Annotated in this window: 188 protein-coding genes, 1 pseudogene and 1 riboswitch; of the genes and pseudogenes, 83 read left to right on the plus strand and 106 right to left on the minus strand. The window is 71.2% G+C overall.

What is annotated here, in order from left to right; translation table 11 throughout:
• Positions 1-106: 106 nt before the first annotated feature.
• Complete coding sequence (locus ACFFQA_RS07655; RefSeq protein WP_377850967.1) at positions 107-520, minus strand: Imm1 family immunity protein; 414 nt, start codon at positions 518-520, stop codon at positions 107-109.
• A 144-nt stretch (positions 521-664) separates the two neighbouring features.
• The gene (locus ACFFQA_RS07660; RefSeq protein WP_377850968.1) at positions 665-1,606 is read right to left on the minus strand and encodes a heme o synthase; all 942 of its coding nucleotides are present in this window, start codon (positions 1,604-1,606) and stop codon (positions 665-667) included.
• 355 nt (positions 1,607-1,961) lie between these two features.
• Between ACFFQA_RS07660 and tkt the strand changes: the two genes are divergently transcribed.
• The 8 genes from tkt to ACFFQA_RS07700 all read left to right on the plus strand — a co-directional run bounded on the left by tkt (position 1,962) and on the right by ACFFQA_RS07700 (position 12,469).
• Positions 1,962-4,058, plus strand: a complete 2,097-nt coding sequence (gene tkt, locus ACFFQA_RS07665; protein WP_377850969.1) for a transketolase — start codon at positions 1,962-1,964, stop codon at positions 4,056-4,058.
• Positions 4,055-5,167, plus strand: coding sequence for a transaldolase (gene tal, locus ACFFQA_RS07670; protein ID WP_377850970.1), 1,113 nt, complete (start codon positions 4,055-4,057; stop codon positions 5,165-5,167). Before tkt ends, tal begins: the two co-directional genes overlap by 4 nt.
• A gap of 1 nt (position 5,168) precedes the next feature.
• The gene (locus tag ACFFQA_RS07675) at positions 5,169-6,812 is read left to right on the plus strand and encodes a phosphoglucose isomerase-related protein (protein WP_377850971.1); all 1,644 of its coding nucleotides are present in this window, start codon (positions 5,169-5,171) and stop codon (positions 6,810-6,812) included.
• A complete protein-coding gene (gene zwf / locus ACFFQA_RS07680; protein WP_377850972.1) occupies positions 6,809-8,341 on the plus strand; it encodes a glucose-6-phosphate dehydrogenase in 1,533 nt (510 codons plus the stop codon). The genes ACFFQA_RS07675 and zwf overlap by 4 nt, the downstream gene beginning before the upstream one ends.
• Entirely contained in the window at positions 8,338-9,423 is a 1,086-nt protein-coding gene (gene opcA / locus ACFFQA_RS07685) for a glucose-6-phosphate dehydrogenase assembly protein OpcA (RefSeq protein ID WP_377850973.1), read from the plus strand. The genes zwf and opcA overlap by 4 nt, the downstream gene beginning before the upstream one ends.
• A gap of 658 nt (positions 9,424-10,081) precedes the next feature.
• Entirely contained in the window at positions 10,082-10,369 is a 288-nt protein-coding gene (locus ACFFQA_RS07690; RefSeq protein ID WP_377850974.1) for a hypothetical protein, read from the plus strand.
• A 334-nt stretch (positions 10,370-10,703) separates the two neighbouring features.
• Positions 10,704-11,837, plus strand: a complete 1,134-nt coding sequence (locus tag ACFFQA_RS07695; protein WP_377850975.1) for a sensor histidine kinase — start codon at positions 10,704-10,706, stop codon at positions 11,835-11,837.
• Positions 11,825-12,469 carry a response regulator transcription factor gene (locus tag ACFFQA_RS07700; protein WP_377850976.1) on the plus strand — a complete coding sequence of 215 codons (645 nt, stop codon included), beginning with the start codon at positions 11,825-11,827 and terminating at the stop codon, positions 12,467-12,469. The genes ACFFQA_RS07695 and ACFFQA_RS07700 overlap by 13 nt, the downstream gene beginning before the upstream one ends.
• Here the strand turns inward: ACFFQA_RS07700 and ACFFQA_RS07705 are convergent.
• From ACFFQA_RS07705 to ACFFQA_RS07715, 3 genes are all read right to left on the minus strand, one after another.
• Positions 12,454-14,946 carry an FtsX-like permease family protein gene (locus ACFFQA_RS07705; RefSeq protein WP_377850977.1) on the minus strand — a complete coding sequence of 831 codons (2,493 nt, stop codon included), beginning with the start codon at positions 14,944-14,946 and terminating at the stop codon, positions 12,454-12,456. The two genes, ACFFQA_RS07700 and ACFFQA_RS07705, sit on opposite strands and share 16 nt — an antisense overlap.
• Entirely contained in the window at positions 14,943-15,665 is a 723-nt protein-coding gene (locus ACFFQA_RS07710) for an ABC transporter ATP-binding protein (RefSeq protein ID WP_377850978.1), read from the minus strand. The genes ACFFQA_RS07705 and ACFFQA_RS07710 overlap by 4 nt, the downstream gene beginning before the upstream one ends.
• Positions 15,666-15,742: 77 nt before the next feature.
• On the minus strand, positions 15,743-16,459 hold the full coding sequence (locus ACFFQA_RS07715; protein WP_377850979.1) for an SDR family NAD(P)-dependent oxidoreductase: 717 nt from the start codon (positions 16,457-16,459) through the stop codon (positions 15,743-15,745).
• Between the two features lie 99 nt (positions 16,460-16,558).
• Between ACFFQA_RS07715 and ACFFQA_RS07720 the strand changes: the two genes are divergently transcribed.
• The 8 genes from ACFFQA_RS07720 (at position 16,559) to ACFFQA_RS07755 (ending at position 20,743) form a co-directional block, all read left to right on the plus strand.
• On the plus strand, positions 16,559-17,191 hold the full coding sequence (locus tag ACFFQA_RS07720; protein WP_377850980.1) for a TetR/AcrR family transcriptional regulator: 633 nt from the start codon (positions 16,559-16,561) through the stop codon (positions 17,189-17,191).
• A 51-nt stretch (positions 17,192-17,242) separates the two neighbouring features.
• Entirely contained in the window at positions 17,243-18,022 is a 780-nt protein-coding gene (gene pgl / locus ACFFQA_RS07725) for a 6-phosphogluconolactonase (RefSeq protein WP_377850981.1), read from the plus strand.
• 183 nt (positions 18,023-18,205) lie between these two features.
• Complete coding sequence (locus ACFFQA_RS07730; RefSeq protein WP_377850982.1) at positions 18,206-18,589, plus strand: hypothetical protein; 384 nt, start codon at positions 18,206-18,208, stop codon at positions 18,587-18,589.
• Positions 18,590-18,774: 185 nt separating this feature from the next.
• Positions 18,775-18,981: a hypothetical protein gene (locus tag ACFFQA_RS07735; RefSeq protein WP_377850983.1), complete on the plus strand. Its 207-nt coding sequence runs from the start codon at positions 18,775-18,777 to the stop codon at positions 18,979-18,981.
• Between the two features lie 166 nt (positions 18,982-19,147).
• Positions 19,148-19,396, plus strand: coding sequence for a hypothetical protein (locus ACFFQA_RS07740; protein ID WP_377850984.1), 249 nt, complete (start codon positions 19,148-19,150; stop codon positions 19,394-19,396).
• Positions 19,393-19,539, plus strand: a complete 147-nt coding sequence (locus ACFFQA_RS07745) for a hypothetical protein (RefSeq protein ID WP_377850985.1) — start codon at positions 19,393-19,395, stop codon at positions 19,537-19,539. The genes ACFFQA_RS07740 and ACFFQA_RS07745 overlap by 4 nt, the downstream gene beginning before the upstream one ends.
• A gap of 119 nt (positions 19,540-19,658) precedes the next feature.
• Positions 19,659-19,865, plus strand: a complete 207-nt coding sequence (locus ACFFQA_RS07750) for a hypothetical protein (RefSeq protein WP_377850986.1) — start codon at positions 19,659-19,661, stop codon at positions 19,863-19,865.
• Between the two features lie 59 nt (positions 19,866-19,924).
• Positions 19,925-20,743: a glycerophosphodiester phosphodiesterase gene (locus ACFFQA_RS07755; RefSeq protein WP_377850987.1), complete on the plus strand. Its 819-nt coding sequence runs from the start codon at positions 19,925-19,927 to the stop codon at positions 20,741-20,743.
• A 3-nt stretch (positions 20,744-20,746) separates the two neighbouring features.
• On the opposite strand, the gene ACFFQA_RS07760 is transcribed toward ACFFQA_RS07755, so the two are convergent.
• The 4 genes from ACFFQA_RS07760 to ACFFQA_RS07775 form a co-directional block, all read right to left on the minus strand.
• Positions 20,747-21,949: a cytochrome P450 gene (locus ACFFQA_RS07760; protein ID WP_377850988.1), complete on the minus strand. Its 1,203-nt coding sequence runs from the start codon at positions 21,947-21,949 to the stop codon at positions 20,747-20,749.
• A gap of 16 nt (positions 21,950-21,965) precedes the next feature.
• Positions 21,966-22,871 carry a thiopeptide-type bacteriocin biosynthesis protein gene (locus tag ACFFQA_RS07765; protein ID WP_377850989.1) on the minus strand — a complete coding sequence of 302 codons (906 nt, stop codon included), beginning with the start codon at positions 22,869-22,871 and terminating at the stop codon, positions 21,966-21,968.
• 13 nt (positions 22,872-22,884) lie between these two features.
• Positions 22,885-25,527, minus strand: a complete 2,643-nt coding sequence (locus ACFFQA_RS07770) for a lantibiotic dehydratase (protein ID WP_377850990.1) — start codon at positions 25,525-25,527, stop codon at positions 22,885-22,887.
• Positions 25,528-25,671: 144 nt separating this feature from the next.
• On the minus strand, positions 25,672-25,818 hold the full coding sequence (locus tag ACFFQA_RS07775) for a thiocillin/thiostrepton family thiazolyl peptide (RefSeq protein WP_377850991.1): 147 nt from the start codon (positions 25,816-25,818) through the stop codon (positions 25,672-25,674).
• Between the two features lie 212 nt (positions 25,819-26,030).
• Here ACFFQA_RS07775 and ACFFQA_RS07780 point away from each other — a divergent pair, with 212 nt between their 5' ends.
• Genes ACFFQA_RS07780 through ACFFQA_RS07805 form a run of 6 tightly spaced genes read left to right on the plus strand, consistent with a single transcriptional unit; the run spans position 26,031 to position 31,757 of the window.
• Positions 26,031-27,104, plus strand: a complete 1,074-nt coding sequence (locus tag ACFFQA_RS07780) for a hypothetical protein (protein ID WP_377850992.1) — start codon at positions 26,031-26,033, stop codon at positions 27,102-27,104.
• A gap of 9 nt (positions 27,105-27,113) precedes the next feature.
• The gene (locus ACFFQA_RS07785; RefSeq protein WP_377850993.1) at positions 27,114-28,460 is read left to right on the plus strand and encodes a YcaO-like family protein; all 1,347 of its coding nucleotides are present in this window, start codon (positions 27,114-27,116) and stop codon (positions 28,458-28,460) included.
• A 24-nt stretch (positions 28,461-28,484) separates the two neighbouring features.
• Positions 28,485-29,093: a hypothetical protein gene (locus ACFFQA_RS07790; protein ID WP_377850994.1), complete on the plus strand. Its 609-nt coding sequence runs from the start codon at positions 28,485-28,487 to the stop codon at positions 29,091-29,093.
• Positions 29,094-29,107: 14 nt separating this feature from the next.
• Complete coding sequence (locus tag ACFFQA_RS07795; RefSeq protein ID WP_377850995.1) at positions 29,108-30,712, plus strand: nitroreductase family protein; 1,605 nt, start codon at positions 29,108-29,110, stop codon at positions 30,710-30,712.
• On the plus strand, positions 30,709-31,404 hold the full coding sequence (locus ACFFQA_RS07800) for a nitroreductase family protein (RefSeq protein WP_377850996.1): 696 nt from the start codon (positions 30,709-30,711) through the stop codon (positions 31,402-31,404). The genes ACFFQA_RS07795 and ACFFQA_RS07800 overlap by 4 nt, the downstream gene beginning before the upstream one ends.
• A 17-nt stretch (positions 31,405-31,421) precedes the next feature.
• Positions 31,422-31,757, plus strand: coding sequence for a hypothetical protein (locus ACFFQA_RS07805; protein ID WP_377850997.1), 336 nt, complete (start codon positions 31,422-31,424; stop codon positions 31,755-31,757).
• A gap of 81 nt (positions 31,758-31,838) precedes the next feature.
• Here the strand turns inward: ACFFQA_RS07805 and ACFFQA_RS07810 are convergent, their stop codons facing one another.
• The 10 genes from ACFFQA_RS07810 to ACFFQA_RS07855 all read right to left on the minus strand — a co-directional run bounded on the left by ACFFQA_RS07810 (position 31,839) and on the right by ACFFQA_RS07855 (position 41,090).
• Positions 31,839-32,180, minus strand: coding sequence for an RNA polymerase-binding protein RbpA (locus ACFFQA_RS07810; protein WP_377850998.1), 342 nt, complete (start codon positions 32,178-32,180; stop codon positions 31,839-31,841).
• Positions 32,181-32,236: 56 nt separating this feature from the next.
• Entirely contained in the window at positions 32,237-32,473 is a 237-nt protein-coding gene (gene secG, locus ACFFQA_RS07815) for a preprotein translocase subunit SecG (RefSeq protein ID WP_377850999.1), read from the minus strand.
• Between the two features lie 98 nt (positions 32,474-32,571).
• Positions 32,572-33,357: a triose-phosphate isomerase gene (gene tpiA / locus ACFFQA_RS07820; protein ID WP_377851000.1), complete on the minus strand. Its 786-nt coding sequence runs from the start codon at positions 33,355-33,357 to the stop codon at positions 32,572-32,574.
• Positions 33,358-34,563 carry a phosphoglycerate kinase gene (locus ACFFQA_RS07825; protein WP_377851001.1) on the minus strand — a complete coding sequence of 402 codons (1,206 nt, stop codon included), beginning with the start codon at positions 34,561-34,563 and terminating at the stop codon, positions 33,358-33,360.
• Between the two features lie 10 nt (positions 34,564-34,573).
• On the minus strand, positions 34,574-35,578 hold the full coding sequence (gap, locus tag ACFFQA_RS07830; RefSeq protein ID WP_377851002.1) for a type I glyceraldehyde-3-phosphate dehydrogenase: 1,005 nt from the start codon (positions 35,576-35,578) through the stop codon (positions 34,574-34,576).
• A 188-nt stretch (positions 35,579-35,766) separates the two neighbouring features.
• Positions 35,767-36,747, minus strand: a complete 981-nt coding sequence (whiA, locus tag ACFFQA_RS07835; protein WP_030431246.1) for a DNA-binding protein WhiA — start codon at positions 36,745-36,747, stop codon at positions 35,767-35,769.
• The gene (locus tag ACFFQA_RS07840; protein WP_377851003.1) at positions 36,738-37,826 is read right to left on the minus strand and encodes a gluconeogenesis factor YvcK family protein; all 1,089 of its coding nucleotides are present in this window, start codon (positions 37,824-37,826) and stop codon (positions 36,738-36,740) included. Before ACFFQA_RS07840 ends, whiA begins: the two co-directional genes overlap by 10 nt.
• Positions 37,823-38,701, minus strand: a complete 879-nt coding sequence (gene rapZ, locus ACFFQA_RS07845; RefSeq protein WP_377851004.1) for an RNase adapter RapZ — start codon at positions 38,699-38,701, stop codon at positions 37,823-37,825. Before rapZ ends, ACFFQA_RS07840 begins: the two co-directional genes overlap by 4 nt.
• Entirely contained in the window at positions 38,698-40,641 is a 1,944-nt protein-coding gene (gene uvrC / locus ACFFQA_RS07850) for an excinuclease ABC subunit UvrC (RefSeq protein ID WP_377851005.1), read from the minus strand. Before uvrC ends, rapZ begins: the two co-directional genes overlap by 4 nt.
• Positions 40,642-40,691: 50 nt before the next feature.
• Positions 40,692-41,090: a Rieske (2Fe-2S) protein gene (locus tag ACFFQA_RS07855; RefSeq protein WP_377851006.1), complete on the minus strand. Its 399-nt coding sequence runs from the start codon at positions 41,088-41,090 to the stop codon at positions 40,692-40,694.
• A 208-nt stretch (positions 41,091-41,298) separates the two neighbouring features.
• Here ACFFQA_RS07855 and ACFFQA_RS07860 point away from each other — a divergent pair, with 208 nt between their 5' ends.
• Positions 41,299-42,336, plus strand: a complete 1,038-nt coding sequence (locus tag ACFFQA_RS07860; protein WP_377851007.1) for a hypothetical protein — start codon at positions 41,299-41,301, stop codon at positions 42,334-42,336.
• A 290-nt stretch (positions 42,337-42,626) separates the two neighbouring features.
• On the opposite strand, the gene ACFFQA_RS07865 is transcribed toward ACFFQA_RS07860, so the two are convergent.
• The 5 genes from ACFFQA_RS07865 to ACFFQA_RS07885 form a co-directional block, all read right to left on the minus strand.
• Positions 42,627-43,856, minus strand: a complete 1,230-nt coding sequence (locus ACFFQA_RS07865) for a hypothetical protein (protein WP_377851008.1) — start codon at positions 43,854-43,856, stop codon at positions 42,627-42,629.
• 153 nt (positions 43,857-44,009) lie between these two features.
• On the minus strand, positions 44,010-44,993 hold the full coding sequence (locus ACFFQA_RS07870; RefSeq protein WP_377851009.1) for a M28 family metallopeptidase: 984 nt from the start codon (positions 44,991-44,993) through the stop codon (positions 44,010-44,012).
• Between the two features lie 299 nt (positions 44,994-45,292).
• Positions 45,293-46,507 carry an SPFH domain-containing protein gene (locus ACFFQA_RS07875; RefSeq protein WP_377851010.1) on the minus strand — a complete coding sequence of 405 codons (1,215 nt, stop codon included), beginning with the start codon at positions 46,505-46,507 and terminating at the stop codon, positions 45,293-45,295.
• Positions 46,508-46,936, minus strand: coding sequence for an NfeD family protein (locus ACFFQA_RS07880; RefSeq protein ID WP_377851011.1), 429 nt, complete (start codon positions 46,934-46,936; stop codon positions 46,508-46,510).
• A 90-nt stretch (positions 46,937-47,026) separates the two neighbouring features.
• Positions 47,027-47,830 (minus strand): DUF3097 domain-containing protein, encoded by an 804-nt coding sequence (locus tag ACFFQA_RS07885; protein ID WP_377851012.1) that lies wholly within the window; start codon positions 47,828-47,830, stop codon positions 47,027-47,029.
• 30 nt (positions 47,831-47,860) lie between these two features.
• On the opposite strand from ACFFQA_RS07885, the gene ACFFQA_RS07890 reads away from it, so the two are divergent.
• The 14 genes from ACFFQA_RS07890 (at position 47,861) to ACFFQA_RS07955 (ending at position 64,163) form a co-directional block, all read left to right on the plus strand.
• Positions 47,861-48,661 carry an Rv1486c family protein gene (locus tag ACFFQA_RS07890; protein WP_377851013.1) on the plus strand — a complete coding sequence of 267 codons (801 nt, stop codon included), beginning with the start codon at positions 47,861-47,863 and terminating at the stop codon, positions 48,659-48,661.
• A gap of 108 nt (positions 48,662-48,769) precedes the next feature.
• Positions 48,770-49,027: a response regulator transcription factor gene (locus tag ACFFQA_RS07895; RefSeq protein WP_377851014.1), complete on the plus strand. Its 258-nt coding sequence runs from the start codon at positions 48,770-48,772 to the stop codon at positions 49,025-49,027.
• Positions 49,028-49,036: 9 nt separating this feature from the next.
• Positions 49,037-49,966, plus strand: a complete 930-nt coding sequence (locus ACFFQA_RS07900) for an LLM class flavin-dependent oxidoreductase (RefSeq protein WP_377851015.1) — start codon at positions 49,037-49,039, stop codon at positions 49,964-49,966.
• 152 nt (positions 49,967-50,118) lie between these two features.
• The gene (locus tag ACFFQA_RS07905) at positions 50,119-50,295 is read left to right on the plus strand and encodes an FDLD family class I lanthipeptide (protein ID WP_377851016.1); all 177 of its coding nucleotides are present in this window, start codon (positions 50,119-50,121) and stop codon (positions 50,293-50,295) included.
• An 81-nt stretch (positions 50,296-50,376) separates the two neighbouring features.
• Entirely contained in the window at positions 50,377-51,687 is a 1,311-nt protein-coding gene (locus ACFFQA_RS07910) for a lanthionine synthetase C family protein (RefSeq protein ID WP_377851017.1), read from the plus strand.
• A 20-nt stretch (positions 51,688-51,707) separates the two neighbouring features.
• Entirely contained in the window at positions 51,708-54,761 is a 3,054-nt protein-coding gene (locus ACFFQA_RS07915) for a lantibiotic dehydratase (RefSeq protein ID WP_377851018.1), read from the plus strand.
• A gap of 17 nt (positions 54,762-54,778) precedes the next feature.
• Positions 54,779-56,548 carry an ABC transporter ATP-binding protein gene (locus ACFFQA_RS07920; RefSeq protein ID WP_377851019.1) on the plus strand — a complete coding sequence of 590 codons (1,770 nt, stop codon included), beginning with the start codon at positions 54,779-54,781 and terminating at the stop codon, positions 56,546-56,548.
• A 243-nt stretch (positions 56,549-56,791) separates the two neighbouring features.
• Entirely contained in the window at positions 56,792-56,956 is a 165-nt protein-coding gene (locus ACFFQA_RS07925; RefSeq protein ID WP_377851020.1) for an FDLD family class I lanthipeptide, read from the plus strand.
• 134 nt (positions 56,957-57,090) lie between these two features.
• Positions 57,091-57,387 (plus strand): FDLD family class I lanthipeptide, encoded by a 297-nt coding sequence (locus ACFFQA_RS07930; protein WP_377851021.1) that lies wholly within the window; start codon positions 57,091-57,093, stop codon positions 57,385-57,387.
• A gap of 170 nt (positions 57,388-57,557) precedes the next feature.
• On the plus strand, positions 57,558-57,695 hold the full coding sequence (locus ACFFQA_RS07935) for an FDLD family class I lanthipeptide (RefSeq protein ID WP_377851023.1): 138 nt from the start codon (positions 57,558-57,560) through the stop codon (positions 57,693-57,695).
• A 63-nt stretch (positions 57,696-57,758) separates the two neighbouring features.
• Positions 57,759-57,878, plus strand: coding sequence for an FDLD family class I lanthipeptide (locus ACFFQA_RS07940; protein ID WP_377851024.1), 120 nt, complete (start codon positions 57,759-57,761; stop codon positions 57,876-57,878).
• 65 nt (positions 57,879-57,943) lie between these two features.
• The gene (locus ACFFQA_RS07945; RefSeq protein ID WP_377851025.1) at positions 57,944-59,230 is read left to right on the plus strand and encodes a lanthionine synthetase C family protein; all 1,287 of its coding nucleotides are present in this window, start codon (positions 57,944-57,946) and stop codon (positions 59,228-59,230) included.
• A 5-nt stretch (positions 59,231-59,235) separates the two neighbouring features.
• The gene (locus tag ACFFQA_RS07950) at positions 59,236-62,367 is read left to right on the plus strand and encodes a lantibiotic dehydratase (RefSeq protein WP_377851026.1); all 3,132 of its coding nucleotides are present in this window, start codon (positions 59,236-59,238) and stop codon (positions 62,365-62,367) included.
• On the plus strand, positions 62,364-64,163 hold the full coding sequence (locus tag ACFFQA_RS07955; RefSeq protein WP_377851028.1) for an ABC transporter ATP-binding protein: 1,800 nt from the start codon (positions 62,364-62,366) through the stop codon (positions 64,161-64,163). The genes ACFFQA_RS07950 and ACFFQA_RS07955 overlap by 4 nt, the downstream gene beginning before the upstream one ends.
• Here the strand turns inward: ACFFQA_RS07955 and ACFFQA_RS07960 are convergent.
• From ACFFQA_RS07960 to ACFFQA_RS07980, 5 genes are all read right to left on the minus strand, one after another.
• Positions 64,153-65,211 carry a ferrochelatase gene (locus tag ACFFQA_RS07960; RefSeq protein WP_377851029.1) on the minus strand — a complete coding sequence of 353 codons (1,059 nt, stop codon included), beginning with the start codon at positions 65,209-65,211 and terminating at the stop codon, positions 64,153-64,155. The genes ACFFQA_RS07955 and ACFFQA_RS07960 overlap by 11 nt on opposite strands.
• Positions 65,212-65,257: 46 nt before the next feature.
• Entirely contained in the window at positions 65,258-66,061 is an 804-nt protein-coding gene (gene fabI, locus ACFFQA_RS07965) for an enoyl-ACP reductase FabI (protein ID WP_377851030.1), read from the minus strand.
• 42 nt (positions 66,062-66,103) lie between these two features.
• The gene (gene fabG / locus ACFFQA_RS07970) at positions 66,104-66,805 is read right to left on the minus strand and encodes a 3-oxoacyl-ACP reductase FabG (protein WP_377851031.1); all 702 of its coding nucleotides are present in this window, start codon (positions 66,803-66,805) and stop codon (positions 66,104-66,106) included.
• A gap of 155 nt (positions 66,806-66,960) precedes the next feature.
• Positions 66,961-67,359 (minus strand): hypothetical protein, encoded by a 399-nt coding sequence (locus ACFFQA_RS07975; protein WP_377851032.1) that lies wholly within the window; start codon positions 67,357-67,359, stop codon positions 66,961-66,963.
• 380 nt (positions 67,360-67,739) lie between these two features.
• Positions 67,740-68,234, minus strand: a complete 495-nt coding sequence (locus ACFFQA_RS07980) for a hypothetical protein (RefSeq protein ID WP_377851033.1) — start codon at positions 68,232-68,234, stop codon at positions 67,740-67,742.
• A 107-nt stretch (positions 68,235-68,341) separates the two neighbouring features.
• Here ACFFQA_RS07980 and ACFFQA_RS07985 point away from each other — a divergent pair, with 107 nt between their 5' ends.
• From ACFFQA_RS07985 to ACFFQA_RS07995, 3 genes are all read left to right on the plus strand, one after another.
• Positions 68,342-68,974 carry a hypothetical protein gene (locus tag ACFFQA_RS07985; RefSeq protein ID WP_377851034.1) on the plus strand — a complete coding sequence of 211 codons (633 nt, stop codon included), beginning with the start codon at positions 68,342-68,344 and terminating at the stop codon, positions 68,972-68,974.
• Between the two features lie 196 nt (positions 68,975-69,170).
• On the plus strand, positions 69,171-69,449 hold the full coding sequence (locus tag ACFFQA_RS07990) for a hypothetical protein (protein WP_377851035.1): 279 nt from the start codon (positions 69,171-69,173) through the stop codon (positions 69,447-69,449).
• Between the two features lie 172 nt (positions 69,450-69,621).
• Positions 69,622-69,822, plus strand: a complete 201-nt coding sequence (locus ACFFQA_RS07995) for a DUF6191 domain-containing protein (RefSeq protein ID WP_377851036.1) — start codon at positions 69,622-69,624, stop codon at positions 69,820-69,822.
• 2 nt (positions 69,823-69,824) lie between these two features.
• On the opposite strand, the gene ACFFQA_RS08000 is transcribed toward ACFFQA_RS07995, so the two are convergent.
• The 4 genes from ACFFQA_RS08000 to ACFFQA_RS08015 all read right to left on the minus strand — a co-directional run bounded on the left by ACFFQA_RS08000 (position 69,825) and on the right by ACFFQA_RS08015 (position 74,700).
• Complete coding sequence (locus ACFFQA_RS08000; protein ID WP_377851037.1) at positions 69,825-70,481, minus strand: hypothetical protein; 657 nt, start codon at positions 70,479-70,481, stop codon at positions 69,825-69,827.
• Between the two features lie 366 nt (positions 70,482-70,847).
• Complete coding sequence (locus tag ACFFQA_RS08005; protein WP_377851038.1) at positions 70,848-71,354, minus strand: hypothetical protein; 507 nt, start codon at positions 71,352-71,354, stop codon at positions 70,848-70,850.
• Positions 71,338-73,665 carry an ATP-binding protein gene (locus ACFFQA_RS08010; RefSeq protein ID WP_377851039.1) on the minus strand — a complete coding sequence of 776 codons (2,328 nt, stop codon included), beginning with the start codon at positions 73,663-73,665 and terminating at the stop codon, positions 71,338-71,340. Before ACFFQA_RS08010 ends, ACFFQA_RS08005 begins: the two co-directional genes overlap by 17 nt.
• Positions 73,666-73,776: 111 nt before the next feature.
• Entirely contained in the window at positions 73,777-74,700 is a 924-nt protein-coding gene (locus ACFFQA_RS08015) for a HEAT repeat domain-containing protein (protein ID WP_377851040.1), read from the minus strand.
• Between the two features lie 215 nt (positions 74,701-74,915).
• Between ACFFQA_RS08015 and ACFFQA_RS08020 the strand changes: the two genes are divergently transcribed.
• From ACFFQA_RS08020 to ACFFQA_RS08050, 7 genes are all read left to right on the plus strand, one after another.
• The gene (locus ACFFQA_RS08020; protein WP_377851041.1) at positions 74,916-76,241 is read left to right on the plus strand and encodes an MFS transporter; all 1,326 of its coding nucleotides are present in this window, start codon (positions 74,916-74,918) and stop codon (positions 76,239-76,241) included.
• Positions 76,242-76,469: 228 nt separating this feature from the next.
• Positions 76,470-77,504: a trypsin-like serine peptidase gene (locus ACFFQA_RS08025; RefSeq protein WP_377851042.1), complete on the plus strand. Its 1,035-nt coding sequence runs from the start codon at positions 76,470-76,472 to the stop codon at positions 77,502-77,504.
• Positions 77,505-77,509: 5 nt separating this feature from the next.
• Positions 77,510-78,415, plus strand: a complete 906-nt coding sequence (locus tag ACFFQA_RS08030; protein WP_377851043.1) for a hypothetical protein — start codon at positions 77,510-77,512, stop codon at positions 78,413-78,415.
• Between the two features lie 58 nt (positions 78,416-78,473).
• The gene (locus ACFFQA_RS08035; RefSeq protein ID WP_377851044.1) at positions 78,474-79,025 is read left to right on the plus strand and encodes a DUF4333 domain-containing protein; all 552 of its coding nucleotides are present in this window, start codon (positions 78,474-78,476) and stop codon (positions 79,023-79,025) included.
• Between the two features lie 24 nt (positions 79,026-79,049).
• Positions 79,050-79,721: a response regulator transcription factor gene (locus ACFFQA_RS08040; protein WP_377851045.1), complete on the plus strand. Its 672-nt coding sequence runs from the start codon at positions 79,050-79,052 to the stop codon at positions 79,719-79,721.
• A 3-nt stretch (positions 79,722-79,724) separates the two neighbouring features.
• On the plus strand, positions 79,725-81,125 hold the full coding sequence (locus ACFFQA_RS08045) for a sensor histidine kinase (RefSeq protein ID WP_377851046.1): 1,401 nt from the start codon (positions 79,725-79,727) through the stop codon (positions 81,123-81,125).
• A complete protein-coding gene (locus ACFFQA_RS08050; protein ID WP_377851047.1) occupies positions 81,122-82,084 on the plus strand; it encodes a TAXI family TRAP transporter solute-binding subunit in 963 nt (320 codons plus the stop codon). The genes ACFFQA_RS08045 and ACFFQA_RS08050 overlap by 4 nt, the downstream gene beginning before the upstream one ends.
• Before the next feature lie 122 nt (positions 82,085-82,206).
• Here the strand turns inward: ACFFQA_RS08050 and ACFFQA_RS08055 are convergent, their stop codons facing one another.
• The 4 genes from ACFFQA_RS08055 to ACFFQA_RS08070 all read right to left on the minus strand — a co-directional run bounded on the left by ACFFQA_RS08055 (position 82,207) and on the right by ACFFQA_RS08070 (position 86,780).
• A complete protein-coding gene (locus tag ACFFQA_RS08055) occupies positions 82,207-83,577 on the minus strand; it encodes a M28 family peptidase (protein ID WP_377851048.1) in 1,371 nt (456 codons plus the stop codon).
• 106 nt (positions 83,578-83,683) lie between these two features.
• Positions 83,684-84,664: a VWA domain-containing protein gene (locus ACFFQA_RS08060; RefSeq protein ID WP_377851154.1), complete on the minus strand. Its 981-nt coding sequence runs from the start codon at positions 84,662-84,664 to the stop codon at positions 83,684-83,686.
• Between the two features lie 8 nt (positions 84,665-84,672).
• The gene (locus tag ACFFQA_RS08065) at positions 84,673-85,554 is read right to left on the minus strand and encodes a DUF58 domain-containing protein (protein WP_377851049.1); all 882 of its coding nucleotides are present in this window, start codon (positions 85,552-85,554) and stop codon (positions 84,673-84,675) included.
• Between the two features lie 71 nt (positions 85,555-85,625).
• Positions 85,626-86,780 (minus strand): AAA family ATPase, encoded by a 1,155-nt coding sequence (locus ACFFQA_RS08070; RefSeq protein WP_377851051.1) that lies wholly within the window; start codon positions 86,778-86,780, stop codon positions 85,626-85,628.
• A 119-nt stretch (positions 86,781-86,899) separates the two neighbouring features.
• On the opposite strand from ACFFQA_RS08070, the gene ACFFQA_RS08075 reads away from it, so the two are divergent.
• A complete protein-coding gene (locus ACFFQA_RS08075; RefSeq protein WP_377851053.1) occupies positions 86,900-89,818 on the plus strand; it encodes an AfsR/SARP family transcriptional regulator in 2,919 nt (972 codons plus the stop codon).
• Position 89,819: 1 nt separating this feature from the next.
• On the opposite strand, the gene ACFFQA_RS08080 is transcribed toward ACFFQA_RS08075, so the two are convergent.
• The gene (locus ACFFQA_RS08080; RefSeq protein ID WP_377851054.1) at positions 89,820-92,813 is read right to left on the minus strand and encodes a type 2 lanthipeptide synthetase LanM family protein; all 2,994 of its coding nucleotides are present in this window, start codon (positions 92,811-92,813) and stop codon (positions 89,820-89,822) included.
• Between the two features lie 428 nt (positions 92,814-93,241).
• On the opposite strand from ACFFQA_RS08080, the pseudogene ACFFQA_RS08085 reads away from it, so the two are divergent.
• A pseudogene (locus ACFFQA_RS08085) lies at positions 93,242-93,361 on the plus strand (helix-turn-helix domain-containing protein); the annotation flags it as partial.
• Positions 93,362-93,439: 78 nt separating this feature from the next.
• Here ACFFQA_RS08085 and ACFFQA_RS08090 read toward each other — a convergent pair.
• The 6 genes from ACFFQA_RS08090 to ACFFQA_RS08115 form a co-directional block, all read right to left on the minus strand.
• Positions 93,440-95,170 (minus strand): ABC transporter ATP-binding protein, encoded by a 1,731-nt coding sequence (locus ACFFQA_RS08090; protein WP_377851055.1) that lies wholly within the window; start codon positions 95,168-95,170, stop codon positions 93,440-93,442.
• On the minus strand, positions 95,170-96,144 hold the full coding sequence (locus ACFFQA_RS08095) for a dimethylarginine dimethylaminohydrolase family protein (protein WP_377851056.1): 975 nt from the start codon (positions 96,142-96,144) through the stop codon (positions 95,170-95,172). The genes ACFFQA_RS08090 and ACFFQA_RS08095 overlap by 1 nt, the downstream gene beginning before the upstream one ends.
• Positions 96,145-96,181: 37 nt before the next feature.
• The gene (locus ACFFQA_RS08100; RefSeq protein WP_377851057.1) at positions 96,182-96,904 is read right to left on the minus strand and encodes a phosphatidylserine decarboxylase; all 723 of its coding nucleotides are present in this window, start codon (positions 96,902-96,904) and stop codon (positions 96,182-96,184) included.
• A 241-nt stretch (positions 96,905-97,145) separates the two neighbouring features.
• Positions 97,146-98,030, minus strand: coding sequence for a formylglycine-generating enzyme family protein (locus ACFFQA_RS08105; RefSeq protein ID WP_377851058.1), 885 nt, complete (start codon positions 98,028-98,030; stop codon positions 97,146-97,148).
• Between the two features lie 2 nt (positions 98,031-98,032).
• The gene (locus tag ACFFQA_RS08110) at positions 98,033-98,479 is read right to left on the minus strand and encodes a DUF7144 family membrane protein (protein ID WP_377851059.1); all 447 of its coding nucleotides are present in this window, start codon (positions 98,477-98,479) and stop codon (positions 98,033-98,035) included.
• Positions 98,480-98,542: 63 nt separating this feature from the next.
• A complete protein-coding gene (locus tag ACFFQA_RS08115) occupies positions 98,543-99,373 on the minus strand; it encodes a hypothetical protein (RefSeq protein ID WP_377851060.1) in 831 nt (276 codons plus the stop codon).
• A 436-nt stretch (positions 99,374-99,809) separates the two neighbouring features.
• Here ACFFQA_RS08115 and ACFFQA_RS08120 point away from each other — a divergent pair, with 436 nt between their 5' ends.
• Positions 99,810-100,052, plus strand: a complete 243-nt coding sequence (locus ACFFQA_RS08120) for a hypothetical protein (RefSeq protein WP_377851061.1) — start codon at positions 99,810-99,812, stop codon at positions 100,050-100,052.
• Between the two features lie 106 nt (positions 100,053-100,158).
• Positions 100,159-102,858, plus strand: coding sequence for a winged helix-turn-helix domain-containing protein (locus ACFFQA_RS08125; RefSeq protein ID WP_377851062.1), 2,700 nt, complete (start codon positions 100,159-100,161; stop codon positions 102,856-102,858).
• Here ACFFQA_RS08125 and ACFFQA_RS08130 read toward each other — a convergent pair.
• Positions 102,827-103,948 carry an AI-2E family transporter gene (locus tag ACFFQA_RS08130; RefSeq protein WP_377851063.1) on the minus strand — a complete coding sequence of 374 codons (1,122 nt, stop codon included), beginning with the start codon at positions 103,946-103,948 and terminating at the stop codon, positions 102,827-102,829. The genes ACFFQA_RS08125 and ACFFQA_RS08130 overlap by 32 nt on opposite strands.
• A gap of 186 nt (positions 103,949-104,134) precedes the next feature.
• On the opposite strand from ACFFQA_RS08130, the gene ACFFQA_RS08135 reads away from it, so the two are divergent.
• On the plus strand, positions 104,135-106,492 hold the full coding sequence (locus ACFFQA_RS08135) for an arylsulfatase (protein WP_377851064.1): 2,358 nt from the start codon (positions 104,135-104,137) through the stop codon (positions 106,490-106,492).
• Positions 106,493-106,606: 114 nt separating this feature from the next.
• On the opposite strand, the gene mobA is transcribed toward ACFFQA_RS08135, so the two are convergent.
• From mobA to ACFFQA_RS08150, 3 genes are all read right to left on the minus strand, one after another.
• Entirely contained in the window at positions 106,607-107,164 is a 558-nt protein-coding gene (gene mobA / locus ACFFQA_RS08140) for a molybdenum cofactor guanylyltransferase (RefSeq protein WP_377851065.1), read from the minus strand.
• 71 nt (positions 107,165-107,235) lie between these two features.
• Positions 107,236-108,597: an NlpC/P60 family protein gene (locus tag ACFFQA_RS08145; RefSeq protein WP_377851066.1), complete on the minus strand. Its 1,362-nt coding sequence runs from the start codon at positions 108,595-108,597 to the stop codon at positions 107,236-107,238.
• A gap of 508 nt (positions 108,598-109,105) precedes the next feature.
• Complete coding sequence (locus ACFFQA_RS08150) at positions 109,106-110,644, minus strand: AMP-binding protein (RefSeq protein ID WP_377851067.1); 1,539 nt, start codon at positions 110,642-110,644, stop codon at positions 109,106-109,108.
• A gap of 189 nt (positions 110,645-110,833) precedes the next feature.
• Here ACFFQA_RS08150 and ACFFQA_RS08155 point away from each other — a divergent pair, with 189 nt between their 5' ends.
• The 3 genes from ACFFQA_RS08155 (at position 110,834) to ACFFQA_RS08165 (ending at position 114,279) form a co-directional block, all read left to right on the plus strand.
• Entirely contained in the window at positions 110,834-111,319 is a 486-nt protein-coding gene (locus ACFFQA_RS08155) for a hypothetical protein (RefSeq protein ID WP_377851068.1), read from the plus strand.
• Positions 111,288-112,568, plus strand: a complete 1,281-nt coding sequence (locus ACFFQA_RS08160) for a flagellar basal body protein FliL (RefSeq protein WP_377851069.1) — start codon at positions 111,288-111,290, stop codon at positions 112,566-112,568. Before ACFFQA_RS08155 ends, ACFFQA_RS08160 begins: the two co-directional genes overlap by 32 nt.
• A gap of 166 nt (positions 112,569-112,734) precedes the next feature.
• Positions 112,735-114,279 (plus strand): flagellar basal body protein FliL, encoded by a 1,545-nt coding sequence (locus ACFFQA_RS08165; protein ID WP_377851070.1) that lies wholly within the window; start codon positions 112,735-112,737, stop codon positions 114,277-114,279.
• Between the two features lie 45 nt (positions 114,280-114,324).
• On the opposite strand, the gene ACFFQA_RS08170 is transcribed toward ACFFQA_RS08165, so the two are convergent.
• The 9 genes from ACFFQA_RS08170 to sigC all read right to left on the minus strand — a co-directional run bounded on the left by ACFFQA_RS08170 (position 114,325) and on the right by sigC (position 127,021).
• Entirely contained in the window at positions 114,325-116,583 is a 2,259-nt protein-coding gene (locus tag ACFFQA_RS08170) for a heavy metal translocating P-type ATPase (protein ID WP_377851071.1), read from the minus strand.
• Between the two features lie 87 nt (positions 116,584-116,670).
• Positions 116,671-117,447 (minus strand): ABC transporter ATP-binding protein, encoded by a 777-nt coding sequence (locus tag ACFFQA_RS08175; RefSeq protein ID WP_377851072.1) that lies wholly within the window; start codon positions 117,445-117,447, stop codon positions 116,671-116,673.
• Positions 117,444-118,454 carry a FecCD family ABC transporter permease gene (locus ACFFQA_RS08180; protein WP_377851073.1) on the minus strand — a complete coding sequence of 337 codons (1,011 nt, stop codon included), beginning with the start codon at positions 118,452-118,454 and terminating at the stop codon, positions 117,444-117,446. Before ACFFQA_RS08180 ends, ACFFQA_RS08175 begins: the two co-directional genes overlap by 4 nt.
• Positions 118,451-119,464 (minus strand): ABC transporter substrate-binding protein, encoded by a 1,014-nt coding sequence (locus tag ACFFQA_RS08185; RefSeq protein WP_377851074.1) that lies wholly within the window; start codon positions 119,462-119,464, stop codon positions 118,451-118,453. Before ACFFQA_RS08185 ends, ACFFQA_RS08180 begins: the two co-directional genes overlap by 4 nt.
• A gap of 39 nt (positions 119,465-119,503) precedes the next feature.
• A complete protein-coding gene (locus tag ACFFQA_RS08190) occupies positions 119,504-123,478 on the minus strand; it encodes an AMP-binding protein (protein WP_377851075.1) in 3,975 nt (1,324 codons plus the stop codon).
• A 1-nt stretch (position 123,479) separates the two neighbouring features.
• Positions 123,480-124,979: a long-chain-fatty-acid--CoA ligase gene (locus tag ACFFQA_RS08195; RefSeq protein ID WP_377851076.1), complete on the minus strand. Its 1,500-nt coding sequence runs from the start codon at positions 124,977-124,979 to the stop codon at positions 123,480-123,482.
• Positions 124,969-125,457, minus strand: a complete 489-nt coding sequence (locus tag ACFFQA_RS08200) for an FcoT family thioesterase (RefSeq protein ID WP_377851077.1) — start codon at positions 125,455-125,457, stop codon at positions 124,969-124,971. The genes ACFFQA_RS08195 and ACFFQA_RS08200 overlap by 11 nt, the downstream gene beginning before the upstream one ends.
• Positions 125,457-126,341, minus strand: coding sequence for a (3R)-3-[(carboxymethyl)amino]fatty acid oxygenase/decarboxylase (gene scoE, locus ACFFQA_RS08205; protein ID WP_377851078.1), 885 nt, complete (start codon positions 126,339-126,341; stop codon positions 125,457-125,459). Before scoE ends, ACFFQA_RS08200 begins: the two co-directional genes overlap by 1 nt.
• Positions 126,342-126,445: 104 nt before the next feature.
• Positions 126,446-127,021 (minus strand): RNA polymerase sigma factor SigC, encoded by a 576-nt coding sequence (gene sigC / locus ACFFQA_RS08210; RefSeq protein ID WP_377851079.1) that lies wholly within the window; start codon positions 127,019-127,021, stop codon positions 126,446-126,448.
• Positions 127,022-127,086: 65 nt separating this feature from the next.
• Between sigC and ACFFQA_RS08215 the strand changes: the two genes are divergently transcribed.
• Positions 127,087-127,740 carry a zf-HC2 domain-containing protein gene (locus ACFFQA_RS08215; RefSeq protein ID WP_377851080.1) on the plus strand — a complete coding sequence of 218 codons (654 nt, stop codon included), beginning with the start codon at positions 127,087-127,089 and terminating at the stop codon, positions 127,738-127,740.
• A 215-nt stretch (positions 127,741-127,955) separates the two neighbouring features.
• On the opposite strand, the gene ACFFQA_RS08220 is transcribed toward ACFFQA_RS08215, so the two are convergent.
• Entirely contained in the window at positions 127,956-128,606 is a 651-nt protein-coding gene (locus ACFFQA_RS08220; protein WP_377851081.1) for a hypothetical protein, read from the minus strand.
• The gene (locus tag ACFFQA_RS08225; protein WP_377851082.1) at positions 128,603-129,415 is read right to left on the minus strand and encodes an ATP-binding cassette domain-containing protein; all 813 of its coding nucleotides are present in this window, start codon (positions 129,413-129,415) and stop codon (positions 128,603-128,605) included. The genes ACFFQA_RS08220 and ACFFQA_RS08225 overlap by 4 nt, the downstream gene beginning before the upstream one ends.
• 146 nt (positions 129,416-129,561) lie before the next feature.
• Here ACFFQA_RS08225 and acnA point away from each other — a divergent pair, with 146 nt between their 5' ends.
• Positions 129,562-132,360, plus strand: a complete 2,799-nt coding sequence (acnA, locus tag ACFFQA_RS08230; protein WP_377851083.1) for an aconitate hydratase AcnA — start codon at positions 129,562-129,564, stop codon at positions 132,358-132,360.
• Positions 132,361-132,602: 242 nt separating this feature from the next.
• Positions 132,603-132,740 carry a hypothetical protein gene (locus ACFFQA_RS08235; protein WP_377851084.1) on the plus strand — a complete coding sequence of 46 codons (138 nt, stop codon included), beginning with the start codon at positions 132,603-132,605 and terminating at the stop codon, positions 132,738-132,740.
• On the opposite strand, the gene ACFFQA_RS08240 is transcribed toward ACFFQA_RS08235, so the two are convergent.
• Positions 132,724-135,897 carry an ATP-binding protein gene (locus ACFFQA_RS08240; protein ID WP_377851085.1) on the minus strand — a complete coding sequence of 1,058 codons (3,174 nt, stop codon included), beginning with the start codon at positions 135,895-135,897 and terminating at the stop codon, positions 132,724-132,726. The genes ACFFQA_RS08235 and ACFFQA_RS08240 overlap by 17 nt on opposite strands.
• Before the next feature lie 211 nt (positions 135,898-136,108).
• On the opposite strand from ACFFQA_RS08240, the gene ACFFQA_RS08245 reads away from it, so the two are divergent.
• Positions 136,109-136,822 (plus strand): sulfite exporter TauE/SafE family protein, encoded by a 714-nt coding sequence (locus tag ACFFQA_RS08245; protein ID WP_377851086.1) that lies wholly within the window; start codon positions 136,109-136,111, stop codon positions 136,820-136,822.
• A gap of 150 nt (positions 136,823-136,972) precedes the next feature.
• Here the strand turns inward: ACFFQA_RS08245 and ACFFQA_RS08250 are convergent, their stop codons facing one another.
• The 6 genes from ACFFQA_RS08250 to ACFFQA_RS08275 all read right to left on the minus strand — a co-directional run bounded on the left by ACFFQA_RS08250 (position 136,973) and on the right by ACFFQA_RS08275 (position 144,525).
• Positions 136,973-137,446, minus strand: coding sequence for a nitroreductase family deazaflavin-dependent oxidoreductase (locus tag ACFFQA_RS08250; RefSeq protein ID WP_377851087.1), 474 nt, complete (start codon positions 137,444-137,446; stop codon positions 136,973-136,975).
• A gap of 10 nt (positions 137,447-137,456) precedes the next feature.
• Positions 137,457-138,443, minus strand: a complete 987-nt coding sequence (gene egtD / locus ACFFQA_RS08255; RefSeq protein ID WP_377851088.1) for an L-histidine N(alpha)-methyltransferase — start codon at positions 138,441-138,443, stop codon at positions 137,457-137,459.
• An 18-nt stretch (positions 138,444-138,461) separates the two neighbouring features.
• Positions 138,462-139,202 (minus strand): ergothioneine biosynthesis protein EgtC, encoded by a 741-nt coding sequence (gene egtC / locus ACFFQA_RS08260; RefSeq protein ID WP_377851155.1) that lies wholly within the window; start codon positions 139,200-139,202, stop codon positions 138,462-138,464.
• Positions 139,203-139,206: 4 nt separating this feature from the next.
• On the minus strand, positions 139,207-140,538 hold the full coding sequence (egtB, locus tag ACFFQA_RS08265; protein WP_377851089.1) for an ergothioneine biosynthesis protein EgtB: 1,332 nt from the start codon (positions 140,536-140,538) through the stop codon (positions 139,207-139,209).
• On the minus strand, positions 140,535-141,767 hold the full coding sequence (egtA, locus tag ACFFQA_RS08270) for an ergothioneine biosynthesis glutamate--cysteine ligase EgtA (protein WP_377851090.1): 1,233 nt from the start codon (positions 141,765-141,767) through the stop codon (positions 140,535-140,537). The genes egtB and egtA overlap by 4 nt, the downstream gene beginning before the upstream one ends.
• Positions 141,768-142,020: 253 nt before the next feature.
• Positions 142,021-144,525, minus strand: a complete 2,505-nt coding sequence (locus ACFFQA_RS08275; RefSeq protein ID WP_377851091.1) for a PQQ-dependent sugar dehydrogenase — start codon at positions 144,523-144,525, stop codon at positions 142,021-142,023.
• Between the two features lie 304 nt (positions 144,526-144,829).
• On the opposite strand from ACFFQA_RS08275, the gene ACFFQA_RS08280 reads away from it, so the two are divergent.
• Positions 144,830-145,429: a TetR/AcrR family transcriptional regulator gene (locus tag ACFFQA_RS08280; RefSeq protein ID WP_377851092.1), complete on the plus strand. Its 600-nt coding sequence runs from the start codon at positions 144,830-144,832 to the stop codon at positions 145,427-145,429.
• A gap of 7 nt (positions 145,430-145,436) precedes the next feature.
• Here the strand turns inward: ACFFQA_RS08280 and ACFFQA_RS08285 are convergent, their stop codons facing one another.
• Positions 145,437-145,967, minus strand: coding sequence for a DUF1707 SHOCT-like domain-containing protein (locus ACFFQA_RS08285; protein WP_377851093.1), 531 nt, complete (start codon positions 145,965-145,967; stop codon positions 145,437-145,439).
• Between the two features lie 294 nt (positions 145,968-146,261).
• On the opposite strand from ACFFQA_RS08285, the gene ACFFQA_RS08290 reads away from it, so the two are divergent.
• Entirely contained in the window at positions 146,262-147,464 is a 1,203-nt protein-coding gene (locus tag ACFFQA_RS08290; RefSeq protein ID WP_377851094.1) for a cytochrome P450, read from the plus strand.
• A gap of 236 nt (positions 147,465-147,700) precedes the next feature.
• On the opposite strand, the gene ACFFQA_RS08295 is transcribed toward ACFFQA_RS08290, so the two are convergent.
• On the minus strand, positions 147,701-149,182 hold the full coding sequence (locus ACFFQA_RS08295) for a peptide MFS transporter (protein ID WP_377851095.1): 1,482 nt from the start codon (positions 149,180-149,182) through the stop codon (positions 147,701-147,703).
• A 271-nt stretch (positions 149,183-149,453) separates the two neighbouring features.
• On the opposite strand from ACFFQA_RS08295, the gene ACFFQA_RS08300 reads away from it, so the two are divergent.
• The 3 genes from ACFFQA_RS08300 to ACFFQA_RS08310 all read left to right on the plus strand — a co-directional run bounded on the left by ACFFQA_RS08300 (position 149,454) and on the right by ACFFQA_RS08310 (position 153,064).
• Positions 149,454-150,482 (plus strand): LacI family DNA-binding transcriptional regulator, encoded by a 1,029-nt coding sequence (locus ACFFQA_RS08300; RefSeq protein ID WP_377851096.1) that lies wholly within the window; start codon positions 149,454-149,456, stop codon positions 150,480-150,482.
• Between the two features lie 189 nt (positions 150,483-150,671).
• The gene (locus ACFFQA_RS08305; RefSeq protein WP_377851097.1) at positions 150,672-152,027 is read left to right on the plus strand and encodes a hemolysin family protein; all 1,356 of its coding nucleotides are present in this window, start codon (positions 150,672-150,674) and stop codon (positions 152,025-152,027) included.
• On the plus strand, positions 152,024-153,064 hold the full coding sequence (locus ACFFQA_RS08310) for a hemolysin family protein (protein WP_377851098.1): 1,041 nt from the start codon (positions 152,024-152,026) through the stop codon (positions 153,062-153,064). The genes ACFFQA_RS08305 and ACFFQA_RS08310 overlap by 4 nt, the downstream gene beginning before the upstream one ends.
• A gap of 435 nt (positions 153,065-153,499) precedes the next feature.
• On the opposite strand, the gene ACFFQA_RS08315 is transcribed toward ACFFQA_RS08310, so the two are convergent.
• The 3 genes from ACFFQA_RS08315 to ACFFQA_RS08325 all read right to left on the minus strand — a co-directional run bounded on the left by ACFFQA_RS08315 (position 153,500) and on the right by ACFFQA_RS08325 (position 156,924).
• Positions 153,500-154,768 carry an HNH endonuclease signature motif containing protein gene (locus ACFFQA_RS08315; RefSeq protein ID WP_377851099.1) on the minus strand — a complete coding sequence of 423 codons (1,269 nt, stop codon included), beginning with the start codon at positions 154,766-154,768 and terminating at the stop codon, positions 153,500-153,502.
• Positions 154,769-155,076: 308 nt separating this feature from the next.
• Positions 155,077-155,367 carry an HC3 family zinc finger protein gene (locus ACFFQA_RS08320; protein ID WP_377851100.1) on the minus strand — a complete coding sequence of 97 codons (291 nt, stop codon included), beginning with the start codon at positions 155,365-155,367 and terminating at the stop codon, positions 155,077-155,079.
• 6 nt (positions 155,368-155,373) lie between these two features.
• On the minus strand, positions 155,374-156,924 hold the full coding sequence (locus tag ACFFQA_RS08325) for an amidase (protein WP_377851101.1): 1,551 nt from the start codon (positions 156,922-156,924) through the stop codon (positions 155,374-155,376).
• Between the two features lie 256 nt (positions 156,925-157,180).
• Here ACFFQA_RS08325 and ACFFQA_RS08330 point away from each other — a divergent pair, with 256 nt between their 5' ends.
• The 8 genes from ACFFQA_RS08330 (at position 157,181) to ACFFQA_RS08365 (ending at position 165,342) form a co-directional block, all read left to right on the plus strand.
• Positions 157,181-157,534: an ArsR/SmtB family transcription factor gene (locus ACFFQA_RS08330; protein WP_377851102.1), complete on the plus strand. Its 354-nt coding sequence runs from the start codon at positions 157,181-157,183 to the stop codon at positions 157,532-157,534.
• Positions 157,516-158,958: a substrate-binding protein gene (locus tag ACFFQA_RS08335; RefSeq protein ID WP_377851103.1), complete on the plus strand. Its 1,443-nt coding sequence runs from the start codon at positions 157,516-157,518 to the stop codon at positions 158,956-158,958. The genes ACFFQA_RS08330 and ACFFQA_RS08335 overlap by 19 nt, the downstream gene beginning before the upstream one ends.
• A 60-nt stretch (positions 158,959-159,018) precedes the next feature.
• Entirely contained in the window at positions 159,019-159,942 is a 924-nt protein-coding gene (locus tag ACFFQA_RS08340) for a 3-methyladenine DNA glycosylase (RefSeq protein ID WP_377851104.1), read from the plus strand.
• A gap of 134 nt (positions 159,943-160,076) precedes the next feature.
• Positions 160,077-161,867 carry a VWA domain-containing protein gene (locus tag ACFFQA_RS08345; RefSeq protein WP_377851105.1) on the plus strand — a complete coding sequence of 597 codons (1,791 nt, stop codon included), beginning with the start codon at positions 160,077-160,079 and terminating at the stop codon, positions 161,865-161,867.
• Positions 161,868-161,890: 23 nt separating this feature from the next.
• Entirely contained in the window at positions 161,891-162,952 is a 1,062-nt protein-coding gene (locus ACFFQA_RS08350; protein WP_377851106.1) for a hypothetical protein, read from the plus strand.
• A 149-nt stretch (positions 162,953-163,101) separates the two neighbouring features.
• Positions 163,102-164,025, plus strand: a complete 924-nt coding sequence (locus tag ACFFQA_RS08355; RefSeq protein ID WP_377851107.1) for a hypothetical protein — start codon at positions 163,102-163,104, stop codon at positions 164,023-164,025.
• Between the two features lie 138 nt (positions 164,026-164,163).
• Entirely contained in the window at positions 164,164-164,568 is a 405-nt protein-coding gene (locus tag ACFFQA_RS08360; RefSeq protein WP_377851108.1) for a DnaJ family domain-containing protein, read from the plus strand.
• Between the two features lie 306 nt (positions 164,569-164,874).
• Complete coding sequence (locus tag ACFFQA_RS08365) at positions 164,875-165,342, plus strand: hypothetical protein (protein ID WP_377851109.1); 468 nt, start codon at positions 164,875-164,877, stop codon at positions 165,340-165,342.
• 58 nt (positions 165,343-165,400) lie between these two features.
• On the opposite strand, the gene tuf is transcribed toward ACFFQA_RS08365, so the two are convergent.
• The 4 genes from tuf to ACFFQA_RS08385 all read right to left on the minus strand — a co-directional run bounded on the left by tuf (position 165,401) and on the right by ACFFQA_RS08385 (position 168,321).
• Complete coding sequence (tuf, locus tag ACFFQA_RS08370; protein ID WP_377851110.1) at positions 165,401-166,585, minus strand: elongation factor Tu; 1,185 nt, start codon at positions 166,583-166,585, stop codon at positions 165,401-165,403.
• 321 nt (positions 166,586-166,906) lie between these two features.
• The gene (locus ACFFQA_RS08375; protein WP_377851111.1) at positions 166,907-167,290 is read right to left on the minus strand and encodes an effector-associated constant component EACC1; all 384 of its coding nucleotides are present in this window, start codon (positions 167,288-167,290) and stop codon (positions 166,907-166,909) included.
• Between the two features lie 34 nt (positions 167,291-167,324).
• On the minus strand, positions 167,325-167,729 hold the full coding sequence (locus tag ACFFQA_RS08380) for an NUDIX domain-containing protein (protein WP_377851112.1): 405 nt from the start codon (positions 167,727-167,729) through the stop codon (positions 167,325-167,327).
• Positions 167,730-167,769: 40 nt separating this feature from the next.
• Positions 167,770-168,321, minus strand: a complete 552-nt coding sequence (locus ACFFQA_RS08385) for a MarR family winged helix-turn-helix transcriptional regulator (RefSeq protein WP_377851113.1) — start codon at positions 168,319-168,321, stop codon at positions 167,770-167,772.
• Positions 168,322-168,440: 119 nt separating this feature from the next.
• Here ACFFQA_RS08385 and ACFFQA_RS08390 point away from each other — a divergent pair, with 119 nt between their 5' ends.
• From ACFFQA_RS08390 to ACFFQA_RS08400, 3 genes are all read left to right on the plus strand, one after another.
• On the plus strand, positions 168,441-169,277 hold the full coding sequence (locus ACFFQA_RS08390; RefSeq protein ID WP_377851114.1) for a serine protease: 837 nt from the start codon (positions 168,441-168,443) through the stop codon (positions 169,275-169,277).
• Between the two features lie 28 nt (positions 169,278-169,305).
• Positions 169,306-170,118: an amidohydrolase family protein gene (locus tag ACFFQA_RS08395; protein WP_377851115.1), complete on the plus strand. Its 813-nt coding sequence runs from the start codon at positions 169,306-169,308 to the stop codon at positions 170,116-170,118.
• Between the two features lie 69 nt (positions 170,119-170,187).
• Positions 170,188-170,919: a nucleotidyltransferase domain-containing protein gene (locus ACFFQA_RS08400; protein WP_377851116.1), complete on the plus strand. Its 732-nt coding sequence runs from the start codon at positions 170,188-170,190 to the stop codon at positions 170,917-170,919.
• Here ACFFQA_RS08400 and ACFFQA_RS08405 read toward each other — a convergent pair.
• From ACFFQA_RS08405 to ACFFQA_RS08415, 3 genes are all read right to left on the minus strand, one after another.
• Positions 170,913-172,103, minus strand: coding sequence for an MFS transporter (locus ACFFQA_RS08405; protein ID WP_377851117.1), 1,191 nt, complete (start codon positions 172,101-172,103; stop codon positions 170,913-170,915). The genes ACFFQA_RS08400 and ACFFQA_RS08405 overlap by 7 nt on opposite strands.
• Before the next feature lie 139 nt (positions 172,104-172,242).
• Positions 172,243-175,140: an aminomethyl-transferring glycine dehydrogenase gene (gcvP, locus tag ACFFQA_RS08410; RefSeq protein WP_377851118.1), complete on the minus strand. Its 2,898-nt coding sequence runs from the start codon at positions 175,138-175,140 to the stop codon at positions 172,243-172,245.
• A gap of 183 nt (positions 175,141-175,323) precedes the next feature.
• Positions 175,324-175,436: riboswitch (glycine riboswitch) on the minus strand.
• A gap of 119 nt (positions 175,437-175,555) precedes the next feature.
• Complete coding sequence (locus ACFFQA_RS08415) at positions 175,556-176,059, minus strand: MerR family transcriptional regulator (RefSeq protein WP_377851119.1); 504 nt, start codon at positions 176,057-176,059, stop codon at positions 175,556-175,558.
• 428 nt (positions 176,060-176,487) lie between these two features.
• Between ACFFQA_RS08415 and ACFFQA_RS08420 the strand changes: the two genes are divergently transcribed.
• The gene (locus ACFFQA_RS08420) at positions 176,488-177,195 is read left to right on the plus strand and encodes an alpha/beta fold hydrolase (protein ID WP_377851120.1); all 708 of its coding nucleotides are present in this window, start codon (positions 176,488-176,490) and stop codon (positions 177,193-177,195) included.
• Between the two features lie 12 nt (positions 177,196-177,207).
• Here ACFFQA_RS08420 and ACFFQA_RS08425 read toward each other — a convergent pair whose 3' ends face one another.
• From ACFFQA_RS08425 to ACFFQA_RS08475, 11 genes are all read right to left on the minus strand, one after another.
• Complete coding sequence (locus ACFFQA_RS08425; protein WP_030429529.1) at positions 177,208-177,681, minus strand: bifunctional nuclease family protein; 474 nt, start codon at positions 177,679-177,681, stop codon at positions 177,208-177,210.
• 180 nt (positions 177,682-177,861) lie between these two features.
• Positions 177,862-178,608, minus strand: a complete 747-nt coding sequence (ftsR, locus tag ACFFQA_RS08430; RefSeq protein WP_377851121.1) for a transcriptional regulator FtsR — start codon at positions 178,606-178,608, stop codon at positions 177,862-177,864.
• A gap of 13 nt (positions 178,609-178,621) precedes the next feature.
• Positions 178,622-179,074 carry a glycogen accumulation regulator GarA gene (gene garA, locus ACFFQA_RS08435; RefSeq protein WP_377851122.1) on the minus strand — a complete coding sequence of 151 codons (453 nt, stop codon included), beginning with the start codon at positions 179,072-179,074 and terminating at the stop codon, positions 178,622-178,624.
• Between the two features lie 130 nt (positions 179,075-179,204).
• Entirely contained in the window at positions 179,205-179,588 is a 384-nt protein-coding gene (gene gcvH, locus ACFFQA_RS08440) for a glycine cleavage system protein GcvH (RefSeq protein WP_377851123.1), read from the minus strand.
• 44 nt (positions 179,589-179,632) lie between these two features.
• On the minus strand, positions 179,633-180,340 hold the full coding sequence (locus ACFFQA_RS08445) for a DUF881 domain-containing protein (protein WP_377851124.1): 708 nt from the start codon (positions 180,338-180,340) through the stop codon (positions 179,633-179,635).
• Positions 180,341-180,343: 3 nt separating this feature from the next.
• Complete coding sequence (locus ACFFQA_RS08450) at positions 180,344-180,676, minus strand: small basic family protein (protein ID WP_377851125.1); 333 nt, start codon at positions 180,674-180,676, stop codon at positions 180,344-180,346.
• Positions 180,673-181,623, minus strand: a complete 951-nt coding sequence (locus ACFFQA_RS08455; protein ID WP_377851126.1) for a DUF881 domain-containing protein — start codon at positions 181,621-181,623, stop codon at positions 180,673-180,675. The genes ACFFQA_RS08450 and ACFFQA_RS08455 overlap by 4 nt, the downstream gene beginning before the upstream one ends.
• Entirely contained in the window at positions 181,616-182,248 is a 633-nt protein-coding gene (gene clsA, locus ACFFQA_RS08460) for a cardiolipin synthase ClsA (protein ID WP_377851127.1), read from the minus strand. Before clsA ends, ACFFQA_RS08455 begins: the two co-directional genes overlap by 8 nt.
• Positions 182,249-182,421: 173 nt before the next feature.
• Positions 182,422-182,646 (minus strand): hypothetical protein, encoded by a 225-nt coding sequence (locus ACFFQA_RS08465; protein WP_377851128.1) that lies wholly within the window; start codon positions 182,644-182,646, stop codon positions 182,422-182,424.
• A gap of 322 nt (positions 182,647-182,968) precedes the next feature.
• Positions 182,969-183,646 carry a hypothetical protein gene (locus ACFFQA_RS08470; RefSeq protein WP_377851129.1) on the minus strand — a complete coding sequence of 226 codons (678 nt, stop codon included), beginning with the start codon at positions 183,644-183,646 and terminating at the stop codon, positions 182,969-182,971.
• 116 nt (positions 183,647-183,762) lie between these two features.
• On the minus strand, positions 183,763-184,506 hold the full coding sequence (locus tag ACFFQA_RS08475; RefSeq protein WP_377851130.1) for a DUF6319 family protein: 744 nt from the start codon (positions 184,504-184,506) through the stop codon (positions 183,763-183,765).
• 127 nt (positions 184,507-184,633) lie between these two features.
• Between ACFFQA_RS08475 and ACFFQA_RS08480 the strand changes: the two genes are divergently transcribed.
• Together ACFFQA_RS08480 and erm are read left to right on the plus strand one after the other, a co-directional pair.
• Positions 184,634-184,999, plus strand: a complete 366-nt coding sequence (locus ACFFQA_RS08480; protein ID WP_377851131.1) for a hypothetical protein — start codon at positions 184,634-184,636, stop codon at positions 184,997-184,999.
• Between the two features lie 21 nt (positions 185,000-185,020).
• The gene (erm, locus tag ACFFQA_RS08485) at positions 185,021-185,827 is read left to right on the plus strand and encodes a 23S ribosomal RNA methyltransferase Erm (RefSeq protein WP_377851132.1); all 807 of its coding nucleotides are present in this window, start codon (positions 185,021-185,023) and stop codon (positions 185,825-185,827) included.
• 15 nt (positions 185,828-185,842) lie between these two features.
• Here the strand turns inward: erm and ACFFQA_RS08490 are convergent, their stop codons facing one another.
• Entirely contained in the window at positions 185,843-186,661 is an 819-nt protein-coding gene (locus ACFFQA_RS08490; RefSeq protein ID WP_377851133.1) for an rRNA adenine N-6-methyltransferase family protein, read from the minus strand.
• A gap of 70 nt (positions 186,662-186,731) precedes the next feature.
• The gene (locus ACFFQA_RS08495) at positions 186,732-187,535 is read right to left on the minus strand and encodes a lysophospholipid acyltransferase family protein (protein ID WP_377851134.1); all 804 of its coding nucleotides are present in this window, start codon (positions 187,533-187,535) and stop codon (positions 186,732-186,734) included.
• Positions 187,536-187,692: 157 nt separating this feature from the next.
• Here ACFFQA_RS08495 and ACFFQA_RS08500 point away from each other — a divergent pair, with 157 nt between their 5' ends.
• Positions 187,693-190,077: a cation-translocating P-type ATPase gene (locus ACFFQA_RS08500; RefSeq protein ID WP_377851156.1), complete on the plus strand. Its 2,385-nt coding sequence runs from the start codon at positions 187,693-187,695 to the stop codon at positions 190,075-190,077.
• Positions 190,078-190,450: 373 nt separating this feature from the next.
• Positions 190,451-191,236: a glutamate ABC transporter substrate-binding protein gene (locus ACFFQA_RS08505; protein ID WP_377851157.1), complete on the plus strand. Its 786-nt coding sequence runs from the start codon at positions 190,451-190,453 to the stop codon at positions 191,234-191,236.
• 3 nt (positions 191,237-191,239) lie between these two features.
• Here the strand turns inward: ACFFQA_RS08505 and ACFFQA_RS08510 are convergent, their stop codons facing one another.
• From ACFFQA_RS08510 to ACFFQA_RS08525, 4 genes are read right to left on the minus strand one after another with little or no spacing between them, the layout of a single operon-like run.
• Positions 191,240-191,914: a metal-dependent transcriptional regulator gene (locus ACFFQA_RS08510; protein ID WP_377851135.1), complete on the minus strand. Its 675-nt coding sequence runs from the start codon at positions 191,912-191,914 to the stop codon at positions 191,240-191,242.
• Between the two features lie 4 nt (positions 191,915-191,918).
• On the minus strand, positions 191,919-192,797 hold the full coding sequence (locus ACFFQA_RS08515) for a metal ABC transporter permease (protein ID WP_377851136.1): 879 nt from the start codon (positions 192,795-192,797) through the stop codon (positions 191,919-191,921).
• Positions 192,794-193,519 carry a metal ABC transporter ATP-binding protein gene (locus ACFFQA_RS08520; RefSeq protein WP_377851137.1) on the minus strand — a complete coding sequence of 242 codons (726 nt, stop codon included), beginning with the start codon at positions 193,517-193,519 and terminating at the stop codon, positions 192,794-192,796. The genes ACFFQA_RS08515 and ACFFQA_RS08520 overlap by 4 nt, the downstream gene beginning before the upstream one ends.
• Positions 193,516-194,445, minus strand: a complete 930-nt coding sequence (locus ACFFQA_RS08525; RefSeq protein ID WP_377851138.1) for a metal ABC transporter substrate-binding protein — start codon at positions 194,443-194,445, stop codon at positions 193,516-193,518. The genes ACFFQA_RS08520 and ACFFQA_RS08525 overlap by 4 nt, the downstream gene beginning before the upstream one ends.
• A gap of 191 nt (positions 194,446-194,636) precedes the next feature.
• Between ACFFQA_RS08525 and ACFFQA_RS08530 the strand changes: the two genes are divergently transcribed.
• The gene (locus tag ACFFQA_RS08530) at positions 194,637-195,245 is read left to right on the plus strand and encodes a VOC family protein (RefSeq protein ID WP_377851139.1); all 609 of its coding nucleotides are present in this window, start codon (positions 194,637-194,639) and stop codon (positions 195,243-195,245) included.
• A 191-nt stretch (positions 195,246-195,436) separates the two neighbouring features.
• Here ACFFQA_RS08530 and ACFFQA_RS08535 read toward each other — a convergent pair whose 3' ends face one another.
• Entirely contained in the window at positions 195,437-196,228 is a 792-nt protein-coding gene (locus ACFFQA_RS08535; RefSeq protein ID WP_377851140.1) for a DinB family protein, read from the minus strand.
• A gap of 279 nt (positions 196,229-196,507) precedes the next feature.
• On the opposite strand from ACFFQA_RS08535, the gene ACFFQA_RS08540 reads away from it, so the two are divergent.
• Complete coding sequence (locus tag ACFFQA_RS08540) at positions 196,508-196,771, plus strand: hypothetical protein (protein WP_377851141.1); 264 nt, start codon at positions 196,508-196,510, stop codon at positions 196,769-196,771.
• Between the two features lie 69 nt (positions 196,772-196,840).
• Complete coding sequence (locus tag ACFFQA_RS08545) at positions 196,841-196,978, plus strand: hypothetical protein (protein WP_377851142.1); 138 nt, start codon at positions 196,841-196,843, stop codon at positions 196,976-196,978.
• A 182-nt stretch (positions 196,979-197,160) separates the two neighbouring features.
• Here ACFFQA_RS08545 and ACFFQA_RS08550 read toward each other — a convergent pair whose 3' ends face one another.
• The 10 genes from ACFFQA_RS08550 to ACFFQA_RS08595 all read right to left on the minus strand — a co-directional run.
• Positions 197,161-197,976: an HpcH/HpaI aldolase/citrate lyase family protein gene (locus tag ACFFQA_RS08550; RefSeq protein WP_377851143.1), complete on the minus strand. Its 816-nt coding sequence runs from the start codon at positions 197,974-197,976 to the stop codon at positions 197,161-197,163.
• Positions 197,973-199,160, minus strand: coding sequence for a CaiB/BaiF CoA transferase family protein (locus tag ACFFQA_RS08555; protein ID WP_377851144.1), 1,188 nt, complete (start codon positions 199,158-199,160; stop codon positions 197,973-197,975). Before ACFFQA_RS08555 ends, ACFFQA_RS08550 begins: the two co-directional genes overlap by 4 nt.
• On the minus strand, positions 199,157-200,545 hold the full coding sequence (locus ACFFQA_RS08560; protein WP_377851145.1) for a formylglycine-generating enzyme family protein: 1,389 nt from the start codon (positions 200,543-200,545) through the stop codon (positions 199,157-199,159). The genes ACFFQA_RS08555 and ACFFQA_RS08560 overlap by 4 nt, the downstream gene beginning before the upstream one ends.
• Positions 200,542-201,435, minus strand: coding sequence for a ribokinase (gene rbsK, locus ACFFQA_RS08565; protein WP_377851146.1), 894 nt, complete (start codon positions 201,433-201,435; stop codon positions 200,542-200,544). The genes ACFFQA_RS08560 and rbsK overlap by 4 nt, the downstream gene beginning before the upstream one ends.
• Positions 201,432-202,781, minus strand: coding sequence for an ADP-ribosylglycohydrolase family protein (locus ACFFQA_RS08570; RefSeq protein ID WP_377851147.1), 1,350 nt, complete (start codon positions 202,779-202,781; stop codon positions 201,432-201,434). Before ACFFQA_RS08570 ends, rbsK begins: the two co-directional genes overlap by 4 nt.
• Positions 202,781-203,926, minus strand: a complete 1,146-nt coding sequence (locus ACFFQA_RS08575) for an ADP-ribosylglycohydrolase family protein (protein ID WP_377851148.1) — start codon at positions 203,924-203,926, stop codon at positions 202,781-202,783. Before ACFFQA_RS08575 ends, ACFFQA_RS08570 begins: the two co-directional genes overlap by 1 nt.
• A 16-nt stretch (positions 203,927-203,942) precedes the next feature.
• The gene (locus ACFFQA_RS08580; protein ID WP_377851149.1) at positions 203,943-205,970 is read right to left on the minus strand and encodes an ADP-ribosylglycohydrolase family protein; all 2,028 of its coding nucleotides are present in this window, start codon (positions 205,968-205,970) and stop codon (positions 203,943-203,945) included.
• Positions 205,967-207,244, minus strand: a complete 1,278-nt coding sequence (locus tag ACFFQA_RS08585; RefSeq protein ID WP_377851150.1) for an ABC transporter substrate-binding protein — start codon at positions 207,242-207,244, stop codon at positions 205,967-205,969. Before ACFFQA_RS08585 ends, ACFFQA_RS08580 begins: the two co-directional genes overlap by 4 nt.
• Positions 207,241-208,059, minus strand: a complete 819-nt coding sequence (locus tag ACFFQA_RS08590) for a carbohydrate ABC transporter permease (protein WP_377851151.1) — start codon at positions 208,057-208,059, stop codon at positions 207,241-207,243. The genes ACFFQA_RS08585 and ACFFQA_RS08590 overlap by 4 nt, the downstream gene beginning before the upstream one ends.
• The coding region (locus tag ACFFQA_RS08595; protein ID WP_377851152.1) for a carbohydrate ABC transporter permease at positions 208,056-209,071 on the minus strand (1,016 nt) is incomplete at its 5' end. The genes ACFFQA_RS08590 and ACFFQA_RS08595, both read right to left, overlap by 4 nt.

Below are 209,071 nucleotides of genomic sequence, written 5' to 3' on the forward strand. Positions count from 1 at the left end.
GCGGTGAGGTGTCGGGGGGCGGTGAGGTGTCGGGGGGCGGTGAGGTGTCGGGGGCGGTGAGGGTGCCGGGGGGCGGTGAGGGTGTCACGGTGTGCGGGACGCCGGGTTAGAAGTCCGCTTCCTGCCAGGTGACGCAGGTGGGTCTGGCCTGCGTCTCGAAGAACTCGGCGAGCGCGTGCGCGAGTTTGATCAAGCTGATCTCGCAGTGCGCTGGGAACTCCAGGTCGGCGTAGACCAGCTCGTCGGCGGAGGCCGGGGTCGGCCCCCTGCTGTACCAGGCGCCGGTCTCGTCGGTGTAGTAGAGGGCGGCGCGGCCGTTGCGCACCCCGAAGATCACTTCACGCTCGGACGGGTCGCGGTCGTCGACCGGGCGGTGCCGGTGCCGGATGATCGCGCCGTGCCTGCCGACCTCGGGCAGCCGACCGGCGAGCATCCGGTCGAACAGCGAGCTGTTGATCCGCTCCAGGTGCTCCAGCCACTTGCCGTTGACCTGGCTGCGGTAGCAGACGTCCACCCCCATAGTGCGACGGACCTCCTGCTCACCCGGCCGAGTTGATCTTGAAGCTCGTCCGCATGATCCCGCTCGCGCGGTGTTCTGTCTCCCCTCGACCAGTCCACTTTCCCCGTGGCGGCCGCAGTGGACTGCTCAGACGCGGGAAGCGGCTCAGAAGGGCCAGCCGAGCACCGGCAGGCCGATCGCGGAGTCCACCGCCAGCGCCACGAACACCAGCATCAGGTAGGTGTTGGACATGTGGAACAGGCGCATCGGGTTGGCCTTCTCGCCGCGCCGGACCTGGCCGTGCAGCCGGTGGGTCAGCACCGCGAACCACACGCCCGCCACCAGTGCCGATGCCAGGTACAGCCAGCCAGCCGCGGGGACCAGCAGCAGGGACCAGCCGACCATGAGCCAGGTGAAGATCACGATCTGCCGGGTGACGTAGGCGGGCTCGGCGACGGCGGGCAGCATCGGCACGCCCGCGGCCTTGTAGTCGTCGCTGAACTTCATCGCCAGCGCCCAGGTGTGCGGCGGTGTCCAGAAGAAGATCACGCCGAACATCACGAACGCGGGCCACTCCACGGTGCCGGTCACCGCGGCCCAGCCGATCACCACGGGCATGCAGCCCGCCGCGCCGCCCCAGATGATGTTCTGCGCCGTCCGCCGCTTGAGGACCAAGGTGTAGACAAAGACGTAGAACAGGATCGTCGCGACCGCGAGCACCGCCGAGAGCAGGTTGGTCGTCGCGAGGAACCAGCAGAAGGACCCCGCGCCCATCAGCACGCCGAAGATCAGCGCGTTGCGCCGGGGCACCGAGTGGGTGGCCAGCGGGCGGGCCTTGGTGCGCTTCATGACCGCGTCGATGTCGGCGTCGGCGACGCAGTTGAGCGCGTTGGCGCTGCCCGCAGCCATGATCCCGCCGACCAGGGTGGTGAGCACCAGCAGCGGGGACGGCAGACCCCGTTGTGCCAGCAACATCGCGGGAATCGTGGTCACCAGCAGCAGCTCGATCACGCGCGGCTTGGTGAGGGCGACATAGGCCCGGACACTGGTCTTCCAGTCCGGCCGCGGGTGGTGGCTCCGGGCCGACGCGTCAGCGGTGATGCTCATCGCGTCCCCTCCGCAACGGTCACCGGCGGCATGGGGCTCCTCTGTCGATCGCGGTCAGTTCAGTGCCCAGCACCGTGATGACCATGGCTGGTTTCGACCCGGGGAACGTGGGTCACCCAAATGGTAGGCACGCTACAGAAGCGACGCGCGCGGGGGGTCGTGTGACGTGCCTTAAGCGACGCTCTCCCAGTGCCCCCACTAGGCTGATCGGTGGACGAGGAGAACGTGGGTCACCGCGGGCGGCAGCGCTCGGCGGAATCGGTCGAGTTCACCCGTTGGTGGCGGCTGCTGGTGATCGTCGTGCTCTCCTCGCGCGCGACCTTGAGGAACCTTGAGCGAAAGTGGGACAGCGTCCGTGTCCGTGAACTCCGACCTCACCGGTCTGACCACCCCCAACCTGCCAGAGGACTGGACCGAGCTGGACCGGCGCGCGGTCGACACCGCGCGCGTTCTCGCGGCGGACGCCGTGCAGAAGGTCGGCAACGGTCACCCAGGCACCGCGATGAGCCTCGCCCCCACCGCCTACACGCTGTTCCAGCGGGTCATGCGGCACGACCCCGCGGACGCCGACTGGCCGGGCAGGGACCGCTTCGTGCTCTCGTGCGGGCACACCAGTCTCACCCTCTACACCCAGCTCTTCCTCTCCGGCTACGGCCTGGAGCTCGACGACCTGAAGGCGCTGCGCACCTGGGGCTCGCTGACCCCCGGCCACCCGGAGCACCGGCACACCCCGGGCGTGGAGATCACCACCGGCCCGCTGGGCCAGGGCCTGGCCTCCGCGGTCGGCATGGCGATGGCCGCCCGCCGCGAGCGCGGCCTGTTCGACCCGGACGCCGCCCCCGGCGAGAGCCCCTTCGACCACCACATCTACGTCGTGGCCTCCGACGGTGACATCGAGGAGGGCGTGACCTCCGAGGCGTCCTCGATCGCCGGGCACCAGCAGCTGGGCAACCTCACCCTGATCTACGACGACAACAAGATCAGCATCGAGGACGACACCGCGATCGCGCTCAGCGAGGACGTGGCCAAGCGCTACGAGGCCTACGGCTGGCACGTCCAGCACGTCGAGGGCGGCGAGAACGTCAAGGACCTGCTCGCCGCGCTGGAGGCCGCGAAGGCCGAGACCACCCGTCCGTCGCTGATCGTGCTGCGCACGGTCATCGGCTTCCCCGCGCCGAACAAGATGAACACCGGCAAGATCCACGGCTCCGCGCTGGGCGCCGAGGAGGTCGCCGAGGTCAAGAAGGCGCTGGGCTTCGACCCGGAGCAGAGCTTCGAGGTCGCGCCCGAGGTGCTGGCGCACGCCCGCGAGGTGGTCAAGCGGGGCGAGGCGGCCCGTGGCGAGTGGCAGAAGTCCTTCGACGCGTGGGCGCAGGCCAACCCGGAGCGCAAGGCGCTCTACGACCGCCTGGTCGCCAAGAAGCTGCCCGAGGGCTGGGCCGACGAGCTGCCCGTCTGGGAGCCCGACGCGAAGGGCCTGGCCACCCGCAAGGCCTCCGGCGAGGTGCTCTCCGCCGTCGCCGACGTGCTGCCTGAGCTGTGGGGCGGCTCGGCCGACCTGGCCGAGAGCAACAACACCACGATGAAGGGCGCGGACTCCTTCGGCCCGGAGTCGATCTCCACCAGCGAGTGGACCGCGCACCCCCACGGCCGCACGCTGCACTTCGGTGTCCGCGAGCACGCGATGGGCTCGATCCTCAACGGCATCGCGCTGCACGGCCCGACCCGCCCGTACGGCGGCACCTTCCTCGTCTTCAGCGACTACATGCGCCCCGCGGTGCGCCTGGCCGCGGTGATGAAGTCGCCGGTCGTCTACGTGTGGACGCACGACTCGATCGGTCTCGGCGAGGACGGCCCGACGCACCAGCCGATCGAGCACCTCGCGGCGCTGCGCGCGATCCCCGGCCTGGCGGTCGCCCGCCCCGGTGACGCCAACGAGACCGCCGCGGTGTGGAAGAAGGTGCTGGAGACCCAGGACGGTCCGACCGGCATCGCGCTGACCCGCCAGAACGTGCCGACGCTCGAAGGCACCTCCGCCGAGGGCGTCGCCAAGGGCGGCTATGTCCTGGTGGACGCCAAGAACGACGCCGGCACCCCGGACGTGGTCCTCATCGGCACCGGCTCGGAGCTGCAGATCGCCGTCGCCGCCGGGAAGATCCTGGCGGAGCAGGGCGTTGCGGCTCGTGTGGTGTCCATGCCGTGCGTCGAGTGGTTCGAGGCGCAGGACCAGTCCTACAAGGACTCCGTGCTCCCGCCCGCCGTCAAGGCCCGTGTCGTGGTCGAGGCGGGCATCGCGCAGCCGTGGTACCGCTACGCGGGCGACGCGGGCGAGATCGTCTCGATCGAGCACTTCGGCGCGTCGGCCGACTACCAGACCCTCTTCCGCGAGTTCGGCTTCACCGACACCGCAGTCGTCGAGGCCGCCAAGCGCAGCATTGGAGCGACGAAGTGAGCAACCCCAACCTGATCGCGCTGAGCGGGGCCGGTGTCTCGGTCTGGCTGGACGACCTCTCCCGTGAGCGACTGGAGTCGGGCAACCTCGTCCAGCTGATCAACGAGCTGTCCGTGGTCGGCGTGACCACCAACCCGACGATCTTCGCGGGCGCGCTGTCCAAGGGCTCCGCCTACGACGAGCAGGTCGCCGAGCTGGCCGAGCGCGGCGCGAGCGTTGACCAGGCCGTCCGGGAGATCACCACCGCCGACGTGCGGCACGCCTGCGACGTCTTCCGCGCGACGTGGGAGGCCTCCGGCGGCGTGGACGGCCGGGTCTCCCTTGAGGTCGACCCCCGCCTGGCGCACGACACCGACGCCACGGCCGCCGAGGCGCAGGAGCTGTGGAAGGCGGTGGACCGGCCGAACCTGATGGTGAAGATCCCGGCCACCGTCGAGGGCCTGCCCGCGATCACCCGCACCCTGGCCGAGGGCATCAGCGTGAACGTGACGCTGATCTTCTCCGTCGAGCGCTACCGCGCGGTGATGGACGCCTTCCTGGAGGGCCTTGAGCTGGCCAAGGCCAACGGGCACGACCTGTCCACGATCGCCTCCGTCGCCTCGTTCTTCGTCTCCCGTGTGGACAGCGAGATCGACAAGCGGATCGGCGCGCTGGGCACCCCGGAGGCGGAGGCGCTGCGCGGCCAGGCCGCCATCGCCAACGCGCGGCTGGCCTTCGGCGCCTACGAGGACGTCTTCACCTCGCCGCGCTGGACCGCGCTGGCCGAGGCGGGCGCGCTGCCGCAGCGGCCGCTGTGGGCCTCCACCGGCGTGAAGGACCCGGCCTACTCCGACACCCGCTACGTCGACGAGCTGGTCGCGCCGGGTGTGGTCAACACGATGCCGGAGAAGACCCTGCACGCGGTCGCCGACCACGGCAAGATCACCGGCGACACCGTCACCGGCACCGCCGAGTCGGCCCAGGAGGTCTTCGACGCCCTGGCCGACGCGGGCATCGACCTCGACGACGTCTTCGCGGTCCTGGAGACCGAGGGCGTCGACAAGTTCGAGAAGTCCTGGGCCGAGCTGCTGGAGACGGTGACCGACCAACTCGGCCGAGCGAAGGGTTGAGATGACTGACATTTCGGTCACACTCGTCCACAGTGGACTGGCGGCCGAGGCCGCCCCGCTGGTGGACAGGCTGGTCGCCGACCAGTTCGCGAGCAAGCTGACCGCGCGGGACGCCACGCTGTGGGGTCCCGCCGCCGAGTCCGAGGCGTCCATCCGGCTGTCCTGGACCACGCTGCACGAGACCTCCCGCCCGCTGCTCGCGGAGATCGACGCCCTGCGCGCCGAACTGCACGCCGAGGGCGTGGACCGGGTCGTGCTCGCGGGCATGGGCGGTTCCTCGCTGGCGCCGGAGGTGATCTGCGCGACCGCGGGCGTCAACCTGGTCGTGCTGGACACCACCGACCCCGCGCAGGTCGCCGACGCGCTGGCGGGCGACCTGGAGCGCACCGTGCTCGTGGTGTCCTCGAAGTCCGGCGGCACGGTCGAGACCGACAGCCACCGCCGCGTCTTCGAGAAGGCGTTCCGGGACTCCGGCATCGACGCCGCCTCGCGCATCGTCGTGGTCACCGACCCGGGCTCGCCGCTGGCGAAGGCCTCGGCGGAGGCGGGCTACCGCAAGGTGTTCCTCGCCGACCCGCACGTGGGTGGCCGCTACTCGGCGCTGACCGCCTTCGGCCTGGTGCCGAGCGGTCTCGCCGGTGCGGACATCGCGACGCTGCTCGACGACGCGGCCGCCGCGGCCCCGGCCCTGGCCGCCGACTCCGCCGAGAACCCGGCGCTGCTGCTGGCCGCCGCCTTCTCCGCCGCGCACGCGCGGGGCGCGGAGAAGGTCGTCATCGCCGACTCCGGCTCGGGGATCAAGGGCTTCGCCGACTGGGCGGAGCAGCTGATCGCCGAGTCCACCGGCAAGGAGGGCACCGGCCTGCTGCCGGTGGCGGTCGAGGGCATCGACTCCCCCGGCTTCGCCGACGCCGGTGAGGACGCCACCCCGGTGAGCGTCGGCGGCGCGGCGGGCGCGGCCCAGATCGCGGTCGCGGGCCCGCTCGGCGGCCAGTTCCTGTTGTGGGAGTACGCGACCGCCGCGGCGGGCAGGCTGCTCGGGATCAACCCGTTCGACCAGCCCGACGTGGAGGCGGCGAAGAAGGCGGCGCGCGCGCTGCTGGACGCCCCCGCGGACGACACCACCGCGGCACCGGCCATTTCGGACGGTCCGATCGACGTCTACGCCTCCGGGCTCGCCGGTGAGGCCGCGGGCTGGGCGGACAGGCTGTTCTCCCCGGAGACCACCACGGTCGGCGAGGCGCTGAAGGCGCTCGTCGCCGCGGCCCCGGAGCACGGCTACCTCTCCATCCAGGCGTACCTCGACCGGCTCGACGACGCCTCGGCCGCGGTGCTGCGCAAGGAGTTCGCGCGGCGCACCGGGCTCCAGACCACCTTCGGCTGGGGTCCCCGGTTCCTGCACTCCACGGGCCAGTACCACAAGGGCGGTCACCAGAACGGCGTGTTCCTGCAGATCACCGGCTTCTCGCCGGAGGACCTGGAGGTGCCGGACCGCCCGTACACCCTGGACGTGCTGCAGAAGGCTCAGGCGCTGGGCGACGGGCAGGTGCTCGCCGAGCACGGGCGTCCGGTGCTGCGCCTGCACCTCACTGACCGGGCAGAGGGCCTGGTCCACCTGGTGAAGGCGGTGCAGGACTCCCTGTGAGCACGAAGAGCGTGCGCAACCCGCTGCGCGACGAGCGGGACAAGAGACTGCCCAGGATCGCCGGGCCGTGCGGCCTGGTGATCTTCGGCGTGACCGGTGACCTCAGCCGCAAGAAGCTGATGCCCGCGATCTACGACCTGGCCAACCGCGGGCTGCTGCCGCCGGGCTTCGCGCTCGTCGGCTTCGCCCGCAGGGAGTGGGCCGACCAGGACTTCGAGCAGGTGGTGTACGAGGCGGTCAAGAAGCACGCCCGCACGCCCTTCCGGCAGGAGGTCTGGGACCGGCTGGCCGAGGGCTGCCGCTTCGTGCAGGGCAGCTTCGACGACGACGTGGCCTTCGACAACCTGGTCGAGACGATCAACGACCTCGACCGGGTCCGAGGCACCGGCGGCAACCACGCGTTCTACCTGTCCATCCCGCCGGGGGCCTTCCCGGCGGTCTGCCGCCAGCTGGCCCGCTCCGGGCTCTCGGCGCAGACCCCGGACCAGTGGCGCCGCGTGGTCATCGAGAAGCCGTTCGGCCACGACCTGTCCAGCGCGCGTGAGCTGAACAAGGTCGTCAACGAGGTCTTCCCCGAGGAGTCGGTGTTCCGCATCGACCACTACCTCGGCAAGGAGACGGTGCAGAACATCCTGGCGCTGCGCTTCGCCAACCAGCTGTTCGAGCCGATCTGGAACTCCAACTACGTCGACCACGTGCAGATCACCATGGCCGAGGACATCGGCCTCGGTGGCCGGGCCGGGTACTACGACGGCATCGGCGCCGCGCGGGACGTCATCCAGAACCACCTGCTCCAGCTGCTGGCGCTGACCGCGATGGAGGAGCCGGTCTCCTTCGAGCCCGCGGCGCTGCGGGCGGAGAAGGTCAAGGTGCTCTCGGCGACGCGCCCCGCGCAGCCGCTGGACGAGACCACCGCCCGCGGGCAGTACGCCGGCGGGTGGCAGGGCGGCCAGAAGGTGCCCGGTCTTGTGGAGGAGGCGGGCTTCGCGCCGGACTCCACCACCGAGACCTTCGCCGCGGTGGAGCTGGAGGTCAACACCCGCCGCTGGGCCGGGGTGCCGTTCTACCTGCGCACCGGCAAGCGGCTGGGCCGCCGCGTCACCGAGATCGCGGTGGTGTTCAAGCGCGCCCCGCACCTGCCGTTCGACTCCACGGCGACCGAGGAGCTCGGCGAGAACGCCCTGGTGATCCGGGTCCAGCCCGACGAGGGCATCACGCTGCGGTTCGGCTCGAAGGTGCCGGGCACCGCGATGCAGATCCGCGACGTGACCATGGACTTCGGCTACGGCCACGCGTTCACCGAGTCCTCCCCGGAGGCCTACGAGCGGCTGCTGCTGGACGTGCTGCTCGGCGAGCCCTCGCTGTTCCCGATGAACGACGAGGTCGAGCTGTCCTGGAAGATCCTCGACCCGGTGCTCAAGCACTGGGCCGCCAAGGGCAGTCCGGAGGAGTACAAGTCGGGCACGTGGGGTCCGCCGTCGGCGGACGCGATGATGGCCCGCTCCGGCAGGCACTGGAGGCGCCCGTGATCATCGACCTGCCATCGACCACGACCTCCCAGGTCAACAAGAAGCTGGTCGACCTGCGCGAACAGGGCGGGGCCGTGGCGCTGGGCCGGGTGCTCACCCTGGTCATCGTCACCGACGACGGCGCCCGCACCGAGGAGGCCATCGACGCGGCCAACGACGCCAGCCGCGAGCACCCGTGCCGGGTGATCGTGCTGGCCCGCGGCGCCCGCAAGGCGGCGGCGCGGCTGGACGCCCAGGTCCGGGTCGGCGGGGACGCCGGCGCGAGCGAGGTGGTCGTGCTGCGGCTGTACGGGCCGCTGGCCGACGAGGGCGCGAGCTGTGTCATCCCGCTGCTGCTGCCGGACGCCCCGGTGGTCGCGTGGTGGCCGTTCGAGGCGCCGGAGAACCCCTCCCAGGACCCGATCGGCCAGCTCGCCCAGCGCCGGATCACCGACGCCGCGGCGGAGCGCAACCCGATCAAGGCGCTGGAGCAGCGCCGCCAGTCCTATGTGGACGGTGACACCGACCTGGCGTGGACCCGGCTCACCTCGTGGCGGGCCCTGCTGGCCGCCGCGCTGGACCTGCCGCCCTACGAGAAGGTCACCGCGGCGACCGTCTCCGGCGAGGCCGACTCACCGTCGACGGACCTGCTGGCGGCGTGGCTGTCCGCGCGGCTGCGGATCCCGGTGACCCGCAGCAAGGCCGCCTCGGGCCAGGGCATCGTCTCGGCGGTGCTGGAGCGGCGCTCCGGCACCGTGGAGCTGGTCCGGCCGGACGGCAAGGTCGGCACGCTCTACCAGCCGGGCCAGCCCGACCGCCGGGTGGCGCTGCAGCGCCGCGAGGTGCGGGACTGCCTGGCGGAGGAGCTGCGCCGCCTGGACCCGGACGAGATCTACGAGGAGACCCTCCGCGGTCTGTCCAAGGTGACCCGGGGCCGCGCGGCGCCGAAGAAGCCGGCCAGGCCCTCGGCCGCCGCCAAGCCGAAGGCGACGAAGAAGGCGGAGGCCCCGGCGGCCGCCTCGGAGCAGCCCGAGGCGGAGGCGCAGAAGCCCGCGCCGAAGCCGAAGAAGGCCAAGCCCGCCAAGGCGAAGGCGAAGAAGTAAGCGAAAGGGGGCGTCCACCGCGGTGGACGCCCCCTTTTTCTTTGCGCGGAGATTGTCCTCCTTGTGGGACAAGTTGTCGCCGTGGCGCAAACTCACACCATTCCCTCCCCTACGGATAAGCGCGTCGGCGACCTGGATGTGCGTGCGCCGGTTCATCACCTCAACTCGAACAGGTTGAGCGTGGCCGAGTCGGACTCGGTCGAACTGGGGCGCAGGCACCGCTCCTTCGCGCGGCTCCCGGGTCACCGCGCTCATCCCCATCGCGATCCTCTTCCGAGATCCCGCTCGAAGCGAGCAAGCAGCAGAGGCCCCCGGTTGCCGATCTATCGCCAGTTCATGGGACATCGTGACGGCCGCAGACCGAGCGCCGGGCGGCGCCCCTTCCGTCCACCACGACGCCAGCCACCCCGTCCGCGAGCACACCCCGCGCGGCTCATCTTTCCGGGTTGCCGCTGGTCGCGATCACGCACACCCACTCCAGATGCCGACTCGGCGACGTCGGCGTCGCACGGGGACTCCCCCGCGCTTGACGCGACCACTCCGCACACGACACGTCGTCAGGTCAGCTGGACATCCAATCCTCTCGTGCCCCTACGATCGCGCTCGCTGTTTCGCTGCCACCATTCGCGCCCACAGCACCAGAATGCGGAGGAATTTCATGAAGAAGTTCTTGGCCAGCGCCTTGGCGGGTTTCACAGTGGTCGCCGTGATGGGAGTCGCGGACACCGCCAGCGCGGCACCGTCGCCCTGCACGGTCACCCGGGCCTCGGGCCAGAAAGCCGCCTTCTCCACCTGCCAGGACGGTTATCGCCACTATGTCGTGATCGAATGCCAGAAGGGCGGACGATGGACCGGTCCGGTCGCCTACGGCCGCCAGGAGTCGTACGCGCGATGCAGTGACGCGACCGGGGACTGGCTTATCAGCGCCAACGTGTCCTACTGGTGACGATCCCGGCAAACGATCTTCGACTTCAGCTGAACAGCATTGCGGCACCGGGGTTTTCGCCAGCCTTGTAGCAGTGCGCTCGTCCAGGTTCCGAAACGCGATGGCCGGCGAGGTTGAGACTCGGACGGGACGCAGCAGCCGCTGCTGTCGCTGGTGCGGCAGTGGCACAGAATCCCCGCCGTTCTCCGAGCGAGTCGAACGGCTGGACGCTGCTGCTCCTCGACAAGGGGGACCGAACGGAGGGGTTTGCCGCCGTTCGAGGCCGTTGCGGCGGGGGTTTGGTGGTCTCGGAAACTGCCGAACGTGGGCGGGCGGAGGAGTGTTTACTGGCGGGGTGTCGTCTCCGTTCGTGATGTGGCCGTGGCGCGCGTTGTGCTACCTGTGCAGCACGTTGCCGGTCGCGGTGGTGTGGCTGCTGAGCCTGTTGCCGCTGGGCCCGTTCGCGGGGGTCCCGTTGCGCGCGGTGGAGCGCAGGAGGCTGCGCCTGTTCGACCCGACGGTGACGCCGGAGCCACGGGCCCGCCACACGCTGCGGGAGCTGGTCGCGGCGAGGTCGACCTGGGTGGCGTTGCTGTACGGGCTGGTGCTGCTGCCGTTGGGCACGATCGACCTGACGCTGGCGGTGCTGTGCGTGGCGGTGCCGCTGACGATGCTGGGCTTGCCGCTGTGGAAGCAGTTCGGCGCGGAGTTGGACGCGGTGGCGGGCATCGACACGACGACGGTCATGGGCACGCTGCTGGTGGTGCTGTTCGGAGCGCTGTCCTGCGTGGTGGGCGCGGCGCTGGTATCGGCGGCGGCCTGGGGCCGGGCGGCGTTCGCGCGGGCGGTGCTGGTGGGGCCGAGGGAACGCGAACTGGGCGAACAGCTCGTGCGGTTGCGGTCGTCGCGGCTGCGGTTGGTAGACGCCTTCGAGCTGGAGCGGCGGCGGATCGAGCGCGACCTGCACGACGGGGCGCAGCAGCGGTTGCTGTCGCTGATCATGACGCTGGGCCTGCTGCGCCTGGAGGTGCCGGAGCGCTCGCGCGGGCTCGCGGACAAGGCTCAGGACGAAGCGCGGGCGGCGCTGGAGGAGTTGCGTGAGCTGGTCAGGGGAATCCACCCGGCGGTGCTGACGGACTCGGGGCTCGTCGCGGCGCTGCACGAGCTGGGGGACCGCTGCCCGGTGCGGGTCGACGTGGTGGCCGACGCCGTCGACCGCCTGCCGGAGACGATCGAGTCCACGGCCTACTTCTGCGTGAGCGAGGCGTTGACCAACCTCGTGCGGCACAGCGGGGCGGACCGGGCGCGGGTCGAACTCCGCCAGCGCGGGAACAAGGTGCTGATCACGGTGTGGGACAACGGCAAGGGCGAGGCGAGCGAGCTGACCGCGATCGCCGACCGGTTGTCCACTGTAGACGGTGAGCTGGCGGTGCTGAGCCCGGCGGGCGGCCCGACGGAGCTGAGGATGCAGCTGCCGTGCGCGTGGTGATCGCCGAGGACTCGGTGCTGTTCCGGGAGGGCCTTGCCCACCTGCTCGGGCGGTTCGGGCACGAGGTGGTCGCGGCCGTGGGCGACGGGCCGAGCCTGGTCGACGCGGTGGACCGGCTGCGCCCGGACGTCTCGGTGGTGGACGTGCGGATGCCGCCCGGCTACGCCGAGGAGGGCCTGCGGGCCGCGCTCGACGTGCGCGAGCGGCATCCGGGCGCCGCGATGGTGGTGCTCTCGCAGTACGTCGCGCACCGCAGGGCGACGGAGCTGCTGGAGAGCGGAACGGCGGGCATCGGCTACCTGTTGAAGGACCGCGTCGGCGACGTGACCGAGTTCGTCGACTCGCTGCGCCGCGTCGCGGAGGGCGGGACCGTGATGGACCCCGAGGTCGTGAGCACCCTGTTGCGGCGGAAGCGGAACCAGCAGCCGCTGGACCGGCTCACCCCGCGCGAGCGGGAGGTGCTCGGCCAGCTCGCGCAGGGGCGGACGAACGCCGGGGCAGCGCGGGTGCTCTGCGTCAGCGACGCCGCCATCGCCAAGCACGTCAACAGCATCTTCGCCAAGCTCGGGCTCGAACAGACCCCGGACGACCACCGGCGGGTGCTCGCGGTCCTCGCCTACCTCCAGGGCTGATCGCGGACCGTCGTGCGCACCGCGATCCGCGCGGGGAGCAGGCCGCCGAGCACTCCGACCACCACCGCGGCGGCGCACACCACCAGGTACGGCCCGGGTGGGAAGGGCAGCCAGACGTCTCCGGTGAGCGCGTACCCGTAGCCGGCGAGCACCACGGCCGCGACCGCGCTCCCGGTCAGGACGCCGGTGATGACGGTGACGGCCACCTCGTAGCCGACCGCGCCGAGCACGTGCGCGGTTCTCGCCCCGGCAAGGCGAAGCAGGACGAACCCACGACGCCGGGATGCGGCGGACCCGGTCAGCACGGTGATCGCGGCAATGCCCGCGTAACCTGCGATGACCGCGACCACGGCGTAGAGAATCCAGTTGTCACCGCTGCTCTGCCGCGCCACGTCGGCGAGATGATCGCTGCGTGAAAAGACGTTCAGCCCGGTCAGCGCACCCGGCGCGTCGGTCCTGACGTAGATACCGCTGTCGAGCGGCTCCACCAGATGCGGCCGGACGACGTCGCGCGCGATCATCATCGACGCGAAGGCCACCGACCCGGACTCGTAGACCACCGCGACCCGCGCGCCGCGAGGCGTCCCGTCTGGCAGGAGGAACGAAACCCGTTGCCCCGCTTGCCATTGGTAGTCCTGGGCGATCGCCTGCGAGACCGCGATCGAGTCACCGTCGAAGTCCTTCCAGTCGCCCGAGCGCGCGGGCAGGTCGAACATCAGCGGCATGGCGGCCGGGTCGACACCGAGCGCGTCCACTACGGTGCGCGGAGCATCTCCGTCCAAGGGCAGCAGACCCGTGGAGACGGTGGCGGACGCGGCGCGCACACCGGGCGTCCTCCGGACCTGCTCCACCACGGAACCCGGTAGCCCCAGGTGTTCCACGCCGCTGACGACGAAGTCGGCGGTGAGCCGCTGGTCGTACGCGCGGGACTTCGCCTCGGAGGTCGCCGCGTCCTGGAACAGGATCAGGCACGCGAATGCCACCATGAGCGTCAACGGCGTAGCGACACCGACGGAGCGCTTGAGATCACCACGAATCTCCCGGTCACCGAAGTACGCCGAGAACACCTTTCCACGCAAGGGAGAGAGCACCACGAGGACGCCGCTGACGATCTTGTGACCGAACAGAACGGCGGCCAGCAGGAGGCTCGGGGCGGCGAGGAACATCAACACGGGAGCCGACCGAGTGGCCATGGTCCCACCCGCGTTGCCCACGACAACGCCGCTGATCAGACAGCCCGCCGCGAACACGAGGTTCACCGCGCCCCACACCAGCCGTCGTCGCGGCGGCGCCGCGGGCTGGACGTCGGCGGTGCGCATCGCCTCGCCCGGCGGGACACGAGCGGCGCGCCACGCGGGCAGCACTCCGGCAGCGACGGCCGCGACCACCGCGACCCCAGCACCGACGACGTACGGCTCAACGCCAACGACAATGCCGATGTGACCGGGCAACATCCCTTGCGCGACAAAGAATCCGAGCGCTAGGTCAGCGAGCCCGACACCCACCGCGCCGCCGACCGCGCCCGCCGCCAAGCCGAGGAACGCCGCCTCGCCGAGCACCAGGACCCGAACGCGCCCAGGGCTCGCTCCGACCGTGCGCAGCAACGCCAGCTCGCGCCTGCGCCGCATGACCGAGACGGACAGCGTGCTCGCGATGACGAAGACCGCGATCGTCAACGCCAGCAAGGAGATCGCGCCGAGGAACGTGCCCGCACCAGAGGCCAGCTCAGCCTGACCGGGATCGAGCACGAGCGCCTTGCTCTTCGCTTCCCCTTGCAGCACAACGGCTTCGGGCAGCACTTCACGGATGTGCTCGGCGGACGTGCCGGGGTCCACGCGGAGCAACGCCATGATCGGGTCGCCGCCCGTGCGCGCGGCGGCCGAGGCGGTGAAGAACAGGGCGTGCTCGTGCTCATTCCCCTGCCAGGAGCCGATTCCACTGACGCGGACCCGCTGTTCCCCCGACGCCGTCATGATCGTCACGGTGTCACCGACGCGCTTGCCGTCGATCCGGCTGAGCACGACCTCGTCGTCCGCGCGCGGCTCACGGCCCTCGGCGAGGGTGAACGGCTCGGCGAGCGCGGTGCTCCACGGGTGCCCCCAAGAGCGGTGCCGCGCGTCGCCGACGAGCTTTCCGCCCACTCCGACGACGTAGGCCGGAAACGGGATCTCGCCTGTCACAGAACGAACCCCGCGCGCTGATCGGAGCTTGTCGAGCTGCGAAGGCTTCAGCCGGGGTTGTTCCGGTAGCCGCAACGCGAGGCCGGAAGTCGTGCGCACCTCGTCGGAGAGCTTGACCACGAAGTCGGCGCCACGGAGGTTCCACGTGCTCAGCGCTCCCTCAGAGGCCACGTGCTCCACGGACTGCCCGACGATGAGCGCCGCCGCGGAAAGCGCGGAGCCCAGCAGTACCGCCACCACGGACGCGACCGCCGAGGTCCACCGCGCGCGCAGGCTCCGCCACGCCATGACGATCATCGCGACACCAGCCGGGCGAGAACTCCGTCGCTGGTCGGCGAGACCAGCTCGTCGGCGACCACCCCGTCCCGCAAGAACAACACACGGTCGGCGAACGCTGCGGCGAGCGGGTCGTGCGTCACCATGACCACGCTCTGCCCGGACTCGGAAACGGCCTGGCGGAAGAACTTCAGGACCTCGGCGCCCGTGCGGGAGTCGAGGTTGCCGGTGGGCTCGTCGGCGAAGACCAGCTCCGGCCGGTGCACCAGGGCCCGCGCCACAGCGACGCGTTGCTGCTGACCGCCGGACAGCTCGGCGGGCCGGTGGCTCATGCGGTCACGCAGCCCGAGCGCGTCGACGAGGGTGTCACGCCACTTCGGGTCCACGGCGGGACCGCCCAGTCGCGTACCGAGCACGATGTTCTCGGCCGCGGTGAGCGTCGGGATCAGGTTAAACGCCTGGAAGACGAACCCGAGGCGGTCCCGCCGCAGCTCGGTCAGCTCGCGCTCGGAGAGCCGCGTGATGTCGGTGCCCGCGATGAGCACGCGGCCCTCGTCGGGACGGTCGAGCCCGGCGAGGCACTGCACCAGGGTGGACTTGCCGGAGCCGGACGGCCCCATGATCGCGACGAACTCGCCGCGGTGGAAGGTCGCCGAGACCCCGCGCAACGCCGTGACCGCAGTCGGTCCGCCGCCGTAGGTCCTGCCGAGGCCGAGCGCTTCGGCCACTGGAACTGTCATGGCAGAAGTCCATCGCGATCACGCGCGGAACACAGTCACGCCAGCTGGAGAACCGGGGTAGTACCAGTGTTACCCCTTCACTTCCCGAAGCTGCCCACCAGCACCTCGGCGCGGTCGCGCTTGGCGTAGAGGTCCCAGAAGTGCTCGGCGAAGACCTCGGGGCTGATGACCTCGGGCTCGAAGTCCAACGGAGTCGCGGTGAGCGCGCGATGCGGGACGCTGCCCTCGATGAGCGCGCCGACGTTGACGGCGCCGACGTACACGCCTTTCTCCGCGAGCGCGCCGTTGAGGTTGTGGAAGTAGTTGCGCAGCGCCGCCTGAGCCATGCCCGCGTTGCCGAGGAACGGCGTCGGGTGGACGCCGGACTGCCCTGCGGTGAACAGGATCGCGCCGTCTCCGCGCGCTTCCATCGCGGGCAGCACCGCCCGCACGAGTGCGACGCCGGAGAGCAGGAAGCGGTCGAGGATCAGCTGGAGGTTCTCCGGCGTGACGTCGAGCGCGGGCGCGATGCCCTCGCCCATCGAGCCGCCGCCGGGGTTGAAGGCCACCGCGTCGATCTGCCCGAACCGCTCGGTGATCGCCGCGACGGCCAAGGCGATCTGCTCGCGGTCGTAGACGTCGGCGGTGAACCCGGCCGCCTCGATGCCCTCCTCGGCCAGTGAGGCGACGAGGCCGTCGAGGGTCCGCGCGGTCCTGGCGACGAGCGCGACGCGGAAGCCCTCGCGGCCGAAGCGGCGAGCCGTTGCCATGCCGAGCACAGGCCCGGCTCCAAAGATCGCGAGTGTCCTGGTCATGGGGGTCCCTCCGGTCGAAATAAGTTGAGGCAGCCCTCAACTACGACCTGACAGTACACTGAAGTTGAGGTCGTCTTCAACTTCGTTAGGATGAGCGGTGTGACCACGCCGAGACCGCTGCGCAAGGACGCCCAGCGCAACCGCGAGCAGCTCGTCCGCGCCGCTCGGGAGCTGTTCGCCCAGCACGGGATCGACGTGGCGCTGGAGGAGATCGCACGCACGGCCGGGGTGAGCATCGGGACGCTCTACAACCGCTTCCCCACCCGTCAGGACCTGGTGGACGCGGTGTTCGAGGACCGGGCGGAGACCGTCTCGCGGCTCGCGGAGCACGCGCTGTCGCTCGATGACCCGTGGGCGGGGCTCGTGCACTTCCTGGAGCGCGTGTGCGAACTCCAAGCGGCCGATCGCGGCTACAACGACCTGGTCTCCCGGCGGGTCCCGCAGGCTTCGCCCAGCGAGGGTTACCAGCGCGGGTACGAACTGATGTCGCGGATCGTCGCGCGCGCCAGGGAGAGCGGCCAGCTCAGGGCCGACTTCACCTTGGAGGACATGGCTTTCGTGACGTGGGGAACCACCAGGACGGTCGAGGCGGTCGGCACCGTGCGGCCCGAGATGTGGCGGCGGCACCTCGCCCTGCTGCTCGACGGGATGCGGGCCGACGCGGCGCACCCGCTGCCCGAGCCGCCGCTGCGCCCGGAGGAGCTGGCGCGGGCGATGGGCGAGGGCTGCTGAGCGCCGCCCCTAGGATTGGGCCGACCAGGTGACAGCACGAGAGGACCCAGAGTGACCCGACCGCAGGTAGTGGTGCACAGCTCCCCCGTACTGCTCGCGGCGGCCGCCGCGGCGCGGCTGGTGACCCGGCTCGTCGACGCGCAGACCGCGCGGGGCTCGGCCTCGGTGGTGCTGACCGGCGGCGGCACCGGGATCGCCGTGCTCGAACAGCTGCGCGAACTGCCCGCGCGGGACGCCGTGGACTGGTCGCGGGTCGACATGTACTGGGGCGACGAGCGGTTCCTGCCCGCCGGTGACCCCGAGCGCAACGAGACGCAGGCGCGCGCCGCGCTGCTCGACCACATCCCGGTGGACCCGGCGCGCGTGCACGTGATGGAGCCCAGCGACGGGCGCTTCGGCAACGACCCCGAGGCCGCTGCCGCGGACTACGCGGAGGTGCTCGCGCGCGCGGCGCGGCCGGAGGACCACGGGCCGGTGCCGACCTTCGACGTGTGCATGCTCGGCGTGGGCGGCGAAGGCCACGTGGCGTCGGTGTTCCCGTCCTCGCCCGCGGTCTACGAGACCGAGCGGACCGTAGTCGCGGTGCGCAACTGCCCCAAGCCCCCGCCCACCCGGGTTTCGCTGACGCTGCCCGCGATCCGGCACGCCACCGAGGTCTGGCTGCTCACCACGGGTGAGGCCAAGGCCGCCGCGGTGTCCATGGCGCTCGGCGAGGCCGGTGAGGTCCAGCTGCCCGCCGCCGGAGCGCGAGGCCAGCTGCGCACGCTGTGGATGCTCGACCGCTCCGCCGCCGCCAAGGTGCCCGGAGTGTTCGTGCCGCGACTGGTCTGAGGTTTCGAGGAATGAGCCCCGGTCCGCTTCCGAGCGGACCGGGGCTTTTCATGATCGCGAACACGTGAACGCAAACGTCGCCATCCTCACATTTGCGCACAGGATGAAACCCTTGGACCGAGGCGGCGAGCTTTCCTAGCTTCACGCGGAAGCCATCACCTTTTTCGATCAAGGAAGGTCGCCATGCGCAGCACGCGAGGAAAAGTCGGCACCGTAGCGCTCCTCACCCTGTCCACGATGTTCTTGAGCGCGCTTCCGGCGATGGCCAGAACCTCCGACAGCATCGAGGACGGCTGGGACACGGCGTACGCCAGCAACAGCTACTCCTGGGAGTACGGCCACGAGGCGACCGCCAAAGTGTGCGACAACGAGCCGGACGGAAATTCCGTTCGCGCTGAGGTCTACACGTACGACGGCACGCGCTACGATCTCGTCGACAATTTCGGGGGCGATTGCGCGTGGGTCTTCCCGAAGGGAACGGGCAAGCAGATTCGCAGTTTCCGCATTCGTGAGGACGGCGGCGGGTGGAGCCCGCTCGCGGTCCTCGACAGGGCGACCCTCCGCTAGCTCCAGCCCGAGCAACGAGTCCAGGCCCACCCAGAGCGGGCCTGGGCTCTTTCGCGAGCGCCAACACATGAACGACAACGTCGTCGCCCTCACATTTTGCACAGCGGATGAAACTCGTGGACCGACGGCACGACTTCCTGCCTTCACGCAGAATTCGGCAACTCTTTCATTCGAAGAAGGCAGTCATGCGCGGCTTGCGAGGAAAAGTCTGGACCGTAGGAATTCTCACCTTCTCCGCACTGCTCATGCAGACGGTCCCGACGATGGCAGGCGCCATCTCCGCGACGGCGTGGAGCGACGACAACTACGCATCGGGCTACAACCACGTCTCCTGGAGATACGGTTTCCGGTCGACCGCCGTCGTGTGCCACAAGGAGATGGACGGAAACTAGGTGCACGGACACTTCGAGACGCACGGCAGCGAGAAGCTCGTCCGCAGAAACGACTTCTTCGAATCGAATTGCACATCGAGGTCGTGTGCCAGGACAGCGTCGGGTGTCCGACGAGGTGACACTCGAACCCGCGCCCAACTGAGCGGACGCCGCCCGGCCTGAGCGGGTGAAGGTCCTGGTGCTGAACGACTACCGGCTCAGCACGCTGCCGGACCCGGAGTGGCTGGGCCCCGGCGCAGAGGTCGGGCTCGTCACCGACGCGAGCTGTCTCGACGCCGGGCTGATCGCGATGTCGGAGCTGGACCTGCTGCGAGCCGCCAGGGTGCGCGAGCGGGTCGGGGTCGCGGGGCAGGACGTGGCGGGCGCGACGGCTTTCACGGACAAGGTCGTGATGAAGCGGGCGCCGCGGGCGTGACGATCACACCGTTCGCGCCGGTGGAGCACGCGATGGACCTCGTCGGTTTCGCCCGCGATCGCGGGTTTCCGCTGGTGCTCAAGCCGAGGCGCAGCGCGGGCTCGATGGGCGTGCACGTGCTCCACGCGGAGCGCTGCACCTGAAGTTCTTCGGCACCAGGGCTCCGCGTCGCGACTACCTCCCACTCGGCTACTGGCACACGCTGCGCCACGCGCTGGCCAACGGCTTCGACCGCGTCGATTTCGGCGGCGGCGCCACGCGGGTGAAGCTGCGGCGCGGCGCCGACCTGTACTGGGACACCGGGGTGTTCTTCTTCGCCGACGACCTCGGGGACCGCGCGGTCGGCGTCGCCGAGCTGATGTCGCGCGCCAACACCGCCTTCTTCACCGATCTGTGCGTTCGGTGGCACCGGACGCACACCGCGCCCCCACCGCCACCGTTTGCCAGCGTCGCGGAAACTCCGCGCTGACGGAGGCGGTCCCAGCGGGAATCATCGCCGGGTCGTCCCTGCTACCGACTGGAGAAACCATGCTCCGCCGTACCGCCCTCGTCGCGGTGGTCGCCGCGATGCTCGGCGCGCCCTCGATCACGGTGACACCCGCCGAGGCCGCCCCGAAGGTCACCAACATCGCGCACCGGGGCGCCTCGCACGACGCGCCGGAGAACACCCTCGCCGCGATGCGCCTCGCCGTGAAGGCGCGGGCCGACCTGGTGGAGACCGACGTGCAGCGCACCAAGGACGGCCACCTGGTGCTGGTGCACGACACCACCCTGGCCCGCACCACCGACGTGGAGCAGGTCTTCCCGGACCGGGCGCCGTGGAAGATCTCCGAGTTCACCCTCGCCGAGATCAAGCGGCTGGACGCGGGCTCCTGGAAGGACCCGAAGTACCGGGGCGAACGCGTGCCCACGCTGCGGGAGCTGCTCGCGACCCTCGCCGGGACGCGGGTCGGGCTGCTGCTGGAGGCCAAGGCACCGGAGCTCTACCCCGGCATCGAACACGCGATCGCCGAGCAGCTCGGGCGGGCGTCGGCCTGGCGGGGCCGCGTGCGGGTGCAGAGCTTCAACTGGGAGTGGATCAAGACCTACCGCGGGCTGGCGCCCAAGGCGGTGCTCGGCGTGCTAGGCACCCCCGAGGTCGGTGAGCTGGCCGAGATCGCCCGCTACTCCAACCAGGTCAACCCGCCGCACGCCTCGGCGACCGCCGAGTACATCGCCGCCGTGCACAAGCACGGGATGGAGGTCAACGTGTGGACCGTGGACACCCCCGACCTCATGCGGACGCTGATCTCCCGCGAGGTCGACGGCATCATCACCAACCGGCCGGACGTCCTCCGCGCGCTCTGACCCTCACCAGGTCACCGGGAGCGCGTGCAGACCGTAGACCCCGGCGTTGTCCTTGAACGGCAGCTCCGCGACGGGGGCGGCCAGCCGCAGCCCGGGAATCCTGGCGAACAGCGCGGTGAACACGATCTCCAGCTCGATCCTGGCCAGGTTCTGCCCGATGCACTGGTGGATGCCGTAGCCGAAGGCCAGGTGCTGCCTGCCGCCCCGGCGGACGTCGAGCTCGCCGGGGTCGGCGAACACCGCCTCGTCGTGGTTGCCGGAGGCGCTGAGCCCGATGACGCCCTCGCCCGCGCGGATCAGCACCCCGCCGATCTCCATGTCGGCCAGCACGACGCGCGAGGTCACCTGGTCGCCGATGCTGAAGTAGCGCAGCAGCTCCTCGACGGCCGAGGGGACCAGGCTCGGGTCGGCCCTGAGCGCGTCCAGCTGGCCGGGGTTCTCCAGCAGCCCCAGCACGCCGAGGGAGATCATGTTCGCTGTGGTCTCGTGCCCGCCGACCAGCAGCACCGACGCCATCCGGACGAGGCCGTCGTGGTCGAGCACCCCGGCCTCGCGGTTCCGCTCCACCATCCTGCTGAGCAGGTCGTCGCCCGGCTCGGCCGCCTTGGCGGTGATCAGCTCGGTGAAGTACTGGTGCAGGCGCTGGTGCGTGCGGCCCAGCTCCTCGTAGCCGGTCGAGACCGACAGCAGCTTCGCGGTGCACTCGCCGAAGAACTCGCGGTCGGCGTAGGGCACCCCGAGCAGCTCGCAGATCACCATCGAGGGCACGGGCAGGGCGAACGCCGTCACGAGGTCCACCGGTCCCCCGCCCGCGAGCATCTCGGAGATGTGCTCGTCCACGATCTCCTGGACGCGCGGCCGCAGCTGGAGCATCCGCCGCGCGGTGAACTCGGAGATGACCAGCTTGCGCTGCGCGGTGTGCGCGGGCGGGTCCATCGCGAGCATCACCGGCCGCTGCTGCTCCATGACCTCCTGCGGCACGTCGAAGGACAGCGGGTACCCGGGGTGGGCCATGTTCGAGCTGACGTCGGGACTGGCCAGCAGCTGCCGGATGTGCTCGTGCCGGGTGAGCAGCCACGCCTGCCGCCCGGAGCCCAGCGTGACCCTGCTGATCGGCTGCTCCGCGCGCAGGGTGGCGTAGGCCTCCGGCGGGTGGAGCGGGCACGTCCTCGGGTAGGGGTAGGTGCCCAGCGGCTGGTCGGTCATCGTTGTTCCGCCTTCGCTAACCGATCGCCTCTTCGAGTCCCCTGCGCACGATGTGCGCGACGAGGCCCTCGCTGGCCGGGACCAGCCCGAGGCGGTTGTTCGTGGTGTGCACGTAGTTCGAGAGGCAGCTCAGGTACGGCGTGCCGTCGAGGCTGAGGTCCCGCACGTCGACGTCGAGCCCGACCCCGCACAGCGACCGGGCACGCGCGGCGGCTCCGGCGCTGATGTCGTGGAACACGTCCTCGGTCGCGCCCTTGTGCCACACCGCGGCGCACAACTGGGTGAGCTGCGCGGAGACGCCCTGGTACAGCTTCGGCCACGCGCGCCGCATGTCCTCGGGCGCCCACTTGCTCCAGTAGTCCTCGTACTGCTGGAGGAACCGCTTCGCGGCGTCGGGGTCGAGCCCCGCGCCGTGCAGGAACATCGCCATGATCCTGGCGGCCTCGCCGATGGGCGCCCGTCTGGTGCCGACCGGCGTGTTCTGCGCGACCAGCAGGTCCAGGACCGCGGCGGAGGACTCGCGGAACAGGACCTCCGCGCTCGCCACGCCCTCGACACCGCCGTACTTGCCGTACTCCGGTTCGTAGGGGGCCGGGTCGAGGGTGCCGACGGCCCGCGCGTCCCTGGGGTTCTCCCCTTCCAGGCGCGCGAGCTCCGCCTGATGCGTCAGGCCCAGCTCGTACTCCTCGCGCGCCTCAGGCGCGAACTCCGGCATGGCCTCGGCCAGCCCCGCGAGGACGCGCTCCACCGCGTCGGCCAGTGCGGCACCGGGGCCGGTGAGCATCCGGAGCCGGATGTGGGGACCGCCCTGCCAGTACCGGAGGAAGAAGAAGTGCTCGTACAGCCCTTCAGCGCGCAACAGCGGCGCGACCGTGGCGCGCAGGAAGTGGTCGTGCAGCGAGGGCGGGAGGTGCAGGTGCACCGGCCGCCACCGGCTACTTGTCAGTGTGTAGCTCAACGAAGAACTCCTCTGCTGCCGTCCAGCCGGTGTCGGGCCCGTAGTCCTCCACCGAGGGCAGGCACTCGCGGACCGACACGAGCACGCCTTCGCGCGACAGCGCCGACTTCGCGAAACTCCGGACCAGGTAAGGGTTGCGGAAGTCGACGTACATCGGCTTGTGCACGCTCGCGCGGCGCAGGTGCCCGAAGTCCGCCCACTTGCGCGTCACCTTCCGGCTGCGCCCGGCCATCACGTCGCGTTCCTCGGCCGTCTGGCACAGCACGAAGGCGTGCCGGGGAAGGCCCTGCGAACGGCGCCACGCGTCGAAGGCCGTCAACGCCTCGAACGAGTCGCGGCTGAGGTCCTGGAGCATGGCGATGTCGGCGGCGGCCACGGTCCAGGTCCTGCGGTCGGCCACGACGTCGCCGACGACGAGCCTCGGCGCGGTCGTGGTCGGTTCCCCCCGGTCCAGGATGTCCTCCAACGGCTTCCACAGGACGCGGTTGGACGGGGACAGCGCTTCGAGCAGGCGGTAGAGCAGCGGCACCCCGATCGGGGTCAGGAAGTTCATCGGGACCAGGTCGAGCGCCTCGCCCGCCTCCGGGTCCCACAGCCGCAGCGCGTTCGTGCCGGGCTCCACTCGGACGTCGAGGCGGTCCAGCCGGTAGCGCGTGCGGTCCTCGCCGAGCGACACCCCGCCGGGGTAGTCCACGACCCGCCTGGTCAGCGGCGGGTGCAGGTTGAAGTTGAACCCGAGCACGGCGTTGAGGTCGACCTGACCGGGGAACCTGCGGTCCAGGTGCTCCCGTTGCGCGGCGGCCAGGGACCAGGTGTCGGTGCCCCTGATGAACGAGCCGAACCGCGAGTAGTAGACGCCGTACCCGGTGAGCAGGCCGTTCACCACGAGCGTCCGGTCCTGGCCGGGGAGCGCGCCGCGGGCGAACTGGGCGCGGAAGGTCACGGACTCGGTGTCCACGAGGTCTTCCACCCCGTCGCAGGCCCGCTCGATGTCCGCGGGGTCCAGGTGCACGGTCCCGTCCCCGGGCACGAGGCGCTCGCGGATGACGCGCAGGGCCTCGGCGCGCTGGGCGCGGTACTTGTCGGCCGCGTCCAGTCCGCGCCCCATGAGCACGTCGACCTGGGCCTGGTCGCTCAGGGAGGAGAACGCGCCGAAGAACTCCAGGAACGGCATGGAACGGCGCTCCCCGAGCACCTGGGCCGCGAACGCGTGCAGGCCGAGCCGCCGCACCTGGTTGTTGTCCATCAGGGACGCCAGCCGCCACAGCCCGCTGAGCGCGGGACGGCTGCGCTCGACCGTCGCCAGGTCCCAGGTCCGCGGCGCGGAGCTGGTGGGGGTGTCCTCGAAGACCGGGGACTTGAGGACCTCCTCCGGCGGCGGCGAGCCCTTGACCAGCTCGGCGATGGCGGTGATCGACCGGTACGCGGAGTCCAGCAGCGCCTGGCGCTCGGCGGCAGGGGCCGCCGCGAAGTCCGTCTCCAGCCGCGCCAGCTCGGCGAAGTGGCCGCGCACGGCCTCGGTCTCCGCCGTGCCACCGGCGGCGAGCATCTCGGCCACCCTGCTCAGGTAGCCGGGGTCGTGGTCGTCGGCGAGCGGGCGGAAGAACAGCACACCCGCACGGGTCAGGCCGTGCACGACGTTGCGGCTCACCGACTCGTCACCGGTGACGGCGGTGAGGGCGCTGAGCACCTCGGTCGCCGGGGCCCGGCGCTCGGGCATCGCGGTGAGCACTGCGTCGAGGATCTTCTCGCGGCGCATCTTCAGCACCGCCTCGCGCGGGATGTCGCCCTCGCCCTGCGATCCCGGTGCCACGCCGACGAACTCGACCACCTCGGCGTCGTGGCGCAGCGTGGAGTTCAGCAGCAGCCAGCCGGTCTCCAACCCGCCGGGAAGGCGCGGCACCACGGCCAGCACCCAGTTGACCAGCAGGCGGTTCAGCTTCGTGACGGACTCGTCCGGCTCCTCCGCCCTCGCGGGCACCGCCGCGTCCGGGGCCTCTGGCGGGAACGCGCCGAGCTCGGTGAAGCGGCCGAACGGCGACGGCTTCATGCTCGCCCGGTAGGCGAAGTTGACCAGGGAGGACTCCAGCACCCTCGCCTTGCTCGGCTTGGGCGGCTTGCCCGAGCCGGAGACGAAGTCACGCAGCGCGCGGTGCAGCTGCTCCCCGGAGAGCTGGAGGCTCCTGCCCATCGCGTCGTGCTCGAAGAGCGCCCGGAAACCCTTGGTGGCGGCCGACTTCTCGGCCTCCAGGGCCTGTTCGGCCGCGCGCTCGCACCCCTCGGCGCGCTCGCCGAGCCCGCGCCAGCGCTCGACCTCGGCGAGCAGCTCGGCGTCCAGGTGCCCGCGAAGCGGCTCCAGCCGCGCGCTCACGCGGTCGTGCCGCAGGTTGTGCACGTCGCGGCGGAGCTTGATCAGGTCGGCCCTCGGGCCGTCGCCGACCGCGGGCACGAGCGCGCCGAGGCGGTCGGACAGGCTCGCGGCGGCCGCGCCGATCTCCTCGCGCAGCTCGTTCAGCTCATCGACGCGCGCCCAGGTGGCGGTGAACGCCATCCCGGCGAGCTCGCTCAGCGGGAGGCGGCCCCGCCGGTAGACGACGTACGGACTGACGCTCACGTTCATCGGACGTTCCCCAGCATGCTCACGCGGGCCCGGTACTCCTGGAAATAATCCAGCCCCTCGGTGTTCGATATAAGAAATGCGCACAGAAAGCCACCGCCGAGGTGCACCTCGACGGTGGCTTCAGCATGTTCCCCAGTCCTGAAATCAGGAAGAGGACGACGAAGACGTCGAAACGCTGGTGGTCGTGCAGGACGACGCCATCACCTGGGACAGCGCGTCATCGCCCTCGCTGATACCGGCCATCAGGTCGGAAATCTCGAGAACGTTGAGGTCAATCTCCTGCTTGTTCATTGTCACACCCCCTTTCGTATCGATCGCCGCTGACGCTAATCGGCAAACCGAGCACCACGCAATCAACTTCCAAGTGACGAGGATCACATGCCATAGAAAAGTTTTAGAGCCCGGCACGGCGCCGATAGCAGAGAGATAAGCTCCGGACGTACGCTGAGGTGAAACACCCGCGTGAGAAAGACTTACTCGGCCGATCTGGGGAGGGCTCAACCATGCACTTGTTCGCCGTTGTGCCATGGCAAGAGACTTCATCCCTGAATGAAACCGCAGCTCTGATCGGTGAAGTTTTCTCACCGGAACACACGAAAAACCACGGCCCTTACTACTTCGTGCGCACGCGCGACCACCGCACGGGCGCGGAGGCGCTGCAGCTGAGCATCGCCGAGGTCACCGACCAGGCAGAGACGAGAAAGGCACTGGTCAGGGCCGCCGAACGCCACGGGCGCACCGTGCGGGTCGACGAGGTGCCGCTCGACTCGATCCCCTCGCCGTTGTGGAACTCCGGCTTCGACGGCCCAGGCTTCCCGGCCTTGTCGCGGCGGCTCTATCAGCGGGCCGCGCCGATCCTGGCCACTTTTTTGAACCGCGCGGCCCAGGCGGACAATCCGCTGCAATCGGCACTCGACGCCATCCGGCTCATGGTGGCGCACACGCGGGCGACCCTGCTGAGATCCCCGCAGCGAAGCCTCGCAGGATACGAGTTCCGCGAGCTTCTGTCACTACGACTACTGAGCTACAGGTCCCATTTCGAAGCCGTATATCCGCGCACCAAGGACCCAGCATCCTTCGAAGCGGCGTGTGCGCGTTTTTATGCACAGGCCGGTCCGGAGATACACAAATTTGTCACCTCGTCCGGGGACGCTGACGCCATTTGGGCTAACGACGCGGTGATTCGACAATGGACAGAGCTCGTCATGTCCGCTTCACACCCGCTGGCCGCGGACTTCCGGGACGGAACCGTGGTCGACGCCGGGCGCACCCTGGAGGATCTCGTTCGTGAACGGGGTGCACCGGTGGAGCCCACCCGTTTCCACACGCCGCGGATACCCGAGCTGGAACGGCTGCTGCACCACGACACCGACTTCCTGTCGTTCCGTTTGCTCACCAGCCTGTTGTACAGCTGCCTCTACACGCTCGGCTTCAGCCTGCCGGAGAGGTACGTGTACTGCTACGTCGCCGCGCGCGCCAACGAAGAGGTCGCGGGCAGGTCCATGCTGGAGCTCGCGGCGGATCTCGACGACCTGGCCAGGCGCGTCGCGGCGGTCTCCGCGGCCGGTGCCGAGTAAGGAGCCACCTTGTACCTGGGCACCCATCAGGAGCACATCTCGGACGAGCTGCGCGCGCTCGAGAACCTCGTCTCCCCGTACGGGCTCATCTCGCACACCGCCTCGCTGCCGGTGCGCGAGGGCGAGCCGTCCTTCGCCGTCCACCTCTCGCACATCGGCGACCCCTCGATGGCCCTGGCGAACCTGGACGTGTGGGCGCACAGCGAGGACATGGGCAACGTCGACGGCGCCGGCACCGCGCTCACCACCGAACGCGCCCGGCTGATCTCCATCGCCGAGGGGCTGGAGCGGTACTCCACGTGCGCGTGGAGCGACGACGAGCTGGTGACCGCGGCGGAGAACGACCTCGACGAGGAGTTCGTCTCGCCCTCCCGCTGGCCCCGCTGCTCCCCCGCCGAGCTGGCGCGGGAGGACTGCAACCTGGCCGAGTACGACCCGTCCGTGCCGATCCGCTGGGTGCGCGCGTGGTCGCTCACCCGGCGCGTGCCGGTGCTCGTGCCCGCGATCTCGGTCTACCTGCACATGCCCTACCACTCGAAGTCCGAGCGCTTCCTGCGCGGGATCACCACGGGCGCGGCCGTGCACTCCGACGTGCGCGCGGCCGTGCTCAACGGGTTGCTGGAGGTCGTCGAGCGGGACGCCATCGCGCTGGTCTGGCTGCAACGGCTGCGGCTGCCCGAGCTGACCGTGGCCCCGGAGCGGCTGGACCCGTCCACCCACGAGTACTACCGGGCGGGCACCTCCACGGACCTGCGGGTACGGCTCTACGACGCGACCACGGACTTCGGCGTCCCGGTGATCTACGCGGTGCAGCTCGCCGACGCCGACCCGACGCTCGCCCAGATCGTCGCCGCCACCTGCGACATCAGCCCGGAACGGGCGCTCGGCAAGATCTACCGCGAGCTGTCCTCGCTGCGAGTGGCGCTGCGCGGCTACGTGGCCGCCTTCGACACGCGCCAGCCCGACCGCGACAAGGTCAGCGTGACCGGGGGTGCTGTCTACAACGCCGCGCCCGAACGGCGGGGCATGTTCGACTTCCTGTTGGAGGGCGAGCGCCCGACGCGCGGCCTCGACGAGCTGCCCACCGTGCCCGAGGGCGCGGACGCGCTGGACACGGTGGTCTCGCGACTGGCGGAGCGCGACGCCGAGGTGCTCGTCGTCGACATCACCACCGACGAGGCGCGCCAGGTCGGCATGCGGGCGGTGAAGGTGCTGGTGCCAGAGGCGATGCCGGTGTCCTTCGTGCACTCCGAGCGCTTCCTGGGCACTCCGCGCCTCTACGACGCTCCACGCGCGATGGGGCACCCGTGCCACGGCGAGGACGAGATCAACCCCGAGCACCAGCCGTTCGCGTGAGTGCGGGACAAGGAGCTGAGCAGCATGTCGCACGATTCGCGTCCGCGGTGCCTGTACATCGTCCGCGACGCCTTCGGCCGGAAGCTCGCGGACTACCGCGACGTTCCTCCGGCGCACCTGGTGTCCTTCGAGGACTTCCGCGACACCACGGCTTTGGTCGGGGACGTCATCGTCCCGGTGCACGCGGGCAGCGACCCGGACCTGCGCGACGAGGTCGACCGGATCTGCGCGGAGCGGGGCACGCCCTCCGTCGGGCTCCAGCTGCTGCCGACCAAGATCGTCTGCGGCCCGGTGGTCGTCCCCGGCCACACCGCGTGCCACTCGTGCTACCGCAGGCGTTCAGCGCAGCACGCGGCCAAGGCGCGCCACCTCGACGTGGACGCGAGCCTCTCCGGGCTGCCGCTGGGGTTCGGCGCGCAGCACCTGGCCGTGGCCTCCGGGCTCCTGGAGCTGGCCCTGACCGAGATCGCCGAGGGCGTCACGGGGATCGGCGGCACCGTGCGCACCTTCAACCTCGTCTCCGGCAGCGTGACCGCGGCGGTGACGGTGGCGGTCGACCGGTGCCCGAGGTGCGGCGGCCGGTTCGCGGCGGCACGCGCGACCGGCGCGTCGCCGGTACCGGAACTGCTGTGAAGGGGGACTGAGCCATGGGTGCCGAGATGAAAGCCGAGATGATCGGCCAGGCCGCGCGCACGGACATGCAGCTGGCCGTTCCGGTCCTGCCCGTCCTGCGTCGCGGGGTGCGGCTGCGGCCGGTCGGGAACGCGGTGCTGCTCGACGGAGCGGACCGGATGCAGTCGTTCTCCGGCGCGTTCGCCCGCGAAGGACTGGTGCCGCTGGCCGAGGCGTGCGACGGCACCCGCGACCACGCGACCCTGGCCCGCCACCTCGGAATCGACGAAGCAGCCGTGTACAAGTGCCTCGCGCTGCTCTGGACGGCGGGGGCCGTCGAGGAGGCCATGGCCGGGGACGAACCGCCAGTGGCACCGGAGCTGGCCTGTTTCCTGTCCCGCCTGGGCAACTCCACCGGGACGAACCCGTCCTGGGCGGACGCGGCGGCGCGGCTGGCCCGGCGCCCGGTGCGGCTCGAAGGAGATCCCGCCCTGGTCGCCGCGGCGCAGCGGGCACTGGGGGGCACGTGCACCGTGGTCACCCGAGCCACCGCCGAGGACGAGCTCACCGTGTTCTTCGAGACGGTGTCGTCGGCGGCGTCGCTCTCGAGCACTGAGGAGCGGTGCAGGCTGGACGGCCGCCCGCTGCTGCGGGTGCGCGCTGACGCGAAGACCGTCGTGATCGGCCCGTACACCGATCCCGCGATCACCCCGTGCCTGGAGTGCGGGTGCCACGGCGAAGCGGGGCTGTCCGGTGAACCGCCGCGGCACGTGCACGACCTCGTCGCCGGCCTGGCCTCGCACCACGTCACTGCCCTGGTCGCGCGTGCGACGACCACGCACCTGCCGATCGACGCGAGCGTGGTCGAGCTGGCGACGCTGGGCACGACCTACCGCCCGGCGACCACCCGCCCGGGTTGCCCCCGGTGCTCGGCTGCCCAGGGACCGGTCGCGCCGCAGGCCCCGGCCGGCGCGGTGTACGAAGCCGCCGTCGCCCTGCCGGTGCGCGAGTTCCTCAACCCGAAGGACCACCAGGCGCACTACTACACGTCGAACATCCGCTTGCAGACGCAGTTCAAGGACTGGCCGAGCCGCCCGCACACCGCGCTGCCCGTCCCCGACCTCTCACTGCTGCGGCACGAGCCGTGCCAGGACAGCACCCCGCTCACCCTGGACGGGCTCAGCCTGGTGCTGAAGATCGCCTTCGGCCTCAAGGACTCCGAGACCACGGCGGAACGCGTCAAGCGGTGGACGGCCGCGGGCGGGAACATCGGCTGCACCACGGCCCACGTGGTGCTGCGCGACGCGAGCCTGCTGCCACCGGGCGTGTACGCCTACGCGGACCAGGACCACACCCTGGTGGCCCTCTCCACCGCGGTCCCCGAGGGCGACGCGCCGTGCGAGATCGTCATCACCGGAGACCTCAAGAAGATCATGCGCAAGTACGGCACGTTCGGCTTCCGGCTGACCTTTCTGGACGCCGGTTGCGCCCTGTCCAGTGCCCGGGAGGTCGCGCGGCACCTGGGGCTGGGCTTCGCCCCGCGCTCCGACTGGGACGACGACGCGTTCGCCCGGGTGCTCAACGCGTCGCCGGCCGAGGAACCCGTCGTCGCCGTCGCGACCCTGGGAGGTACGGCATGAGAACCGACATGGCAGCCCTGACGCCCCTGCTCGAAGGGCTCACCTCGCGGACGAGCACCTCCGACGGCCGCGCCGCCGAGCGGGTGACGCTGCCGTTCCCCGGCGGCGTGCCCGTCGACCCCGCTCCGTCTGCCGAGGACCTCCTTCCCGTCCACGACCTGCACGACACGCTCCAGCGCCGGCGTTCGTCGCTGGTCTACGGGGACCAGCCGGTGCGCACCGACGTCGTCCTCGCGAAGCTGCGCGAGGTGCTGGTGCGGGACCGCGACGAGTGGGGCCTGGACGACACGGCGGGCGCCCTGGAAGCGTTCGTGTTCGCGTTCCGCAGCGAGGGCGCCGCCCCCGGCGTCCACCACGTGACCGCGGACGGCTGCTCCCACGTCGCCGGGCTCGACGAGCTGGGCCCGGTCGAGGACCTCGGCATCCAGCGCGAGTTCTCCACCGCGGCCGGGATCGCCGCCGTGTACGGCAACCTGGACCGGGCCGACAGCTGGGCCGGGGCCCACGGCTACCGCGTCTGCGCGGTGCGCGCGGCGATGGCCACCTACGACCTCAACCTCCGCTGCCAGGCGATGGGGCTCGTCGGCACGCTGTTCGGGGGCTTCATCCCCGCGTCCGTGCGCGCCCTGCTGCACAGCGACGGGGTGGTCCGCCACCCGCTGCTGGCCACCACCTACGCCCATCCCCGCTGACCCGACCGGAGAACCGTATGCACGTCTCGATCGTCATGTGGGACCTGAAGAAGTCCGAGGCAACGGTGGAAAGCCTGCGGGAGTACCTGCGCGACTACGCCGTCGACGCCTACTCCACGCTGGACGGGATGCGCCTCAAGGCGTGGTTCTCCCATTCGGAGCGCCAGGTGTGGGGCGCGGTCTACCTGTGGGACCGCGCCGACCAGATGCGGAGCCTGTTCCAGGTCAGCCGCGCGATCGAGCTCATCGGCTACCCGCCGACGTCGGTCGGCGGCTTCGAGCTGGAGGCGATCTCCGAAGGCAGGAGCGTGAACGAGACACTGGCCGGACTCGGCCTGGCGCTGCGGGACTGAACCGCTGCGGGACTGAACGACGACGGCGAACGGCCCGGGAGCGGGAGGCTCCCGGGCCGTTCGCCGTGCTGTGCCTCAGTGTTACTCGCCGCGCTGCTGGCGGAGCTTGGCGAGTGCCTCTTCGAGGATCGCCTCGCCGTCGGTGTCGGAGCGCCGCTCCTTCACGTACGCCAGGTGCGTCTTGTACGGCTCGTTCCGCGGCGGAGCCGGCGGCTCCTGCGAGTCCCGGCCCGCAGGCAGCCCGCAGCGCGGGCAGTCCCACGTCTCCGGCTCCTCGGCCTCCAACGCGAAGGAAGGCTTCACCTCGTGCCCGTTGGAGCAGAAGTACGAGACGCGGCGCCGCGGTGCGGACTCCCCGCGCTCGGACTCGCCCATCGGACCTGCCCCGACCCTGGTGCCGCGGATCGCGTTACCACCAGCCATGGACCCTCACACTCCCAGCCCCGTTAGCCCGTCGATCCCCATCGGAGTCGATGCCGTCATGCGCCCGTCTTGAGCAGCAGGCCGACCCCGACGATGGAGATCAACCAGACCGCGCCCACGAAGACCGTGATGCGGTCGAGGTTCTTCTCCACCACGCTGGAGCCGGACAGGCTCGACTGCATGCCACCGCCGAACAGGGAGGACAGACCGCCTCCACGCCCACGGTGCAGCAGCACGAGCAGAACGAGCACGATGCTCGACACGATCAACATGATCTGAAGAAAAAGCTGCATCTCACCCTCGCCGTACAGCGGTTGACGTCACAGAGTACCGGGTCGGTCGCGGGCGCATGACCGCCCCCGGGCTCAATTCCTTGAAACAGGAGCGAGCCCTAGGGCAAAGGCCCACCTGCGGCCAGCGCGCAGAGCTTGGCGAACTCCTCGCCGTCCAGGCTCGCCCCGCCGACCAGGGCGCCGTCCACGTCGTCGCCCTTCATCAGCTCGCTGATGTTGCCGGACTTGACCGAGCCGCCGTAGAGCACCCGGACCGCGTCGGCGATCTCGGGGCCGTACTTCTCGGCCAGCGCGGCCCGCAGCGCGCCGCAGACCTCCTGGGCGTCGGCGGCCGTCGCCACCTTGCCCGTGCCGATGGCCCACACCGGCTCGTAGGCGACCACCACGTCCTTGACCTGCTCGGCCTTGAGCCCCTTGAGGCCCGCGATGAGCTGGTCGGTGCAGTGCTGGACGTGGTTGCCGGCCTCGCGGACCTCCAGCTGCTCTCCGACGCACAGGATCGGCGCGATCCCGTGCTTGAGCGCGGCGCGGACCTTGCGGTTGACCAGCTCGTCGGTCTCCGCGTGGTACTCGCGGCGCTCGGAGTGGCCGACCACGGCGTAGGAGCAGCCCAGCTTCGCCAGCATCGGCCCGGAGACCTCGCCGGTGTAGGCGCCGGAGTCGTGCGGGGAGATGTCCTGCGCCCCGTACTTCGACAGCAGCTTGTCCCCGTCGGTCAGGGTCTGCACGCTGCGGATGTCGGTGAACGGCGGCAGCACGACGACCTCGACCTTGTCGAAGTACTTGGCGGGCAACGAGAACGCGATCTTCTGCGTCAGGGCGATGGCCTCGAAGTGGTTGAGGTTCATCTTCCAGTTGCCTGCGATGAGCGGCTTGCGGGCCATCTAGTCCTCCAGAACCGAGACGCCGGGCAGGTCCTTGCCCTCCAGGTACTCCAAGGACGCGCCGCCCCCGGTGGAGATGTGCGAGAAGCCGTCCTCGGGGAGGCCGAGCTGGCGCACGGCAGCGGCGCTGTCGCCACCGCCGACCACGCTGAACGCCTCGGACTTCACCAGGGCCTCGGCCACCGCGCGGGTGCCGCCGGAGAACGCCTCGAACTCGAACACGCCCATCGGGCCGTTCCAGAACACGGTGCGGGCGTCGGCCAGCTTCGCCGCGAACAGCTCGCGGCTGGCCGGGCCGATGTCCAGGCCCTGGCGCTCGGCCGGGATGGCGTCGGCGCCGACGATCTCGACCTCGGCGTCGGCGGCGAACTCGGTGGTGGTCAGCACGTCCACCGGCAGCACCAGCTCGACACCGCGCTTGTCGGCCTCCGCGAGGAAACCGCGCACCTGGTCGAGCTGGTCCTCCTGGAGCAGGGACTTGCCGACCTCGTGGCCCTGGGCCTTGAGGAAGGTGTAGGCCATGCCACCGCCGACGAGCAGCCGGTCGACCTTGGTGAGCAGGTTCGCGATGACGCCGAGCTTGTCGGAGACCTTCGCGCCGCCGAGCACCACGACGTAGGGCCGCTCGGTGTCGGTGGTGAGCTTGCGCAGCACCTCGACCTCGGCCAGCACCAAACCGCCCGCGTAGTGCGGCAGCCGCTTCGCGACGTCGTAGACCGACGCCTGCTTGCGGTGCACCACACCGAAACCGTCGGAGACGTAGGCGCCGTCGGGGCCGACCAGCGCGGCCAGCTCGTCGGCCAGCGCTGCCCGCTCTGCCTCGTCCTTGCTGGTCTCGCGCGCGTCGAAGCGCACGTTCTCCAGCAGGGCGACCCGGCCGTCGGCCAGAGCGTCCACAGTGGACTTCGCGGAGTCACCGGTGAGGTCGGACGCGAGCGCGACCTCGGAGCCGAGCAGCTCGCCGAGCCGCGCCGCGACCGGGGCGAGCGAGAACGTGGGGTCCGGGGAACCCTTGGGGCGCCCCAGGTGCGCGATGACGACGACTCGCGCGCCCGCTTCGGTGAGCTTGGTCAGGGTGGGCAGGGACGCCCGCACCCGGCCGTCGTCGGTGATCTTCGAACCGTCGAGGGGAACGTTGAGGTCGGCGCGCACCAGGACGCGCCGACCCGCAACACCCTCGGCCAGCAGGTCAGCCAGGGTCTTCAAGATGGGTTCCTCAGAGCTTGGAGGCGACGAGGGAGACGAGGTCCACGAGGCGGTTGGAGTAGCCCCACTCGTTGTCGTACCAGCCGACGACCTTGACCTGGTTGCCGATGACCTTGGTCAGCGGCGCGTCGAAGATGCACGACGCCGGGTCGGTGACGATGTCGGTGGAGACGATCGGGTCCGTGTTGTAGCGCAGGATGCCCTTGAGCGCGCCCTCGGCTGCGGCCTTCACCGCGGCGTTGACCTCCTCGACCGAGGTCTCGCGGCCCACGGTGACGGTGAGGTCGGTGGCCGAGCCGGTGGGCACGGGAACGCGCAGCGCGTAGCCGTCCAGCTTGCCCTTGAGCTCCGGCAGCACCAGGCCGATCGCCTTGGCCGCACCGGTGCTGGTGGGCACGATGTTCAGCGCGGCGGCACGGGAGCGGCGCAGGTCCTTGTGCGGCGCGTCCTGCAGGTTCTGGTCCTGGGTGTACGCGTGGATCGTGGTCATCAGACCCTTCTCGATGGTGAAGGTGTCGTGCAGGACCTTCGCCATCGGGGCCAGGCAGTTGGTGGTGCAGGAGGCGTTGGAGATCACCGTCTGCGAACCGTCGTAGCGGTCCTCGTTCGCGCCGAAGACGACCGTGAGGTCCTCGTTCTTGGCGGGCGCGGAGATGATGACCTTCTTGGCGCCACCCTCGTCGACGTGCTTGCGCGCGGTGGTGCCGTCGGTGAAGAAGCCGGTGGACTCGACGACGACGTCGACGCCCAGGTCCTTCCAGGGCAGCTTGCCCGGGTCGCGCTCGGCCAGCGCGCGGATGGTCTTGCCGTTGACCGAGATGCCCTCGTCGGTCACGGAGACCTCGCCGTCCAGCCGGCCCAGGATGCTGTCGTACTTGAGCAGGTGGGCCATGGTCGCGACGTCGCCGAGGTCGTTGAAGGCCACGATCTCGATGTCCTGGCCGCTGGCCTGGACCGCGCGCCAGAAGTTGCGTCCGATGCGGCCGAAGCCGTTCACGCCCACGCGAACCGTCACGGTGCCTCTCCTCTTGATGAGTCGTACCTAAAGGCTCTGTCGCCGTCACCCTAGCGGCTGACAGAGTCGCTGGTCACAGTGCCCTTACGACCGGCTTAATCGAATCAGCCGAACGGCCCGCGAACAGCACTTTCATCGTGCCCTGAACGGGGCGGCGGCAACCCGTTCGGTGACCGCCGCCACACCGCTCAGGCGTCGAGCATGTCCGCGGTCACCGCGGACTCGGTGTCCGGGATCGACAGGTCCCTTGCCTTCTTGTCGGCCATCGCCAGCAGACGCCTTATCCGCCCGGCGACCGCGTCCTTGGTCATCTGCGGGTCGGCGAGCTGGCCGAGCTCCTCCAGCGACGCCTGCCGGTGCGCCAGCCGCAGCCGCCCCGCGGCCACCAGGTGCTCCGGCGCGTCCGGGCCGAGGATGTCCAGCGCCCGCTCCACCCGCGCGGCGGCGGCCACCGCGGCACGCGCGGACCGGCGCAGGTTGGCGTCGTCGAAGTTGGCCAGCCGGTTCGCGGTGGCGCGCACCTCGCGGCGCATCCGCCGCTCCTCCCAGGCCAGCACGCTGGAGTGCGCGCCGAGCCTGGTCAGCAGCGCGCCGATGGAGTCGCCGTCGCGGACCACCACCCGGTCGGCGCCGCGCACCTCGCGGGACTTGGCCTGGATGCCCATCCGCCGGGCCGCGCCGACCAGCGCCAGCGCCGCCTCGGGGCCGGGGCAGGTGACCTCCAGCGCGGAGGAGCGGCCGGGCTCGGTCAGCGAGCCGTGCGCCAGGAAAGCGCCCCGCCAGGCCGCCTCGGCGTCGCACACCCCGCCGGAGACCACCGGCGCGGGCAGCCCGCGCACGGGCCGTCCCCTCGGGTCGAGCAGGCCGGTCTGCCGGGCGAGGCCGTCGCCGTCGCGGACGACGCGGACCACGTAGCGGGTGCCCTTGCGCAGCCCGCCGGAAGTGATCACGTGCACGTCCGAGTTGTGCCCGAACAGCTCGTGGATCTCCTTGCGCAGCCTGCGCGCGGCAACGCCGGTGTCCAGCTCGGCCTCCACCACGACGCGGCCTGCCACGATGTGCAGCCCGCCCGCGAACCGGAGCAGCGAGGAGACCTCCGCCCGGCGACAGCAGGTCTTGGTCACCGACAAGCGGCTCAGCTCGTCCTTGACCGCCGCGGTCATCGCCATGGGGTCTCCTCCTCCCGAACACATGTGTCCGTGGTGCTGGGTGATTCTGGGCTCTGGTTCGCGCGAGTTGCTAACGCGGTGTCCCCGACGACCTCGGTGAACGCGCTGCGCAGGCTCACCGCGAGCGCGTCAGGGTCGTGCCGGTCGGGGTTCCCGGCGAGCGCTATCCGGCTCAGGCGAGCCGTTCCGCCGAGGGAGGACGCCGCGCGCCGCAAGCGGTCGGGGGTGGGCACCGAGTCGGTATCGGCGATCACCGCGTCCACCCGTAGGCCCGGCGCGTGTTCGGCGAGCACCTGAAGGTGTTGTTCCGGCGAGAAGCCCTCGGTTTCCCCCGGTTGTGGGACGAGGTTGAGCACCACCACGCGCCGCGCCGCCGTGCGCACGAGCGCGTCGTGCAGCTCCGGCACGAGCAGGTGCGGCAGCACGCTGGTGAACCACGAGCCCGGTCCCAGCAGCACGAGGTCGGCGTCGAGCACCGCGTCGACGGCCTCCTGGCACGCGCGCGGCGCACCGGGCTGGGCGCCCGCGGCGCGCAGCCGGACCCGTTGCACGCGACCGGGAGTGCTCGCGACGGCGACCTGGCCGCGGATGCGGCGCACCGCGGAACGGTCCTCGTCCAGCCCCACGACGTCGGCCTCGATGTCCATGGGCTCACGGCACATCGGCAGCACCCTGCCGCGCACGCCGAGCAGCCGCGCGACCGCGTCGAGCGCCGCGACCGGGTCGCCGGCGGTCTCCAGCAGCCCCGCCAGCACGAGGTTGCCCACCGCGTGCCCGGCCAGCGCGCCCGAGCCGCCGAAGCGGTGCTGGAACGCCTCCGTCCACACGGGAGAGTCACTGGCGAGCGCCACCAGCGCCTTGCGCAGGTCGCCCGGCGGCAGCAGCCCCAGCTCGCGGCGCAGCCGTCCCGAGGACCCGCCGTCGTCGGCGACGGTCACCACGGCGGTCACGTCCGGGGTGATCCGGCGCAGCGCCGCGAGGGTGACCTGGAGCCCGTGCCCGCCGCCGAGCGCGACCACCCTCGGCGGCCGGGCGGCGGAGTCCGGTTCCGGTGCGTCCGAAGTGGACTCTCCCGTCACTCGCGCCCCAGGTCCCGGTGCACGACCTTGACCGTCATCCCGTCCTCCGAAGCCAGTCGCCCTGCGAGCTCCTCCGACATCGCCACACTGCGGTGCTTACCACCCGTGCAGCCGACGGCCAGCGTCAGGTACCGCTTGCCCTCGCGGTGGTAGCCCGCGCCGATCAGCCGCAGCAGCTCCTGGTAGCGGTCCAGGAAGTCCTCGGCGCCCTCCTGGCTCAGGACGTAGTTGCGGACCTCCTCGTCAAGGCCGGTGTTGTCGCGCAGCTCGGGGATCCAGAACGGGTTCGGCAGGAAGCGCACGTCGATGACCAGGTCGGCGTCCATCGGCAGGCCGTACTTGTAGCCGAAGGACAGCACGGTCACCCTGGTGCGCGCGCTGGACTCGCTGCCGAAGGCGTCCTCGATCTTGCCGCGCAGCTGGTGCACGGACAGGCCGGAGGTGTCCAGCACCAGGTCGGCCTCGTCGCGCAGCGGCATCAGCATCCTGCGCTCGGCGGCGATGCCGTCGGAGAGCCTGCCGTCGCCCTGCAACGGGTGGCCGCGGCGCACCTGCTCGAAGCGCCGGATCAGCACCGCGTCGGTGGCCTCCAGGAACAGCACCTTCGGCTTGTAGCCGCGGGCGTCGAGGTCCCTGATCACCGAGGCGAGGTCGTCGGTGAACGCGCGGCTGCGCACGTCCATCACCACGGCGACCTTGGTGATCACGCCCCGGGCCTGGGCACCGAGCTCGACCATGGTGGAGACCAGCTCCGGCGGCAGGTTGTCCACCACGAACCAGCCGAGGTCCTCAAGGCACTTGGCCGCGGTGCTGCGGCCCGCCCCGGACAGGCCGCTGACCACGGCCACCTCGACGCCCGACTTCTCGTCGTTCACGTTCCGTCCTCCCCGTTGCCCGCGCCCAGCGCGGCGAGTACTGCCTCTGCGGTGCGCCGGCCCACCCCGGGCACCTCGGTGATCTGTTCGACGGTGGCGGCTCTGAGGCGCTTGAGCGAGCCGAAGTGCTTGAGCAGCGCGGCCTTGCGCGCGTCGCCGAGCCCGCTGACCCCGTCCAGCGCGGAGGCGGTCATCCGCATCGACCGCTTCTGCCGGTGGTAGGAGACCGCGAAGCGGTGCGCCTCGTCGCGGACCCGCTGCAACAGGTACAGCGCCTCGCTGGTGCGCGGCAGGATCACCGGATCGGGATCGCCGGGCACCCACACCTCCTCCAACCGCTTGGCCAGCCCGACAACGGCCACGTCGGTGACGCCCAGCTCGGCGAGCACGTCGGCCGCGGCGTTGGCCTGCGGCCCCGCGCCGTCGACGACCAGCAGGTTGGGCGGGTAGGCGAAGCGCTTCGGCTTGCCGGTCTCCGGGTCGATGCCGGGCCGGTCGGCGTCCTCGGCGGTGCTGGTCTCGGCCTTGTAGCGGGCGAACCGGCGCCGCACGACCTCGGCGATGGAGGCGACGTCGCCCTCGGTCGCGGCCTCGCGGACGGCGAAGCGGCGGTACTCGGACTTGCGCGCGAGCCCGTCCTCGAAGACCACCAGCGAGGCCACCACGTCGCTGCCCTGCACGTGGCTGATGTCGATGCACTCGATGCGCAGCAGCGCGGTGTCCAGGTCCAGCGCCTCCTGGAGCTCCTGGAGCGCGGCCGAGCGCGCGGTGAGGTCCCCGGCGCGGCGCAGCTTGTGCTGGGTGAACGCCTCCGCGGCGTTGCGGGCCACGGTCTCGGCGAGCGCGCGCTTGTCCCCGCGCTGCGGCACCCGCAGGTCCACCTTGGAGCCGCGCAGCTTCGACAGCCAGTCCACCACCGCGTCGGCGTCCTCGGGCAGCTCCGGCACCAGGACCTCGCGCGGCACGGGACTGCCACCGGCGTCGGCCTGCGCGGCGAGGTCGGCCTGGTCTCCGTAGAACTGGGTGATGAACTGCGCGACCAGGCCGGGGGTGTCGACCTCCTCGACCTTGTCGATCACCCATCCGCGCTGGCCGCGCACCCGCCCGCCCCGCACGTGGAAGACCTGCACCGCGGCGGCGAGCTCGTCCTCGGCGAAGGCCACCACGTCCGCGTCGGTGCCGTCGCCGAGCACCACGGCCTGCTTCTCCATGGCCCGGCGCAGCGCGGTGACGTCGTCCCGCAGCCGCGCGGCGCGCTCGAACTCCAGCTCGTCGGAGGCGGCCTGCATCTCCTTCTCCAGCTTGCGCACCATGGCGTCGGTGCGGCCGGAGAGGAAGTCGCAGAAGTCCTCGACGATGTCGCGGTGCTCCTGCTCGCTGACGCGGCCGATGCACGGCGCGGAGCACTTGTCGATGTAGCCGAGCAGGCACGGGCGGCCCATCTGCGCGTGCCGCTTGAAGACGCCGCCGGAGCAGGTGCGCGCCGGGAAGACCCGGAGCAGCAGGTCGACGGTCTCGCGGATCGCCCATGCGTGCGCGTACGGACCGAAGTAGCGGACGCCGCGCTTGCGCGGTCCCCGGTAGACGTGCAGCCGCGGGTAGTCCTCGTGCAGCGTCACCGCGAGCACCGGGTAGGACTTGTCGTCGCGGTAGCGGACGTTGAACCGCGGGTCGAACTCCTTGATCCAGGAGTACTCCAGCTGCAGCGCCTCGACCTCGGTGCCGACGACTGTCCACTCCACCGATGCGGCGGTGGTGACCATCTGGCGGGTGCGGGCGTGCAGCGTCGCCACGTCGGCGAAGTAGGACGAGAGGCGGCTGCGCAGGCTCTTCGCCTTGCCGACGTAGATGACGCGCCCGGAGGCGTCGCGGAACTTGTACACGCCCGGCGCCTCGGGAATCGTTCCCGGGGCGGGGCGATACGTCGACGGGTCGGCCACGTCATAAGCCTACGGACCGCTCTGACACTCGCCGAAACGGCCCAACCGGCTCATGCCAGCACGACCCGGTCCCCATCAGCGCGAACGCCGACCGGGGTGAGCCCCGTGGTCGCTGGCCCCTTCCGGAGATCACCCGTCTCGGCGTCGAAGGTGCTGCCGTGGGTGGGGCAGTCGACCTGCCCGCCGGCGGGGGCGCTGACGATCGAGCCGGTGTGCGGGCACCTCGGGTCGAACGCGCGCACCTGTCCCGCCCTGGTGCGCACGATGAGCAGCCGCCCGCCCCCGGGGACGTCGACGAGCTTCCCGCCGCCGACCGGCAGCTCGCTCAGCCCGACGAGCGCGGTCCCCGGCTTCGCCGTCCCCGTCCCCGCCGCCGGCCTCGTCCCGCCACCCCCGCACCCCGCAACCGTCAACCCCACCAGTCCACACAGGACATTCCGTCTCGTCACACCCACTCCCCCAACCTATTCCCCACCCCCTTTCCGGCCATTCGCGGGCTTATGGACGTGTTCAGCCCTCCGAAACGGTCCATAAGCCCGCGAATGGCGGTGAGGGGTTCAGGGGTTCAGGGGGGTGAATCGTTGACGTGGTGGGGGAAAGGGGGCACGGTCGGGGGTACCGCCGCGCACCGGAACGCGCCCTGGGAGGCCAGAACCGATGCTTCGCTTCACAACCGTGATCGCGGCCGCGCTCGTGCTTGTGACGACCGCGACACCGGCCAGTGCGGGACAACGAGCCGTCGTCGGCACCGCGGAGGAGCTCGTCGCGGCGCTCAAGGCCGCGACGCCCGGCAGCACCATCGAGCTGCGGCCCGGCGTCTACGACGGTGCTTTCTTCGGCACCGCCTCGGGGACCGCCGCCGCCCCCATCACCCTGACCGGACCGCGCACCGCCGTGCTCAAGAACACCAAGAAGGCGTGCGACCCCAACGTGCCGGCCGACCGCGAGGCGCAGGGGGTGAGCTACTGCGGCTACGGCTTCCACCTGAACCTCGCGAAACACTGGCTGCTCAAGGGTTTCAGCGTCGCTGAGGCCAGCAAGGGCATCGTGTTCGACGGCTCGGACGACAACGTGGTCGACGACGTCGAGGTCCGCCAGATCGGCGACGAGGGCGTGCACTTCCGGGCCAACTCCAACGACAACGTCCTCCGCAACTCCTCGGTCCGCGACGTCGGCACCGCGCAGCCCGCGTACGGCGAAGGCGTCTACTTCGGCTCGGCCAAGGGCGCGAACTGGGGCAAGTACGGCGACCGGCCCGGCGACCAGACCGTGCCGGACACCAGCGACCGCAACCAGGCGCTGGACAACCGGCTCGGCCCCAACGTCGCCGCCGAGCACGTGGACATCAAGGAGGGCACCACCGGCGGCAAGGTGCTGCGCAACACCTTCGACGGCGTCGGCATGACCGGTGAGAACTCCTCGGAGAGCTGGGTCAACGCCAAGGGCAACGACTACGACATCTCCGACAACCGGGGAACCCGCAGCTTCGAGCACGGGTTCAAGGTGATCCAGCGGCTCGACGGGTGGGGCTGCGGCAACGTCTTCCACCGCAACGTCGCCGACGTCCAGGCGGCGGGCTACGGGTTCCAGTTCCCGCACAACAAGAAGTGCGGGTCCAAGCCCAACCTGGTCTACCGCGACAACACGGTGACCAACGCGGGCAAGGGTTTCTCCGACGTCACCCCCGTGAGCTGACCGACGAGCCCGCCGGGGGTCTAGAGCCTGTCCTGCAAGTCGTCCCGCTCCCCCGAGCCGGCGCGCCACCCCCACGTCCCGGACCCCCGCGCCCCCGCGTCCCCGTATCCGCGTGAGCCAGCCGGCGTGGCCGGGTTTTTCGCGTTTTGTCACCTTGATGCGCGAAAGAGCGCTCCCACTTCGCATCAAGGTGACAAAACGCGAAAGGAGGGGCGGGTGGGTGAGGGCGCCAAGCGGGGTGGTGAGGGCGCCAAGGGGGTGGGGTGGTGTTGCCACGTGCAGGACACGGTCTAGAGCCCTCGGCGGGCCAGCTCGGTCAGCAGCGCGCGGTCCCCTGCGCACTCGCGCTTCAGCTCTTCCAGGTAGCGGTGGAACTTCGCCCGCCCGTCGTCGGCGGTCTTCTCCCACGCGAGGCCGAGGCCGTCCAGCAGGTCGGCCACCTCGGCCGCGTGCTCGGCGCCGCCGACCGCGACCCGCCTGCGCACCAACCGCCGGTAGACCGGCAGCACCTGCTCGGGGTGCCGCATCACGCGCTCCTCGGCCAGCGCGGCCCACACGTGGTCGGCGCAGCCGTGCTCGGTCGCCGCCCGCCAGGCGGCGTCGATCTCCCCGTCCCACATCAGGATCTGCACGAGCACGGAGTTGCGGGTGGTGTCCTCGGCCTGGGCGCGCAGCCACCGCCTCGCCCACTCCCGCTGCGCGGGCCACCGGTCGGCGCGGTCGGCGACGGTGCGCAGCCGGAGGTAGGTGTCAAGGCCCGGCCAGTCGCGGAAAGCGTTGCGCGCCAACTGCAACGCCCGTGTGGTCTTGCCGAGTCGCAGGCAGGCGTCCACCGCGACGTCGACGAGCCGGACCTCGGCGCGGCTGCCCTGGGTGGCGACCAGCCCGCGCTCCACCCACGCCAGCGCCTCCGCGGTGCGCCCGGCGTCCTCCAGCACGGTGGCGATCCGGAGGTACTGCCACGGCGTGGACAGGTCCGTCGCCAGCCACTGCACCTCGACGTCGACGTCACCGGTGTACAGCGCCAGCTCCTCCATGAGCCGGACGACGGCCCACCGTCTTCGGTCGTAGCGCGGGGTGCGGCCGAACGGGACGGTCGGCAGCTCGCGGCAGGCCCGGCGCGCGGTTCTGCGGTAGGCGGCGATCCCCTCCGGCCCCAACGCCTCGGCGTACTCGCTGAGCGCGACCTCGGGGCCGTCGGGGTAGTTCAGCTGCAACCGGACCAGCCAGCTCGCCAGGCGGTGCGGGTCGGGCCGGCTCCTGCGGCACGCGAGCGCGTGGGCGGACAGCGCCTGCTGCATCAGCTCCGGCAGCTCGCCCGCGTTCCCGGTGACCTGCTGCGCCGCCGAGCACAGCACCTCGACCACCTGTTCGGCGAAGTCGACCGCGTGGTCGGCCCTGCCGACACCGGCCTGCTCGCGCAGCGACCGGACGACCTCGCGCAGCCGGACCCAGTGGTCGGCCTCCCGTTCACCGTCGAACGGCGGCAGTCCACCGCGCAGGCCCCGCAGTGCTGCCACGCCGTAAGGCTCATCGCCCCCAATGCCGCCCACTTGCTGAATCAAACCGCAACCCGCCCGGTCCGCGCCCGAGTTGACTCCGAAGAGAGCAGTCCCAGCGCCCGAACGGCGGCACCCGGGGGTACCGCCGTTCGGGACGTGATCAATCGGTGATCAGGACGTGGTGTGCGCGGGGACGGTGCGCGTGGTGCCCGAGACGGTCCAGATCGTGTAGGCGATGGCGTTGGTGTGCCGCTCCAGCGACTGCGCGTTGATGTTGCTCGTGGTGTCGCAGGACTGGTGGTAGCACTTGTCGAAGGCCACGTTGGCCTGGCCGCCCCACTTCTGGGCCTGCGCGGCCGTCTTGCGCACCTCGGCGCCGCTGAACGTGCCGCCGGTGGGGATGCCCGCCCGCGCGAAGGCCGCGTGGTCGGAGCGCCCGCCGACGTTGGTCGTCTCGGTCGGCACGTTGATGGACGTGAAGTACGCCTCGAGCGTTTGCTGCAGCTTCTCCGACCCGGCGGGCTGGCCGCTGGAGGAGTAGACGAAGTACGCCGGGTTCGGCGAGCCGGTCATGTCGAAGTTGACGTAGCCCTTGATCTTGCTCTTCTCCGCGGCTGGCAACGTGTTCACGTAGTTGGTCGAGCCGACAAGGCCCAGCTCCTCCGCGCCCCACCAGCCGAAGCGCAGGTGCTGCTTCGGCTTGAGCTGCTGCTTGGACACGGTCAGCGCGACCTCGAGCAGACCGGCCGAGCCGGAGCCGTTGTCGTTGATGCCCGGTCCGGCGCCGACGCTGTCCAGGTGGCCGCCCGCCATCAGCACGGAGTTCTCGTCGCCGCCCGGCCAGTCGGCGATCAGGTTGTAGCCCTTGGTGCCCCAGTTGGTGAACTCCAGCACCTTGGTCTGGTATCCGGCCGCGTCCAGCTTGCCCTTGACGTAGTCGACCGACGCCTTGAAGCCGGGCTTGCCGTGCGCCCGGTTGCCGCCGTTCGCCGTCGCGATCTGCTGGAACTGGTTCAGGTGCTCCTGCACGGCCGCGACCGGGATCGTCGGCGCGGCGGCCACCTCGACGGTGGCGGCGCCGCTCGGGGTGGCGAGGACGCCCAGGGTCAGGGTCGAGGCAAGGGCAACCGAACCGAGTGTCGCTCGGATCTTCACTGTATGACCTCCCAGCAGGGTGGACGCCACTCTTGTCAGTGACGCAGAGATCACCGGGAGTGTCCGCGACCGCTCGGGGGCGGCGGTAGGGACTTTCGAGGGGTGCTGTTCACTGTCTGCAAACACGCTGAAGAGTCGGCCGTTGAACGCGCAACGCCCGCGCACCATGCCTGCCTTTGACGTTGTTGTCCCCAAGGCCGCCTGTGGGCGCACGCGCGCCGTGCGAGTTCGAAATACGCCCCGCACAGACGAAAAGGGCGGCCCCGACCATGCGGGACCGCCCCTTCCGATGGGTGCTGCTACTGCTCGTCGGACAGCTCCGTGGTGTCCTGCCGGGCGACCATCGGCGGGGTCGCCGCGCCCAGCGCCGGGGTGTCGGCGGCGCTGGAGGAGGTACCCAGCGGACCCGGAACCTCCTTGCGCGCCACGGCTTCCGCCTCCTGCACGGCCTTGGCCACGTGCGGGTCGGGCGCGGTGTCGAACCAGCCCGCGGTCGAGTCGTCCTCGTCCTCGGGGCGCGGCGCGGGCGTGTCGTCGACGGGCGGCTCGTAGCGGAAGACGCCGTCCTCGCCCTTGCTGCCGAACATCTTCGCGAAGCCCTGCAACGCGTCGCCGAACTGGCTGGGCACCATCCACACGGTGTTGGAGTCGCCCTGCGCCATCTGCGGCAGCGTCTGGAGGTACTGGTAGGCCAGCAGCTCCGGCGTCGGCCTGCCCGCCTTCACCGCGGCGAAGACCTTCTCGATCGCCTTGGCCTGGCCCTGCGCCTGGAGGTAGCGCGCGGCGCGCTCACCCTGCGCGCGCAGGATGCGCCCCTGCCGCTCACCCTCCGCGGCGAGGATGGCCGCCTGCTTCTGGCCCTCCGCCGACAGGATCGCGGCCTGCTTCTGCCCCTCGGCGGTCTTGATCGACGCCTCCCGCTGGCCCTCGGCGGTGAGGATCATGGCGCGCTTCTCCCGGTCGGCGCGCATCTGCTTCTCCATCGAGTCCTGGATGGAAGGCGGCGGGTCGATCGCCTTGAGCTCGACCCGGGAGACCCGGATGCCCCAGCGGCCGGTGGCCTCGTCGAGCACGCCGCGCAGCTGGCCGTTGATGGAGTCGCGCGAGGTGAGCGTCTCCTCCAGGCTCATGCCACCGACGACGTTGCGCAGCGTGGTCGTGGTCAGCTGCTCGACGCCGATGATGTAGTTGGAGATCTCGTAGACCGCGGCGCGCGGGTCGGTCACCTGGAAGTACACGACGGTGTCGATGGAGACCGTCAGGTTGTCCTGGGTGATCACCGGCTGCGGCGGGAAGGACACCACCTGCTCGCGCAGGTCGATCCGGGCGCGCACCTTGTCCAGGAACGGCAGCAGGAAGTTCAGTCCGGGAGCGGCGACGGCGCGGAACCGACCGAGCCGCTCGATGACGGCGGCCTGCGCCTGCGGGATGACCAGGACCGCCTTGGCGACGGTGACCAGCACCAGCAGGACGATGACCGCCACGACGATGAGCGTGGCTGTTGCGGCTTCCACTTAGTCCTCCGACCAGACGATCGCTGTTGCTCCGGAAATGCTCATCACGGTCACGGCGCTGCCGGGTTCGAGCACCTGGGTGTCGTCGTAGCAGCGGGCCGACCAGACCTCGCCGCCGAGCTTGATCTGCCCGCCATTGCTGTCCACAGTGGACAGAACAACGGCCTTGGCGCCGACGAGCGCCTCGGTGTGCATCTTCATGGAGTCCCCGGCAAGCAACCGCCGCTTCAGCGCGGGGCGGACGAGGGCGAGCAGGGCAAGCGACGCCGCTCCGAACACCAGGGCGTCCACCAGCAGCGCGGCGCCGAGCGCGGAGGAGCCCGCGGCGGCGAGAGCGGCAAGGCCGATCATCAGCAGGACGAAGTCCCCGGAGAGCACCTCGGCTGCGATCAGCAGCACGCCGGCGATCAGCCACAACAGAGCGGCCATGTCCTCATCGTGGCAGACCCCCCGCTCCCCCGCCGGGACCAACACTCCCCGTGACCGAGGTGTGATCTTCCCTGCCCCTGAGTGACCCCGTCAGGGGACGGTGACGAAGTCGATGAGGTGCTCGACGGCGGTGAGCAGCGGGGGTTCCAGGTCGCGGAAGCCGGTGACCGCCGAGAGCACCCTGCGCCACCCGTCCGCGGGCTCGCCCCAGCCGAGGCGGGCGCAGACGCCCTCCTTCCACGGCGTGCCCTTGGGGATCACCGGCCACTCCCGGATGCCGAGGACCGAGGGCTTGACCGCCTGCCAGACGTCCACGTACGGATGGCCGGTGACCAGGACGTTCTCGTCGGTCACCGCCGCGACCACGCGGGACTCCTTGCTGCCGTCGACGAGGTGGTCGACCAGAACGCCGAGCCGCCGACGAGGGCCGGGGCCGAACTCGGCGACCAGGGCCGCGAGGTCGTCGACGCCGTGCAGCGGCTCCACCACGACGCCTTCCACCCGCAGGTCGTGGCCCCAGACGCGTTCGACCAGCTCGGCGTCGTGGATGCCCTCCACCCAGATCCGGCTGGCCGCGGCGGTGCGGGCGCGCAGGCCCTCCACCCGGACGGAGCCGGAGGCGCTGACGCGGGGCGCCGCCGACGGGGCCGCCGGGCGGACGAGGGTGACCGGCTCGCCGTCGATGAGGAAGGCGGCCGGGGTCATCGGGAACAGCCGCCGCCTGCCCGCGGCGTCCTCCAGCAGCACCGAGCCGGACTCGACGCGCACCACCGCGCCGCAGAAGCCGCTGTCGGGGTCCTCGGCGACCACACCGGGCTCGGCAGGCACCTCCGGGACGACACGTCGTTTGCGCGGGGTGGACAGGATGTCCTTGCCGTAGTTGAAGGAACGCACGGCGAGAACGTACCGGTATCCTCGGTCGACGTGTCCGTTCCCAGCGCAACCATGGCCGTGTGGGCCTCCGCCTGGCTGCACGGCTCGGCCGCGGCCGACGACGTGCTCGACGCCCTCGCCGCGTGGGGTGAGCTCCAGGAGGTCGTGGCCGCCGACGAGGAGACCGCCGACCGCACCGGGCTCCCGGTCGACGGGGAGCGCGCCGCCGGAATGGCGCTGTGGCTCGCCGCGCTGCGCGGGCTGGGCGCGGACTCGGCGGCGTTGGTGCTGCCCGTTCCCGGCGACGTGCGCGGGCTCGGTGGCGCGGGACCGTTGGTGCGACCGGCTGTGGAACGCGGCGAGGCCGCCGTGTTCGGCAGGGCGGGGCTCGCGGCCGTTCCCGAGGACGTCGCCGACGGGGTGCTGCGGTGGACGGTGTTCGCGGTGCCCGGCTCGCCCGGCGCGGACCACACGCCGATCGGCGAGGCCGAGCACGGGATGACCGTGGCCGTGCGCGAGGCCGCCGCCACGCTGGTGTCACTGGACGTCGCGCGGCACCGGCCGAACGTGCGCGCGGAGATCGCCGAGTTCATCTCGTCGCGGCCGAGGCTGGCGTGGCCCCCCGGGATGCCGCCGCGCTCGCTGCGGGTGCTGGAGCGGGCGGTCGAGGTCGAGGCGATCCTGCGCGCGGCACTCGGGGACGGCGAGGGCGGAGCGGTGTCGGCGTCGGCGGTCCGGGCGCGCGGCGAGGCGCTGCGCCCGCTGGCCGACGCGGTGCGCGGGGCCAGGTGCGCCGCGGTGGCCGAAGCCGTTCGGCTGCTCGCCGGACAGCACGGTGGACAGTTTCACTGAATCACAGCAGTGGACTGTCCATAATCGGTACGAATTTCCGACTTCGGGGTTGAACCACCGGGATCGGCGAGCCACCATTCGGCGGATCGCCTTTCACGGGGGGTGTCGATGACGTACACCGAAGAACCGGTGCGACCGACCTGGCTGGACGGACTTGAACGCGTGCACAGGCTCACCTCGCGCGAATACGAGGTATTCCTGCTGTTGGTCAAGGGCAGTTCGAACCAGGAGCTCGCGGATTCGCTGAGTTTGACCGAGCGCACCGTTCGCGCGCACCTCACCCAGATCCTGCAGAAGCTCGAACTCGGCTCCCGGCTGGAGGCGTGCCTGCTGTCCTACGCCCATTCCAGCCGCTTACACGCGTAGAGGGTCAGCATGCCGACCACCTCGGTCTTCTACCCGGTGGAGGTGGCTCGGCCCTCGGCCGTGGCGCCCTTCGCCGAGCTCGTCCAGCGCGGCCCGCTCGCCCGCCTGTGGCTGGGCCAGTCCACCCGGCTGGAGACCCACCAGGTCCTGGCCTACCTCGCGGGTGCGGGGCTGACCGTGCCGATGGGCACGGCCGTGACGCTGCTGCCGCTGCGCCATCCCTACGAGGCCGCGGTGGAGGCGCGGTCGCTCGCGGCGCTCACCGGGCAGCCCTACGTCGCGGGTTTCGGCGCGTCGTGGCCGCTGTTCGTCGAGAGCCTGCTCGGTGAGCCGTACGCCAGTCCCAAGCGTGCCACCTGCGAGTACCTCGCCACGGTCCGCACGTTGCTGGACGGGGAGATCCACCAGCGGCACGGCGCGCTGGTGCCGATGGAGCACCCGCCGGTCGAGGTCGGCGCCGGGGTGCTGCGGCCGGCGATGGCCAGGGCGGCGGGAGCGGTCGCCGACGTCGCGATCACCTGGATGACGCCGCCGGAGTACCTCCGGGACACCCTCGTCCCCGCACTGCGCGAGGCCGGGCGGAACCCGAGGGTGGCCACCGTGGTGCACGTGGCGACCAAGCAGCCAGGCCGCGACCCGAGGCGGCTCGCCCGGCTCGGGGCGGTGGGGCACCTGCGGCTGCCGCACTACGCGGAGATGGCGCGGCTGGCCGGGCTGGACATCGACCCGGCGGACCCGGCGGGCTGCGCGGCGGCGCTGGTGGACTCCGGCGTGTTCGTCAGCGGCACCGAGGAGGAGATCGGCGAAAGGCTCGCCCAGTACCACGCCGCCGGTGTCGACGAGATCATTCTCAACCCGTGCGGCGTTCTCGCGGCCGAAGGAGCCGCGGCCGCCCTCGCCGATGTCACCCGAATCGCGGAATGTGCACAGAGATCTTGATGGCTTCGTGACCTGATCATCGGAGTTTCTGAACGAGGACTGTCGCCGACGACAATGGCGGCACACTCGGAAGCCGGGTCAGGATATTTCCCGTAAACGGTTTTCCATTCTCGCCCCGGCGCACACATGGGGCCTTCGAAAGGTATGGGGAAATGAACTCTGCCCACTCCGGTGACCAGTTCGACCTCGACGTCCGGGTCGCCACGCCCGGCGAGTCCGTCGAGGCGCTGTCGATCACCAGCGCGCTGACCCGCCTGGTCTGCACCCGGGTGACCTGCCGCAGCTGCACCTGCCTGAGCTGCATCACCCAGTGCCCGATCGGCTGCTGATCACCGCGTGACGCGAGCCGGGGACCGCCGGTCAGGCGGCGGTTCCCGGCTCAACCGCTCCCCCATCGAAGGAGGGTCCCCGTGACCGTCGCACACCCGGCGTTGGCGGCCGAAGCGCTGCGCGGTGCAGCACTGCTCGCCTCGCGGCTGGCCGATCCGGACGTGGTCGAGGCCGCGGTCGCGGAGTCGGAGCAGAGCTCCCGCTACCCCTTCGGCTGGGGCGGGCCTTCACTGTTCGCCGGGCACGCGGGAAGCGCGCTGGTCTTCCAGAACGCCCACCGCGCGCAGCCGGAGCGGGCGGAGCACTGGAGAGCGCTGGCCCACCAGCAGCTCGTGCTCGCCGCGCAGACCAGCTTCGACGTGCCGCTGGACAACCCCGGCCTGGCCGCGGGAACGGCCGGCCTCGCGTTCGCCTTCGCCGACTCCGCCACGGAGGAACCCCGCTACGGCGCGACCCTGGCCAAGCTCAACGCGCAGCTCGCCGAGCAGGTGACCGGCACGGTGACGTGGCGCGCCGAGGACGGTGTGAAGGACAACGACTACGACGCGGTGCAGGGCGCCTCCGGCACGCTGGGCTATCTGAGCCTGTTCGGCACCGACCTCGCTCCGGACGTGCAGAGCGCCGTCGATGTGCTGGTCAACGACCTCATCTGGCTGTGCGCGCCGCAGGAGCGGCGGTGGTTCATCCCACCGCGCCACTACCCGATCGAGGACTACAACGAGCCGTATCCGCACGGCTACGTCAATCTCGGGCTCGCGCACGGCATCCCCGGTCCACTGGCCGCGCTGTCCTTCGCGTGGCGCGCGGGGCACCGGCACGAGGGGCTGATCGAGACCGTGCGGCATCTGACCGACTACCTCGTCGGCGTGCCGTGCGAGGACGAGTGGGGCCGCAACTGGCCCGGCGGAATCCCGCTCACCGAGGACGGCGCGGAGAACCGCGGGCGCCTCGGGCGAGCCCGGACCGCGTGGTGCTACGGCGCTCCCGGCATCGCCTGCGCGCTGCTGAACGCGTCGATCGCGTTGCAGGACAACGAGGTCCGTGAGATCGCCGTGGACGCTTTCGAAGCCGTGCTGCGCAGGTTCACCGCCGCCGGGCGCATGGACGGCGCGACGCTGTGCCACGGAGCGGCGGGGCTGCTGGCGATCGCGGCGGCCTTCGACCGGCAGACCGACAGCGCCGAGATCCGGGACGGCATCGCCGCGCTCACCGAGCACGTGCTGTCGCACTGCGACGAGCACCTGTTGCTCGGCGTCCAGGACTACGAGGAAGCCGGTGTGCTGCTTGACAACCCCGGCCTGCTCACCGGTTCGGCCGGGGTCGCGCTGGCGTTGTGGTCGGCGGCGGGTGCCGGTGACGCGCGGTGGGAACGCGCGTTGCTGATCGGATGACCGAGCGGGGAGGGCACATCATGTCAGGACAGGTCTACCGCGCCGCGGGTTTCTTCATGCTGCGCACTCCCACGCTGCCTGTGGACGAGTTCCTGTCGATCACCAGCGGCTCGCGGGAGGATTCGCGGCGGCGGCTGCGCGACCTCGCCGGGACACCACGGGTTCGGCAGGCGTTGCACGTCGCGAGCCCCAGCCTGACCGCAGGGCTCGCCCACCTCGACGCCGAGTCCAAGAAGTCCGAGCGGGCCTACTCGTCGCTGCTGCGCTATGTCACGAGGATGTCCACCCGCCCGACGCCCTACGGCCTGTTCTCGGGCATCGGCGTCGGGAACTTCGGCTCAACGACGTCACTGCGCCTGGCCGCCGATCCCGTCGGGCGTACGCGGACGCGCGCCGACGTCGGGTGGCTGCTGAACCTGGTGAAGCACGTCGAGAGCGGCGACCTCGACCAGCTCAGGGTTGTGGTCAACCCGATGCTGTACCGGGTCGGCGACCGCGCGGTGCTGCCGTTCGCCGACGTGCACGGCCAGGCGGACAACCGCCTCGTCGGCTTCCGGTTGACCGTTCCGGCGGAGATCGCGTTGCGGTCGGCCGGGATTCCCGGAACCACGGTCGCGGAGATCGTGCAGCGGATCGTCGGCGAGGTGCCGGGTGCGACGCCGGAGAAGGCACTGGGCCTGGTGACCCAGCTGCGCGATCTGCACGTGCTGGTCAGCGACCTGCGTCCGGCGATGTCGGTGGCGCTGCCGGAGCAGGACCTGCTCAAGCGGCTCGACGGCCTGGATTCCACTGTGGACATCCAGGAGGGTCTTCGCACCACACGTGTTCTCGCGACCGCGGTGGACGACCACGACGGCACCGCACCAGTGTCCGTTGTGGACGAACTTTCACAGCACCAACGCGCGATGACTCCCGGCCACACCAAGGAGACCTTCCAGCTCGACACCGCATTGGCGCTCACCGCCTCCGAGCTGAACGAACTGGTCGGCGCCGACGCGGCGGACGCTGCCGAGGTGCTCCTGCGGATCAACGGCGCACCGCAGCGCCCGGAGCACATCGTGGAGTACCACAACGCTTTCCTGGAGCGGTACGGCGTCGAGTCGGAGATCCCACTGCTGGACCTGCTCAGCCCGGAACGCGGACTGGACGCGCCGAGCACGTACACGATGCCGCCACGTGCATTCCCGCTGCCGGCGGTGCCGCAGGAGCACAGCAGCCGCCAGCGTGACGCCGTGATGACCGGGCTGCTCGCGGGGGCGTTGCACCGGGGGCAGCACGAGATCGAGTTGACCGACGACCTGGTGGAGCGGCTCACCGCGTGGCGGCCCGGATCGTCCGGCCCCCGCGTCCGGCCGTCGCTCGACCTCTACGCGCAGGTCGCGGCCCGCTCACGGGAGGCGCTCGACGCGGGCGACTACCGGCTGGTCGTCGCTCCGGGTTCGATGACCGACGGAGGCCGCACCTTCGGCCGGTTCTTCGACCTGGTCGACGAACCCGCGCTGGCCGACCTCCAGGACTTCGCCCGCGCAGAGGAGAGCCTCTGCCCCGACGTGGTCTTCGCGGAGCTGAGCTTCGTCTCGCCGCACGGGCGCGGTGGCAACGTCACCGCCCACCCGCCGATCCGGCGCTACGAGATCTGCGTGAACACCTCGCCATCGGTACCGCAGGAACAGCGGATCGCGCTCACCGACATCATGGTCGGCGCGACCGCCGAACGCTTCTACCTGCGTTCCCGGCGGCTGGGCAAGGAGATCGTGGTGACGCAGGGGCACATGCTCACCCCGGTCAGCGCGCCGAACGTCTGCCGGTTGCTGCTGGAGCTGTCGATGGACGGCCTGGCACCGCTGGCGGGCTTCGACTGGGGCAGCGCGGCCGCTTCGCCGTTCCTGCCGCGTGTCCGCCGTGGCCGAACCGTGCTGCACCCGGCGCAGTGGAGCATCTCCGCGGGCACGGACATCGAGCAGTGGCGGCGGGAATGGCGCGTGCCGAGGTACGTCTACCTGGTGTTCATGGACAACCGGCTGCTGCTGGACCTGGACCACCCGATGTGCGTCGAGGAGCTGCGCGGCGAGCTGAAGCGGACCGCGAACCGGGTCGTGCTGCACGAGCTGCTCCCGGACTTCGACGACGCGTGGTTGTCCGATGTGGACGGACAACGGTACTTCGGCGAGGTCGTGGTGCCGATGCTGGCCCAGGACCCCGCTCTGACACGGCGTTCCGCTGTTCCCTCCATTGTGGACAGCCCGACGGGCGAGCGGCGCAGGCAGGTCGGCGACGAGTGGCTCTACCTGAAGCTCTACTCGGCGGGCACGCAGCACGACGACGTTATCAGCGGGCCGCTCCGCACTCTGGTCGCCGAGCTGGGCGAGGCGATCGACCGGTGGTTCTACGTCCGGTACTGCGACCCCTATCCCCATCTGCGCCTGCGCTTCCGCGTGCCGGACGAGACGGCCCGACCGGCGGTGATGGCGCACTGCGTGGCCTGGGCGCGGCAGCTCGTCAGTGCCGGCTTGGCCGCCGACATCGCGTTGACCGGCTACGACCTGGAGCTGGAGCGCTACGGCGGCCCCGAGGCGTTCGACGCGGTCGAAGCGACCTTCGAGGCGAACAGCGCGGTCTGCGCCGGCCTTGTCGGCTACCTGCGGGCCAACCCGGACCTGAGCCCGGAGGCGGTGTCCGTGCTCGCGCTGCACTCGCTCTACCGCGACTGGGGCATGGACCCGCTGACCAGCATCCACTCCCCCGGCGAGGGAGTCTCCGACCGGGCGCGCAAGCGGTTCAAGGGGTTGCGCCCCCTCCTGTGCGATCTGCTCGAACCGTGGGACGCACATCCGGACCCGTTGGCGCGCAAGCATCTGGACGCCCTGAGCACCATCCTCTCCGGACAGCGGGACGCGCTGGCGGCGGCGGGGGCGCGGGTGCGCGAGGTGGCCGCGGCCGGTGAACGCCGGATTCTCGCGAGCCTGGGGCACATGCAGGTCAACCGGCTGCTCGGTATCGACCAGGAACGCGAGCGAGAGTGCCACGAGCTGTGGTCGCTGGCGCTGCGCATGATCAAGGGACGGCCCGCGTGAAGGATCGTGGCAACTGGGTGAGGGCCCTGAAGCTGCTGTGGGAGGTCAGCCCCGGCCACGTCAGCGGCGTGCTCGCCGTCGCGGTCGCGAGCTCGGTGCTGCCCGCGTTCACGGTGCGGCTGACCACCGAAGCCGTCCAGGGGGTCGCGGACGCGATCAGCGGCACCGGTTCCGCCGACGCCGCTTTCACCGCGGGCGCGATGCTGGCGGGGCTGATGGTGCTCAGCCACGTGCTGCTGACCGGCCGGAACTACCTGGAAACGTTGTTGCAGCTGCGCATGGCCAACACCGTCAACGAACGGATCATGGCGAAGGCCACCCGGTTGCAGCTGGAGCACTTCGAGGACTCCACGACCTACGACCAGCTCCAGCGCGCGAGCCGGGAGGCGGCGTTCCGGCCGTACCAGATCTTCGCGCACCTGATCGGCGTGGTCTCCAGCGCGGTGTCCCTTGCTGCCGTGAGCGCCGTGCTGCTTTCCTGGGACGTCAGCGTGGCCGCGGCGATCATCCTCGCGCCGCTGCCGTCGATGGCCGCGATGGTCTTCTACAGCCGCGTCGGCTGGAAGATCGAGAACGACCGCTCGGCCGACCGCCGCCGCACGACGTACTTGCAGTACCTGGTCACCAACGACCGCACGTTCAAGGAGACGCACCTGTTCGGCCTCGGGCCGCTGTTCCTGGACCGCTTCCGGGGCATGATCGGTGAGTTCTACCGGGTGGACCGCTCCCTGGAACGCCGCCAGGCACTGGTGTCCGGACTGCTCGGGCTGCTCAGCGTCGGCGCTGCCGTGGGCGCGGTGCTCTACGCGCTGCGCGTGACGCTCGACTCCGGCCAGGTCGGCCAGTTCGCGGGATACCTCACCGCGATCACCGTCGTGCAGGGTTCGGTGCAGGCACTGGTCGCGGGGCTCGCGCAGCTCTACGAGCACAACCTGTTCCTGGGCAACCTCTTCGGCTTCCTCGACATCGCCGAACGAGCACCGACCAGCGGCGCCCGGCCGTTCCCCGCCCAGCTGTCCAAGGGGATCGAGTTCCGTGACGTGTCCTTCAGCTACCCCGGTACCAGCACGCCGGTGATCTCCCAGCTGAACCTGACCCTGCCAGCGGGCCGCTGCGTCGCGCTCGTCGGGCAGAACGGCGCGGGCAAGACCACGCTCGTCAAGCTGCTCGCCCGGTTCTACGAGCCGACCAGCGGGCAGATCCTCGTCGACGGCATCCCGTTGGCGGACTACGACCTGGACGACCTGCGCGCCCACATCGGCGTGATCTTCCAGGACTTCGTGCAGTACGAGGCCACCGCGCGCGAGAACATCGGCTTCGGCCGCGCATCCGCCCTCGACGACACCCCGGCGATCCGGGCGGCCGCATCGCGGGCGGACGCACTGTCCTTTGTGGAGGATCTGCCGAAGGGGCTCGACACCCAGCTCGGCCGGTGGTTCGACGGCGGACGCCAGCTCTCCGGCGGCCAGTGGCAGAAGGTCGCCCTGTCCCGCGCGTTCCTCCGCGACGCCCCGATCATGGTGCTCGACGAGCCCACCGCGGCGATCGACGCCGCCGCCGAAGCGGAGATCTTCAGCCGTCTCACCGAGCTGGCCGGTGGTGCGACGACGCTGATGATCGCGCACCGCTTCTCCACGGTCCGGGTGGCCGACCACATCGTGGTGCTCGACCGGGGCCAGGTGCTGGAGGAGGGCTCCCACTCCGAGCTGATGGCGGTCGAGGGCATGTACGCCAAGCTCTTCCGCCTCCAGGCCGCCGGGTACCTGGACGACGTCCACACCACCTGACCCGGTTCGCGGCCGCGGAAAAGAGTTTCACCATTCGCCCACGGCCGAGGTGTCCACATCGGACTGAAATGTGAGCGGGACCCCTGCACCACCGCTGACGTGCCACGACGACGAACCAACCCGGCGCGGGCTTCGATGTCTTCGAACCCGCGAATGCGGCTCACCGAACACGGCTGCACAGTGATGCCCGGGACGGGTCATCCCACCGTCCTGGATTCGTCGCACAGCGAAAGGTGCAGCACCATGAACCCCGACCAGTCGGCCATGGACCAGTTCGACCTGGACGTCCGGGTGACCACCCCCAGGGAGCTCGCCGGCGCCGACGCGCAGCAGTTCGGCACGACCACCCTGTGGAAGTGCACCATCACGAACAACTGCGGCATCACCACCTCCGCGCCGAACAACTGACGGCACGGTGGGGCCCGCATCCCACCCGGGTCCCACCGACCGGCGGCAGAAGACTCACCATTCGGCCGTGGTCGAGATGTCCACATCGGACCGAAGCGTGAAGAATCTTCTGCCACGGCGGCTGAGAAGCCCCGATGAGTCGTCGGGCCGGTCAGGGCATCGACGTCTTCGAAGCTCTGCTGCGGATGGACCATCGCGCCTGCACTGTGAGGTCCGGAACGGGGACCACCAAACCCGTTCCGGACCTGTCGCACGAAGAAAGGCGCAGTGCCATGAACCCCGACCAGTCCGCCATGGACCAGTTCGACCTCGACGTCCGGGTGACCACTCCGCGCGAGCTCGCCGACGGCTTCGCGGCCGGTGGGATCTCCACGGCGGGGTGCACCTCCGGGATGATCTGCTCGACGCCGTTCGTGGCACCCGGGAACTGATCGCGCGAGGGGCCCCGAACGCCGTTCCGGGTCTGTTTTCCCGTCAGCCGGAAGCCTGGGATTCGGGGGTTCGAACCGGGATTGCCCGCAGCCGTGCCGCACCCCCACGGTGCTGTCCTTGAAGTTGCACGACGCCGATGTCGCACAACCCCAAGGAAAGGTGCGCGCGCATGAATCCCGACCAGTCCGCACTCGACCAGTTCGACCTGGACGTCCGGGTGACGGCCCCCAGTGAGCACCTCGAAGCCGAGACGCTGTCCCTTTCGGTGTTCGCGTGCAGTCTGCGATGCACCATCGTCGGCTGCTAGCGACCTCTTTCCCTCGCAACACCAACGGAAAGGCACGAGGCAATGAACCCTGACCAGTAGTCCATGGACCAGTTCGACCTCGATGTGCGCGTGGCCAGCCCGCGTGAGCTCGCCGACGCCGAGGCGCTCGCCACCAGCAGCCCGATCACCAGCTGCAAGGCGTGCCCGCCCGGCGTGCGCTGAGCATGTGACGCGACCCGGGTGGCGCACACCGCGTCATCCGGGTCCACTCCCAAGGAGACCATGACGTGCACCCGGCACTCGCGGAGCGCGCTCGGGACGCGGCGGAGCTGATCCTCACCCGCCTGGCTGATCCCGCCGTCGTCGCCGAGGCCGTCGTGGCCTCCCAACGGTCTTCGCGGTATCCCTTCGCCTGGGGCGGTCCCGCGCTGTTCACCGGGCACGCGGGCAGCGCGCTGGCCTTCCAGGCCGCCCACCGCGCCTTCCCCGCCGAGGCTGAGCACTGGCGGAAGCTGGCGCACCAGCACCTGGTCACCGCCGCGCACAGCAGCGCCGCCGAACCGCTGACCCACCCCGGCATCTCCTCGGGGACCGCTGGGCTCGCGTTCGCCTTCGCCGACTCGCTGCACGAGGAACCCCGCTACGGCGGCACGCTGGACAAGCTCAACACGCTGCTCGCCGGGCAGGTGAACGACGCCCCCAGCTGGCGATCCGTCGACGGTGTGCGCGACAGCTCCTACGACGCGATCACCGGCGCGGCAGGCACCTTGGGGTATCTGAGCCTGCTCACCAACCCTGACCATGTTGTGCGACAAGCACTTGAGTCCCTGATCGACGACCTGGTCTGGCTCTGCGCCCCCGGTCAAGGGCGGTGGTCCATCCCACCACACCTCTATCCACTTGAGACTTACCGGGAGAAGTACCCGCACGGCTACATCAACCTCGGCCTGGCACATGGCATTCCCGGTCCGCTTGCCGCGCTGTCCTTCGCCCATCGGGCCGGGTACCGGCGGGATGGACTCGTAGACGCGATCCGGCACACCGCCGAGTTCCTGATCGCTGTGGACTGCGAGGACGCGTGGGGCCGCAACTGGCCCTGGGGCATCCCGTTGACCGAAGCAGGAGATGAGGATCGAGGCCGCCTTGAGCCCGGCAGATCTGCCTGGTGCTACGGCGCCCCCGGTGTGGCGTGCGCATTGCTGAACGCGTCCATCGCTTTGCGGGACAACGAGATTCGCGACGTCGCGGTGGACGGTTTCGAGGCCACATTGCGGCGCGTGGACGTACTTCCCGAGGCTCCACTGTGCCACGGGGTCGCCGGGCTCCTCGCCATGTGCGTGGTGTTCGCCCGTGAGACCGGGAGCGAAGCGGCCCGAATCTGTGTCGACGCGCTGACAGAGCAGGTGCTCTCGCACTGCGGAGAGGACCTGCCGCTCGGCGTGCGGGAGTTCGAGGGACCCGCCCTGTTGGACAACCCCGCGCTGCTCACCGGCTCCGCTGGGGTGGCCCTTGCTCTCCTCGGCGCGACGGGTGACATCGGCCAGCAGTGGGAACGCGCGCTGTTGATAGGTTAGAAAGCTTGGGAGCCAACAAGATGGCGGGTCAGGAACCGATCTACCGCGCGGCGCGGTTCTTCATGCTGCGCACACCGACGCTGCCCGCGAGCGAGTTCCTGGCGCTCACCGGCGGTCCGCCGGAGGACACCCGGCAGCGGTTGCGCGAGCTGGCCGAGGTGCCTCGCGTCCGACAGGCACTGCACGTGGCCAGTTCCAGCCTCACCGCCGGGCTCGCACACCTCGGCTCCGATTCGAAGAAGTCCGCCCGCGCGTACTCGTCGCTGCTGCGCTACCTCACCCGGATGTCCACCCGGCCCACTCCGTACGGGTTGTTCTCCGGGGTCGGCGTCGGCCGCTTCGCCGAGCGGACCACTCTGACGCTGGCCGCCGACCCCGTTGCGCGCACCCGCACGCGGGCCGACCTCGGCTGGCTGCTCACCGTGATCAAGCAGCTCGACGAGGTCCCGGAGCTTCCGGACGAGATGCGGGTGGCGGTGAACCCGATGCTCTACCGGGTCGGCGACCGCGCGGTGCTGCCCTACGCCGACGTGCACGGGGAGTCCGACAACCGCAACATCGGGTTCCGGCTGACCACGCCCGCCACGATCGCCGTGCGGATGGCCGGGGAGCCAGGCACGACGGTCGGCGACATCGTCCAGCGAATCGTGGGTGAGGTCCCCGGTGCGACTGAGGCCAAGGCCCGCGGGCTCGTCACGCAGCTCCGCGATCTGCACGTGCTGACGAGCGACCTGCGTCCGACGATGACCGTCGCGCTGCCGGAACAGGATCTGCTCAAGCGGCTGGACCAGAGCGAGGTCCGGGACGGTCTCCAGCGAACCCGTGTCCTTGCCTCAGCCGTGGACGAGCGGGCCGGCAACGCCGAAGTGTCCATTGTGGATGAACTGGTGCGGCAGCAGCGGGCCATGGCGCCGGAGCACACCAAGGAGACGTTCCAGCTCGACACCGCCTTGGCGATCACCGAACCCGACCTGTCCGAGCGCGTCGGCGCGGACGCTGCCGAGGCGGCCGAGCTCCTGATGCGGCTGGGTTCCACGCACAAGCGCCGGACGCACATCGTCGAGTACCACACCGCTTTCCTCGAACGGTACGGGCTCGGCGCGGAGATCCCGCTGCTCGACCTGCTCAGCCCCGAGCGCGGGCTCGACGCACCCAGCACCTACACGATGCCGTCGCGGTCCACCCCGCTGCCCCTGGTGTCGAGCGAGCGCGACGTCAGCGGCGGCAAGCGCGATCTGACGCTGACCTCCGTGCTCGCCGAAGCACTGCACCGCGGTCAGGACGAGATCGAGCTGACCGATGAGCTGGTGGAGCGGCTGACGGTCTGGCGGCCGTCGGAGAAGGGGCCTTGCCCGCGACCGTCGCTGGACCTGTACGCGCAGGTCGCCGCCACGTCGCGGCAGGCGGTGGATGCGGGCGACTACCGGCTGGTCGTCGCTCCCGGCACGATCTCCGACGGCGGCCGCACGTTCGGCCGGTTCTTCGACCTGGTCGACGAGTCCGCGCTCGCCGAGCTTCAGGAGTTCGCCAGGGGCGAGGAGGCGCTCTGCCCCGATCTGGTCTTCGCCGACCTGAGCTTCGCCTCCCCCAGGGGCCGCAACGGCAATGTCGCCGTCCACCCCCAGGTCCGGCGTTACGAGATCTGCGTGAACACCGCGCCGTCGGTCCAGGAGGAACACCGGATCCTGTTGTCAGACATCGTGGTCGGTGCCACCGCGGAGCGGTTCTACCTGCGCTCGCGGAAGCTGGACAAGGAACTGCACGTCACCCAGGGACACATGCTCAACCCGGCGACCGCCCCGAACGTGTGCCGCTTCCTGCTGGAGCTGTCCGAGGACGGGTTCGCCCCGCTGGCCGCCTTCGACTGGGGCACCGCGTCCGGTTCTCCTTACCTGCCGCGTGTGCGGCGCGGTCGGATCGTGCTCTCCCCCGCGCGGTGGCGGCTCTTCGCGCACCAGTTCCCGAAGGGCGGCAAGGAGTTCGCGGACGCGGTGCACCGTTGGCGCCAGGAATGGCGGGTGCCGCGGCACGTCTACCTCGCGGTCCTGGACAACCGGCTCGCACTGGACCTGGAACATCCGTTGTGCGTCGAGGAGCTGCACGCGGAACTGGCGCGGGCCAAGCGATCTGATCCGGACCAGCCGGTGGTGCTGCACGAGCTGCTTCCCGGCTTCTCCGAGACGTGGTTGTCCGATGTGGACGGCCGGGGATACTTCTCCGAGATCGTCGTGCCGATGCTCGCCAAGGGCTCCGAGATCGTGCGCCGGAGCACGCCGGTCTCCGACTCCCGCCCCGCCGGCACAGTGGGGTCACGGCGTCGGCTGGTCGGCGACGAGTGGGTCTACCTCAAGCTGTACTCGGCGCTGGCACAGCACGACGACGTGGTGTCCGGCCCGATGCCGGAGCTCGCCGCCGTATTGCGCGCGGAGGGTCTGATCGACCGCTGGTTCTTCATCCGCTACAGCGATCCCCATCCACACCTGCGTTTCCGGCTGCGAGTACCGGACCCGGCCGCCATCCCCTCGGTGATGGCGCGCGTGCTGGCCTGGGGACGGCAGGTCGTGGCGGCCGGGATGGCCAACGACATCGCGTTGGCGAGCTACGACCTGGAACTGGAGCGCTACGGCGGCCCCGACGCGTTCGACGTCGTCGAAGGCACGTTCGAGGCCAACAGCGCGGTCTGCTCCGCCCTGGTCAAGTACCTGCGCGCCAATCCGGACCTCTCGGCGGACGTGGTGTGCGCGCTGGCCCAGCATTCGCTGTGCCGCGACTGGGGTGCTACTCCGTCCACTGTGGATGCTGTGTCGGACCGGGCACGAGCGCGGTTCAAGGAGATCCGCACGATGCTGTGCGACCTCCTTGAGCCGTGGGACGCGCACCCCGACCCGGCGGCGCGCGAACACCTGTCCGCGTTGACGACGATCCTGGCCGAGCAGCGCGAGTGCCTGCGCGCGGCCGGGCAGCGGGTTCGGGAGCTCGCCGAGTCCGGGCGCCTGGTCGGCACCGAGAGCCGCGTCCTGGGCAGCCTGGCGCACATGCAGGCCAACCGGCTGCTGGGCATCGACAACGAGCAGGAAAACGAGTGCTACCAACTGTGGTCGCTGGCGCTGCGACTGATCAAGGGACGCCCCCGGTGAAGGACCGGGGCAACTGGACGCGGGCACTGAGGCTGCTGTGGGAGGTCAGCCCCTGGCACGTCGGCGGCGTGATCGCGCTGGCGGCGCTCGCGTCGCTGCTGCCTGCCGCCACGGTTCAGCTGACCACGCTCGCCGTGCAAGGCGTCGCGGACGCGGTGAGCAGCAGGGGCGCGCAGGAGGCGGTGGACCGGGCGTTCACCGCTGGTGTCGTGCTGTCGGTGTTGATGGTGCTCACCCACGTCCTCACGATCGGGCGGGGCTACCTGGAAACCCTGCTCCAGCTGCGGATGGCCAACAACGTCAACGAACGGATCATGGCCAAGGCCACTCGGCTGCGGCTGGAGCACTTCGAGGACTCCACGACCTACGACCGGTTGCAGCGGGCCAGCCGCGAGGCGGCGTACCGGCCGTACCAGATCTTCGCGCACCTGATCAGCACCGTGTCCAGCGCCGTGTCGCTGGTCGCGGTGAGCGCGGTCCTGTTGTCCTGGAACGTCGGCGTCGCCGTCGCGATCCTGCTGGCCCCGTTGCCGTCCATGGCGAGCCGGGTGTTCTACAGCCGGGTCGGCTGGAAGATCGAGAACGAGCGGTCGGCCGACCGTCGCCGGGCGACGTACCTGCAGTACCTGGTGACCAACGACCGGTCCTTCAAGGAGACCCACCTCTTCGGGCTCGGCCCGCTGTTCCTCGGCCGCTACCGTGACCTGATCGGGCGCTTCTACCGGGTGGACCGCGATCTGGAGCGCAAGCAAGCGGTGGTGTCAGGACTGCTCGGACTGCTGAGCGTCTGCGCGGCGGTCGGCGCGGTGCTCTACGCGCTCGCGGTGACGATCGACTCCGGCCAGGTCGGCCAGTTCGCGGGATACCTGTCGGCGATCACCCTGGTGCAGTCGACGGTCCAGCTGCTCTTCGGCGGCCTCGCGATGCTCTACGAGCACAACCTGTTCCTGGGCAACCTGTTCGGCTTCCTGGACATCGAGGAACGCGCACCGGTCAGTGGCGCCAAGCCGTTCCCGTCCGTGCTGCGCAAGGGAATCGAGTTCCGCGACGTCTCCTTCACCTACCCCGGCACGGACAGCCCGGTGCTCTCCCGGCTCAACCTGACGCTGTCAGCGGGGACATGCGTGGCACTGGTGGGGCAGAACGGCGCGGGCAAGACGACGCTGGTCAAACTGCTCGCGCGGTTCTACGAGCCCACCGGTGGCCAGATCCTGATCGACGACGTCCCTCTCGACGAGTACGACCTCGAAGACCTGCGGGCGAACATCGGCGTGATCTTCCAGGACTTCGTGCAGTACGAGGCGACCGCACGCGAGAACATCGGCTTCGGCAGGGCGGGCTCCCTGAACGACACCGACGCCATCCGGGACGCGGCGGGTCGCGCCGATGCGCTGTCCTTTGTGGAGGGACTGCCCAACGGGATCGACACGCAGCTCGGTCGCTGGTTCTCCGGTGGGAGCCAGCTCTCCGGCGGCCAGTGGCAGAAAGTGGCCCTGTCCCGGGCATTTCTGCGCGACGCCCCGATCGTGGTGCTCGATGAGCCGACGGCCGCGATCGACGCCGCCGCCGAGGCGGAGATCTTCGCGCGGATGGCCGAGATCGCCGGGCGCGCGACGACGCTGCTGATCGCGCACCGCTTCTCCACGGTCCGCGTCGCCGACCACATCGTGGTCATCGACCGCGGCCAGGTGCTCGAAGAGGGTTCGCACGGCGACCTGATGGCGGCGGACGGCGTCTACGCCAAGCTGTTCCGCCTTCAGGCCGCCGGCTACCTCGACGACCCGATCAGCTCGTAGGACGGGCGGGGCGGCGCTGCGGCTCACAGCACTGCGGCGCGCACGGGGCTCCGTTGACGGTGCACCCGCCAACGGGCAGCGTGGAGAGCTTGCGCGCGGGGATGCCCTCGGTGTGCTCGCGGACCAGCTCCACGACCAGTTCGGCGAAGCGCGGGTCCGGTCCGGCGGTCCCGGCGCGCGCCCAGGACATGCCCAGCTTCTCCGCGTGCTCGCGGGCCTCGGTGTCCAGGTCCCAGATGACTTCGAGGTGGTCGCTGACGAACCCGATGGGGCAGGCCACCACGGCGCTGACGCCCTCGGTGTTGAGCGCGTCCAGGTGGTCGACGATGTCCGGCTCCAGCCACGGCACCTGCGGCGGGCCGGATCGGGACTGCCACACGACGTCGTGCTGCGGCATGTCGGCGGCGAGGGAGACCAGGCGCGCGGCCTCGGCGATCTGGCGCGAGTAGCGGTGACCGCCCTCGGCGGGCGGACCGGAGGCGCGGTCGGCGCTGGTCGGCACGGAGTGCGCGGTGAAGACCAGGCGCGCGGTGGCGCGGCGGGCCTCCGGCAGCTCGGCCCGCGCCGCGAGCACCGCGTCGGTGCACGCGTCGACGAACAGCGGGTGGTCGAAGAAGTGGCGCAGCTTCACCAGCTCCGGCGCGGACTCACCGACAGCCGCGCGAGCGCGTTCGATGTCCTCGTCGTACTGGCGGCAGGCGGAGTAACCGCCGTAGGCGCTGGTCGCGAAGACCAGGGCGCGCTTCACACCGTCGGCGGCCATCTGCGCGACGGTGTCCTCGACCATCGGGTGCCAGTTGCGGTTGCCGAAGTAGACCGGCAGCTCGGTGCCGCGCTTCGCGAGCTCGGCGCGCACCGCGTCGATGATCTCCCGGTTCAGCCGGTTGATCGGCGAGACGCCGCCGAAGTGCTGGTAGTGCTCCTCGACCGCGTCCAAGCGCTCCGGCGGGACACCCCGGCCGCGCACCACGTTCTCCAGGAAGGGCCGGACCTCGTCCGGCCCCTCGGGGCCACCGAAGGACAGCACGAGCAACGCGTCAACACTCACGTGACCCATCCTGCCCCTCGGCGACCCGTGCCGCTTGCGCGGGGTGTCAGTCCTTGGGCGTCGGCGCGAAGGGCTCGACCCGGTCACCGATGGCGGAGAACCCGCCGTCGGCCCAGACCATCGTGCCGGTGGTGACCGGCATCCAGTCGGAGAGCATCACGCAGCAGGTCTTCGCCGCACCGGTGCGGTCGGCCGGGTCCCAGCCCAACGGGGAGCGCGCGTTCCACTGGCTCTCCATCTCGCTGAAGTTCGGGATGGAGCGCGCGGCGGTGGTGCGCAGCGGTCCGGCGGAGACCAGGTTGACCCGGATGCCGTGCAGGCGGCCCATCTCCCGCGCGAGGTAGCGGTTGATCGACTCCAGCGCCGCCTTGGCCGCGCCCATCCAGTTGTAGTTCTGCCACGCGAAGCGCGCGTCGAAGTCCAGGCCGACGATGGAGGAGCCCGCGCCGAGCAGCGGCAGGCACGCCTTGGTCAGCGACGCGAAGGAGTACGCGGAGACGTGCATCGCGGTCGCGACGTCCTCCCACGGCGTCTCCAGGTAGTCGCCGGTCATGCAGGACTGCGGCGCGAACCCGATGGAGTGCAGCACGCCGTCGAGGCCGTCGACGTGCTCGCCGACGCGCGCGGCGAGGCTGTCCAGGTGCTCGGAGTTGGTGACGTCGAGTTCGAGCACGGCCGGCGGCTCGGGCAGGCGCTTGGCGATGCGCTCCACCAGGCTCATCCGGCCGAAGCCGGTGAGCACGACCGTGGCGCCCTGCTGCTGCGCGATCTTCGCGACGTCGAACGCGATCGAGGACTCCGTGATCACACCAGTGATCAGCAGTCGTTTACCGGCAAGCAGACCTGACACCTAACACCCTCCGAAGTGGACAGTCCGAACGAGACAGAAAGGTCAGTGGCCCATACCCATGCCACCGTCGACCGGCAGCACCGCGCCGGTGACGTAGGACGCGGCGTCGGAGGCCAGGAAGACGGCGGCGGCGGCGATCTCCTCGGGCTTGCCGGCGCGGCCGGCAGGCACCCGGGCCATCTCGGCCTCCAGCTTGTCCTTGATGTGCGCGGTCATGTCGGTCTCGATGAACCCGGGCGCGATCACGTTCGCGGTGATGTTGCGCGAGCCCAGCTCCCGCGCCACCGAGCGCGCCATGCCGACAAGACCTGCCTTGCTCGCGGCGTAGTTGACCTGCCCGGGGCCGCCGGAGAGACCGATCACCGAGGAGATGAAGATCATCCGACCCCAGCGCTTGCGCAGCATCCCCATGGACGCGCGCTTGGCCACCCGGTACGCGGCGGTCAGGTTGGCGTCGATCACCCGGGTGAACTGCTCCTCGGTCATCCGCAGCAGCAGCGTGTCGTCGGTGATCCCGGCGTTGGAGACGAGGATCTCCACGGGCCCGTGCTGCCGCTCGATCTCGGAGAACGCCTCGTCGACCTGCTTGGCGTCGGTGACGTCGCAGCGCACGCCGAACAGCCCGTCCGGCGCGCCGGAGCCGCGGTGCGTCACGGCGACCTTGTCACCCTGCTCCGCGAAGGCCCTGGCGATCGCCAGGCCGATACCGCGGTTACCGCCAGTGACCAGTACCGACCGAGACACAGTGCACTCCCTAGACAGCTGACGCGCGAACGGCGGCAAGGCTATCTGGTCAGCGCGAAACCCGAATACCTGGCCCTGTTCGCCGCGATGCCGGCCCCCACGTGCGCCCAGGTGCCGCAAACCCCCGGGCCGCACGCGCTACGTGAAGGATCCTCTCAAACGAGGAGCAGTTCGTCCCGGATCGCGACCCGGGGGAAGACCTGGACACGGAGCTGCCCAGCCAGGGAAGCGGTGCGGAAGTCGACCGCGAGCCCGCACTCCGCACCGCCGTCTTCCAGCACCAGCCGGTCAGCACCCTCTCGGAACACATCAACAAGGACATCTTCCTGGCGCAGCCACCGAACACGAACGGACCGCCAGACGATGTCGTAGGAGAACCCGAGAAAATCATCGCCGTCGAGAGCGAACTCGAACTCGTAAACGGTATCGGCTCCATCGGCTCTTCTGGGCCCGACGCCGAAGACCTCGACGAACTCGTCGAACGCGGGAACCACAAACCCGCCTGTCACGATCCACCTCCTCTCGACGCCGAGGCTCAACTGCTCCTGCTGCACGGGCTCCCGCCGCCGCCCGCCGAGCTTCCACGTCCGGATAGGCACGCAAGCCCCGATTCTGCAGCTCCGGCACGCGTAGCTCGCTGGTCCGGACGCGCTGCCACCTTCTCGCCCGGGCCGTCACACCCTCGATGCGCACCAGCCCCGCCGCCCTGGCGGCAAGCAGGCGATCGTCATCCAGCAGCTTCGCGGTCGCCGTCTCGACACCCGTTCCCGGCCCCCACGAGGTAGGCCGCCTGGTAGTCGGCGAGGTCGGAGTCCAGTGTGGACGATCTCCCCGGATGCTCCTCCGCACCCGCGCCAGGTCCGGCCCGAGCAGCGCGAACCACGCCGCTTGCTCCCCCTGCCCCCGCAGGGGAGGCACCGTAGCGGACGCTGGGTCACCCTCGGGCGCGGAGCGTTCCGTCCGCGGCGACGATGACACCGGCCTGCGGCTGCCCGCCACCGCATTCCGGCCCGTGGGGGAAGACCTCCTTGGGCGTCAGCTCGATGTCCTTCTCCAGGATCGGCTCACCGGCCGCATCGAGGAGCCGGACACTGACCCGCATCGGCGCGGTGGCCATCCCAACGACGTCCAGGAAACCGTTCTTGCCGCCCGTGGGCACCATCGTGGCTTGGCAGGAGTCCTGCGGGTTCGCGCCGGTGCACGTGGCCGGCACCGCCTTGGTCGACTCGGCGAGGTCGATGTCCTTGCCGTTCAACGACGCCTTGGCGACCTTCGCCGCCAGCGGTGGCTCGATGTCCAGACCGATCCCCGACCGGGCGGCGATGCCAGGACAGGCCCACCCGCTGCCACCGCCCGGTGCCCGTTCCCCGCAAGCCGCCAGCAGCGCCAGGCCGGTGAACACGGTCGCGGTCAGCCGAAATGCGCACATGACTGTCCAGACGGCGCGACGGAGGAACTCGGTTGCATCCCGCCATCATGCGCCACACCGGCCACCACCGCATGGCACTTCCGCCGTGACGGGGGCACGATTCTCCGGTGGACACGGAGGCGATCGCGGCGGAGCTGTACGGCCTGCCACCGAGCGAGTTCACCGCTGCGCGCAACGCGTGGGTGGCGGAGGCCAAGCAGGCCGGTGACACCGGTGCCGCCAAGGCGATCTCCGCTCTGCGCAAGCCTTCCACCGCCGCGTGGTTGGCGAACCGGCTTGTCCGCGCGCATCCCGGGGACGTGGACGATCTCCTCCGGGTGGGTGAGGAGTTGCGGGCGGCGCACACCGGGCTCGACGGGGCAAGGCTGCGGGAGCTCGGGCAGCGGCGGCATCGGGCCGTGCGGGCACTGCTGCGCCTGGCCGCCTCGATGCACTCGCCGCTCAGTGACTCGGTGGAGCGGGAGCTGGAGCAGATCCTGACGACGGCGACGAGCAACGCCGACGCCGCTGCCGTGCTGGCGGCCGGGCGGTTGACCACCACGTTGCGGCCGGACGATGAGGCGAGCTGGCCCGAGGTGACCGCGCCGCTGCTGCGGATGAGGCCCCGGCGGAAGCTGGACCGCCTCAGGCTCGCGAGGGCGGAGGCCGAGCTGGCCGCGGCGCGGGAGGCGTTTCGGGCTGCCGAGGAGCGCCTCCGGCTGGCCGAGGAGGACGTGGAGCGACTCGGTGGGGACCGCTGAGCCGCGACCGGGACGCGTGCAGAGTTGTTGTCCCGCATGGGTTTCACGCTCGGCGGGCGCTTCCTACCGCAGGCGGAGGACAAGGACGGGTGTGGGACTACCGCAGCCGGATGATCTTTCTCCGATCGACCGGTGGTTGGCGTACTGCCGTCGTTAGCCTCGTTCGGCCTAGTCAACTACTCCGAAAGGTCTCAGAATGCGCATCGCAAGGCTGGCGGCAGCCACCGTTGTCGCGGCGGGCACCATCACCGCGGCGGCGGCGATCGCGGCCGCACCCGCCATGGCCGACACCACGCGGACCGCTTCGACGACGCATGCCGTCGCGGGCTCCTACGAGCAGGAGTTCCAGAGGTACTCCACCGAGCAGGCGTGCCGGGACATGTCCAACACGCCGCTCCTCCGAGGCCGCAGCAGGTGTGCGCCCGTCGGCGGCGCCATCAACCCCTGGGTCCTGTTCGTGACCTACTACAACTGATCACCAGGGCTGGGGTGCCTGGCGCCCCAGCCCTCGGGTGAGCAGGAACGCCATCGCCTGCTGGGTCGTTCGCAGTGCGTGGGGACAGTCGAGACGGTGTTGACGTGGAGCATTCCGGGCGGGACGTTGATGCTGGTGGCTACGGGAATCTATGAGCTGCGCCGGGAAGCTGGTGCCCGGGACGTATGTCAACGAGCTCACGGCGATGTTCTACGGGATGAAGCGCGTGCAGCTGGACCACGAGTTCTCGATGTCGAAGATGCGCGAGGAAGATCCCGAGGGCGCCCCGCCGCGACTGGGCGCGGACCTGGATCGCGGGGTCGTCGTCCTGCGACCGGAAGAGCTGGGCTCCGGCCGCGAGGTCCGTCCCTAGCACTACCACCCGTGCCTGCGCTCCCAGAGCACTCCACCTACGCGGAGGACCACTGCCATGCCCAGCGCGATGAGGGCGATGTCCCGCGCTCCGCTGCCGTCGGTCACCTCACTCGCGGGCATGGGGTCCACCCGGCCCACCGGGTCGTAGGCGATCTCCAGCCGCTGTCCCTCGTCCGCGGCGACGGAGTGCCGGGTCATCTTGTCGATCGGGCCGTCGTCGCAACGCAGCCGGTGGTCGTAGTAGGTCGTGGTGGTCGTGGTCCACCTGCCCGGCCCTGGAGTGCCGTCGGGGTTGGTCGTGGACTCGAAGTGCGACGTGGTCTCGGTGCGCTTGGCCACGTCGAGCACCAGGCAGGTGGTTCGCAGCCCGCGCTCATGGATCGTCGCCGACTCGATGCCGCTCACCGTGGCCCCCATCGCGATCATCGACGCGACCGCGCCCAGGAACAGCGGCAAGGGATGCGCGGAGAGCACGATCGACAAGAGCCACACAACGCCCACCAGCACCACGAGCACGACCTTGTAGAACGTCGCGGTGCCAGTGTCCGGCCCGTGGACGGCGAGGTGCTCAACGCCGGCCAGCAGCCCCAACAGCACCAGTGGCTGGCACACCGCGATGATCAGGTTGCCGGTCACTCCCCAGCGCTCCAGCCACATCCCCGGTCTCCCTCCGTCCGCCCCACGCTGCCGCCCGCGGCCGCCCGCTGCCGCGCGCGCAGAGGCCCCTCCCGCCTGATCGTTCTACCGGCATCCACCGACAGCCAAGCCGCGCACCTCGTCTTTTCGCGTTTTGTAGGCTTAATGCGAAATGAGAGCGCTCTTTCGCGCATTAAGCCTACAAAACGCGAAACCCCCGACCACGCCAGCTGAGGCGCGCGCACGGGGGCGGGGCGCGCACCGCGGAGCGCCAGGCCACGCCAGCTGGGCCGCGTGTGCAGGGGGCGGGGCGCGCACTGCGGGGCGCCGGGCAGGGGGGCGCCGGGCAGGGCGCGCACTGCGGGGCGCCGGGCCGGGCCGAGGGCGTTAGGTCGACGTGGCGGTGAGCAGGGCGGTGGCGGTGCGTTCGAGGGTGGTGCGGTCCATCGGGTCCCACTCCAGCTCGGCGCAGACCTGGAAGGCGATGCCGTGCTCCGGCGCGTGCCCGGCGGGCGCGAGCTGGAGGAACTCGGGGCCTCCTTCGCCTTCGCGGCCGAGCAGCACCTCGACGGTCAGCTCGATGGTGTCGATCCGTTCCGGCTCCGTCGCGCCACGGGCCAGCCACGAGATCGCCCGTCCGGGCTGCGGCTCGTCGTCGACCAGCAGGAACTCCGACTCGTACCGCTCCTGTGGCGGCGGCTCCAGCAGCCAGCGCGCGAACCGCGCGACATGCGGCGCACCACCGCTCAGCCGCACCCGCCCGAGGACGTACGCGTCGAACCACCACGTTCCCCGCTGGTCCCGCTCGATCGCGAACCACAGCTCCTCCACGGGGCTGCCCGGATAGTGGCTGCCGTGCCACCGGAACCGGAAGACCTCAGTGCTTTCCGGCACCTCCCCCTCCTTCGTCGTGGCTGGGTCGCTGTTCCCGCACCCAGGTGGCGATCTGTGCGCGGGAGGCGCAGCCGAGCTTCGCGAGAATCCTCGCCACGTGCACCTCCGCGGTGCGCCGGGCGATCGCGAGCCTGTCGGCGATCTCCTGGTTGCCGTGGCCCTGCGCGACCAGCTCCGCCACCTGCCGCTCCCGCCGGGTCAGTCGCGGCGTCCCGACCGGAGCCTTCTCCTGCAAGGCAAGCGCGAAGTACTGGTCCGGTGTGAGCGCCGCGCCTTCGCGCACGAGGTCTTGGTAAGACCGCTCGCCGAGGACATCGCGAAGCCGCCGCACGCATTCGTCGCGGTAGGTCTCCAGGTGCGCGTACTCGGCCAGGGAGACGCCGGTGGACCGCACGAGGGTCCGCAGGACTCCGAGCAGCCGGGCGGCGTGTTCGTACTGGTGGTCGGCGACAGCGACCAAGGCGAGCACCTCGAAGTTCAGCGCGATGCCCAGCAGGTCGTCCAGGGTCCGGTGGAACCGGAGGCTCTCCTGTTCCAGCGCGGTCGCCCGCCGCGTGTCCCCCTGCCGCCACATCTCGATGCCCAGGGCCATCAGCGCGTAGGACTTGACCCAGATGTCGCCGGCGGCTTCGCACACCGCGACACAGTCCTCGCCGCGGGCGACGGCCCGGCTGGAGTCGCCGAGGTAGGAGTAGGCCATGCACTTCCAGAGCAGGGCGGAGGCCACCCCGTGCGGGTTGCCGATGGCCCGGTGGCGGGCCAGGGCCTGCCGGTAGAGCGCGAGCGCCACCATCGTGTTCCGGGAGGCCATCTCGGCCATGCCGGAGAACAGCGCGACGTAGGCGAGCACGGTCGGCTCGCCGAGCCGCTCGCCCAACGACCGGGCTTCGGCCAGCATCTCCCGCGCGGCGGGGATGTCGGCCTGGATGATGGCCAGCCAGGCGTTGCCCCACAACGCCTCCGCCCGTGTCGCGGTCGGCGCCGTTTCGAGCACCAGCATGCGGTCCAGCCAGCCGCGCCCCTCGCTGAGGTAGTAGCTGCAAAGCCAGTGGTAGAGCAGGTCGGCGGCGAGCCTGAGCCCGCTCGGCGCCTCGGCGGGCACGGTGGCGCAGTACTCCAGGGCGGAACGCACGTCGGCGTAGTCGCGTTGCAGCCTGCTGATCCAGCAGACCTGGTTCGGGCCGAACCACTCGGCCTCGGCCGCCAGGCGCAGGTAGTGCTCCCGGTGCCGCCGCCGCGCCGCGACGTCGTCGCCGTGCTCGCGCAGCCGTTCGCACCCGTACTGACGGATCGTCTCCAACAGCCGGTAGCGCACCTGAGCGCCCTGGCGCTCCTCGACCGCGCACACGGACTTGTCCACCAGCGCCGCCAAACCGGGGAACACGTCCTCGCGCGCGAGGCCGTCGCCCGCGCACACGTCCTCGGCCGTCTCCAGGTCGAACCCTGCCGCGAACACCGACAGCCTCGCCCACAGCGTGCGCTCCTGCTCCGAGCACAGGTCGAAACTCCACTCGATGGCCGCGCGCAGCGTCTGGTGGCGGGGCGGAGCGGCAGGGCTGCCACCGGTCAGAAGCCGGTAGCGGTCCTCGACCCGGTCCACCAGCTCGCCGACCGACATCGCGCGCATCCGCACAGCGGCCAGCTCGATGGCCAGGGGTAGGCCGTCCAAGCGGCGGCACAGGCGCGCGACCGCCGCCTCGTTGTCCGGGGTCAGCGCGAACCCTGACCGCACGGCGGCGGTCCGCTCCTCGAACAGGACGAGCGCCTCATGTCCCCGGGAGGCCCTCGGCCGCCGTTCCGGGTCCGGTTCCGCCTGGCCGGGCACCGACAACGGGGACACCGGCCAGATGTGTTCGCCGGGGATGTTCAGCAGCTCCCGGCTCGTGGCCAGGACACGTACCCGCAAGGCGGCCGACAGCAGGGAACCCACCAGGTGGGCGCAGGAGTCGAGCAGGTGCTCGCAGTTGTCCAGCACGAGCAGCAGCTGCTTGTCGGCCAGGTGCTCCACCAGCACCGTCTCCGGCTCGCGCGCCGACCGGTCCCGCAGCCGCAGCGCCGCCGCGATCGCGTGACTGAGCGAGGAGGCTTCCCGCAGTCCTGCCAGGTCGACCAGCCACGCACCGTCCGGGAACTCCCGCAGCAGCTTCCGCGCCACCTGGAGGGCCAGCCGGGACTTCCCCACCCCGCCGGCGCCGGTCAGCGTGACCATCCGCGATGCGGACACCAGCCGCGTGACGTCGGCGATCTCCTGCTGCCTGCCCACGAAGCTCGTCACATCGTGGGGAAGGTTCCCCTGCCATGTCTGCGTCATCGGGTTCTCCAGCAGAGTGCCGCTCGGCGCTGCTCTCCACGGCAACGCTACCCCCCGAGCCCGTCGAGAACGGGCGAGCGAGACGGGGAAATCGCTTGCCGACGAGGGGAACTACCGTGCCTCACTCCACTGTGGACGAATCAAGCCGGAGCCGGTGAGCTTCCGCAGCGTGGCGCGAATGCCGCGGTCGGCTGCCCATCGTTGAGCAAGCAGAAGAGTGGCCAGCCGCCGGATGTCGTCGTGCGGACCTCGCGCGGTGCGCTCGACCAGCCAGGTGATCGCCTCGGGGTGGCACGGCCACAGATCGCCATCGGAAAGGACCTGCAACGCACGCGTCCTGACAGTGGTGTCGTCATCCGCGGTGACACACCTGTACAGGCACTCCACCGTCCCGGCGTCCTCGCGGCCGCGCAGCGCGCCAATGGCCGCGACGCGCACCTCGGGCTCGGAATCGGCAAGGCGTTCGTGGAGCAATCGAAGTGTCTGCTGGTCCGTAGAGCAGCTGCCGCCGAGTTCCATGACGGCCTGCGCGCGGACCACGTCGTTCTGGTCGGTCGCGGCCACGTGCAGAGCAGCGAGGGTTTCCGGGGCATCGGGCCATTCGGTGCACAACGCGACGATCGCGGCGCGACGTGTTCGCGCCTCCTCCGAGCTGACGCATTCGTGCAGCCAGGACAACGACTCATCCGGCTCAAGGCGCATGAGCTCAACCGCCGCACACAGCCGTACGCGGTGTTCTGCGTCGGTCTGGACGCTGCGCCGCAACAGCGCCATGGCGGCTTTGTCCTTCGGCCACATCTTCGCGACGGTGCGCAGAATCCGCGTACGCACCATGGGAGCACTGTCCACAACGACCCGCTCATGGAGGAACGAGAAGGTGTCGGGTTCCCCCGGCCAGTCGGCGACCAGCGCCGCGATCGCCGCTTTCCTCGCGCGCGGATCCGGGTCATCGCTCGCTTTGGCCCGAACCAGCCCGAAGGCGTCGTTCTGCGCTGTCCGGTGAACAGCGAGGTCGCGGATGTCGTCACCGCTCACTGAATCGGGCTCCGGGGAGAAGGAAGAACCGCCAGAAAAGCGGGCACGTGGAGTCGCACCCGGCTCTCGAACTATCGCCGTTCACATGATCACATGGGGACACGTCCCCGGTGACGCGGCCTCGCGACTTTCCTAAGCCAACGTAAATTCGCCCCGCCCCGGCTTGCCGGGACCGGCCCCCGCCCCGACTGTGAGCACAGTCATGAGGAGGCCAGATGTCAGTTGAGACCCGCCCGTCGGCGCAGCCGGGCGACCCCAGCCACAGCGAGCGGCGCGTCGTCGGCAACGTGATCAGGGGATCCATCGGGAACCTCGTCGAGTGGTACGACTGGTACGCCTACACCGCGTTCGCCATCTACTTCTCGGGCGCGTTCTTCCCCAAGGGCAACACCACCGCCGAGCTGCTGAACACCGCCGCGGTCTTCGCCGTCGGCTTCCTGATGCGGCCGCTGGGCGGGTGGATGCTCGGCCGCTACGCCGACCGGTACGGCAGGCGCGCCGCGCTGACGCTGTCGGTCACGCTGATGGCCGCCGGGTCGCTGATGATCGCACTGACCCCGGGCTACGCCACCATCGGCGTGTTCGCGCCGATCCTGCTCGTCGCGGCGCGGCTGCTGCAGGGCCTGTCCGTCGGCGGTGAGTACGCCACGTCGGCCACCTACCTCTCCGAGGTCGCGTCGCCCGGCAAGCGCGGGTTCTACTCCAGCTTCCAGTACGTGACCCTGACCGCGGGCCAGCTGCTCGCGCTCGGGGTGCAGATCGTGCTCCAGCAGGTGCTGACCGAGCAGCAGATGAGCTCGTGGGGCTGGCGGATCGCCTTCGTCATCGGTGCGGCCGGCGCGATCGTGGTGATGTGGCTGCGGCGCAGCATGGAGGAGTCGGAGAGCTTCACCAAGGTCGCCGCCGAGGAGGAGGGCAAGCCCGCCCGGCGCGGCACGCTGCGGGCGCTGCTGGCCCACCCGAAGGAGGTCGCCCTGGTCGTCGGCCTCACCCTGGGTGGAACGGTGGCCTTCTACACCTACACCACCTACCTCCAGAAGTTCATGATCAACACCGGCGGCATCTCCAAGCCGGACGCCGCGTGGATCAACTTCTTCGCGCTGCTGGTCTTCGTGGTGCTGCAGCCGCTGGCGGGCCGGTTGTCCGACCGCGTCGGCCGCCGTCCGCTGCTGCTGTTCTTCGGGATCTGCGGGACGCTGTTCACCGTGCCGCTGATGACGGTGCTCGGCGGGACCAGCTCGCCGGTGGCCGCCTTCTTCCTGATGCTCGGCGGGCTCGTCATCGTCACCGGGTACACCTCGATCAACGCGATCGTGAAGGCCGAGCTGTTCCCGACCGCCATCCGGGCGCTGGGCGTCGGCCTGCCCTACGCGCTGACCGTCGCGGTCTTCGGCGGAACCGCCGAGCTGATCGCGTTCTGGCTGAAGGACATCGGTTACGAGTCGGTGTACTTCTACTACGTCTCCGGGTGCATCCTGGTGTCGCTGATCGTCTACGGCACCATGCGCGAGACCTCGAAGGACTCCCCGCTGGAGAAGTGACCGCTCCGGCGAAGATTCGCGGGCCCCCGGCGAAACCGCCGGGGGCCCGCGCGCGTCAGTAGCGGTGCCCTTCTCGGGTGAGGTTGGGGACTCGGTGCGCCGTCCGGGTGAACGCAGTACTAGCCTGCCCGCGGGGCGAGGCGGGTGAGCACGGGCTGAGCTGTACGGACCAGGCCGCTAGCCTGCCTCATCGCAGTGAGCAAAGACTTGAGTCGATCTGGGGGACTGATGCGCTATCTGCGTACCGCGATCGCGGTGCTGGCCGCCGTCACCGCCCTCGGCGCGTGCACCGTCGCGCAACCGGGGACGCCGAAGGCAGGGCCGTCGACCAGGAACTTGGAGGAGGAGCTGGGCAACACCAAGGAGAGCGATCTCCGCAAGGTGTTCACCAGCAGCCCGCAACAGGTCAACGACTACTGGAGCAGCGACCGGATGCGCAACGCCAAGCCGCGCCAGCCGCAGCCCGGCGCGGGGGACGCGCCCAAGGACGAGCCGACCGGCGTGATCATCCACCCGACCACTGGGCCGGTCGGGCAGGTCAAGCCCTCGCCGAAGGACCCCAGTGGCGCCGTGTGGACCCGTGCCGGGCTCACCGCCAGCAGCATGGGGCGGCTGTACATGTCCTACGGCAGCAACTACAACAGCGTGTGCTCCGCGTCGGTGGTCAACTCCTCCTCCGGGGTCCTGGTCGCCACGGCCGCGCACTGCATCTGGGACACCCAGGACGGCAAGGGCTGGGCGAGCAACGTCATGTTCATCCCGGGTGACACCAACGAGCGCGGGCCCTACGGCCGGTGGGTCGCGGAGAGCATCTACGCGCCGCCGCAGTTCCGCAACGGCGCCAAGTCGGGCGAGCGCGGCGTGAGCGGCGACGGCTGGGCCTACGACATCTCCTTCCTGCGGATGCGGCCGCTGAACGGGCAGAACATCCTCAGCGTCACCGGCGGCCAGGGCATCGCCTTCGACTCCTCGGCGGAGAGCATCCGCACGATCGGCTACCCCACGGCCCCGCCGTTCGACGGTTCGACGCAGCGTTCGTGCTCCTCACCGACGTGGAGCCAGGGCGGGCGGAGCACCTACCAGATCGACTGCGTCATGACCCCGGGCTGCTCCGGTGGCCCCTGGTACACCCGCTTCGACGACGCGCGCGGTGTCGGCTACCTGATCTCCACCCACTCCACCGGCAACGGCAGGCAGTCGTTCGGTTCCATCCTGGGCAAGGTCGCATACGACCTCTACAAGAGCGCGGACGCGGGGGCATGAGCACGATGCGGAACAGACGTCCCACCAGGCTGATCGCACTCGCCGCCGGGCTGCTGGTGCTCGCGGGCTGCGGGCCCAAGGCCACGCCGAGCGCGCGGGCCGACGACGCCGAGGTCAACGCCTACATGGCCGCCCGCTTCGACGAGGCCTACGCGAAGCTCGACGACCAGTTCACCAAGCCGAGGGACCAGAAGTCGACCATCTCCACGCTCGCCGCCTTCGGGGGGAGGAAGGCGCTCAAGGAGATCGACGTCGTCTGGTACCAGGGTGCGGACAAGGCCAAGCCGGAGCCGCCCGCGATCTTCACCAAGTCCAGGACCGCCAAGGGCACCGACGACAACTTCGACGTCTACCACCCGAGCGGCTCGGAGAAGGACTACGCGCTGCTGGGCGCCAGGTTCAAGGACCTCGCGCCGACGCCGTGGGTGTCCTACCCGACGTTCGCCAAGAAGACCGGGTTCAACGTCTGCCTGATCGCCGGTGTCCAGACCGTGTGCGCGATGCAGGACGCGATCAAGATCACGCAGAAGAACGCGCAGAACGTGTTCAAGCGGTACAAGGAGCAGGCCGACGGCAGCGCGCTGCTGGAGACCGGGGTGACGCTCAAGGCCTTCATCGACGGCCGGGTGATGTTCATCCCGGAGGACATCCGCAAGCAGTTCCCGCCGTCCATGCTGGACTCCTTCATCCCCACCAAGATCGCCGTCGCCCCCAACGGCGACCTGAAGTCCTTCTCGATGAACGCGGTTCTGGAGAAGGAGGGGAAGAAGCTGGAGGTCGTCATCAACTACGACGTCACCGGCAAGGCCGCCGCCAAGGACTTCCCCCCGGCGCCGTCGGACTTCGACGTCACCACGCTCGGCTCCGATGCCGCGCGCAAGGAGTTCCTGGACAAGGTCGGCGCGCGATGAGCGGCGCCAGCACCCCCCTTCCGGCAGGCCAGAACCGAGCAGACGAGGTAGCGCAGCGATGAACACCCCGCAGGGCCCCTACCCGCCCCAGCCCCAGCAGCCCGGCCAGTTCCCCCGGCAGGGCCCGCCCACCGGCCCCCAGCCCGGTTTCGGCCCCGGTGGTCCCGGTGGTCCCGGTGGACCCCGCCCGCAGGGCCCGCCGCCCGGCCAGTTCCAGCAGCCCCCCGGCCCGCCGCAGGGCCAGCCCGGCGGCTGGGGCGCCTCCCCCGCCCCCGCGCCCGCCCCGGAGAAGAAGAGCAAGAAGGGGCTGTTCGTCAGCATCGGCGTTGTGGTCGTGCTCGGCGCGGCCGCCGCGGTGCTCTACTTCATGGGCTTCCTCACCACCAACGTCTTCGACGACAACGCGCTGAAGCAGGGCGTCAAGGACACCCTGGTCAAGAGCTTCGGTGTCGCCGAGTCGAAGCTCACCGCTGTGGACTGCGGCAGCCGGAACAAGATCGCCGCGGGCACGCAGTTCCAGTGCAAGGTCACCATCGACGGCAAGCAGAAGGTCTCGGTGATCAAGGTGGACAACGACAAGGGCGAGTACACGGTGGGACAGCCCAAGTAGTCCCTTCCCGGTGGGGGTGTGGTCGTGCGCGTGCTGCTGGTGGAGGACGACGACGGGGTCGCCGAGGCCCTGGTCGAGGTCCTCAGCGCGCACGGGCACTCCCTCACCAGGGTGGCGAGGGGCTCCGACGCGCTGATCGCGCACCGCGAGGCCGATCTGGTGCTGCTGGACCTCGGGCTGCCCGACGGCGACGGCATGGACGTGCTGCGCAAGCTGCGCCAGGTCGCCGACACCCCCGTCGTCGTGCTCACCGCGCGCGGCGACGAGCGCTCGGTCGTGCGCGGCCTGCGGCTGGGTGCGGACGACTACCTGGTCAAGCCGGTGCGGCTGGCGGAGCTGCTGGCGCGGATGGACGTGGTCACCCGCCGGGCGACGCTGCGGGTCACCGCGGGCGAGTCCGCGCAGGACGACCTCATCCGGGTCGCGGACGTGGACATCGACATCCGGGCCCGGGTGGTCACCGTCGGCGGGGAACCGGTCTCGCTGACAGCCAAGGAGTTCGACCTGCTCGCCGCGCTCGCGGCGAGGGCGGGTGCCGCGGTCAGCAGGCAGCAGCTGATGGACGAGGTCTGGGGCGACGCCTTCGTCGCGGTGTCCCGCTCGCTGGACGTGCACATGACGCAGCTGCGCGCCAAGCTCGGCAGGCCCGGCCTGCTCACCACGATCCGCGGTTTCGGCTACCGGCTGGAGGTGTAGCCGGTGCGGACCCGCCTGCTGCTGGTGCTGCTGGGCTTCTCCGTGGCCGCGGTAGCGGCGTTCGCGGTCCCGCTGCTGCTGAGCACCTCGGCCGAGCGCACCCAGCGGCTGGTGATCGACCGCACCGCCGACCTCGACCGCTTCGCCACCCTGACCGAGCAGGCCAACGCCACCGGCGACACCGGCCAGCTGCTTGCCGAGGTCGGCCGCTACACCGAGCTCTACGGCGAGGGCCTGCTCGTGGTCGACGCCAGGGGCCGCGTGGTGGTGCAGGCGGGCGTGGCGCCCGCCGAGCCCGGAGTGCGCGCGCTGGTGGACGGGGCGCTGCGCAACCAGCGGTCGCAGGCCGCGCCGGAGCTGCTCCCGTGGTCCCGCGAACCGCTGCTGCTCGCCCGTCCCGCGGGCACCGGGACGCGCGTGACCGGCGCCGTGGTGCTGCGCGCATCGGTGACCGCTGCCGCGAACGACGTGGCGCGCCGGTGGGCGGTGATCCTCGCGGGCGCGGTCGCGGCGGCGCTGGCGTGCGCGGGGCTGGCGGCCGGGCTGGCGCGGTGGGTGCTGCGGCCGCTGCGGGAGCTGGAGCGCGGGGTGCACGCGGTCGCCTCCGGCCAGCCGAGGGCGCACGTGGAGGTGCGCGGGCCGACGGAGCTGCGCTCGCTGGCCGGGTCGTTCAACCGGATGTCCGACGCGGTGACCGACGCGCTGGAACGGCAACGCAGGCTGGTGGAGGAGGCCTCGCACCAGCTGCGCAACCCGATGGCGGCGCTGCGGTTGCGGGTGGACGGCCTCGCGGGGGCGGTGGCGCCGAGATCCGAGCGCGCCTACCGCTCGGTCGTCGGCGAGGTGGAGCGGCTGGAGTCCCTTTTGGACGGTCTGCTCGCCTTGGCGGGCGCGGAGAACAAGGCGGCGAGCCTCGCACTGTCCACTGTGGATGAGCCTGCGGGCTGCGACGTGGTGACGGTGGCAGCGGACCGGCTGGACGCCTGGCGCGCCGCGGCGGAGGCGGCCGGGGTCCACCTCGCCGACCCGAAGCCGACGCCGCGCCCGCTGCCCGCCGCCTGCGAGGAGGGCGAGCTGGCCCAGGTGCTGGACGTCCTGCTGGACAACGCGATCAAGTACGCGGGCCGGGGCAGCACGGTGTGGCTGCGCCACTCGCGGATCGCGGCGGGGGTGCTGGTGGAGGTCCAGGACGACGGCCCCGGACTGGCCGAGGAGGAGCTCGCGCTGGCCAAGGAGCGCTTCTGGCGCTCCACCCGGCACCGCGGCAGCAGGGGAACGGGCCTGGGCCTGACGATCGCCGACCACCTCGCCCAGGCCCGCAACGGCGTCCTGGAGATCACCAACGCCTCCCCCACCGGCCTGCGCGTCCGGCTGACCCTCCCCGTCCCAGGAGGTGTGACATGACCTCCGGTGTGCGGCGGCGGAGTGTGCTGCTGGGTGGCGTGCTCGGCGTGCTGGCGGCGGGGTGCTCGACCACCGGCTACCGCGGCGAGGCGCGGGGGCTGGGGATCGCCGCAGGGGAACCCGGCGGGCCCTATCTCGCGTTCGCGGAGCGGCTGGCCGAGCAGATCCGGCAGGCGCAGCCGCTGCTGCGGGCGACCGCGCTCACCACGCAGGCCAGCGTCGCCAACCTCGCCCTGCTCGCAGCTCGCGGCACCGATCTCGCGCTGACCCACGCCGACGCCGCCGAGGCCGCCATGGCGGGGCGGGCGCCGTTCAGCGACGCCACACCGCTGCGGGCGCTCGGCCGGATCTACGAGAACTACCTCCAGGTCGTCGTGCGCGCCGACAGCCCGCTCCAGCGGGTCGCCGACCTGCGGGGGCGAGCGGTGTCCATGGGCGCTCCCGGATCCGGAGCGGCGTTGCTCGCGAACAGGCTGGCCGCTGTCGCCGGTCTGCGGGACACCGACCTGCGGAGCAGGCAGCTGCGGCTGGCCGACGCCGTGGCGGCGCTGGAGCGGCGGGAGATCGACGCGCTGGTCTGGTCCGGTGGCGTGCCGACGCCCGCCATCGGGGAGCTGGACGAGCGGGTCGGGGTGCGGCTGCTACCGCTGGACGACGTCTACCCCGGCCTGCGGGCCGCGCACGGGACCGTCTACGAGCAGGTGTCCGTTCCCGCGGGGGCCTACCGCCTGGTGCGCGGGGTGCCGACGGTCGGAGTGGCCAACCTCGTCGTGTGCCTGCCGGAGCTTCCGGACGACGTCGCCGCCGAAGTCACCACGGTGCTCGCCGAGCGGGCGGATCGCCTTGTGCCGCAAGAGGCTCTGGGCACGCAGTTCCTCGACGTGCGCACGCTGACCGGGACGGCGGCGATCCCGTTGCACCCGGGAGCCGCCGCCGTCTACCGGCGCCTGCACGGCTAGCGCCCCTCCTGGAGGCGCTCCGTCGTCGTTGGCCGACCTCCACCCACCGCTCGCCCGCCCGCACCTCTATCCGCGCAAGCTCTCACGCGAGAACCACCACGCCGCCCCACGGTTGGCGGGGGTTAGCGCTGCCTGGCCAGCTCGTAGGCCGCCGAGCCGATCAGCTCCAGCGACACCTGGAGCCGCTCGCCGCTGACGTTGGCGGCGATGGTGTCCTCCGGGGTGTGGTAGGTCGGCTCCAGCAGCGCGGGGCCGGTCTCGCCGCGCCAGCTGAAGTTGGCCGAGGAGATCCCCCGCTCGTGGAAGGGCACGTGGTCGCTGGAGCCGCGCGCCACCGGGCCCTTGGTGCGCTGCTGGTAGCCGAGCCGCTGTGCCGCGCCCGCGACCGCCTTGGTGGTGTTGTTGTCGCCGCCGTCCACCGACAGCAGCCAGTAGACGATCGCCGGGTCCCAGCTGGTGGCCACCATGTCGTTCTGGAAGCAGCCCGCGATGCGCTCGGCGTCGGCGTCGGAGAGCTGCTTGACGTAGTGCCGCGAGCCGATCAGGCCCTGCTCCTCCGAGCCCCACAGCGCGAAGCGGATCGCCTTCTGCGTCGGCAGGTACCGCAGCACCCGCGCCAGCTCCAGGCACAGCACGGTGCCGCTGCCGTCGTCGTTGGCACCGGGCGAGCCGGGCACGCTGTCGTAGTGGGCGCTGACCATCACCACGCCGTTGTCCGGGTTCGGCAGGGTCGCCGGGCGCTCGGCGATGACGTTGTAGGAGGTCAGGTTCTTGTGGTGGGTCACGGTCAGGCTCAGCCGCACCGGTCCCGCAGCCAGCTTCTGCCGCAGCCGCTCGCCCTGGACCTGCGCGAGCCCGAGCACGGGCACGTCCAGCGGGGCGGGCAGCGCCGGGGTGAACGCGCCGAGCTTGCGGCTGGGGCTGCCCGGTCTGGACAGCAGGACCGCGATCGCGCCCGCCTCCGCGGCGAGCCGCGGCGCGTTGCTGTTGACCTGCGAGTCAGGGATGAAGGCGATCTGCCCGCGCACGTGCGCCAGCTCGGCGGGGGTGGCCGTGCCGACGTCGACGACCGCGCCGGAGACGGTCACGTCGAGCTTGCCCTGCGGGGAGGCGCCGCTCTGCCACTTCGGGCCGCGGTCCCCGGTGACGCTGATGTCGGCGAGGTACTTGTCGGCGACCGGGAACGGCTGCAGCGTCACGTCATAGCGGAGCTTGCGCAGCACACCGGCGATGTAGTCGGCGGCCCGGTGCTCGGAGGGGGTGCCGCCGATGCGCGGACCGATCTCGTTGCTGAGCACCTGGAGGTGTTCCATGGCGCGGCGGGCGCTGGCCCTGGCCACGACCGCGCGGTCGCCGATGGCCAGGGACGGTGGTAACTGCGCGCCCGGCCGCTGCCGGGTGGCCGCGGCGGCGGTGCCGGGCAGCAGACCGACGGTGGCGAACCCGGCGAACGCGGCGACACCCGCGAGAAGGTCACGGCGGCGAACGGCCATGCTCAGACGTCCTCTCCCCAGAAGAAAGCCCCTTGCAGGTGGAAGGGGCGGCTCCAGCGACCGTATGTCGCCGGGGCCGCCCCTGCCAGAGTCCGTTTGCAGCAGCTCAGGGGATGCGCTGGCCGAGCACGAGGGACACCCCCGCCGCCACGACCAGCGTGAGCGTGCCCAGCATCAGCCACGGGCGGCTGGCGTCGGCCCGCTTGGTCTCGTAGCCGATCTGCTCGCCGAGGTTGTCGTAGACCCGGCGCAGCTCGCTCTCGGTGGCCGCCTTGTGGAAGTCACCGCCGGAGAGCTGGGCGATCTGCTTCATCGAGTCGTCGTCCACCGGCACGATCTGCTGGCGGCCGTCGATCTCGATCGCGCCGTACTCGGTGCCGAAGGAGATCGCCGAGATCGGCATGCCCGCCGCCTTGGCGTTCTTGGCCTCGGCGAAGGCGCCGCGCGGCTCCTCCAGGCTGGCCGGGATCGTCTGCTTGCCGTCGGACATCAGCACGATGCGGGCGGGCGGGCGGCCCTCCGGGCCGGTGATCAGCTTCGCGAAGGAGTCGACCGACGCCACGGCAGAGGCGATCGAGTCGCCCGTGGCGGTGCCCGCGCCCAGGCGCAGGTTGTCGATGGCCTGCTTGACCGGGCCGCGGTCGGTGGTGGGCGCCACCACCACGGCGGCCGAGCCCGCGAAGGAGATCAGGCCCAGGTTCACCCCGGGGGTCAGCCCGTCGGCGAAGGCCTTGGCCGCGTTCTGCGCCGCGGTGAGCCGGTCCGGCTTGACGTCGGTGGCCTTCATCGACAGCGACACGTCGATCACCAGCATCACCGTCGCCCGGTTGCGGGGCACCCGCTGCTCACCGGTCGGGCCGGTCATCGCCACGGTCAGCAGGATCATCGAGACCATCAGCAGCGCGGGCGCGAGGTGGCGCACCCAGCCCTGCCGCTTCGGCGCGACCTTCTCCAGCAGCTCCAGGTTGGTGAAGCGCATGACGTTGCGCTTGCGGCGCTTCTGCGCCCACAGGTACCAGCCGAACAGCGCCGCGACGGCGGCCAGCAGCAGGAACCACCACGGGTTCGCGAAGCCCTCCAGGCTCAGGCCGAACATCAGGCTCCCCCTCCCGACCACCGTTGCTTGCGACGCACCACGAAACGCAGGATGTCGGCGACCCAGTCGGAGTCGGTCCGCAGCACCATGTGCGAGGCCCCGACCCCGCGCAGCGCGGCGGCCACCTCGTCCCGGTGCGCCGCCGCGGCGGCGGCGAACTCCCTGCGCAGCAACGGCGTCGCGTGCACCTCGCGCTGCCCGCCCGTCTCCGGGTCGGCCAGCACCACGGTGCCGACGTCGGGCAGCTCGACGTCGCGCGGGTCGAGCACCTCGATGGCCAGCAGGTCGTGCCGGGCGGAGAGCCCGCGCATCGCGCGCAGCCAGTCAACCGGCCCGAGGAAGTCGGAGATCACCACGGCCAGGCCCCTGCGGCGCGGCGGGCGGCGCAGCTGCTCCAAGGCGGCCGCGAGGTCGCCCCGGGTGCCCTCCGGCGCGGCGGGCTGCTCGGCCGCCTTGCGCACCAGGCTGCGCGCGTAGGGCAGGCCGCCGCGGGCCGGGATGCGCGTGGTGCGCTCGCCGTTGGCGACGATCGCGCCGATCCGGTTGCCGCCGCCCCTGGTCAGGTGCGCGACGGCGGCCAGCGCGGCGACGCCGAGGTCCCGCTTCTCGCAGCCCGCGGTGCCGAAGTCCATGCTCGCCGAGCGGTCCAGCACGACCCAGGTCTCCAGCTCGCGGTCGGCGACGGTCTCCCTGATGTGCGCCTCGGTGGTGCGCGCGGTGACCGCCCAGTCCATCCGGCGCACGTCGTCACCGGGCTGGTAGGGCCGGGCCTCGCCGGGCTCCGTGCCGGGTCCCGGCACCAGGCCGAGGTGGTTGCCCTGCAGCAACCCGTCCAGCCGCCGCCGCACGGTCAGCTCCAGCGTGCGCAGACCGGCTTCCATCCGTCCGCCCCGCAGGACGGGAGGGGCCCAGGACGGACGCTCCTCCCCCGCCTGGGGGGCCGCTTCCGGGCTCACTGCCTGTTGGTCGCCTGGGCGGGCGCCTGCGGCATCGGCTGACCGGGCGGCGGCCCCTGCGGCGGCGCGTGCTGCGGCCGGGCGGAGACCTGCGGCAGCGGCACGGTCTGCAGCACGCGGCTGATGATGTGGTCGACCGGGACGCCGTCGGCGAGGGCGTCGTAGGACAGCACCAGCCGGTGGCGCAGCACGTCCGGCACCACGTCCACCACGTCCTGCGGCAGCACGTAGTCCCGCCCGCGCACCAGGGCGAGCGCCCTGGAGGCGGCCACCACGCCGAGGGTGGCGCGCGGCGAGGCGCCGTAGGCGATCCAGCCCGCGACGTCGGTGAGGCCGTGCTCGGTGGGCTGGCGGGTGGCCAGCACGACGCGGACGACGTAGTCGACGAGCGCGTGGTGCACGAAGACCTGGGCGGCGACGCCCTGCAGGCGGACCAGCTCCTGCGCGGTGAGCACCTGGTGCGGGACCGGGGGCTGCACGCCCATCCGGTAGACGATCTCGCGCTCCTCCTCCGCGGAGGGGTACTCGACCATGATCTTGAACAGGAAGCGGTCGCGCTGCGCCTCCGGCAGCGGGTAGACGCCCTCGTTCTCGATCGGGTTCTGGGTGGCCATCACCAGGAACGGGTCCGGCATCGGGAAGGTCTTGCCGCCGATGGAGACGTGCCGCTCGGCCATGACCTCCAGCAGCGCCGACTGGACCTTGGCCGGGGCGCGGTTGATCTCGTCGGCGAGCACGAAGTTCGCCACCACCGGGCCGAGCTCCACGTCGAAGCTCTCGCTGCCCTGGCGGTAGATGCGGGTGCCGAGGAGGTCGGCGGGCACCAGGTCCGGGGTGAACTGCAGGCGGTTGAACGAGCCGCCGACCACCCGCGCGAAGGTCTCCACCGCCAGGGTCTTGGCGACACCGGGCACGCCCTCCAGCAGGAGGTGGCCCTTGGCGAGCAGGCCGACCAGCATCCGCTCGACGAGCCGGTCCTGCCCGACGATCACCCGCTTGACCTCGAACACCGTGCGCTCCAGCAGCTGCGCGTCACGGGCGGGGGTCTGCGGTGCGGCGGGGGCGGCCGTGCCCTCGGCGTGCCCGGGGTCGGTCACTGGCGAACCTCCTCGAAGGGAAAGACAAGCTCCTGAGGGCACGACTTTAGGCATCGCCTGACCGCGCGCCGGACGCGCCCCGGCGAGAAGCAAACTCCTGGGCCGGTGTGACCGCTGTGAAAGCGTGGCCGACGCACCTGATCGTGGGGCGCGGGCGACACTAAGCTCGCCGCGTGGACAGGGGCAGCGGCACGCCGAGGTTCCGCCTGCTCGGGCCGTTGGAGGTGCGCACGGCCGACGGGTGGCGCGGCGCGCGGGCGGCGAAGCAGCGCTCGGTGCTCGCCCTGTTGCTCCTGCACGCCAACCAGGTCGTGTCGGTGGACCGGCTGGTCGCGGAGGTGTGGCCGGAGGCCCCGCCCGGCTCGGCGGTCAACGCGGTGCAGGTCTACGTGCACCAGCTGCGCCAGCTGCTCGGCGGGCCGGGGCTGGTCACCCGCTCCGGCGGCTACGCGCTCGACGTGGGGCCAGGGGAGCTGGACTCCGAGCACTTCGGGGGGCTGGCCGCGCGCGGCCGGGCGGAGCTGGACCGGGGCGAGCACCACGCGGCGGTGGCCACAGTGGACGAAGCGCTGCGGCTGTGGCGGGGTGGCGCGCTGGCCGACGTGCCGGCGGGCCCGACCGTCTCGGCGGAGCGGACGCGGCTGGAGGAGCTGCGGTGGTCGGCGCGGCAGACCCTGGTGGACGCCAGGCTCGGACTCGGCCACTACGCCGAGGTGGTCGGCGAGCTGCGCGCGCTGACGGCGGAACAGCCGCTGAACGAGGCGCACTGGGCGCGGCTGATGACCGCGCTGTACGGGGCGGGACGGCAGGCCGACGCGCTGGAGGCCTACCGGCGGGCGCGGGAGACCCTGGTGGCCGCGCTGGCCGTGGAACCGGGCGAGCGGTTGCGGCGCAGGCACGCCGACATCCTCGCCGGGGTTCCCGCCGCGACGCTGGTGAACGGCAGACGTGTGTCCACTTCGGACACCGGGCCGGCCGCGCTGCCCGCCGAGCTGCCTGCGGAGCCCTCCGGCTTCACCGGCAGGGAGGGCGAGCTGGCGCGGCTGGAGGCGGCGGTGCGGCGCAACGCCCGGGTGGTGGCGATCGACGGCCCTGCCGGGGTCGGCAAGACCGCGCTGGCCGTCCACTTCGGACATCGGACCGCCGCGCGGTTCCCGGACGGCCAGCTCTACGTCGACCTGCACGGCTACAGCGCCGAGCCGCCGATGACGCCGGAGGACGCGCTCGGCCGACTCCTGCGCTCGCTCGGCGTGCCCGAGGCGCGCGTGCCCGCGCGGCGGGACGAGGCGGCCGCGCTGCTGCGCAGCACGCTGACCGGCAAGCGGCTGCTGCTGGTGCTGGACAACGCACGCGGCACCGAGCAGGTCCGGCCGTTGCTGCCCGGCACCCCCGGCTGCACCGTCCTGGTGACCAGCCGCAGCAGGCTGGGCGGGCTGGTCGCGCTCGACGGCGCGGAGTCGGTCGGCCTCGGCATGCTGCCGCCGGAGGTCTCGCTGCGGCTGGTGGAGCGGCTGGTCGGCGCCGACCTGGTGCGCGCGGAGGCGGCCACCGCGCGCGAGCTGACCGAGCGGTGCGGCCACCTGCCGCTGGCGCTGCGGGTGGCGTGCGGACAGCTGCTGACCAGGGACCACCACGGCCTCGTCGATCTCGTCGACCGGCTGCGCGGCGCGGAACGCCTCGCGGCGCTGGAGATCCCGGACGACCCGCACGCCGCGGTGCGCGCCGCCTTCGAGCGCTCGTACCAGATGCTGGAGCCCTCGGCGCGGACGTTGTTCCGGCGGCTGGGCCTGGTCCCCGGAGCGGACTTCTCGGTCGGGGCGGCCTCCTGCATGCTGCCGGGCCCGGTGGACCGGGCCGGGACGCGCGCCCAGCTGCGGCGGCTGGTCGAGGCGCACCTCGTCGAGGAGCTGGCGCCCGGTCGCTACCGGCTGCACGACCTGCTGCGGGAGTACGCCGCGGAGCTGGCCGGGGCCGAGGACGGCGAGGACGGCTGTCGCGCGGCCACCCGGCGGCTGGTGCTGTGGTCGATGCACAGCGCGTGGGCCGCGGTGCTGACCGACCTCAGCGGGCAGCGGTCACTGGTGGGTCTCACCGAGGCGGACCCGGACTGCCCACCCGAGACGTTCGGCTCGATGGCCGAGGCGTTCCGCTGGCTGGCCGCCGAGCAGGACAACCTGGTCGCCTGCGTGGTGCGCGCGGAGTCGGCCGGGCTGCCGGAGCTGGCGTGGCAGTTCGCGGTGGTGCTGGCCCCGCACTTCGACCGCACCAAGGCTTACCAGCACTGGGTCACCGCGAACGAGGCCGGGCTGCGCGCCGCGCGCCGCACCGGCCAGGCGCACGCCGAGGTCAGCATGGTCACCGGCCTCGGCAACGCCGCCTACCAGACGCACCGGCTCGACGAGGCGCTGCGCCACCACCTGCGGGCGCTGGAGATCTCGCAGGAGCTGGGCAAGCCGTGCGGCGATCGGTCGGTGCTGCACAACCTCGGCGGGGTCTACCTGCGGTTGGGGCGCACGGCCGAGGCGGAGGAGGCGCTGCTGCGCTCGCTGGAGCTCTCCCGCGAGCTCGGCGACCCCGGCACCGCGGCGCTGACCCTGCTCAGCCTCGGCGAGCTGTGCGCGGAGCGCGACCGGCCGAAGGAGGCGCTGGAGCACTTCGCCTGCTGCCTCAAGGAGATGGAGCGGCTGGGCAACCGCTGGTCGGCCGCGCTGGCCCGGCTCCACCTCGCCGAGGCGCAGGCGCGCGTCGGCCAGCTGCCGCAGGCGCGGGCCAACAGCGAGCTGGCACTGGGGCTGATGCGCGAGCTGGGCAGCGAGTGGGGCGAGGCGGCGGCGCTGCGGGCGCGGGGCCTGGTGCACCGGGCGGAGGGCAGGCTCGACGACGCGATGGTCTGCCACCTGCGCGGCTCGCGGATGTTCCACGACTGCGCCGACCGCTACCTGCACGCACAGTCCACAGTGGAGCTCGGCAGGGTGCTGGCAGCGCTCGGCAGGCCGGAGGAGGCGGCGCGGGCCTGGCGGGAGGCGCTGGCGACCTACGAGGAGATCGGCAGCCCCGCCGCGACCGGGGTCCACGCGCTGCTCGCCAGGTGAGTCACGGGTTCCTGGGCGGCTCCACGAGCAGCACCGACGGCACCGCCTCCGGCGCCACCAGCCGCAGCAGCCCGTAGCCGATCCCCGCGCGGCCGTGCATCAGGCCGGGCACCGACTCCGGTCGCGGCGCGCCGGTGCGCCACCCCGAGGCGCGGCCGCGATCACGCAGCGCGCGCACCGCCCGCCCGCTCCGGAGCTGACCGTCCACATCGGAGCGTTGGCGCGCCGCGAGCGCGAGCAGCTCCAGTGCGCCGAGGTCGCCGTGGCACAGGCCGTCGTCGCCGACCGAGGCCAGCCGCTCGCCGTCCACGCCGAAGAGCGCGAGCGCGGTGGCCCGTTCGGCGACGGCGAGGTCGTGCTCCGCGCCCCACTCCTCGCTCAGCCCGGCGAGTCCGGCCCTGGCCAGCCCGACTCCGGGAACTCCGTGGCACCACGCCAGCAACGGCGCGTCGCCACCGCCAACGGCACACCCCTCCGCCCTGGGCGCGGTCCAGTCGTGCAGGTCCGGGTGGAGGTGTTCGCGTTCGTGCCGCAGCGCGGCGAAGACGGCCTCGGCGTACTCCTCGCGCGGGTCGACCGCGTGCAGCCGCGCCAGCGCGTAGGCGACGCCGCTCGCCCCGCGTGACATGCCGATCCCGGTGCCGGGAGGCGGCGCGGGCGCGTCGACCAGGCGCCTCCCCGCGGCGTGCGCGACCTCCAGCGCCTGCGAGCACGGCCGCACCTGGTGCAGCCCGAGCGCGACCAGCAGCGCCCCGGCGCTGCCGCCGACCAGGTCGTAGCGCTGGTCGTGCTGGACGTGCGCGGCCAACGGCCGCAACAGCGACCGGGCGGACCGCAGCAGGTCCCGCCGGTCCAGCAGCACCGAGGCGTGGGTCAGGTAGTGGGCCAGCCCGCCGACCACGCCGAACGCTCCAGGGTCCGGCCGGTCCAGCGCCGCCCTGCCGAGCCGGTCGACGGCGTCGGCGACCCACCGGAGGACGTGGTCGGCGACGGCGTGCGCGGTCTCCCTGACCTCCGCGTCCCGGGCGTGGGCGGCGACGGTCGCCAGGAACAGCCCGATCCCGGCGACGCCGGAGCGCAGGTCCTTCGGCGCCGGGCCGAGCTCCCAGTGCCCGCCACCCGCGGGGCTCGTGGCGACCCACCCGATCGCCCCGGCCCGCCGCACCGCCTGGCGGCACAGCCCCCTGGCCAGTTCGACGGCGTCGGACACCGCCTCCGCGTACCCCAGCGGCTTCTCCGGCAACGGCACCACCTCGGGTGCGTGCCGCGCGGCGGGCGCGCCCGGGACCGGCACGTCGAGCACCTGGCGGATGAGCGAGACCTGCCGCGTCAGGTCGTGCTCGGCCAGCGCGCCGATCCGGCGGATGGCCACGTCGATCGGCGGCTCGGCCAGCATCGGCCCGAGCTGGTCGCCCTCACGGTTGCGGATCTGGGTGCTCTGCGCGCGGGTGCTGTAGGAGGGCAGCTCCCCGGCTCGCAGCGCGTGCAGCTCGTCGTTGCACAGCAGCTCGCGCAGCTGGTCGCCGGAGTCGTTGGCGGCGAGCGCGACCAGGCTGCGGTCCCGGTCGACGGCATCGCGCAGGTGCTCCGGCCGCAGGCTGTCGGCGAGCACCTCGCGGTAGCGCTCGGGGTCGCGCGGCACGTGGCGCAGCGGCACGTCGACGAAGCGCGACAGCAGCCCGTCCACCGACATCCACCGGAACCAGTCCCCCGCGACCGCGCGGTAGGTCCACTCGAACCCGGCGATCATGTCCGCGCGGTGAGGTGACGGATCGACCGGCACCACGAACGACCGGGAACCGTTGCGCGCCAGCCTGGTGAGCGGGCGGGAGCCGATCAGCCCGACGCCGAGCACGCCCTCGCGCATCAGCTCGGCGGCGGGGTCGGGCAGCTCCGAACCGCGGGTGACCGCGGTGCCCGTCCGCCCGCGCAGCAGCACCTGGCCGTTGACCAGCACGGGGTGCTCGCCGTGCGCGATGACGTTGCCGCTGTGCGCGTCCGCCCCGTTGAGCACGTAGAGCAGGGCGGTCAGCGCGCCGACGCGCCAGTGGAACGCACGCACTTCGTCATCGGTGTCGCACGGCCGCGCGGCCACGTGGCACATCCACCCGTAGTCCTCCCGTTCCAGGACCGGAGCGGCCAGCAGGGAGTGCGGCGGGCTCAGCTCGTTGAACCACTCGCACACCCACGCCCACGCCTGGTCCGCCTGGACGCCGTGCGGCTTGTGCACGACGGTCAGCCGCTCGAAGGTCAGCGCGGCGACGCCCCGGTCACCGGGCCCGAAGTCGATCTCGACCAGCTCGCCGAGCGGACCACCGCAGACCCGGCCGAGCTCGGCGTGGTCGGCGGCGGTCCGCCGCGCGAACAGGGTGCGCTCGCGCAGCCAGCCCCGCAGCACGTCGCCGACGTAGCGCAGCAGCACCGGGTAGGTGTTCCACAGCCGCAGCCGCTCAGCCGGATCAGCGAAACCGTCCACAAAGGACTCATCGGCCGCCAGCACCCCGGACAGCGCCGAGGTGATCGCCCGCTCCGGCCAGGACGCGACGACCAGCTCCGGCAGCCCCGGCACCCCGCAACCGCGCACCCGGTTGTGCAGCACCCGCTGGTAGCCGCGCACGATCTCGGCGACCGGCAGCAGCGGCCCGAGCGCCTCGTCGGTCACCAGGTGGCCCTCGTCCCGCGGCGGGCCGCCGTAGCGGCGCACCCGCAGCACCTGGTCCAGCCAGTCCGGCAGCGGGCCGCTCCGCTCGCAGCCGGTGGGCGAGCCGAAGGTCCGCCACAGCGAGTCCAGCTTGAAGCCCAGCACCCCGGCGGCCCGGCGGCTGGCGGCCGAGTCCTCGGCGAAGCACGCGTTCCACCGGTCCATCCGGCGTCCGGCCCGCTTGGTGTCGCGCACCGGCAGCGCGGGCAGCTCGTGCAGGTAACGCGCGTCGGCCCACCGCAGATCGGCGGTGGACCAGCCCGAGTCCGGCGGTGAGACGGGTGGGACGGGCATGACTCTCCCTCAACAGGAAGTGAACCGGTCCCCTTGAGCGCTCTGAAGCGAGTTCGGACAACCCGGCGGGACCGAGGGCGGCGGTGGTCGTCGGCCCGGTCCGACCCGGCTGGTGCCCCTGCATCGCCCGGTGCCCAGGGCCGACGACCAGCGGGGGGAGCACCCCGCCGGTCAAGGGTCGGCAAGCGCGTTGAAGCGCCGCTTAAGCGCCGCTTTATCGCACATCGGGAATGTCATGGAACGATGAAGGGAAAGTGCTCGAACAGCGGCGATAGAAATCTTTCCGACACCCGTGCGGACATCGACGCCGACGTCCGGGCGTCCGCATGCCGGGACGGCTCCTCGCGGCCGCGCAGGGTCCGGCCCGGCGGTCCCGGGTGGGCCGGGACGGCGCTGCCACGCAGGCGAGAGTTCGACCGCCTGGTCACGAGGTCGCAGCACGGCTGTTCCTCAGCCCTCGCACGGTTGACGCCCACCTCCGCAACATCTTCCGCAAGCTGGGCATCACCTCGCGCAGGCAGCTCAGGGACCTGCGTGACGTCAGCTGACGATCACAGGGCTTCACCACGTGGTCGCGGGAACCGGGGGCGCCGATGTGGGGGTGTCGGCGCCCCCGGCGGGAGCGGTCAGGTCCGGGGCAGGGGCGCCTCCTCTCCCGACGCCTCGGCGAGCACGCGGTACAGCGGCTGGGAGCGCAGGAGCTCCGCGTGCGTCCCGGTCGCCAGCACCTTGCCCTGGTCGAGCAGCACGACCTGGTCCGCGCGCGCGGCCAGCGAGTAGCGGTGGCTGACCGCGAGCACGGTGCGCACCGCCGCCTGGTCCAGCAGCTCCTGGACCAGCAGTGCCTCGCTGCGGCCGTCGAGCTGCGAGGTCGCCTCGTCGAGCACCAGCACCTCCGCCCGCCGCAGCACCGCGCGTGCCACCGCGAGCCGCTGCCGCTGGCCGCCCGACATCCGGGCACCGCGTTCGCCGATCTCGGTGTCCAGACCGTCGGGCAGGGTGGCGACCCAGCCGTCCAGCGCGACCGCCCGCAGCACCTCCGGCAGGTCCGCCTCAGCGGTCTCCGGGGCGCCGTAGAGCACCGCCTCGCGCAGCGTCCTGCCCAGCAGCGGCGCCTCCTGCTCGACGTAGGCGAGCCTGCCGCGCAGTTCCTTGCGCGTCAGGCCGCGGATGTCCTCACCGTTGAGCAGGATGCGGCCGCGGTCGGGATCGTCGAACCGCTCGATGAGGCTCAGCACCGTGGTCTTGCCCGCGCCGGAGGGGCCGACCAGCACTGTCAGGCCCTGCTCCGCGGTCAGCGAGGTCCCCCGCAGCACGGGCTCCGTGCCGTGGGAGAACCACAGGTCCTCCAGCCGCAGGCCGGTGCAGGGCACCCGCCCCGCCGCCGGTGCGACGGGCTCGTCGCGTTCGGCGGGCAGCACGTCGAGGTGCCGCACCCGGCGCACGGCAGCGAGGCCCTCGGACAGCGAGGTCGCGGCGGAGGAGCCGGTCTCGACGGGATCGCGCAGGTAGGTCACGTACAGCAGGAACGCCACGAGGTCGGAGACCTGCATCTCGCCGGAGACGATCCGCATGGCGCCCACCGCGAGCACCACCAGGAACATGATCTCCAGCGCGCCGATCGCCAGGCCCTCGACCAGCGCGTCCAGCCGGGCCACCCGCACACCCGCCCGGTAGGCGGCGCGGGCGTCGTCGGTGATGGCGCGTTCCTCGCTGGCCTCGGTGCCGAACGCCTTGACCGTGCGGAAGGCGATCAGCACCCGCTGGATCGAGGTGAGCATGCCGCCGACCCGGTCCTGCGCGTCCTCGGTGGCCTTGTGCAGCCGGTGCAGCACGTACCACTCGGCGGTGGTGGTGACGACGAGCACGAGCAGCAGCACCACGAACAGCACCAGGTCCAGCAGCGCCATCAGCACCAGCGTGGCCAGCAGCACCAGCGGTGCCACCGCGCCGCGCACCAGCGCCGAGGACAGCGTCTGCTGCAACAGGGTGGTGTCGCTGCCGACCCGCGCGAGCACGTCACCGACCGGCCGCCGCGTCAGGTCGTCCACCCGTGCGTGCAGCAGCCTGCCGACCAGCCCCCGCCGCACGTCGAACACCAGCCGTTGGCCGAGCCTGCCGAGCAGGTAGTGGCTGAACGTCGCCAGCACCAGCCCGCTCATGCCGACCACCGCCAGCAGCAGCACCGGTGGCATCAGGCCCTCGCCGGTCTCCAGCGAGTCCAGCACCCAGCGCGCGACCAGCGGCTGGAGCAGGACGGCGGAGTTGGACAGCAGCTCCAGGAGCACCAGGCAACCGATCCGGGCTCGCGCCCCCCTGGTGTACCCCCACAGCGCCGCGGCGGGCGAGGCGCTCATCAGAGCAGCTGGAAAGCGTAGGAGAAGCGGTTGAGGTGCATCACCATGCACGACAACAATGCTCCGCCCTTGTGGTACTCGGAGAGGTTGAAATAATGCACCTCGAAAGCGAGCGAGGACGCGATGTCCTCAAGGCGACGATTCTTGGCGAGCTCGCCGTTGTAGTCGTCGGTGCCCGCCTTGAGGTCGTGGATGTGCGAGGAATTGAGCAGCACATTGTGCAACCGCACCGAATTGCAGATACCGGCGTAGCAGTCGGCCGCGGAGACGTCGATGATCTCGGTGTGCTTCTCCAGCTCGGCGATCTCCGAGCGCTCGTAGAGCTCCGTGCAGACCAGCGTCTTCTCCTTGGTGACCGGGAAGACGCTGCAGTCCAGGTGGTACAGGTACGGGTCGGTCATCGTGAGCTTGACGACCTTCATGTCGAAGTTGCGTTCCATCCAGTCGTAGGTCTCCGGATCGGATCGCTGGCCGTGCCCGCCGACGTAGACGTTGTCGTGCAGGTGCTTGATCTCCGCCTCGCCCTCGAACCGGGTCGGCGGCACGAAGGTCTCGTAGCCCATGGCGCGGAAGAAGTCCACGCCGACCGGGGTCTCGGCCTTGCGGGGCTCGCTGGTGTAGTTGGAGACGAGCACCGTGTTGCGGTCCTTGTAGTGGTCGAGCACCAGACCGAGGTTCGCGGTGAACACCAGGTCCTGCAGCCCGGTGGTTCGCGGGGTCGGCAGCACCGTCACCAGGGACTCGGAGGCGATGTAGTTGTACAGGTTGAAGAACTGCACCATCGCCTTGCGGTGGCTGGGAACGCGGTCAGCGTCGGCGATCTCCTCCATCCAGACGTTGTTGGCGACCTCCGTCGAGTAGGAGAACGGCGCGTTCATCAGGAAGGCGGGCCGCGTCAGCTGGGTCGGGTTGACGGGAGCCACCGCGGACTCCCAAGGCTCCAGCGAACGCGACGACGGGGCGACTGCGGTCATGAACGGTTTTCCTTCCGGGGAGACGAGAACAGCGGGGTCAGCTGGGGAAGCCGACGCGGACCAGCGGGTCGACGCCCGCCTGCACGTGCACGCCTTCCCGCTGCAGCGGGGTGAACTCGATGCGCTCCGACAGCGGGATCACCAGCTCGACCTGGGAGCCGTAGCGGATCTGGGAGAACCGCCGCCCGTGGGAGACCGGCTGGTTCTGCGCGAGGCTGAACGGGGTGATGCAGTCGACGTCGTAGTCGGCGATCTGCACGACGTAGTACGGCTGGCGCAGCACGGGCACGTCGACGCGGTTCACCACGCGCTGGTTGTGGTGCAGGTATCCGCCCCGGGCCGGGTCGATGCGCAGCTCCTCCAGCAGGTCCTTCTCGACCGCCAGCATCGGGTGGTTGAGCGTGTCGATCGGCTCGACCGACCGCCAGGACAGCCTGCCGGGGTACGGAACCCGGTTGATGTGGACGTCGAAGAACGTCATGAAGATGCCGATGACCAGGCTCGGCCGGTCGAACTCCGGGTCGCGCAACGCGGCGCGCAGCGTGTAGGGGACGCCCTTGATCTCCACGAGCGGCTCGTCCGGTTTGACGACGCGCTGGTAGAGCACGACGCCGTCGGCCGGGGAGAAGAACAGCTCAGGATCGCAGTGCGCCGCCCTGGTCGGATCGCGGAAGAAATGGTACTGCGAAAGATATGACAGGGATTTACCCTCGAATGGTCGGACATCCGACTCGATCCACGCCTCTAGGGATTGGACCATCGCACGCGACCTCCTTTGTTCGCCGGACCGATTCGCGAACGAGTCGACCAGCGAATGGTCAAAGAAGTGCGTGAGAACCATCAGAGAGTTCAGGGAAGCGGCTCACTCGTTCAGGCTATTCCGCGGCCGGAGGCGCTGGTCAGCGCCGAACGCCGCGCCTCCCACCGCGGCGAACGCCAACCCGGACCTTTCCGGCGAAGCGGAAGCCGCCGGCCACCACGGCACGGGCTCCCGAGGCGCTCTAGGGCCGCACGACGCAGCGGAAGCCCAGGTGCGAGGTCGAGGTGCCGACCGCCTGGGGCATCCGGGCGGCGGGACGGTACCACCGGCAGTGGTTCGGCGCGCACAGGTGCGAGCCGCCCTTCATCACCTTGCGCGGGCCGCCCCTCCTCGGGGAGCGGGCCGGACCGCAGCAGGCAGGTGTCCCCGCGCCGTGGCGCCCGTACTCGTCCGCGGTCCACTCCCACACGTTGCCGGTCATGTCGTGCACGCCGTAGCCGTTGGCGGGGTACGACATGACCGGCGAGGTGCCCTCGAAGCCGTCCTCCACGGTGTCGACGACCGGGAACTCGCCCCGCCAGGTGTTGGCAAGGACCCTCCCGTCCGGCCGGATGTCCTCGCCCCAGGCGGAGGTCGCGCCGTCCAGCCCGCCGCGGGCGGCGAACTCCCACTCGGCCTCGCTGGGGATCTCCTTGCCCGCCCAGCGGGCGTACGCCTGGACGTCCTCCCACGCGACGTGCACCACCGGGTGGTCGGGCTTGTGCCGGACAGAGCTGCCCGGCCCCCGGGGGTGCCGCCAGTCCGCGCCAGGAACGTAGGTCCACCAGCCGCGGTGGTCGTTCAGGGCGACGGGCCGTGTGGGGGCGACGAACACGACGGAGCCGGGTACGAGCAGCTCGGGTCGTGCCGCCGGGTGGCCCGCGGGGTCCGGCACCCGCTCGGCGAGCGTGACGTACCGGGTCTTGCGGACGAAGCGCTCGAAGTCGCGGTTGGTGACCGGATAGCGGTCGATCCAGAAACCCTCGACCGCGACCCGGTGCGCCGGGGCCTCCTCCGGGCGGTGCCCGTCGGAGCCCATCCGGAAGGCCCCACCCGCGATCCACACCATGTCGATGCCAACACCCATGGCTAGCGGAGTGCCTTGACCTCGTCGCCGTGGACGGCCAGCGCGTAGATCACGAGGACGTCCAGCGCGATCATCACGGTGGTCCACACCGGGTAGGCGGGCAGGAACGCGAAGTTGAGCAGCGCGCCGAGACCGGCGAGCACGATGCCGGTGATCTGGGCCCACCGCATCCCCCGGATGACGCCGATGCCCGCGAGCAGGGTGATGACGCCCAGGATCAGGTGCACCCACCCCCACGACGTGTAGCCGACCTGGACGACCAGCCCGTCCGGGCCGACGACGAAGTAGTCGCGGCGAACCAGCGCGACCACTCCCGCGATGGCGTGGAACACGCCGACCAGGGTCATCATGGCGCCCGCGAACAGCAGCCAGCCGACCCACAGGGTCGCCCGCCCGCCGGTGGGCACCTCGGGCCCGGTGGTGCCGGTCCGGAACTCTGGGTTGTGCATGCTGTCGGCCCTCCCTGTCTGGTTGGCCCAGCGGGCCACGGCTGGTCGTCCTGTCGCGTCTGGTCATGTCGTGTCGAGCGACGCGCAGACCTGGGTGAACATCCGGCGCGCGAACCGCAGCCGGACGGCGAGGGTGTGCTGCGCCTCGCGCAGCTTCTCCACCTGGGCGTGGGCCAGGGCGGTCCTGCGGTCGGCCTCCTCGGTGGCCTCCCGCAGCAGCCGGTCGGCCCTGTCCCGGCACCGGGTCTCGTGCTCGCGCAGCGCCCGCATGGACCGCTCCCTGCGCAGCGCCATCGCCGTGGTGAAGTCCTCCTCGACCCGGCGGCGGCGCCGCTCGGCGTCGGCCGCGAGCCTGCGGCACTCGTCCTCGGTGGTGACGCGGTTCTGCTCGGCGATGGCGTGGGCGTGGGCGACGATGTCGGCCGCCTCGTGCCAGGCCGCCTCGACCAACCGCCGAAGCCGCTCGTCGACGGCGTCCTCCGGGATCGGCGCCCGGCACAGCCGGTCCCGCTCGGCGCGCAGCTCCAGGATCTCCACGCGGCTGGCGTCGACCAGCTTGACCAGGTTGTCCACCAACGCCATCGCGTGGTCCCGGTCCTCGGCGAGGAACCGCAGCTCGGTCTCCACGTACTCGTCGACCTGCCCGCGGTCGTACCCGCGCCACACCGTGTCGAACCGGCGGCCCAGCGGCACCGGGTCGGTGTCGGCGTCGGCGTCAACGTCGGTGTCAACGTCGGTGTCGGGGTGGGCGGGGTCCTCGCCGGGGACCGCATCGTCGAGGACCGCCTCGTCCTCGGGGACCGCTTCGGGAACGGTCTCGTCAGGAAAAGGTGCGTCGGGAACAGTTTCGTCGGGAACGGCGATGTCGGGGACCACGTCGGTGTTCGTGCTCATCGGACCTCCCAGCTCGTCGGACCTCCCGGCCCGGCGTGGCCGGCTTCTGGCGGCGGTACCGGGCCGCAGCGTTGGCCGGACGGGATTCGGCCTTGCGCACCGTGGCCCCGACCCACGGCTCGCCCCTGCTCCGCCGCTGCGGACCGGTACCACCTTGCGGAGCCGAAGTCCCTGTTCCAGGGATGACCGGTCTTCGTGATCCGCCGTGCCCAGCATGGGCGGGACGGGTGGGGCGGGTCTTCACCCGACGGGGGTGACAGGCGATTGCGCCCGTGCGCCCGGGCGGTGGGACCGGTCGGGAAGGCGGATTCCGCCGTCCGGCCTTGCAGGAATCACCCACAGCGGAGGAGGCGGGGCGGGCGCCGGGTCGTCTGGACTGAGCCCCCATCCAGTCATCCAGTCATCCAGTCATTCCGAGCGGGAGGGGCGTGCGGACATGAGCGACTCGTCGCACCGCAGGTCATGGACCGGGTCCGCGTTCGCCGGTGTCGTAGTCGCACTGGTGCTGTCAGGGAGCCCGGCGACGCCGCCGCGCTCCGGCGGCCCCGCCCAGATCCCGCTGGAGGGGATCGTGTTCCGGCTGGTCAACGCGCCCAGGGTCGTCGAGCTGGTCGGCCGCTTCCTGGTCGCGCTGTACCGGACGGCCGAACCACCCCCCACCAGCACAGGCGCCAGGTAAACCTGGCCGCATGCCCTGCCGCCACCGGTCGAACCCTGCGGAAGCGATCGCGCGCACCCGGCGCGACGACGAGACGTCATGTGATTCCGAGCGGGGAGAAACACGAATGCCGCTGGGTAATGGAAGTTCCGAGCGGGCGCGGCTGGCGGGCCGCCCGGCGGCCGGGGTGGTCACCGCCCCGGTCGTCGCCACCAAGGTCCGGGTTCCCGCCGCCGCCCCCACCGTCCTGGACCGCCCGCGTCTGCTGGCCCCCCTCGACGAGCTGCTGCGCGTTCCGCTGGAGGGCCCACCGGTGATGGTGGTGTGCGCACCGGCCGGAGCGGGCAAGACCACCCTGCTCGCCGGGTGGGCGCACCTGCTCGCCGAGCGCGGCGGCGCACCGCTGGCATGGGTCTCGCTGGACGCCGGGGACAACGATGTCTTCCCGCTGTGGTCGGCCGTGCTCGGCGCGCTCCGGGAGAGCGGGGCGTGGGGCCAGGACGGCCCGCTGGAGTGGCTGGGCCCACCGAGGGAGGACGAGGAGGCCGGGTTCCTCGCCGGGCTGGTCGCCGCCTTCGAGCGGCTGACCACGCCGGTGTGCCTGGTGCTGGACGGGGTGCACGAGGTGCGCTCCCCCGCCGCCGTGCGCGCGCTGAACCTCCTGCTGCGCCAGCTGCCCCCGACGTTGCGGATCGTGCTGGCGACCCGGTTCCCGCCGCCGCTGATCCTGCCCCGGCTCCGGGTGGAGGGCCGGCTGCGGGAGATCGGGCCCGCCGACCTGACCTTCACCGTCGGCGAGGCCAGGGCGCTGCTGGCCGGGCAGGGCATCGAGCTGTCGTCGGCGACGCTCGGCGTGCTGATGGAGCGGACCGAGGGGTGGGCGGCCGGGCTGCGGCTGGCCGCCATGTCGGTGGCCGGGTCGAGCGAGCCCGCCACCCGCATCGCCGAGTTCACCGGCGAGGACCGCGCGGTGGCCGAGTACCTGGCCGAGGAGGTCCTCACCGGGCTGCCCGGCCAGATCCGCCAGTTCCTGCTCGCGACCTGCGTCTGCGCCACGTTCACCGTGGACCTGGCGGTGCTGCTGTCGCAGCAGGAGGGCGCGGGCCAGATCCTCGACCACCTGGAGCGCACCAACACCCTGATCACCCGAGGCGGCCCGTCGGCGCGCTGGTACCGCTACCACCCCTTGTTGCGGGGCTACCTGCTCGCCGAGCTCGGCAAGCGGCACCGGTGGGGCAGGCGCCTGCACCGCACCGCGGCCGACTGGTTCGCCGCGGCCGGTGACCCGCTGGTCGCGCTGGAGCACGGCATCGCGGCGGGCGACGACGACCTGGTGGCCCGGCTGATCACGAAGTTCGGCCTGCAGCAGGTGCTCAAGGGCAACGGCGATCCCTTGCGCGCCCTGCTGGACACCGTTCCCGCGCAGGTGCTGGCCCAGCCACCGGTGGCACTGGTGGGCGCGGCGATCGCGCTCGACCGGGGCGACGTCCCGGCGGCCGACCGCTGTCTCCGGCGCGTGGCGGGTTCCGCGCGGCCGCTGCGCACCCACCGGCTGCGCGCGCTGCACGCCGTGGTCCTGCTGCACCGGGCCCGGTTCGAAGGAGGTGTGCGGGAGGCGTTGACCGCGCTGGAGACCACCAGGGCGGGCGACACCGGGGACGTCGACCTGGACATGCTGGCGCTGAGCAACCGGGGCACGGCGGCGCTGTGGCTCGGCGAGCACCGCGCCGCGCGGACCGACCTGTCGCGGGCGCTGCGCCTGGCCACCGCGGAGGGCCGCGACGCGGTCGCACTGCACTGCCGGGTGCACCTGGCCGCCGTCTCCGCCGCCGAGGGGGACCCGGCGCAGATGAGCGCCGAGGCCGCCGCCGCGCTCGACTTCGCCCAGGCCCGCTGCTGGAGCGAGACCTCGCGCTGCGCCTACCTCTACGCGCTCATGGGCGCGGACGCCTACCAACGGGTGGACCAGGAACGCGCCGAACGGCTCTGCTCGCTGTCCGTGCGGCTGCTGGCCGAGCGGGCCGAGCGCGTCGATCCCACCGTCGAGCTGTCCGCGCTCCTCCTGGAGGCGATCGTCGCCTTCGACCGGGCCGAGGACCCGCACGGGGTGGTCGCGGCCATCCGGGACCTCTGGCGGAGGTTCCGGACCGCCCAGGTGGCGCCCGCCCTGATCGCGTTCGCCGCACCGGTGGAGCAGCGCATGGCGCTGCGCGTCGGCGAGCACCGGTGGGCGATGGAGGTGCTCGAACGACTCGGGCGCCAGCTCCGCCCGTCGGCCGAGCACGCCCTGCTCCAGGCCGTCCTGCACGCGCACAAGGGACATCTCAACGCCGCGCGGCGGTTGCTCGACCTGATCGTCAACGACCGGGTTCCCGCAGTGGTGGCGGGCACGATGGTCGAGGCGTGGCTGCTGGAGGCGCTGCTGGCCGAGCGGACCGGGAACCAGCGCCGGGCGCACGAGGCCCTCTCCCACGCGCTCGCGCTGGCCCAGCCCCGGCACGCGCTCCGGCCGTTCCTGGACGCCGGGGCACCCGCGCGCGACCTGCTCGTGCGCGGGGCCGGGCGGTTCGGCAGGTACGACAGCTTCGCGGCCTCCGTGCTCGCCGCGATCCCGGCGTCGGCGGCAGGGGCGACCGAGGCGCTGACCGACCGCGAGCTGGACCTGTTGATCGAGCTGCCGTCCATGCGCACCACCGAGGAGATCGCCGACTCCCTGTTCGTCTCGGTCAACACGATCAAGACCCACCTGCGCGGCATCTACCGCAAGCTGGGCGTCAACCACCGCAGGGACGCCATCACCGCGGCGCGGCGGCGGGGCCTGTTGTGACTGGCCCGCCCGGCAGTCCCAGCAGCGCGGGCGCCCACGCCGCGCGCGGGTCGGTGTCCACCAGCAGGGCCTTGACCAGCAGCGTCAGCGGGATGGCCAGCAGAGCGCCGACCGCGCCGAGCACCCACGCCCAGAACACCAGCGCGAGCAGCGTCGCGGTGGTGGACAGGCCGACGGAGTGCCCGACGAAACGCGGCTGGATCAGCGACTGCACCACGAAGTTGAGCAGGGAGTACACCACGACGACGGCCAGCATGGACCGCCAGCCGCCGTCGAGCAGGGCCAGCAGCGCGGGCGGGGCGAGCCCGATGAGGAACCCGACGTTGGGGATGTAGTTCGTGACGAACGCCAGCAGGCCCCACAGCACCGGGACGGGGATGCCGAGCAGGGCCAGCGCGACGGTGTCGAGCACGGCCACGATGAAGCCGAAGACGGTGGTCATCAGCAGGTAGCCGCGGGTGCCCCTGACGAAGCCGGAGAGCGCGCCCGCGGCGCCGGGGCGGTCGGCGGCGATGGCCGCCATCCGCTGGTCCGCCACCCCGGCCTCGATGCCGAGGAACAGCAGCAGCACCAGCAGGAAACCGATGCTGGTCGACAGGTTCGTCAGGCTGGAGAGCGTCGAGCCGACCAGACCCATCACCTTGCCGAAGTCGATCTTGCCGAGCGCCGCCCGCACCTGCTCCGCACCGATCCCGAGCCGGCCGAGCGCGTCGGCGACGGAGCGGAGCAGGTCCTCGGCGGGCCCGGCGTAGCGCGGCAGCAGCGTCGCCAGCTGCGCCACCGACACGACCACCACGACCGCCAGCCCGACGATCACCGCGTAGAGCACGACGACGAGCACGACGGTGGTGATCCAGCGCGGGACCCCGTGCCGCCGCATCCAGACCTGGACCGGGCTGACCGAGATCACGATGACCAGGGCGAGGAACGCCGGCCCGATCAGCCACGCGGTCGCGCGTATCCCCGCCACCGTGACCACCGCGGCGGCGGCCCCCAGGAGCAGCACGAGCGCCCTCGGAAGCACGAACGGACCAGCCTCGGCGGTGGCGGCGGTATCGGCCCCGGACGGGCCGTCATGACGGTTCGGCACGAGTCCGGACGCTAGGTCCGTGACCCGTGCGGCGGCGTCACCTGGTGTGGGTGAGATCGGCGAACGCCCGTCGCGCGCGCATCGGGCTTCACCCGCGCCGGGTGAGGAAGTTCCGGCCGCCGGGCACCGACACTCCACGCACATCGCCGGATCTCCGGCACGGACACGGGTGTAAGGGGCACAGAGATGACGGACTCGCCGCGGCGCGGTGTGTTGCCGATCCCGGACCGACCGCACAGCGGACTGATCACCTACGACGCGAGGGACCCGGACACCTCGTTCCCGCCGATCACCCCGTTGCGACCGCCAGAGGGCGCGCCCAACGTGCTGGTCGTGCTGATCGACGACGTCGGCTTCGGCGCGTCGAGCGTGTTCGGCGGACCGTGCGACACGCCCCGGTTCGAGGAGCTGGCCATCGGCGGCCTGCGGTACAACCGCTTCCACACCACCGCGCTCTGCTCGGCCACCCGCGCGGCGCTGCTGTCGGGCCGCAACCACCACACCGTCGGCATGGGCTCCATCACGGAGATGGCGACCGCGGCGCCGGGGCAGAACTCCATGCGCCCCAACACCTGTGCGCCGCTGCCGGAGATCCTGCGGCTCAACGGCTACTCCACCGCGCAGCTGGGCAAGTGCCACGAGGTGCCGGTGTGGGAGACCAGTCCGGTCGGCCCCTTCGACCGGTGGCCGACCGGCAGCGGGTTCGAGTACTTCTACGGCTTTCTCGGCGGCGAGACCAACCAGTACTACCCGGCGCTGTACGAGGGCACGACCCCGGTCGAACCGGACCGGACCCCGGAGGAGGGATACCACCTGACCGAGGACCTCGCCGACCGGGCGATCGGGTGGATCCGCCAGCAGAAGGCGCTGACGCCGTCGAAACCGTTCTTCGTCTACCTCGCGCCGGGCGCGACGCACGCGCCGCACCACGTGCCCGAGGGGTGGGCCGACAGCTACCGGGGCCGGTTCGACGCGGGGTGGGACCGGCTTCGGGAGGAGACCTTCGCGCGGCAGAAGGTGCTCGGCGTCGTGCCGAGGGACTGCGAGCTGCCCCGGCGGCACTCCGCGATCCCGGCGTGGGAGGACATCGCCGGGGAGATGAAGCCGGTGCTGGCGCGCCAGATGGAGCTCTACGCCGGGTTCCTCTCGCACACCGACCACCACATCGGGCGGGTCATCGACGCGATCGCGGACCTCGACGTCCTGGACGACACCCTGATCTACGCGATCATCGGGGACAACGGCGCCTCGGCGGAGGGGTCGGTGCAGGGCACCTTCAACGAGATGGTCACCATCACCGGGTTCGGCCACCTGGAGACGCCCGCCTTCCTGCGCGAGCGGCTCGGTGAGATGGGCGGGCCCAAGTCCTACAACCACTACGCGGTCGGGTGGGCGCACGCGATGAACACGCCCTACCAGTGGACCAAGCAGGTCGCATCGCACCTCGGCGGCACGCGCACCGGCACGATCGTGCACTGGCCGAACGGGTTCGGCGCCAGGGGCGAGATCCGCGCGCAGTTCCACCACGTGATCGACGTGGCTCCCACCGTGCTCGCGGCCGCCGGGCTGCCCGAACCGTCGTTCGTGCACGGCGTGCAGCAGCGGCCCATGGAGGGCGTGAGCATGGCCTACACGTTCGACAGCGCGAACGCGCCGGGCAGGCACGAGACGCAGTACTTCGAGATGCTGGGCAACCGGGGCATCTACCACAAGGGGTGGACCGCGGTGACCCGCCACCGAATCCCTTGGGGCACAACGGGTGCGGCGCTGCCCGCGTTCAACGACGACGTCTGGGAGCTCTACGACACGAACACGGACTGGACCCAGGCCCACGACCTGTCGACGGAGATGCCGGACAAGCTGCACGAGCTGCAGCGGCTCTGGCTGGTCGAAGCCGCCAGGTACAACGTGCTGCCGCTGGACGACCGCTTCGTGGAGCGGTTGAACCCCGAGACCGCGGGGCGGCCCCAGCTCGTCCACGGCAACCGCCAGCTGCTCTTCGGCGGCATGGGGCGGCTGAACGAGCACTCGGTCGTCAACCTCAAGAACAAGTCGCACGCGATCACCGCGGAGGTCGTCGTGCCCGGACCCGTCGCCAACGGGGTGATCGTCGCGCAGGGCGGCATCACCGGCGGGTGGAGCCTCTACGTCAAGGACGGCACCCCGAAGTACTGCTACAACTTCTACGGGCTGGCCCGGTACTACGTCGCGGGCGACCAGCCCCTCACGCCCGGCAAGCACCAGGTGCGGATGGAGTTCGCCTACGACGGCGGCGGACTGGCCAAAGGGGGCGACGTGGCCCTCTACCTCGACGGCGAGCGGATCGGCCACGGCCGGGTCGAACGGACCGTGCCGTTCCTGTTCTCCGCGGACGAGACCTGTGACGTCGGCACCCAGGCGGGTTCGCCGGTGACCACCGACTACCGCGTCCGCGAGTTCCGCGGCCGGGTGAGCTGGGTGCAGATCGACCTCGGCGCCGGTGCCGACACCGACCACTACGTCAAGCACGAGGAACGGCTCCGGCTGGCACTGGCCATCCAGTGACCGGGGCCGGTGGAACAGAGCGAGGAGTTCCGGTGTCCTTCACGGTCATGGCGACGTTGCCCCTGGTGCTGCTGATCGGGCCGGTGCTGCTGGACCGGTTGGAGCGGTGGGCGGTCACTCCGCCCGCGCGCGCCAGCGAACCAGATCCTCAGGAGTGTCGACGTCGTGCGCCTCAGCGTTCTCGGCCGGTATCCGCAGCACGCTCAGCGCGGCGAGGGTGCGACCCAGCGCGGCGCCCTCGGTCCGCAGGGGCAGGGCGGCCCGCAGCCGTTCCGTCCGCCACACCCCGACCAGCCACTGTGGACGGTCATCGGCGTCGGTGAGCACCACGCCGTCGGCGTCGGCGGTCAGGGCGGCGCGCAGCCGGACGAGCGTGGCCGAGGTGACGCCGGGCTGGTCCACCGCGAGCACCGCGACCAGGCCGGAGCCCTCGGGCACGTCCGCGAGCCCCGCGGCGAGCGCCGCGACCGGCCCGCCGCCCGGCGGGTCCTCCCGCGCCCACACCACCGGCCGCGGCACCTCGCGCACCGGCCCGACGACCACCACCCGGGAGTCGGCGGGAACGGCGTCGAGCAGCCGGTCCAGCAGCGGGCGGCCCGCCAGGAGGACGGCGGCCTTGTCCCGGCCGCCGAGGCGGCTGCCCGCGCCACCGGCGAGCACGATCACGTCCATCCCCGCATCCTCCCCCGGACACGGGAAAGGGGCCGCCTCGGGGACAGCCCCTTTCCCGTGCCACCGGGAGGTCAGAGCAGGCGGGTGGCGTACGGCATGATGCCGCCGTAGCGCACCGAGGTGACGCGCACCCTGGCGCCGGAGAACGGGGCCTCGACCATCCGCCCGCCGCCGATGTACATGGCCACGTGGTGGATGCGTCCGCCGTTGGCCCAGAACAGCATGTCGCCCGGCTGCATCTGGGTCAGCGGCACCTTGCGGCCCGAGTTGTACTGGTAGCCGCTGTAGTGCGCGAGGTTGATGCCGACGCCGGCGAACGCGTAGATCATCAGCCCCGAGCAGTCGAAGCCGATCTTGCGGTAGTCGCCGAAGGCGTCGGCGACGCCACCGTCGCGGATGCCGCGGGTCGGGCCGCTGCCGTTGCCGCCGCCCCACGCGTAGATCACGCCCAGCTGCGAGAGCGCCCGGTTGATCACGATCTGCGCGGCGCCGCTGCCGCTGACGCGGGTCGGCCGCTGCGCAGCGGTGCCCCCGCCGCCCCTGGTCCCACTGCCGTTGCGCCTGCGCTCCTCGGCCGCCGCCGCTGCCGCCGCCTCGGCGGCCTGCCGCGCGAGCTCGGCCTCCTCGCGCCGCTTGGCCTCCTGCCAGTTCTCGAAGCTGCGCCGCTGGTCCTGCAGGCCCGCGACCCGGGACCGGGCCTCGTTGAGCTGCTTCTCCACCGAGCTGCGGTCGTTCTCCAGCTGCTCGGCCCTGCGCTCCTGGCCGGCGCGGGCGCTGACCGCTGCGGCACGGGCGACGTCGGCGACTCGCTTGGCCGCCGCCGCCGCGTCCTCCTTCTGCTTGGCGACCTCCAGCGCCTTGCGCGCCAGCGAGTCCTTGTTGGCCTTGTCGGTGCGGGCCCGCTGCATGTTGTCAAGGGCGCTGAGCTGCGAACCGCTGGCGGCGTCGAGCATCCGAAGGCGTTCGAGCAGCTCGTCGGCGCTGCGCACGCCCATCAGGGCGCGGATCGAGCCGACCGTGCTGCCCTGCTGGTAGCTGCTGCTGGCGAAGGCGTCGACCTGCTTGCGGACCTCCTCGATGGCCCGCCCGGCCGCGTCGGCCTCGGCCTTGGCGCCCTCGGCGTCCCGCTTGGCCGCCGCGGCGACCTGCTCCGCCTCGTCCAGGTCGACCTGGGCCTTGTTGGCGTCCTCCATCTTGAGCTGGACCTCGGCGGAGAGCTCCAGCAGCCGGGTCTCGGCCTGGGCCAGCTGGTTGGTCAGCTTGCCGACCTCACCGGCCTTGGAGTCCACGTCCACCCGGCCCTGCTGCAGCTCGGTGTCGCTGGGGTTGGGCGGCGGCGGGGGGACGGCCTGGGCCGTGCCCGTGATCCCGACCGCGGTGACCATCGCGAGGGCCACGCTGACGAGCGCGGCGCCGCTGCGTCGAGTCGACATCAGCTCACCTCCCACGACGGAGGAGTGCTCCCCCGGTCCCGCTGAGCCGTCCGGCCTAGCTCGCGCTCCACCGAACGACACCCTCCGAACACGCAGCGCAACTGTGCACCCCCGCCCCAACTCCTGCCACTTTTAGCAGGAGAAACACGCGTACCGTCCCTCACTCGTGTCACAAAGGACTACAAATCGGTCACGGTCGGCGGCTTCGCCCTCGCGCGGAACCTTACGCAGCGCACACCGCGCGAGGTCCCCGAGCGCACGAAAATGGCCCCCTTGGTCGCAACAAGGGGGCCATTCGCCACCGGCTCGCCCGGCCCCGCTCACCCGGCCCGGGTGCCGCGCCCCGGCCGGCGTGGCCGGTGTTTTCGCGTTTTGTCACCTTCATGCGCAAGAGAGCGCTCCCATATCGCGCTGAGGCTCCATAACGCGAAACGTGGGGCACGCGCGGTGGGCTTCGGGGGAAGAGGGTGGCGCGGTCGGCTAGGTGGTGTCGCCGCTTGCCGGGGTGCTAGTTCACGCGCCGGTCCTGCCCGGCCCAGAACGGCTCGCGCAGCTTGAACTTCTGGATCTTGCCGGTGGCCGTGCGCGGGATGGACTCGCGGAACTCCACCGAGGTGGGCGCCTTGTACCCGGCCAGCCGCTGCTTGCAGTGAGCGATGATCTCCTGCTCGGTGGCCTCGGCGCCCTCGGCGAGGACCACCAGGGCCTTGATCGTCTCGCCCCACTTGTCGTCGGGCACGCCGATCACCGCGACCTCGGCGACCGCCGGGTGGCTGAAGACGGTGTCCTCCACCTCGATCGAGGAGACGTTCTCACCGCCGGTGATGATCACGTCCTTCTTCCGGTCCGAGATCGTCAGGTGGCCCTCGTCGTCCAGGGTGCCGCCGTCACCGGTGTGGAACCAGCCGCCGTCCAGCGCGTCCTCGGTGGCCTCCTTGTTGTTCCAGTAGCCCTCCAGCACGGTGTTGGAACGGGCCAGCACCTCGCCGGTGTCGGAGACCGACAGCCGCACGCCGATCGCCGGGGCACCGGCGCGGGAGAGCTTGCGGGCGCGCTCCTCGGCCGGCAGGCCGAGGTCCAGCGGCCGGGTGCGGTTGAAGGTCAGCGTCGGCGAGGTCTCGGTCAGGCCGTAGAGCTGCTGGAACTCCCAGCCCAGCTCGTCCTCGATGCGCGCGATGGTCCTGGTGGGCGGCGGCGCGCCCGCGCAGACGATGCGCATGGAGCCGCGACCGGGGATCTCGCCCTTCCAGTCCTGGGCGGCGTCGAGCACCATGTTCCAGACCGCGGGCGCGCCGCAGGCCAGGGTGACCCCGTGCTGCTCGACCCGGCGCAGGATCTCCGCGCCGTCGACCTTGCGCAGCACGACCTGCTTGGCGCCGAGCCCGGCGAGCACGAAGGGCATGCCCCAGCCGTTGCAGTGGAACATCGGCAGCGTGTGCAGGTAGACGTCGCGCTCCCAGGCGCGCACGTGCAGCCCGAAGGTCATCGTGTTCACCCAGATGTTGCGGTGGGTGATCTGCACGCCCTTGGGCCGCGCCGTGGTGCCCGAGGTGTAGTTGATCGTGGCGGTGGCGTCCTCGTCCGGCGACGTCCACGCGCGCGGCTCGACGCCGAAGCGCATCAGCTCCGTCTCGGTCTGCTCGCCGAGCACGTAGCGGTGCGGCGCCGTGATGCCGCTGAGGTCGGCGTCCAGCTCGGGGTCGACCAGCAGCGTGGACGCGCCGCAGTGCTCGACGATGTAGGCGATCTCCTCGGCGCGGAGCCGGAAGTTGATCGGCACGCAGATCCGCCCGCTGGCCGGGACCGCGTAGAGCAGCTCCAGCAGCCTGCTGGAGTTGTGGCTGACCACAGCGACGCGCTCGCCCTCGCCGACGCCGATGGCGTCCAGGCCCGCCTGCCAGGCCCGCACCCTGGTGGCGACGTCGCCGTAGGTGGTTGTCGGCACGGCGGCCGCGGGCTGGTCTGGTTCGTCGACGACGGCGGTCGAGCCGGACCACACCGTTTCGGCGCGATCCACGAAGTCGGCGACGGTGAGCGGGACCCGCATGGTCTACGTACCTCCAGGGGGCTGGAAACACCGAGTGGCCGGAAGGGTACTGAGCGCTACCAGCAGCCGACAGGCACCCCGCCGACACTCACTCTTCTGGCCGTCGGGCGACTCGCCGAACGCGCACCCCCGAACGGCGAACGGCGCGCTGCCCCGAAGGGCCGAGCACCGCCTGGGACCATGTCCGGCGTGCGTCATCAGCTGCGGCGACTCGGCATCGGGCTCGCCATCCCGGGACTCGTCCTGACCGTCGTCGGCACCTTCCTGCCCTGGCTGCGCTCGGGCGCGGTGCTGCGCGACAGCTACGAGGCGGCTGACCTGCTGCGCCGCCTGCTCGGGCTGGACCAGGGCGTCGGCGGGGCGCTGCTGGCGGGCTGGCCCGCGCTGGGCCCGCTGGCCGCGCTGTGTGTCGCTGGTTACGTCTTGGGCGTTCCCCGAGTCGCCGCTGTAGCGAATCTGCTCCTTTCGGCGATAACGGGCGCAGTGGGGGTGTTCGCGTCCGTCCACGCCGACGCCGGGGGCTCTTTGGTCGGCATCACCTGGACGGGACCTGTAACCGTGCTCGTCGGCGCCTTGCTGTCGCTGGTGGGCGCGATCGCCGTGCTCGTGGGCGCCCCTGGACGGATGACACAGGGGAGTGACAGTGACCAACGGCGAGAGCCACCCCGTTCCTGAGCAGCAGGAACAGCAGCCCGCCCCGCAGGAGGCGCCGCGCAGGCCGAAGACCGGCCTGATCGTCGGCGTCGTCGTGGGCGTGCTCGCCCTCGTCGGCGGCGGCGTCGCGCTGAGCTCGGCGTTGCAGGGCGACAGCGCCCCTGGCGCGTCGCCGCAGAGCGCGGTGACCGGCCTGGTGGACGTGCTCAACAAGGGTGACGCGGTCGGCGTGCTGGACCGGATCCACCCCGCGGAGGCCAAGGCGTTCCGCGACTTCGCCACGACCACGGCCGGGGAGATGAAGCGGCTGGAGGTCCTGCGCGGCGACGCCGACCCGCTGACCGCGGTCGGCGGGATCTCCGCGCAGGAGGTCGGCTTCGACGCCGTGCCGGAGGAGAAGGTCAACGACCGGATCACCGTGGTCAAGCTGGTCAAGGGCAAGGTCGCGATGACCGAGGACCAGAGCAAGGCGCCCTACACCGAGAAGTTCCTCAAGCTGCTGGGCGGGCAGCCGGGTACCACGACCTCGACGACGACCACTGTGGACATCGCGGACGTGGTGCGGCGCACCGGCAAGCCGGTGCGGATCGCCACCGTCAAGGTCGGCGACAAGTGGCACCCGAGCCTCTACTACAGCGTTGCCGACTTCGCGCTCCAGATGACGGGGCGGTCCTGGCCGAAGGAGAGCATCCCGGCGGTCGGCGCCGCCACGGCCGAGCAGGCCGTGCGCGAGCTGGTGACCGCGGCGATCGACGGCAACACCCGCCGGGTGATCGAGCTGCTGCCGCCGACGGAGATGGCGGTGGCGCACGACGTCGGCAACGCTCTGGTCGTCGGGCTCAGCGGTGAGACCGTCTCCGACACCAAGCTGGTGGAGCTGCAGACCGAGACCAAGGACATCCCGGGCGGCAAGCGGATCAGCCCGCGCAAGGTGGTCGTGGAGATCGGCGGCCAGCGGCTCTCCGTGGCCAGGGACGGCGACTGCGCCGTGGTCGACGCGGGCGAGGGCACGCGGGTCTTGTGCCTGGACCAGCTCGTCGCGGGCATGGAGGAGGCGGCGGCCGAGGACGGCATCCAGCTGCCCGAAGCCGCGGTGCGCACCGTCCAGAGCATCGGCCGCAACCTGCTCGACATCGGCGTTGCCACCGTCGAGGAGAACGGCAAGCACTACCTGAGCCCGACCGGCACCGTCAACGAGCTGGTCCTGACCTTCCTGCGCGGCCTGGACGCGAAGTCCCTCGCCGAGCTGGTGGAGCTGGGCAACCGCTGACCGGCGGCACCGCCGAGACGAGGACCACCCGGGCGCGGCCCGGGTGGTCCTTTCTTTTCGGCAACGTCTCGGTACCCAACACCGGGGCGGCTGGTCCAAGTCCCCCCGCGACGCCCTAGGGTCGCCGCGAGCAGCGCGAACCAGACTTTTCAGGAGGAGACAGACCGTGAGCACCCCCGGGGACACCTCGGGCTCACCCGCCCAGCCCGATCCGGACAACGAGGTCGCGGCCGAACAGCCCACGGCGGCGGGACCGGCCGCCGAGGCGGAGCAGCCCACCGCGAAGACCCCGCTGGCCGAGAACGCCGACATGGCGACACCGCCGTTCGGCGTGCCCCAGCAGGTTCCCCAGCAGCCCCCGCAACAGTTCGCCCAGCAGTTCCCGCAGCAGGGCATGCCGCCGCAGCCGATGCTGCCCCAGCCCGGACCAGGGCAGCCGCCGTACGGCCACCCACACCCGCCGCAGCAAGGAGCGCCCGGCCCCGGCAGGAAGCGCACCGGGCTCGTGGTGGGCATCCTGGTCGCCGTCGTCGCACTGGTCGCCGGTGGCGTCACCGCGTTCTTCGCCTTCTCCGGCTCGGCGGGGGCGAGCACCCCGACGGCCGCCGCGACCAAGCTGGTCGAGGCGCTGGGCAAGGGCGACATCGCCGGCGTGATCTCCAACCTGGCCCCGGCCGAGGCGAAGCTGAGCGCGGACTACATGGGCGCGTCCATGGACGAGCTCAAGCGGCTGGAGGTGATGAAGCCGGACGCCAGCCCCGACCAGCTGGCCGGGGTGGAGCTCAAGGCGGAGGGCCTGCGCTTCGACGAGGCGGGCGAGGAGAAGCTCAACGACCACGTCACGGTCACCAAGCTGACCGCGGGAACCATCACCATCACCTCGGACACCGCCAAGCTGCCGCTCGCCGACAAGTTCGTGGACCTGGCCTTCCCGAACGGCCGGGTGGACCAGCGCACCACGGAGACCATCGACATCGCGAGCATCGTGCGCGCCACGGGGCAGCCGGTGCGCATCGCCACGGTCAACGAGGGCGGCACCTGGTACGCCAGCTTCTTCTACTCCATCGCCGACAACGCGCTGGCCGTCGAGGAGATCGCCTGGCCGAAGGAGCCCATCCCGGCCAACGGCGCCCCCGACGCGGAGACGGCGGTCAAGGAGCTGGTGCGGGCCGCGCTCTCGGGCGACCTGCGCCGCGTGGTCGAGCTGCTGCCGCCGGACGAGATGGGCGTGCTGCACGACCTCGGCCCGCTGCTGGTGGGTGAGCTCGGTGGCGAGCTGGACACCGGTTCGAAGCTGGTCGACCTCAAGACAGTGCACAAGGACGTCAACGGCGGCACCAAGGTCAGCCTGGACTCGATGATGCTGGAGATCGACGGTGAGCGCGGCACCGTGCGCCGGGTCGAGGACTGCGTGGAGATCCAGGGCCCGCAGGGACAGCCGGACCGGATGTGCGCGAAGGACGTGGTGGAGAACTTCATCGAAGGCGCGGAGAAGAGCTACCGCCGCAACACCGGCAAGGCGATGCCGCAGCAGCTCAAGGACTTCTGCGAGCGGATCGTGCGCAACTTCCTCGACGCGGGCGTGATGACGACGCAGGTGGACGGCAAGCACTACGTCAGTCCGATCAGGACGGTCAGCGAGCTGATGCTGACCGTGCTGCGCAGCCTGGAACCGAAGGACGTCGAAGAGCTGGTCAAGGCCGGGAGATAGGACACGGGCGAAGGGGGCGTGCCGTCATCGGCACGCCCCCTTTTCTTATCCGGTGATGCGGTCGTCCTCGGGGCGGCCGACGTCGGGGTTGGACGAGGCGAACCTCCGCAGCCGCATGCTGTTGGAGACCACGAAGGCCGACGACAGCGCCATGGCCGCACCCGCGATCAACGGGTTGAGCAGCCCGAGCGCGGCCAGCGGGAGCGCGGCGACGTTGTACCCGAAGGCCCACACCAGGTTCCCCCGGATGGTGCCGAGCGTGCGGCGGGCGAGCCGGATCGAGTCCGGCACCGCGGTGAGGTCGTCGCGCACCAGGATCAGGTCGGCGGCGTTGATCGCCACATCGGTCCCGCTGCCCATGGCCAGCCCGAGGTCCGCGGTGGCGAGTGCGGGCGCGTCGTTCACGCCGTCGCCCACCATCGCCACCGTGCGGCCCTGCTCCCGCAACGCCTTGACGAGCTCGACCTTGCCCTGCGGCAGCACCTCGGCGACGACCTCGTCGATGCCGACCTCCCGCGCGACGGCGCGCGCGGTGGCCTCGTTGTCGCCGGTCAGCAACACCGGGCGCAGCCCGAGCGCGCGCAGCTCGGCGACCGCCGCGGCGGCGGTGGGCTTGACGGTGTCGGCGACCGCGAGCAGCCCGGCGACCGCACCGTCCCGTGCGACGACGACAACGGTCTTGCCGTGCGACTCCCATTGCGTGCGAAGGTTTTCCAGCTCCTCGGGCAACGCGATCCCCCGCTCGGCGAACAACCGCGCCCGCCCGATGACCACCTCCCGACCGTCCACAGTGCCCTGTGCGCCGAGCCCCGGCAGCGCGACGAAGTCCTCGACCTGGCTCAACGAAGCCAGTTCCTGGCGCGCGGCCGTCGCGACCGCGACGGCGATGGCGTGCTCGGAGGCGTCCTCCACCGCGCCCGCGACGGCGAGCAGCTCCGCGCGGTCCACGCCCGCGTACGGGTGGACGGCGGCGAGGGTCATCTTCCCGCTGGTGACGGTGCCGGTCTTGTCCAGAACCACGGTGTCCACGGCACGGGTCGACTCCAACGCGCTGGCGCCCTTGATCAGGATTCCCAGCTGCGCGGCCCGTCCGGTGGCCACGAGCAGCGCGGTCGGGGTGGCGAGGCCGAGCGCGCACGGGCAGGCGATGATCAGCACGGCCAGCGCGGCGGTGAACGCGGCCTCGGTGGGCTGCCCGGTGAGCAGCCACGCGGCGAAGGTCAGCGCGGAGAGCACCAGCACGACGGGCACGAACCGGCCCGCGACCCGGTCGGCGAGCCGCTGCACGTCGGCCTTGTCGTTCTGCGCCTGCTCGACGAGCCGGGCCATGTGCGCGAGCTGCGTGTCGTCACCGACCTTGGTGGCGCGCACGACGAGCCGCCCGCCGACGGCGACCGTGCCGCCGATGACGGGGTCCCCGGGGCCCACGGGCACGGGGACGGACTCGCCGGTGACCATGCTCGCATCGACCTCGCACCGCCCCTGCTCCACCTCGCCGTCGGCGGCGACCCGCTCACCCGGCTTGACCAGGAACAGGTCGCCGACCTTGAGCGCGGCGATCGGCAGCACGACCGGCTCCCCGTCGCGGAGCACCGTGACGTCCTTGACGCCCAGCGTGGACAGTGCCCGCAACGCGTTGCCCGCCATGCGCTTCGCCCGCGCCTCGAAGTACCGACCGGCCAGCAGGAACGCGGTCACTCCGGCGGCGACTTCGAGGTAGACCGACCCACCGGCCTCCGTGGTGATCTCGAAGCCGGTGTGCAGCTCGTCACCGGTGGTGAACAACAGCGACCACATCGACCAGCCGTAAGCGGCCAGCACCCCGATCGACACCAGCGTGTCCATGGAAGCGGCGCCGTGCCGGGCGTTCTTGACCGCGGCCCGGTGGAACGGCCACGCCGACCACAGCACCACCGGGGTGGCCAGCGCCAGGGACACCCACTGCCACCCCGGGAACCGCAAGCCCGGCAGCAGCCACAACGCCAGCGTCAGGTCGCAGAGCGGGATGGACAGCAGGATCGCCACGAACAACCGGTTCCTCAGCGCCCTGACGGGATCGCGCTCGTCCGGTCGCTCCTCCCGGAGCAGGCGCGCGGTGTACCCGGCCTGCTCGACGGTGCTGATCAGCGTTCTCGGGTCGGTACCGGCCGGAGCCGTCACCGCGGCCTTCTCGGTCGCGTAGTTGACGGTGGCGCTCACCCCGTCGAGCTTGTTGAGCTTGCGCTGCACGCGGTTCGCGCACGCGGCGCAGGTCATGCCGCCAATGACGAGTTCAAGCTCGTCGGTGGCCACACTCTGGGTCATCGCTTCCTCACACTTCTTCCGACCCACACGAGTCGTCGGGCGACCCCCGCCGGTTCCCGCGCTCCCCCATCCGTGTCACGCCCCACGTCAGAGGTCGGCGAGGGGGTCGGCGGCGTAGGTGAGCCGGATGACGCCGTCGGAATGGCGCTCCGCCTTGGCGTGCACGCCGAAGACCTCGCGCAGGATCTCCGGGGTCAGCGCCAGCAGGACCTCGCCCGCCGCCGCCACCGTGCCCCGGTTCAGCACCACCAGCTGGTCGCAGCTGCGCGCCGCCAGGTCCAGCTCGTGCAGGACCGCCAGCGTGGTCACGCCCAGGCCGCGCACCACCTCCAGCAGCTCGAAGCGGGCCCGGATGTCCAGGTGGTTGGTGGGCTCGTCGAGCACCAGCAGCTCCGGTCGCTGCGCCAGCGCCCGCGCCAGGTGGACCCGCTGCCGCTCACCGCCCGACAGCGACGCCATCGGCCGGGCGGCCAGGCCCGTCACGCCCGCGCGGGCCATCGCGGTCTCGACCGCCTCCCGGTCGGCGGGTGTCGTCCTGGAGACGAGGCCGTGGTGGGGTGTGCGCCCGAGCTCCACCACCTCGGCGACCGTGAGGGCCGAGGGGTTCGCGCCGTCCTGGAGGACCGCCGCGACGCGTTGGGCCGAGGCCCGGACCGGCAGGGACCACAGGTCGGTGCCGTCGAGCAGGACCGCTCCGGCCGACGGGCGCAGCGAGCGGTAGATCGTGCGCAGCAGGCTGGACTTCCCGCTGCCGTTGGGGCCGACCAGCCCGACCACGGTGCCCGGCCGCACGACCAGGCGCACGTCGTCCAAGACCGGGGTGCCGCCGAGGGTGAGGCCGACCCCCGCCACATCGAGTCTCACGTCTCCCCCAGGGTCCGGCCCCGGCGCAGCAGCCACAGGAAGAACGGGGCGCCGAACACCGCCGTGAAGATGCCCAGCGGCAGCTCGTTCGGGCTGTCCACGGTGCGCGCCAGCAGATCGACCACCACCAGGTAGAGCGCTCCGACCAGCGCGGACAGCGGCAGCACGCGGCGGTGGTCGGCACCGGCGACCAGGCGGACGAGGTGCGGGACCATCAGCCCGACGAAGCCGACCCCGCCCGCGACCGCGATCAGGGTGCCGGTCAGCAGCGAGGAGACCAGCAGCAGGCCGACGCGGGCCCGTCGCACGTCCAGGCCGAGCGACGTCGCGGACTCCTCGCCGGTGACCAGGGCGTTGAGCCTGCGGCCGTAGAGCACCAGAACGGCCGACGCGGTGAGCACGACCGCGCTCACCAGGCCGAGCTGCTCCCAGCGCGCGCCCGCCACGCTGCCGAGCAGCCAGAACATCACCGACTTCAGCTCGTTGGGGTTCGCGCGGAGCTGGAGGTAGCTGGTCAGCGCGGAGAGCACGTAGCCGACGGCGACGCCCGCGAGCACGAGGCGGGTGGGCGCGAGGCGGCCGCGGTGCTGGCCGAGCGCGAACACGACGGCCACCGACGCGACCGCGCCCAGGAACGCCGCCGAGGACACGCCGAGCCCGCCGAGCGCCCCGGCTCCGGCGGTCAGCACGACCACCGCGCCGACCGAGGCCCCGGAGGAGATGCCCAGCACGTACGGATCGGCGAGCGGGTTCGCCACGAGCGCCTGGAGGACCACGCCCGCGACCGACAGACCCGCCCCGCACAGGGCCGCCAGCACCACGCGGGGAACGCGGTACTGCCACAGGATCTGGTCGGAGACCGGGTCGAGGTCGCCGACGTTCCCGGTGAGGTGACCGGTGATCACCGCCCACGCGTCGCCGAGCGGGATGCCGACCGAGCCGATCGTCGTGGCCGCGACCATCACCGCGGCCAGCAGCGCGGCGAGGCCGAGCAGCGCGGTCCTCACGCGGTGGGGTGGAGCAGCGCCGCGATCCGCTCGACGGCGGTGGCGTTGTTCGGTCCGAAGTAGACGGAGTCGGAGAGCACCACGTGCCGCTTGGCCTTGGCCGCCTCCCACTGCGGGAACTGGGCGTAGAGCGCGGCGGCCGAGGCGGCGGGATCGGGGTTGTGGTAGTTCACGACGATCACCGCGTCGATCCGGGCGGCGGCGAGCTGCTCCTTGCTGAGGTTCGCGAAGAGCTGGCCGGAGCTGTCGGCGAAGGCGTTGACCCCGCCCGCCTTGGCGATGATGTCGTTCCAGATCCCTTGTGCGCCGACGGAGCTGAAGTCGCCCGCGCCCATGTCCATGCCGGGGATGATGAGCATCACCCTGGGCTTGGGCTTGTCCTTCACCCGCGCATCGACCTGCGCGATCCGCCGCCGCGCGTCCGTGATGATCTGTTCCGCGCGGTCGCTGACGCCGTAGACCTTGCCGAGGTCGCGCAGCATCGCGTAGCTGTCGTCGATGCCCTGCGTGCCACCCGTGCCGCACATCTTGGCCGGCACGTAGGTGTTCGCGCCGATCGCGCCGAGGTCCTCGCGGGTGGCGAAGCCGCGGTTGCCGTCGAAGCCGCCGCTGTAGGTCGACAGGACGAAGTCCGGCCGCAGGCCCAGCATCGCCTCTCTCGGGATGTCCATGAGGTCGTTGAGCTTGATGTCACCGGTCGGCAGCTTGGCGATGGCCTCGGCGCGGCCCGGCTCGTCGGATGCGCCGTAGGACTGGGCGTTCGCCACGACCCGGTCACCCAGGCCGAGCGCCATCAGCGTGGACACCTCGGCGACCGACCCGCCGTTCATCACGACGGTCCGGCTCGGTGGGCGCTGGAAGGTGATGTCCTTGCCGCAGTTGGAGATCGTGACCGGGTAGCCCGGCGCCGGGGCGGCCTGCCGGGGCGCTCCGGCAGGCTCGCCGCATGCGGTGACAGCTGCGGTGGCGGCCAGGAACACTAACGCCAGGGCGACGCGCTTGGACTGCATGCGGGGTTTCTCCTCAGTGCGGCGGCGGTGGGTAGAGCACTAGTCGGTGGCGGGACCGGTCGAGTTCCCGCGTGCGGCGCGGATCACGGGCAGCAGGCCCGCATCGGCGCACTGGTCCAGGTAGCGGTGCACGGTGGCCCTGTCGATGGTCGATGTCGCGGTGCTCTCCCGCGCCTCGTCGGGCCAGAGGTCCAGCAGGGCGAGCGTCGTCGGGTCGGCGTCGGTCACGCGCACGCGCCACTCCTCGCGTGAGCACATCTCGACGGGGTATCCGTAGTCGATGATCCACTCGCGCAGGTCATCCAGCACGAGCCGGCGCTCCGGCAGGACTTCCCTGATTCCGCCGCGCTGAGCCAAGATCTCGCGCGCGACGTCCTCGGCGTCGGCCCACGGCTCCGCGTGGTGCAGCTTCGGCACGACACCCGCCGGGATGCCCGCGAGCAGCAGCCGCCACAGCACGTCCTGCGGGTTGACCTTCGGCCCGACGACGCGCCCCAACCGGTGGATGGTCGTGTCGAGCCCACGGCCCCCGGCTTCGAGGACGAGCTGCTCGGCCACCCATTTGCTCTGCTGGTACCCCGTCGCCAGCGTGTTCTGTCCCAATGCGACGGACACTGTGGACACGTAGTGGAAACGCGACGGCGCGCCCGCGGCTGCGAGCCTGAGCAGTGACCGAGTGCCCTCCACGTTCACCGCGCGCATGCTGTCGTACTCGCGCAACAGGCTGACCACGGCAGCACAGTGGTAGATGGCATCGACCCGCGCCAAGTCCTGCCAGGTCCCGACGTCCAGTCCGAGCCACGGCTTCCCGACGTCGCCCCGCACCACGCGCACCCGGTCCTGTTCGGGCAGGTCCGACCTGGTCAGGCAGATGATCTCCGCGTCCGTGCCGCGCACCAGCTCGGCGAGCAGGTACCCGCCGACGAAGCCGGTCGCGCCGGTCAGCAGGATCCGGCCGGTCCCGCTTGCCGTGGGCGCGGGAAGAATGTCGCGATCGAGCACCGCGTCCGCCAGGGCAACGGCGGGCAGGCCACTCCGGTCAAGGCGGGTGCCTCGAAGAGCACGCGCCAGCCCACCAGCGGTGGGATACCGGAAGACCAGGGCCGCCGGGACCTCAGTGCCCAGGGCCGCACCGATCCGGTTGGCGACCTGGATCGTTTGCAGCGACTGGCCCCCCGCCTCGAAGAAGTCGTCCTCAGTGGACAGACTCGGTTGGCCGAGGATGTGACGCATGATCCCGAGAACCGTGCCATCATCGGCCTGCACGGATCGGTCGATCTTGCCGGAACGGTTGAGCGGCAGAGCTTCCACGAGTTCGATCACGCCGGGGACCACGGCGGCGGGCAGCAGGCCGCGCAGGTGCTCACGGAGTTCGGCCACGGTGGTACCGGCGACGGTATCGGCGACGACCCGCGCGGTGAGCAGCTTCGTGCCGTCCGGACGGGTGTGTCCGGTCACCATCGCCGCCCGCACGTTCGGATGGCGGACCAGCGCGGCTTCGATCGCCGCCGGGGAGACCCGATGCCCACTGATCTTGAATTCGTCGTCGACGCGGCCGAGGTGGTACAGCTCGCCGTCCTGCCCGAGCCGCGCGCGGTCTCCCGTGCGATAGGCGCGTTCGCCGCCCACTGAACGGAACCGTCGCGCAGTCAGATCCGGGCGACCGAGGTAGCCCAGTGCGAGTCCGGAGCCGGACAACCACAGCTCCCCCGCCACTCCGACGGGCACAGGACGCCCGTCGGCGTCGGCAACCACGGCCTTCACACCTGGCAACGGTCGACCGATGGGAACTCCACCCCCGGCGACGAGGTCGGCCGCTGTCGCCACCACCGTGGCTTCGGTCGGACCGTAGGTGTTGATCAGTCGTACGTGTGGTTGCGCGGCATGCCACCGCTCGACGCGCTCCGGCAGCGCGGCCTCTCCGCCAATGATCACCGTGCGCAGCGAGGCGGGCAACGGCGGCATGACGAACGCCAGCTCGTGCCAGTACGCGGTCGGCAGGTCCAGCACGGTGATCTCGTTCTCGTCGCAGGCACGCAGAAGCGCTTGCACCGACTGCGTCATCTCATCCGTGCGCAGGACGAGCGTGCCACCCGCACAGAGCACCGGGAAGATCTCCTCCACGCTCGCGTCGAAGTGCAGCGGCGCGAACTGGAGCACGCGGTCGGCCTCGTTGATTCCGTAGCGCTCCGTCGCGGCGGCGACGAAGGAGTTCAACGCGCGTTGCCCGATTACCACGGCGTTCGGCTGCCCGGTCGAACCGGACGTGTGGATCACATAGGCCGGATCCTCGAAGTCCATGCCGGGCAACGAAATCGGCGGGCCGTCGCGGTCAACCGGCACATAAGCGGCTCCCGCGAAGATCACGCCGACGATCTCGACGATCGTGTCGATGTCGCGAGTGGCATCGACAAGTACGGCGCGGTCGGTGATGCGTTCGGCGACGTTCTCTGCTGCCGCAACGAGTTCGGCGTACGTGAGGCGGAACGACCCGGATTCCACGGCTGTCGCCTGTGGACGGACACGAACCTGCTCGGCGATCAGCTCCGCCACCGGCCTGACCGACCGCAGCGGTCCACCGTCGAGCACGGACGGTTCAGCACCCAGGAAACCCAGGACACCGCCGAGGTGCCGCTCCAGGTCCGCCACGCTGTAGCGGTCCGGATTGCCGTCGAGCACAACCTCGATGCCGTTGCCGTCACGCCGGTCGTAGACGTTGACGGCCAAGTCTTCCACCGGCCCCGCCGAGAGGTTGCGCACCTCGCACGACGCTCCGCCGAAGCTCAGGTCGTAGTCGAAGGGCATCACGTTGACGACCGGCCCGAACAACCGCTTGTGCCCACCGACCAGACCGAGGTCGCGGCGGAGCTGTTCGTAGCGGTAGTGCTGGTGCGGCATGCCCCGCCGGACGTCGTCGGCCACCTTCCTTGACAGCGTCACGAGATCGTCGTCCGGTTCGACGCGCAACCGCAACGGAATCGCGTTGAGCACCGTGCAGGGAACGCGCAGCATCGCCGATCCCGCGCGGTTCAGCACCGGCAGACCGAGCACGACCTCCTCGAAGCCGCTGACCTGGCTCAGATAGGCACCGACCGCGGCGACCGCCAAGTCCGCCCGGCTCGACACCCGCGCTCGCACCCGCAGGAAGTCACGGGACGGCAGACCGGCCCCGTCGGCGAAGCTCACCACGGGCGGGCAGTCCGCGAGGTAGTCGAGCCAGTAGTCCCGGGAGCCGGTGTCAGTACTGGTGTCGGGTTCCTCGATCTCGGCCAGGGAGCCGAAGTTGTGCGGAGGCGGCGAACGGTCCTCGACAAGCGCCGTGTAGACCTCGGCGACCCTCCGGGCCACGAGAGCGACCCCGAAACCGTCTAGAGCGATGTGGTGGACACGGTGGTACCACAGGAAAACCTCGTCCTCGACGCGCAGTAGCCCGTGGCCGAACAGCGGCCCGGCGGCGAGGTCAACCGGCACCGCGAGATCCTGGCGCATCCACTTCAAGGCCGCCGCACGTGGATCGCCGTGCCCACGGAGGTCCGCGATGTGCGGCATCCACTGTGGACTGACGAGGACCTGCTGGTCCCCTTCGATGCGGCACCGCAACGCTTCGACCTCGTCCACGACTCGTCGCAACGCCCGCTCGAAGACCACGGCATCGACCACGCCGAAGATCTCGACGTATTCCGCCGTGTTGTAGGCCGGACCGCTCGGATCGAGCTGGTGCGCGGCGAGAATCCCCCGCTGTGCCGAGGTCAACGGGAAGGCCGTCGCCTGCTCGGCCCCGCCCGGCCCGCACGAGGCCGACAGCATGGACCACCAGTCAGCGACCGTCGGCCGCTCCGCGAGCTCCGCGAAGCTGACGCGCACACCGAACTCCCGCCAGCGGTCCACGATCGTCAGCATGCGGACCGAGTCCAGCCCGGCGTCGTAGAGGTCGAGGTCGTCGGTCAGCTCCTCCGGCTCCATCAACAGGAACTCGGCGATGTCGGCGCGAACCCGCCGCAGGGTGAGAGCCACCTCAGTTGACCTGCCGGTCGCGGTCGCGCCAGAACTGCTCCCGCAGGACGCGGCGGAGGATCTTGCCGCTGGGGTTGCGCGGGATCGTCTCGACGAACTCGTAGCGCAGCGGCAGCTTGAACGCGGCCAGTGTGCCCTTGAGGAAGGTCATCAGCTCGCGCGCGGTCGCCTTCTCCTTCAGCACCACGAAGGCGTGCACGGCCTCGCCCCACCGCTCGTCGGGCACGCCGATCACAGCGGAGTCGGCGATCGCGGGGTGCCCGGCGAGCGCGCCCTCGATCTCCGCCGGGTACACGTTCTCCCCCGCCACGATGATCATGTCCTTGACCCGGTCGCGGAGGAACACGAAGCCCTCGTCGTCGACGTGGCCCGCGTCACCGGTGCGCACCCATCCGTCCACAAGGGACTCGGCGGTCGCGGCCGGGTTTCCCCAGTACTCCAGCATGTTCGCGGGACTGCGCAGCCACACCTCACCCACCTCGCCCACCGGGACGGGGTGTCCGGAGGAGTCGCGGACCTCCAGCTCCACGCCGGGGTAGGGCCGCCCGGCAGCCCGCATCCGCGCGCCACCGGGCACGTGCTCCGACGGCGGCAGGCAGACGGCGGTGTTGCCGGTCTCGGTGAGCCCGTAGATCTGGGCGAGCTCGCAGCCGACCACGTCCAGGCACCGCGACAACAGCGCCTCGGAGATCGGCGAACCGCCGTAAACGATCTTGCGTAGCCCGCGCAGCCGTGCCGCTTCCGGCTCGTCGAGCATCAGCCGCAGCATCGCGGGCACGACGCAGGTGATCGTGACTCCGTGCTCGCCCACCAGCCGGACGGCCTCACCGGAGGCGAACGCTGGCATGATCACGTTGGTGATGCCCGACGTCAGCCCCTGGACCGCCCACCACAGCCCACCGATGTGAAACCCTGGCACACCAACAAGACTCACGTCGTCGGCACGCCAGTCCAGCCAGTCGAGACCGGCCTCCGCCAGCGACGCGCGCACCGCGAAGAACCCGCGCTGCCCGAGCACGACCCCCTTGGGCAGCCCGGTGGTCCCGCTCGTGTAGAGCTGCGCGACCGGATCGTCCGGACCGGACTCGACGGGAGCGCCGTCCGGCGCACCGGCCTTCCAGCCCTCGAAGCCGTCCAACCAGACCACGGGCGTGTCAGGGACCTGTTCGACGGCCTTCGCGCAACCGCGATCGGCGAAGAGGACGGTCGCGCCGGAGTCCGCGACGATGTGAGCCACCTCGGCTCCGGTGAGCCGCCAGTTGATCGGCACGAGCACCGCACCGGCCCGCGAGCACCCGAACAACAGCTCGTAGTAGTGCGGGGACTCCTTGCCCAGGAACGCGACGCGCTCACCCGCTCGCAGGCACCGGGCGACGCGGTCCGACTCCCGATCGAGCTCCACATAGGACTGTTCAACACCGCCGCAGACCAGGGCGGTGTGGCCGGGGCGAAGCGCGGCCCGCGCCCGCAACGCGGCACCGAGGGTTCGCTCAGCAAGCACTGGGCGGCTCCATGATCGCGAGGAGCACGGCGCCCTGCGCGGATCCGCCGTCGACGTCCCAGAAGCTGACATCGGTGTGCGCCAACAGCATCGACCGCGTGCCGCGGCGCAGGGAGAGGCTGGTGAACGCCACCTCACCGGAGAACGACCGCGCGTTGATCGGCCGCTTGAACCGGGACTCGAACCTGGCGATCAGGATGTCCGGCAGCTGCTTGCGCCAGAAGTCCTCCATCGTCCAGCCCGCGAACTCCGGAACCCGCCCCTCCAGCACCGTCCGCGCGATGAGGTAGTAGACGAGCTGGTTGTAGCAGATGTTGAACTCCACCGCGTTGAAGTGCCCGGTGTCGTCGATGTAGCAGGACTCGGGAATGGTGAACTCGCCGCGAACGGCCTTGTCCCCCTCGGGCTCCACGGAGCACAGGTAGCGACAGTCCACTTTGTACGGAAGGAGCACCCGCTCCAGCAGCTCCTGCCCCATCACAGCGCCTTGCTGTAGAGCTGGTGCCCGTCGAGCACGGTGACCCGGTGCGAGACGGTCGGTTCCGGAGTCGTGGTGTGCAACGCGCGGTGAACCAGGCTGCGGTTGTCCCAGATCAGCAGGTCGCCGCGCTCGTAGGTCTGGAGGTGGGTGTTCGGGTGGGCGCACTCCGGGTCGAGCTGCCCGGTCTCCTCCAGCAGCCGCCGAAGCACCTCGTCGTCGAGCCGCGCACCGGTGGAGTCCTCGATGGCGTAGGTGAAACCCTCGCTGATGAACAGCACGGGCTCACCGGTGACCGGGTGGGTGAAGACCGTCGGCTGCGCGACCGGCGGGGTCTCGCGCTCGATGTCCTCCATCACCTCCCAGATCGGCCGGTAGACGTCCTCCGGGCGGATCTTGAAGTAGCGGCGGGCGCTGTGGTGGCTCGTGGTGCCCGCGACGGCGTCGCGCAGCTCCCGCGGTAACCGCTGGTACGCCTGGCCCATGTCGATGAAGTAGGTGCCCCGGTCTCTCGACGGCACCACCTGCGGGTGGATCAGCGTGATGCTGAACGGCTCCGGCATGAACTGGTAGTCGGCGTGCCAGAACTTGCCGGTCTTGGGCACGCCGACCCGCTTGCCCTCACTGGGCACGTTGGCCGAGACGAAGATCTCCGGCAGCTCGGGGTGCCGGTACATCGGCTGGTAGTAGGTGACCGGCTCGCCGAACCGGGCGCCGAGGCCGAGGAACTCGCGCGGCGTCAGCTCCTGCCCCTTGAGCACGACGATCTTGTCCGTGTAGACGGCGTCCTTGACCCGCTGCACGTCGGCGTCGGAGGCGGTGGCGGCGTCGAAGCCGGTCACGGTGACGCCCATGGCCTTCCCGGCCTGCGGCGTGATCTGCATGGTTGGGGTTCCCCTCGGCGGCTGAGGTCTGTTGCCGTCCGAGTGGTCGGGCGAGCACCCGCGGGAGTTCCCCCGCCGAAGGTGACGAGTCGGTAACGGGCGGGTCAGCCCGTGCCGGCGTCCCGCTGGTCCGCCGAGCGGAGCAGGTCCTCGCGGGCGCGGGCGACCCGGGAGCGGATGGTGCCGACCGGGCAGTCGCAGATCTCGGCGGCCTCGGCGTAGGACAGCCCGAGCACCTGGGTCAGCACCAGCGCCTCTCGGCGGTCCCCGGCGAGGCCGTCCAGCAGCAGGTTGAGCTCCACGACGTCCTCGAACCCGGCGGCCGAGCCCCGGTCGCGCGCCTGCGCGGCGTCGGCCTCCACGGCCCAGTCGGCTCCGGCGGCGGTGCGCGGGCGCACGACGGCGGCACGCACCTGGTCCACCACGACGCGCCGGGCGATCGACAGCAGCCAGGTGCGCGCGGAGGCGCGGGCGGCGAAGCGGTGCAGGCTGCCGAGGGCGCGGAGGTAGGTCTCCTGGGCGAGGTCGTCGGCGGCGCCCACGTCGGCGAGGTGGGCGACGAACCGCCACACGTCGCGCTGCGTGGCGCGGACGAACCGTTCGAGCGCGGCCTGGTCGCCCGCACCGGCGTCCAGGGCCCATTGCGTCACGCGCTCGTCGTCACCCTCCGGCCAAGTCACGACCCGGAAGCGTAATCCAGGCGATCGCCGGGAACTCACCCCCGTCCTGGTACGACAATCTGGGCGTGAACTGTGCGACCTGCCGCGAAGCGCTCTCCGCGAGGATGGACGGCGAACCGGAGCCGGTGCCGGAGACCGCGACGGACCAGCACCTCCGGGGCTGTGCCGACTGCCGATCGTGGCAGGCGCGGGCGACGGCGCTGACCAGGACGCTCCGGGTGCGCCCCGCGGTGTCCCCGCCCGACCTCGCGCCCGCGGTGCTCGCGGCGGCCCCGGCCCCGCGCCAACCCGGCCGCTGGACCCGCGCGGCCCTGGTCGCGGTGGCCACCACCCAGCTCGCGCTCGGCATAGCACAGCTGGTCGGCGTGGCCCCGGCGTCCGCGCACGGCGGCCACGACGAGCCGATGGGCGGCCACCTGTTCAACGAGAGCACCGCGTGGAACCTGGCGCTCGCGGTGGGCATGCTCTGGGCGGCGCTGCGCGCACGCACGGTCGCGGGTCTGCTGCCCGTGCTGACGGGATTCCTGGTGGTGCTGGGCGGTTTCTCGGTCCACGACCTGATCGTGGGCGCGGTCCCCTTCGCCAGAGTCGCCTCGCACGTTCCGCTGGTGATCGGTCTCGGCCTGCTCTACGCGCTGCACCGCCAGCAACGCCTGCCCGCGCCGTCCTCCCCGGACCGCACAGCCGTCCCCGTGCTGCGCTCCACCGACGCCGCATAGGCCGTGCCCGGCAACCGGTGACTCCACCTCACCGGCCCCTGACGCCCCACACCCGGCGCTCCCCCCATTTCGCGTTTTGTAGCCTTAATGCGAAATGAGAGCGCTCTTTTGCGCAATAAGCCTACAAAACGCGAAAACCCCGACCACGCCAGCCAGCCCGCGCGCACACGGGAGCGCGGTACGGGGTCGGCGCGCCACCGACCCCGCCCAGGGGTTCAGAGTCGGCGGGCGCCCAGGTGGATGACGGCGAGGTGGGCGGCGGCGAGCACGGCGAGGGCGAGGGGGATGTGCCAGGCCAGGGCGAGGGGAACGGCGGCGGACTGGGCGAACATGTTGCCGATGAGGTCGCCGAGGGGCGGGACCCTACCGACACCCGCCGCCACGAGCATCACCGCGATCAGGGCGCTCATCGTCCAGCCCGGTCCCGTCACCAGCGGCCGCGAGCACAGCAGGCCGACCGCGGTGCCCAGCGCGACCGAGACCACGTGCCCGCCAAGGCCGACCAACACCGTGGACACCGGGTACGGCACCGGGTTCACCGCGATCGGGACCAGGACCGAGATCGCCAGCGGCAGCGAGTTGCCGAGCACCGCCACCAGCAGGACTCCCAGTGACGTCCGCCGCCACCCGCCCGCCGCCGCCATCGTGACCGTGCGCGCGACCGGGTCCTCGCTGTTGGCCACGACCGCGCTGAACCAGGCGCTGATCGGGAACAACAGCATCACCGTCGCCCCGTAGGCCGGGATCGCCGGACCGGCGCCGGTGGAGTAGAGCATGCCGAACACGGCGGCGAAGACCACCATCGGCGGGAACCACCGCTGCGAGCTGATCAACTCCGTGGCGAGGTAGCGGACGAGGGCCGTCACGACGCGGCCGTCGCGCGCTCCCGGCGGACCTCGTGCACCGAGCAGCCGAGCGCCAGCGCGGCAGCGAGCACCGCGTCCAGCTCGGTGCCCAGCACGTCCAGCGCGAGCAGCGGGCCGTCGGTGGTGGACTGGAGCACTCCGGGCAGCGACTCCACCTCGGAGCGAACGCCGGACGGGCAGGCCAGCGCCACCGCGCCGGTGCCACCGGCGCCGGGTTCCACCGGACGCACCGCTCCGTCGGTGACGGTGACGGTGAGCGTCGAGGCGAGCCGGGACCGGCTTCCGGTGTGGTCGGTGACGACCGCCGTCGCCCCGTCGCGGACCGCCTCGTGGACCAGCGCGCACAGCTCGGCACGGGAGCGCTCGTCCAGCCCGGCGAAGGGCTCGTCGAGCACCAGCAGCTCAGGGCGGGCCACCAGCGCCTGCACCAGCGCGACGCGTTGGGTGTTGCCCTTGGACAGCTGCGCCATCGGCCGGTCCAGGTCGCCGATGAAGCCGAGCCGGTCCAGCAGCTCGATGCCGGTCTCGCGCGTGCCGCGGACCGCCGCCTGGTGCTGGAGGTAGTTCCGGGCGGAGAGCTTGAGGCTCGCGGGGAACCGCTCCGGCACGTAGCCCACCGTGCCCCGGCCGGACACCGTGCCCTCGGTCGGCACGACGATGCCCGCGAGGACCTTCAGCAGGGTGGACTTGCCGCTGCCGTTGACGCCCAGCAGAACGGCCAGTCCCGTTGGCGCCAGTTCCAGGCCGACTCCACGAAGCACCCACGGCCCGCGCCCGTAGCGCTTGCCGACGCCCGCCAGCTCGATCATGCCGTCCACAGTGCCAGACGCCACGCCGCCCCCGGGTTGAAGGCGAATACAGGACAAGCGTACTGTTTGCACCAAGTAAGGGGTGCGCCAGCGAACTCCGCGAGAGTGCGCAAGACTCGCCCCCGTTCCCGGACTCACCGCCCGTGATGGAGTTTCACGTGACTGCACCTGCGAGCAAGGACAGCTTCGGTGCCCGCGGCACACTGGCCGTCGGCGACGCCTCGTACGAGATCTTCCGCCTGAGCGCGGTCGAGGGCGCTCAGCGCCTGCCGTACAGCCTGAAGATCCTGCTGGAGAACCTGCTCCGCACCGAGGACGGCGCCAACATCACCGCCGAGCACGTCCGCGCTCTCGGCAACTGGGAGCCGAACGCCAACCCGGCGACGGAGATCCAGTTCACCCCGGCGCGCGTGATCATGCAGGACTTCACCGGCGTGCCCTGCGTCGTGGACCTCGCCACCATGCGCGAGGCCGTGACCGGCCTCGGCGGCGACCCGTCCAAGGTGAACCCGCTGGCCCCTGCCGAGCTGGTCATCGACCACTCGGTGATCGCCGACGTCTTCGCGCGCCCCGACGCCTTCGAGCGCAACGTGGACCTGGAGTACGAGCGCAACAAGGAGCGCTACCAGTTCCTGCGCTGGGGCCAGAGCGCCTTCGACGAGTTCAAGGTCGTCCCGCCCGGCACCGGCATCGTGCACCAGGTCAACATCGAGCACCTGGCCCGCGTCGTCATGACCCGCAACGGCCAGGCCTACCCCGACACCGTTGTCGGCACCGACAGCCACACCACGATGGTCAACGGCATCGGCGTCCTGGGCTGGGGCGTCGGCGGCATCGAGGCCGAGGCGGCCATGCTCGGCCAGCCGGTGTCGATGCTGATCCCGCGCGTTGTCGGCTTCAAGCTGCACGGCGAGCTGCCCCCCGGCACCACCGCGACCGACCTGGTGCTGACGATCACCGAGATGCTGCGCAAGCACGGCGTCGTCGGCAAGTTCGTCGAGTTCTACGGCTCCGGCGTGACCGCGGTGCCGCTGGCCAACCGCGCCACCATCGGCAACATGAGCCCGGAGTTCGGCTCCACCGCGGCGATCTTCCCGATCGACCAGGAGACGGTGAACTACCTCAAGCTCACCGGCCGCTCCGCCGAGCAGCTCGCGCTGGTCGAGGCCTACGCCAAGGAGCAGGGCCTGTGGCACGACCCGGCCGCCGAGCCGGACTACTCCGAGCACCTGGAGCTGGACCTCTCCACCGTCGTGCCGTCCATCGCGGGCCCGAAGCGGCCGCAGGACCGGATCGTGCTCTCCGAGGCCAAGGCCAAGTTCCGCGGCGTGCTCGGTGACTACGTCGCCGACGAGGGCAAGGCCGACGAGGCCTCGGCGGAGTCCTTCCCCGCCTCGGACTCCCCCGCGGTCTCCAGCTCCAACGGCCGCGACGAGCCGCACGAGCTGCCCAGCGCCGAGGGCCGCACCAGCAGGCGCGTCCCGGTCACCCTGGCCGACGGCACCAAGACCGTGCTGGACCACGGGCACGTGGCGATCGCCTCGATCACCTCGTGCACCAACACCTCCAACCCGTCGGTGATGATCGGCGCCGCGCTGCTGGCGAAGAACGCCGTCGAGCGCGGCCTGTCCCGCAAGCCGTGGGTGAAGACCTCCCTGGCGCCGGGCTCCAAGGTCGTCATGGACTACTACGAGAAGGCCGAGCTGCTGCCGTACCTGGAGAAGCTGGGCTTCCACCTGGTCGGCTACGGCTGCGTCACCTGCATCGGCAACTCCGGCCCGCTGCCGGAGGAGATCTCGCAGGCGATCAACGACAACGACCTGTCCGTGGTCTCGGTGCTGTCGGGCAACCGCAACTTCGAGGGCCGGATCAGCCCCGACATCAAGATGAACTACCTGGCCTCCCCGCCGCTGGTGGTGGCGTACGCCCTCGCGGGCACCATGGACCTCGACCTGGACACCGAGCCGCTGGGCACCGACCCCGACGGCAAGCCGGTGTTCCTCGCCGACATCTGGCCGACGCCGCAGGAGATCCAGGACGTCATCTCCAGCTCGATCTCCTCGGAGATGTTCGTCAAGGACTACTCCGACGTCTTCGCCGGTGACGAGCGGTGGCAGTCGCTGCCGACGCCGACCGGCAAGACCTTCGAGTGGGCCGCCGACTCCACCTACGTGCGCAAGCCCCCGTACTTCGAGGGCATGGAGATGGACCCGAAGCCGGTCACCGACGTCTCCGGCGCACGGGTGCTGGCGCTGCTGGGCGACTCGGTCACCACCGACCACATCTCCCCGGCCGGCTCGATCAAGGTGGACTCGCCCGCGGGCAAGTACCTCACCGAGCACGGCGTGGAGCGCAAGGACTTCAACTCCTACGGCTCCCGCCGCGGCAACCACGAGGTGATGATCCGCGGCACCTTCGCCAACATCCGCCTGCGCAACCTGCTCCTCGACGACGTTCAGGGCGGCTTCACCCGCAACTTCCTCGCGGGCGGCGAGCAGACCACGATCTACGACGCGTCGGTGGCCTACGCCGAGGCGGGCGTGCCGCTGGTCGTGCTCGCGGGCAAGGAGTACGGCTCGGGCTCCTCGCGCGACTGGGCGGCCAAGGGCACCAGCCTGCTGGGCGTCCGCGTGGTCATCGCCGAGTCCTTCGAGCGCATCCACCGCTCGAACCTGATCGGCATGGGCGTGCTCCCGCTCCAGTTCCCGGAGGGCCAGTCGGCGTCCTCCCTGGGCTTGGACGGCACGGAGACCTACGACGTGGCGGGCGTGACCGCGCTCAACGAGGGCTCGACCCCGTCCACGGTGGCGGTCACCGCGACGAAGTCGGACGGCTCGAAGGTCTCCTTCGACGCGGTCGTGCGCATCGACACCCCCGGCGAGGCGGACTACTACCGCAACGGCGGCATCATGCAGTACGTGCTCCGCAAGATGGTCCGCGGCTGACCAGCACCGGGAGCACCCGGAGCACTCCGCAGTAGCTCAGCACTCCGCAGTAGCTCCGGCAGCACCTTCGGAAGGGGGCGCCTCGCACTCCGCGAGGCGCCCCCTTTTTTTCGCGTTTTGTAGGCTAAATGCGAAAAGAGAGCGCTCTCCCGAACATTAAGCCTACAAAACGCGACAAGAACGGCGGTGGTGTGACCGCCGCGGGGGGCCGGGTGGTGTGACCACTGCCGGGGCCGGGCGGTGTGACCGCCGCGGGGGCCGGGCGGTTGGCGCCCACGACTGCCGCGGTCACCACCGCCACGGTCACCACTGCCACGGTCAACGCCGCCACGGTCAACGCCGCCACGGTCAACGCCGCCACGCTCACCACTGCCACGTGACGGGTGGGCGGGGACCGGGGCGGTACTCGCAGTAGGTCCCGGTGCGGATCGTGGTGTCCAGGTGGTGGCCGAGCTCCGCGTCACCCTCCGCGATGCGCGCGATCACCGTGCGCAGGCTGCGGGTGACGTTGAGGCGGGCACGCTCCGCGCTGGAGCCGGTGCGCCGGTCGCGGCCGCCGAGGCCCACCGCGCCGGTGAGCTCGCGGACCAGCGCGTCGATCTCGGACCGCACGCGATCGGCGCGGGCCGGGTCGTTGAAGCCCTCCGCCTCCTCCTGCTGCGCCCTGAGGTCCGCCAGCCGCTCGCGGTACGCGGCCTTCGCGGTCTCGTCGAGCACCGGAAGCCCTTGCTGCGCAACGCTTTCCGAACCCACGAGGTCCAGCACGTGGAGTTCGGCGCCGGGCCGGGACAGCAGCTCGACGAGGTAGCGGATCCCCTTGGTGTGCTTGAGCCGCACCACGTTCGGGCCGCGGTGAAGGGACCAGTAGTCGCCCTCACGGCGCAGCGACGCGGGACGGGACACCGCACCGGCCAGTGACTCGGCCTCCTGGCACAGCAGCACCATGCCCATCTCCGCGCACTCCTCGCGGACCGCCCGCGCCATCGCCGAACCACGCGGTGTCCCGGCGAGCAGCTTGGCGTGGTCGAGGCGGATGCGGGCGAGCATCGGGCGGGCGCGCATGGACCTCGCCTGGTCGGCCGCCGCGGTGAGGAAGCGCTCCGCGTCGTCCCACCGGGACAGCGTCGTCGCGAGCAGGCCGAGCGCGTGGGAGACCAGGCCGTGCACCGTTCCGGCTCCGAGCGCGACACATCCGGCGTACGGGAGCAGGGCGGCGGAGAGCGGCTCCGCGTGCTCGGCGGAGCCGGTGCGGTGGGCGATCTCGGCCAGCATCACCAGCAGGCAGACCCCCAACGGCTGGCCCGCGACCGGCAGCGGCCCCCGTGCCAGCGCCATGTCGAGAAACGCCTTGGGCTCAACGGTTCTGCCCATCCTGGTCTGCACGAGGGCGGTGACGCAGTGGCCGAACGCGGCGAACTCCGGGCGTGCCGACATCCGCCTCCCGTAGGCCAGCAACCGCGCCTCGGCCTCCTCGCGGTCGCCGCGTTCCAGGGCGAGGTGCGTCATGTGCTGGTGGTACATGTGCTCCGCCCCCTCGACGTGCGCCCGCTCGCCGAGCTCGCGGGCCTGCTCCATCAGCGGTTCGGAGTCGGCGAACCGCCCGTCGAGCCGGGCCAGGCTGGCCGCGAGGCACCGGTGGTAGTACAGCCGCAGCGGACCGCGCAGCTGCTCGGCGCGATTTCCGTACTCCACAAGGGCTTTCTCCGTCGCGACCCGGTCACCGAGCTCGATCAGGCACAGCACCCGCCACAGCGCGCCGTCCATCACCAGGTTGTCGTCACCCGCGCGCGTGCCGAGGTCCATGATCTCGACCGCCGTCCTGAGCCGCTCCCCCGCGTTGTCGGGGGTCCAGTGCGCGTGGTGCATGGTGCCCAGCACCTCGGCGAGCGTGGCCGGGTCGTCGACCGAGCGCGCCAGCTTCTCCGCCTCCCCGACCAGCACACCGCGCCGGTCCTCCGCATCCGGCACCAGCACCAGCTCCCGCGACAACCGCGCGAGCAGCCTGGCCCGGAGCGCGGGATCGCTGTCCCCCACGACATCCAGGGCGTACTCCAGGTTGGCGATCAGCCGGGGTTCGTGCGCCCACAGCTCGTCGCGCACACAGCACCCGAGCGCCGCGCGCCCGACGGCCCGCACGTCGCCGATCGCCTTCGCCAGCTCGAAGGCGTCGCCGTAGGTCCGCGCAGCCAGCGCTCCGTCGCCCGCGCGCCAGCGGGCGAGCGCGAGCTCCATCAGGATCTCGCAGCGCTGCGGCCCCTTCCCCTCACCAACGGTCTCCAGCGCACGGGCGAAGTGGGCGACGGCGTCCTCGAACGCCAACGAGCGCATCGCGTGCCTGCCGGCCAGAACGTCGTACTCCACCGCGTGGTGCGGACTGCTGCCGTGGCTGAAGTGGTGGGCGAGCCGACTCGCCACCGCGGCCGGATCGGCCGCACGCGCCTGGATGACCTTGCCGGCCCGCTGGTGCAGCACCGTCCGGTCCGCCGTCGAGAGCCGCCGGTAGAGCGCGTCCCGCAGCAGCGCGTGCAGGAACCGCAGCCGGTCCCCGTCGCCGGTGGTCAGCACCCGGCGGCGCAGGGACTCGGCGAGGTGGTCGCGCACCTCGGCCACCGAGTGGTCGGCGAGGTCGGCCAGCTCGTGCGGGTCGAAGTCCGCGCCGAGCACGGCCGCCATCGACAGCAGGCCGACCTCGTCCGCGCCGAGCAGCGCGAGGCGGCGGTTGATCACGTGTTCCACCGCCGCCGGGACGTTCTCGGTGGCGACCCGGCCGCCGCTGGCGCGCAGCAACCGCGCGACCTCACCGGCGAACAGCGGGTTGCCGCCACTGCTGCGGTGCACCCTGGCGACCAGGTCGGCGTGCGGCTCCGCGGTGGTGATCGCGCGCATCAGCTGGCCCACCTCCGCCTTGTCGAGCCCGGCGAGGTCCACGCGCGGCCCGAACCGGCTCAGCTCCGGCAGCCGCCCGATCAGCGCGCAGTCCTGGTCCGCGTCGACGTCGCGGTAGGTGCCGATCACCAGCAACCCGGCCTGCCGGAGCTGGTGGCCGAGGAAGTCGAGGTAGCGCAGCGAGCCCTCATCGGCCCAGTGCAGGTCTTCGAGCACCACCAGCACCGGTTTCTCGCCGGCGAATCCGAGGAGCACTCTGGTCAGCGTGTCGAACAGCCGGAAACGAGTGGATTCGTCATCGCCACCGCAATCCGCTTCACGTTCCGGAAGCAGTCGGCTCAGATACCGCGCGTCACCGCCGACCGTCGCCGAAACCCTTTCCCAGCCCCATTCCGCGACGCAGCGCCGCAACACCTGGACGAATGGCCAATAGGGCGTCTGTCCCTCGCCCTGCCAGCAGCCACCCCACAGGACCACGACATCGTCCCTGGTGGCCGTAGCGGCGAACCGTTCGACCAGCGTTGTCTTGCCGATCCCCGCCTCACCGGCGACCAGCACCAGCGACCCCCGTCCGGCGACCGCGCGGTCCAGGCACCCGGCGAGCTCGGCGACAGCCGCCCGCCGTCCGACAAAAGAGAGTGCATCGTGCAATTTCGGCCCCCTTGCAACGCCCCCGCGTAAAGCCCACCAGCGCCGGAACCCTCCGCCAACAGAATTTCTCGCCGAGCTGGGGCACCTTGCCCCTAGAGGCAGGAAATCCACCCGTTTGCCCGCCGAGGCGCTGTGGGATGGGCCACGGCGGCGGGGGCACGGTCACCCGAACGTGCAAACGTGTGCCCCACGAGCACGGGGAGGTGCGGCGGTGTCGGTGGGCCTGCTGATCGCGGGGGTGGTCATCCTGGCGGGCGCGGTCATCCAGGGAGCGGTCGGCTACGGGCTGAACCTGCTCGCCGGCCCGTTGCTGGCGCTGATCGACCCCATGCTGGTCCCGGTGCCGGTGCTGATGATCGCCTGCGTGCAGGCGGCACTGGCGGTGCTGCGCGAGCACCGGCACACCGACTGGCGCGGCGTCGGCTGGGCGATGCTGGGCCGGGTGCCCGGCAACGTGCTGGGCGTGCTCGCGGTCGCCGCGCTGCCGCTGACGCAGTTCAACCTGGTGATCGGCTTGTCCGTGCTGGCGTGCGTCGGGCTGTCCCTGCTGTCGCTGCGGTTGGAGCCGACGCGTCCCGGCCTGGTGGTGGCCGGGGTGGCCAGCGGGGCGTTCGGCACGGCCTCTTCGATCGGCGGGCCGCCGATCGCGTTGCTGTACCAGCACTCCTCGGGTCCGACGGTGCGCGCGACGCTGGGCGCGTACTTCCTGCTCGCGTCGGTCTCCTCGGTGGTCACGCTGTGGATCGCCGGCCAGGTCCGCGTCGAGCACCTCGGCGCGGCGGCGGTGCTGCTGCCGTTCATGCTCGCGGGGTTCGCGGTGTCGGGTCCGCTGCGCAAGTTCCTCGGCGGCTCACGGCTGCGCTACGCGGTCCTGGCGGTCGCGGGCGTCAGTGCGGCGTTCCTAGTGGTGCGCAACGCGTTCTAGCGCAAGTCGCCCGTACCGCGATGTGCGCGCAACCTGGCCACCGCAGTCGAGATTCTCGCGTTTTGTAGGCTTAATGCGCAGAAGAGCGCTCTCATTTCGCATTAAGCCTACAAAACGCGAAAGGGGGAGCACGTGGGCGTGGGTGCCGGGTCAGTCCAGAGTGGTCAGCAGGAAGACGCGAATCCTGCGCTCTCCCGCGCGCTCGGCGTAGGTGTCGTAGGCGGGCCAGTGCCGGGTGATCATGCCCCAGAGCTCTTCGCGCAGCTCGCCGTCGGCCAGTTCCGCGCGCACCCGGACGGTCTTGGCCCGCACCAGGGCGTCCACCTCCGGGTTGGCGATCAGGTTCGACGACCACGCCGGGTGTTTCGGCCCGCCCCAGTTCGAGGCGGTCACGATGAACCCGCGCGGGTGCGGCACGTACAGCAGCGGCACCGGGCGCGGCTGCCCGCTCTTGCGGCCGACGGTGGTCAGCAGCATCGACGGCAGGCCGAGCAGCGCCAGCAGGCTGATCCTGCCCTTGGTGCGGCGCTGCACGGCCAGGTCGACCGGGACGAAGGCGCGGCCGAGGTCGGAGAACCATTTCTTGCGGCCGAGCCTGCGGGCCAGTGCGGTGAGCGGGTTCACCCGCCGGATGTTACCCGCCGGTAGAGAGGGTCACCTGAGCCAGTGCCACGGCGAAGCGCCCCTGCTCGTCGGTCCAGAACCGGCGCAGCGCCAACCCTGCCGCGTAGAGCTCGTCGGCCAGGCCCTGCCTGCGGAACTTCGAGGAGATCTCGGTGCGCATCTCCTCCCCTTCCGCGAAGGACAGGTTCAGCCCGAGCTCGGCGATGGTCACCGCCATGGCCTGCCGCGCCCGCAGCCACATCTCGATCCGCTCCTGCTCGGCGTTCCACCGCGCCACGTGCTCGAACCGCTCGACGTCGAAGTCCGCGCCGAGCTCGCGGTTGAGCACGTGCAGCACGTTGCGGTTGAACTCCGCGGTCACCCCCGCCGCGTCGTCGTAGGCGGGCACCAGCACCGCCGGATCCTTCACCAGGTCGGCCCCCAGCAGCAGCCACTCCCCCGGCTCCAGGGTCTCGCGCACCGAGCGCAGGAAGACCGTGCGCTCCTCCGGCGCGAGGTTGCCGATGGTCCCGCCGAGGAAGGCGATCATGCGGTTGGGCACCGCCGGGATGGCGTCCAGGTGCGCGGTGAAGTCGCCGACGACGCCGTGCACCTCCACGTCGGGGTAGTCCGAGGCGATCGAGGACGCCGCCATGGCGAGCGCGCTCGTGGACACGTCCAACGGCACGAAGCGCTTGAGCAGGCCGTGGTTGTGCAGCGAGTCCAGCAGCAGCCTGGTCTTCTCCGAGGAGCCGGACCCCAGCTCCACCAGCGTCTCCGCGCCCGTGACCCTGGCGATCTCGTCGGCGGCGCCGTCGAGGATCTCCCGTTCCGCGCGGGTCGGGTAGTACTCGGGCAGCCTGGTGATGTCCTCGAACAGCGCGCTGCCCCTGGCGTCGTAGAACCACTTGGGCGGCAGCCACTTCGGGGTCGCGGTCAGGCCGGAGAGCACGTCGGCGCGCAGCGAACGGGCGGCGTCGGCCTCGGTGTGGTGCAGGTCGAGCACGAGCTGTGGCATGACGGAGCTCCGCTTCAACTAGAGACTTTCGATGTCCACAGTGGACTTGGTAACGGTGATGAGCTGCTTGTCCGACAAGCAGCTCCAGTCCGGGCTGTCGTCGATCGGTTCGGATGAGACGAGCACGCCGCCGTCGGTGCGCCGCACGGACAGCGAGTGGTCCCATGTGGTCGCGGCCAGCCGCCGCCCGTCGGTGAGCATCAGGTTCAGCCGGGACCCGGGCGCGGCCGCGCCGACCTCGGTGACCACCTCGGCCAGCGCGTGACCCGGCGGCACCCCGGCGCGCAGCCGGTCCCGCACCAGTGCCCACAGCACCGCCGAGTCGGTCGGCGCGTCCAAGGTGATCAGGTCCACGGTCGGCAGCCGCCCGGCCAGGTCCGCCAGCGACGTCGGCCATCCCACGACCCTGCCGTTGTGGCTGAACAACCACTCGCCGTCGGAGAAGGGCGCGTTGGCGGTCTCCACCACCGGCATCCCCACCGTCGCCGAGCGCACGGCGGCCAGCACCGCGCCGCTGCCGGTCGTCCCGGCGAGCGAGGCGAACGCGGTGTCGCTCCACAGTGGACGCGCGGTGCGGTACCGGGCCGGCTCCGGCCGGGTGGCGGTGTACCACCCGACGCCGAAGCCGTCCGCGTTGATCGTGCCGCCGCCGCGCATGTCCTCCGGCGCCCACGACTGGCGCAGGAGGGACCGCGGCGGCAGCAGCAGCAGGTCGCTCAGCAGGATCTCCCCGCCGAGGTAGCCGAGGTGTCGGCACACGGCGCTACCCCAGCTCACCACCTCCCGGCGTTCGCGCGCACCGGAACCCGGCGAAGATCTGCCTGCGGATCGGGTAGTCCCAGTTGCGGAACGTACCCCGGCACGCCGCCGCGTCGGTGCCGAAGCACCCGCCACGCAGCATCTTGTAGTCCGGCCCGAAGAACACCTCGGAGTACTCCCGGTACGGGAACGCGGTGAACCCCGGGTAGCCGTGGAAGTCGGTGTCCACCCACTCCCACACGTCGCCGATCAGCTGCTGGATGCCGAGCGGGGACGCGCCCGCGGGATAGCTCCCGACCTCGGCCGGGCGCAGGTGCCGCTGACCGAGGTTGGCCTGCCGCGGCCCGGGATCCTCGTCGCCCCAGGGGAACCGGCGCGATCGGCCGGACTCCGGGTCGAAGCGGGCGGCCTTCTCCCATTCGGCCTCGGTCGGCAGACGTTTGCCCGCCCACCGCGCGTACGCCTGCGCCTCGTGGAAGCTGACGTGCACCACCGGCTCCGCCTCGCGCACCGGCCCGACCACGCCGAAGCAGTCGCGCAGCCAACGATCCCCGTCCCGCCGCCAGTACAGCGGCGCACGCAGGTTCGCCTTGGTGCGGTGCTCCCACCCCGAACCGGTCCACAGCTCCGGCCGGTCGTAGCCGCCGTCGGAGATGAACTCCTGGTACTGCCCGCAGGTGACCGGAGCGGTGTCCATGAAGAACGCGTCCACCCGCACCTGATGCGCCGGGCGTTCGTTGTCCAGCGCCCACGGCTCGGTCGAGGTGCCCATCGTGAACGGCCCGTCCGGCACCAGAACCTCTTGTGGCAGAACGGTTTTCTCCGCTCTTGGCGGTTCCGGCGCGTACAGCACCGCGGGGCCCTTGCGGGTCTGGTGCGTGATCAGCATGGTCTCGTCGTGCTGCTGCTCGTGCTGCACGAGCATGCCGAAGGCGAAGGCGTTCTCCACCAGCCCGCGCCCGGACAACGGCACCCGGTCGACCACGTCCATCGTCTTGCGCCGCACCTGGTCGACGTACTGCCGCGCCTCACCCGGCTTCAGCAACGGCAACGCGGGCCTTGAGGCGCGCGAGTGCTTGAAGGCGTCGTAGAGCTCGTCGATGTCGCTGCGCACGGCGGGCAACCCGCCGACGTCACGCACCAGCCACAGCTCCTCCTGGTTGCCGATGTGCGCCAGGTCCCAGATCAACGGCGACATCAACGGCGAGTGCTGCCGCACCAGCTCGTCGTCGTCCAGCGCGTCGGTCAGCGCGGAGCTGCGAGCCCGTGCCCGCTCCAGCTCGGCGGCGGCCTTGGCCCGCAAGGGCTCCTGCTCCATGTGCGGCACGGTCGTCATGACAGATCACCCACCCGCGAGTCGATGGCGCACTTCAAGGTCTCGGTCACCAGGGCGGTCAGCTCGGCGGGCAGGCCCAGCGCGGGGATCGCGCGGGCGCCCAGCTCGAAGACCTCCGCCGCGACTCCGGCCAGCACCGGGTCGGCCAGCCCGTGGCGCGCCGCCTCCTCCCACCGGTCCGCCGCGCCCGCCGTCACGTCCAGCACCGCGTCCACAGTGGACTCCTGGTGGAACAGCGCGGTCAGCAGCACCAGCGGCACCACCCACTCCCCGGTGGGCTGCGTGTCGAGGTAGCGCACCTCGATGTAGCCGCGCGGCCGGACCGGCGGGAACATCGTGCTCATGTGGTAGTCGATGTCGTCGGTGGTCGGTGGCGGGCTGAGCGCCCCGTCCACCCAGTCGCCGAGCGTCACGCCAGGCGGCGCCGACCAGTCCTCACCCGGCCGCCGCAGGCAGACCAGCGGCGTGTCCAGCGCGTGCCTCGCCCACAGCAGCGCCGGGTCCGCCCCCACGGGCGCGGGGCGGGTGCGGTCGGGGTCGGTGCCCGCGACGGCCCGCATCCTGGTGGAGGCCCACCCGGTGCGGGCGCCACCGAGCTCGGGCGAGTTGGCGAAGGCCGCGGTCAGCACGGGGCCGAGCGCGTGCACGGCGGCCCACCGCGCCGGGAGCCGGTGCGGCTCCCCCGCGTCCAGGCACACCTGGAGTCCCGCGGTGCTGCACATCATGACCCGGCCGTGCGGGCCGATCGGCTCGAAAGCCCGCTCCATCGCCCGGTACCTGGGCGTGTCCAGCAGGCGCTTCTGCGGCCGGAAGGGGTCGGTCCCGCTGCCGCCGAGCACGAGCCCGGAGTGGCGCAGGAGTTCCACGACATAGGTGACGTCGGCCGAGGCGACGGAGATCAGGGTGCTCAGTTCGGACTGCGGTGCGGTCGAGACCTCGACCTGGCCACCGGGTTCCACGGTGAGCATCGAACCGTTGGGCAGCGGTAGCTGCGGGCCGCCGGGCCGCAGCTCCGGTGGCGCGTGCGCGCCGAGCGCGGCGACGAGGTGGTCGTGCTCCAGGGCTCTGCGGGGGTCGTCGGCGTGGTGGACGGTCCACTCCAGCTCGACCCCCACCAGACACGGAGGGCCTGTCTTGAAGCAGATCGACGCGATGTAGGCCTCGGCGTGCGCCCTGGTGTTGACCGGCTGCGCGCCCTGGGGTGCGGTGCGTGTAGTCAAGTTGATCACTCCGGGTGACTGGGGTGAACCCGAAGCTACACACGCCCCCTGACACCCGCACCCCGTCGAGCGATGGTGCCCGCCTTCCGCGACAGCCCGCCCACCACCGGACACGACCGCGTCACCAGCGGGTCATCACCCGTTCAGCCCCGAGCACACCGACCTTCCGCACACCCGTTCTGCACCGATCCCGTGGCATACCCGATGCGCCGTTCGTCCCACTCGGCGCAACGAACGGCGCATCGGGCACCTGCCAACCGGATCAGGTCGACGCGTTGGACCTGGCGGTGAGCACGGCGGTCGCGGAACTGTTGGCCGCGACGGCGTTCTGGATCGCGTCGAGGCCGCTGCTCTGCGTCAGACCGGGCACCGTCGCCGTCTTCACGGCGTAGAGGGTGAAGGTGTACGGATTGGTGCGGCCACCCGGGCACGGGCCGAAGTACTGGGTGCTGACGTCACCGGAACCCATGGCTTTCTGTTTCGCACCACCGAGTCCGGGCACCGTGAAGCCCTTGCCCAGCTTCTCCGCGAGCGAGGTGGTGCTCGCCGGGATGTCCCAGATCGCCCAGTGCCGCTTGTTGCCGTTGTTGACGCGGTCGGCGAAGACGATGGCGTAGCTCTTCGCGTCGGCGACACCGGGCGTCCAGGCCAGCGGGGGCGAGACGTCCTGGCCCGCCTTGCCGTCCCCGGCACAGGTGTGCTTCGCCGGGATCATCGCGTCGTTGGTGAACGCCGGGCTGGTGAGCTTGAGCTCGCCGGGCAGGGTGGTGCCGCCGGTCAGCTCGATGTGGAACACCCGGTCGTTGTTGGCGACGCCGTCCTTGTCCGTGGTCGTGGTCAGCCACAGGCCGCCGCCTGGCGCCTTCTCCACCGTGCGCAGCCGGCCGTAGGAGCCCTGGAAGTACGGCTTCGGCGCCTCAACCCCGTCACCGTTGATCTTCATGCGGTAGACCCGTTCGCCGGTGGTCTGCGCGATGAAGATGTGGTCGTTGACGATCGTCAGGCCACTGGGCGAGTTCGACCCGGTCGGCGCGAACGTCCGAACCGGACGGATGAACCCGGGCTTGCCGCAGCCGCCGCCACCGAGCCCCGTCGCGGTGCCCTCGCAGTCGGACCAGCCGTAGTTGCCGCCCTTGACGATCAGGTTCAGCTCGTCCATCTGGCTGTTGCCGAACTCCGTCGCCCACAGCCGTCCGCGCGAGTCGAAACCGAGGCCCTGGACGTTGCGGTGGCCGTAGCTCCACACCGGGTTCCCTGCGAAGGGGTTGTCGGCGGGCACGCGGCCCTCCGGCGTGATGCGCAGGATCTTGCCCGCCGTGGTGTTGATGTTCTGGGCGTTCTGGTGGGTCTGCGCGTCCCCGGTGGCCACGTAGAGCATGCCGTCGGGACCGAACCTCAGACGACCGCCGTTGTGGTACCTGCTCTGCGGGATGTTGCCGAGCAGCACCTGGTAGCTGGACTGCACGAGCGCGTTGTTCTCGTACTTCATCCGCACGACGCGGTTGCCCTCGTTCGAGGAGTGGTAGATGTAGACCCACTTGTCCGAGGCGAAGTTCGGCGAGATCTCCACACCGAGCAGACCGCCCTCACCGCCGGTGGTGACCGCGTTGGGCACCTTGCCCGCAGGAGTGCGCTGGCCGCCCGACGTCAGCCGGAAGATGGTGAAGTTGTTGCGCTCACTGACAAGAGCGGCACCGTCCGGCAGGAAAGCGACACCCCACGGAACGTCCACTCCGGACGCGAGCGTGGTGACTTTGCCCGGCTCGACGCCACCGCCGCCTCCGGATGCGGTGGTACGCACGGTGATCTCGTTGCTCACCGCGGAGCGGTTGCCGACGGCGTCACGCGCGCGAACCGTGAAGCGGTAGGAGGTGTTCGGCGTAAGGCCATCGACCTCGCCCGTGGTGCCCGTTGCGGTCGCGGCGACCTGGCCGTCACGCAGGATCTCGTAACCAGTCACGCCGACGTTGTCCTGCGAGGCGCCCCATCGCAGTCCGACAGTGTTGGGACCGACCGCGTTCTGCGCGAGGCCCGTCGGCGCGGATGGCGCTTCCGTGTCCTGCTGCGCGGGCGGGGTCTTGATGACGATCTCGTTGCTGGCGGGCGAAACATTGCCCGCGGCGTCCTTCGCGAAGACGGTCCACTGGTAGTCCGTGTTCGGCGTGAGGCCCTCGACCGTTGTGGACAGTCCAGCGACTGTCTTCATGAGCTGGCCGTGTTGGTAGACGTCATAACCGGTGACACCGACGTTGTCGCGCGCCGCGTCCCAGGCCAGTGCGACCGTGGTGGGCGTTGCCGCGCCGTTGGAGCGCAGGTTGCCAGGAGCGGTCGGCTTCTCCGAGTCCACCGCGTCCACGATCAGCTTGTCGGCGTTGGGTCCCCCCTCCGCCGTCGTCGCGACCGCGCGGACCTTGTTCTGTCCCGCCGCGAGCGAGGCGGTGATCGTCCTGGTCTGCCACGTGGTCCACGCGCCCGTGCCGGGGAAGGCCACCGCGCTCGCCGAGATCGCGCCGTTGACCTGGAAGTCCAGCGGGCGGTTCACGCCGGTGCCGTTGGCGAAGCGCAGCGTCAGCGAGTACGTCCCCGCCTGCGCGACGGGCACGGTCCACTCGACGTAGCTGCCGGCGACGTTGGTGTAGTTGACGAACCCCCTGCCGGAGAACCCGGTGTGGTTGGACTCGACGACGCCCTGGGAGATCTGGGCGTCCTCTGCCTCGTAGTCGGTGGGCGCTGCGTGCGCGGGAACGGAAAGGCTTGCGGTGACCACCGCCGCTAAGGCCACGGCGATGGCCGGATGACGGCCGGACTGGACCACGGTGCCTCCAGGGGAGAAGGGCGAGCAGGGCGTGGCGGCGGTCCGACGAAACAGTTAGGAAACTTTCCTGTGCGCGCGATCACACCACCGCGCGGGCGAGCGCACAAGACAGCCGGGTAAGCGCTTGCCCAAAACCCTCCGATCGGTTTCCGCCATCCGGGGTTCGGCCGGTAGCCTTCGTCCCGTCGCGTGAGGTCTCGCCCAATACGTACGTACGGATTGCATAGGACGCACACCGGCTGTCACCATCTGCGACGTGCCCAGGGTCAGCCAGGACCACCTCGACGCCCGCCGCCGCCAGATCCTGGACGGCGCGCGGAGCTGTTTCGCCCGCCACGGCTACGAGGGCGCGACCGTGCGCAGACTGGAAGAGGCCACCGGGCTCTCCCGTGGCGCGATCTTCCACCACTTCCGCGACAAGGAGTCCCTGTTCCTCGCGCTGGCCGAGGAGGACGCCCTGCGGATGGCCGAGGTGGTCGCCGAACAGGGCCTGGTGCAGGTGATGCGCGAGCTGCTGGCCACTCCGCAGGACATCGGCGGCGAGCACCCGGTGCACTCGCTGGCGACCCGGCTCGAGGTCTCCCGGCGGCTGCGCACCGACCCGGACTTCCGCGCGCGCTGGGCGGAGCGCTCGCAGCAGCTCACCGACGCGACCACCGCGCGCCTGCAACGGCAGCGCGATGCCGGGAAGCTGCGCGACGACGTGGACGTGAAGGTGCTGACCGCGTTCCTGGAGCTGGTGCTCGAAGGGCTGGTGTCGCACCTGGCGATGGGCCTGCCCGCCGACGACCTGGACCCGGTGCTGGACGTGGTCGAGGAGACCGTCCGCAGGCACCGGCACCTCGGACAGGGCTGATCCGGGCTCAGCCCCGGCGGACCACGAGCTTGCCGAAGACGTTGCGTCCCGTCAGCCGGATCACCGCTCCCGGAGCCCCGGTGGGAGCCGAGGGCGTGCGGCGCTTGCCGAACACGGCGCCGCCCTCGTCGATCACCACGGCGTCGGCGGGCACGGTGAGCTCGACCTTGCCGAACATCGACGACGCCGCCAGCTCGATCTCCGCGCCCGGCCGCGCCGAGCGCAGGTCGACAACGGCAGCCCCGAAGACCGCGTTCACCCGGACCGGCCCGGTGCCGTCGGGTGCGCTGAGGATCTTGCTGAACACCGCGCTGACCCGCTTCGGTGCGCGGGTGGCGGGCGCGGGCAGGTGCAGGTCGGCCAGCACCGGGCCGAGGTCGGCAGCGGTCCGCGCCGCGTACACCAGCTCCAGCCGCTCGGCGTGCTCGGTCCAGGTGAGCCTGCCGTCGGCGACGGCCCGGTTGAGCACGACCGCGGCGTTGTCCCGGTCCTCGTCGGAGATCCGCATCGCGGGCAGCGCGCTGTCCTCCGTTGCCATGACCGTCCCCCGTTCTCTCGGTCGTCGAGATTCTTCATCCGGGAAAAAAGTTGGTCAAGCTCTGTTACGGACACCCGCGCCGGCCCGGACATCACGTAACATTTTTTCACGTCCCAGTCCGGCCCTGGCGGCTCTCCCGCGCCGAGACGGGCCGGGGCGATACTCCTTCGCGGGGCGGATGAGAACCGGGGAGGACTCGCCTTGGGCATCAGCGAGGATGTGCGGCGGACGGTGGCATTCTTGTTGGAACGTGCGACTTTGAGCATCTACTCGTCGCGGGGAGACCACGGCGCCATGTTGCTGCGCCGCGGATCGCACAGCCCCTACCCGCTCTACGAGCGGATCCGTCGCGACGGTGACCTGGTGCGCAGCAGGCTCCGGCTCTACATCACGCCCTCGCACCGGTGGGCGGGCCAGATCCTGCGCGACCCGCGCTTCGGCGTCAGCCAGGTCTCGGCGAGCGAGGGCGTGGTCCTGCCGCTGCCGCCGCGCCCGCCGGAGCCGGTGCACCCCATCGAGGACTCGTTCCTGAGCATGGACCCGCCTGAGCACACCCGGCTGCGCAAGCTTGTCTCGCCGTGGTTCACCCCGCGCGCGCTGCGCACCCGCCGCGCCGAGATCGAGCGCGTGATCACCGGCTACCTCGACGAGCTGGCGACCAAGCAGCGCTTCGACCTGGTGCCGGAGTTCGCCGAACGGGTGCCGATCCAGGTGATCAGCGACCTGCTCGGCGTGCCAACCCCGGACCACGAGCGGTTCAGCGCGTGGGCGCGGCAGGTCGGCCCCGCGCTGGACGGCGTGCACTCGCTGCGCGAACAGCGGCGGCTGGACGCGGTCATCGCCGAGCTGCACGTGTTCTTCAAGGAGCTGATCGCCCACCGCAGGCGCCACCCCGGCGAGGACATGCTCAGCCAGCTCGTGCAGTCCACTGTGGACGGCAAGCCGGTTCCGGAGCGGGACCTGCTCGCCACCGCCGGGCTGCTGCTGCTCGCCGGGTTCGGCACCACGCTGAACCTGATCGGCAACGGGGCGCTGGCGCTGCTGGTCAACCGCGACGCGCGCGAACGCCTGCTCGCCGACTTCGACCTCGCGCCCAACGTGGTCGAGGAGACCCTGCGCCACAGCCCGCCGGTGCACTTCACGGTGCGCGCCGCACTGGAGCCGGTGGAGATCGCCGGGACGCAGCTGAAGCCGGGCGACCACGTCGCGGTTCTGCTCGCGGCGGCCAACCGCGACCCCAAGGTCTTCCGCAACCCCGACCGCTTCGACATCACCCGGCCCAACTCGCGGGAGCACCTGGCCTTCGCGGGCGGCGTGCACTTCTGCGTCGGCGCGGGCCTTGCCAGGATGGAGGGCGAGATCGCGCTGCGCGAGCTGTTCCGCCGCTTCCCGGCACTGCGGCTGGACGGCCAGGTCAAGCGCAACGTCGCCCGCCTGCTGCCCACGCTGGAAAGCGTCCCGGTGTCCTTGACCAAGCGACGCACGACCGTTCTGTAGCGACACGACGATGCCGCCGTCCACAGTGGACGGCGGCATCGTCGTGCGTGGGAACCAGCGCCTGCACTGCAAGTCGTCCCTACGCCCCGAGGCGGCACCACCCCCGAGCGCGCGGGCCGGCCGGCTTGGCCGGGCTTTTCGCGTTATGGGGCCTTAATGCGCGAAGGAGCGCCCCCAAATCGCGTTGAGATTCCACACCGCGAAATGAGGTGGTGTCACCACGTGCGGGACACGACCTAGTCCGCGCCGCGCATCATCTCGCGGATCTTGGGAGCACTGATCCACAGCAGCACCGCGAGCACCACCGCGGCCCCGGCGAACATGCCGAAGTAGACGGCCTCGGGGATCTTGCCGTACAACGGGACCAGCTGGGCGGCGATGCCCTGCCCTGCCGCGATGGACAGGAACCACAGCGCCATCATCTGCGAGACGAACGCCTTGGGGGCGGCCTTCGAGGTCACCGAGAGCCCGACCGGGGACAGGAACAGCTCGCCGACGGTCTGGACGGCGTAGACCAGCAACAGCCACAGCGGGCTGACCTTGCCGAGCTCGTCACTGCTGATCCCGGCGAGCACGATCACCCCGAACGACGCGCCGACCAGCACCAGCGCCAGGGCGAACTTCCGCCCCGTCGTGGGCTGCCGGTCGCCCATCCGCACCCACAGGAACGCGACGACGGGCGCGAACAACAGGATGAAGACCGGGTTGACCGACTGGAACCAGGATGCCGGGAACTCCATGCCGAAGACGGTGTTCTGCACCCGCTCGCTGGCGTACAGGTTCAGCACGTTGGCCGCCTGCTCGAAGATCAGGAAGAACATCACCGACGCCAGGAACAGCGGGATGTAGCCCTTGACCCGGGACCGCTCGTCGTCGTCGAGCAGCGGGCTGCGCAGGATCACCGTGAAGTAGCCGATCGGCAGCAGGATCGACAGCAGGCTGATCCCGTCGATGACCAGCTGGATGCTCATCACCCCCGCCGCGCTGAGCGCGACGACCGCGACCACGAGCACCGCGAGGCCCGCGGCCATCCTGCCGAAGACCTTGCCGCGCTCGTCCTTGGTCAGCGGGTTGATCGCCTTCGCGGTCGCCGAGCCCAGGTTGCGCCTGCCGAGCACGTACTGGACCAGGCCCAGCGCCATGCCGACGGCGGCGGCGCCGAAGCCGAGGTGGTAGTTCACCTGCTGGCCCAGCCAGCCGGAGATGGTGATCCCGGCGAAGCTGCCGAGGTTGACGCCCATGTAGAAGATGGTGAAACCGGCGTCCCTGCGGTTGTCGTGCTCGGCGTAGAGACCGCCGACCAGGGTGGAGATGTTCGGCTTGAGCAGGCTGGTGCCGAGGATGACGAGGCCGAGCCCCAGGAAGATCGTGGCGGCGCCGCCGGGGACGGCCATGCTGATGTGACCAGCCATGATCAGCACGCCGCCGTAGAACACCGAGCGCTGCCCGCCGAGCAGGCGGTCGGCGATCCAGCCCCCCGCGAGGGCGGACATGTAGATCGCGGCACCGTAAGCGCTGACGATCGAGGACGCGAGCCCCTTCTCCATTCCCAGGCCGCCCTCGGCAACGGCGGCGGTGAGGAAGAAGATCAGCAGGACGCGCATCCCGTAGTAGGAGAAGCGTTCCCACATCTCGGTGAAGAACAGGGTGGCCAGCCCCCACGGGTGGCCGAAGAAGCCGCGCTGCTGCGCGGGCTTCGTAGATTCCGTGGCCGTCACGGTCGACGTCCTCCCTCTGGCAGTCTCCGCCTCGGGGTCGGTCTGGGCACGCCAACGACACACCGCCGGCCCCGATGCCGTTGTCTGGACCATAGCGACCCCGGGCCCGTTCTCGTCGAGAGACGAAAGGACTCAAATCCCTGTGATGTGAGACAACTTCACGCTCGGTTGCCGAGGCAGCAATCGCTTTCTTGAAAGACGCGCTGCGCGGAACGGAGCACTGCTCGCATGCGCGCGTTACGCTGCGCCGTTGACCGGTACGGAGGTGTGCGTGACCCATCGTCAGGTGACGCTGGCCGAGGTGGCAAAGCACGCGAAGGTGTCGCTGGCCACCGCGTCCAGGGTGCTCAACGGCAGCACCCGCCAGGTCAGCGCCGAGCTGCGCGACCGGGTGCTGGCCACCGCGCGCGAGCTCGGCTACCTGCCCAACGCCTCCGCCCAGGCGCTGGCCCGCAACACCAGCGTGCTCGTCGGTCTCGTCGTGCACGACATCGCCGACCCGTACTTCTCCTCGATCGCGGCCGGGGTGACCAGGGTCGCGGAGGAGGCGGGGCTGATCGTGGTGCTGGGCACCACCTCGCGCGACCCCGAACGGGAGCTGACCCTGCTCTCCACCATGCGCGCGCACCGGGCCCGCGCCGTGGTCCTCGTCGGCACCAGGACCACCGACGCCACCGCGACGCAGAAGCTCTCCGCCGAGATCGAGGCGTTCCAGTCGCAGGGCGGACGCGTGGCGTGCGTCTCCCAGGCGCACCTGCCCGCCGACACCGTGGTGCCCGCGAACACCGAAGGCGCGCGTGAGCTCGCCCTCGGGCTCGCCGGACAGGGCCACCGCGAGTTCGCCGTGCTCGCGGGCCCGGAGCGGCTGCTCAGCGCGCGGGACCGCCTCGAAGGCTTCGTCGCCGGGCTCGCCGAGCACGGCATCGGACTTGCCGGGCACAACATCGTGCACGGGGCTTTCACCCGGGACGGCGGGTACGCGGCCATGCATGAGCTGCTCGACCGCGAAACCGGCGCGACCTGCGTGTTCGCCGTGAACGACGTGATGGCCGTCGGCGCGATGGCCGCGGTCCGGGAGCGTGGCCTGCGCACCCCGGAGGACGTCGCGGTCGCCGGTTTCGACGACATCCCGACGCTGAGCGACCTGGTCCCGCCGTTGACCACGGTCCGGCTGCCGCTGGAGGAGATGGGCGAGCGCGCCGCGCGCCTGGCGCTGGAGGGCGAGGCCCCCTCGACGCCGCGCACGGTCGGGGTCGGTGCCGAGGTCGTCCTCCGGGAAAGCACCGTCCTCGCGCGTTGACTCCCACGACAGGGCGCTGAAGAGCACTTACACTGGCCGGTAACCGTTCAACCGAGGAGTGACAACACCCGTGCCCGATCCGCAGTCCACCGACTGCAGCACCGAAGCGTGCAGCGAACCCTGTAGTAGCGAGCCGGGGGAAAGCCCCGGCTGTTCCGATTTCCCGGTCTCCCCCCTGCGGGGCACCTCATGACCGGACCCCTGTTGAGCGTTCTGGGACTGGCCCTCGTCGTCCTGCTCACCCTCGGCACCGCGGTCTTCGTCGCCGCCGAGTTCTCCCTCACCGCGCTGGAGCGCAGCCAGGTGGACAGCCACGTCCACCGCGTGCAGGACCGCAGGGCGCACAGCGTCCAGAAGGCGCACCGCACCCTGTCCTTCCAGCTCTCCGGCGCGCAGCTGGGCATCACGATCACCACGCTGGTCACCGGCTACCTGGCCGAGCCCGCGCTGGCGGCGCTGATCACCCCCGGCCTCCTCGGCCTCGGGCTCGGTGAGCGGGCCGCCGCGGGCGTCTCGCTGGTGATCGCGCTGCTGCTGGCGACCTCCCTGTCGATGATCTTCGGCGAGCTGGTGCCGAAGAACCTGGCCATCGCCCGCCCGCTGGGCACCGCCCGCGCGGTCGCGGGCCTGCAGGCCGGGTTCTCCAGCGCCTTCCGCTGGCTGATCACCGCGCTCAACGGCTCGGCGAACTGGATCGTGCGCCGCTTCGGCGTCGAGCCCGCCGAGGAGCTGCGGTCGGCGCGGTCCCCGCACGAGCTGGGCTCGCTGGTCCGCTCCAGCGCGGCGGGCGGCACCATCGACCAGGGCACCGCGAACCTGCTGGACCGCTCGCTGCGCTTCGGCGAGCGCAACGCGGAGGAGCTGATGACGCCGCGAGTCCAGGTCGAGGCGCTGCGCGCGGACGCGACCGTGCTCGACCTGGTCGAGGTCGCGCGCCGGACCGGCTTCTCCCGTTTCCCGGTGCACACCGGCGACCTGGACGAGATCCAGGGCGTTGTGCACGTGAAGCAGGCGTTCGGCGTCCCGCGCGACGAGCGCGCCACCACCCGCGTGGTCGCGCTGTGCCGCCCGGTGCCGACGGTGCCGGAGTCCCTGGAGGGTGACGCGCTGCTGGACCGCCTGCGCGGCTCCGGCCTGCAGATCGCGGTGGTCGTCGACGAGTACGGCGGCACGGCGGGCCTGGTGACGCTGGAGGACCTGGTCGAGGAGATCGTCGGCGATGTCCGCGACGAGCACGACCGCAACGAGATCGCCCCGGTGCGCCCGCTGGGCAAGCTGAGCTGGGTGGTGTCCGGCCTGCTGCGGCTGGACGAGGTGGACGAGGCCACGGGCCTGCGCGTCCCGGACGACGACTACTACGAGACGATCGCCGGGTTCGTGCTCTACCGCCTTGGCCGCATCCCCACGGTGAACGACGAGGTCCGCTACGACGGCTGGCGCCTGACGGTGCTGCGGATGGACCGGCACCGCATCGCCGAGCTGCGGGTGTCCCGCGACCCGGACCAGGTGCCCACCGTGGACCGGGAGAAGGAGGCGGCTCGATGAGCAACTCCCTCGCGGTGTTCATCTCGCTGTTGCTGTTGCTGGCCAACGCCTTCTTCGTCGCCGCGGAGTTCTCGTTGATCAGCGCCCGCCGTGACCGGCTCGAAGCGCTTGTGCAGCAAGGGGTTTCCGGCGCGCGCACGGTGATCAAGGCGTCGGAGCAGGTCTCGCTGATGCTGGCGGGCGCGCAGCTGGGCATCACGGTCTGCTCGCTGGTGCTGGGCAACCTCGGCAAGCCCGCGGTGGCCGACCAGCTGGAGACGGTGCTGGGGCCGCTCGGCGTGCCCGAGGCGGTGCTCGACCCGCTGGCCTTCGTGCTGGCGATGGCGATCGTGGTGGTGCTGCACATCGTGCTCGGTGAGATGGTGCCGAAGAACATCGCCATCGCGGGACCGGAGCGCTCGGCGATCCTGCTGGTGCCCGTGCACGTGGCGTTCGTGCGGCTGGTGAACCCGTTGATCCAGCTGTTCAACATCGCGGCGAACGGCATCCTCCGCCTGATGCGGGTGGAGCCCAAGGACGAGCTGGACGCGGCGTACACCTCCCACGAGCTCTCGGCGCTGATCGCCGAGTCCCGCCGCGAGGGCCTGCTGGACGACTCCGAGCACCGCAGGCTGGCGAAGACGCTGTCGTCAACGGACCGCACGGTCGCCGACGTCCTGGTCCCGCTGGAGCGGCTGACCACGGTGCCGGAGCGCCCGACGGTCGGCGACGTGGAGGAGGCGGTCACCAGCACCGGCTACTCCCGTTTCCCGGTCCTGGGCGCGGACGGTGCCGTGCGCGGCTACCTCCACGTCAAGGACGTGCTCGACCAGGTCGGCGCGACACCGGACACCCCGGTCCCGGCCAACCGCGTCCGCGGTCTGCCCGCGCTGCCCGCCGACGCGGGCCTGGACGAGGCCCTGTCGGCGTTGCGCCGTGCGCAGAGCCACGTGGCGACGGCGGTGTCCTCCACCGGTGAGGTGCTGGGCATCGTGGCGATGGAGGACCTGGTCGAGGAGTACGTCGGCACGGTCCGCGACGCGACCCACGTCGGCTGACCGCAGCTCGCCGGACGTTGGGCTGGAACGCTTTCGCCGCTCCAGCCCAACGTCACGCCTGTCCCGGCAGAGGCTTGCGTTCGGGTAGGCGCCGCTGGTGAGGGGCTCGCTCCTCGTTGAGTGGGAGTGCCGTTGTGTTGGGCGGGCATTGGTACGTGAGGGGTTCCGTCGGGTTGTGCCCCGTCCTTCCAGCGCGCTGAGCATGGGTTCGGGCGGGGTTCCTGCCCCAGCTACCGTTGCGTGCCCCTGACGTCCGAAGCCCGTTGAGCATCCTCCCGTCCTCCCAGCAACCCGTTACGTTCTCAAGAAAACCGATCTTTGAACTCAGCCCCGGCAGGCCAACCCACCCAGGAACCCAACGGTGGGCAGCCGTGGTCACCCGTCCAGGACGACGGCACTCACGTGCGGGAGAGCGATCCGGTACCCGCCAGCCCACTACCCCGGCACCTCATACCGACCACCGCCGGTCGGCAGCATCGTCTGCCACGCCGTGCGGATATTGCGGCGGGGTTGTCGTTGTGGATCAACCCAGGAGGGTGGGATGAACACCGGCAACCCGTTGTCGAACTCGATCTCCCAGTCCCCCTCGTGGATCACCGTGTGGTGATGCCGACACAACAACACCGTGTTGTACAGGGCCGTCGGGCCACCTTCGGACCAGTGGATCACGTGATGGGCATCCGACCAGGCCGCGGGCATCGTGCACCCCGGGAACGCGCACCCCTTGTCCCGCACCGCCAGGGCGGTGCGCAGGGGCCCGGTGACGGTGCGCTGGGCCTGGCCGACGTCCAGGGGGATGCCCATGGTGTCCAGCACCACCGGGATGATCTTGGCGTCGCAGGCCATCCGCCGGATCGTCTTCGCCGTCATCGGCCCACCCCACGACGCCCACCCGGAGGAGAGGCCATCGCGGAGGTCGGCGTAGTCGATCGTCACGCTGATATGCGGACGCTCCCCACCGACCTTCGGCAACTCACCGGCTTGCAGGGCCTGGGTGGTCAACGCGACCAGCGCGTCGGCCTGGCGTTGGTCAGTCGAGCGCAGGTCCACATCGCCGTCGGCGGATTGGGGTTTGGACAACGCGTGGATGGCCGTCCGGAACGCCTCGCCACCCTCGGGGTCCAGGCAGCCGCTGAGATGCACCCAGCCCTTCGCGTCCTGGGAGACCCGGAGGAAGCGCTTGGCGATGCCCTCGTTCTCCTCCGCCAAAGTGCCGTCCTGGTCGAGGACGGCACGGAGGTGTTTTCCGGCCTTCTGCAGTTCCTTGTGGTTGAGGAATCTGGCTTGTTCGGCCAGGACCTTCTCGGCGTCGTCGGTGACCTCGACCGGGAGCGTGGCGGGGAGGGCGCGGAGGACGTCGGAGACGACCAGGGCGTGGTCGAGGGTGATCGCCCCCTCCCGCAGGGCTTGCTGGGTTTCGGGGAGGGCGGGGAGTTCGTGCACGAGACGGCAGCGTCGGCGGGCCTCGTGCGGGGTCAGGTTCAACGCGCCCCGCAACAACGCGGCGATGTCTCTGCAGCCTTGCTGGATATGCAGGCTCCGCTGCTCCGCCTGGGTCGCCAGCTCGTGGGAGACCGCCGCGATCAACCGGGAGGCTTTCTCCAGGGCCTGCAACATCGGCAGGATGTCGGCTTCGGGCATCTGGTTCGAACGGCCGGACGCGAGGTGCTCCGACAAGTGATCGATGTAGTCGTGGGTGTCCAAGGGGAATCACCTCCTTTCGGTTTCCATTGAACTCGAACACATGATCGACAGCAAAGCACGAGCGGGTGAAACCGTTGGGGTGAAAGGGAAATCGAAGACGCGGAGCTCCCCAACCGGGTGACCGGCATGCCACCGCGAGTGGACCTGCCCGCCACGAGCGGAGCCGCCGAATCCTTGCGGGGTAAGGAAATCAGCGCGTCTACCACAGGTAGGGCGGGGAACTGTCACGCCACAGGTGTCAGCGGCGCATGGGGGAACACAAAAGCGCCCCGCTCACCGGTGTGGTGATGGGGCGCCTGCGGGGGTGGTTACCAGAGGCGGGGGCGGGTGCGTTTGAGTTCGCCGAGCACGGATTTGGCCACCTGCCAGCACTTGTCGCAGGTCGGCCAGGTGATCCACTCGGTCTCGGCGGCCGGGCGGATCACGATGGACTCGCCGCACAGGGTCTGGCCGGTCTCGCCGGGTTCGTGTGAGCCGGACTCGCCGCAGATCGCGTGCCGGGAGCCGTCGATCGGCATCCAGTAGAACACCTGCTGATCGGGCCTGGTCGCCGCCTTGGCGCCCCGGTTGCCGCCCGGGCGTTCGGGTGCATGAGTCATCCGGTCTCACACTCTCGCCGTGCTGGAGGTTCGGTGTGGCGTGGGGAAGCCCCCCATGGCCAGCTCGTGTGCCCGGGCGACGCGCAGGCACAGGTCGTCGCGTAATCGTGGACCGACGATCATCATGCCGACCGGGAGGTCGTCGACCTGGGCCACCGGGACCGATGTCGCCGGGTGGCCGCTGGCGTCGAACGGCGCGACGTTGCCGACCATGCCGAGCGCCGCTGCCACGTACTCTTCCCGGCTGGAGTCCTTGCCGGGCAGGCGGTTGGCCACGTGCGGCACCGTCGGCAGCACGAGGACGTCCACTTCGGACAGTGCGGCGTCGTAGCCCGCGACCAGGTCGGGGACGAGGTTGCGGGCCATCGCGTAGTGGGCTCCGTGGTAGCGGCCCAGGGTGTAGGCGCCGTTGAGGGTGACCAGCTTGACCGTCTCGGAGAAGGCGTCGGCGTGCTCGCGGCGGCCGTTGCCGAAGTGCGCGGCCAGCTCCGGGTCGAACGGGCCGGACACCCCGCGGGCGAGGCCGTTGCCGTCGATCATCTGCCAGGCGATGCCGTCGGTGGCGATCACCTTCCAGACGTCGAAACCCTTGGTGTGCCAGGGAACGCTGATCTCGCGGACGGTGGCGCCCGCTTCGGCGAGCCGTCGCGCGGACGCGCGGACCGCGTCGTCGACGCGCGGGTCGGACAGGCCCGGCAGGCCGAAGCCCTCGGTGAGCAGGCCGATGCACAGACCGGCCACCCCGGCGTCGAGGTCGGCCAGGTAGTCGGCGGGCACTGTCCTCGGGTCCTGTCGCGGGTCCAGGCCGTCCGGCCCGGCCAGCACCGTGAGCAGCAGCGCGACGTCGGGGACCGTGCGGGCCATCGGGCCGAGGTGGTCGAGGGTGTTCTCCATCGGGAACGCGCCGGTGCACGGCACGAGCCCGTGGGTGGGCTTGTGGCCGACCACGCCGCTGAAGGCGGCGGGGACGCGGAGCGAGCCACCCTGGTCGCCGCCGACCGCGAGGTCCGCATCGCCCGTGGCCACGAGCACCGCGGGGCCGGAGGAGGAGCCTCCCGCGGACCGCGCGGGGTCCCAGGGGTTGCGGACCGGGCCGTCCGCGCCGGTGTGGCTGCCCGCCGAGTAGCCGAGGTCCTCGCAGGCGCCCTTGCCGACGACGCGGCCACCCGCGTCGAGCACCCTGGTCACCACGGTGGCGTCGGCGCGGGGCACGAAGCCCGCCAGCGCGCGGGAGCCGTTGGCCATGGGCACGCCGCCCACGGCGATGTTGTCCTTGACCACCACGGTGCGCCCGGCGAGCGGGCCGTCCTCGCGGGTGCGGACGTCGGTGCGCAGGCACCACGCGTTGAGCCGGTTGTCCTCCGGGACCGGACGCGCGTGCTCACGCCGAGGCGGGTCGGGGGCCCGCTCGGCGTGGAGCCGCTCGACCTCGGAGTAGGAGGCCAGCGTTGGTGCCATGAGACCGCGGAAGGACTCCAGCGCGCTGTCGTCGAGGGACAGGCCGTACCTGTCCGCGATCACCCGGAGCTCCGCGACGGAAGGGGGGACGATGCCCATGGACGACAGTTCCCTCCTGTGCCACAGTGATCGATGCCGTGGCGGCCACCGCTCGTGTGACTGCTCCGTCTGGATTTCCCAGGTAGCCCAAAGGGTATGGACGCTCCGTCGATCGTGTCAATGGATCTTGACGCGTTCGGCCGCGACCAGGCGTGGACTTCGACCGGCCGGGTGAGCGTTTGCCCCGGTGGCAACACCGGAGATAAAGTGATCTTCTTGTGACCGACTCCGGTCGCTGATCCGGTTGGCAGGTTCCGTGAGCAACGAGGCTTCCGCATTCGACGCCCTGGCCGACGACACCCGTCGCGCCGTGCTCAGCCTGCTCTCCGAACACGGTGAGCTCACCGTCTCCGACCTCGCCGCCCGGTTCGACCACATCGGCAGGACCGCGGTCTCCATGCAGCTGAAGGTCCTCCGCGACGCGGGCATGGTGCAGGAGCGGCGCTCGGGCAAGTACCGCCTCTACTCGCTGCGGGTCGAGCCGATGACCGAGGTGCTGAACTTCCTCACCGCCCTCTACGGCTCCTCGCTGGACGGCCTTGCCGAGGCCGCCGTCGGCACGGCCGGGCGGGACGAGCCCGAAGGGCTCCGGTGGGGAACCTCGTCCTGACCCAGCAGCGACACGTGCCGCTCCGCCCGGGTGACGTGTTCGCGCTGCTCGGCCGCGACGACTCGGCCGGCTGGCTCTTCGGCGCCGACTACGACGCGATGCGGGTGGGCGCCCTGGTGCGCTTCGACCTCCCGGTGAACCCCGCGGACCCGGCGAGCGCCACCATGGAGGCCACCGGCCGCATCTCCTACCTCGACCCGCCGCGCCGCATCGTCATCGAGCAGCAGGCACCGTGGGCGGGCACCGTGAGCTGCACGATGGTCCCGGCCAAGGACGGCACGGGGACGACGGTGCGGCTCGGCGTCGAGGTGCCCGGCGACGCGGTGACCTGGCTGCTGCGCCAGCGCGGCTACGACCCGATCGAGGAGCGCGCCGCCGCCGACACGGTCCGGGTCGGCGTGCTGGTGAGCAAGTCCGGCCCGGCGAGCATCTTCGGCGCGACGACGGAGAAGCTCGCGCTGATGGCGGCCGACGAGATCAACGCGGACGGCGGCGTCAACGGCTGCCGCCTCCAGGTCGTGGTGCGCGACGACGCCAGCGTTCCCGACGTCGGCGCCGAGCAGTTCCGCCGGATGGCCGGGGTGGACGGCTGCCGGGTCGTGGTCACCAACTGCACGTCCGCGGTGTTCCCGGTGATCGCGAAGCTGGCGCGGCGGCTCGGGGTCCTGCTCGTGCACACCCCGATCAACGAGGGCGGCCGCTACTCGCCCAACGTGGTCCGGCTCGGGGAACGGCCGTCCGCGCAGCTGCGCACCGCCCTGCCCGCGCTGATGAGGTCCACCGGCAGGAACGTCTACCTCGCGGGCAACGACTACGTGTGGCCGCGCGTGATGAACGCGACCGCGCGGCACCTCGTGGAGCGGCTCGGCGGCACGGTGGCGGGCGAGCGCTACAAGCCGATGGGCACCTGCGACTTCTCCGACGTCGTCGACGACATCATCACCACGCGCGCCGAGGTGGTGGTGTCGACTTTCGTCGGCTCCGACTCGGCGCGGTTCGAGCGGCAGTCCTACGCGGCGGGCCTGCGCGAGCGCTGCCGGACGCTGTCGATGGCCTATGACGAGTCCACCCGCGAGCTGACCGGCGGCGACGCGGCGCGCGGGGTGTGGGCGGCGTTCGGCTACTTCCAGGAAGTGGACTCCAAGACCAACAAGGACTTCCTCCGCCGCTACCGCGAACGGTTCGGCGCGACGGCTCCCCCGCTGTCCAGCATCACGGAGTCGGTGTACGAGGCGATCCACATGCTGGCCGCGTCCGGCGCGCTGACGAAGGACTTCGTGCTGACCGACCTGTCATCGGCGCTGCGCGCGCAGCGCGCCTCCGGCTTGTGGCAGTCCGCACGCGCCATCGAGGGCAAGGCGGCGAAGCGCCCGCTGTACCTGGCGGAGGCGGTCACCGACGGCTTCCGCATCTCCCCGCGCTGACAGGCTCCGCGCCTGCATCGGCGTTCTGGTGCTCTGAACAGACCTAATACCCTGTACGGCGTGCATGACGGGGTGACAGTGCTGAGCGCGGCGGAGTGGCGTGCCCGCCGTGACGCGCACATCGCCCGGGTCAGCCCGTGGACCCGCGAGCACCGCGCGCGGCGGATCCGCGGGCAGAAGCACCCGGTGATCGACTTTCTTTTCACCTACTACTCGTTCCGCCCGGCGCGGCTGGAGCGGTGGCACCCCGGGCCGGACGTGGTGCTGACCGATGCGGACGAGTACCTGGAATGGGCCGGGTACACCGAGGTCGGCGGCGGGGTCGGGCTCGATCCGAAGGCGTTCACCGACGCACGGCGGCGGACGGCGGAGTTCGTGCTCGCACTGCTCACCGCGACCGCGTCGCGCCCGCCGCGGCTCGGGTGTTTCGGCCTGCACGAGTGGGCGATGGTCTACCGCACCACTCCCGAGGAGGTTCGCCATACCGGGTGGTCGCTGCGGCTGGGCCATGACGGCACCGACCAGGTCGTGGAGTCCTCGCGGATCGGGTGCAGCCATTTCGACGCGTTCCGGTTCTTCACCCCGCCCGCGCGGCCGCTGAACGCATTGCAGCCCACGCGGGAGTCGCAGATCGCGCTGGAGCAGCCGGGCTGTCTCCACGCGAACATGGACTTGTTCAAGCACAGCTACAAGCTCGCGCCGTTCACGCCGAGCGATCTGGTGGCGGACTGCTTCGAGCTGGCCGCCGACGTGCGTGAGCTGGACATGCGGGCCAGCCCGTACGATCTGGCGGAGCTCGGCTACCAGCCCGTTCGGATCGAGACGCCGGAGGGCCGCGCCGAGTACGTGAAGGCTCAGGCCGAGTTCGCCGAGCGCGCCGCGCCGCTGCGCCGGGCACTGGTCCGGCTCTGCGAGCGGTTGCTCCGGTTGCCAGACATGAGCATTCCTCCATTGGCGCAGACTGGTAACACGTTGTCCACCTAGCGTCACATTTCTTGACGGACTGCCTTCACCTGTTAGCGTGGATAGGACGACCGGGCTTCTCTGTCGGGGCGATGTAGCCCGGCGCCGACTACGGTGAGGAATCGCGAGCCAGGCGCTGGAAAGGGACGTCGCTCATGGGTCGACACCGCGCGGAACTGCTGACAACCCGGCGCGGGGTGGCGTTGTGGCCGATCATGGTCGTCGCCGTCGTCGCCGTGGTGGGCCTGGGCTGGTTCGCCTGGGACTACGTCAGCGGCGTCGTCGACCGGCGCGCCTCGGCCGGCAGCGAGGGCTGCTCCGAGGGGGACGCGACCCTGCGCGTCGCGGTCGCACCCTCCGTCGCCGAGCCGGTGCAACAGGCCGCGACGGCGTGGGCGGCGCAGCGACCGGTCGTGCTCAACCACTGCGTCCAGGTCGAGGTCCAGGCCATGGACTCCGCGACCACGCTGCAGAACCTCAGCCAGGGCTGGGACCAGGGCAAGCTCGGCCCTGCGCCGTCGGCGTGGCTGCCGGAGTCGACCCTGTGGGTCAACCAGCTCAAGGCCGCCAACGCCGCGCTGATCGGCTCCAACCCGGAGTCGGTCGCGACCAGCCCCGTGCTGCTGGCCGTGCCGGAGGCCGCAGGGACGGCGATGCTCTCCGGCAGCTCCTTCCGCTGGTCCGACCTGCCCGAGCTGGCCTCGGCCGAGGACGGGTGGAGCCGCTTCCAGAAGCCGGAGTGGGGCGGGCTGACGCTGACCATCCCGGACCCGGCGCGCAACCCGGCGAGCGCGCTGGCGATCCAGTCGGCGCTCGCGGGCGCCAGCGCGCAGGGCCGGGGCCCGGTCACCACGGAGATGCTGGCCTCCCAGCAGGTCAAGGACACGATGCAGCGGCTGGCGACGGCCAACACCGCCAAGCCCCCCGCGACCACACTGGACGCCCTGGTCGAGCTCGGCAAGGTCGAGGACATCGCGAAGGCGTCCTTCGAGGCGGTCCCGGTCTTCGAGGCCGACCTGTACCGCCGCAACGTGGGCAAGGACGGCGCGGCCACCTCGGCGCGCCCGCTGGCCGGGGTGCAGGCGGGCGGGCCGAACCCGACCGCCGACTACCCGTTCATCGCGCTGTCCGGCGACCTGGCCAACGACGTGCAGGTGCGCGCGGCCCAGCGGTTCAGCAACTTCCTCAAGGAGCCGGACCAGCAGCGGCTGCTCGCGCAGCAGTCCGGGGTGCGGGTGTCGGCGACCCAGGAGCGGCCGAACCCGGCGCCGGGCATCCGCTGGGCGGCCACGCCGGAGGCGCTGGAGCCCGCCGACGCCGACAGCACACAGCAGATCTCCGCGGCGTGGGCCTCCGCGGGTGAGGGCGCCCAGGCCGTGACGGTGCTCGTGGACGTGTCCCGCTCGATGACGCAGGACGGCGGCGATGGCCAGTCGCGGATGACGTGGCTGAAGAAGTCGCTGCGCGGTCAGGTGGAGCGCTCCGTCGGCGGGTCGTTCGGGCTGTGGGAGTTCTCCCGGTCCCTCGACGGCACCAAGCCCTACCGGCAGCTGGCGCCGACGAAGGCGGTCTCGCAGCAGCGGGACGCGCTGCTGGACGCGGTCGCCGAGCTGAAGCCGACCAGCGCGACGCAGATGTACACCAGCGTGCTCGCCGTCTACCGCTCGGCGCTGGAGAACTACCAGCGGGGCAGGGCGAACCGGATCGTGGTGGTCACCGACGGCCCCAACGACGGCGGGATCAGCCTGCAGCAGCTGCAGTCGGAGCTGAACCGGCTGCGCGATCCCGACAAACCGATCTCGATCAGTTTCGTCGCGTTCGCCGGCGAGGTCGAGCGGGCGCCGCTGAACCAGATCGCCAGGGCCAACGGCGGCACGGTGTCGGTCGCCGCCACGGGGAAGGCGCTCGACCCGGCGCTCGGCCAGCTGTTGTCCGGGAGCCGCTGAACGCCCGTGGTGGAATGACCGCCATGGAATCGGTTCTGCGTGCCGCGTCGGCGTTGCTGGGCACCACCGTCTCGGCCCCCGCCGACCTCGGTGGCTCCGCTCGGTCCACCGTGCTCCGGTGCGCGACCGGTGACGGCGGCAGCGTGATCGTCAAGGCGTACAAGGAGGAGCCGGAGGCCCTGCGCTGCTTCACCGCCGAGGCGGCCGGGCTGGCGCTGGGCGCGGGATCGGGGCCGAGGCTGCTCGCGGTCGACACCGCGTTCCCGTTGCTGGTGATGGAGGACCTCGGCACGGCGCCGACGCTGGCCGACGTGCTGCTCGGGGACTCCGCCGACGCGGCCCGCGCGGCGCTGCTGGCGTGGGCGGGCGCGTACGGGCGGCTCGCGGCGGAGACCATCGGCCGCGAGGACGAGCTCGCCGCGCTGCGCTCCCGCCACGACCGGGGGAACCAGCGGTGGGAGGCCGATCCCTGGCCGGCCGAGGCGGTCGCCGGGCTGCCGGAAGCGCTCGGGGTCATCGCCCCGGACGGGTTGGAGGCGGAGACCGCGTCGATCCTGCGGCTGCCCGACTACCCGGTCTACTCCCCCGGTGACATCTGCCCGGACAACAACCTGCTCTTCGGCGACCGGGTGCGCCTGCTGGACTTCGAGGGCGCGAACTACCACTCGGTGTTCATCGACGCGGTCTACACCAGGATGCCGTTCTCCTCGTGCTGGTGCGTTTTCCGCCTGCCGCGCGAGGTTCAGGCCGAGGTCGAGTCGGCCTACCGCGCGGAGGTGGCGAAGGGCCACCCGGAGCTGCTCGACGACGACGTGTGGCGCGAGGGCATGCGGCTGGGCATGGTCGCGTGGACGCTCGACGCGACGTCCGCGCTCGTGCGGCGGGTGCTCACCGAGGACCGGATGCTGCACCGGACACGGCGGCCGGTGCCGACGATCCGCCAGTTGCTGCGCTACCGCTGGGAGAGCCTGCTCCCGGAGGTTCCGGACATGCCAGCGACCGCGGAGCTGATGCGGCGGCTGCTGGCCGCGACGGAGAAGTGGGACGTGCCGTCAATGCCGTCGTATCCGGCGTTCGGCGGCTGAGAGCGGGGGTTTGCCCCACCCGGGCTCGGAGGCGCGCACCAGCGAGTTCTTCCATGTGCGCCAGCAGGATCGACGGTGTTGCGATCCTGCTGAGCCTGGGAGATCCGATGCGCGCTGTGGCGACGGCGTTACGCTGGCACCGTCCCCTGATGATCATGGCTGTGGCGATGGCGGCGCTGACCGTCGTCTCGGCGGTGGGACTGCTCGTCGACGACCGCGTCCTCACCGGGGCGCCGGTGTGGTTGAAGCCGTTGAAGTTCGGGGTCTCCGCGACGGTCTACGCGGGCACGCTGGGCTGGCTGCTGTCGCTGCAACGGCGCGGCAGGCGGTGGGGCTGGTGGCTGGGCACGGCGGTCGCGGTGACGTTGAGCGTGGACATCGCGATCGTGGTCTTCCAGGCCGCGCGTGCCCGCCTGAGCCACTACAACCGCGAGGAGGGCATCAACCAGCTGCTCCAGCCGATCTTCGGCAGGAGTACCCAGGTGATGCTCGTGGCCGTCGTGCTGCTGTCGATCCAGCTGTCGCTGCGCAACCACCTCGACCGTCCGATGACGTTGGCGGTCCGCGGTGGCCTTGCGGTGGCGTTCCTGGGGATGTGCACCGGATTCCTGATGATCTTCAACGCGCAGCCCGGCCAGCTGGAGGCCGTGAAGGCGGGCACCGGCACCGCCGTCGGCGGCCACAGCGTCGGCGTGCCCGACGGCGGTCCCGGCATGCCGCTGACCAACTGGAGCACCACCGGCGGCGACCTCCGCATCGGACACTTCGTCGGCCTGCACGCGTTACAACTGTTGCCGCTGCTGGCTTTCGCGCTGGCCGCACTGTCCACAAAGGTCATCGCACTGCGCGACGAGCGCACTCGGACCCGCTTGGTGCTCGTCGGTTCCGGCGCCTACCTGGGGCTCTTCATCCTCGTTGTGTGGCAGGCATTGCGCGGCCAGCCCCTGCTCGCACCGGATCTGCTGACGCTCGGCGCGGCGGGCGGACTGTCACTCGCCACGGTCTTCGCAGCGTTCGGCGCGCTGGGTGCGCGGCAGCGCGCGAAGGAGCCCGTGCGGGTCGCGCACCACTGACGCCGTTCCAGGTTCCACGGGATTCGTCGTGGTCCAAGCGGTTCCGGTGACACCCGTCTCCGCCTCACGGCCAGAGGCCAGCCGGACGCGCCGCTCCGTAGGATGGGATTCAGGCGGCACGACATGAAGGGGGACGTCATGACGGAGCGCAAGCCCGCGGGGACCTCGTTCGAGACCTGGATCGACCAGCAGGTGCGCGAGGCCGAGGAACGCGGGGAGATGACCAACCTGCCTGGCCACGGCAAGCCGATCCCCCATCGCACCGGCGGGACCCTGGAGTGGGTGGCGGAGAAGCTGCGCAAGGAGAACGTCGACACCTCCGCCTTGCTCCCGCCGTCGCTCGCGCTGGCCAAGGAGGTGGAGGACCTGCCGAAGCGGCTGGCGAAGGAGCGCTCCGAGGAAACCGTGCGCGAACTGCTGCTGGACCTCAACGAGCGGATCCGCAAGGCGCAGCTGGCCCCGCAGGTCGGCCCGCCCATGCGCACCCGCCAGGTCGACGTCGAGGCCACCATCGCCACCTGGCGCGCCACCACCAGCGGCTAGCGCCTGTCCCGCAAGTCGCCCCGATCCCCCGAAGCGGCACCACCCCCGCGCCTCCGTACCCCCGTGCGCTGGCTGGCGTGGTCGAGGTTTTCGCGTTTTGTCACCTTATTGCGCAAGAAAGCGCTCCCAAATCGCGTTAAGGCTACAAAACGCGAAATGAGGGGCATGCGAGTGAGGGTGCCAGGGGTGGCGAGGTGGTGCTACCACTTGCAGGACAGGCGCTAGCAGCGCGCTCCCTCTCACGGGGGAGCCGCTCTCCTCGCTCTGGGGAGTGGTGCCCGGCGCGCGGCCCCTACCGTCGCAGGCATGGTTGATCCTGGTCGCTCACGACGTTGGCCGGCGTACGCGGTGGCGGTGCTGTTCCTCGGTTATGCCGTGGGGAAGGCAGCTTTCGCCCTGCAGGCCCGGCTCGGGTTCCCGGGCGGCCCGCCCGTGTCGGTTACCGAGACCGAGAGCTACTTCATGGACGCGGCGACCGCGCAGTGGTTCGCCAGCGCCTCCGGTGTGGTGGGCGCGTGCGTCGCCATCGCCACCGTCACGGCGCTGGGGCGCAGGGTGCCGAGAACGTTGATGCTGCTCGTGCTGGCCGGGATGCTGCTGGCCGTCGGCGGCGGCGCGGGGGTCATGATCCTGGACGCGTTCGTCGGCATCGGCGTGGGCTGGCAGTGGCACCATGGCGTCCTCGGAATCCTGGCGCTCGGCTTGTTCCTGGAGATGACCCGCTCCTACGCAACGTCCACGAGACCTGTCGCGGTTGGGCGCGTGGACCACTAACGGGAGGAACGGGGTGCGGGGTGGGGCGCCACCGAAGGGGTGGCGCCCCACCGAGGGGTCAGGACAGGATCTCCAGCACGGTGCCCGCGCCGACGGTCCGGCCGCCCTCGCGGATCGCGAAGCCCAGGCCCTCGGCCATCGCGACCGGCTTGCCCAGCTCGACGGTGAGCTCCACCGAGTCACCGGGCAGCACGAACTGCCCCTCCTCCAGCTCAACAACACCGACAACGTCGCTGGTGCGGAAGTGGAACTGGGGCCGGTAGTTCGTGCCGAACGGCGTGCGCCTGCCGCCCTCCTCGGCGGAGAGCACGTAGACGCTCGCCCGGAACCGCGTGTGCGGCTGGACGCTGCCGGGCAGGCAGACCACCTGGCCGCGGCGGACGTCGTCCCTGCGCACACCGCGCAGCAGCAACGCCGCGTTGTCCCCGGCCTCGGCCCTCGGCAGCGACTTGCCGAAGGTCTCGATGCCGGTGCACACGCTGGTCACCGTCGGCCCGAGCCCGACCACCTCGACCGCGTCGCCGACGCCGACAACGCCCTGCTCCACCGCGCCGGTGACCACGGTCCCGCGGCCGGTGATGGTCAGGATGTTCTCGATGGGCATGAGGAACGGCCGGTCCAGGTGCCGCACCGGCTCCGGGACGTAGCTGTCCACCGCGTCGAGCAGCTCGACCACGCTCGGCGTCCACGCCGGGTCGCCCTCCAGCGCCCGCAACGCGGAGACCCGCACGATCGGGACCTCCTCGCCGGGGAAGCCGTAGGTGGACAGCAGCTCGCGCAGCTCAAGCTCCACCAGGTCCAGCAGCTCGGGGTCGTCCACCGCGTCGGCCTTGTTCATCGCCACCACGATGTGCGAGACCCCGATCCGGCGGGCGAGCACCACGTGCTCGCGGGTCTGCGGCATCGTGCCGTCCTGCGCGGAGACCACCAGGATCGCCCCGTCCAGCTGCGCGGCACCGGTGATCATGTTCTTCACGTAGTCGGCGTGACCCGGCATGTCCACGTGGGCGTAGTGCCTGGTCTCGGTCTCGTACTCGACGTGGGCGATGTTGATGGTGATGCCGCGCGCGATCTCCTCCGGGGCCTTGTCGATGCCGTCGAAGGCGACGTAGCGGGTGCTGCCGTCGCGCTCGGCGAGCACCTTGGTGATCGCGGCGGTCAGCGTGGTCTTGCCGTGGTCGACGTGCCCCATCGTGCCGATGTTGAGGTGGGGCTTGGTCCGCAGGTGCTCCTGCTTGCTCATGGCTGTTCCTTGGCGTGGCGGGCCGTCCGGCCCGCGTCGGGCGTGCTGAGACAAGGCTGAACCCTCACCTCGCGTGAGGGTCAAGAACCTGGGCGCGCGCGGTCCCCCGTCGCGGGGTCCCGCGGGAGCCGACACCCTCCTCCGTGGTTCTTGGCAGAGGGGAGGAGGGTCAGCTTCGGGCGCCGGCCAGCGTCGCCGAGACGGCCGCGAGCGCGCCCGGCAGGCATGCGCCTGCCAGCGTCGCGAGATCGGCCGTCGTGAACATGGCGTCAGGGTGACACCCCGGGATCGGGGCTGTCACGGGGTTTTTCCGGAGAGTCCTCAGTGGACGGTCGGGGCCAGCGCCAGCGCCAGCCGCTCCGACTCGACCCGAACGCCGTCCTCGTCCAGTGCGCGGACCCGGTCGGCGGGCAGCTCGACCGTGGTGCCGTCGGGGCCGGCCAGCCGGAGGTCGACCCCGTCCTCACGGCGGCGCAGCCAGGACAGCACGGCCGATGCGAGCACCGCGGTGGCGCCGTCGGTGTCCGTCGCGACGACCAGCACGTCCAGCACCGCGCCCGGCCCGCTGCCGTCGCGGGACTGGTGGCCGAGGTGCAACGGCCCGCGCAGCTCACCGGTCTCCACCAGCCACCCCCGCAGCGAGCGCAGGCTGTCGGTGGTGCCGTTGCCGCGCGCGGAGATCGTCACTGCCCGCTGATCACCCATCAGGGCAACGTAACACCGCGCGCAACACCCCCGGTCAGGTCTGGGTCAGCGACTCCCGGACGTGGTCGACCAGGTCCAGCTCGACGGCGCGCGCGGGCGGCAGCCACACGCACTCGTCGTGCTCGTCCGGGTTGAGCACGACCTCGGTGTGCCCGTCGTCGGCGACCCGGTACACCCGGGCGTGGATGCGCAGCGGGCGGCCTTCCACGTCCATCCAGGTGTGCCTGCTCCGCTCGCCGACCACCCGCACCGACAGGCCGGTCTCCTCCGCGGCCTCGCGGACCGCGGCGGCCTCCTGCGGTTCACCCGGCTCGACCGTGCCGCCAGGTAGCTCCCATCTGCCGCCAAGGAACCCCTTGGCACTGCGGCGGATGAACAGAACCGCGTCACCGCGCTCGATCCAGCAGTACACCAGGTGCTTCTCCGCGAAGTCGGTCACCGGTGCATCCTCGCAAACCCCGGTCCACCCTGACGACCGGTCACGTCGGCGGCCCGTCAGCCCCCCGCTCCGCGAGGTCGTCGATGGCGCCGGCCAGCTCGGACAAGGCAGGCAGCGCGGCGGCCAGCAGGTGCTGCCAGCCGGGGTGCAGCGTGTCCACGGCGGCGCTCAGCACGGCGACGTTGACCGAGTGCCACCTGGTGACGGCGTCCGTGCCGGGCTCGGTGAGCGTCAGGTGCACGGTGCGCCGATCGGCGCAGCCGGAGCTGCGCGAGATCAGCCCCCGCGCGCGCAGGCCGTTGGCCAGGGTGGTGACGGAGTTCGGCGCCAGCTTCAGCATCCGCGCCAGCTGACCGGGCCGGGCACCGGGGTGCTCGGCGAGGCAGGACAGCAGCTCCAGCTGGGCGACGGAGAGGGTGTTGCCGGGGTCGGCGCCGCGAGCCGCGCGCCGCATCGCCCGCCGCAGCCGCGCGACCACGTCGGCCAGCGCCGTGTCGACGCCGGCCGCCGCATCCGGCCCGTTGCCCACCGGGCCATGTCTACCACCCCGGCGGGCGCTGGGGTACGCCGTCCGGACACGCACCGCAGTCATGTGCCCACCCTCCCGGGCGGAAATGATCACGCGATCGACGCACGGGTGTTCTGCGCCCCGGCACCGCTTGGTTAGGTCGATCGGGAAGTGCCCTGTCCCGTGAAGGAAAGGAGCTTCCCGTGCGACGACTCGCGCAGGTCCTCGTCGCGGCGACCGTCCTACTAGGACTGTCCGCCCCTCCGCCCGCGTCCGCCGACCCGGAGCCACGGATCGTCGGCGGCACGGAGGTCAAGGCGAACCGCTACCCGTGGATGGTCGCGATCATCGACGCGGGCCGCAGAACCCAGTTCTGCGGTGGTTCCCTGGTCAACAGCAGGTGGGTGGTGACCGCGGCGCACTGCCTGACCGGCAGGCGGGCCGACGGCGTGCTGGTGGCGCTCGGCGCGAACGACTGGCGGCAGCCGGTCCGACTCGCGGCGGCGTCGCGGCTGGTCAGCCATCCCGGGTACGTCGACCCCAAGGTCAACAAGGCGAGCAGGCTCACCAGCGACATCGGCATGATCGAGCTGGCCGAGGAGATCCCCCTCAACGACCGCCGCATCCAGACGATCGCGCTGCCCCAGCCGGGCACCGGCTTCGCCAGCGCGGTCGCCTCGGGCTGGGGCATGACCACCTACCAGGGCAAAGCCTCGGTGAAGCTGCTGGAGGTGCCGCTGCTGAACCAGGACCTCCTCTGCACCCGGCTGTACCCGCTGCTGCGGCTGACCTTCGACCCGAGGGTGCAGACCTGTGCGGCGGCGCCCGGCAAGGACGTGTGCAAGGGCGACTCCGGCGGACCGCTGATGGCGGCGATCGCCGGGCGGATGTACCTGGTCGGCACCGTGTCGTGGGGCGTGGTGTGCGGGGACCAGAGCAGACCCGCCGTGTACACCAAGGTCTCCGCGTTCGTGGACTGGATCAAGGGCACCGCGCGGACCGGCAGGTGGCAACGCGATCCCGGGATCCCCAACCCCTGAGCCCCCTCCGGTGCGGTTCACTGACGGGATGGACATCGTCGACGCCTGGTCACAGCACCCCACCGAACGCTTCATGGCAGCGCCGTGGCTGGCGACGCTGCTGCGCTGGACCCGCCAGGAGGGCCTGGCGGCGATGCCGGTCCAGGCCACCGTGGACGCCATGGACGAGGCCGGGATCAGCCTCGCGCTGATGTCCGCCTGGCACGCCCCCACCGGCTCGCTGATCTCCAACGACGAGGTCGCCGAGCTGGTGGCGGCCCGCCCGGACCGGTTCCGCGGCGTGGCCACGGTGGACCTCACCGACCCGATGGGCGCGGTCCGCGAGATCCGCCGCTGCGTCACCGAGCTCGGCTTCGTCGGCGTCCGCGTGGTGCCGTGGCTGTGGAACCTGCCGCCCAACGACCGCCGCTACTACCCGGTGTACGTGGCCTGCGTGGAGCTCGGCGTGCCGTTCTGCACCCAGATCGGCCACACCGGCCCGCTGTGCCCGTCGGAGCCAGGACGGCCCATCCCGTACCTGGACGAGGTGCTGCTGGACTTCCCGGAGCTGGTGGTGGTCGGCGGGCACGTCGGCTACCCGTGGATCCACGAGGTCCTGTCCCTGGCCACGAAGTACCCGAACTTCCACGTGGACACCTCGGCCTACGCCCTGCACCGCCTGCCCGCCGACCTGGTGGGGTTCCTGCGCGGCCGGGGCCGGTCCCGGGTGCTGTTCGGCACGAACTGGCCGATGATCAGCCCGGCCCGCTGCCTCGCCCGGCTGGACGAGCTGGGCCTGGACGACGAGGCACGCGGCCTGTTCCTGGCCGGCAACGCCCGCAGGCTGTTCCGACTGTCCTGACACCGTCCACAAAGGACAAACGAGGAAATTCGGCTGCGGCAAAGGCTTGCGGCGCGTACAAATCCTGCCATGAGACACAGCCAACCCCGCTTCGCCGAGATCGCCGAGCGCGGCACGATCCTGCTCAGCCAGGTGGGGTCGGGCGTGCACGGAACCGCCATCGCCGGGACCGACGACCGCGATGAGATGGGCATCTGCGTCGAACCTCCGGAGTACGTCATCGGACTCCAGCGGTTCGACCAGTACATCTTCCGCACCCAGCCCGAGGGCAGCCGGTCCGGGCCGGGTGATCTCGACCTGGTCGTCTACTCGCTGCGGAAGTGGCTTCGCCTTGCGCTGCAAGGGAACCCGACCGTCCTGCTGTCGTTGTTCGTTCCCGAGGACGAGATCGTGCGGATCACCGACCTCGGCCGGGAGCTGCGGGCGCGGCCGGAGCTGGTCGTCTCGCGCCAGGCCGGGCAGAAGTTCCTCGGCTACCTGCGCTCGCAGCGCAGGCGGATGGCGACCGGGGACCGCGCGGTGAAGCACGCGATGCACATGGTGCGCCTGGGTCTGCAGGGCGTCGAGCTGCTGGAGACCGGGCGGATCACGCTGCCCGTGCCCGAACCGTGGCGCACCTGGCTGGTGGACCTGCGCCTGGGCAGGCACGAGATCACCGAGGCGGTGGAGATCGCCGCCGGGCTGGAGGACGAGCTGGCGCGGCTGGTCACCAGCTCGTCCCTGCCAGAGCGCCCCGACACCGCGCTCGCCGACAAGTGGCTCATCGACGCCTACCACCGGGCGTGGGACGAGCTCTACTGAACCCGCGCTGGCCGCCGTTCCTCGGCGGCGGCCAGCGCGACCGCCAGTACCAGGTACGGCGCCGCGAACATCGCGAAGATCGCGCCGTGCGACATCCCGGCGGAAGCGGCGGCGTAGCCCGCGTAGAGCAGCACCGTCAGCACCCCGGACCCCAGGCCGGCCAACGAGGTCACCGTCGCCCGGCTCGGCCCGGCGATGGCATCCTGCAAGCGCGCGTCGATCACCACACTCGCCAGCCGGAACGCGCAGAATCCCGCCGCCACGACGAGAAAGCCGGAGAGCGCGCCGAACAGCGATCCCGCGGCGAGCGCGAGCGCACCCACCACCAGCAGGCCCGCGACCCCCTTCGCGCCGAGCCGCTCCCCGAAGGGCGCGAGGAGTCCGCCGCACGTCACGCCCAGCCACACCAGCAGCATGACCCACGGAACCGCGGTCGGTGCCGCCCCCTTCTCCAGCGCGAGCATCGGGACGTACTCCTCAAGCGCGTCCCACACCCCCATCACCAGCGGCAGCACCAGCAAGGCGCGGCGAACGGCAGGATCGACGCGCACCTCACGCACTCCGGCGCGCAGAGTGGCGAGGTAACCCGGCTGGTCGTCGGCATCGGCGCGCTCCCGGTGCTCGGGGAAGAACAACGCGATCGCCGCCGCCACCATGCAGGCGAGAACACTCGCGATACCAACGGTGTGATAGCCACCGAGCGCCAGCACCGGTCCGGCGACGACCATCGCGGTCACGATCCCGAACTCGCTCGCAGCCCTCGCCCTGCCCATGACCCGCGCGTAGCGGTCAGCGGCGCCGACGCGCTCAAGCTCTTCGTAGACAAGGGCTTCGAGCGACCCGGAGGTCAAGGCGCTCTCGACGCCCCACAGCACGAACCCGACGAGGAAAGCCCAGTACGACGGGAAAGCCACCCAGAGCGCGAAGCCCGCCCCGGCGAACAGCGGGCCGAGCGCGAGCAGCCACCGGCGGGAGAAGGTGTCCGCCCACGCGCCGGACGGGACCTCCAGCACGATCCCCGTGACGCTCCAGACGACGAACAGCGAGGAGATCTCGGGAACGGAGAGGCCGGTGTCGACGAACAACAGGGAGTACACCGGGTAGAGCAGCACGAGGTGACTCGTGAACATGTAGGCGTACAACGTGCCGGGCAGTCTGCGGGCACGCGAAGGGGGTGCGGTCATTGAGGTCTTCCCAGGAGGAGGGGCACGGACACGGGCACACGGCCGCGTCCGGCGGTCCTCGGGGACCTCGGCTACCGGATCAATGTCGCCAGCTCATGCGGGGAGAGTAGCCCCTCCCCGCATGAGCCGGCCAGGAGAATCAGTCGCCGTAGGCGCTCAGCGGCGGGCAGGAGCAGACCAGGTTGCGGTCGCCCTTGGCCCCGTCGATGCGCCGGACCGGCGGCCAGATCTTCGGCGCGCCGGTGCCGACCGGGTAGACGGCCTCGGCCCGGGTGTACGGGTGCGACCACTCGCCGGTCAGGCACTCCGCGGTGTGCGGGGCGTTGCGCAGCGGGTTGTCGTCCGCCGGCCACTCGCCGGAACCGACCCGGTCGATCTCGGCCTTGATGGAGATCATGGCGTCGCAGAAGCGGTCCAGCTCCGCAAGGTCCTCGCTCTCGGTCGGCTCGACCATCAGCGTGCCCGCGACCGGGAACGACATGGTCGGCGCGTGCATGCCGTAGTCGGCGAGGCGCTTGGCGACGTCGTCCACGGTCACGCCGGTGGTCTTGGTGATCGGCCGCAGGTCGAGGATGCACTCGTGGGCGACGAACCCATCCTCACCGGTGTAGAGCACCGGGAAGTGCTCGTCGAGCCGCCGCGCCACGTAGTTGGCCGCCGCGACCGCGGTCAGGGTGGCCCGGCGAAGGCCGTCGCCGCCCATCATCCGCACGTAGGCCCAGGAGATCGGCAGGATCGACGCGCTGCCCCACGGGGCCGCCGAGATCGGGCCGACGCCGGTGGCCGGACCGGCGGTGGGCTGCAACGGGTGGTTGGGCAGGAACGGCGCGAGGTGCGCGCGCACGCCGATCGGGCCGACACCGGGACCGCCACCGCCGTGCGGGATGCAGAAGGTCTTGTGCAGGTTCAGGTGCGAGACGTCGGAGCCGAACTTGCCCATGCGCGCCAAGCCGATCAGCGCGTTGAGGTTCGCTCCGTCCACGTAGACCTGGCCGCCGGCGTCGTGCACCAGGGCGCAGACCTCGCGCACCGTGTCCTCGTACACGCCGTGCGTGGACGGGTAGGTGATCATGATGGCCGACAGGTCGTCGCGGTGTTCGTCCACAGTGGACCGCAGGTGGTCCATGTCGATGTTGCCGTTGTCGTCGCAGCGGACCACGACGACCCGCATGCCCGCCATGACCGCGCTCGCCGCGTTGGTTCCGTGCGCGCTGGAGGGGATCAGGCAGACCTCGCGCGCCTGCTGGCCCTGGCTGCGGTGGTAGGCGCGGATCGCCAGCAGACCGGCGAACTCGCCCTGGCTGCCCGCGTTGGGCTGCAGGCTCACCGCGTCGTAGCCGGTGACCTCGGCCAGCCAGCCCTCCAGGTCGGAGAGCAGGCCGGTGTAGCCGGCGGCGTCGGAGATCGGCGCGAACGGGTGCACCTCGGCGAAGCCGGGCCAGGTGATCGGCTCCATCTCGGCGGTCGCGTTGAGCTTCATGGTGCAGGAGCCCAGCGGGATCATGCTGCGGTCCAGCGCGACGTCCTTGTCCGACAACGAGCGCAGGTACCGCAGCAGCGCGGTCTCCGACCGGTGCGTGTGGAACACCGGGTGGGTCAGGTACTCCGAGGTGCGCCGGAACTCGGCGGGGATCGCGTCCGCGGTGTCCGCGTCCAGGACGTCCACGTCGGAGACGACGACGCCGAACGCCTTCCACACCAGCGAAAGGTGCTCGCGGGTGGTGGTCTCGTCGCAGGCGATGCCGACGTGGTCGGTGTCGACGAGCCGCAGGTTCACACCGAGCTCGCGGGCGGTGGAGACGATCTCCGCGGCGCGGCCGGGGACCTTGGCGAGCACGGTGTCGAAGAACTCGCCGTGCACGACCTCGACGTTGTTCTCGCACAGCCCGGCGGCGAGCACGGTGGCCATCCGGTGCGCACGGGTGGCGATGTTCCGCAGGCCGTCGGGGCCGTGGTAGACCGCGTACATCGACGCGATCACCGCGAGCAGCACCTGCGCCGTGCAGATGTTGCTGGTGGCCTTCTCCCGGCGGATGTGCTGCTCGCGGGTCTGCAGGGCCAGGCGGTAGGCCGGATTGCCGTCGGCGTCCACGCTCACCCCGACCAGGCGGCCGGGCAGCTGGCGCTCAAGCCCCTTGCGGACGGCCATGTAGCCGGCGTGCGGGCCGCCGAAGCCCATCGGGACGCCGAAGCGCTGCGAGGTGCCGACGACGACGTCCGCGCCCTGCTCGCCCGGAGCGCGCAGCAGCGTCAGCGCCAGCAGGTCGGCGGCGACGGCGACGAGCGCGCCCTGCGCGTGCGCCTCCTCGATGACCGAGGTGTGGTCGCGCACCACGCCGGAAGCACCCGGGTAGGACAGCAGCACGCCGAAGTAGTCGCCACCGAGGCCCAGGCCCTCGATGCCCTGCGACAGGTCGGCGACGACGACCTCGATGCCCAGCGGCTCGGCGCGCGTCTCGACCACCGCGAGGGTCTGCGGCAGGGTGTCGGCGTCCACGACGAACTTCGCCGACTTCGAGCGGCCCGCGCGGCGCAGCAGCGTCATGGCCTCGGCGGCGGCGGTGCCCTCGTCCAGCATCGACGCGTTGGCCACGTCCATGCCGGTCAGGTCGGCGACCATGGTCTGGAAGTTCAGCAGCGCCTCAAGGCGGCCCTGCGAGATCTCCGGCTGGTACGGCGTGTACGCGGTGTACCAGGCCGGGCTCTCCAGCACGTTGCGGCGGATCACCGGCGGGGTGATCGTGCCGTAGTAGCCGAGGCCGATCATCTGCACCGCCAGCCGGTTGCGCCCGGCCAGCTCGCGCAGCTCCGCGAGCGCCTGCGCCTCGGTGGCCGGGGCGGGCAGGTCCAGGCTCAGGTCGCGCTCGTGGATGCTCGACGGCACCGCGCGCTGGGCCAGCTCCTCCAGCGAGCCGACGCCGACCACGTCCAGCATCCTGGCCAGCTCGGCGGGCCGGGGACCGACGTGGCGGTCGGCGAACGGGGTGCCGTGCTCCAGCGCGGCGAGCGGGATGCGGTCGGGGGTGGGCTGCGTCATGCGTCTCTCGCCTCCGGCAAGGGGTTCAGGGCGCGCGGCCGGGCGGCTGCCCGGTGGGGCCCTCCCCCTCTGTCCGTGCCCGGGACCGGGCGCCTGAGAGCTTCGCCCGGGGCTCCGGGCTTGCACCGTCGGCGGGGCTCGGCCCGCGCTGGGACACACGGGCACGCCCACTTTCCAGAGGCGTCTGCCCACGCGGTCCTGGGTGCCTGAGAGGTTCCGGGGAGGAGTTGCTCCTTCGGCGCCGGTCTCCGGCCGGTGCACTACCCGGCCGTCACGGTCTCTCCCGCGTGGGATCAGCGACTACGCGCGGATCCTACCTGGCGCGCTGCGCCGTTCCGGTGAAGTGTGACGCCCCGCTCCCCGTGTCGCGCCCTGTCCGCTCGTCGCGCCTGGGAGCGCTCCGCCCGCGCCGGGGTCAGCCGATGCGGCGGGCGCGGCGCTGGGAGAGCTCGTCGGGGGTCTCCGGCAGCCATTCGCCTCCGTCGGCCCGCTCGGCGGGGAAGGCGTGGATGGTGCCGCTGATCTCCCGCATGGCGCCGCTGACCGCGATGCCGAAGACGCCCTGCCCGCCCTGGAGCAGGTCGACGACCTCCTCCGGCGAGGTGCACTCGTAGACGGTGGTGCCGTCGCTGAACAACGTGATCCTGGCCAGGTCCTGCACGCCGCGGCTGCGCAGGTGCTCGACGGCGACCCTGATGTTCTGCAGCGAGACCCCGGTGTCCAGCAGCCGCTTGACCACCTTGAGCACCAGGATGTCCTTGAACGAGTACAGCCGCTGGCTGCCGGAGCCGTGCGCGCTGCGTATGGTCGGCACCACCAGGTCGGTGCGGGCCCAGTAGTCCAGCTGCCGGTAGGTGATCCCGGCGATCTGGCACGCCGCGGGACCTCGGTAGCCGACCATCTCGTCAGGCAGGGCCATGTCAGGGAAGAGTTCGCCCTGCTCGCCAGCGCCCACCTGTATTGGCGCCTGTTCGCCCACGCCTGCCTCCCCTCGGCCGGCCAGCAGACCGGCGTCACCGGCTGTGTGGACCGATCCACCTCGGTCCGCCGGCCGCGGCACCCCGCCGGCGGAGTGCGCCGGAAGGACTCGCTCGCACTCGACGGTAGAACCGGCCAGGGGGGCGGTCAACGCGACGCGCGGGCAACAGGAACCCTCAACTCTGGGTTGAGGGTTCCTCCGGCGGTCTCCGCGACGGCATCCGGTCGCGGGAGCAAGATCGCGCCTAGCCTGGCACGACCCCGGTCAGCGCGCAGAGCAGGGAGGATCCGATGGACGGCAGCAGCCATCGAGTGAAATGTGCAGATGGTTGGTTGCATCTTCGACGGTGGGGTTCGGGGCCACCCGTCGTGCTGCTGCACGGGGCCGGGATGGACCTCCGGGTGTGGCGCGCCGTCGCCCCCATCCTCGCCCAGCGGCACACCGTGCACGCCTACGACGCGCGGGGCCTTGGTCACTCCCCCGCGCCGACCACGCCGTTCTCCGACACCGCCGACCTCGGCCACGTGCTCGGCCGCTTCGGCCTCGACGACGTCGCGCTGGTCGGGTTGAGCATGGGCGCGGAGACCGCCGTCGACTACGCGCTCACCGGCTCCCGGCGGGTGAGCGGGCTGGTCCTGGTCAATCCCGGGGTCGCGGGCCATCCGTGGCCGGACTCGCCGGAGCTGGCGGCCTACCGCGCCGCGCAGCGTGCGGGACGGGCGCGCGAGCTGGCCGAGCTGGAACTGCGGCTGTGGGCGCCCCTGGGCACCTCGGGCCCGGACGGAGCGCTGATCTCCTCGATCGTCTGGGACAACGCCGCCAGGCGGCTGGCCGCTCCCGGGCTGGCCGTCGCGGCGGACAGCGCGCTCGACCGGCTGGCGGATCTGCGTGGTGCGACGTTGGTGGTGCGCGGGGACCAGGACCGGCCGGAGATCACCGCGATGGCGGCGACCCTTGCCGACCGACTGCCCTCGGTGACCACGGAGGTGCTCACCGGGGCCGACCACTTCCTGCCCCTGCGCCGCCCCGAGGCCTTCGCGGACCGGGTCCTGTCGTTCCTCGCCCGGAGGGGCTGAGGCCGGTCCCGCTCAGCTCTCGGGAGCGGCGAAGTCCTCCGGGGAGACGTTGTCGAGGAACTCGCGGAACTTCTCCACCTCGTCCTCCTGCTCGTCCGGGATGACCAGGCCCGCCTCGGCGAGCACCGACTCCTCGGCGTGGATCGGCACGCCGATCCGCAGGGCCAGCGCCACCGAGTCGCTCGGCCGCGCGGAGACCCGCAGGTCCCCGTCGAAGACCAGCTCGGCGAAGAAGGTGCCCTCCTGCAGGTCGGTGATCCGCACCTGCTCCAGCTCACGGCCGAGCGCGCCGATCACATCCTTGAGCAGGTCGTGGGTCAGCGGCCGCGCCGGCCGCACCCCCTGCTGCTCCAGTGCGATGGCGGTGGCCTCCACCGAGCCGATCCAGATCGGCAGGTACCGATCGCCCTCGGTCTCGCGCAGCAGCAGGATCGGCTGGTTGTGGGGCAGTTCGACCCGCACCCCGACGACGCGCATCTCGCTCATCGGATCTCGCCTCCTCCAGTGCTCTCCACGTCTGAAAAACCCTCGCCCGCCCGAGGATCCCGCACCGGTGCCGCCGACGCTACCCGCGATATGGCTGGCACGCTTGTCCGTTGATCCCCTTGACCACCAGGATTTACCTTTCCTGGCACATGTTTTCGAAGTCCTGGGCGCCACCCGGCCTCAGGGGCCCGCGACGGCGCGCAGGCCGACCTTGACCAACATCGTGTGCAGTGTCACCGACAACGCGGCGAGCCTGCCCAGTATTTCCTCGGCCCGTTCCCGCGCCTGCGGGTCCCGCTGGCGCAGCACGGGGGCCACGATCTGCTCCAGCAGCCCGACCTCGCGGTCGGCCGAGGAGCGGAACGCGCGCAGGTGCCTCGGCTCGATGCCGAAGTCGGTCATCGCCTTGGCCGTCCGCGCGATCAGCACCGCTTCCGGGTCGTAGAAGCCCGCCGCGCCCGGACGGACCAGCCCGTACTGCTCCAGCTCACCGAGCAGGGCCTCCCCGACACCGGCGGCGTCGAGGAACTCCTCCCTGGTCAGCCTGCGCTGCCGCGCCTCGGCGCCGAGCTCGACGGGCTGCGCTGGGGAGTCCTCCGCCGCGGGCACCCTCGGCACCACCGACAGCGGTGCGGCGGTGGCCGACTCGGGGTCGGCCCCCCGGTCCGCCGCGTCCAGCTGCTCCTTGATCACCTTCAACGGCAGGTAGTGATCCCGTTGCGCGACAAGGACGAACCGCAGCCGCTCGATGTCGGCGGCGGAGAACTGGCGGTAGCCGGAGGACGTGCGCGCCGGACGGACCAGCCCCTCCGACTCCAGGAATCGGATCTTGGAGATCGTCACCTCTGGGAACTCGGACCGGAGCTGCGCGAGCACCGCTCCGATGCTCGAGCCACCCCCGTGGGACCGTCCGGCCGCCGCCGTCATCGTGGACGTGCCCTCAGCTGTTCGGACCCGTCAGGAAGACGAGCCTGAACTTGCCGATCTGCACCTCGTCGCCGTTGGCCAGCACCGCGGTGTCCACCGGGGCCCGGTTCACGTAGGTGCCGTTGAGGCTGCCCACGTCGACCACGACGAAGTCCGCGCCCTCACGGCGGAACTCCGCGTGCCGCCGGGAGACCGTGACGTCGTCGAGGAAGATGTCGCTGTCGGGGTGCCGTCCCGCGCTGGTGGTGTCCCGGTCGAGCAGGAACCGCGAGCCCGCGTTGGGACCGCGCTTGACCACCAGCAGCGCCGAACCGGCAGGCAGGGCTTCGACACCCGAGACCGCGGGTTCGGGCGCAGGAGGCGCCTCGGCGCCCTCAACGTCAGCGAGGAAGTCGGCGCGGAAGACCGAAGTCTGTTCCGGCGCCCGCTCCGGCGGGACGCCGCCGGGCCCGTCGTTCTGGCTCACCTGAGCTCTCCTCGTCCTGGATGAATCCTGCGAAGTGTCGGTCAAACCTACCGTGCCGCTCTCGCCTGGCCCGGTGTGGCTCCTCCGCTTGCCGAACAGCCGTCGAAAGATCGCTATCACGCTTCGCCGATCAGCCTTCGTTGATCTTCCCACGGTACCCGGCCGCGTCGAGCAGCCCGTCGACCGCGGACGGGTCGTCGAGCTTGAGCTCCACCAGCCAGCCATCGCCGTAGGCGTCGGTGTTGATGGTCTCCGGAGCGGTCACCACGGCCTCGTTGATCGTGACGACCTCGCCGGCGAGCGGGGCGTAGATGTCCGAGACGCTCTTGGTGGACTCCACCTCGCCGAGCACGTCCTCGGCCGCGACCTTCTTGCCGACCTCGGGCAACTGCACGAAGACCACGTCACCCAGCTGCTGCTGGGCGAAGTCGGTGATGCCGATCCGCACGACGCCCTCACCCGTGCGGGCGATCCACTCGTGCTGCTCTGTGTACCTCAAGTCCTCGGGAACCACCGAGCGTTCTCCTCCCGTCCCGTACGCAAACCGGCTCGCGACTGTCAACCGGCCGGGCGAGCGTATTTGTGGCTCCGCTCGGGCCGCAAGGCGGTGATCTCCACACGGTCGCTCTGCACGACACGGGAGCCACCACCGGCCCTTTCCACGGAGTCCACGACGCCGCCGGGGATGTTCAGCGCTTGTGCAAGCGTAGGGGGGTCACCGACAGCGACGATCACGTAGGGCGCCGACAGGTCCACCGAATCCAAACGAATGCGCCCCGCGGCGCCGGTGAACGCCGAGTCGACGCCGATCCGCACCCCAGCGACCTGCACCGCCTCGGCTCCGGCCGCGCGCAGCTCCTGCAGCGCGTCCAGCAGCGTCTCCGGCCCGACCTTGCCCCGGGGGTCGGTGATCTCCACCCGAACGCCGGGCCCGGTGGCGGGCACGGTCCCGGCCAGCACGCCGAGCGCCGTGGCCTTGCGCCTGGCCTCCTCCAGCGCCGCCGTTGAGCCCGCCCCGCTCTCGCGCAACCGCCGCAGTGTGGCCTCGGAGTCGGCGATCTCCTTGTGCAGCGCGGCCTCCCGCTGGCGCAGCCCGTCCAGCAGCACGACGAGGTCCTGCGGCCGCTGGTCGGCGAGGGTGTCCCCGGCCCTGGTCCGGCGCACCTGGGTGACCAGCGCCACGCCCAGCGCGAGGCACAGCACCGCGATCAGCGCGCCGGAGAGCAGCCGGTGCTGCGGCGCGCGCTCCCGTTCCGACCCGGTCACGGCTCAGGCCTTGAACAGGTGCCTGCGGATCGCCGACGCGTTGCCGAAGATCCGGATGCCGAAGACGACCACCACCGCCGTTGACAGCTGGCCACCGACGCCGAGCTCGTCGCCGAGCAGCACGATCAGCGCGGCGACCAGCACGTTCGAGACGAAGGAGACCACGAAGACCTTGGCGTCGAAGATGCCGTCCAGCCGGGCCCGCAGACCGCCGAGGACCGCGTCCAGCGCGGCCACAACGGCGATCGGCAGGTAGGGCTGGACCCAGTCGGGCACGGTCGGGTCCAGCCACAGGCCGAGCACGACTCCGACGGCGAGGGCGATCACGCCGATCACCGGTTACCTCCCGTGGTGCTGGGTGGGGCGGCGGGTGGGACACGGGGCGGGGCGGTGGGTGAGACACCGGGCGGGGCGGTGGGCGGGACACCGGGCGGGGCGATCGGCGCGGCCGGGGCCACGGCGATCCTCGGCTCGGCGGCGGTCGCGGCGGGCAGGCGCAGCTCGGCGACGCGCTCGACGGCGAAGGTGGTGCCGTAGAGCTGGGTGAAGGTGGCGAAGCGGCCGTGGCCGTCGCTGCCGACGAAGCGGGTCTCCAGCTCTTCGGGGTTGCCGATCGCCTCCAGCACGTAGGGCTGGCTGACCGGGCGGTTGTCCACCAGCATGCCGCCCGCCTGGCGCACCGTCGCGCGGGGCTGGAGCCGGTGGCCGCCGACCGCGACCGCCTCGGCCCCGCTCGCCCACAGCGAGTTGACCAGCAGCTGGAGGTCGCGGTCGAGGATGTTCTCCCGCGAGCGGGTGCCGCGCCGCTCCGGCGGGTCGCCGACGGTCACCCGCAGGCCGGGCCCGGTGACCGCGACGGCGGCGGTGGCGCGTTCGAGGCGGGCGAGCTCGTCGAGCACGGCGCGGCCCTGGCCGTCCCCGGCGAGCGCGGCGGTGCGCGCCTCGTCGAGCCGCTTGGCCAGCTCCGCCGCGCGGCGGGCGAGCTCCTCGGTGTCGGCCCGCTCGGCGCGCACGCCCGCGACGAGGCCGCGCTTGGTCTCCTCCGCGCCCGGCTGGCGCTCGGCGGCGTTGACCGCCGCCACGCCCAGCACGGAGCCGAGCAGCAGCGCGCCAACGGCGAACCACACGCGCTGGGCCAGCCACGGCACGGGCTGACCGGCCCGCCTGCGGTGCGCGGCGGCGTAACCGGAGTCCAGGTGGTCGCCGAGGAGCTGGCGCAGCAGCGAGCTGCTCAGGTCGTAGCGCGGGCGCTCCGACCCCGGCGGCCGCTGGGCGTCAGGCACCGCCGAGCGCCCCTCCGACCTTGCCCTTGCGGATCGCGGCGGCCAGCTGGACCAGGTAGAGCACGCCCGCCCACAGGTAGAGCAGCACGCCCCAGATGGTGAAGCCGTAGGCGATCGGCCTGGCGATCTCCGCGGCCAGCGACGTGCCGTCGGCGGCCAGCAGGAACGGGAAGGCGTAGAGCAGCACGAAGGTGGCGGCCTTGCCGGTGTAGTGCACCTCGAAGGCCCCGTAGCCGTACCGGCGCAGCACCAGCAGGCTCAGCCCGAGCACCAGCTCCCTGCCGACCAGCACGGCGATCACCCACCACGGCAGGATCTCGCGGATGCCGAAGGCGATCAGCGTCGCCAGGATGTAGAGCCGGTCGGCGGCGGGGTCGAGCATCGCACCGAGCTTGCTGCCCTGGTTCAGCCAGCGCGCGAGCTTGCCGTCGAGCCAGTCGGTGAAACCGCCGACGGCGAGCACGATGATCGCGAGCAGGTCCTCCCGCGGCCCGAGGAGCAGCCACAGGAACAGCGGCACGCCCGCGAGGCGGAGCATGCTGAGGATGTTCGGGATGGTCCAGACGCGGTCGGACTGGGGCAGGTCCCCGTGCTCGGGGCCCGCGGTCACCGCTTCGCGTCCCACCCTGGACTCCTCACCGCTGGTGCAGCGCGGCGCAACGGTGGAGAACGGGGGCGGCGCGCCGCGTTCGCCGGGACCCGCTTCGCGGGGCCGAGCATGAGGTCGTCCCGCGGCGGCAAGCCTGCCACACGGCGGGACGCGCGGCGCGGGAGGCCGCTGGCGCGCCGGATGCCTGCTTACAGGCGGGTGCGGCTCCAGCCGCGGCGCTGCAGGTCGGCGTGGCTCATCAGGGTGGGACGGCCGCGGTCGTCGACACCGACCCAGCGGCTGCGGCCGTGACCGCCTTCGAGGACGTAGGCGTGACCGCCGCTCCAGACCACGCTGCACGGCGCGGTGGGCAGGCTGGCACCCCTGGTTGTGACCGGGTCGTCGGCGATCGCGGTGGCTGACTCGGCGCTCATGGCGGACTTGCTCCTTGGGTGACGGGCTCCCTGGTGGGTGCCTGTGGGTCCCTGGTGGTGTCGGCCGTCACCGTGGAGGTGTTAGCAGCGACACACGAATTGTGGACCGGCCGGGAACGGCGGGACCGCGTTTTCCGCCTGGCAGCGCCCACCGGACGAAGCGCGTCGCCCAGCAGCAGCGCGCGAAAAGTCGCGACGGTCACACGGATACCTGGAGGAGCGCCGTTCACCGATGACCAGCTGCCGGACGGCGTGGGTGGGCGTTCGGCCGGACCGATCAGCGCGGCCGAACGCCCGCTCGTCGCGGGCGAGCGACCGCGGCTCAGGCGGTCCAGGCGATGGGGGTCTTGCCGCTGCCTTCCAGCCGGTACAGCACGGAGGCGACCTCCTGGCCCTCGGGCAGCAGGTGGATGTCGCAGCCGGTGTACTCCTGGTCGGTGCTCCAGTCGCGCGGCACGGTGGGCATGGCGCACTTGTCGAGCTTGAGGCGGCTGCCGACGCCGAGCACGAGGATGCGGCTTCCCGCCCTGCCCGCCTTGTCCAGCACGCCGAACCGGGACGGGGTGGTCATGCTGCTGACCGAGCCCTCCATCCGGTTCACCATCTTGTAGTTGACGTAGTAGGGCACCTTGCCCGCCGAGGTCTTCTCCTCGATCTTCAGCCCGGCGGAGGCGAGCTCCTCGAAGCTGCCCTTCTCGACCTTCGTCGGGCTGACGCCGACGGTGTAGACCTTCGAGCCGGACTCGAACTCGACCACCCCCTCCTCGCCGAACTTGAGCGCGGCGCCCGCGGGGGTGAGCGGCTTGGTCGCCTTGCCAGCGGGCTCGGTCGGGGTCGGGGTGCGCGAGGTGCTGGTCGGCTTGGCGCTCGTCGGCGGCGGGCCGGGCATGGCGACCGGCTCGCCCACCTGGGCGGAGGCGCAGCCGGTCAGGACGAGCGCGGCGGCGGTGAGAGCGACCAGGGACCCCGTGTGCCGGGGGCGGAAGGCGGTCGTGGGCACTGGAGACTCCTCACGGCTGGGCATAAAAGTGCCGGGAACGGCACCACGCGGGGTTCGACCCCCGAACGGGTGACACCGTTCCCGGCAAGATGGTGACCGAGGTCACCTGTCCCTGCTCAGCTCTCCAGTTCCTGCAGCGCCTCCTCGGCGGCGGCCAGCTCGGCGCGCAGCGCCTCGACGCGTGCCTGGTGCCGCTCGCGGGCGGCAGCCAGCACGGACTCGATGGCCTCGGCGGCCTCCTCGTCCAGCGCCTTGGCGACCTGGCCGACCGCGGCCGGGGTGATCGGGGCGGGCTTGGACTTCTTCTTGCCGGAGAGGACCTCGATGGTCCACTCGCCCTCGGCGTTGGCGCTGATCGTCACCGTCAGCTCGGCCGAGGTGGGGGCGGCCTGCTTCTTGGCCGCGGGCTTGGCGGCCTTCGGCTTGGCGGGCGCCGGGGCCGGGGCCGGCTCGGCGGCGGAGGCCGGGGCGGCTGCGGTCTCGGCACCGGACTCCGACGCTCCGGCCGCGGCCGGGGCCTCGGCGGGGGTGGTGGCGGGTGCCTGCTGCTCGGTGGGAGCGGTCACCGTGTTGTCCTCTCGGTCGTGCGCGGTCGGGCTGGGGTTCCTGCGGGGCGGCTTGACCATGCTCACCTCGACCGGCGAGAAGGACAGCACGTCCATCGAGCCGGTCGGGCGGATCTGGATGAAGTCACCCTCGTCCGGATCCGTGAGGGCCATGATCTTGCCGGAACGCCCCTGTTCCACACCCACCGCGGCCTCGGTGAACCAGACGACCGGCAGACGCCCCGACTCGAGCTCGGAGCGAACGTGGGCGATGTCCTGCTCGGACAGACCCGACAGTGTGGATGTTGGGGGCATTGCCTCTCCTTGGTTCTCAGGGCGACGTCGTCGTACGGGCGTCTTCGCCGATGACGAGTGCCACGGCGCAGGATGCCGTACGGCACCGACAGTGTCCGAACCGAGGGAATGTGGGCATGATCTAGCCATGACCTTGCAGCACCTCTGGCTCGCAGACATGGACGGCAACCTCATCCAGCCCCCGGCGATCACCCTGTTGACCCTGCGGTCCAAGTACGGCGAGCGAGCTCGCCCGGACACTCCGCAGGACGTCACGCTGCACGCCGAGCTCGGCGTGACCGACGACGACGGGGACCTGCACACCCACGCCCTGACCCCGGCGCTGCCCTACGCGGCCGCCGCCGAGATGCGACTGCACCTGGTGCAGCTGCTGGCCAAGCACGGCGCGACCGAGGTTCCGGCGATCCTGCGGGTTTCCTTGCAGGACAACGTCATCCGCTGGACCCTTGACCGGCTCTCGCCCCCGGCGGAGGCTTCGGCGCCGCAGTCCTGACGCACGTGAGAGGCTTGGGGGGTGTCGACGCGCCGCAGTGAACGGGACCAGAACCGCAGGGTCTACGGGCAGAACTTCCTCCGCGACCCCAAGTCCCTGCGGCGGATGGTCGAGGTCGCCCGCGTCGGACGGGAGGACCTCGTCTTCGAGGTCGGCGCGGGCGAGGGCGTGCTCACCGAGGTGCTCGCCGACAGCGCGCGCTACGTCGTCACCCACGAGGTGGACCCGCACCTGGCGCGCGCGCTGGAGCCGAAGCTGCGCCGGTGGGACAACGTCGAACTGGACTTCGGCGACTTCCTGGAGGTCCTGCCGGCGGCGGAGCCGTTCAAGGTGGTCGCGAACATCCCGTACGCGATCACCTCGGCGATCGTGGACTGGTGCCTGGACGCGCGGTACCTGACCTCGGCGACGCTGATGACGCAGCTGGAGTACGCGCGCAAGCGCAGCGGCTGGTACGGCAGGTGGAGCCAGCGCACGGTGGAGACCTGGCCGCTGTTCTCCTGGGAGCTGTGCGGCAAGGTCCCGCGCGAGCACTTCCGCCCGGTCCCCAAGGTGGACTCGGGCATCCTGCACATCGCCCGCCGCGACAAGCCGCTGCTGCGCCCCCGCGAGCTGCGCGACTACGAGAAGCTGGTGGCGCTGGGCTTCACCGGCATCGGCGGGACGCTGCGCGCCTCGCTGTCGAAGATGTACACCCCGAAGCGGGTCGCGAACGCCTTCGACCAGGTCGGCCTGCGACAGGACACGGTGGTGGCCTTCGCCCACCCCGACGTCTGGGTGGACCTCTACCGGGCGCTCAACCCGGCCCCTGCCCGGCCCCGCCGCTGAGGCGGGCGGGCCGGGTCAGACCTTGTCGAGCGCCTTGGGGATCGGGACCCAGGAGAGGGTCTTGTCCTCGCCGAGGACCTTGGCGATCTGGCTCCACTGCTGGATCGTCACCACCTCGGCCGCCGCCCCGCCCGGCACACCGACCTCGGTCATCATCCGCTTGGCGCGGTTGCCGGGGATCGAGTTCGCCAGCACGGTGCGGGCCCCGCGCTCGGGGGCGCCGTAGGCCGCGTGCAGCAGGGTCCACAGCACGCGGTCGGTCTGGCGGGTGAAGCCCTCGCGGCGGCGGATCGTCAGGTGCGCCGCGTCGCCCCGGGGCTGCGGCTGGAAGTTGCTGGCCGGCAGGCGCTTGCGGACGCGGATGTCGAAGCGCGACGCCCACCAGGCGACCTCCAGGGTCTTCGGGTGGGTCGCGGTGAGCTTCTTGGCGAAGCCGAACTCCAGCGCGAGGTCGGCACCGGCGAACGGACTGCCCGGCGGGTTGAGCAGGCGGCGCAGCACGTCGTTGGCGACCAGGCTCGGCAGGCTGGAGACCACCCAGAACGCCCTGCGCGGCAACGGGATCGACCGCGAGTCGCCGTCGACGACGCGCACCTTGTCCGCGTCGCCGAACTTCTTGGTGAGCCGCTCGACGAAGCCCCGGTCGCGCTCGACCGCCAGCACCCGGGCGCCGGTCTCGGCCAGCGGGGTGGTGATCGACCCGACACCGGCGCTGAAGTCGATCACGAGGCTGTTCGGGCCCACCCCCGAGGAGGCGACCAGCTCGGCGCCCACCTGCTTGGAACGGAGGAAGTGGAGACCGGATGCGGCGGAACTGGGCCCACGCCTGGACAAGCGGCACCACCATCACGAGAAGGGAACGACCAGCAGCGGCCGATGTTACCCGGTGCCGACCTGCGGGGAGTCACGCGGGGACCGCGGACACCGCCTCCTGGGCGGCCAGCGACAGCGCGCGCCGGTCGGCGCCCTCGTGCGGCACGCTCGGCATCGCGCGCAGGTGCACGACCAGGCCGCGGGCGGCGATGGTGCGGCGCATCGCGGTGCCCATGCTCTCGTCGCCGAGGTAGGAGGCCGCCGCCGTGGGCCTGCCGTCGGTGAGGCGGTAGTCCAGCAGCACCGGGCGGACCGGGACGCCCGCGTCCACCGCTGCCTGGAACATCGCCGGGCGGAAGCGGCCCTTGGCGGGCTCGCAGAAGGTGGTGCCCTGCGGGAAGACCGCGACGCTGGTCCCCGCGCGCAGGGCCGCGGTGACCTGGCCGACCACACTGGGCAGCATCGACAGCCGGAGCCGGTCGATGAAGATGGTGCCCGCTCCCCTGGCGATGCTGCCGATGACCGGGATCTCGCCGATGCCGGTCTTGGCGACCACCCGCACCGGGACGGCGGCCATCAGCACCACCGGGTCGAGCCACGACACGTGGTTGGCGACCAGCAGGGCGGGATCGGCCTCCGCGGCGTCGGCGTGCACCTCCAGGCGGATGCCCAGCGAGCGCAGCAGCATCCGGCACCACGAGGACATCAGCCTGCGGCCGCGGACCGGGTCCACCAGCTTCTGCACCCCGAGGACCGGGATCGCGGCCAGCAGCACGCCCAGCGCCATCAGCACGCGCAACAGCCTGGTCGGCGCCCACACCCGGGGCGCGTCGCCAGGCGCGTCGATGCAGTCCTGGCCGCAGGGCGATGCGGGCATCCAGTCGGAGCTCATCATGGTGGCGGTCCCCCAGTGATTCCGTGCGGTGTGTCCGGGTTGCTTCGGGGGCGGAATCGTAGGCCGCCCGGACTGAGAGTCTTCACGGTGGTGACCGGGGCGCCGCGAACCCCCTCCCGCTCACCCCTCGCGGCCGTACGATCGCGACGTGTCGACTATGGGAACTCCGGTCACCACCGACGAGGTCGATCCGCTGCGCGGTCTCACCGCGGACCAGGTGCGCAGGCGGGTCGAGCAGGGCCAGACCAACGACGTGCCCGCCCGCGCCAGCCGCACGGTCGGCGAGATCGTCCGAGCCAACGTGTTCACCCGGATCAACGCGATCTTCGCCGTGCTCTTCGGCATCATCGTCGCGATCGGCAGGGTCGTCCCGGACGGGCTGTTCGGCCTGCTGATCATCGCCAACAGCGCCATCGGCATGATCCAGGAGCTGCGGGCGAAGAAGACGCTGGACGAGCTCGCCATCGTCGGCCAGGCCAAGCCGGTGGTGCGCCGCGACGGCGCCTCCGTGGAGGTCGCTCCGCACGAGGTGGTCCTCGACGACGTGATCGAGCTGGGCCCAGGCGATCGGATCGTCGTCGACGGCATCACCCTTGCGGGTGACGGCCTTGAGGTGGACGAGTCGCTGCTGACGGGTGAGTCCGATCCGGTGGTGAAGAGCCCCGGCGACCAGATCCTCTCCGGCAGCTTCGTCTGCGCGGGCGGCGGCAGCTACCGGGCGACCAAGGTCGGGCGGGAGGCCTACGCCGCCAAGCTCGCCGAGGAGGCCAGCAAGTTCACCCTGGTCTCCTCGGAGCTGCGCTCGGGCATCGACAAGATCCTGCGCTTCATCACCTTCCTGCTGATCCCGGCGGGCGCGCTGAGCGTCTACAACCAGCTGTTCAACAACAACCAGGCGCTGCCCGACGCGCTCAGCGGCATGGTCGCCGCGCTGGTGCCGATGGTGCCCGAGGGCCTGATCCTGTTGACCAGCATGGCTTTCGCGGTCGGGGTGATCCGGCTGGGCAAGCGCCAGTGCCTGGTGCAGGAGCTGCCCGCGATCGAGGGCCTTGCCCGCGTGGACACGGTGTGCGCGGACAAGACCGGCACGCTGACCGAGAACGGCATGCGGCTGGCCGAGGTCCGGGTGCTGGACCGGACGGCGAAGGTGCACGAGGCGCTGAGCGCGCTCGCCGTCGCCGACCCGCGCCCCAACGCCAGCCTGGAGGCGATCGCCGAGGCGCACCCGGACTCCCCCGGCTGGCGGATCACCGCCGCGGCCGCCTTCTCCTCGGCGCGCAAGTGGAGCGGCGCGAGCTTCGACGGCGAGGGCAACTGGGTGCTGGGCGCGCCGGACGTGCTGCTGGCCGAGGGAGACCCGGTGCGGGCCGAGGCGGAGAGCACGGGCGCGCAGGGGCTGCGGGTGCTGCTGCTGGGCCGCAGCGACGCCTCGGTCGACGACGCGGACGCGCCGGGCACGGTCACGCCGGCCGCGCTGGTCGTGCTGGAACAGCGCGTCCGGCCGGACGCCAAGGCCACGCTGGACTTCTTCGCCGAGCAGAACGTGGCGGTGAAGGTCATCTCCGGCGACAACGCGCTGTCGGTCGGGGCGGTGGCGGGCTCGCTCGACCTGCCCGGCGCTGACCGCCCGGTGGACGCGCGGACGCTGCCGGACAAGCAGGACCAGCTCGCCGACACCGTCGAGGGCGGCGCGGTCTTCGGCAGGGTGACCCCGGCGCAGAAGCGCGCGATGGTCGGGGCGCTGCAGTCCAAGGGCCACACGGTGGCGATGACCGGTGACGGCGTGAACGACGTGCTCGCGCTCAAGGACGCCGACATCGGCGTCGCGATGGGCGCGGGCAGCCCGGCCACCCGCGCGGTCGCGCAGATCGTGCTCCTGGACAACAAGTTCGCCACGCTGCCGCACGTGGTGGCCGAGGGCCGCCGGGTGATCGGCAACATCGAGCGCGTCTCCAACCTGTTCCTCACCAAGACCGTGTACTCGGTGCTGCTGGCCTTCATGGTCGGCATCGCGCAGCTCCCGTACCCGTTCCTGCCGAGGCACGTGACGATCCTGGGCTGGTTCACCATCGGCCTGCCCGCGTTCTTCCTGGCGCTGGCGCCGAACTACGAGCGGGCGCGCAGCGGCTTCGTCTCGCGGGTGATGCGGATGGCGATCCCGGCGGGCGCGGTGATCTCGGTGGCCGCGTTCGTGACCTACCTCAACGCGCACGGCAGTCCGGGGGTGACCGTGGTGCAGGCGAGCACGGGCACGTTCATCGCGCTGGGCGGGATCGCGCTGTGGGTGCTGGTGATCGTGGCAAGGCCGTACGCGTGGTGGAAGCTGGTGCTGCTGGCGGCGATGGTGGGCATGTACCTCGGGCTGCTGCTGATCCCCGCGAGCCAGAGCTTCTTCCAGCTCGACCCGTCCAACCCGGCGGTGGTGGTTCCCGCTCTGGTCAGCGTGGCCGTGGGTGTGGTCGTCATCGAGGCGTTCTGGTGGATCGACGGCAAGGTCAGGGGCGAGCGGCGGCAGCTGTTCGGCGCGCCCGAGCTGGACTGAGCCGCACGCGGAGGACGGCGGGCCGGGATCACGACGATCCCGGCCCGCCGTTCTTTGTGAACGCACTTCGGCGGTAACCGGAAAGATACACACGAGTGGTACGCACTTTTCACGGTCGGAATTCACGATCTTGTTTCGGTCGGGAGACGGCGCCGTGAGCCGACTTGACCACCTCGCGCGGCGCGACATACTTTCGAGTAGGAGTGCGGATTCCCAGCAGGGGAACGTGCCCGCGAATCGGACAAGGGACGTTTCTCTGCCCCTTCCGGACCAATTCGGAATACCCCGGGAGAACGCGGCCGTTCGTGTGCACCGGTATTCGAGGAGCGCAGTGGTGACATTCCGGTTGGGTGCTGTGGTGCTCGTCGTCGCGATGGTCGGCGCGGGCTGTGCGACCACCGGGGACCAGAACTCGGTGGTGGCGAGGGCCAGCTCGACCGACAAGCTCACGATCGGCATCAGGTACGACCAGCCGGGCCTCGGGCGCAAGATCACCGACAGCTGGTTCGAGGGCTTCGACGTCGACGTCGCCACCTACGTGGCCAACGAGCTCGGCGTCTCCTCTGACAACATCACCTGGAAGGAGGCGCGGACCCCCGACCGCGAGGCGCTGATCCAGGAGGGCCGGGTGGACCTGGTGGTGGCCAGCTACTCCATCACCGACGCGCGCAAGCAGCAGGTGGGCTTCGCCGGGCCGTACTTCGTCGCGGGTCAGGGGCTGCTGGTCAGCCAGAACACCGACGACATCACCGGGCCGGAGTCGCTCAACGGCAAGAAGCTGTGCTCGGTCAAGGACTCCACGTCGGCGAAGAAGGTCAAGGACCGGTACGCCAAGAACGTCCAGCTGGTCGAGTACTTCCGCTACAGCGAGTGCGTCAACGCGCTGCTGGTGCGCTCCGTGGACGCGGTCACCACCGACGACGTGATCCTCGCCGGGTACGCCGCGCAGCACCCGGAGCTGCTGAAGCTGGTGGGCAAGCCGTTCAGCGAGGAGCGCTACGGCGTCGGGCTGCGCAAGGACGACGCGGACGGGCGCGCCAGGGTCAACGCGGCGATCGAGAAGATGATCTCCAGCGGCGAGTGGCGGAGATCGATCGAGAAGAACCTCGGGCCCTCCGGCTACCCCGTGCCGAACCCGCCCGCCGTCAGCGAGAGATGACCCTCAGCCGGACGTGGTCACCCGGACCAGCAGCACGGCGGTCACCTCGGTGCCGAGGGAGTGCGTGCGCTCGCCGACGCGCACCACGAGCGGGCCGCCGAAGGGCTGGCGCTCCACCACCTCGATGCGCGCGCCCAGGGTGATCCCGTTGTGCGCCAGGTAGCGCAGGATCTCCGGGTTGGTGTCCCAGACCCTGGCGATCTCCCCGGTTGCCCCGGGTTCGAGCTCGCGCAGCAGGTGGGTCGCGGGCTGCTCCACCGATCCGTCGGCCGCCGGGATCGGGTCGCCGTGCGGGTCGTGGCTGGGGTTGCCGAGCTTGGCCGAGATGCGCCGCACCAGCTCGTCGGAGACCGCGTGTTCGAGCACGTCGGCCTCCTGGTGCACCTCGTCCCAGGTGTAGCCCAGCTCCTCGACGAGGTAGAGCTCGATCAACCGGTGCCTGCGCAGCACGTCGCACGCGGCGCGCAGCCCAGGAGCGGTGAGCTCGACGCCGTGGTAGGGCACGTGGGTGACCAGGCCGAGGTCGGCGAGCTTGGCGACCATGCCGGACACCGAGGACGGGCTCACGCCCAGCCGCTTGGCGAGTGTGGCGTTGCTGACCTCGACCCCGCGCTCGGTGAGACCGTAGATCGCCCGCAGGTAGTCCTCGATCGAGGACGAGGGCCGCTTGGTCGCCATGTCCTCACTGTACGGAGGTGCGGGCCCGCCGCTGCCTCCTGCTCCGCACGGCGAGCGCCAGCACTCCCCTGCGCGGCGCGAACAGGTAGACCACGGCGAAGACGACCGCCTGGCAGAGCACGATGGTGCCGCCGGTTGAGCTGTCCGCATGGAAGCTGAGGTAGGTGCCGAGCACGCAGCTGCCCACCGAGATCGCCACGGCGATGGCCAGCATCCGCTCGAACCGGTCGGTCAGCAGGTACGCGGTCACGCCGGGCGTGATCAGCATCGCCGAGACCAGGATGATGCCCACCGCCTGCAACGCCACGACGACGGTGAGCGCGAGCAGCATCAGCAGCAACGCGCCGAGCCGCTTCGGTTTGAGGCCGATCGCGTGCGCGTGCACCGGGTCGAACGCGTAGAGCGTGAGGTCGCGGCGCTTGTGGAGCACCACTGCCAGGGTCAGCGCGCCGATGCCGAGCACCTGCGCGATGTCGCCGTCGGAGACGCCGAGCACGTTGCCGAACAGGATGTGGTTGAGGTCGATCTGGCTCGGTGTCTTGGACACCAGGACCAGGCCGAGCGCGAACAGCCCGGTGAAGACCACGCCGATCGCCGCGTCGCCCTTGATCCGGGTGGTGTCGCGGACCACGCCGATCAGCGTGACGGCCAGCCCGCCGAAGAGGAAAGCGCCTACCGCGAAGGGCAGGCCGAGGAGGTAGGAGAGCACCACGCCGGGCAGCACCGCGTGCGCGATGGCGTCGCCGAGCAGCGACCAGCCGATCAGCGTCACCCAGCACGAGAGCACCGCGCACACCAGCCCGGCGGTGGCGCTGACCAGCAGGGCCCGCCGCATGAAGTCGAACTGCAACGGCTCGGTGAGCCAGTCGACGATCACGTTCACGCCACCACCCCGTCGAGTCCGAAGGCACGGCCGAGGTTGTCGGGGGCGAGCGCGGTCTCGATGTCGCCGTGCAGCAACACCCGCTGCCGCAACAGGATCGCCTCGTCGCACAGCGCGGGCACACCCGCGAGGTCGTGGGTGGAGACCACCACGGTGCGGCCCTCGTCGCGCAGGGAGCGCAGCAGCTCCACGATCGTGGCCTCGGAGCGCTTGTCCACCCCGGCGAAGGGCTCGTCCAGGAACAGCAGCCTCGCGTCCTGGGCGATTCCCCTTGCCACGAAAGCGCGTTTGCGCTGCCCACCGGAGAGCTCGCCGATCTGGTTGCCCGCGAGGTCGGCCAGCCCGACCCGCTCCAGTGCGGCGCCGACGGCCTCGCGGTCAGCCGCCTTCAACCGCCGCGCGCCGCCGAGCCCGCCGTAGCGGCCCATGGCGACCACGTCGCGCACCCGGACCGGGAAAGCCCAGTCAACCGCCTCGGACTGCGGGACGTACGCCACCAGCCCCTCGCGACGCGCGAGCGCGGGGTCCTTGTCGTGCAAGGTGATCGTGCCGCGGTCGGGCTTCACCAGGCCGATCAGCGACTTGAACAATGTGGACTTCCCTGAGCCGTTCATGCCGAGCAGCCCGCAGATCCGGCCGCGCTCGATGGTCACGTCGACGTCGTCCAGCGCGAGCACGTCACCGTAGTGGACGGTGACCCCGGTCGCTGTCACGGCACTCATCTCGCACCTCCGGTCAACCCCGCGACCACGGTTTCGGCGTCGTAGCGCAGCAGGCGGAGGTACGTCGGCACCGGCCCGCCCTCCTCGGAGAGCGAGTCGACGTAGAGCGTGCCGCCGAGCTTGGCCCCGGTCTCGCGCGCGACCTGCTGCTGTGCCTTGTCGTTGACAGTGGACTCGCAGAACACCGCGGGCACGGAGTTCTCGCGCACGAAGGTCACCGTCGCGGCGATCTGCTGCGGTGTGCCCTCCTCGTCGCTGTTCACCGGCCACAGGTACGCCTCGCGCAGCCCGGAATCGCGGGCCAGGTAGGAGAACGCTCCCTCGCAGGTGACCAGCGCGCGTTGCGCGGGCGGCAGCTTGCCGAGCTCGGAACGCAGGAAGGTCTCGATCTCGGCCAGCTGCGCCTCGTAGCGCTCGGCATTGGCTTTGAAGACCGCGGCGTTGCCCGGGTCCAGCTCGGTGAGCGCGGTCACGATGTTGCGCACGTAGATCCGCGCGTTGGCCGGGGACATCCACGCGTGTGGGTTGGCTTTGCCCTCGTACTGCCCGCTGCGGATCGGAATGGGCTCGACCCCGGTGCTCAGCGTCGCGCGCTTGGCGTTGGCGCTACGGACAAACCGGTCGAACCAGCGTTCGAGGCCGAGTCCGTTCTCCAGCACCAGGTCCACACCGGCGCTCTTCCTCAGGTCGCTCGGCGTCGGCTCGTACTCGTGGATCTCCGCGCCGGGCTTGGTGATCGACTCGACCGAGACGGCATCGCCCGCGACCGCGCGCGCCATGTCGGCGAGCACGGTGAAGGTGGTCAGCACGCGCTTGCGGCTCCCTTGGCCGCCCTCGGCGCTGGAGCAGCCCGCGATCAGCAGCAGCGCGGCGGCCAGCAGCCCCGCGACCGGCTTTCGGTACGGCGCGACCCGGTTTTTCGGCATACCGAAAACAGTATCGAACAATCCCGGCCACACCCAAGGCCGGCCGTGGAGTTCCTGGTCACGGTCCACGTCGCGCCCGTCTGTCCACTGTGGACTCTTAAGGAGTTTTCCGGGGATTTCCGCGAAGGGGTGGGCTACGGTCACCCGCGCCCGCTACGGTCGGCGCTTCCCGCGCAGCCCCGGAGGAGCCCATGCTGGACCACCTCGTCTATGCGGTACCCAACCTGGAGGACGGAGTCGCCGAACTGGCGCGGCTGACCGGCCTGCGCGCGACATCGGGCGGGCGGCACCAGGGTTTCGGGACGCACAACGCCTTGCTCGGCCTGGACAACCGGACCTTCCTCGAGGTCATCGCCCCCGACCCGAGCCAGCCCGCCCCGCGCAGGCCGCGACCGTTCGGTGTGGACGGGATCGAGCAGCCCAGACTGGCGGGCTGGGTGTTCCGCACCACCGACCTGCCCGGCATGGTCGCCAGGGCGCGGGGCATGGGCTTCGAACCCGGCGAGCCCATGGAGATGTCCCGCCAGCGCCCCGACGGCGCCGAGCTGCGGTGGCGACTGACCAGCACGCTGGCCGGCGACCTGACTCCGGCGTTCATCGACTGGGGCCGCGCCGAGCACCCGAGCCAGGCCCTGCCGGAGGGGCTGCGGCTGCTGTCGCTGACCGTGCGCCACCCCTACCCCGTCCGCTTCGGCGCGGCCCTGCGCTCGCTGGGCATCGCCTACCCGGTCGTGGACGGCGAGCGGCCCCGCCTGGTCGCCCACTTCGACGGCCCCGGCGGCGGCCTGATCCTGGACTAGCGGCCCCGCGACCCCTGCGACGGTGGCCGGCGCTGTCCCGCACGTGGCGGCACCACCTCACCGCACCCCGGCGCCCACCAGTTCGCGTTTTGTAGGCTTAATGCGAAAAGAGAGCGCTCATCCGCACATCAAGGTGACAAAGCGCGAAAACCCCACCACGCCAGCCGGCCCACGTGCGCACGGGGACGCGGCTAGCCGGCGCTGCTCCGGCGGTGCGACCCGGTGGTGCCGTCGAGCAGCTCGCGCAGGATGTCCATGTGGCCAACGTGCCGCGCGGTCTCCTCGATCAGGTGGATGAGCACCCATCGCAGGGTGACCTTCTCGCCGAACCAGGCGGTGCCGGTGTCCTCCAGCCCGAACTCGGCGATGACGGCGTCCGAGGCGGCGCGGGCGCGGCGGTAGTAGTCCAGCACGTCGGCGGTGGTCTCGTGCGGCTCGATCCGCAGGTCCGCCTCGGGGTCGTCGGTGTCGAAGTCCACCGGCTCGACCGGGCGGCCGAAGGTCTCGCTGAACCACCCGTTCTCGACGTAGGCGAGGTGCTTGACCAACCCCAGCAGGCTCGTCCCCGACGGGGTGACCCGCTGGCGCAGCCGCTCGTCGTCGAGTCCCTCGACCTTCCAGAGCACCACGTCGCGGTGCCGGTCGAGGCTGATCCGCAGGCTTTCCTTCTCCTCGCCGGTGAACGGCACCTTCTGTTCCATCAGCGGATGGTAACGACTACAGGCTGAGCACGACCTTCCCGCGCCGCCCGCCCTGCGGTGCGTCTCGGCAACCTCCGCCAGCGGCAGCACGGCGGCGAGCCGGGTGCTGAGCCCGCCGGCGACGAGCTCGCGCAGCCGCGCCGCGTCCGGGCGGACCTCGACGCGCTCGACCCGGATCCCGCGCTCGGGCTCCGGAACTCCGGGCGGGACGACCGCCACGAACACCCCACCGTCGCGGACCGCGCCGACCAGCGGGGCCCGGGCGACCCCGGCGTCGAACACGCCGTCCGGGCAGCTCGGCCTGGCTGATGACGTCCTTGGCGCCCAACGAGGCCACGTGGTCCTCGTCCCCGGCGGAGGCGACCGCGACCACGTCCGCCCCCGCCGCTTGCGCCGCTTGCGCCGGTCACCACCAGATTCTGTCCACTATGGACGCCGGTGATGTCGAGGGCCTGGCTCGCGGTGAGCGCGTTGAGCGGCAGCGTGGCGGCCTCGGTCAGCCCCGCGCTGTCGGGCAGCGACGCCAGCCACTCCGGGTCGGCGCTGACCACCTCGGCGTAGGTGCCCGCGCGCCCGCAGGCCAGCGCGGCGAACCACGGGACCATGCCGACGACGCGCTGGCCTGCCGCCTCCAGCACGGTGCCTGCGAGGTCCCAGCCCAGGACCAGGGGCGCGGGGAACTCCCCCACGGCGCCGGAGCGGATCGCGAGGTCGACGGTCGACCTTGACCCGCACCCGACCGGGCTCCTGCCGCTCGACCCGGCGCAGCACCTCGGGTCCTCCGTACTCGGACAGTTCGATGACCTGCACTGCTCCCTCCTGTGACGGCGTCCAGCGTGCTGCGCTTGGGGAGGAGCAGGTGTCGTGACGATGACCGCATAGCAGCGACGCGAGATGGACAAGGCCGAGCACGAGGCATTCCTCGCGGCCCGCCCCACACACCACTTGCTCGCGACGATCGGCGACAAGTGGACGGCCTTGGTGCTCAGCGAGCTGCGCGCCGCGCTGCCGAGCGCGAGCCAGAAGAGCTGACCCGCACGCTCCGCTCGGCGGAGCACGACGGCCTGGTCCGCCGCACGGTCACCGCCAGCGTTCCGGTCCGCGTGGACGACGAGCAGACGGACCTGGGGCCTCACTGCTCCCGGTGCTGAAGGCTTGGGCGGAGGAGCACATCCCCCAGGTCCTCGCCGCCCGCGCCGCCACCCCGGCCTGAGTCACTCGCCGACGAGGGAGAGGGTGCGGCGGGCGCCCTCGACCAAGGCGGCGTCGACGAAGCGGCCGTCCGGCAGGGCGAGCGCTCCCGCGTCCGTGACGGCGGCCACCACGATCTCGCGGGCACGGGCCAGCTCGGCCTCCGTCGGGCGGTAGGCGTCGGCGATCGTCTCCAGCTGCGCCGGGTGGATCGCCGTGCGGCCGAGGAAGCCCAGTGCCCGGCCGCGCTCGCAGGAGCGGCGCAGGCCTTCCAGGTCGCGGACGTTGGGGTAGACCGACTGGGCGGGCGGCGGCAGTCCCGCGGCGCGGGCCGCGACCACGACCCGGCCGCGGGCCCAGGCCAGACCGTCCTCTGTGGACTGCGGCGGCACTCCGAGGTCGGCGGAGAGGTCGGCCTCGCCCAAGGCGACGCCGCTCACCGCGGGGTGGGCGCGAGCGATGTCGAAGGCCAGCTCCACCCCGAGCGCCGACTCCAGCAGCGGGCACAGCGCCAGGTCCTCGGCGAGCTCCGCGACGCGGCGCACCTGTTCGGGACCGGTGACCTTCGGCAGCCGCAGGCCGCTCACCCCGGGCAGGCCGGCCACCGCCGCGACGTCGGCGGCGGCCAGCGGGCCGTCGAGCGCGTTGACGCGGACCTGGACCGGCACCGGGGCCGGGTCGGAGAGCAGGTCCTTCGCGGCGTCGCGGGCGTAGGACTTGCGGTCAGGGGCGACCGCGTCCTCCAGGTCGACGATCACCACGTCAGCTCCGGAGGCGAAGGCCTTCACCACCCGGTCCGGCCGGTCGGCGGGGACGTAGAGCCAGGTCAGCGCGGTCACACCACACCTCGCTCGCGCAGCGCGGCGATCTCCTCCTGCGCGAGGCCGAGGCCGCCGAGCACCTCGTCGGTGTCCGCGCCGTGCGGCCGCCCGGCCCAGCGGATCTCGCCGGGGGTCTCCGAGAGGCGGAACAGGACGTTCTGCATCAGCACCGAGCCCAGCTCCGGGTCGGGCACCCGGGTGAGCGTGCCCAGCGCCTCGTACTGCGGGTCCTCCAGCACGTCGCGCACGTCGTAGATCGGTGCGACCGCCGCCTCCGCGCGCTCGAACTCCGCCATCACCTCGTCCCTGGTGTGCTTGGCGATCCAGCCGCCGACCGCCTCGTCCAGCACGTCGGCGTGCGCGGCGCGCTGCACCCCGGAGGCGAACCACGGCTGCTCGATCAGGTCCTCGCGGCCGACCAGGCGCATCACCCGCTCCGCGATGCTCTGCGCCGACGTGGACACCGCGACCCACTTGTCGTCGGAGGTCCGGTAGGTGTTGCGGGGCGCGGTGTTCATCGAGCGGTTGCCGGTGCGCGGCTGCACGTAGCCGAGCTGGTCGTACCAGACCGGCTGCGGCCCGAGCACCGTCAGGATCGGCTCGATGATCGCCAGGTCGACCACCTGGCCGCGGCCGGTGCTCGCGCGGCCGTTGAGCGCGGCCATCACCGCGTACGCCGTGGTCAGCGCGCTGATCGAGTCGGCGAGGCCGAACGGCGGCAGCGTTGGCGGGCCGTCCGGCTCGCCGGTGATGGCGGCGAAGCCGCTCATCGCCTCGGCCAGTGTGCCGAAGCCCGCGCGCCGCGCCGACGGGCCGAACTGGCCGAAGCCGGTGACGCGCGCCAGCACCAGACCCGGGTTGACCCCGGAAAGCCGCTCGTAGCCGAGGTTCCAGCGCTCCAGGGTGCCAGGGCGGAAGTTCTCGATCACCACGTCACAGGTCGCGACCAGCTTGAGCACCAGCTCCTGACCGTCCGCTGAGGACAGGTCGATGGTCGTGGTCTTCTTGTTGCGCCCCAGCAGCTTCCACCACAGCCCGACACCGTCCTTGGCGGGGCCGTGCCCGCGCGAGGGGTCCGGCCTGCGCGGGTGCTCGACCTTGATCACCTCGGCGCCGAAGTCCCCGAGCAGGGTCGCGGCCAGCGGACCCGCGAACAGCGTGGACATGTCCAGCACGCGCAGCCCCTTGAGCGGCCCGGTCATCGCGCTCCCTCCTTTGTCTCCGTGAGATCGACGGCGCAGCGAAAGCCCGCTGTGGACACACAGGCCAGTGCGGCGCCCGGCACCGGCAGGCTCAACGAGTACGAGGGTTCCCTCGGCCCGCCCTCGACGTACCACTCCGACCCGGCCGCCGCGTAGGCCGCGCCGCCCTTCAGCACGACCGACCGGCTGCGGCCGTCCGTGCTGAGGCTGCCGGTCCAGTTCCACACCAACGGTTCGCGTCGCTCCAACACGCCCGCCTCGGCCGCGACCTGCCACTCCTCGGCGGTCGGCAGCCGCAGGCCCGCCCAGCGGGCGTACGCCTTCGCGTCGTCGAGGTCCACGTGCACGGCGGGCTCCTCCGGCGGCCACTGGTCCCACGCGCCGTGGCGGCACCTCGGCTCGTGCCGGGTCTCGGCAACGAACCGGGCGAACTCGGCGTTGCTGATCTCAGCGCGGTCGATGGCGAACGGACCGAGCTCGACCCGCTTCTCCTCACTGCGCATCGAATGCAGCTCCGACGGCAACGGCTTCCACTCGTCCACGAACGGCGGTTGGCCGGGCCTCCCCTGCTCGCGGAGTCGGTAGCGCACGGTCAGCGTTCGCGCCACCGCGGCGACGGCGACCATGCCGTCGGGCACGGTCCTCCTCGCGGAAGTCCTTTGTGGAATCACGGTGACATTCCTCATGACGCGTGTGGTGTCCCCGTTCCCCCGGAGCGCCTCGGCGCGTTCCTGGTTGAGCAGGGCGGTGAACTCCGTTGCGACATCGCCGAGCTCGACGACACCGGGGATGCGGTCGGTGGACACGGCCGACTCGGTCTCGAAGACGGCGCCGAGGCGGGCCGTGCCAACGGCGTCGATCAACTCCGATTCACCCTGCCGTTGCGCGTCAAGGAAAACGCCGTCCGCTCCGAGCAACGAGACCAGCGCTGTCGCACGGTCGCGAGTGCCGGTGCCCCACGGCACGACCACCCGCGCACCACGCGCGTGGTACGCGGCAACGACCTGCGGCAGTTCGGGCACCTCGGTGAAGAAGTCGAACTGTTCACGCTCGTCCAGCCCCAGGTACGCGTTCCGCAACACGATCACCTCGTCCGGACACCTGTCCACTGTGAACGAACGGGATTCATGGTCATTGAGCAGTTCGTCCCATAACCAAGCGACGGCATCGGTCGCCCACCGGCTCTCCTCGCGCAGACCACCGTCGCACCCGCGCCGGCGGCGTGCGTCGGAGCCCCATCGCAGCAACGCCTCCCACCACGCGGTCCAGTCCCTCGGGCCCGCAGGAGCTGCCAACATCTTCGCGCTGTCCAGAGTGGACAGATCAGCGTCGATGCCAAGGGGAACCCGGGTCGGCAGCTCCTGCGGCCTTGGCTGGGCTTTCATGCCCGAGACGCCACCAGCTGGTCGATCTCGCCGCGCGTCGGCATGGAGCTCGAAGCCCCTGGGCGCTGCACCGCGATCGCCGCGGCGGCGCTGGCCCAGGTCAACGCCTCCTCCGTCGGCTTCTTCTCGCCGAGGGCGACCGCGAGCGCACCGACGAAGGTGTCACCGGCGGCCGTGGTGTCCACGGGGGTGACCGGGAACGCGGGCACCGTGACCCGCTCCCCACCGCGCGCCGCGTACAGGCAGCCCTGTTCGCCCAGTGTCACGACGGCGACCGGAACCCGCTCAAGCAGCCACTCGATCGTCTTGTCCAGATCGTCCACTCCGGACAGCACCCGCGCCTCGTGCTCGTTGGGCACCAGGATGTCCACGTTGGACAACAGCTCGTCGGGCAGGTCCTGCGCGGGGGCCGGGGTCAGCACGACCGTCGTGCCGTTCGCCCTGGCCACCTCGGCCCCGGTGATGGCCGCCGCCATCGGTGCTTCCAGCTGGAGCAGCAGGAAGTCCGCGCCGGCGATCCGCTCGGCGTCGCCTTCCTCGGCCCCGGTGATCGTCGCGTTCGCCGACGGCACCACCACGATGGAGTTCCCACCGTTGTCGTCCACCACGATGTGCGCGGTCCCCGTCGGCCCCTCGACCGTCCGCATCCCCGCGGTGTCCACTCCGGACTCCGCGAGCGTGCGCCGGACCGGATCGCCGAACGAGTCGTCGCCGACCGCGCCGATCATCGACACCCGTCCACCGGCCCTGGCCGCCGCGATGGCCTGGTTGGCGCCCTTGCCACCGGGAACCGTGCGGAACTCGCGGCCCATGACGGTCTCACCGAGCACGGGCGCGACGGCAACGTACGTCGTCAGGTCCATGCTGGCGCTGCCGAGCACCACGATCATGGCTTTCCCTTCCCGGCCAGCGCGACCGTGCGCGCGGCAAGCTCATCGAAGCCGATTCCGTCCATCCCGCCGACCGTCGTCGCGAGGCGGTTGCGCAGCGGGCTGGTCCAGCGCCGCGGCAGCGCCGACACCCCGGCGCGCACACCGAGCAGCGATCCGACCGTCGCGCCGTTGGAGTCGGTGTCCCAGCCACCGGCGACGACCCGGCAGATCGACGCCTCGAAGTCCCCTCCCCCGTGCACAACGGCTGCCGCGACCAGCGCGGAGTTGTTCACCGCGTGCACCCAGTGCAGGTGCCCGTAGCGGTCGTGGATGCGGTCGAGAACTCGACTCCAGTCCTGTTCCTCTTGTGCGGCAACGATTGCGTAGCGCACAGCCTCCGCGAGGCGGGACTCGGGCGGGACCACGGACAACCCGGCTTCCAGCCACTGGACCGGCTCTTCCAGCACGGCGGCGGCGGAGACCGAGGCGGCGACGAACATCGCCCCGTACACGCCGTTGGCCGTGTGGCTGAGCACCGCGTCCCGCCATGCCGCCCGCGCGGCCGCGCCCGGTCTGCCCGGATGGATCCAGCCGAACAGGTCGGCCCGGATCTGCGCGCCGATCCACTCGCGGAACGGGTTGCGGTAGCTCGCGGTCGCCGGCGGCGAGTGCCCGAGCAACAGGTTGCGGTAGGCGATGCGCTCGGCGGTGAAGGTGCGCCCCGCGGGCAGCTCAGCCAGCCACAGGTCCGCGACGTCCTCGGTGGTGAAGTCCGGGCCGGTGCGCTCCAGCAGCATCAGCGCGAGCAACGGGTAGTTGAGGTCGTCGTCCTCGGGCATCCCGTCGATGTTCTCGACCAGGCTGGTCGGGCGGCTGCGCCGGTTCCACGGCCAGCGGGCCGCGATGTCCTCCGGCAGCCCGACCTCGGTGAAGTACTGTCGGATCGGCCAGTTCCCGGTGGCGCGGGCGATCTCCTCGATACCCTCGCGCGGGATCTTCTCCACCGGCTTGCCGAGCAGGCACCCGACCGCCCGGCCCAGCCAGGCCCCGTGCACCTGGTCGAGGTCCGGCTCGCGGGCACCGAGGTCATCAATCCACTGTGGACAGAGCGCCTCGATCTCGTCGAGCGCGGTCGGCTCCACCGCGGACCCCGGAAGCAGTGCCAGCGCGTCCAGCACCGACCCGGCCAGCTCGCGCAGCTCGGCGGAGGCCGGTTCCGGCGAGGCGCCCGCGAGCGCGGGGCTCAGCTCGCCCCCTGCCGCCAGCCACCGCTTCGCGATGACGGAGGCGTCACGGCCGTCCTCCTCCGCCTGCCGGAGCTCGTGCCCCACCAGGTCCTCGGGCTGTACCCAGGACAGGCGCATCAGACCCGCCCGGCGAGGGCGCTGAACGCGTCCTCGTGCTCACGGCGACGGCGGACATCGCGCTCGAAGACCTCGCGGGCGACCTCCGCCAGCACGACCGCGGGGGCCTCCAGGTCCAGCTTGCTGGCGTCGGCGACCCGCTGCCGCCAGTCGGCGGGCACGTCGCCGAGGCCGTTGAGCGCACCGGAGATGGCACCGCCCATGCTGGCGATCGAGTCGCAGTCACGTCCGTAGTTCACGCCACCGAGGATGGTGCCGCGCGTGTCCCCGCGCGAGACGACGAGCATGCCCAACGCGATCGGCAGCTCCTCGATCGCGTGCAACCGGCTCGGCCTGCGCGCGCCGAGTCCGGGCTTGCGGTACTCCGGACCGACGGTGTCGAACGGCTCGACGGCATCGCGCAGCGCCGGAATGGCGCTCTCCCAGTCATCGTGCTTGGCCGCGACCTCGCACACCGCCTCGATGGCCGCGCGGGTGCCGTCCTTGGCCAGCCGCAGGCAGTCCTGGACCACACTGTCCACAGTGGCCCCGGGGCGGAACGCGGCGGCGACCCCGGCGGCGAAGACGGCGGCCGCCTCCCTGCCGTAGCTGGACTGGTGCGCACCAGCGACCTCGACCGCCTCGGCGTAGGCGGCGTCCGGGTTGCCCGCGTTGACCACGCCGACCGGCGCCATGTACATCGCGGCGCCGCAGTTGACGATGTTGCCGACCCCGGCCTCACGCGGGTCCACGTGCCCGTAGTGCAGGCGCGCGACGATCCACTTCTCGGCGAGGAAGATGCGTTGCAGCGGCAACGCCTCGGCTTCGAGCTCGGGGATCCACACCTTGGCGCCGATCAGCTCCGGCACCAGGTGGTCGGCGATCGAGTACGCGTCGAGGTGGTCGCGCACCCGGTCGTAGACCCGGACCAGGGCGTGGGTCATCAGGGTGTCGTCGGTGACGTTGCCGTCGCCCTTGTGGTACGGCGCGATCGGACGGGCGTCACGCCAGTTCTCGTAGAACGGCGGCACGATCCCCTGGATGCGACCGCCGTAGCGCTCGACCAGGTCCTCCGGCGTCCAGCCCTCGGCGGGTCCACCGAGCGCGTCACCGACGGCGGCCCCGACCAGGCAGCCCTTGGCGCGGTCCTCCAGGGGTTTCGACACTGCGCGTCATCCTCCTCTATCCACTGTGGACCGTGATGCGGTCCGCAAGGTCGATCAGGTCCGTTCCGGCCAGCCACGGCAGGGTGTGGCCCCGCAGCTCCCGGCAGCTCGCGCGCCAGGTCTGCGGGACGTCTCCGGCCAGCGCCCCGGCGAGCCCGCCGGTCAGCGCGGGCGCGGAGTCGGCGAGCCGGGACAGGCAGGCGGCGGCCGAGACCGCCTCGCCGAACCGGCCCCCGGACGCCAGCACCAGGGCGAGCGCGGCCGGAACGGTCTCGGCCGCGGCGACTCCGTAGCTGTACACGTGGTCGACGATCCCGTTCTCCAGCAACGGGACCAGGCCGAACGCGTCACTGTTCCGTCCATAGTGGACGGCACGGTCGGCGTTGCGGGCGATCTCGGTGCCCTCCGGCAGCTCGGCGAGCGCGGCGTCCACCGCCTCGGCGGGCGAGGCACCGCCCAGGGCTGCCGAGACAGCGGCGGCCATGGCCCGTGCTCCGTGCACGCCGTCGCCGTCCTGGGTGTGCCGCGCGTCGACCTCGGCCAGCTCAGCAGCGGCCTGGGGGTCACCAGGCGCCACTGTCGCGAGACCGATCGCGCGCGAACACGCCGCGTCGTCGAAGAAGTGCGGGTTGTCGTGCCCGCTGGCGGGCGGGCGGAGCCCCGTCGCGAGGTTCGCCAGCCCGGTCCGCACGGAGATCCGCGCACGCAGGTGCTGCTCGCCCTGGTGGACCTTCTCCGCGAGGTCGAGCCACGCGCCCCGCAGCGCGTCGGCTCCGTCCATAGCGACCAGCGCGGCCCACGTGGCCCACTCGGCGTCATCGGAGGGCCCCAGCCGCAGCGCCCCGGTCGGCTGGTTCAGCGTCATCGGCACGGGAAGGCTGGTCACGCCGTGCTCCTCGGCGAAGGTGTCCAACTCCCGCGCGAGCCTCCGGGTCCACGCCGGCAGGCTCCCCGCCCGGTGCTTGGCGGCGGCCCACCCCAGCGAGTCCCCCACCGCAACCCCCAACAACGCCCCCACCCCGCTGCCCTTCCGGCCATTCGCGGGCTTATGGACGTGCGCGCGCGCCACAGGAGGTCCATAAGCCCGCGAATGGCGCGCGGGGACCTCGTGGCGGGGGGTGGAGCGCAGCGTGGTGGCGATGGTGGTGATGTGGTGGCCCGCGACCGCGCTGATGCACTTGCCGCGCACGGGGCCGATCTGCTCCGCCCACTCCCGGGGGATGCTCGACTCGCCGGAGAGCGCGCCCGCGACGGCGCCGGCGATGGCAGCCGTGGTGTCCGCGTCGCGGCCGAGGTTGACGGCCGTGAGGATCGAGTCGCGGACGTCACCGCCCGCGTGGACCAGCGCGCCGAACGCCAGCGCGACCGCTTCCGGTGCCAGGTCGGTCCACGGGTAGCCGCGCACGACCACCGCGTCCAGGATCTCCTGTTCCGACTGCGCCGCAATGGTCCTGCGGACAGCTCGGGAGGTCCACGAGTCCTCGGGGATCACCGCGAGGCCTGCCGCGACCGCGTCGGTGAGCGGTGCCCCGCCCATCGCGGCGGCCACCGCGGCCGCGACCACCTGGCCGCCGAGGATGCCCTCGCCCTCGTGGCTCACCGCGCCGTCGACCGCGACCAGCCGCGCGGCCTCCTCCGGATCACCGGCCGCGAACACGCCGAACGGGGCCGCGCGCATCGCGAGGCCGTCGCTCCAGCCGTGCCGGTGCTGTGCGCTGACCGGGGCGGTGAGGCCGCGCTGGAGGTTCTCCACCGTGCCGCGCTCGCTGAACCCGGCGCCCTTCAGCGGCTGGTCCACAATGGACTCACGCCAGGCCTTCTCCACGTCGGCCGTTGCCAGCGCCGATCCGTGCTCGATCAGCAGCAGCGCGGAGAACACCGCGTACTCGGTGTCGTCGGTGCCGACGGGGTCGTCGGAGACGAAGCCCTCGATGCGCCCCCAACGGCGCGCGATCTCCTCCCGCGACAGGTTCTCCGCAGGCGCACCGAGCGCGTCACCGACCGCGAGACCGAGCAACGCGCCTCGGGCCTTCGTCTCTGTCATCGCTGGTACCTGGCCAAAACTCGGTTCCCGTCCTCGGTGAGCTTGCGCCCCAGCTCGTCGATGCTGATCTGGTTGCGGAAGTACTGCTGGAAGGCGGGTGTGGCGATCTTGTCCTTCCACTCCGCGTAGCCGCGCACCTTCTGCGACGGCGAGGTCCGCAACGACGCGCCCGCGGCGACACCGACGTTCCACCCGAACTCCGCGACGTTGAGCTCGGGAGCGGCCATCGCCCGCGTGCTGGTCGGCAGCATCCAGTCCCCCAGTGCCAATCGCGCGGTGTTGCGCGGGTTGACCAGATAGTCGATGAACTCCATGGCTTCCCGCTTGTGCGGGCTGTCCTCGGAGATCGACAGCGTCTGCGGGCTGACGCCCTGCTCCGGCCCCGTCCCGGTGAGCGGGGGCAACGTCACCCAGTCGAAGCCCTTCGGCGCCTGCTGGCGCATCTGCTGCCGGTAGGACAGCCCGAGGAAGACCATGGCGTACTTGCCCGCGAAGAAACCGGGAAGCGAGTCCGACCCGCTCATGCCCAACGCGCCGGGCGCGGCCGAGGCCTCGGAGTGCAGCTGCGCGTGCACCCGTTGGAGGACCTCGCGCTCGGCCGGGCCGAAGCTGGCGAGCACCTTGCCGTCCTGCTGGTAGAAGAACCGCCCGTCGAAGTTCAGCGCGAGGTTGAGCATCGTGCTGACGGGCTGCTTCATCGGCCAGGCGAAGCCGTACCGGTCGGTCTTGCCGTCACCGTTGGTGTCCGAGGTGAGCTTCTTGCTGATCTCGGCGAACTCGTCCCAGGTCCACGGCGTCTCCGGGGTGGGGAGCCGGACTCCGGCCTCGGTGAGCAGCGCCCGGTTGGCGAGGATCACCTTCGGCTCCTGGAGGAACGGCACGCCGTAGATGCCATTGCCGAACCGCGTGGTGTCCCACGTGGGCTCCGGAATGTCCTTGCGCAGCGCGGGCGGGACGAGCGTGGTCAGGTCGGCGAGGTAGCCGCCGTGCGCGAACTCGGACAGGTCGTCGGAGGAGTTGTGGATGACGTCGGCGGCCTCGCCGCCCGCGAAGGAGGTCAGCAGCTGGTCGTGGATGCTGTCCCAGCTGCCGGGCACGTACTCGACCTGCACCTTGGGGTGCGTGCGGTTCCACTCCGCGACGATCTGCTTGTTGACCGCGACGGACTCCTTCTGCCAGGCCAGGCTCAGGAAGCGCAGCTTCACCACGTCCGGCTTCGGCGCGGTGGAGCACCCGACGAGCGCGAGCACCAGGAGGACCAGAACGCGCTTCATCCCTTCACCGCCCCGGTAAGCATGCCGGCGGTCAGCCGGCGCTGGATGAACATGAAGAACAGCAGGCTCGGGATCGTGGTCAGCAACGCCGCGGCGGCGAGCGGGCCGAGGTCGGCGACCCCCTCCGCGCCGAGGAACCGGGTCAGCAGCACCGGAAGCGTCTGCTTCTCCGGGGTCTTCAGCAGCACCAGCGCGAAGAAGAACTCGTTCCACGAGCTGATGAAGGAGAACATCACCGTGGCGACCAGGCCGGGGGTGAGCAACGGGAAGACGATGTGCCGCAACGTCTTCCCCCGCGAGGCGCCGTCGACGGAGGCCGCCTCCTCCAGCTCGGGCGGGATCGCCCGGACGTAGCCCTGGAGCATCCACAGCGTGAACGGCAGGTTCCACACCACGTAGACCAGGACGAGCCCGGCCTGGGAGTCCACCAGGTAGAAACTCTTGAGCAGCAGGAACAACGGGATGATCACGAGCACGAACGGGAACATCTGGCTCACCAGGATCCAGCCGGTCGTCAACCGGGTGAGCGTCGAGCGGTAGCGCGCGAGCACGTACGCGGCGGGCACCGCGAGCACCATGGTGATCAGCGACGACGACACCGCGATGGTGAGGCTGTTCATCCCGGCCTCCACCAGCGGCTGCTCGGAGAACGCGGAGGTGAAGTTCGCCGTGGTGGCCTCACGGGGAATCCAGGTCGGGTCGATCGAGGCGAGCTCGCGCGGCCCCTTGAAGGCCGTGGAAACCAGCCACACCAACGGGAAACCGAGGAAGACGAGGTAGCCGACGAGGGCTGCGTACTGGGCCGTCCGCTTCACTGGTCCACCTCCTTGAGCCGGGAGCGCAGGTAGACCGCGAGGAAGATCGCGATCACCGCGACCATCACCGAGCCCATCGCCGCCGCGTAACCGAACTGGCCGTACTTGAACGCCTCCTCGTAGGCGAAGAGCATCGGCAGCCGCGTCTCGCCGCCGGGCCCGCCCTGGGTCAGCACGTAGACCAGTCCGAAGGAGTTGAAGTTCCAGATGAAGTTCAGCGCGGTGATCGCGGTGACCACCGGGCGCAACGAGGGCCAGGTGACCACCCAGAACCGGCGCAGCGGCCCGGCTCCGTCGATCGCGGCCGCCTCGTGCAGTGTCTTCGGCACGTTCTGCAGACCCGCCAGCAGCGTCACCGTCGTCTGGGGCATTCCGGCCCACACGCCGACCACGATGACCGCGGGCAGCGCCAGGCCGAAGCTGGCAAGCCAGTCCACGTTGTCCTCAAGCAGCCCCACATCGCGCAGGGTGTGGTTCAGGATGCCCGCGTCGGAGTGGTAGACCAGCCGCCACATGATGCCGACGACGACCTCCGGCATGGCCCACGGCACCAGCGCGAGCGTGCGCGCCAGCCACCGCAGCCGCAGGTTCTGGTTGAGCAGCAACGCCAGCCCCAAGGACAGCACGAACTGCAACGCGGTCACCACGACCGCCCACACCAGACCGATCTTGAACGAGCTCCAGAACAGCGAGTCCCGCGCGAGGTCGACGTAGTTGTCGACCCCGGTCACCGCGGACACCGCGTCGCGGCCGAAGCTGGCGTTGGTGAAGCCCAGCAACAGCCCGTAGACCAGTGGGCCGACGCTGAGCAGCAGGATGGGGATCAGCACGGGGAGCACCAGGAACCAGGCGTCGCGCTCCAGCCCGAGCGGGCCCTTGCGCGCGAGCCGTTGCGGAGACTTCAGCGGCTCGCGCACGGCGGTCATCGTCATCCTGCGCCGCCTTCCCGGAAGCTCGACATCCGAGCCCTCAGCGGGCTCCAACACGGGGCGGTCATCGCCATCCTGCGCCG

Source organism: Allokutzneria oryzae, from assembly GCF_042429765.1.
Lineage (GTDB): Bacteria > Actinomycetota > Actinomycetes > Mycobacteriales > Pseudonocardiaceae > Allokutzneria > Allokutzneria oryzae.

What these genes read in the sequence shown, in the direction of transcription:
- ACFFQA_RS08095 (WP_377851056.1), bottom strand. Translation starts at nt 96,144, where the DNA reads ATGACCGCAGTCGCCCCGTCGTCGCGTTCGCTGGAGCCTTGGGAGTCC.
- ACFFQA_RS08150 (WP_377851067.1), bottom strand. Translation starts at nt 110,644, where the DNA reads ATGCGGGTCCCGCTCACCGTCGCCGACTTCGTGGATCGCGCCGAAACG.
- ACFFQA_RS08020 (WP_377851041.1), top strand. Translation starts at nt 74,916, where the DNA reads ATGTCAGTTGAGACCCGCCCGTCGGCGCAGCCGGGCGACCCCAGCCAC.
- ACFFQA_RS08080 (WP_377851054.1), bottom strand. Translation starts at nt 92,813, where the DNA reads ATGCCCGTCCCACCCGTCTCACCGCCGGACTCGGGCTGGTCCACCGCC.
- ACFFQA_RS08000 (WP_377851037.1), bottom strand. Translation starts at nt 70,481, where the DNA reads ATGTGGCTGGAGCGCTGGGGAGTGACCGGCAACCTGATCATCGCGGTG.
- ACFFQA_RS07690 (WP_377850974.1), top strand. Translation starts at nt 10,082, where the DNA reads ATGAAGAAGTTCTTGGCCAGCGCCTTGGCGGGTTTCACAGTGGTCGCC.
- ACFFQA_RS08475 (WP_377851130.1), bottom strand. Translation starts at nt 184,506, where the DNA reads ATGCCCCCAACATCCACACTGTCGGGTCTGTCCGAGCAGGACATCGCC.
- ACFFQA_RS08035 (WP_377851044.1), top strand. Translation starts at nt 78,474, where the DNA reads ATGAACACCCCGCAGGGCCCCTACCCGCCCCAGCCCCAGCAGCCCGGC.
- ACFFQA_RS08560 (WP_377851145.1), bottom strand. Translation starts at nt 200,545, where the DNA reads ATGAAAGCCCAGCCAAGGCCGCAGGAGCTGCCGACCCGGGTTCCCCTT.
- ACFFQA_RS08125 (WP_377851062.1), top strand. Translation starts at nt 100,159, where the DNA reads ATGCCGCTGGGTAATGGAAGTTCCGAGCGGGCGCGGCTGGCGGGCCGC.
- ACFFQA_RS07730 (WP_377850982.1), top strand. Translation starts at nt 18,206, where the DNA reads ATGCGCAGCACGCGAGGAAAAGTCGGCACCGTAGCGCTCCTCACCCTG.
- ACFFQA_RS08055 (WP_377851048.1), bottom strand. Translation starts at nt 83,577, where the DNA reads ATGGCCGTTCGCCGCCGTGACCTTCTCGCGGGTGTCGCCGCGTTCGCC.
- ACFFQA_RS08360 (WP_377851108.1), top strand. Translation starts at nt 164,164, where the DNA reads ATGACGGAGCGCAAGCCCGCGGGGACCTCGTTCGAGACCTGGATCGAC.
- ACFFQA_RS08510 (WP_377851135.1), bottom strand. Translation starts at nt 191,914, where the DNA reads ATGGCGACCAAGCGGCCCTCGTCCTCGATCGAGGACTACCTGCGGGCG.
- ACFFQA_RS08310 (WP_377851098.1), top strand. Translation starts at nt 152,024, where the DNA reads ATGAGCAACTCCCTCGCGGTGTTCATCTCGCTGTTGCTGTTGCTGGCC.
- ACFFQA_RS08100 (WP_377851057.1), bottom strand. Translation starts at nt 96,904, where the DNA reads ATGGTCCAATCCCTAGAGGCGTGGATCGAGTCGGATGTCCGACCATTC.
- ACFFQA_RS07805 (WP_377850997.1), top strand. Translation starts at nt 31,422, where the DNA reads ATGCACGTCTCGATCGTCATGTGGGACCTGAAGAAGTCCGAGGCAACG.
- ACFFQA_RS08025 (WP_377851042.1), top strand. Translation starts at nt 76,470, where the DNA reads ATGCGCTATCTGCGTACCGCGATCGCGGTGCTGGCCGCCGTCACCGCC.
- ACFFQA_RS08345 (WP_377851105.1), top strand. Translation starts at nt 160,077, where the DNA reads ATGGGTCGACACCGCGCGGAACTGCTGACAACCCGGCGCGGGGTGGCG.
- ACFFQA_RS07770 (WP_377850990.1), bottom strand. Translation starts at nt 25,527, where the DNA reads ATGAACGTGAGCGTCAGTCCGTACGTCGTCTACCGGCGGGGCCGCCTC.
- ACFFQA_RS08570 (WP_377851147.1), bottom strand. Translation starts at nt 202,781, where the DNA reads ATGCGCCTGTCCTGGGTACAGCCCGAGGACCTGGTGGGGCACGAGCTC.
- ACFFQA_RS07930 (WP_377851021.1), top strand. Translation starts at nt 57,091, where the DNA reads ATGAGTCGTCGGGCCGGTCAGGGCATCGACGTCTTCGAAGCTCTGCTG.
- ACFFQA_RS08400 (WP_377851116.1), top strand. Translation starts at nt 170,188, where the DNA reads ATGAGACACAGCCAACCCCGCTTCGCCGAGATCGCCGAGCGCGGCACG.
- ACFFQA_RS08115 (WP_377851060.1), bottom strand. Translation starts at nt 99,373, where the DNA reads ATGAGCACGAACACCGACGTGGTCCCCGACATCGCCGTTCCCGACGAA.
- ACFFQA_RS07775 (WP_377850991.1), bottom strand. Translation starts at nt 25,818, where the DNA reads ATGAACAAGCAGGAGATTGACCTCAACGTTCTCGAGATTTCCGACCTG.
- ACFFQA_RS07860 (WP_377851007.1), top strand. Translation starts at nt 41,299, where the DNA reads ATGCTTCGCTTCACAACCGTGATCGCGGCCGCGCTCGTGCTTGTGACG.
- ACFFQA_RS07780 (WP_377850992.1), top strand. Translation starts at nt 26,031, where the DNA reads ATGCACTTGTTCGCCGTTGTGCCATGGCAAGAGACTTCATCCCTGAAT.
- ACFFQA_RS07760 (WP_377850988.1), bottom strand. Translation starts at nt 21,949, where the DNA reads ATGACCGACCAGCCGCTGGGCACCTACCCCTACCCGAGGACGTGCCCG.
- ACFFQA_RS08355 (WP_377851107.1), top strand. Translation starts at nt 163,102, where the DNA reads ATGATCATGGCTGTGGCGATGGCGGCGCTGACCGTCGTCTCGGCGGTG.
- ACFFQA_RS07905 (WP_377851016.1), top strand. Translation starts at nt 50,119, where the DNA reads ATGAACTCTGCCCACTCCGGTGACCAGTTCGACCTCGACGTCCGGGTC.
- ACFFQA_RS07675 (WP_377850971.1), top strand. Translation starts at nt 5,169, where the DNA reads ATGACTGACATTTCGGTCACACTCGTCCACAGTGGACTGGCGGCCGAG.
- gcvP (WP_377851118.1), bottom strand. Translation starts at nt 175,140, where the DNA reads ATGACGCAGCCCACCCCCGACCGCATCCCGCTCGCCGCGCTGGAGCAC.
- egtB (WP_377851089.1), bottom strand. Translation starts at nt 140,538, where the DNA reads ATGACGACCGTGCCGCACATGGAGCAGGAGCCCTTGCGGGCCAAGGCC.
- ACFFQA_RS08395 (WP_377851115.1), top strand. Translation starts at nt 169,306, where the DNA reads ATGGACATCGTCGACGCCTGGTCACAGCACCCCACCGAACGCTTCATG.
- ftsR (WP_377851121.1), bottom strand. Translation starts at nt 178,608, where the DNA reads ATGACGGCGGCGGCCGGACGGTCCCACGGGGGTGGCTCGAGCATCGGA.
- ACFFQA_RS08350 (WP_377851106.1), top strand. Translation starts at nt 161,891, where the DNA reads ATGGAATCGGTTCTGCGTGCCGCGTCGGCGTTGCTGGGCACCACCGTC.
- ACFFQA_RS08525 (WP_377851138.1), bottom strand. Translation starts at nt 194,445, where the DNA reads ATGCCGAAAAACCGGGTCGCGCCGTACCGAAAGCCGGTCGCGGGGCTG.
- ACFFQA_RS08365 (WP_377851109.1), top strand. Translation starts at nt 164,875, where the DNA reads ATGGTTGATCCTGGTCGCTCACGACGTTGGCCGGCGTACGCGGTGGCG.
- egtD (WP_377851088.1), bottom strand. Translation starts at nt 138,443, where the DNA reads ATGCCACAGCTCGTGCTCGACCTGCACCACACCGAGGCCGACGCCGCC.
- ACFFQA_RS08105 (WP_377851058.1), bottom strand. Translation starts at nt 98,030, where the DNA reads ATGGGTGTTGGCATCGACATGGTGTGGATCGCGGGTGGGGCCTTCCGG.
- ACFFQA_RS08425 (WP_030429529.1), bottom strand. Translation starts at nt 177,681, where the DNA reads ATGAGCGAGATGCGCGTCGTCGGGGTGCGGGTCGAACTGCCCCACAAC.
- ACFFQA_RS07715 (WP_377850979.1), bottom strand. Translation starts at nt 16,459, where the DNA reads ATGACCAGGACACTCGCGATCTTTGGAGCCGGGCCTGTGCTCGGCATG.
- ACFFQA_RS07980 (WP_377851033.1), bottom strand. Translation starts at nt 68,234, where the DNA reads ATGTGCGCATTTCGGCTGACCGCGACCGTGTTCACCGGCCTGGCGCTG.
- acnA (WP_377851083.1), top strand. Translation starts at nt 129,562, where the DNA reads ATGGAGTTTCACGTGACTGCACCTGCGAGCAAGGACAGCTTCGGTGCC.
- ACFFQA_RS07755 (WP_377850987.1), top strand. Translation starts at nt 19,925, where the DNA reads ATGCTCCGCCGTACCGCCCTCGTCGCGGTGGTCGCCGCGATGCTCGGC.
- ACFFQA_RS08090 (WP_377851055.1), bottom strand. Translation starts at nt 95,170, where the DNA reads ATGAGCGCCTCGCCCGCCGCGGCGCTGTGGGGGTACACCAGGGGGGCG.
- ACFFQA_RS08500 (WP_377851156.1), top strand. Translation starts at nt 187,693, where the DNA reads ATGGGAACTCCGGTCACCACCGACGAGGTCGATCCGCTGCGCGGTCTC.
- tuf (WP_377851110.1), bottom strand. Translation starts at nt 166,585, where the DNA reads ATGAGCAAGCAGGAGCACCTGCGGACCAAGCCCCACCTCAACATCGGC.
- ACFFQA_RS08225 (WP_377851082.1), bottom strand. Translation starts at nt 129,415, where the DNA reads ATGATCGAGCTGGCGGGCGTCGGCAAGCGCTACGGGCGCGGGCCGTGG.
- ACFFQA_RS07915 (WP_377851018.1), top strand. Translation starts at nt 51,708, where the DNA reads ATGTCAGGACAGGTCTACCGCGCCGCGGGTTTCTTCATGCTGCGCACT.
- ACFFQA_RS08070 (WP_377851051.1), bottom strand. Translation starts at nt 86,780, where the DNA reads ATGCCTAAAGTCGTGCCCTCAGGAGCTTGTCTTTCCCTTCGAGGAGGT.
- ACFFQA_RS08405 (WP_377851117.1), bottom strand. Translation starts at nt 172,103, where the DNA reads ATGACCGCACCCCCTTCGCGTGCCCGCAGACTGCCCGGCACGTTGTAC.
- rbsK (WP_377851146.1), bottom strand. Translation starts at nt 201,435, where the DNA reads ATGATCGTGGTGCTCGGCAGCGCCAGCATGGACCTGACGACGTACGTT.
- ACFFQA_RS08200 (WP_377851077.1), bottom strand. Translation starts at nt 125,457, where the DNA reads ATGGGGCAGGAGCTGCTGGAGCGGGTGCTCCTTCCGTACAAAGTGGAC.
- ACFFQA_RS08110 (WP_377851059.1), bottom strand. Translation starts at nt 98,479, where the DNA reads ATGCACAACCCAGAGTTCCGGACCGGCACCACCGGGCCCGAGGTGCCC.
- ACFFQA_RS07710 (WP_377850978.1), bottom strand. Translation starts at nt 15,665, where the DNA reads ATGACAGTTCCAGTGGCCGAAGCGCTCGGCCTCGGCAGGACCTACGGC.
- ACFFQA_RS07800 (WP_377850996.1), top strand. Translation starts at nt 30,709, where the DNA reads ATGAGAACCGACATGGCAGCCCTGACGCCCCTGCTCGAAGGGCTCACC.
- ACFFQA_RS08520 (WP_377851137.1), bottom strand. Translation starts at nt 193,519, where the DNA reads ATGAGTGCCGTGACAGCGACCGGGGTCACCGTCCACTACGGTGACGTG.
- ACFFQA_RS07655 (WP_377850967.1), bottom strand. Translation starts at nt 520, where the DNA reads ATGGGGGTGGACGTCTGCTACCGCAGCCAGGTCAACGGCAAGTGGCTG.
- ACFFQA_RS08580 (WP_377851149.1), bottom strand. Translation starts at nt 205,970, where the DNA reads ATGACAGAGACGAAGGCCCGAGGCGCGTTGCTCGGTCTCGCGGTCGGT.
- ACFFQA_RS08185 (WP_377851074.1), bottom strand. Translation starts at nt 119,464, where the DNA reads ATGCAGTCCAAGCGCGTCGCCCTGGCGTTAGTGTTCCTGGCCGCCACC.
- ACFFQA_RS08135 (WP_377851064.1), top strand. Translation starts at nt 104,135, where the DNA reads ATGACGGACTCGCCGCGGCGCGGTGTGTTGCCGATCCCGGACCGACCG.
- ACFFQA_RS08320 (WP_377851100.1), bottom strand. Translation starts at nt 155,367, where the DNA reads ATGACTCATGCACCCGAACGCCCGGGCGGCAACCGGGGCGCCAAGGCG.
- ACFFQA_RS08375 (WP_377851111.1), bottom strand. Translation starts at nt 167,290, where the DNA reads ATGGGTGATCAGCGGGCAGTGACGATCTCCGCGCGCGGCAACGGCACC.
- ACFFQA_RS08305 (WP_377851097.1), top strand. Translation starts at nt 150,672, where the DNA reads ATGACCGGACCCCTGTTGAGCGTTCTGGGACTGGCCCTCGTCGTCCTG.
- ACFFQA_RS07735 (WP_377850983.1), top strand. Translation starts at nt 18,775, where the DNA reads ATGCGCGGCTTGCGAGGAAAAGTCTGGACCGTAGGAATTCTCACCTTC.
- ACFFQA_RS08030 (WP_377851043.1), top strand. Translation starts at nt 77,510, where the DNA reads ATGCGGAACAGACGTCCCACCAGGCTGATCGCACTCGCCGCCGGGCTG.
- ACFFQA_RS08585 (WP_377851150.1), bottom strand. Translation starts at nt 207,244, where the DNA reads ATGAAGCGCGTTCTGGTCCTCCTGGTGCTCGCGCTCGTCGGGTGCTCC.
- scoE (WP_377851078.1), bottom strand. Translation starts at nt 126,341, where the DNA reads ATGCAGATCACGCCGCAGGCCGGGAAGGCCATGGGCGTCACCGTGACC.
- ACFFQA_RS08465 (WP_377851128.1), bottom strand. Translation starts at nt 182,646, where the DNA reads ATGAGCGCCGAGTCAGCCACCGCGATCGCCGACGACCCGGTCACAACC.
- ACFFQA_RS08495 (WP_377851134.1), bottom strand. Translation starts at nt 187,535, where the DNA reads ATGATGAGCTCCGACTGGATGCCCGCATCGCCCTGCGGCCAGGACTGC.
- ACFFQA_RS07900 (WP_377851015.1), top strand. Translation starts at nt 49,037, where the DNA reads ATGCCGACCACCTCGGTCTTCTACCCGGTGGAGGTGGCTCGGCCCTCG.
- ACFFQA_RS07795 (WP_377850995.1), top strand. Translation starts at nt 29,108, where the DNA reads ATGGGTGCCGAGATGAAAGCCGAGATGATCGGCCAGGCCGCGCGCACG.
- ACFFQA_RS07895 (WP_377851014.1), top strand. Translation starts at nt 48,770, where the DNA reads ATGACGTACACCGAAGAACCGGTGCGACCGACCTGGCTGGACGGACTT.
- ACFFQA_RS07790 (WP_377850994.1), top strand. Translation starts at nt 28,485, where the DNA reads ATGTCGCACGATTCGCGTCCGCGGTGCCTGTACATCGTCCGCGACGCC.
- ACFFQA_RS08065 (WP_377851049.1), bottom strand. Translation starts at nt 85,554, where the DNA reads ATGGAAGCCGGTCTGCGCACGCTGGAGCTGACCGTGCGGCGGCGGCTG.
- ACFFQA_RS07935 (WP_377851023.1), top strand. Translation starts at nt 57,558, where the DNA reads ATGAATCCCGACCAGTCCGCACTCGACCAGTTCGACCTGGACGTCCGG.
- ACFFQA_RS08530 (WP_377851139.1), top strand. Translation starts at nt 194,637, where the DNA reads ATGCTGGACCACCTCGTCTATGCGGTACCCAACCTGGAGGACGGAGTC.
- ACFFQA_RS07880 (WP_377851011.1), bottom strand. Translation starts at nt 46,936, where the DNA reads ATGGCCGCTCTGTTGTGGCTGATCGCCGGCGTGCTGCTGATCGCAGCC.
- ACFFQA_RS08120 (WP_377851061.1), top strand. Translation starts at nt 99,810, where the DNA reads ATGAGCGACTCGTCGCACCGCAGGTCATGGACCGGGTCCGCGTTCGCC.
- ACFFQA_RS07925 (WP_377851020.1), top strand. Translation starts at nt 56,792, where the DNA reads ATGAACCCCGACCAGTCGGCCATGGACCAGTTCGACCTGGACGTCCGG.
- ACFFQA_RS08145 (WP_377851066.1), bottom strand. Translation starts at nt 108,597, where the DNA reads ATGTCGACTCGACGCAGCGGCGCCGCGCTCGTCAGCGTGGCCCTCGCG.
- secG (WP_377850999.1), bottom strand. Translation starts at nt 32,473, where the DNA reads ATGCAGCTTTTTCTTCAGATCATGTTGATCGTGTCGAGCATCGTGCTC.
- ACFFQA_RS08385 (WP_377851113.1), bottom strand. Translation starts at nt 168,321, where the DNA reads ATGACTGCGGTGCGTGTCCGGACGGCGTACCCCAGCGCCCGCCGGGGT.
- mobA (WP_377851065.1), bottom strand. Translation starts at nt 107,164, where the DNA reads ATGGACGTGATCGTGCTCGCCGGTGGCGCGGGCAGCCGCCTCGGCGGC.
- ACFFQA_RS08415 (WP_377851119.1), bottom strand. Translation starts at nt 176,059, where the DNA reads ATGGCCCTGCCTGACGAGATGGTCGGCTACCGAGGTCCCGCGGCGTGC.
- whiA (WP_030431246.1), bottom strand. Translation starts at nt 36,747, where the DNA reads ATGGCGATGACCGCGGCGGTCAAGGACGAGCTGAGCCGCTTGTCGGTG.
- ACFFQA_RS08505 (WP_377851157.1), top strand. Translation starts at nt 190,451, where the DNA reads ATGGTCGGCGCGGGCTGTGCGACCACCGGGGACCAGAACTCGGTGGTG.
- ACFFQA_RS08285 (WP_377851093.1), bottom strand. Translation starts at nt 145,967, where the DNA reads ATGGCAACGGAGGACAGCGCGCTGCCCGCGATGCGGATCTCCGACGAG.
- ACFFQA_RS08050 (WP_377851047.1), top strand. Translation starts at nt 81,122, where the DNA reads ATGACCTCCGGTGTGCGGCGGCGGAGTGTGCTGCTGGGTGGCGTGCTC.
- ACFFQA_RS08170 (WP_377851071.1), bottom strand. Translation starts at nt 116,583, where the DNA reads ATGACCCAGAGTGTGGCCACCGACGAGCTTGAACTCGTCATTGGCGGC.
- ACFFQA_RS08545 (WP_377851142.1), top strand. Translation starts at nt 196,841, where the DNA reads ATGGACAAGGCCGAGCACGAGGCATTCCTCGCGGCCCGCCCCACACAC.
- ACFFQA_RS07660 (WP_377850968.1), bottom strand. Translation starts at nt 1,606, where the DNA reads ATGAGCATCACCGCTGACGCGTCGGCCCGGAGCCACCACCCGCGGCCG.
- tpiA (WP_377851000.1), bottom strand. Translation starts at nt 33,357, where the DNA reads ATGGCCCGCAAGCCGCTCATCGCAGGCAACTGGAAGATGAACCTCAAC.
- ACFFQA_RS08010 (WP_377851039.1), bottom strand. Translation starts at nt 73,665, where the DNA reads ATGACGCAGACATGGCAGGGGAACCTTCCCCACGATGTGACGAGCTTC.
- ACFFQA_RS08480 (WP_377851131.1), top strand. Translation starts at nt 184,634, where the DNA reads ATGACCTTGCAGCACCTCTGGCTCGCAGACATGGACGGCAACCTCATC.
- ACFFQA_RS08325 (WP_377851101.1), bottom strand. Translation starts at nt 156,924, where the DNA reads ATGGGCATCGTCCCCCCTTCCGTCGCGGAGCTCCGGGTGATCGCGGAC.
- ACFFQA_RS07990 (WP_377851035.1), top strand. Translation starts at nt 69,171, where the DNA reads ATGCGCATCGCAAGGCTGGCGGCAGCCACCGTTGTCGCGGCGGGCACC.
- ACFFQA_RS08290 (WP_377851094.1), top strand. Translation starts at nt 146,262, where the DNA reads ATGTTGCTGCGCCGCGGATCGCACAGCCCCTACCCGCTCTACGAGCGG.
- ACFFQA_RS07705 (WP_377850977.1), bottom strand. Translation starts at nt 14,946, where the DNA reads ATGATCGTCATGGCGTGGCGGAGCCTGCGCGCGCGGTGGACCTCGGCG.
- ACFFQA_RS07940 (WP_377851024.1), top strand. Translation starts at nt 57,759, where the DNA reads ATGGACCAGTTCGACCTCGATGTGCGCGTGGCCAGCCCGCGTGAGCTC.
- ACFFQA_RS08555 (WP_377851144.1), bottom strand. Translation starts at nt 199,160, where the DNA reads ATGACCGGGCCGCTCAAGGGGCTGCGCGTGCTGGACATGTCCACGCTG.
- ACFFQA_RS07810 (WP_377850998.1), bottom strand. Translation starts at nt 32,180, where the DNA reads ATGGCTGGTGGTAACGCGATCCGCGGCACCAGGGTCGGGGCAGGTCCG.